Source organism: Streptomyces sp. Je 1-4 4N24 (assembly GCF_026239515.1).
Taxonomy (GTDB): domain Bacteria; phylum Actinomycetota; class Actinomycetes; order Streptomycetales; family Streptomycetaceae; genus Streptomyces; species Streptomyces nigrescens.
This window is the reverse complement of sequence record NZ_CP110836.1, coordinates 3602863-3829193: the sequence shown is the minus strand read 5'-3', so window position 1 is coordinate 3829193 and position 226331 is coordinate 3602863. Positions and strand designations below refer to the sequence as shown.

Sequence of the window (226331 nt, the reverse complement as noted above, 5' to 3'; positions counted from 1 at the left end):
CGCTGACGGAGAGGGCCGAGGCCACTCCCGCGCCGAGGTTGTACGAGGCGGCCTGCGTGCCGGTGTCACGGTCCAGGACGAGAAGCCGTCCGTCCCAGGTCCCCACGTACACATGCGCTTCCGTGACCAGCGGATGCATGGTCGGCGACCCGCTGCCGGCCGAACAGCCCATGGCGACCCGCCACTTGTCGTCCAGCGGGCTCTCCCCCGTCAGATAGCCGGACTTCGACTCCCACACCGGCTTCGATGGGTCGGCCGCCTTCGTGTCGTAGGCCCGCACGACACCGTCCCGGCCCGCGGCATAGGCGGTGTCACCCCATACGGCCGGGCTGGTGAGCGGGGCGCGGCCCGGCTCGCAGACGCTGCCGCCGCCCAGCTTGGACTCCCAGGTCACCGCGCCCGTCTTGGGGTCGTGCCCGCGGGTGCCGTACGCCGTGAACGTCACCAGCTTCGCCTGGCCGCCCGAGGTGGCCGGGTCGGTGAGCACGGGCGAGGAGTGGCTGTCGATGTCGCCCGCCGTGTCCTTCACCCAGCGCTGTGTGCAGCTCGCGAGGTCCATGGCGATGACGGTGTTGCTCGACGAGGAGTGCAGATAGGCGGTGTTGGAGCCGGGCTCGCGGATTGCGGTGCTGTGGGACTGGCCCCACGAGAGAGCGGCCCCGAATCCGCCGGGCAGCAGCCCGCCGGTCTTCGCGTCACGGCAACGGATCGTGTCCGCGTCCTGGTAGACGGCGACCGTACGGTCGGCTTCGCCGGCCAGGCCGAAGACGCTGACCGGCCCGCCCGCGCGGCCGTAGCGGCGCACGGTGTCGCCGTGGGCCTCCTCGCGGTCGACCGACTGCCAGGCGATACGGCCGGTCCCGGCATCCAGGGCGTAGATCCGTCCGACACCGGTGGTCAGATACACCGTGCCGTCGTGGAGCGTCGGCGCGGACTCGGCGTCGCCGTCGAGGTACGTACGCCAGATCTCGCGGCCAGAGGCGATGTCGTACGCGAGCATCATGCTGTACGGCGAGTCGAGGGCGCGGGACGAGACGATCAGCTTGCCGTCCGCGATCACCGAGCCGTTCAGGTTGAACTGCTCGCCGGTCTGCCGCGCCCACTTCAGGTCGAGCTTCGCGCCCGGCTGGTCGCCGCTCGCCGAACGTCCGGCCTCGTCGCCGCCCTGCCGCAGCCAGTCCTGCCCGGTACGCGGCTTCGCGAGCCCGGAGTCAGGGACGACCTCGAACTCGTTCTTGACCACGGGGAACTTCCTGCCCCGAGTGTCGTACGGGACCGACTCGGCGGTGTACGTGCCGGGCCGCAGTCCGTGCAGCGTGCGACTCGCCCGGGTCCATGCGCCGCGTGCGTCGGGACAGGGCTCGGGCTTGCCGCCGGGCGGGGTGTAGCAGTTCTCGGTACCGGGCTTGCCGGCTCCCTTACCGAAGGGGACCGTGGTCCGCTGCACCACGTGGCCCCGGCCGTCGCGCACGGTGAGCGATGCCTTCGCGGGCGTACGGCCGTCATCCTCCGCGTAGATCTCGACGGGCACTCCGGCCTTCGCGCCGTGGACGCTGCCCTGCGCGGGGCTGACCAGGGCGGAGTCGTCGTCGATCTCGAACTGCCGGTGGATGCCGGTCACATGGCCGGTGTCCTCGTTGCGGCGGGTGCGCGGATCGTCCGTGATGGCGCTGAAGTCGAGGACCTTGTAGTCGGGGCGGGCGCCGTCGATGCCGTACGTGCCCTGGTTGTTGACCTCGACCGAGCGCTTGAAGGCGCCCCGCCGGAACTCGGCCTGCTGGTTGTGGCCCGCCGCCACCATCCGTACGTCGTACTTCGCGAGTTCGTCGACCGTCGGCTGCATGCCCGCCCCCGGGCCCCACTGGGTGAACAGCGAGCGGTGCGCGAAGACGAAGACCTGCTTGCCGACCGCGTTGCGGGCGAGGTCCTTGCGGAGCCACTCCAGCTGCGGCTTGAGTCCGCTCGCGTCGTAGTTGTCCTCCAGGACGACGATATGGCGGCCGTTGCGGTCGAAGCTGTACCACTCGGGGGCGAGGTTGCGGCGGTAGTGCTCCAGGCTTCCGGCGTAGCCCTGGGACGAGGTGGTGCCGCCGAAGTCGTGGTTGCCCATCACCGGGTAGAAGGGGTGACCGAGCCGCCCCTCCTGCAGGCCCTTGCTGAACAGGTCGTACCCGCCCTGGCGGCGCGGCTCGGCCGCGTAGTCGGTCACGGTCAGGTCACCGGTCGCGATCTGCATCGTCGCGCCGTCGACCTCGGACATCGCCTGGACCTGGCCGGTCCACTGGGGCAGGACGCTCCGGGCCTCGGCGTCGGTGCGGTTGCCGACCTCGGGGTCGGAATTCATGACCCATTTCTCGGTGGGGTCCGAGGCGTTGCGGTCGGGTACGAGGGCGAAGTCGATGCCCGTGCCGCCGGTCTCGGGGACCTTGTGGAAGAACTGTGGGATGTAGTCCTTGCGCAGTGCGGGCGTGTAGCCGTCGGGCGAGACGATGCTGACGAGGTCGGTCTCGCGTCGCGTCGGGTCGATGCCCAGGCGGTACGAGCCGTCCGCGCCGGTGGTGGTCCAGGCGGCGCCGTCGGTGACGTCGATACCGGGCATGGGCGGCTCGGCCGCGTCACGCTTGCCGTTGCCGTTGCGGTCCTTGAAGACGGTGCCCTCGACAGTGACGGTGGCCGCCGCCGGGCCGGCGTCCTCGGCGAAGGCCGCCTGGGGCGCGAGGAAGGAGAGCACGACGACGCCCACGGTCGCCGGCCGGAACCGGCGCCGGTTGCGGCGCACCGCACCGGCCAGAGACGGCAGTCGCCGGGCGGCGATCAGCAGCAGCACTCCGGCGGCGGTGACGAGTGCGACGGTGAGCCAGGGGGAGGCCGGCAGCGCGTGCGCGCCCCGGACGTCGACGAGCGGGGTGCCGGCGGAGGCATCGACCGGGGTGCCGTCGAACTCGACGACCACCCGGGTCAGCCCGCCCTCCTTGATGAGCGGGGCCAGGTCGAGCGCGTCGACGTGGCAGCTCCATGCCAGTTCGACGACGACACCGCCGGGCACTCCGCCGTTGTCGCCGGGCACACCGGAGCCGGTAGCCGGGCAGGGGGCGGACAGCAGTCCGGCCGCCCAGGCACCCGCCTTCTCGGGGGCCACGACGGCGTGGTGCACGATGAGGCGACCGCTGGTGACGTTGTCCCCGGTCGCGACTACGAGTTCCGCATGCTCGCGCGACACGTGCGCGAACGCGGGCTGGGCACCGACCCCCAGCACGAGGAACAGCAGCGCGAGGGCGAGCCCGGCCGCTGTGCGTATGTGTGTCATGGACGGGACGTTAGAGATACGCTGCCCGGTTTCCGGCCGGTAGCGGGCGACTTTCATCAACCCGTCCGCAAGAGTTCAGCGCCCACTCGCGCAACCGGGGCCTCGATTCACGGCACCTGTCACTGCTGCACGGCACCTGTCACTGCTGCCGCTCCTCCTGCGATCGCCGCGAAGTCGTCGTCGGTGACCGGGCGCAGATCCAGGCGTTCGGTGCGTATCGGATAGGCGGGGGTGTACGGCAGCGGTGGGGTCGCGGGTGCGGATGAGGTGGCCACCCGCGCAGCGTAAGCGGCGGAGGTTGACAGGCGTAGCCCACTTCCCCCACCCTTTCACTACTTAATTAGTGGAATGACTCGGGGGGCGGGGTGCGGCCGATGGCCAAGGACCAGGTGACCGGCCGGGCCTCGGGGCGTACCGCCATCGAGGCGGTGGGCCTCGGCAAGCGGTACCGCCGCCGCTGGGCGCTGCGCGACTGCACCTTCCGGCTGCCGGCCGGCCGTATCTGCGCGCTGGTCGGGCCCAACGGCGCGGGCAAGAGCACCCTGCTCTCGCTCGTCTCCGGGCTGATCCGCCCCCGTGAAGGAGCCGTACGGGTCTGGGGCGAGGCCCCGGCCGGCGCCTCGGCCCGCGCCCGGGTCGCCCACCTCACCCAGGACAAGCCGCTCTACCCCCGGCTGACGGTCGCCGAGACCCTGCGGCTGGGCCGTGAGCTCAACCCCGGCCGGTGGAACGGGCGGTGCGCCGAGCGGATCGTCCGGGACGGCTACCTCTCCCTCGACGCCCGGGTCGGCACCCTCTCCGGCGGGCAGCGCACCCGCCTCGCGCTCGCCCTCGTCTTCGCCAGGAGCCCCGAACTCCTGCTGCTCGACGAGCCGCTGGCCGGTCTCGACCCGCTCGTACGGCACCGGATGACCGCCCTGCTGCTGGCCCAGGCCGCCGAGCACGGCACCACCGTCGTGCTGTCGTCGGACCTGCTCGCCGAGCTCGACGGGGTCTGTGACTATCTGCTGGTGCTGGGCGGCGGCCGGGTGCGGCTCGCCGGTGAGGTCGATGACGTCATCGGGGCGCACGCCCTGGTGATGGGGCAGCGGCGGGGCGAGGCGCTGCCACCCGAGATCGCCGCGCATCCGGTCGTCGAGGCGCAGCTGGCGGGGCGTCACTTCACCACGGTCGTACGGCGGAAGGGCCCGGTCGCCGCCGGGCCCTGGGAGGTCGCGGAGCCGTCCCTGGAGGAGCTTCTGCTCGCCTATCTGCGCGCGCCCGACGCACCCGATCTGATCGCGCCGAGCGCGGAACCGGCCTCGGCGCCGTTGCGCCGCCGGCCCGGCAACAAGCCCGGCATCCCCGGCCTGCCGCGCAACGGGCCGCCCGGCCCGGCAGGCCTGCGGGGCGTCTGGAAGAGCCCGCCGGACAGCGCACCGCGCACACGGCACATCCAATACAGCGGCAAGGGAGCGGCGGCATGACCACCACAGCACACCTCGGGGCGAACGGGACCGGCCCCACCGCGGGCGACCGGGGCGGGGCCCGGGGGCCGGGCGTCCGCGGCCCGCTGGGCGGTCTCGTCTGGCTGGTCCGGCGGCAGCACCGGCTGTTCTTCGGCCTGCTGCTCGCCGCCGTGGCCGGCGGTGCGGTCTGGTGCGCGGTGCTGCGTGGCCGGGCGGCCGCGTTCATCGAGGCCCATCACATCGACGGCTGCTCGATGATCTCGCTCGTCGCGCGCTGCGACGGCACCCAGGATGCGGTCGTCGAATTCCGCAACACCTACGGACCGGCCCTGCAACTCGCCGAGGCGGGGCTGCTGTTGCTGCCCGTACTGATCGGCCTGTTCCTCGGCGCACCGCTGATCGCCCGCGAGCTGGAGGCCGGCACCCACCAGCTCGTACTGACCCAGTCGGTCGGCCCGCTGCGCTGGCTGGCGGCGAAGACCGCGCTGCCCGCGCTGGTGGTGCTGACCGCCGTCACGGCGCTCTCGGTGGTGTTCGCCTGGCTCTGGCAGGTCGTCGGCGACGAGGTCTCCGGCTCCTACTGGTACTCCACCCTCGACTTCGCCTCGCTCGGCCCGGTGCCGGTCGCCTACTCCCTGCTGGCCCTGGCGGTCGGGGTGCTGGCCGGTCTGCTGCTGCGCCGTACGGTGCTGACGATGGGCGTGACGCTGGGCGCGATGGTCCTGCTCCAGGTGGCGCTCAAGCAGCTCAGGCCGTATCTGATGCCGACCGGGAGCACCGAGTTCGGGCCCAAGGAGTCGGCCCAGCTGCCGGACAACGCCTGGCTCGTGGGGCAGGGGTACTACACCCGCTCCGGCGACCGTCTGTCCATCGACGTCTGCGACTCCGCCGGCGACCACGAGTCCTGTCTGCGCAGCCACGATGCGGTGGGCCAGTACATGGACCACCACCCGGTATCGCACCACTGGCCGCTGGCATGGATCGAGAGCGGGATCGTACTCGCGCTGACGGCGGTACTGACCGTGATCGCTTTCCGGGTGATGCGCCGCCGGCACGGCTGAAACTCCGCCCGATATCCCGGCGGCCGCCCCTCCCGGCCCATTCCGCGTTTTCCTCTCCCGCCCCTTCGCCGAGCCGAAATTCCGCTCCCCGGGAATTCCGGCTCCGCCATGGAAAGGCAGGGGAGGGGAAACGGCGGCGGCGCCGGGGCCCGCTCCCGGGAGAGGCGCCGCCCGCCCGCCGCCCGCTGCCCGCCGCCCGCCTCCCGCCGCCCGCCGCCCGCCGCGCACCCGGCAGCCGCGGCACGGTGCGACGGCGGCAGCACCGGCCACCGCCACCCCAGGGATTCCCCGTCAGCTCGACCCGCCGGAATGCCAGAGAATGCAGAACCCGGACGACCATGGCCGCATTCCCCCGCCACCCCCGACCGCATTCCCCTGCCACCCCCGGCTGCATTCCCCCACAATCCCCCTGACCGTATTCCGCAAGGTCACCGTCCGCATTGCCTTGATCAAGAAATCCGAGGCATTTCTCCCCGCTCGCCGGCCGTGTTAGAAAGGCAGCCCAGGGGGAAGGAGACAAGGGACGCGGCCCGCCGATCGGCCTCCGGCCCCGGCCTCCGAGCCCCGCCGCCCCGGCGTGGTGACCGGCCCCGGCCGACCCGAAAACCCCTGGGAGTAGCACCCCGCTTGCCTGTCCGCCATATCCGCGTTACCGGCGATTCAAAGTCGCTTGCGAGCATCGCTGAATGCAGCCCGCTGTGCCGAACGTCCCGAACCCGAGGCTCCGTCTCGCGCCGCCACCTCCTGACGCGCCTGGATGCCCCGGAACGCGGAAGAATAAGGCCATGAACCAGCAGCCCAGCGCTCAGGCACAGATCCAGCCCGAGATGCCCACCACGAAGCCCCCGCAGGCCCCGGCCCCCTCGGCCCAGCCTTCCGTGGGCTCCATCGCCGCGCACCGCCCGCAGGCGGTCCGGGGTACGGTGCCCGGCCTGGAGCCCGACCTGGACGCCGATCCCGATGCGTACGAGGACGAGGGCGTGGTGGGCGCGGACGGCGAGGAACTGCCCAGCGGCCGGTTCCTGGACCGCGAGCGCAGCTGGCTGGCCTTCAACGAGCGGGTGCTCGAACTGGCCGAGGACCCGGCCACGCCCCTCCTCGAACGGGCGAACTTCCTGGCGATTTTCGCCAGCAACCTGGACGAGTTCTTCATGGTCCGGGTCGCGGGACTGAAGCGACGGATAGCCACCGGCGTCGCCACCCGCTCCGCGTCCGGGCTGCAGCCCCGTGAGGTGCTGGACCTCATCTGGACGCGCTCGCGCGAGCTCATGGCCCGGCATGCCGCCTGCTTCCAGCAGGACATCGCCCCCGAGCTCGCTGACCAGGGCATTCATCTGATCCGCTGGCCCGAGCTGACCGAGAAGGAGCAGGCCCGCCTGTTCACCCTCTTCCGCCAGCAGATCTTCCCGGTGCTCACGCCCCTGGCGGTGGACCCCGCGCACCCCTTCCCGTACATCTCCGGCCTCTCGCTGAATCTGGCCGTCGTCGTACGCAACCCGGTCAGCGGCCATGACCACTTCGCGCGGGTCAAGGTGCCGCCGCTGCTCTCCCGCTTCCTGGAGGCCTCCCCACAGCGCTACGTCCCCATCGAGGACGTCATCGCCGCCCACCTGGAGGAGCTGTTCCCGGGCATGGAGGTGCGCGCGCACCACATGTTCCGGGTGACCCGCAACGAAGACCTGGAGGTCGAGGAGGACGACGCGGAGAACCTCCTCCAGGCACTGGAGAAGGAGCTGATGCGGCGGCGCTTCGGACCGCCGGTCCGCCTGGAGGTCGAGGAGTCCATCGACCCCGCCGTGCTCGACCTGCTCGTCCAGGAGCTGAAGATCTCCGACGCCGAGGTCTACCCGCTGCCCGGCCCGCTGGACCTGACCGGCCTCTTCGGGATCGGCGCCCTGGACCGGCCCGAGCTGAAGTACCCGAAGTTCGTCGCCGGCACCCACCGCGACCTCGCCGAGGTGGAGTCCGCCTCCGCGCCGGACATCTTCGCCGCCCTGCGCTCCCGCGATGTCCTCCTCCACCACCCCTACGACTCCTTCTCCACCTCCGTCCAGGCGTTCCTGGAGCAGGCCGCCGCCGACCCCGACGTCCTCGCGATCAAGCAGACGCTCTACCGCACCTCCGGTGACTCGCCGATCGTGGACGCCCTGATAGACGCCGCGGAATCCGGCAAGCAGGTCCTCGTCCTCGTCGAGATCAAGGCCCGCTTCGACGAGCAGGCCAACATCAAATGGGCGCGGAAGCTGGAGGAGTCCGGCTGCCATGTCGTCTACGGCCTGGTCGGGCTCAAGACGCACTGCAAGCTCTCGCTCGTCGTCCGCCAGGAAGGCGAGATGCTGCGCCGCTACTCCCATGTGGGGACGGGCAACTATCACCCCAAGACGGCGCGGCTGTACGAGGACCTCGGGCTGCTGACCGCCGACCCCCAGGTCGGCGCCGACCTCTCCGACCTCTTCAACCGGCTCTCCGGCTACTCGCGCCGCGAGACCTACCGCCGTCTCCTGGTGGCCCCCAAGTCCCTGCGGGACGGCCTGATCCAGCGGATCAACAAGGAGATCGCGCACCAGCGCGCGGGCCGGCCCGCCTACGTCCGTATGAAGGTCAACTCGATGGTCGACGAGGCCGTCGTCGACGCGCTCTACCGCGCCTCCCAGGCCGGTGTGCCGGTCGACGTCTGGGTTCGCGGCATCTGCGCGCTCCGGCCGGGCGTCGAGGGCCTGAGCGAGACCATCCGGGTCCGCAGCATCCTCGGCCGCTTCCTCGAACACTCCCGGATCTTCATCTTCGGCAACGGCGGGGAGCCCGAGGTGTGGCTGGGCAGCGCCGACATGATGCACCGGAATCTGGACCGCCGGATCGAGGCACTGGTGCGGGTCGCCGACCCGGCGCACCGTGCCTCCCTCAACCGGCTGCTGGAGCGGGGGACGTCGGACTCCACCTCGTCCTGGCACCTGGGCCCGGACGGAGACTGGACCCGGCAGGCGGTGGACGCGGACGGCGCGCCGCTGCGCAACGTACAGGAAATGCTCATTGACGCCCGGAGGCGCCGGCGTGGCCCAGCGACATGACCAGTCGACCGGAGGGCCGGCGGGTCGCACCGGAATCGGATACGAGCCCGGCGGGGCGCCCGGAGCCCGTTCCGCGGTGGTGGACGGGCCGTACGGGGGGAACGACGGCATGTACGGGCCGGACGACGCCCCGTACGCACCGGTGATGGCCACCCGCAGCGGCGACGACGGCACCGACCGCGGCGCCGCCCCCGACATCGGGGCCGACCTCGCCTCCCATACGGCCGACGAGGTGCTCGCCGACTACCTGCACCAGCAGTCCGCGGACTTCCTGCGCAGTCTGCGGCTGCACCGGGAGAGCGGTTCGGACGCCGAGGGCGCCGGTGAGGCCGCCTGGCAACTGCGCCGTGCCGCCCGCCGGATCAGCGCCACCCTGTACACCTTCCGGCCGCTGACCGAGGAGGCCTGGGCCGACCAGCTCCGCTCCGAGCTGGGCTGGCTGTCCGGCACCCTGGCCCGCGAACAGGCCTGCGCGGCCCGCCGCGAACGGCTGATGGCGGCCCTGCAGCGGCTGACCGGCCGCGGACCCGAACGCAGCGACCGCGGGGACCGGACGGGCCGGGGGGAGCGGGGCAAACGGGGGGACCGTACGGCCACGGGCTCGTCCACCGGCCCGGCCACCTCCTCGGCTTCCTCGGCCTCCTCAGCCGCTTCGTCCGCCACTCCGACCGGTGATCCGGACCCGGACGGCGCCCTGTCGGCCGGTGCGGCGCGCGCCGGGGCGCTGCTGGACCGCCAGCTCACCCTCGCCCGCACCCGCGCCCACTCCGCCGCGCTGCAGGCCCTGGGCTCCTCCCGCTTCCACGCCGTCGCCGACTCCGTGGCGGTGCTCGCCTCCGAGGCGCCGCTGGCCCGTACGGCCGCCGAGCTCCCGGCCGACGAGGCGCTCCCGCCGCTCGCCGAGCAGGCGCACCGACGGCTCTCGGAGGCGGTCGCCGCGCTGCCGCTGTCCCGCGCCGGCTACCCGTACAACGCCGCGGCCCTCGCCGCCGACCAGCGCCAGGACGCGCCCTGGCACCAGGTCCGGATGCTGGTGCGGCTCAGCCGCTACGCCCGGGAGCTGATCGCGCCGGAGGCCGGCGACCTCCTGCTCGCGGAGGCCGGCCGGGCTCTGGAGTGGCACCGGGACGCCGCCGAGGCCGCCGCAGCCGCCGCCGCGGCGGCCCGCACCCCCCGCATCGCCCCGGCCACCGCCTACGCCCTGGGCGTGCTGCACGCCGACCAGCGGCACGAGGTGGAGGCGGCCCGGTTCGCCTTCGGCCGGGTCTGGCTGCCGCGGACACCGGACCGCAAGGGCTGAGGAGGCGAGGGACATGAACGCGCGGACGGGGCGCGGCCGGGCTGGGAGAGTGGCCCCATGACCGCACGGAAAGGGGTGCCGAGGTGACGTCCCCGCAGAAGCCGGTACGGGCCGCGGGCTGCGTCCTGTGGCGCCGCGCCACGACCGAGGACGGGCTGGAGATCGCCCTCGTCCACCGCCCGAAGTATGACGACTGGTCGCACCCCAAAGGCAAGCTGAAGCGCGGCGAGGACGCCCTGGCCGGAGCGGTGCGCGAGGTCGCGGAGGAAACCGGCATGGACTGCCGCCCCGGCGCCCCCCTGCCCACCTCCTACTACAACGCCAACGGCCGCCCCAAGACCGTCCGCTACTGGGCCGCCGAAGCCTTGGCCGGCGCCTTCACCCCCAGCACCGAGGTCGACCGCCTGGAATGGCTCTCCCCAACGGAGGCCCGCCACCGCCTCACCCAGGAACGCGACCGGCCATTGGTGGATGCGTTGTTGGCGGCGTTGCATTTGGCGTAGCGACTGGGCTCGGCCGCACGGGGACGGCACGGGCTGCGGGGCGGGCACCGGCATCGGCCGAGCCGTTGTCTGCCTGCCTTGCTCACCGGAAGTCACCGTCGGCGATCCGCTGTGCCCGCCGCCGAATGATCCGTAATCCCGCCGGGTCCGAAGCGGGCCATACGCGCGCACCACACCGCAACAGGTAGACGCCCTGGTGGATGTCGGTCACGATCGTCCGGCGGCCGTTGCCCTCCACCTCGTCACCGACCTCGGGCAGGTCATTCACCGCGATGCCTCTTCCTGCGCGGACTTCCGCTTGGCAATCGCCTGGTCCAGCTGGATGGCGTACAGCTCCACCTGTCCCGGGTCCATCACGAGCAAGGACGGCTCCGTGGCGCCGTCGCGGTGATGGACGGTCACCGACAGCGCGGCCTGTTGTGCGCGGGAGTCGTAGGCGATGTCCCGCTGGTCGATCGTGATGTGTGAGATCACGGGGTGTCTCCTCATCGGGATCGGGGAGGGCCCCTGCCTGCCCTTTCGGGAGCCGGCGCGTGGGCTGTCCACCAGCCGGCGGAGGAAGCCTCCCGACGGCTGATATTCACTCAACTCCCTTACCGCCCACCGGGTAAGGGAGCAGAGTGGAGAGACGGTTGAACTGGTTGAACGCTCGGGGGTCCACGAGATGGCACCACGATCAAGAACGCCGAACCTCGCGCTCGCCGTCCTCATGCGGGAGGGCGGGATCGGAAACGCGCAGCTCGCGCGGGCAGTGAACCGGGCGGCCGCAGAACTCGGGGTGACGCTGCACTACGACAAATCGTCGGTGTCCCACTGGCTGAAGGGCTCCGTGCCGAAGAAGGAGGCGCGCGACGCGGTCGCCGAGGCGCTCTCACGACTTCTGAAGCGCCCCGTGAGCCCGGTCGACGCCGGACTCGGTGCCGGCACCGACCCGGACGCACCGGCAGACATCGCGGCGGGAGTGATGGATTTGGGCAGGGCCGACATGGACCCCTCCCGGCGCGCGGTAATCGGCGCCGGACTGTACTCGGCGGCACTGGTCGTGCCGGGCTTCGATGCCGTCTCCGGGAGGGCCGAAGCGACGCCCGCCGGCCGTACGGTGCGGATCGGCATGGGCGACATCGAGACCGTCCGGAAGATGACGGAGAACATCGCGGACATCCTCGACGATCTCGGCGGAGCGCACGCCCGGCCGATGGCCGCCGCCTTCCTCGTCAACACCGTCGGCCCCTACCTGAAGGCCGACGGCACGGAGGAAGCCCGGAAGGCGATGCGGTCGGCCGCCGCCGATCTGGTCTACCTCACGGGCTGGATGGCCATGTACGAACGGGAACACCGCATCGGACAGCGGTACTACGTCAAGGCGCTCAAGCTCGCCGGCGCCGCCGAGGACCACCTCACCTACTGCCGCACCCTGCGGGGCATGGCGTTGCAGGCCTCCCACCTCGGCCACGGCGCGAAATCCCTCGAACTGGCCGACTCCGCCGCCGAAGCCGCACCCGTCGCGGGCCCTCGCCTGACCGCGTTCCTCCGGGGGCAACAGGCGCACGGCGCGGCGATGGTCAAGGACCGCCGCCAGGCATTCACCCGGCTACGGGAGACCGAAGAGGCCCTGTCCCAGGCGGACGGCCGTAACGACCACATCGGCGGCTACGACCGTGCCGCCTACGAGTTCCACGTCGCCCACGTGCTGTGGGAACTGGGCGACCGCCCGGAATCGGTCCGGGCGCTGCGCCGGTCGCACCGTTTCCGGCCGCCGGCGGAGCGCCAAGGACGCCTGCACACCAACGGACTTCTGGCCAGGCGCCTCCTTGCCATGCGCCATGTGGAGGAGTCGTGCGAGGCGTGGGAGCGCTTCCTGGACGACTACACAGGGACCTCCGGCGCCCGCGGCGACGAACACTTCACCGCCCTGAGGGAGGGGCTGCGCCCGTACCGTCAGCTCCCCGCCGTGCGTCAACTGTCGGAACGGGCACGGGAGGTGGCGCGGCTCAAGGTCGCGTAGGCCCGCTCGGCGGGGTCCGAGGCGTACCACGCCGGAGCGTTCGCCGCCGCGGCTATGCGTCCGTGGTCGCCGGCGGCAAGTAGCAGATGTCGGTTTGCGCACTATCCTCCGCGAGAAGGTGCCGCCGAATCGTAGGGAGTCCAGATGGACGACGAACCGCTGTCGGACTGGGCGGAACGCCGTGACGCGAAGATCGGACGGCTTCGCGCTGTGCCCCTGGTCCCCAAAGAGGGCCTGAAGGGTTCACACCTGAATCCAGAGGCACCCCGCGCCATCCAGCGATGGAACGGATACGCCTGGGAGCCTCACGGGTTCGCGTCCAACCTCGCGGAGGCGAAACGCATCCTGTACCCCGAGGCCATGACGCCCCCGGCCGCGGTGTCGCCACCCCAGCCGCTCCGCTCGGGCACGGGCAAGCATCGCAAGCCGCGGTGAGTGCGCGAAGTGAATTCGCCGAAGCCGTCTCTGCACCAGAGGACCAAGCCCGTAGGGACACCCGTGGTCTCGTGGCCGGAGCCGCCTCACCGCCTCCGCAGCGAAGCATCCGTGATCGCCGGGGGCAGGTAGTAGGCGTCGGCCCGGTTGAGGTCGGTGCCCGGGGGCACGATGGTGTCGATGCGGTCGAGGATGTCCGCGGCGAGGGTCACCTCGGAGCCCTCCAGCATGCTGTCGAGCTGGTCGAGGGTGCGCGGGCCGATGATCACGGACGTCACGGCGGGGTGGGAGCGGACGAAGGCGGTCGCCAGGTGGGGCAGGGGCAGGCCCGCTTCCGACGCGACCTTCGACAGCGCGGTGACCGCCTCGGCCTTGCGGGCGTTCTCGGGGATCGAGAGATCGAACTTCTGGGTCTCCAGGCCGGCCCGTGAACTGGCCGAGAGATCGCGGCCGGACAGCCAGCCGGCGCTGAGCGGGCCCCAGGTCAGCACGCCCATGCCATAGCGCTGGGCGGTCGGCAGCACCGCGTTCTCCACCCCGCGCGCCAGCATCGAGTACGGCGGCTGCTCGGTGCGGAAGCGGAGGTGACCGCGGCGCTCGGCGGTCCACTGCGCCTCGACGATCTGCTCGGCGGGGAAGGTCGAGGAGCCGATCGCCCGCACCTTTCCGGCGCGTACCAGGTCGGAGAGTGCCGAGAGCGTCTCGTCGATATCGGTCGTCGGGTCGGGGCGGTGCATCTGGTAGAGGTCGATGTAGTCGGTGCCCAGACGGCGCAGGCTGTCCTCCACCGCCCGCACGATCCAACGCCGGGAACTGCCACTGTGGTTGGCGTCCGGGCCCATGGAGCTGACGGCCTTCGTGGCCAGTACGACGTCCTCGCGGCGCCCCTTGAGCGCCTTGCCGACGATCTCCTCGGACTCGCCCGCGGCGTACACGTCCGCGGTGTCCACGAAGTTGATACCGGCGTCCAGCGCACGGTGCACGATCCGTACGCAGTCGTCATGATCGGTGTTGCCCCAGGCGCCGAGCATCATCGCGCCGAGCGCGTACTCGCTGACCGAGATGCCGGTACCGCCGAGGATCCTGCGCTGCATGAGGTGCTCCTTCTGCGAGTTCTCAGGGGTCGTCCCGAAGAGCGTCTCCGGGGCGTGCCGAAGGGCGTCTCCGGGGCGTGCCGGAGGGACCTCCGGGGCGCCCCGGAGACGTCCGGGCCCCACCTTGCTGTCCGTACGGGGAGCGGACCAGGCCCGTCGCATCCTGGGCCGGCGGGAACCACTCAACCGGCCGTGCGTCGCATACTGGACCGATGCTGTACGCGGAAATCGAGATCAGCTCGTTCCTCAAGGCGCGCCGCGCGGCGCTCGAACCGGCCGACCTCGGCCTGCCCGGCGGGGTGAACCGGCGCCGGGTGCGCGGGCTGCGGCGCGAGGAGGTCGCCCAGCTCGCCGGCATCAGCGTCGACTACTACACCCGCATCGAGCAGGGCCGGGCGCCCGCCATCTCCGACTCCGTCCTGGACGCCATCGCGCGGGCGCTGCGGCTGTCCGGCGGTGAGGTGACGTATCTGCGCAATATCGCCGTGCCCCGGCGCCCGGGCGCGGACCGCACCGCCGGTCCCATGCCCGGACGGACCGTACCCCCCGAGATCCAGCAGGTCCTGGACGCGATGGCGGCCACCGTCCCGGCCCTGGTGATCGGCCGCGGCCTGGACATCCTGGCCTGGAACCCGCTGGGCGCCCGGATCGCCTTCGACCTGGAGGCGCTCGCCCCGGACCGGCGCAACACCGCACTGCTGGTCTTCCTCGACCCGGCGGCCCGCGCCCTGCACCCGGACTGGGAGGCGAAGGCCGTGGAGGTGGTCGGCAATCTGCGCGCCGACAGCGGCCGGCACCCCGACGACCCGCGGATCTGCGAGGTGGTCAATGAACTCCTCGACCACAGCCCGGACTTCCGGCGGATCTGGGAGACGCAGTCGGTGCACGAGTGTCTGCGCGGCACCAAGCGGATCATGCATCCGCGCGTGGGCGCGCTCGACGTGACCTTCGAGAGCTTCCGGCTGAGCACCGATCCGGACCAGGCGCTGGTGACGTACACGGCCCCGCGCGGCTCGGAGACGGAGCGGCGCATCCGGGAGCTGGGGGCGCTGACGGACCCGGTGCTGACCGCGTGAACGGACCCGGTGCTGACCGTGCAAGGCGTCGCTGACCGTGCAAGGCGTCGCTGACCGCGTAGGGCGTCGCTGACCGCGTAGGGCGTGGCTGACCGCGTAGGGCGTGTCCGCAAAGTCCCACGACGGGTGCGCTCAGCTCCTGGGGGCCAGTGCCTCCCACCGCACGGTGACCTCTCCCTGGCGGCGGCGCCGCGGGTCGCCGGTCAGCGGCCAGTCGGTGGCCAGCGCCGCCACGGCGGCCCGCCAGCGCTGGCGGGCGCCCAGCGCGCCCAGCGGGGCGGCGGTGGCCCAGGCGCGGTCGAAGTCCCGGAGGAAGGCATGCACCGGTTCGCCCGGCACATTGCGGTGGATCAGTGCCTTCGGGAGGCGTTCTGCCAGGTCGGAGGGTGTGTGGAGGGCGCTGAGGCGGGCGGCGAAGGTGACCGTGCGCGGCCCCTCGGGGCCCAGCGCCACCCAGACGTGCCGCCGCCCGATCTCGTCGCAGGTGCCCTCGACCAGCAGCCCGCCGGGCGCCAGCCGGGCACACAGCCGCCGCCACACGGCGGCCACCTCGTCCTCGTCGTACTGCCGCAGCACATTCGCGGCCCGGATGAGGACCGGTTCCCGCGTCCGCTGACCCGGCAGCGGCACCTCGAAACCGCCGTGGACGAAGTCCAGCCCCGGCTGCTCGTAGGCCCGCGCGGCCGCGACCCGCGCGGGGTCGATCTCGATGCCGACGACCCGGGCGTCCGGCCGGACCGTCCGCAGCCGCCCCAGCAGCTCCACCGCGGTCCAGGGCGCGGCGCCGTAGCCGAGGTCGACCGCGACGGGGTCGGCGGAGCGGCGCAGCACGGCGCCGTGTTCCGCGGCGATCCAGCGGTCCATACGGCGCAGCCGGTTGGGGTTGGTGGTCCCGCGGGTGGCGTTTCCGACGGGCCGGGACGGTGCGGTCGCCGGGGCGGCGGCAAGGACGGAGGGGCGGCGGGCCATGCCATCGAGAGTATGGGGTGGCGGCGGGTGCGCCGTCCCAGAGGTCCCGCCGGGCCCCGCTTGGTCACGCTTTGGCAAAGTACGCGGAGCGCGTGCCGGACGGAAATGGATCGCCGGGGTCTGTTGTTGGACGGGGTCGGAGGCGCGCCGCCCGCCCCGCCTAGGAGGTAGTTCGACGTGAGCCAATACGTGTCCCGGCTCCGCAGTCGTTCCCATGGCCAGTTCCCGGGCCAGGCCCGGCTGCGGCTGCCCGGCAGCGCGCGCCGCCCGCGCCGGGTGGCGATGCTCAGCGTCCACACCTCCCCGCTGCACCAGCCCGGCACCGGCGACGCGGGGGGCATGAACGTCTACATCGTCGAGCTGGCCAAAAAGCTCGCCTCGATCAACATCGAGGTGGAGATCTTCACCCGCGCCACCACCGGCACCCTCCCGCCCGCCGTGGAGCTCGCCCCCGGCGTTCTCGTACGGCATGTGGACGCCGGTCCGTACGAGGGCCTGGCGAAGGAGGAGCTGCCCGCCCAGCTGTGTGCCTTCACCCACGGCGTGATGCAGACCTGGGCCGGCCACCGCCCCGGCTACTACGACCTGGTGCACTCCCACTACTGGCTCTCCGGCCATGTCGGCTGGCTGGCCGGCGAGCGCTGGGGCGTCCCGCTGGTGCACGCCATGCACACCATGGCGAAGGTCAAGAACGCCGCGCTGGCCGTGGGGGACACCCCCGAGCCGGCCGCCAGGGTGATCGGCGAGACCCAGATCGTCCGGGCCGCGGACCGGCTGATAGCCAACACCGCCGAGGAGGCGGACGAGCTCGTACGGCATTACGAGGCCGAGCGCGGCAAGGTCGCAGTGGTGCACCCCGGCGTCAACCTCGACCGCTTCCGCCCCACCGGCGGCGAGGTCGCCGAGAGCCGGGCCGCCGCCCGCGCCCGCCTCGGCCTGCCGCAGGACGCGGTCATTCCGCTCTTCGCCGGCCGCATACAGCCGCTCAAGGCGCCCGACATCCTGCTGCGTGCGGCCGCCGCCCTGCTGGCCGAGGATCCCTCGCTGCGCTCCCGGCTGGTGGTGCCCGTGGTCGGCGGACCCAGCGGCAGCGGGCTGGCCAAGCCTGAGGGCCTGCAGAAGCTGGCCGCCCGGCTCGGTATCGCGGATCTGGTGCAGTTCCGCCCGCCGGTCGGCCAGGAACAGCTCGCCGACTGGTACCGCGCCGCATCCGTGCTGGTCATGCCCTCGTACAGCGAATCCTTCGGACTGGTCGCCATCGAGGCCCAGGCCTGTGGCACCCCGGTCGTCGCGGCCGCGGTCGGCGGTCTGCCGGTGGCGGTGCGCGACGGCGTCAGCGGTTTCCTCGTCGCCGGCCATGACCCGGCCGACTACGCCCGCGCACTCGCCCGCTTCGTCGCGGACCCGGCGCTGCCCGCCCGGATGGGCACCGACGCCGCCCGCCACGCCCAGTCCTTCGGCTGGGACACCGCCGCCGCGGCGACCGGCGACGTCTACACCGCCGCCATGCAGGAGCACCGCCGTCACCTACGATCGCTCCATGGGTGACACGGGCGAGGAGCACGGTGTGAGCGAGACGGGCAAGGGGACGGCCGGGACTGCCGTGGCCGCCGGTGCGACCGCGCAGACCGTGATCGAGCAGACGCTGAAGGACGCCGGCCTCGAATGGGAAACCCCCTCCGACGGCACCTACGTCGTCAAGCTCCCCGGCACCCGCAAGCTCTCCACGACCTGCTCGTTCATCGTCGGCAGGCACTCCCTCTCCATCAACGCCTTCGTCGTCCGCCACCCCGACGAGAACCACGAGGCCGTGCACCGCTGGCTCCTCGAACGCAACACGCGTCTCTACGGCGTCAGTTACGCGATCGACAAGCTCGGTGACATCTACCTCGTGGGCAAGCTCCCGCTGGCCGCCGTCACCCCCGACGAGCTCGACCGCATCCTCGGCACGGTCCTGGAGAACGCCGACGGCAGCTTCAACACCCTGCTGGAGATGGGCTTCGCCACGGCGATCCGCAAGGAGTACGCCTGGCGGGTGTCCCGCGGTGAGTCCACCCGCAACCTCGACGCCTTCGCGCATCTGACCCAGCGGCCTTCCGTCTAGCCGTACGACGGGCGGGCGGGCGGGCGAGCGGTGCGGTCAGGGCCGGGCCCGGCGGGGGAGCGGAGCGAACCCTGCGACCACACCGGGGCTCACTTGCCTCGGCGCCCCTGTCACGCCACCGGCTCGGACGACTCCTGCGCGGCCGTGGCCGGGGCCGCGGCCGACTGCCCCGCTGCCGTGACCGGCTGACCCCCGGCCACCGCCTCCGCCCCCGCGCCCGACTGCTCCGGCAGCCCCCGGAGCAGGAGTCCATAGCCCAGCGCGGCCAGCGTGCCGACGGCCGCGCAGCCGGCCCACAGAGCGTCGGCACCGTAGTGGTCGATCACCACGCCGCCGAGCAGAGGGGCCGTCAGGGAGGCGACGGACCAGGACAGGGCGTACATGCCCTGGTAGCGGCCGCGGCCGTGCAGCGGGGACAGGCGCACCACCAGGCCCATCTGGGTGGGGGAGTTGATGATCTCGCCGAGGGTCCAGACGGTGACGGCGACCGCGTACATGGCGACCGAGCCGGCCAGCGCCGTCAGCCCGAAGCCGTAGCCGGCGAGCAGGGCGGAGCCGATGAGGAGCATGGCCGGGCTGCGGTGTTCGATGAAGCGCGTCACCGGGATCTGCAGCAGTACGACGAGGACGCCGTTGACCGCGACGACCATGCCGAAGTCGGTGCTGGAGAAGCCGTCCTGACCCATCGACACGGGCATCGAGACATAGGCCTGCTGGAAGAGCAGGGCGAGCAGCAGGTTGAGGCCGACGACGGTCATGAACCGGCCGTCGCGCAGGACGGTCAGCATGGAGACCGGTGCGGGGGCCGGGCCGCCTGCGGCGTCGTCCGGCCCGCCCGGTGTGCCCGCGGCGGGGCGTGATTCCGGGAGCTTCCAGAAGACGACCAGCGCACAGGCCAGGACGAGCGCGGCCTCGCCCAGGAAGAGGGTCAAGTAGCCGTGCTCGGCGATGAGTCCGGCGGCGGTGGAGGAGATGGCGAAGCCGAGGTTGATGGCCCAGTAGTTGAGGGAGAAGGCGCGGACGCGGTCCTGGGGGGCGACGATGTCCGCCATCATCGCCTGGACGGCGGGGCGGGAGGCGTTGGTCGCCAGGCCGACCAGGCCCGCCACCGCCGCGATGGCGACCGGGTCCGTCATGAAGCCGAGCAGCGCCACGGACGCCGCCGTCGACAGCTGCGCGATCAGCATGGTGGGCCGGCGGCCGAGCCGGTCGGCCATGACCCCGGCGCCCACGGACGAGATCACTCCGCCCAGACCGTAGAGCGCGGCCACCAGGCCCGCGTAGGAGGCCGAATAGCCGCGCTCGACGGTCAGATAGAGGGCGAGGAAGGTCGCGACGAAGGCGCCCAGCCGGTTGATCAGGGTGCTGGTCCACAGCCACCAGAACTGCCGGGGGAGGCCGGAGACGCTCTCCACGACGGCTTGCCGGAGGCCGGCCCGCCTGGTGGGGCCGGATGTGGATGCGGACATGACATTTCCCCCGAGGAGTGGTCAGGCAGTGCGTGGCAGGCAGGCAGTCAGGGAGGCGGGCGGGGAGTCGGGCGGATACGGCCGCGCCGGGCGCCGGAAGGGTGGGCGACGGGGCGCGGAGGAGGTGCGTGTGTAAGTGGCGCGAGCGACTGTCGCACCCTACTGAGGGACCGGCTCCGGTCGCCACTCAATTGACGGGAAGCGTCAAACGCCGTCGGGAAGCCCACGTCCTGGACCGGCGCAGGGCCGATTCCGGATGTCGATTACGCTCGACGCCATGGCCGACGCACCGTACAAGCTGATCCTCCTCCGCCACGGCGAGAGCGAGTGGAACGCGAAGAACCTGTTCACCGGCTGGGTGGACGTCAATCTCAACGAGAAGGGCGAGAAGGAGGCAGTCCGCGGCGGAGAGCTGCTCAAGGACGCCGGCCTGCTCCCCGACGTAGTGCACACCTCCCTCCAGAAGCGCGCCATCCGCACCGCGCAGCTGGCCCTGGAGTCCGCCGACCGGCACTGGATCCCGGTCCACCGCAGCTGGCGGCTGAACGAGCGCCACTACGGTGCGCTGCAGGGCAAGGACAAGGCGCAGACCCTGGCCGAGTTCGGCGAGGAGCAGTTCATGCTCTGGCGCCGCTCGTACGACACCCCGCCGCCCGCGCTCGACCGTGACGCCGAGTACTCCCAGTTCTCCGACCCGCGCTACGCCGGCCTCCCGCCGGAGCTGCGCCCGCAGACGGAGTGCCTCAAGGACGTCGTCGTCCGCATGCTCCCGTACTGGTTCGACGGCATCGTCCCGGACCTCCGCTCCGGGAAGACGGTCCTGGTCGCCGCGCACGGCAACAGCCTGCGCGCCCTGGTCAAGCACCTGGACGGCATCTCCGACGAGGACATCGCCGGCCTGAACATCCCCACCGGCATCCCGCTCGCCTACGAGCTGGACGCCGACTTCCGTCCGGTCAAGCCCGGCGGCACCTACCTCGACCCGGAGGCCGCCAAGGCCGCCATCGAGGCCGTGAAGAACCAGGGCAAGAAGAAGTAACCGGCCCGGACCAAGCCCCCTGCCCGCGGAGTTCCCGCGGGCAGGGGGCTTGTCTGCGTTTCCGGGCCTTGTTCCGGGCCTTTCCCGTGCCGGCCGGCCCCGCGTGCGGCCCCGGCAGGCGGATGCAGCATGGAAGAAGGGGGGCTGTCGTCTGCAACCTGGAGGATGAGCCCGATGCCCAAGTTCATGGACATCCATCACGGTATGAAGGGCCTCACGGCCGACCAGCTCAACGAGGCACACCGGGCCGACCTCGCCATTCAGAGCGAGGAAGGCGTGACCTTCGAGCACGCCTGGGCCGACACCGAGTCCGGTGATGTGTTCTGTCTGTCGGATGCGCCGTCGGCGGGGGCGGTGCAGCGCATCCACGAGCGCGCCGGCCACAAGGCGGACGAGATCCATCCGCTGTCGCTCAGCGTGTGACCCGGCCCGGCGGCGGCCCCTGAGGGGAGACCCGCAGCTCAGGAACACGGCGGCGGCCCCGACCGGAAGATCGTCCGGTCGGGGCCGCCGTGGCGCTGTGCCGTTGAGGTCGCTAGCAGCCGCCGCCGCACTGGCACGGTCCGCCCGACTGGCAGCCGCAGCTGCAGCCGGAGCCGCAGCCACAGGCGCCGAGCAGGGGGAGCCGCGGGCGCTCGACAGCCGTCGGGGCGTCGTGAGCCGCGGTGTTCGGGGAGTCCGCCATGGGTGCCATGCATTGCCTCCTAGGGGTCACCTGCTGCCCATTGCAAGCCCGGGTGACGAGGCGCGTCAACGGCGCGTGGAAGCACACGTCAACGGCGCACGGTGGCTCATGGGGCGGACTCACTCCCTCCGCCCGCCGTTGTCGCTATGCGCCCTCGACCGCCGTCGGCGGGGCGATCTCGTCGGCGTGCTCACCGGTCACCAGGTAGACGACCCGCTTGGCGACGGAGACCGCGTGGTCCGCGAAGCGCTCGTAGTAGCGGCCCAGCAGGGTCACATCCACGGCCGTCTCGATGCCGTGCTTCCAGCGGTCGTCCATCAGGTGCTGGAAGAGCGTGCGGTGCATGGTGTCCATCGCGTCGTCGTCCTGCTCCAGCTGCAGCGCGAGGTCGACGTCCTTGGTGATGATGACCTCGGCGGCCTTGGCCATCAGGCGCTGCGCCAGCTGCCCCATCTCCAGGATGGTGGCGTGCAGGTCCCGCGGAACGGCCGTCTCCGGGAAGCGCAGCCGGGCCAGCTTGGCCACGTGCTGTGCCAGGTCGCCGGAGCGCTCCAGGTCGGCGCTCATCCGCAGCGAGGTGACGACGATCCGCAGGTCGGTGGCGACCGGCTGCTGCCGCGCCAGCAGGGCGATCGCCCGGGCCTCCAGGTCGCGCTGGAGGTCGTCGACCTTCTCGTCGGCGGCGATGACGTTCTCGGCCAGCTTGAGGTCCGCGTCGAGTATCGCCGTGGTGGCGCGCCCGATCGCGGAGCCGACGAGCCGGGCCATCTCGACCAGGCCCTCGCCGATCGAATCCAGCTCCTCGTGGTACGCGTCCCGCATCTTGACCTTCTCTCGCTTCGATGTGGTGGTGTGGCGTGGGTGGGGGAGGTGGAACGGGGTGCAGGGTGACCTGTGCCCACGCTCTCACGGCCCGGTGCCCGTGCGGTCCGTACCCCGGCGAGGTGCTCCGCGGAGCCGGTACTCCGCGGTGCCGTGCTCCGGAGGGGCTTACGCCCGCGGTCGCTCAGAGTGTCCGGCCGTGCGCCGGTGCGGAACCGGTCCGGCCCCCGCACTCTCACCCTGCGGGCACCGCGCGACCTGCGGTGCCACCGGGGGTGAACCGGTGCCGACGTGAAGGTGAACTCTGGGCGACGCAATCGCCGCTCCGGGACCGGCCGGGCGGTTCACCTGGCCCTGCCCCGGACCGGCGGGGCGCTCGCGCCGGTTTCCCTAGGGGCATCCGGTCGGCGGCCGCACGCGCCGCACCGGCCTCCGGAGTGAACCCGCGCGGACGCCACGGTGAACTCTGGGCGACGGCTGTTCGAGCAGGCCCTCGCACGGCTGGGGAAGTGTCCGACCCGGCGCATAACCTGGAGTCATGAACGTGGATGCGGCCGTCGCCGCAGTGGCAGCGATCGCCGGGCTGTGCACCGGCGTCTTCGCCATGCTGGCGTTCCGCTGGAGCGAGCGCGACCAGGCCAAGCCCACCCGCAGCTCACTGCACACGGACGCCGTGCTGCCGCCCGGGGTCGACACCGTGCTCTCGGTGCTCCGCTCCTCCGCCGTGGTGCTCGACGAGGCCGACGCCGTCGTGAAGGCCAGCTCCGCCGCGTACGCCCTCGGGCTGGTCCGCGGCGGCAAGCTCGCCGTCGAGCCGATGATGCAGATGGCCCGCGACACCCGCAGGGACGGCGAGATACGCCAGGTCGAGCTGGATCTCCCGCGCCGCGGCACCGGTCGCGGTGATGCCCTCGCGGTCTCCGCGAGAGTCGCCCCGCTCGGCTCCCGGCTCGTCCTGCTGCTGGTCGAGGACCTCACGGAGGCCCGCCGCATAGAGGCGGTCCGCCGCGACTTCGTGGCCAACGTCAGCCATGAGCTCAAGACGCCGGTCGGCGCCCTGTCGCTGCTCTCCGAGGCCGTGATGGACGCCAGCGACGACCCCGAGGCCGTCGAGCGCTTCGCCGGCCGGATGCAGAACGAGGCCACCCGACTGACCAACCTCGTCCAGGAGCTCATCGACCTCTCCCGGGTGCAGAACGACAACCCGCTGGAGGACGCCGAGCCGGTCCGGGTCGACGAGCTGGTCGCCGAAGCCGTGGACCGCTGCCGCCAGCAGGCCGGCGCGAAGCAGATCACCATGGCCGCCGGAGGCACCGCCGACCTGCATGTCTGGGGCAATCGCGGCCAGCTCGCGGCGGCCCTGGGCAATCTCGTCGAGAACGCCGTCAACTACTCCCCGGCGCGCACCCGCGTCGGGATCGCCGGACGCCATGTCTCCGCGCCCGGTGGCGACCTGATCGAGATCGCGGTGACCGACCAGGGCATCGGGATATCCGAGAAGGACCGGGACCGCGTCTTCGAGCGGTTCTACCGTGTCGACCCGGCGCGCTCGCGCGCCACCGGCGGGACCGGCCTCGGCCTCGCCATCGTCAAGCATGTGGCCGCCTCGCACGGCGGGGAGGTCACGGTGTGGAGCGCCGAGGGACAAGGCTCCACCTTCACCCTGCGTCTCCCGGAAGCCGGGTCCGTACGCGACCGCGAACGGCCCGCCGACCTCTCCGCGGAGGGCCTCGACGACGAGGACCGCCCGTACGAGACCTTCAACGATCCGCTCCCTGCTCACCCAGCCCCGGAGGTCCTTCCGTGACCCGAGTGCTTGTCGTCGAGGACGAGGAATCGTTCAGCGATGCACTGTCGTACATGCTCCGCAAGGAGGGCTTCGAGGTCGCCATCGCGGCTACGGGCCCTGACGGACTGGACGAGTTCGAGCGCAACGGCGCCGATCTCGTACTGCTGGACCTGATGCTGCCCGGCCTGCCCGGCACCGAGGTCTGCCGCCAGCTGCGCGGCCGCTCCAACGTCCCGGTCATCATGGTGACCGCCAAGGACAGCGAGATCGACAAGGTCGTCGGCCTGGAAATAGGAGCCGACGACTACGTCACCAAGCCCTTCTCCTCCCGCGAACTGGTCGCCCGTATCCGCGCCGTGCTGCGCCGCCGCGGCGAGCCGGAGGAGGTCACCCCGCAGGCCCTGGAGGCCGGGCCGGTCCGGATGGACGTGGACCGCCATGTCGTCACGGTCGCCGGCGGCAAGGTCGATCTGCCCCTGAAGGAGTTCGACCTCCTGGAGATGCTGCTGCGCAACGCCGGCCGGGTGCTGACCCGTATGCAGCTCATCGACCGGGTCTGGGGCGCCGACTACGTGGGCGACACCAAGACCCTGGACGTGCACGTCAAGCGGCTGCGCGCCAAGATCGAGCCCGACCCGGGCGCCCCGCGCTACCTCGTCACGGTCCGCGGTCTGGGCTACAAGTTCGAGCCGTAAACCGGTCCGTGCAGCAGGCCGTGCACCGCTGAGCCGCAGCGCAGCGGTGCGCCGCCGTGCGCGGCTGCGGCAGTACGCGTCAGGGGCGCCCCTCCGATCCGGAGGGGCGCCCCTGACGCGTAGTGGTGACGGCGCGTGCCACCGGCTCAGTGACCGGCGTGCGCCCCCTCCGCCGGCTTGGCGGTACCGGACGGGGAGGCCGAATCCGAGGGCTTGCTGCCCGGCTCCGAGGGCTTGCCGGTACCGGACGGCGACGGCGAGCCGGAGGCCGAGGGCACCTTCGAGGGCCCGTAGCCCTCGAAGTAGTTCTTCGCCGGGACGACGAAGGCGCTGATCTTCACCTGGCCGGTGGAGCTCAGCTTGAAGGTCAGCGGCTGCGCATTGCCGTCCTGGACGGCCTCCCGGCCGCTGGCGAGGACGGCCGAGGGGTTGCCCGCGCCGCCGATCACGACGGAGCCGCCGGCGGGCACGGTGATCGGGCCGGAGCCGCGGTCCGCCGGCGAGAGCTTGGCCGTCTGGCCGGTGCCGTCGACGGAGATCGCGGTCAGCTTCTGGTCCTTGGCGCCGCTGTTGAACACCGTCGCGGAGATCACGGCCGGGCCCTTGGCGTCCACCTCGGGCTGGGTGATCACGTTGGCGTTCTGGATCTTGATGTCGCCCACGGAGGTCGCGGCGTTGTCCGGCTTGACCTCCAGCGTCTGGGCGTCGTTCCCGGCCCCGCACGCGGACAGCGTGGCGATCGAGAGCGAAAGGACGGTGGCGGCGAGGACGCCGCGTCGAAGGCTGCGGCTCACGGCGGCGGCATCTCCTTGACGAGCTACGGCGGCCGAACGTTCGTGCCCGGTCGCGGATGGACGGCTGGGGCGGCGATCCGTACGCGTCATGACGACGGGTGCGTAAAGCCGCCCTAAGGGTGTGTCAGCGCCGCTAGGTTACCGAGCCGCCCTCGCGCCGCCGCACCCGACCCGCCCCCAGCGCGATCAGCGGCCCGCCACCGCCGTCCGGGCACCGTTCCACCGCCCCCGCCAGGCGGTCCCGGACGGGAAAGCCGGCCGCGCGGCCGGAGACACCGAGAAGCAGAGTGCGAGAACGTTCATCAAGAACGGGCATGCATTTTCGGCACGCGGCCGTTCGGGTGGCGAGCGGCTGGTTTCCTTCCGGGGAAAAGCAGTATTCGCAGGGAATGTGAAGGGCTCGCGGAATTGATCACACTCTTCGGCCGGCGGTTCGTGATCAATTCGAGAATCCGTCCCGAGAGGCCCATGAGCAGCCGAACGGAGTAGCGGAACTCGCTCGTGTGGATCCGTGCAAAACGGGACGTTCGGCCTGTCGATCATCGAGTTCCCGGTGTGTGACGGGCATGTTTCCGCTCACCCGTGCAGCCCCTCCGACCTGCGAATACCCGCTTCCGGAGCCCCCTCGCAGCACGTTCCGGTCACTGTTGTCAAGCCCCGAGATATGCCCTGACCTGCGAAAACGCCATTCAGAACGGCCCGTTCCCGTGTTAGCATGGATAGCCACGGAAGGGGTACCTGTCACATGACGTTCAAGGTTGGCGACACCGTGGTCTATCCCCATCACGGGGCCGCGCTGATCGAGGCCATCGAAACTCGCCAGATCAAAGGCGTGGACAAGACCTACTTGGTGCTGAAGGTCGCCCAGGGCGACTTGACTGTTCGTGTGCCAGCGGACAATGCGGAGTTCGTCGGCGTACGCGACGTGGTTGGTCAGGACGGGCTGGACCGGGTCTTCGAGGTGCTTCGTGCACCGTATGCCGAAGAGCCGACGAACTGGTCCCGTCGCTACAAGGCAAATCTCGAGAAGCTCGCTTCCGGCGATGTGATCAAGGTTGCCGAAGTGGTGCGCGACCTGTGGCGGCGTGAGCGTGAGCGCGGACTTTCCGCCGGTGAGAAGCGGATGCTCGCGAAGGCGCGCCAGATTCTGGTGAGCGAGCTCGCCCTCGCGGAGAACACCAACGAGGACAAGGCCGAGGCCCTGCTCGACGAGGTACTCGCGTCCTGACGACGCTCAAGCGTTGGCCATGTCCAGCGTTGGCGACATCCAGCGCATAGAGATCCAACGCAGCGACGACGTAGCAATGCCGCGGTGCCCGAGTGACGATCGACTCCCGAAGGGGAGCGGTCTGTTGCCGGGCGCTGCGGCATATCTGCGGGTGCTGCGACGGATCTACGGGGGGCGACCAGCTGGTCTCGGCGAGAACCACCGCCCCCCTGTGACGTGCCGGGCCCGGGCAGCAGCCTCGACCGCTGTCACGGAAGGGTCCGGTCAAGGCGTCGCGCCCGGCACTCCCCCCGTAGGGGGCACGCCCAGGCCATACCCACCTCGCCCGAGGAAACAAACCTGTCTGCGTCAATTCCGGGCTCGCCCCGGACTCCGGAGCCATCGATGTCAGATCCCTCCCGCCCGGTCCGCACCGCCGCGGTGATTCCCGCCGCCGGCCGTGGTGTCCGGCTCGGTCCCGGCACCCCCAAGGCACTGCGCACCCTGGGCGGCACTCCCATGCTGGTCCACGCCGTCCGCGCGATGGCCGCGTCACGTGCCGTCTCCCTCATCGTGGTGGTCGCCCCGCCCGACGGCGCCGCCGAGGTCAGCCGCCTCCTCCACGAGCATCCGCTCGCCGAACGCACCGAGCTCGAGGTCGTCCCCGGCGGTGAGACCCGCCAGGAGTCCGTACAGCTCGGTCTGGCGGCGCTCCCGGACACCATCGACGTCGTGCTGGTGCATGACGCCGCGCGGCCCCTGGTCCCGGTCGACACGGTCGACGCGGTGGTCGCCGCCGTACGCGCCGGTGCGCCCGCCGTCGTCCCGGCGCTGCCGCTCGCCGACACCGTCAAGCAGGTCGACCCGCAGCCGCAGGGTTCCCCCGAGCCGGTGGTCGGCACCCCGGAGCGGGCGCTGCTGCGCGCCGTACAGACCCCGCAGGGCTTCGACCTGGCGACCCTGCGCAAGGCGCATGACACCGTCGTCGAGGGCGAGGGCGCCACCGACGACGCCGGGCTGGTCGAGCGGCTCGGTTCGCCGGTCGTGGTCGTCCCCGGCCACGAGGAGGCGTTCAAGGTGACCCGGCCGCTGGACCTGGTCCTGGCCGAGGCCGTACTCGCCCGCAGGAGGGCCACCGATGGCTATGTCTGAGCCGGCACCGGCCGCCCCCCTTCTCCCGCTCGTCGGCATCGGCACGGATGTGCACGCCTTCGAGCAGGGCCGCGAGCTGTGGTGCGCCGGGCTGCTCTGGGACGCCGCGGAGAGCGACGGCTACGGCCTGGCCGGCCACAGCGACGGCGATGTGGCAGCCCATGCCGCCTGCGACGCGCTGTTCTCGGCGGCCGGTGTCGGCGACCTGGGCGCGCACTTCGGTACCAGCCGTCCCGAATGGTCCGGCGCCTCCGGTGTGACGCTGCTGGCCGAGGCCGCGCGGATCGTACGGGCCGAGGGCTTCACCATCGGCAATGTCGCGGTGCAGGTCATCGGCGTCCGCCCGAAGGTCGGCAAGCGACGGGACGAGGCCCAGAAGGCGCTGTCGGCGGCCGTCGGGGCGCCGGTCTCGGTCTCCGGCACGACCTCGGACGGGCTGGGTCTGACCGGCCGCGCCGAGGGCCTGGCCGCGGTCGCCACGGCGATCGTCTTCCGTACGGCCTGACCGGTCCCGCAGGGCCCGGAGCGACGGACGCGGCGCACGGCATTCCCCCGTATGGCGTGGGAATGCCGGGCGCCGCACGGGTGTTGGGGGGAGCATCGGAGTACTCGTGTTCCTCGGAACGGCCCGCAGGAAGGACCCCTTGTGACCGCCACCCTGTCCGACGACCTCAAGCAGCTCCTGGACACCCCGGTCTTCGTGACCGTGACGACCGTCCAGCCCGACGGCAGTCCCCAGGCCTCCCCGGTCTGGGTGAAGCGGGACGGCGACGATCTGCTGATCTCGACGACCGTCGGCCGACGCAAGGAGCGGAACCTCCGCCGCGACGCACGGGTCTCGGTCGTCGTCCAGCCCTTCGACGCCCCGTATACGTACGCCGAGGTCCGCGGCCACGCCTCGCTCAGCACCGAGGGCGGGCAGGAGCTGATCGACGAGCTGGCGCGGAAGTACACCGGCAAGCCGTACGCGGAGTTCAACCCGGCGGCGGCCGACGACGCCGAGCGCGTCGTGGTCCGGATCACCCCGCGCAAGGTGGTGGGCAGCATCTGACCAGGCCCCGGGACTGTCCCGGGGTGGGCGGCAATTCCGGCGAATCGGATGGTTGTGGCGGATCGGATTCCCTATGGCCCAATGGGTCGCGGGGCACTGCCTCGTTCCGACTACCCTGGTTCCGTGACGATTCGCCTGTACGACACCAGCGCCCGGCAGATTCGCGATTTCACCCCGCTCGTGCCGGGCTGTGTCTCGATCTACCTGTGTGGCGCGACCGTGCAGGCCGCCCCGCACATCGGGCACATCAGGTCGGGACTGAACTTCGACATCATGCGCCGCTGGTTCGAGTACCGCGGCTACGACGTGACGTTCGTGCGCAATGTCACGGACATCGACGACAAGATCATCAAGAAGGCGGACGAGCAGGGCCGCCCCTGGTGGTCGATCGGCTACGAGAACGAGGTCGCCTTCAACACGGCCTACGACGCCCTCGGCTGCCTGCGTCCCACCTACGAGCCGCGCGCCACCGGCCACATCCCCGAGATGATCGAGATGATGCGCGGCCTGATCGAGCGTGGCCACGCCTACGCCGCCGACGGCAACGTCTACTTCGATGTGCAGTCCTTCCCGGGGTATCTCCAGCTGTCCAACCAGGAGTTGGACAACCTTCGCCAGCCGTCCGGTGAGGGCGAGACCGGTAAGCGGGACCCGCGCGACTTCGCGATGTGGAAGGCGGCCAGGGAGGGCGAGCCCAGCTGGGACACCCCCTGGGGCCGCGGCCGGCCCGGCTGGCACCTGGAGTGCTCGGCGATGGCCCACAAGTACCTGGGCGAGGTCTTCGACATCCACGGCGGCGGCGTCGACCTCGTCTTCCCGCACCACGAGAACGAGATCGCGCAGGCCAAGGCGTACGGCGACGACTTCGCCCGGTACTGGTCGCACAACGCCTGGGTGACCATGAGCGGCGAGAAGATGTCCAAGTCGCTGGGCAACTCCGTGCTCGTCTCGGAGATGGTCAAGCGCTGGCGCCCGATCGTGCTGCGCTACTACCTGGGCACCCCGCACTACCGCTCGATGATCGAGTACAGCGAGGAAGCGCTGCGGGAGGCCGAGTCCGCGTTCGCGCGGATCGAGGGCTTCGTCCAGCGGGTCGTCGAGAAGGCCGGGGTCGTCGCGCCGGCGGACGAGGTGCCGCTGGCCTTCGCCGAGGCGATGGACGACGATCTGGGCGTCCCGCAGGCGATGGCGATCGTGCACACCACCGTCCGCCAGGGCAACTCCGCGCTGACCGCCGACGACAAGGAGTCGGCGGTGGCCCGGCTGGCCGAGCTGCGCGCCATGCTCGGCGTGCTCGGCCTGGACCCGCTCGACGAGCGCTGGTCCGGCGGCGGCACGGACCGCGGCGAGGACCTCCACGGCGTGGTCGACTCCCTGGTCCGCCTGGTCCTCGAACAGCGCCAGGCCGCCCGCTCCCGCAAGGACTACGCCACCGCCGACGCCATCCGCGACCAGCTCCAGCAGTCCGGACTCGCCATCGAGGACACCCCCTCGGGCCCGCGCTGGTCGCTGTCCTGACCCCCGTCCCGCCCGTCGCCGGCCACCAGGATTCGCCCTTCCCGGTGGCCGCGGGCGACACTCAATCCATACGTACGTACCCACTCCACGTCGCGAGACGTCGAGAGCAGTGAAGAAACAGGTGACCCATGGCCGGCAACAGCCAGCGCAGGAACCGCCGCACGTCCAACAAGAAGGGCGCGCAGGTCGGCAGCGGCGGCAAGCGGCGCCGGGGCCTGGAGGGCAAGGGCCCGACCCCGCCCGCCTCCGCGCGCAAGGGACACGTCAAGAACCGCGTCGCCAACGCCAAGGCGAAGCAGGCCGCGGTGCGCCGTCCGGCCCCGCGGCGCGGCGGTGCCAAGGGCACCGCGGAGCTGGTCGTCGGCCGTAACCCGGTCTTCGAGGCGCTGCGCGACGGCGTGCCCGCCACGACGCTCTACGTCCAGCAGTTCATCGACACCGACGAGCGGGTGCGCGACGCACTGCAGCTCGCCTCGGAGCGCGGCGACATCAATCTGATGGAGGCGCCGCGCCCCGAGCTGGACCGGATGACCAACGGCCTCAACCACCAGGGCCTGGTCCTGCAGGTCCCGCCGTACGACTACGCGCACCCCGAGGACCTGGCCGCGGCCGCCTTCGACGAGGGTGACGACCCGCTGATCGTCGCGCTCGACGGCGTCACCGACCCGCGCAACCTCGGCGCCGTGGTCCGCTCCGTGTGTGCCTTCGGCGGTCACGGTGTGGTCGTGCCGGAGCGCCGGGCGGCCGGGATGACGGCCGGTGCGTGGAAGACCTCGGCGGGCACCGCGGCCCGTACGCCGGTCGCCCGCGCCACCAACCTGACCCGGACCCTGGAGTCGTACCAGAAGGCCGGCCTCACGGTCGTCGGTCTGGCCGCGGACGGCGAGCTGGAGCTCCAGGACGTCGCGGCGCTGGACGGCCCGGTCGTCATCGTCGTCGGCAGCGAGGGCAAGGGCCTGTCGCGGCTGGTCGGCGAGACCTGTGACGTCCGGGCGCGCATCCCGATGCCGGGCGGCGCGGAGTCGCTGAACGCCGGTGTCGCGGCCGGTGTCGTCCTGTGGGAGGCGGCCCGCCGCCGCGGCTGAGTCCGGATACCCCGGGGCGGCCGGCACCCTTCCGTGCCACCCCGGGGCAAGGCCTGACCCTCCGTACGCCTTCGCCGGATCCTGTGATCTTTTGACGGGTCTCGGACAGATCGACCCGGTCAAGGCAGTGTCTTATACGCGAGTCACTCGGTTAGATGAGCGTGGACACCAGAACACCCCGCACGCCTACGGGGGGACGCTCGCCGGGCTTCGATGACGAGCCGGGCCTGAGCTCGGTCAAGGTGCCGTGCGATCCCGCGCAGGTCATCGTCAACCACGCCAGTTTCCGCGTACAGCTCGCCGCGCCCACGGCGGGCAACGCCCTGGCCGACACCGCGCGCATCCCCGTCATCCGGGGCTCGGCAGCCGGTGCCAGACGCCGGGCGCCCGTGGTGTGGAGCGGCCGCACCGCACCGGGCGGCACGGCCGGCGCCACCACCCAACTCCTGCACGCGGTGCGCGACTCGGGCATCGGCCTCGACGGCGGCCAGGGCGAGGACGTCGGCACGACCCAGGTCCTGCCCCGGGTCCGCCTCGGCGACGCGCCCCCCGCCCAGACCGTGATCGGCCAGCGCGGCCCCGCCGACTCCGACACCAAGCTGCTGCGCGGCGTCCGCCCCGTGGGCAGCGCCTACGACGACACCTACCGCGACACCCCCTACCGGAACACCTCGTACGGCAGCCGCGGCCCGCTCGACGACGGCTACGACGACGACCGGTTCGAGGCACGGGACCACTACGACCCCGGCGGCAGGCGGCGGGGCGCCGACACCGTGCGGCACGCGTACTACCCCGGCCGCCGGATGAACCTCGGCGTCGTCCTGCTGCCGCTGCGCATCTTCCTCGGTCTGATCTCCGTCTACGCCGGTATGGGCAAGCTCTGCGACCCCGTCTACTTCGACGGCGGTGAGCGGGGCTCGATGGTCAAGTGGCTGCTGTCGCTCGACCCCTGGGCGCTGGCGGTGCCGCTGCGCGACTTCGCCGTCTCGCACCCGGTCGGCGCCGGTCTGACCGTCGCCTTCCTGCAGGTCGTCGTCGGCGTCCTGACCATCTGCGGTCTGTGGCAGCGGGTCGCCGCGTCGATCGGCGCGCTGCTGTCCGCGGCGCTGCTGATGACCGTCACCTGGCGCACGGTCCCCGCCTACGACGCCCCGGACATCATCTACCTCGCCGCCTGGAGCCCGCTGATCATCGCGGGCGCCCCGGTCTACTCCGTGGACGGGCGGCTGGCCGGTGAGGCCTGGCGGCGCCTCGGCCCCCGCGTCGAGGTGGCCGATCTGCGGCGCCGGGTGCTGCGCCGCGGCGCCGTGATGACCGCGGTGGTGGCCGGGCTGACCCTGCTCATCGGCTCGCTGCTCGGCGGCGCCGTACGGTCCGCGACGGTCGCGACCGTGCCGCGGCCCGGTGAGCCCGCGATCAACAACCTGCCCGGTTCCCCGCTGCCCCGCCCCGGCAAGCGCGCCACCCGGCCCGGCCACCGGCACACCGGCAGCTCCGCACCGCGCTCCGGAAAGCCCACCGCGGGCGCCTCGCACAAGGCCCGCAAGCCGGGCACGCCGTCCGCCTCTGCCCCCGGCACCGGACGGTCGACGGGCAGCGGCAGCGGCCTCTCGCAGCAGCCAGGCGCGACCACCAGCGCCCCGCAGCAGACCGTGCCCACCCGACGGGCCCCGGTACCGAGCCGGGTACCGCCCTCGGCGGGCGGCACGGGCGGCGGCACCACCGGCACCGGCAGCACCGGCACCGGCAGTGGCGGCTCCGGAGGCGACTCCGGCCGCGACGCCCTGGGCGGCCTCCTCGGCTGATCCGCCGCCCCACACCGTCCCCGATCGCCCCGATCTCTCCGTACGGCTCTTCTGCACCGGCCGTCACGGGGAGGGAGGAGCGGTCGGGGACAGTCGTGTGCGGGGACGGCCGGGGACGGCTCCGGAGGCCCCAGTGACGGCTCCGGAGGCCCGAGGGCCGCTCCGGGCGGTGCAATCGGCGGCGCGGGAGCGTGGTGGGGGCAAGGGGGGTGCCGTACGGGCTTCCGGGGCTCCGTCGGGGCTCCGTCGGGGCTTCCGTCACGGCCTTGCGCGGGGCCCTCTCCGCCTCTCCACGCCTCTCAAAGCCTCTCAACGCCCTTGGGCGCTCAGCTCCTTGGCGGCCTCGGTGAGGTCCTTGGCGGTGTCGATGGCGCGCCAGTAGGCGCCCTGGGGGAGCGGGAAGCCGGCCAGCCGGCGTTCGCGGGCGAGGCGCGGGAAGGTGGTGCGCTCATGATCGCCGCGGTCGGGGAGCAGCTCCGTGAAGGCGGCGGAGAACACATAGACGCCGGCGTTGATGAGATACGGCGAGGGCGGCGACTCGATGAAGTCCAGCACATGCCCGAACGCGTCGGTCTCCACGGCGCCCCAGGGGATATGGGGGCGGGCCAGCGCGAGGGTGGCCTCGGCAGCGCGCTCGTGGTGGAAGGCGGCCATGTCACGGAGCGGGAAGCGGGTCCAGATGTCGCCGTTGGTGGCGTACCAGGGCTCGTCCGGGCGGGGGAGCGAGCCGGCCGCGTACTTGAGGCCGCCGCCGCGGCCCAGCGGTTCGGTCTCGACAACGGTCGTGACGCGCAACGGTAGTTGGGCCCGGTCCAGCCAGTCCTGGAGTACTCCGGCGAGGTGCCCGCAGGAGATGACCGCGTCCGTGACGCCTTCCTCGGCCAGCCAGTTCAGCTGATGGCCGATGATCGGGGTCCCGGTGCCGGGAATCTCGACCATCGGCTTGGGGCGGTCGTCGGTGTACGGGCGGAGACGTGAGCCCTGGCCGCCGGCCAGGACCACGGCCTGCGTGGGAGAGGAATGCTGGGCACCTGTCATGGATCGCACCCTATGCGGTGCGAGCGGGGGTCACTGGGCGGCGGCGACGCCGGTGGCGAAGGAGGTGTCGCAGACCGGGCGGGAGAAGGCCTGGGCGCGGTGTGCGGCGCCGTACTTGGTGACCGCGGCACGGCCGAGGTCACGGGCGATGGAGACGCAGTGCTTGGCCAGCGAGGGGCGCTTGGTGGTCGCCTCCTGGAGGTGGGTCAGCGCGACGCCCGGGTCCTTCTCCTGGAGCTCGACCAGGAGGCGCTTGCGCAGGGCCTCCTCGGGGGCGCGGGTGACGGTCTTGGTGGCGGCCTTCCCGGAGGACGCGGTCAGCATCTGTGAGTCGGTGGCCGTCGATGCCCACGGGACGGCGGTGACCGCGAGGGTCCCGGACAGCACGAGGACGACGGGAAGGACGAGGGCGAGAGTTCTGCCGATGCGGCGGGCTGCGGAGTTCACGGTCGCGATCGTAGCGAGGAGTGATGATTTGGCGACATTTGGTCACCATATCGAGGGACGCAATGGCTCGTCGGTGCGGTTGTGATGTTGACGCACGGGTGTGGAAAGTCGGGTTATGTCCCTATGTGGGGACGTGGTGACATGTAGGGACTTGGCACCGATGACAACGCAGCGGCGGCGGTACCGGATGCTCCCCGGGACCGCCGCCGCTCTCGCTCGTTCGCTCCTCAGCCCGTATCAGTCGGTGAGGCGCTCCCCGGACGACGTCGAGAAGACATGCGTCTCGCCCGGCCGCGGCACGACGTGCAGCCGGCTGCCCTTCTCCGGGACCTGGCGGCCGTTGACCCGTACGACGAGATCCTTGACCTCGCCGCCGACCTCCGCGGTGCCGTACACATAGCCGTCGGCGCCGAGTTCCTCGACGACATTGACCGTGACGGCCAGGCCGGCCGGCGCGTCCGCGGCCTCCTTGGACAGCGACTTCGCGGCGGCACCGTTCTGCTCGACGATCTCGAAGTGCTCGGGGCGCACGCCCACGGTCACCGTCCGGTCGCCCTTGTCGGCGGCCGCGGACAGCGCCTCACGGTTGACCGGGACGACGCTGTTGCCGAACTTCACGCCGCCGTCGGTGATCGGCACCTCGACGAGGTTCATCGCGGGCGAGCCGATGAAGCCCGCCACGAACAGGTTCGCCGGCCGGTCGTACATGTTCCGCGGCGAATCGATCTGCTGCAGCAGACCGTCCTTGAGCACGGCGACCCGGTCGCCCATCGTCATCGCCTCGACCTGGTCGTGCGTGACGTACACCGTCGTGATCCCGAGCCGGCGCTGCAGCCCCGCGATCTGCGTACGGGTCTGGACACGCAGCTTGGCGTCCAGGTTGGACAGCGGCTCGTCCATCAGGAAGACCTGCGGCTCCCGGACGATCGCCCGGCCCATCGCGACCCGCTGCCGCTGACCGCCGGACAGCGCCTTGGGCTTGCGCGCGAGGTACTCCGTGAGATCCAGGATCTTGGCCGCGTCCTCGACCTTCTGCCGGATCTCGGCCTTCGGCACACCGGCGATCTTGAGCGCGAAGCCCATGTTGTCGGCGACCGTCATGTGCGGATACAGCGCGTAGTTCTGGAACACCATGGCGATGTCCCGGTCCTTGGGCGGAAGGTGGGTGACATCGCGGTCCCCGATACGGATGGCGCCTCCGTCGACGTCCTCCAGCCCCGCGAGCATCCGCAGCGAGGTGGACTTGCCACATCCGGAGGGGCCGACCAGGACAAGAAATTCGCCGTCTTCGATGGCGATGTCCAGTTTGTCGACGGCGGGCTTGTCGGAACCCGGGTAGATACGGGTTGCCTGGTCATACGTGACCGTAGCCATGGTGAAAAGTCCCTTCACCGGCAGGAACGTGCCGGACGATCCGAGTAAAAGGAGTGGTGTAGTCCACTGATATGGACTCTCCGTGACGCTACCCGCGGCGGGCCCCCGTGTCAGCACCCCTGCAGTCACAAAATGGGAACCGGCATCCAGCACACCTGGGTACACTGCTTCACGCACGCCTCCTTAGCTCAGCTGGCCAGAGCACCGCTCTTGTAAAGCGAAGGTCGTCGGTTCGAATCCGACAGGGGGCTCTGAGCTTGAACAGGGAAGAAGCCCCGGGCCGGGAATGGCCTGGGGCTTCTGACATCTATGGGTGACATCAACGGGGACGGTCGGTCGCTCAGTCCCGGTTTAGCCGCCGTTTCAGTAGCCGGTCCATGTGGCTGATCGCTTCCCGTTGGGTGTCCTGGGCGACGTGGGTGTAGACGTCCATCGTCATGCTGATCTGGCTGTGGCCGAGGATCTCCATCAGGACGCGGGGAGCGACGCCGGCTGCCGTGAGCAGGGTGGCGCAGCCGTGCCGGGCGTCGTGCAGACGGATCGGGCGGAGGCCGGCCGAGGCGGTGAGCCGGGAGAAGGAGCGGTTGAGATTCCGAGGCTCGATGGGGCGACCGGAGCGGGTGGTGAAGACGAGGCCGGCCGGGTCCAGCTTGGTGCCCCGCTTCTCTGCCTCGTGGGCCTGGCGGAGCCGGTGCCAGCGGAGAGCGGCCAGGCAGATCAGGGGCAGCGGTACGGGGCGGATCTTCCCGGTCTTGGTGGTGTCCTGGTACAGCTCGCCACCGATGCGCTGCACCTGGTTGCTGATGCGGATCACCCGGCCGTCGAGGTCCACGTCCGACCAGCGCAGGCCGAGGACCTCACCGCGGCGGAGGCCCATGGCGATGGCGAGGACGAAGGCCGCGTAGAGCGGATCACGGCGGGCCTCTTCGAGGAACGTGAGCGTCTCGTCCAGCGACCAGGGCATGGTCTCGCGGCTGACGACCTTGGGAGCCTCCACGAGCGAGGCGACGTTGCGCGTCACCAGCTCTTCCCGGGTGGCTGCCGTCAGAGCTGTACGGAGCACGCGGTGGGCTTCCTTGGCCGTTGCGGGGGAGGACTTGCGGGCCACGTCGGCGAGGAACACTCGGACGTGGCGCGGGCCGAGGGTCTCCAGGCGCTTCGTGCCGAGCAGGGGCACGAGGTAGAGCCGCACGTGCATCGCGTACTTGCTGTACGTGCTGCGTTTCCGGTTGGGCTTGATCACGTTGTCCAGCCAGTACGGCAGCCACTCGGCGAGCTTGGCCGAGCGGGTGGGGACGGGGACGCCGCTGTCGACCTTGGCGAGGAGTTCGCGGCGCTTGGCGTCGCACTCGGCCCAGGTCTTGCCGTAGGCGAACTTGCGGGCGCGGGTGCCGTCGGGCTGGAGGACGTAGACCGCGCACTGGTAGCGGCCGTCCTTGCGCTTGGTGATAGTGCCGGCGCCGTTGGGGTTGCGCTTGCGCTGCTGCGACATCAGGCGGCCTCCTCGATCCGGTCGCGGATGTAGTCCTGCACTGCGTTTTCGGGGATGCGGCGGGCACGACCCTCGGTGATGGAGATGAGGCGCTTGGAGCGCATCAGGTCGTAGACCTTGGAGCGTCCGAACTTGAGCCGTGCCATGACCTCGGGCACGGTCAGCAGTTGGCCGGTGGCAGTGGTCATGTCCAGTCGTCTCCTTCTTCGGCTTCGAGTTCGGCGCGTGCTTCGCGTGCGGTTTCGCGGTTGGTCTGGATGTCGCGGGCGATGGTGGTGGCGAGGGCGGACTCGCCGGGGGTGTGGCCGTGGCCGACGTACTGCCAGTCGGTCAGGACGAGGACGGTGTCCGGCTCCAAGGGTTCGAGGCCGAGGGCTTCGCGTTCCTGGGCGGCGCGGAAGTCGGCGCGGGCCGCGCGCAGCTCGCCGAGGGTGGTCGAGTAGCGGCGGGACTTGGAGGAGAAGTGGCCGCGGAAGCCGAGCATGTGGGCCCAGGCCCAGAGGCGGCGGTCCGGGTAGAGCGGGTCCAGGGCTTTGCACGCGGTGATCAGGCGGCGGGTGTGTTCGGGGACGTGGTGGCGGTCCAGCTCGGCGAGTTCGCCGATGCGCCGGTCGAGGGTGCCGGTGGTCTCGGCGGCCTTGGTCGCGTACTTCGCCACGTAGGAGGCCACCGCCTGTTCGGTGATGTCGGAGCCGTCGCCGAATGCCTTGACCGGCCGCACGTCCAGCTGCGTGCCCCAGCGGAAGGTCCGGGCGGGTTGGTCCCCGGCTGCTGGGGCCGTGGCCGAGGTGTAGGAGTGTGCGGCGGCGGCGTGGATTGCATCGGTCAGTAGGTCGACGCTTGCCCAGGACGGCGGCGGTGTTCCGGGCCCGTCCGGTCCGTCGATGCGGATCACCGAGTGGAAGTGGAGGGCGCCGCGCTTCTGGAACTCGGCGACCTTGCCGTAAGAGATGCGGGCGGATTCCTTGAGGGCGCGTTGGGTGAGGCCGGCGCGGGCGGCCAGTTCGCGGCGGAGGCGGGTGGTGAATCGTTGCCAGAGGTCGCCCGCGTGGTTGTTGAACAGGACGGCGGCGGCGTAGTCGTACGTCGCGGGGGCCAGGGCAGTGCCGAGGGCCGGATCGTCTGTGTGGTGCTGGGCGCCGCAGCGGCAGACGCCTCGGTCGGGCCGGTTGTGCACAGGGCCGAAGGAAGGCGCGGTGAGGGTGGTGAAGACGCGGGGGTGGTCTCGGACGGTGCCGGGGATGTCGCGGCGGTTGTCTCCGGCCAGGCCTGCGCGGATGAGGTGGTAGGTGTCTCCGGCGTAGGTCCAGGCGCAGGCGGGGCAGCGGGAGGCGCGGCGGTTGCCGCAGGCGAGGCGGAGTCGTCCGCCGGGTTCGGACGCGGTCGAGTAGTGGTGCAGGGTCTCGCCCGACGTGCGGTCCTTGGTGAGGGTCCAGCCGGTGAGGTGGATGGGGTCGGAGCAGCCGCCGGTGCGGTGAATCTGGTCGGCCCAGCGGTCGTAGTCGGGGGCCGAAGCCACCCTCAGCAGGTCGCCAAGGGTGGTCGGGTCGAGGAGCGTGTCAGGCACGGGCGACCTCCCGTGTACGAGACGGGCGGGCGGCGGTGCGGTCCGTCATGATGGGGCTTCCTTCCGGATCTGCGGTTCGGACGGAGCACGGCTCCCGGGCGGCGGAGACTTGGCGGTTGAGGCCGCCCGGGGGCCGGTCAGCGGTGCGTGCGCCGGGAGGCGAGCAGCGAGCGGAGGACGACCGCGCAGACGGCGATGGACACCCCGCTGACGGCTACGGCCAGGAGCATCGAGACCAGGACGGCGCCGACGACCAGAACCACGGCCGTGCCACCGCCGACGAGGGCGACCGCGGTGCCGGGCGTGAGTTGAACCGCGGGGCGGGCCGGGGGCTGAGCGACCGGGGCCGGCGGCGGGGTGTGCCGCATGGTGCCGATCGGTTCGACGGAGGGCTGGGTGACGAGTCCGGTGGGCGTCGGGTTGGTCGGGACCTTGGGACGGAACATGGTGGATCTCCCTTCTGCGGGTGTTACTTGACGGCCGTGTCGATGGCGGAGGCCAGGAAGCTGTCGGCGAGGAGGTAGCCGCCGAGGAGGAACACGGCCACGAGCCACCAGGGCGGGCGGATGAGCTTGATGCCGAGGTAGCCGACGGCGATCAGAGCGAGCCAGAGCGGGACGTCCATGGGGGTCTCCTCAGTCGGTCAGTGGACGGTGCAGCGGTGGGTGCGGGCGGCGAGTTGGGCGGCCGAGCGGCTGGAGAAGTCGGCGGACCAGCCGCAGCGGTCGGCGGTGCAAACGGCGGCGTGCTTGGTGCGGCCGTGGCGGTCGCGGTAGGTGCCGATCTGTACGGGGCCGATCCGCATGACGGAGTGGAAGTGGTCGCGGGCGGGCATGTCAGTTGCTCTCCGTTCGGGTGGTCGTCGGGTCGGGGTAGGCGGCGCGGATACCGGCCGCGGTGGCCGGGTCGGCGGTGCGCTGGACGGCTTCCTCGGCGAGCAGGTGGGCGAGGTAGGGCCGGTCGGCGGCGGTCATCTCGCGGGCGCTGTCGAGGTAGTCCGCGGCGGTCAGGTCGGCCGGGTCACGGGTCACGGCCGTTCTCCCTTCCTGGTCAGGTGAGTTGGGCGGCGATGGAGTCGGCGAGCTGGGGCGGGACGCCGAGACGGGCCCGCAGGGTGTCGGCGTCGATCCGGTCTCCGGTCCGGGCGCGGTGTTCGTCGGCGACCTTGCGGGCGTGGGCGACGAGCGCGGCTGGGACGGGCGCTGGTGCGGGTGCAGGCCGAGGCGGTTCGGTGGGTGGTTCAGTCGCAGGGAGGTCGGCGGCTTCCCACTCGGGCGGACTGGCCGGAGGCTCAGCGGCCGCGACCGGAGCCGGGACGGGGACGGGGTTCGGTGCCGGAGTCACGTCGGCCGGCGGGGCGGGATCGGCTGCTTCGGCCGCAATCCGCGTATGGGCCAGCAGGGTTCCGCCGAGGAACGCGAGTGCGGGCCATCCGGCGATGCCGAAGCGGAGCCAGGCGGGCGGGTGTTGGAGGTCGAGGAAGCCAGCGGTCGCGACGTTGGCGCCGAGCGAGGCCACCAGGGCAATCACGAACCAGCACCAGGCGAGCCGGGACGGGCCGTCATTGCGGAGTCGCCGCCAGGCCGCGACCAGCAGCAGGTCGACGCTGATTGGGTAGGCCCACGCCTTCCAGCCGTCCTGTCCGGCAGCGGCGGCCAGGTCGTGGAGGTGGGCGAAGGAGAGCGCTCCGGCGATGACGGCTTGTACGAGGACGGCGTCCGGGCGGATGCGTCCCATGACGGTTCTCCTTCCGGGATCTGGCATGGAGGGGGTAGGGACCTGGCGCGTCGAGGTGGCGCCAACCTTGGAGCGGGAGGGTCAGGCAGTCGTGCTGGACGCCTTGGTGAGCCGCACGGCGGTGGAGGCCTGCGGGGCGACGGCGGGCCGGAAGGGCGCGAGCGCGGGCAGGTCCGGCGTGCGGTCGGCGTGCTTGTTGCAGAGGTTGACCGCTTCGCGCAGCGAGGTGTGCGGGGCGCGGATGCGGGACCAGCCACCGGTCGAGTCACCGGCGACCGCGATGCCGGGGGCGTCTGCGGGTATCTGGATGGCGGCTAGTACGGCGTCAGGGGAGATGTCGCCGAAGGCCATATTGGCGCTGGTCTCGTCGTTGACGCGATGCACGGTACGGGCGGTGAGCTGGGCCCGGAGCATGGTGATGCCCTTGCCGAGTTCGGAGCCGAAGCGCTGGCCGCAGATCTCCAGGTAGATGCCGGCGGCGCGGCCGAGCTGGGCCAGGCGGACGAGCGCGGTGATGATCCGGTCCCGGCGCTTCTCCTCCTCCTTGGAGGCGAAGAGCGCGAGTTCGGCCACCTCGTCCACCAGGACCACAATGGGCGTGGGACGCAGGTCTGCGGCCAGGTCCCAGATGTCGGCGGCGATCTCCGCGTCGGGGACGTTCACGCTGATGCGTTGTTCCTCCCGGACGAGTTGGTAGACGGACTCCATGTGCAAGACCAGGGCTTCGAGCAGATCGAGAGCGGCGTCCTGGTTGTCGGCGAGGGCGGAGAAGCGGCGAGCCAGCGGGAACAGCTCGACGCCCTGCTTGCAGTCGATACCGACGAGCGCGACGTCCTGAGCGGCGAGACCGGCCACCAGGTTGCGCTGGTAGACGGACTTGCCCGACTCAGTGGCGCCGAGGGTGAGCCCGTGCGGGACGGTCCGGTAGTCGCGGTAGTGGACCGATCCGTCCTCGCGCAGTGCGACGGGTACGCGCATCGGAGCGCGGTCGATCTTGGCGGGCATCTGCACGCACTTGAGCACGTCGTAGCCCGTCATCCGCAGTTCGATGACACCGGAGCGGATCTCCTGGGCGGTGACGCCGTACATCCCGAAGGAGTGCCGCAGCCGGTCGGTGGCGGAGGAGACATCGAAAGCGTCCTGGCCGGGCCGGAGTTTGAGCCGCAGGACGAGCCCGGTACGGGTCGGCCGGAGACGGAGGATGCGCGGAGCGCGCGGCTCGGGGGCTGGGCGGTCGGTCATGCGGGCGAGCGCGAGCCGCCAGCGCGGCGGCGGGACCGTCAGGCCACAGGCATCCATGACCGAGGCGTACCGGACTAAGACCCGCAGCGCGGCGAAGACGGCCCCGAAGGTCATCCAGTACCAGGCGGGGCGCCGCCACCGCAGAACGAGAGCGGTGGCGACGACCAGCAGCAGCACGACCGAGAGGCGGGCCATGATCAGGCCGCCTCAGCCTGCGAGCCGCCGGCGGCGAGCGAGGTGACAGCCACGGCACGGAAGGCAATGCCGTGCCGCTTCTGCCCGTTGAACTCGTTCTCCCACGGCCGGGCGATCAGGCCGGTCAGCGCCACCGGCGTGCCCATGCCCAGCTCACCGGAGACCCCGCTCTCGGGGACGGTGACGGACAAGATCTCCACTGCGTCGTTGGCGGCGAACATCACGTCCACGGTCATCAGCTTCGCCCCGGTCTCGACGTCGAGGGCGACCTCACCGGTACGGCGGTCCTTGACCTTGATCTGCGGCTGCTTCGCGACCATCACGGTCGCGGCGGAGGTGTCGACGGGGATCTGACGCACTACGGATCACTCCTCTATAGATGCCGAACTCCGTCACTCATGTACATGAGTGACATGAAGAAGAGTGCCTGACTCCTGTACATGAGTCAACCCGCCCCGACGAAGAAGTCGGGGCGGGCTGAGGAGAGTTGAGCGGGCGTCAGTCCGTGGCAGGGATGCGGTAGCTGAAAACGAACTGGTCAGCGGCCATGAGGGTGTCGCAGACCTCCACCACGCGGCCTTCGGTCGTCAGCGCCTCACGGACGAGATGCACGACCGGGGCCCCGGGGCTCAGCGCCAGCTCGGACGCTTCGGCCTTGGCAGCCGGCCGGGCCTGCAAGGTCTCAACGAACTCGGCGAACTCATGCCCCTGGTCTTCGAGTCGGGCGTAGATGCCGCCACCGCCGGGGTTTTCGGCAAAGAGCTCGGGGATGTCCTTCACAACGTCCCAAGGCAGGTACGAGCTGGCCGTCTCGACCGGAGTGCCGTTACGGAAGTAGAGCCGCCGACGGGCGAGGACCTGCGTACCGGGCTCGACTCCGAGGCGACCGGCCACGTCCTCCGGGACCTCCATGGGGCCGATGTACAGAACGCTGACCTTGGCCGTGGCGCCCGACTGCGCGGACTCCGCCAGATACGCAGCCTTGCCACCCTGCCGGTGCGAGCGTCGGAAGCGGTCGGAGGAGCGGTGCCTTACCGGCGGTCGGTCCTTCACGATCGAGCCCTTGCCGTGGCGGGTCTCCACCAGGCCGCTCGCACGGACCTCCACCATCGCCTTACGGATCGTGCCGCCCGAGACGCCGTAGCGGTCGATCAGGTCGGCTTCACTCGGCACCATCTCGCCGGGCTTAAGGATCCCAGCCTTGATCTGCTGCACGATGTCGTCGGCGATCTGCACGTATCGAGGTCCGGACCTGCCCCCTCCTACCGCGGTTCCCATAGTTCTTCCCATCCTCCTATGCTCCTGTACATGAGTAACAGCGCCTCGGAAGCCGAGTCAACGCCACTCCATTCCGTGTCCGTGGCCGGAGTGGTGGTCCGCGAGGACGGCAAGCTTCTAACGATCCGGCGGGCCGACAACGGCGCTTGGGAACTCCCGGGCGGGGTGCTCGAACTCGAAGAGCCCCCGGAAGCCGGCGTACGGCGCGAGGTCTGGGAAGAGACGGGCATCCACGTCGAGGTCGACGAGCTCACCGGGGTCTACAAGAACACGACACGAGGCATCGTGGCCCTGGTCTTCCGCTGCAAGCCGGTTGGCGGCGAGGAGCGCACCTCCAGCGAGTCGACGGCGGTCACCTGGCTCACGCCCGACGAGGTGGCGGAGTCCATGTCCGAGGTCTACGCGGTCCGGTTCCTGGACGCCCTGGATGGGGCAGGACCTCACGTGCGAAGCCATGACGGCAAGCGGCTGACGCCGGCGCGGTAGAACTTTCCCTACTTCATCAAGCCCCGCCCTTCGGCCGGGGAAGGGCGGGGAGGTGGGAGGAGGGCACTGTGGGGCTCTCGCTGGGGGTGCCGTTCCCTTGCCGGGCGATCGCACAGCATCAGCCCGTTGAGCCCGTGGGGTGCCGATCGAGGCCAACAGCAGCCATGTATCTCGTTGGTCAGCGTCTCGCGGCTCTTCCCCGGGGGAGGCTGGCGGCTTGTGGCTCTGGCCTTGTGGGGGCTCTTGCCTTCGACATCCGGCTCGCAGGCCAACGGCTTTGACAGCCGCCGCTACGAATCACACCCCACCGGCCCGCCACGTGGGCCGGCGCGGGCTCGGGGACTGGGGCGACGCTCCTGCCTTCGGCCCGCTCCGCCCCGCCCCCGGCCCCGCGCCACCACAGTTGCCACGGGGTGATCCGCTAGACGCTTTGTCCCGCCCAAAAGCAGCGCCGGACCGAGCTGCCCCCCCACCGCCCAACACCACCGCCGACTCATCCAGCAGCCCGATCGCAGCCAACCACCATCAGGATGAGCTGAGCAGCCTCGCAGGTGCCCGTAGCTCAGGGTCAGGTCCAGGCGGGAGCCCCGAGCGCGGCGAGTAAGTGCGAAGGAGTGGTGGTGAGGTGGGCGGTGCGGGTCAAAGAGTGCCTCCGGCAGCGGCCTCTGACTCTGGGATGGCGGAGGCTTAGCCGGCAGATGGGGTCCGAGCATGGTGAGGATTGCAGCAGGTGGGCGTGGGGGCGGAAGCGGTGAGCGGTTTACGTGACGGGCGCGCTGCCGACCGTGCCATAGGCCTTGGTTTCGTCGACAAGAGCTGGCTACGGGAGGAATGGGGCAGAGAGGCCGAGCACTCCGGGCATACAAGCAGGCGAGGGCGGGCCGCCGTGCCGCCACCGTCACGGATGCGGGCGCGTGAGCGGACCGGACGCTGATACGTGGCTGAGGGGGAGCTAGCTGCTGCCGCGATGTGGCTCAGCCCGCCATGGGCGCTCCGCTCAGTTCCTCGCCACCGTTGAGCCCAGGGCGTTCGGTCAGTTTCTGGCCTCGCGGTTTCACGATCATGACTACTGCGAATTGGGATCGTCGCTCCCCTTCGAAGTCACGTGATTTACGTAGCCCTCGTACGCCAATCCTTGCGGATTAGCTAAAGGATAAGCAAAGCCCTAAAGGCGCGAAAGGGGCATATCGTGCCGCCATGTTGCATGGTGGCCCCTCGCTTGTCAGGGGCGTGCGGTATAAGCGGCCTTAATCAGAAAAACATGCAGGTCACGGGCTTGGGTAATTCGGCCGACCAGTCAAACCGTGAAAGTTACTCTGTACGTGGGTGCACTCCGTGTACGTCCGGCGAGAAGTCGCCGAGGTCGGCGCGGGCGGTGGGCCGAGGCGGCACCATGGTTCCCACCACGAAAAAACCCACCCAGGCCGCGCAGGCTTCCCAACGTGAGCGGCAGGGGTGGGACTAGGAACCTTGGAGGTTCAGCTTGAGTGTCCCCCTGTTGCCCCCTGGGCTGTCAACTCGTAACCGGCAATCGGTCTTGGTGATCAGCGTCATCGTGTGCATTCTGTGGGCCGCGATCCCGCAGGTGCAGGAGTTGATCTCATCGCTGATAGTTCTCAACTCACTGTGGCTGGCTCAGGCTGCGGTTGGTCGTTTGGCGATTGCTAAACCTGTCCAGTGAGGTCATTCGGGGCGCAGCCCTGACAACGGCGCTACAGCAGCGAAGTACAGCACCTGCAGCAGCTGTGTGCGGCCGGTAAGAACCTGCAACTACTGCGCATCGGTGCGCGTTCAGGCGAATGGCCCCTGACCAATCTTCCTGGTCAGGGGCCTTCTACCTGCGGAGGTTGTGGGATTTGAACCCACGGTGACGTTGCCGCCACGACAGTTTTCCTTGCGCCAGTAAGGAAGGCCTAGTAAGCCGTGACACATCGTCCGGCGCAACACCGCGCACCCAACGACAAGTATTGGTTCACGTACAACAGGAACCCCGGCACGATCATCTCATGTCAGATACGGTGGGCGCGCGAGTTGCGACTAGCAGATGCGGAGGGACGTGAGGTGGACGAGCCATTCGCTGAGTACCGTGAGATAGGCGTGGCTGATCCGCTCCGACAGGGCGACGTGCTGGAGGCCGTCGATGCAGGAGCGTCGATGTGGCAGCGGCACCTCCTCGTCATTACTGCCGATTGCGACTTCGCGCACGTCAAGCATCAGGGGCGCGTCACCTGCGTCCCTATACTTGCGGCGGAGGATTACCTGTCGGAGATGCAGATTCCCAAGATCCGTGAGCGGCTCGTCAAACAGCCGCTCAAAGAGATGCGTCAAATCCTCTCGAAGTCCGAAGCGCCCGACATCAGTGACCGCCGACTCAGGGAGTGGGCGAGCGAAGAGATGCCTACGGACATCGTCATGAGGCTCGAGCTGAAGCAAGCGGATGCACAAAAAGCGACAGCCGCCCTTAAAGTCATCCGCATGATCGATGCGCCGGCACAAAACTTCAAGGAGGGCGTCGGTTCGCTCGTAGAGGCGCAACTTATCGGCGAGAGTCCTCCGAAGCGAGAGACCGCCGTGAAGAAGGTAGTGAGTGATCTGCGAGATGCCTACTCGCGGCCGCCAGGCGATGCGCTCTTCCTGGCGGCCATCGCCCCAGGGCATGACAAAGGCTACTTCGGCTACCTCCGGCATATCGAGCAGGTCCGGGAGCCCGAGATCTCGTTGGGGCCATCGCGAAGGGCGGCCAAATACCGCCGGATCTCTCGCATGCAAGACCGGTTCACACACGCACTCGTTCAGAGATTCGCAATGGTTTTTATGTCGATAGGGCTGCCCCAGCAGTATGAAGACCTACGCAACCTGCATTCTGAAATCCTGGGGGATGACTTCACGTGAAGCCGTTGATCACAACCGTCCGCGCGCTCGGTGAGCTCGCAACCGGCCTATCTCCTGACGCCATCTCAGCGTCACCGGTACTATTTGAATTCAACACTCCAGCAGTCGACTTCCTCGTCGCCGCAGACGACGATGAAGAAGTCCAGCGCATCGTTATTATGCGCGAAGAGAACGCCAAGGATCCTTACGTCCCAGAGCATCTCGTCGGCCTCAGAAGGGATGTTCTGAGCCGGATGACGAGCTTCGCCGAGAGGGCAAGGACTCCCGGCCCCCTCTCTTTGCCGCGGCAGTGGCACCAGTACAAGCATGATAACTACGTCGCCTTTTTCGCGGTGCCGAAGCCCGACGTACACGCGAGCCGCTGGATCACGGAAGTCACCTCCGGCGATCGCGCAGATGTCATCTTTTGGTCGACTACCACGTCGAACAATAAATCGACGATTGAAGATTTCGAAAAGTCCAACCGGTCGGCGGCCCCCCAGTTTGATGACGGCTGGGCACAGGCTCTCGCAGCCGCCAAAAATCACTTTACTCAGGAGCGACCCGAGCCATCTGATGTTGAGATCAGCCTTCCGGCTCTCGAACAGTCGACGACTAAGGGCTGGACTTACGAGCAGTGGCTAGCGGCCGTAAGTAGTGAACAGCGCGCCTTCATCGAAGCGAGTACGGACAAGTCTATTCGTCTCCGCGGCCCCGCAGGCTCCGGCAAGACTCTGGCTTTGACATTGAAAGCGATCCGGGAGGTACTCAATGTCCGTGACGCCGGAGGCGACGTACGCGTCCTCGTCGTAACGCACAGCTGGGCGCTGGCTGCACAGATTTCGGACTCCATTGATTCAATGGGTCTTGGTCTGCCGCATGAGATCGACGTCTTCCCGTTGCTTGAAATCGCAAAGACGGTTTCCCCGCAGTACACCCAAGATGCTTCCGGGTTCAACTTGATCGGAGAGGACAGCCTCAGCGGCAAACAAGCACAGCTGGATCAGATCCTGGAGGTGCTGGACGATTTCATTACCGGAGAATGGATCACCTATAAGGGGCTCGTCAGCGACAATCTACGGTCGAGGTTCGACTCGGCAGAAAAAGATGAACGGCTCGCGCTCGCATGGGATTTGCTCATCGAATTCGGGTCCGTCATTGGCACCGCAGCCATCTTCCCCGGCGCCGGATCGGACCTGCGTTATTTCCAGCTGCCGCGCGCATCATGGATGCTACCCCTAAAAACCCGAGACGACCTGCGAGTCATCTTCGAACTGTACTCGCGTTACATGGCGAGCCTTGACGCCCGCTCGCTCGTCACATCGGATCAGGTGCTCGCGGACTTCCTGAGCCATCTGGAGACCCATGCATGGAATCGCGCTCGCAGATCCCAGGGCTACGATTTGGTGTTCGTGGATGAGTTCCACCTATTCAGCCCGCTGGAGCGACAAGTGCTCCACTACCTCACTCGCGACACCTCAACCTACCCACACGTGTTCATGGCCGTAGACCCTCGACAGTCGCCGTCTGAGGCCTTCATCGGACCGGCTGCAGATGAGACCAGATCGTCAAGCTCGGCGGCAGTGGACGACAGCCTCGGCGACGTCGCGAACTTCGAACTCACGACAATCCACAGATTCACACCGCAGATCCTTGACCTCATCAAGCATGTGCATCACGAGTTCCCTACCTTCGACCTCGGGCACGACTGGGACATCGACTTCACTCGGGTGGAGTCGGTGCAAGATGACGGCCCCCTGCCGCGTTTGATTTCAGCGGCTTCCCGCTCCGGGGAAGAGATGGACATCTTCCGCGCGGTTCAGAAACTGTATCCGTCAGGCCGACTGGCCCTCGCGGTGGTCGACACCCACCAATGGCAGAGATTCAGCGATCTCGCCTCTCGGATTGGGCATTCCGGCAAGTTCCACGTGTCCACCGTCTCTGGCCGATCCGACATTGAAGGTCTCGGCTATCGGCGCCGTGGGCTCGTTGTTGGCCCTGCGGAGTATCTCGCGGGACTACAGTTCGACTCGGTGATCGTGGCCGGGATCCCAAACCTGAACACTGCTGCTCCGACCGCCAACGAACGAACCCGGCGGCTGTCGCTCCTCTATCTTGCCCTCAGCCGGGCGCAACGAGAGGTCCGCGTTTGTGTGAACGAGGACGACGGCGGGGCCGCCGAGGTCCTCCTCCGAGCTGTCGCCAATAACCTGATGGAGCCGGAGAGGGGAAGTCTCGTTTAGCGTTATCAAGCTCTTGGAGGTGCTTGAGGTCCAGTGACCCACGCGGCGTTCAGCCCGTATCACCGACGCACCAGGTTGGACATGGACCTGCGGGGAAAGCGGCCTCCACTGTCCATACATTGGCCGCCGAAGCGCTCGTCACGGTCTATTTCCCCGGCATAACTGATCCAGCTAGCGCTACGGATGAGCAGGGCTCTTACATCCGCGGCTGACGTGAACGACGCTGGATGGATGGGTACACCAGCGTCTCCTTGTCCGGCCGTCGTATCAGTTGGTATCGCTGGGCTGAGCAGAGTCCGAGCGAACTCCTAAGGCGGTGGTCGACGCGCGCCAAATGCGTGCCAGATCGGGCGGTCAGTCTCGGTCAACGGGGGTGTGGAGGCGCAGAGGCTGCGTGCCCACCAGAGCAGACGGCGCGTGGCGTGACCCCCGCAAATGCGCTGGAGTCCACCCCCAGGCTTACAAAACAGCCGTCACCAGGCCGAGTGATCAGGCTCGCTCGCAAAAGGCAGTGGCTGCTGCGGAGGGCTGAATCCAACGGCAGGGGAGCTCCGTACCCAATCTGGGGCTCCCCTGCCGTTCGATGTGTCGCTGCTAGCCGAAGGCCGCCGCCGGCAGCTGAGGGCCCTCGTCGCCCTCTTCGCCAGCGGGAGGATCCGTCAACGGCAGGCGGTGACCGCGGCTGATCGCTACACGACGCACATCACGCAGGGCTTCAGTCATGTCCATCACCAGGAGCCGGACCTCGTTCGGCTCCGTCTCCCCGTCGCCGAGTACTTCGACTGCGTGCTCCAGGAGTTCGGCTGCCATTTCCAGCTGCACCGCTTCGGTGTGGTCAGCCAGGCGGGACAGGTAGCTGCCGCTGCTCTCAGTACTCAAATAGCAGGGGTTGCCCTCGGGTCCTGACCACGGGAGGAGCCGCAGCTCGTTGTGGGTCGTCATCCTCCGCTTGTCCTCTCGTCGGTCATGTGGTGGGTGGTGAAGAATGCGTCGGCGCGGTCGCCGGGAAGCACCAGGAGAGCCGCCTCGACCACGCGTCCCGTGCAGTCGGCCGCCACACGTGTGATCGCGAGCACTGGCAGGGCCGAGCTGATGCGAAGGGTCGCCGATTCCTCTGGTGTTGGAGGACGGGCGCTGACTCGTTCCCGGACCTCGGCCAGTGGCGGGCGGAGTTCTGCCAACTTCGCCTCAACGCCCTTGCAGCAGTGCGATTCGGCGGGAACGTCGTTCGGCGACAGGTCGCGAGGTACGTAGATACGAGCGAGGCTGTGCGGTGACTTGCCTTCGTGGCTGAGGCAGAGAAATTCGGTGAGTGGGCTGCTTGCCGACACCCTCAGCAGGCCGATCAGTTGACCGTGCGCCTGGAGGTTGGTGGTGCGGACGCTGACGCGTAACGCCGACTCGGGCGAGGACTCCGTCCGGGGTGTGCAACCACCGCCGACATACGTGATTCTGCGGAGGGGGTAGCGGACGAAGTTTCCCTTGCCGTGGATCTTCTCGACGAGGCCTTCACTCTGGAGGACCAAGAGGGCGCTCCGCAGCGTCGCCGTGCTGACCGCGTAGCGGGAAGCGAGCTGCGCCTCAGAAGGGAGACATGCGCCGGCCTTGATCCGGCCGGTCGAGATCTGGTTCCGAATGTCATCGGCGATGACGTGACGGCGGGATGGCATGGGCTGCATCACCACCTTCTCAGCGTGCGCAGGGCTACGAGCCGAGTGCGGGAATGCATGGTGAGCAGTTCGCCCGACTCGAAGCGCAGGTGCTTCGCTCCACCGGGGAGCTGGCAGAGGTCGGTCACGCGACATGGGTGACCGCCGATCTGGATGACGTCGCCGCGCTGCACACTGGCAGAGGTGATCTCGACGGGGGCGGCCGCTGCACCGCTCGGTGCCCAGCCCCTCACTGGGGTCCGTCCGTTCGGTTGCCACGGTCGGCCACTGTGTGGCAGGAGCAACTGCACGCCTCGTAGACCACGGGGATGCCAATCGGTGCGGTAGTGGGGGAAGACTGCGCGCACTCAAAGTGCGTACCGATCCGGCAGGAACTCGACTGGTAGGGAACACCCTTCGGGTGGGTCACCCGAAGATGCTGACGAGGGGGCATCAGAGGGCCTCCGCCGCCGCGAACCAGTCGTGCGCAAAGGGATCGCGAAGCGCCGAGGCCGGCCCGACGGGCATCGGCGAACGGTAGGGCCGGCTCATCGGGGCGCACCGCCCATCGGTGTGCGAGACGGTATGGCGGATACGGTTGAACACGCTGATCAGCTCCTATCGCTGACGGCCAGGCCCCCGGACATCGCCCGTCGCGGGGGCCGCTGTGCGTACGGCGGCCCATAAGGTGCGGCCGTTCAAGCTGTTGGCGAGGAGCCCGAATCGATCGGCCTCCGAGACTGCTGCCAAGGCCTCCCGCCATGACTCGGCGGAGAGCGATTCCGGTACCTCCGTTTCGATCGACGTGAGTTGGGCGTGCTGCTCCACGCGCGGGGTGAGTCCGACGGCGGACAACCGGGCTGCGATGTCTTCGGCGCTTGGTCCCGAAGCAGGCACAGGGCAGCCTCCGTCGTTGGGTGATCACCTGGAGTAAAGCTAGTTAACTAGATTAGAGCTAGTGGACTAGATTTTCCATATGCCTGAGCAGCCGCCGTATCTCCGCATCGCTGACGAGCTCCGGCGTCGGGTCGCGGAGCATGAGTGGACACCGGGAGACCGGCTCCCGTCACGCGCCCAGATCGCCCAGGAGTGCGGCGTCGGTGAGAACGTGGTTCGTCGCGCTCAGGAGCTACTGATTTCTCAGGGAGTGCTGGAAGGTCGTGCCGGATCCGGCACGTACGTTGCCGCCCCTCGTCAGCGTGTACGCATGGTCCGCTCCTCGGCGCGCGAGCAGCCTGACGGTTCCCCGTTTCGCGCGGACATGAAGGCCGTGGGCAAGCTGGGGGATTGGGAAAGCCGGACCGAGGCGAAGGTGCCAGCGCCGGCTGAGATCGCGGCACGCCTCGGTATCGGCGAGGGCGACCTCTGCGTCCGTACCGTGTACGAGTTCCTCGCCGACGGCAAGCCCGCACAGCTGTCGACCAGCTGGGAGCCGTACGACCTCACCGCCGGCACCGTCGTCGTCCTCCCGGAGGGTGGACCGCACGCCGGGGTGGGCGTGGTGAACCGGATGGCCGAGATCGGCATCACGGTCAGCCACGCCGTGGAGCAGCCGGAGCCGCGGCAAGCGAATGCCGAGGAGGCATCGCTCCTCGGCATCCAGAATGCCAGTCTCGTCACGCACATCCGGCGGACGTACTACAGCGACGAGGGGCGGCCCGTGGAGACAGCGGACATCGTCGTACCCGCCGCTCTGTGTGAAATCGTCTACGAGATCCCCATCAGCCGATAGTGAGGCCGGGCTGCGACACTGCTCTTCCTCTCCGTACGCCCGTCATCCTGCTCAAGCCTCGCACGTTGCGTCTGGCACACACTGCGGGCCCACTCCAGCGCTGATGCCCCGCGGACTTATCGCCCACCACCTCCTCAGCCGCGACCGACCGGGTCATTTGCGGCTCTGGCCTCGCATGACGTCGATAAGGTCCGTGGCCACCAGGCGGGCCCCGTACAGCACACCGACCGTCACCAGAGTGACGATGCCGATAAGCGGCCCGATCGCCGAGTCCGGGACGTTCAACAGGTTCGCACCCACGGCTGTACCCACCACAGCACTGCCGAGCATGGTCAGGCGCACCCATTCACGGTTCACTGCTGGGGTGACTCCGCGCAAGTCCTCGGGGTCCAACAGGGCCAGTGTGCGGCCCTCGCCATACCGCTGGGCGATCTTCAACAGCATGCGGGCCGTGTCTTCGAAGACCTGCCCGGTGTCCGCCTCGGTGTCCTGTCTGGCCTCCATCGCCCGCAGGGCCCCGACCACCAACGCGGCATGTTCCTTCAGTTCCCGTCGACGCGTGAGCCGTATACGGGCGTGCCGGGTCCGCCACGCCCGCCACAGCGCCCGCTCAGCAGCAGCCAGGCTCACTCTCGGGGCGACCAGGGGGCCTCCGGTGTCCCATTGCTTATACGCCTCTCCGAGACTCCCGCATACCGCCAGGAGTACAACCACTGGCCGCCACTGGGCCGTCTGCCCGCCACGGACATGGATGGGTGGCCCCGCCAGCTTCGCGAGGGCCGGCCGGAGGGCAAGCAGAAACATGATCAGCAACACCAGCGCGGCTGCCGTTGTAGCCGTGGCTGCGGGATCAGCCAAAGGGTGTGTGATCGCCGATACCCCCAGCCCCGCCTTGTGCGCCGCCCGCCCGGCTGCCTCCTGGATCTCGCGCACCGCGGCGCCGAGCGAGTCAAGGGCGCCTTCCCCGAACCCGCGCGCAAGGGCATCAAGCGAGTCAAGGGAGCCTTCCCCGCCGTTCGCGGTGCCGTCGGTCGAGAGAGGGGGCACTATGGCGTCAATCAGCTGGTTTCCCGTCAGATGGCGCGGTCCCTTCGCACCTGGGGGGTTGTGCCAGAAGTGCCAGGCGACGTTCACGAGCGTGCCGACATTGAGCAGCGCCACCGCCAGAAGCACCACTTTGAAGGCGTGCACAACGGCTGCCCTTGGGGCGAGGGCGCACCATCGCCTCACCGGGTTGGCGATGTAGCGCCACTCATGCCATGGCATGCGCGGAATGGTCGGGGGCAGATTCCGGCACGCATTTCCCAACCGCCGCCGCGTCCGTCGATCGACCCACGCTATGTAGTGGGTGGTTATCGGGTCGACCATGTTGCGGTGTATCCAGCGGGACAGTCGTGACTGTGGGTGCATCCAGAGCCATCCAGCACCGATAGGCACACCCATCACGCCCACGAGGTACACCCACCCGAGCAGGTGCCTCAGGAATTGGTTCATGGAAGCAGTCTTGCCGAAGTCGGCTGGTGCAGTGGTGACTTGACCTCACGGGCGCGGGCGGCGCGCCGGGCCTGGGCACCAGGCTCTGTGTGGACGGTGCGTGGACGACGAGCACGGGCACGGCTAAGTCGGGGGACTCGGAGCAGGTGAGGGCCGGTATGGCGCAGTGAGGCCCGGCGGACTGTAAATCTGCCGGCTCAGCCTTCCCAGGTTCGAATCCTGGCGCCGCCGCAGCAGCTCGCCGATCTCGCGTGTACTCGCGTACGTGTCGCGGTCGGCCGGCCCTTCCCGGAAAGGTGGGGAAGCGGTCGCCTCAGATCGGACAAAGTCCATGCGGTGGGGCCCCAGGTCAGGTGTCATGGATCAGGCCGAACGCAATGGAGGAAGACGTGCCCCAGACTCACGAGGGAATCCTCGTCCCGGTTCAGCGCAGCACGGGTTCGTGGAACATGCAGTGGCAGCTCAAGTGCCCAGCGTGCGGAATTGAGGAAGTAGAGCAGGCGGAGGCCGGCGGCGACCACGAGGCAGTCACCGTCCACCCTGATCGGGACGACTACGACAGCCCACTGGGGACGAGGGGCGGCTACGTCAGCGTGGAGCTTTCCTGCGCAGCGGGCCACGGCTTCGACTTCATCATCAGCAACCACAAGGGGAACGAGTTCGTCGGGGTCATCCCCCGCACCTGACCTCTGGTGCGTTGTCCTGATCCTTGTCCAGTTCACGGCAGAGCACTGCCGTTCATGGCAGTCCGCGCACCCCGTCTGAGCTGCCGAATGGACGCCCGTGAACTACCCCGTACGGCCATGCGCACAGTTGGAAAGCGTGCACCGGCGCATCGGAAGTCGCAGGGGGCGCGGTCGGTCGATCGGGCCCCCTCCCTGGCCCGGCTCGAACGGGCTGGTCCCCTCCACAACGGGTCAGCGCTACGGGGAACTTCGCATCGACCGACGCAGGGCAGCTTGCAGAGTACTGCTCGACTAACGTTCTGACATCGCCAAGTGACATCAACGGCGGCGGACGTCTGCGGCGGCCCGTGCATCGAGGCCACCGATCAGCCGCCAGTTAGGTCCAGCCCAGCCTGGGATGGCCGGTCCTGTGATCGAACTTGTAAAGCGAAGGTCGTCGGTTCGAATCCGACAGGGGGCTCTGAGCTTGAACAGGGAAGAAGCCCCGGGCCGGGAATGGCCTGGGGCTTCTGACGTCTACGGGGGACATCAGCGGGGACGGTCGGCCGGGGGCGGCCACGATCAGGCCGGAGCGGGTGGTGAAGACGAGCGCGGTCGGGTCCGGCTCGGTGCCGTCTTGGGCGCTCTCGCTGTTCGCGCACCACCACGGCTCAAATGCGGTCAGCTGCCGTAGGGCGGGAAGAAGAGGAGCCGCACCGCCAGTGCCAGGAGCATGGCGAGGGGCGGCGCGTACCACCAGGGCCGCAGCCTTCTCGTTTTGACGAAGGGAAGGGTGAGGGCGAGGCAGAGGACGGCCCAGCCTATGCCGAGGTTGCTGAGGAGCGCGAACTCCTGAGCCGCGTCGAACTCGACAGCGTCGTCGCCGCGGGGCATGAGCTGGACCAGTGTGACGAAAGCCAGCGGCGCCTCGATCGTGGGCAGTAGACAGGCCCCCAGAACTGTGCCGATGCGCAGTCCGCCACGTGGGCTTCGAAGGTGGGTGGGCGTCGTCACTTTCCGAGTGCTTCCTTCGCTTGGCCAACATGTTCGCCGAATTGGCGACCGTACCGTTGTGCCCCTTCACTCTGATAGTAGGGGCCGCCGTTATAGCGGGCGGCAAGCTCCTGCATCTGCTCCCGGGTCATCTCTTCGGGCGCGATGTCGGCAAAGCCGCTCTCGGCCTTGAGCTGCGCCAGGTACTCCGACGCGATGTAGACGTTCTGGGCCGGATCCTTGAGTGCACCGGTGATCTCGTCGCGCTGTTGGTCGCTGAGAGCCTCCGGGTCGTATCCGAGGACCTCTGCTGCTCGCCGGACCTGGATGGACATCGGGCCCAACGAGGTCATGTCCTGGTCCCCGGTGAAGGGCAGGTTACGGCGTGCCCAGGGGAAGGCGTCGTCGGTCCAGCTGGGGTCGCCTTCCACCTCCTTCCAAGCGATGCCGGCGACCATCTCTGGAGGCAATCCCGAGTCACGGGCCGCGTTGCGCAGCAGATGCTTGTTGGTGGAGATGTACTCCCGTCGCTCGTCGTCGGAGTCGCTGGGCAGCCAGTGGTAGTTACCGTCCGCCTCAAGGCCGGCCGTCTTCAACTTGATGCGCAACAGGGCAGGTGAAATCGCCACGTCTGGACCGACCTTGGGAATGGAGTCCGTCTTGGCGCCCGTGCCGAACAATTGCGCGTGTGGGTCATCTGCCGCGTCCTTCGTCTCACGGCGCAGAGCGTCGACACCGCCTTGGAGCTGCGTGGCGTCGATGAAGCTTCCGCCACGGAAGTCCGGCAGGGAGTGAAAGGCGACGCGTATCTCGGCGACACAGTCCTTACGTGCCTCGCCCTCGACGCGCAGGGCATCGGCATAGTGAGCGCTGGTGGCGCGGTAGTAGCGCTCTGCCTCCTCGCGGATCTCGTCCGGGTCGGCGAAGAGCTCCGCAGCCCAGTCCCAGAACCCCGTAGTTGCCCGCAGGTCCTCCCATTGCCGCATGGGTTCGGCTGCCCGTGCGGTGGAAGTGATCGGAATGCCTTCACGTGAGATGACTTCGGCCAAGCGCGACTCCGTCGATTGCCCTTCTTCGAAGTGGTGCTTGGCACGGGCCACTGCCTTCGCATAGGCGTAGAGCGCATTGCGAGCTCGCCGGAAGGCTGCGGAGAGGTGCTCGCCCAGAGCCGTGGCTTCCTTGAGACGAGCGGTGTACTGCTCGCGTCCCTCGCCCTGCCAGTCGATACGGCCGGCCTTGCGGAAGTCGTCCTCGCTCGAGTCGAGCAGGGTGTGCAGCCTCCGGTACTCGTCGCCTGTCTGCTCGATGAGCGGAGGGTTGCACAGCTCCAGAAAGTCCACGTCGGATCGGTAGGCCACGGCACTCACCGGTCCTCGGGGGCTACGTAGCGGCCCTTGCTGAGGATCTCGTCCATGCCTCGCTGAGCGTCCGCGTCGGCATGCACGAGGGCGTTCCCAGTGGCGTGCAACTTGGTGGACAGTGCAGATAGCAGAGTGACCATGTCTGCGTACTGGTCCTGTGTGTAGCGCGCGAACTCCTCCACGGCTTGCGCCACATCTGGATGCGCGCGCGGGACGCGGCACTGAGTCGCGTTTTCCCCGTCCATGCGCCCCGCGTTCAGCAGCCCGGCAAGCTCGTTGAGCAGGTTGGAGCTGCCGTTGATGGAGGCGGCATCCGCAGAGAAGCCACCAGATCCCCCCTTCATTACCCCTCCCAAGAGGTAAAAGATCATCATGTCATGACCCGGCGGTGCCCGGACAGATGGTTACAGGCCGCAAGGGTGCGGGGGAGTCGGCTGCCCCGTAGACAGCCGGTGCATCGAGGCCACCGCTCAGCCGCCAGTTAGGACCAGCCCGGTCTGGGACGGCCGGTGCTGTAATCGATTTGAAGGTTGGAGGGCGGGGCAACGAAGGCCGCCCGGCCCGTTGTTCAGCGTGCAGAGGGCAGCGCGACGGTGAAGGTGCTGCCCTTGCCAAGGGTGGTGTGGACGGTGGCGGTGCCGTGGTGGGCTTCGGCTATGGACTTGACGATGCTGAGGCCTAGGCCGGTGCCGCCGCTGGTGGGGTTGCGGGACTCGTCGCCGCGGTAGAAGCGCTCGAAGATCCGCTCGGCCGTTGCGGGGGGTATGCCGGGGCCTTGGTCGGTGACGGTCAGCTCGGTTGTGCCGTCGGGCAGCGAGCGGGCGGTGACGGTTACCGGGGTGTCCGGCGGGGTGTGGCGCAGTGCGTTGCTCAGGAGGTTCTGGAGTACTTGGCGCAGGCGGTCCTCGTCGCCGCAGGTGAACACCTCGTCCGGCACCTCGACGGTGATCGGTCTGCCGGGGGCGACGACCCGGGCGTCGGTGACGGCGTCGTCGGCGAGCGCGCCGAGATTCACCGGTGCGTGCGCGATCGGGCGGCCCTGGTCGAGCCGGGCGAGCAGCAGCAGCTCTTCGACCATGGAGTGCATCCGGGTGGCCTCGCCCTCGATGCGCAGCATCGCGCGCTCGATGAGTGCGGGGTCCTGGGCCAGGCCGTGGAGATGGAGCTGGGCCCAGCCCCTGATGGTGGTCAGCGGAGTGCGCAGCTCATGGGAGGCGTTGGCCACGAACTGCCGGAGCTGCTCCTCGGACCGCTGCCGTTCGTCGAAGGCCCGGTTGAGGGCGGTGCCGACCTCTCCCACCTCGGAGTGCGGCCGGGCGACCTCGATGCGCTGGTCGATGTCGCCGTCGGCGATCGCGGTCGCGGTGGCGGCCATGTTCCGCAACGGCCGCAGGCCCACGCCCAGTACCCCGCGGCTGAGCAGCACGATGCCCCCGAGCACGGCCAGTGTGGCGGCGGCGTCGGCGCCGATCAGCCAGTACACGACGTCTTCGGCCGGCTGGAGGCTCTTGGCGACCACCACCCTGCTGAACGGCTGGGGCGGTGCGCCGGGGGTGGGCCGGACCGTGGCGGAGTGGCCGAGGGAGAAGGCAAGGGTGCGGTAGCGGGGGACGGGCATGCCCTGGGCGGAGAGGGTGACGATGTGGTCGGCGAAGCCGTCGGGGAGAGGGGCGGGCAGGTCCGGGCGGGCGCGGGGCCGCCCGTCGAGGTCCCGTGCCGGGGTCTGCGCGACCACCCGGCCCCGGTCGTCGACCAGCGCGATGTAGGCGCCGTCGGGAATCAGGGAGTTGAGGTTGTCCTCGTCGATCGGGGCGCGCCGGCTGTGCACCCGGTGCTGAAGGGTCTGGCGGGTCTTGGCGAGGGTGGTGTCGGCGACGTCGACGAGGTTGAGCCGCAGTCCGACCAGCGACACCGCGTTCACGGCCACCATGCCCACGGCTGCCAGCAGGACGACCCCCACCATCAGGCGTGCCCGCAGGGAGCCGCGCCAGGCGCCGGCCATCTCACCCGCCTTCGGGGAGCCGCAGGCTGTAGCCGAAGCCGCGCATCGTGTGGATCAGGGCGGGCGCATGGACGTCCACCTTCGCCCGGAGCCGGGACACCAGCTTCTCGACGACGCCGTCGCCGAAGTGGTGCTGCCACACGTGGTCCATGATCTGTTCCTTCGACATCACCTGGTCGGCGTTGATCAGCAAGTAGCGCAGCAGCTTGTACTCGGTCGGCGACAGGGCGATCAGCCGGTCCCCGCGACGGACCCGCCGGCTGCGCTCGTCCACGGTCAGATCGGCGAAGCACAGCAGCGGGCCGGGCTCCGCTGACCGGCCGGCCCGCCGCAGCAAGGCGTGCACCCTGGCCAGCAGTTCGGGAAGGCTGAAGGGCTTGGTGAGGTAGTCGTCCGCGCCCATCGCGAAGCCCGTCACCCGGTCCTCGACGGAGTCCCGCGCGGTCAGGAACAGCACCGGCAGCCGCGCCCCGCTCTCCACCAGCCTCCGGCAGATGGTGAACCCGTCCAGGTCGGGCAGCAGGACGTCCAGCACCAGCAGATCGGGGGGCTCGTCCGCATAGGCGCGCAGGGCCTCGCCGCCGCAGCCGGCGGTCGCGACCTCGTACCCCGCCAGGCTCAGTGTGGTCTCCAGCAGTTCCGCCATCCGCGGGTCGTCATCCACGACGAGCAGCCGCTGCCCGCTTCCTCGGGGCAGCGGCGCGCCACTCGTCGGCGAGGCGGAAAGCATGGCAGGCACCAATCGCGTCATGGAGTCTGCGACGACAACGTGCCGCCCCGGCCGCCGGTTCCCCCGGCGGCATGAGCGGCGCAGGCGTACGCGGGCCCCGGCTGTCAGGCAATGGTCAGGTTGCCGACCGGGGCCGGTCAACGGGGCCCGTTTGTCTGGAGCCACGACACCGGACCGACCGCCGTCCGTCGAGACGTCTGGAGACCCCGTGGACCCTGCCGCACACCAGGAAGCCGGCGGTGCGGACGCGGTCCGTACCGCCGTCCGGAACCGGCTGCGCAGCACCGTGATCGACGTGACGCCCGTCTTCGGATTCACCGTGACCTTCGCCCTCACCCACAGGCTCGGCGTCGCGCTGACGCTCGCCCTCACCGCCGGCGCCGGGGTCTTCCTCCACCGGCTGGTGCGCAAGCAGCCCGTGCGGCAGGCGCTCGGTGTGCTTGTCCTGGTCTGCGTCCAGGGCGTGTTGGCCGCACGCACCGGGGAGGCCACCAACTTCTTCCTTCCGCACCTCGTGGTGCACGGAGTGATGGCCGTGGTGACGCCCGTGCTGCTGGTGCTCGGCCGGCCGCCGCTGGGCGTGATGGTGGGGCTGGTCACCGGGGAGCGGACCAGGTGGCGCCGCTGTACGGTGCGCCGCCGGGCCTTCGTCAAAGGCAGCCTGGTCCTCTACACCGGCAACCTCCTGATGCTGTCGGTCCAGCTCCCGTTGTTCCTGTCCGGCCAGGCCGTCGCCCTCGGCTCGGTCGATGTCTTCGGGCCTGTCGTCTTCGCGCTCGGCGCACTTCTGGGGTGGCGCGTCTACCGGCGTTCCGTCGGTACGCACCGCTGCGAGGCCCCCGTTGGCACGAGCGCCGATCTATCACACCCCTTGGAAAGGACTGCTCGATGACCGGTACACAGCCCACCACCAGGACCCAGCCCACGGGACGGACCTGCCCCTTCAGTCCGCCGGAGGGATACCGGACGCTGCGGGAGGAGGCCCCGATCGCCCCGGTGACCTTCCCGGACGGTGCGAAGGGCTGGGTGGTCTCCCGGTACGCGGACGTGCGGGCGGTGCTCGCCGACCCGCGGTTCGGCGCCAACCGCCGCCGGGTGCGGCCCGGTGACCCCACGCCGGCCGACGCACCGCTGCCGCCGCCCCCGCCGGGCATGTTCATCATGATGGACCCCCCGGAGCACACCCGGTTCCGGCGGCTGCTCACCGGCCAGTTCACGGTGCGCCGGATGCAGAAGCTGGCTCCGGCGGTGGAGAAGATCGTCGCCGAGCAGCTGGACGCGATGGCCGCGGCGGAGGGGCCGGTCGACCTCCTCCAGGCCTTCGCCCTGCCCATTCCCTCACTGGTGATCTGTGAGCTGCTGGGGGTGCCGTACGCGGACCGGGAGGAATTCCAGGAGAACTCCTCCATGCAGCTCCGGCTCGATGCGAGCCACGAGGAAGTCCAGCAGGCCCACATGGCGATGAACCAGTACATCCACCAACTGGCCGTCGCCAAGCGCGCCCACCCCACCGACGACATCCTCAGCGGTCTGGTGCAGTCCGAACGGCTCACCGACGAAGAGCTGGCCGGTGTCGGCTCGTTGCTGCTGCTCGCCGGGCACGAGACCACCGCGAACATGATCGCGCTCGGGACCATGTGCCTGCTGGGCAACCCCGAGCAGCTGGCGGCACTGCGCGCCGACCCCGCCCTCATGGACGGCGCCGTCGAGGAACTGCTGCGCTACCTGACGATCATTCAGTACGGGCTGCGCCGGGTGGCGTTGGAGGACGTGGAGATGGACGGCCATCGCATCGAGGCCGGCGCCACGGTGCTCGCCTCCCTGGCCTCGGGGAACCGGGACGCGACGCAGTTCTCCGGCGACCCCGACGTGCTGGACGTACGCCGGCCCTACAGTCCGCACCTGGCGTTCGGGCACGGCGTCCATCAGTGCATCGGGCAGCAGCTGGCCCGGGTGGAGATGAAGGCCGCCCTGTCCGCCCTGCTCGACCGGTTCCCGTCCTTGCGGCTGGCGGTACCGGCGGACCAGGTGCCGATGCGCGACGACATGCTCATCTACGGCGTCCACGAGCTGCCCGTGACCTGGTAGCCGGCCGGCTGCCGGACGTCACCGAAGCTCACCGGAGAAGGGGAACCCCCGATGAAGATCATCATTGACGAGGACAAGTGTGTCGGCGCCGGGCAGTGCGTACTGTCCGCCGCCGAGGTGTTCGACCAGCGCGACGAGGACGGCATCGTGGTGCTGCTCGACGCCGTCCCGCCGGACGACCAGCGTGCCCCGGTCGAGGAAGCCGCCGCCCGCTGCCCCGCGCTGGCCATCGAGGTGCTGCCGTAGTGCCTGCCATGGACCGGATCGTCCTGGTGGGCGCGTCGGCCGCGGGGCTCACCGCGGCCGACGCCCTCCGGCGCGAGGGCTTCACCGGGTCGCTGACCCTGGTCGGCGACGAACTGTGGGCCCCCTACGACCGGCCGCCGCTGTCCAAACAGGTGCTGGCCGGCGGCTGGGAACCGGAACGGACCGTGCTGCGCCAGGAGGCGGACCTCCAGCGCCTCAAGCTGGACCTCCGGCTGGGCTGCCGGGCGACCGGGCTGGACCCGGCGGCGCGCACCGTCACCCTGGCCGACGGGGACCGGCTGCGCTACGACGGGCTGCTCCTCGCCACCGGGCTGCGGCCCCGCCGGCTTCCCTTCGGCCATGACCTGGCCGGGGTGCATGTGCTGCGCACGCTCGACGATGCCCTGACGCTGCGGGCGCAGTTGGGGGCCGGGCCCCGGGTCGTGGTGATCGGCGCCGGCTTCCTCGGCAGCGAGATCGCCGCCACCGCACGGGGCCTCGGCCTCGACGTCACGCTCGTCGACACCGAGCCCACCCCGCTGGCCCGGCAGGCCGGCACCTGGGTGGGCGGGCTGGTGGCGGACCTGCACCGGGACCACGGGGTCCGGCTCCACCTGGGGCGCGGCGTCACCGACGTGACCGGCGCGCGCGGCCGGGTCACCGCCGTACTGCTCGACGACGGCACCCGGCTGCCCGCCGACGTGGTCGTGGTCGCGATCGGCTCGGTGCCGGCCGTGGACTGGCTGGCCGGCTCCGGCCTCCCTCTGGGGGACGGGGTGCGCTGCGACAGCCACTGCCGGGCGGCGCCCGGGGTGTACGCGGCAGGAGACGTGGCCAACTGGCCGGATCCGGCCACCGGCGGCCGCGTCCGCCTCGAACAGCGCATGAACGCCACCGAGCAGTCCCGCGCCGCCGTCAGGAACCTTCTCGCCGGCCCCGGGGACGCCGTGCCCTACACGCCGGTCCCGTTCGGCTGGACCGATCAGTACGACGCCAAGATCCAGTTCCATGGCCGCTGCCCCGCCGACGCCCAGGTGGAGTGCGTGGACGGCGATCCACGGGCCCGCCGCTTTGTCGCGCTCTACCGTCTCCACGGCCGTGTGGTGGGCGCGCTCGGCTGGAACAGCGCCCGCGCCCTGCGCGAGTACCGCGGCCACATCGGCACGGCCGGCCCGGTGAAGGCCGGTTAGTACGCCGCTTCGGCGTGGCGCGATACGGGCGCGGACGTGGCTCGATACGGGCGCGGGGGCCGCGCTCAGGGGACCCGGTTCGCCCGCGGGGACGCGCGGGCGAACCGGAGGAGCGGCCCGGCGGGAAGAACGGGAGGCATGAACGGAAGAACGGGCGGCGTGAACGGGCGGCGTGAACTGGAGGAGTGAAGAGGCCCGTCGGGGAGGGAATTCGGCGGGCCGGTGGGGCCGGACCGGCGTAAGTTCACCGCCATGGTGACTTCGATGACACAGGTGGACTACGAGCGGCGGATGGCGCGGGCCGGCCGGGCCGCCGCCGATGCCGGACTGGCCGGGCTGATCGTGACGCCGGGTCCGGATCTGACGTGGCTGTGCGGCTACCGGCCGACCGCGGTCACCGAGCGGCTGACCGCCCTGGTGATCGAGCCGGGGCGGCGCTCGCGGCTGCTGGTGCCCGTACTGGAGTACCCGGATGCGGAGTACTCCCCGGGGGCCTGGGCGATGGAGGTGTCGGGGTGGACCGACGGTTCGGACCCGTATGCCGAGGTCGCCAAGTGGATGGACCCACAGGGGCGTTACGGGATGTCCGACTCGACCTGGGCGATGCATCTGCTGGGGCTCCAGCGGTCGGTGCCGGGGAGCGGATACGCCGCGCTGACCGAGGTGCTGCCGATGCTGCGCGCCGTCAAGGACGCCCATGAGGTGGAGCTGCTGGCCGCGGCCGGGGCCGCCGCCGACGCGACGTACGAGGACATCCTGACCGTCCGCTTCGGCGGGCGGCGGGAGTCCGAGGTGGCGGCCGATCTGGTGCGGCTGCTGACCGAGCACGGGCACAGCCAGGTGGACTTCACGATCGTGGGGTCGGGCCCCAACGGCGCCAACCCGCACCACGAGGCCGGCGAGCGGGTCATCGAGGACGGGGACATGGTCGTGCTCGACTTCGGTGGCCTCAAGAACGGCTACGGGTCGGACACGACGCGGACCGTGCACGTCGGGGAACCGGGCGCCGAGGAGCGCAAGGTGCACGACATCGTGCGGCAGGCGCAGCAGGCGGCGTTCGAGGCGGTGCGGCCGGGCATCGCGTGCCAGGACGTCGACCGGGTGGCCAGGAAGGTGATCAAGGCCGCGGGGTACGGCGAGTACTTCATCCACCGGACCGGGCACGGCATCGGGGTGACCACCCATGAGCCGCCGTATCTGGTCGAGGGCGAGCATCTGCCGTTGGTGCCCGGGATGTGCTTCTCGATCGAGCCGGGGATCTATCTGCCGGGCCGGTTCGGGGTGCGGATCGAGGACATCGTGACCTGCACGGAGTCCGGCGGCCGACGGCTGAACCAGACGGCGCGGGAGATGGCGGTGGTGCGGTAGGGGGCGTTGGGGGGAGCGCTGTGGGGGTGGTGCTGTAGGGGCGGGCGGTCCGTCCCGGGCCTCGCCCGGCCGGCCTGCCTGACCTCGCCCCGTATGGCGTCCAACCCCGCCCCGTACGGCGTCCAATCCCGCCCCGTACGGCGTTCAACCCCGCCCAGCCGCCGCGGAGTTGCGCCCTACGGCACCAGGACGACCTTGCCCATCGTGGCGCGGGACTCCAGCGCCCGGTGGGCGGCCGCGGCCTCGGCCAGGGGGAAGCGCTGGACCGCCGGTACCAGCCGGCCCGCCGCGGCCTCCGCCAGGGCCGCGGTCTCCAGGGTGCGGAGCGGGTTGTCGCCACCGGCCCTGACCAGCATCGGCGGGCCGAGGACCTGCTCCGACGTGATCCCGCGCGCCGTCAGCTCGACCTCCGCGAACTCCAGCGGACCGCCGGTGAGGAGACCTCCGGAGGACCACCCGAAGACCAGATGACGGCCCCCTTTGGCGAGCAGATCCACCGCCGCGCGTCCGGGGGCACCGCCGACCGAGTCGAATACGAGGGTGGCGCCGGGCGCGCCCAGGCCGTCGAGGAACGCCCTGACCAGGGACGGCCAGCCGTCGCGGGTGTAGTCGACGGCGAGGTCGGCGCCCAGTTCACGGACGCGTGCCACCTTGGCGGCGCCGCCGGCCAGGCCGATGACCGTGGCGCCGGTGTTCTTGGCGTGCTGGACGAGCAGGGAGCCGATGCCGCCGGCGGCCGCGGGGACGAGCGCGATGTCGTCGCCGGTGAGGCCGGCGAAGAGCAGGATGCCCATGGTGGTGCGGCCGGTGCCGATCATGGCGACGGCCTGGCCCGCGTCCAGGTTCTCGGGGATCGCGTGCAGCCGGTCGGCGGCGACGACGGCGCGTTCGGCGTAGCCGCCGGGGACCATGCCGAGGTGGGCGACGACGCGCCGGCCGAGCCAGTCGGGGTCGGTGCCCTCACCGAGCGCCTCGACCGTGCCGGCGACTTCCCGTCCGGGCACGGTCGGCAGCTCGGGGAGCGGCGCCGGCCCGCCCGTTCGGCCCTCGCGCAGGGCGGTGTCCAGGAGGTGGACGCCGGCCGCCGCCACCGCAACACGGACCTCTCCGGGCCCCGGGCGCGGGTCCTCGACCGTCTCGTGGCGGAGGTTCTCCGCGGGGCCGAAGGTGTGCAGCCGGATCGCGTGCATGGCGGTGTCTCCTCGGGGAGTGGGGCCTCGGTGGATGGGGCAACCGCGTGCCACTCTGTTACCTCAAGTTCAGTTGAGGTCAAGGTCGTTCGTGCGACGCGGCGCACCGGGGCGGCCTCCTGCGACGGAAGCGGGTACGTGCCCGGCCGGGACCGGCGCGGGGTGCGCCGTGAGCGGGTACGTGCCCGGCAGGCATCGGGACGGGGTGCGCCGCGAGCTGCCGAACGACCGGAGTCCGGGTGTTTCCGCGTGTTTCCGCAGGTCAGCGCCCATTGTCAGTGGTGTGGTTCACGATGGGGTGTGCAGGCGCGGTGGGGCACGGACGGCTCGGAAGGCGGTGATCGCGTGGCAGGGCGCGGCAAGGAGACGGTGCGGGCGGTGCGGCGGCCGGAGGTGCGCCTTCCGGAGCTGACGGCGTACGACGGCGGCGAGCTGGAGACCGAAGGGGACTACGACGGGCTGGAGTTCGCGGATGCCGACTGGGCCGGGCAGTCGGCGCGCGGCGCACGCTTCATGGACTGCGCGGTGCGGCGGTGCGCGCTGGACGAGACCGTGCTCGGCCGGGCGCGGATCATCGACAGCGTGCTGAGCGGTGTCCGCGGGGTCGGCACGGATCTGTCCCAGGCGTCACTGCGCGATGTGGAGGTGTCGGACGCCCGGCTGGGCGGGACGCAGCTGCACGGGGCGGTGCTGGAGCGGGTCGTGGTGCGTGGCGGGAAGATCGACTTCCCGAATCTGCGGCAGGCCAAGCTGCGGGATGTCGCCTTCGAAGGGTGTGTGCTGGTCGAGGCGGACTTCGCGGGGGCGCAGCTGGAGCGGGTGACGTTCGACGGCTGCACCCTGACGCGGGTGGATTTCTCCGAGGCGCGGATGAAGGACGTCGATCTGCGGGGCGCCGACGCGCTGGACATCGCCCGGGGGGTCGACCGGCTCTCTGGCGCGGTGATCAGCGCTGCCCAACTCCTGGATCTGGCCCCGGCGTTCGCGGCACAGATTGGAGTACGGGTGGAGTGAGGGGGCGGCTCGGGCGGCGAGTCCGGATGGGGGTGGGGTGGGCTTGGGGCCGGGGATGCGGCGTGGAGGCGGGTCGGCGTGTGGGGGGGCGGCGTGGAGCCCGTTCCGGGGCGCGGGGGTCTGCCCAGCGGTCAGACGCGGGGGAAGCGGGCCTGGAGGTCCCAGATGGCGGGGTTGTCGCCGAGGCCGTCGTGCATATCGGTGAGGTCGGCGATCAGGTCGTGCAGAAAGTCGCGGGCCTCGCGGCGCAGCGCGGAGTGGTTGAAGGTGAGCGGGGCCTCGTCGGCGGGCATCCAGTCGGCGTCGACGTCCACCCACCCGAAGCGGCGCTCGAAGAAGATCCGGTCGGCGGACTCGGTGAAGTCCAGCTCGGCGTGGACCGGACGGGCGGAGCGGTTGCCCCGGGGGTCGGTGTCGAGCTGCTCGACGATGTCGCACAGCGCCCAGGCGAAGTCGAGGACCGGCACCCAGCCCCAGGCCGTGGAGAGCTCGCGGTCCGTCTTCGTGTCGGCGAGATAGACGTCGCCGCAGAAGAGGTCATGGCGCAGCGTGCGCACGTCCGCGGTCCGGTAGTCCGTCTGTGGCGGATCCGGGAAACGGCGGGAGAGGGAGTAGCCGACGTCGATCACACCTAGATGGTGTCACGCGGTGCGAAGCCGCCGTCCGGTGCGTCCGGTACTTCCGGGGCCGTCCGGTCAGGGCACCAGCCGCTGCTCCCTGGCGACGGAGACCGCGGCGGTCCGGGAGTTCACACCGAGCTTTTCGTAGAGCAGGCCCAGCTGCGTTTTGACCGTGGCCTCGCTGGTGGCGAGCGCACGGGCGATCTCGCGGATGCTCAGCCCGCGGGCGAGCCGGCGAAGGATGTCGAGCTCCCGGTCGGTGAGGGTGGGGAGCGGGCTGCGCATCTGGGCCAGGACGCGATGGGCGACCGGCGCGGCCGGCGTGCTGTGGCCCTCGGCCGCGGCCCGGATCGCGGCGAACAGTTCCTCCGGCCGCTCGGCCTTGAGGAGATGTCCCGCGGCGCCGGCGTCGAGGGCGCGGGCGATGTCGGCGTCGGTGTCGTAGTCGGTCAGCACGAGGACATGGGGGGAGCCGGGGGCATCGGGGCGGGCGATGCGCCGGGTGGCCTCGACACCGTCGATACCGGAGCCGAGCTGGAGGTCCATCAGGACGACGTCGGGCCGGAGTGCGGCGGCCAGGGCCACGGCCTCCTCGCCGCTCGTGGCCTCGCCGATGACCTCGATGCCGGGGGCGCCGCTGAGCAGGGCGAGCAGCCCCGCGCGTACGACGGCATGGTCGTCGCAGAGCAGCACGCCTACAGGAGCGTGTGCGGGTTCGGCGGCGTATGGGCTCATGGGCTGCGCTCCAGGAGGACGGCCGACGGGACGGTGCCCCTAGTCGGCGCCGCTTCCATGGTGCCCTCACCGAGCCGTTCGCGCAGACCGGCGCCCCGCAGCCCCGACGCCGCCCGCCCCCAGGCCCTACGCGCTGGTCAGCACCCGCGGCCCCTCAGCCGTCACCGCCACTGTGTGTTCGAAGTGGGCGGCGCGGGAGGTGTCCGCGGTACGCAGGGTCCAGCCGTCGCCGGCCGCGTAGTAGTCGTTCTTGCCGCCGGCCAGGAACATCGGCTCGATGGCGAGGACCAGGCCGTGGCGGAGGATCATGCCGCGGCGCGGGCGGCCCTCGTTGGGGACCGCCGGGTCCTCGTGCATCTGCCGGCCGATGCCGTGTCCGCCGAAGTCTTCGGGGATGCCGTAGCCGGCGGCGCGCCCGACGCTGCCGATCGCATGGGAGATATCGCCGATCCGGGCGCCGACCACGGCCGCCGCGATGCCCGCCTCCAGCGCCCGCCGGGTGGTGTCCATGAGCCGCTGGTCCTCGGGTCGGGCGGTGCCGACCGTGAAGCTGAGGGCCGCGTCGCCGGCCCAGCCGTCCACCAGGGCGCCGCAGTCGACGCTCACCAGGTCGCCGTCGCGCAGCCGCGTCCCGTCCGGGATGCCGTGCACGATCGCGTCGTTGACGGAGACACAGAGGACGGCGGGGAACGGGGTGGGGGCGAAGGACGGGCGGTAGCCGAGGAACGGTGAGTCGGCACCGGCCTCGCGCAGAACCGTACGGGCGACCTCGTCCAGGTCCCGCAGCCGGACACCCGGTTCGGCCGCCGCCCGCGCCGCCTCCAGCGCGTCGGCGACGACCCGGCCGGCCACCCGCATCGCGTCCAGTCCCGCATCCGTCTTGATCTCCACCATGTTCCCGACCTCCTGCTCACAGCCGCCCGCGTCGCGCCCCGGCGACGGCGGGCGGTATTTATTTACCGGTATTTCTTTACCGGTATTAGTATCACGAGCATGGTGCGAACCCCTCTGACCCCTCGGGAACGTGAACGCGGTGAGCGGCTCGGCGCGCTGCTGCGGACGGCGCGCGGCGAGCGGAGCATGGTCGAGGTCGCGGCGACGGCAGGGCTGTCCGCCGAGACGCTGCGGAAGATCGAGACCGGCCGGGCGCCGACACCGGCGTTCTTCACGATCGCCGCGCTGGCCGGGGCGCTCGGGCTGTCGCTGGACGAGGTGGCGGCACTGGCCACCCCACCCGAAGCGCCCGCGGGCGCGGCCGCCTGAGCGAGGCGGCCTGAACGAGGCCGCGCGGCGCCCACCGGCTGCCGTGCGGCTACCGCCGTGCGCCCTCCGCCCTCACGAGGCCCCCACGCACCAAGACCCCAAACGCGCCGAGGGCCGGCCCCCATGGGGAACCGGCCCTCCGTTGCGCTGGCTGCGCCAGGATGCAGATCTGGCTCAGACGTTGACGCCGAAGTCCTGCGCGATGCCGACGAGGCCCGACGCGTAACCCTGGCCAACGGCGCGGAACTTCCACTCCGCGCCGTTGCGGTACAGCTCACCGAAGACCATGGCGGTCTCGGTGGCGGCGTCCTCGCTGAGGTCGTAGCGGGCGATCTCGGTGCCGCCGGCCTGGTTGAGGATGCGGATGAAGGCGTTCCGCACCTGGCCGAAGTTCTGGCTGCGGTTCTCGGCGTCGTAGATCGAGACCGGGAAGACGATCTTGTCGATGTCGGCCGGCAGCGCCGCGAGGTTGACGTTGATCTGCTCGTCGTCGCCCTCGCCCTGGCCGGTGACGTTGTCACCCGTGTGCACGATCGACTGGTCCGGCGTCGCCTTGTTGTTGAAGAAGACGAAGTGCTGGTCGGAGAAGACCTTGCCGCTCGGGTTGACCGCGATCGCGCTCGCGTCGAGGTCGAAGTCCGTGCCGGTGGTCGTGCGGACGTCCCAGCCGAGGCCGACCGTGACGGCGGTCAGGCCCGGTGCCTCCTTGGTGAGGGAGACGTTGCCGCCCTTGGACAGGCTTACAGCCATGGGATGTCCCTTTCCTTGTCGACTCGTCGAAGCGTCGGGCTCCGTACTGCGCACGAAGCTACCGTCACCCACCACAACGCCATGAGGGGACCTTCAGGTTCCTGCAGTCTTTACTCTCTTTGCCGAATTCTGATGTGAACGCTCTGCGCGGACCCCGAAAAGCGGGTGACGGGGCCGTGCGCGGCGCGGGATCATAGGACCCATGTCCGGGCCTTATGTCATCCGCGGTTCGGTCGTCCTTCCAGAGGCCGAGCTCGTCTGGCGTTTCTCGCGCTCCTCAGGTCCGGGCGGCCAACACGTCAATACCAGCGACAGCCAGGTCGAGCTGCGCTTCGACCTCGACAAGACGCAGGCGCTGCCGCCGGTGTGGAAGGAGCGCGCCCTGGAGCGGCTGGCGGGCCGATTGATCGACGGCGTGCTGTCCGTACGGGCCTCCGAGCACCGCTCGCAGTGGCGCAACCGCGAGACCGCCGCCGTCCGGCTGGCCGCGCTGCTCGCCGAGGCCACCGCCCCGCCGCCCAAGCCGCGCCGTAAGTCACGGATTCCACGGGGCATCAACGAGCGGCGGCTGCGCGAGAAGAAGCAGCGTGGCGACACCAAGCGCGGCCGCTCGGGCCGCGACTGGGGCTGACCGCCACCGCCGCCCCCGGCCTCACCCCAACTGGTGGTACTTCCCCCGGAAGTACGTCAGCGGCCCGTCGTCCTCGTTCGGGATCGACGTGGCCAGGACGCGTGCGATGACCAGCGTGTGGTCGCCGGCCACGACCCGCTGCTCGGTACGGCACTCCAGGGTCGCCAGCGCACCCCCGATGAGGGGAGCACCGGACGCTTCGCCCCGTACGAACGGAATGTCCTCGAAGAGCAGCCGGTCGCTGATGCGGCCCTTCATGGCGAATCGTCCGGCGATCTGCCGCTGGTGTCCCGACAGTACCGACACGGCCCAGTCGGGCTGCAGCTCCAGCAGATCGTCCATCCGTGAGTCGTTGCGAACGCTCACCATCACCAGCGGCGGGTCGAGCGACACCGACAGGAAGGCCGTGGCGGTCATCCCGACGTCCTCGCCGTGCGGCCCGCTGTCCGGGTCGTGGGCGGTGATCAGCACCACGCCGGCGGCCAGGCGGGACAGGGCGGCACGGAACTCGTCGTCACTCACCCCAACAGCATGCGGGATCGGCGCGTCGCCCGGCACGGAAGCGAGGGCGACGGCGGGTACGGGGTGGGCGACGGGCCCGGAGGCCGCCGCATCGGCAGGAGTCTTCGTGAACACGCCATAAACGCTAACTTCGGCCGGCCGTGATGCGCATCGGACCCGGGGACCACGCGCGTCCTAGGTCTGACGGCGGAGGACCGAAAGGCTCGGAATTTGCGTTCAGTAAGTGTAGAAAGAGTGAAGGCGCGCTCCCGTGGCGGTTTTATGGAAGATCGCCAACCGTCCTTCATTGTTTGTGACTTGAGTCACAGCAGGCGCTAATTGTTGACCCTGTGTACCGAGTGAACAGCTCACTGTGATTCAGTGAGCGTGGAATCGGACGACAAGAAATCGTGGAGTTTGCTGTCGAGGTCTCAGGGAGAGCGAGCGATGGAGACCGAGTCGGAGCCATACGTCCGTCTTGCGACCCTGCGGCAGCTGCACCAAGTGGTCGCCGAGCTGAATACCGCACGTAGCCTCGCGGACACCTTGCAGACCGTCGCCGACGGCGTGATCACCGGGCTCGGCTACGAGCTGGCCGCGGTCAATCTCGTCCGTCCCGACGGCGATCTCGTCGTCGCCGCGGTCGCCGGCAGTGCGGGCGCCGAGGCGCTCATGGCCGGACGCGTCGGCTCCCGCGCCTCCTGGGAGCGCCGGCTGTCCATGGGCGAGCGCTGGGGCGACCTGTGCTTCATCTCGCACACCGAGGGCTGGGTGCTCGATGACGACGACGTACCCCAGTGGCACACGGCCGGACCCGCGCCCCGGTTCCCCGACGAGTGGCACCCCATGGACCGCCTCTTCGCGCCCATGTACACCGCGGCGAACGGCGGCGGCGAGCTGCTCGGCGTGATCTCCGTCGACCGGCCGCGCAACGGCCGGCGGCCCGGGCCCTGGGGCCAGGAAGCCCTGCAGATGTACGCCTTCCAGTCCGCCATCGCGATCAGCAACGCCCGGCTGCGGGCCAACATGCAGCGCGCACTGGTCCGGCTGGAGCGCGAGCAGCAGGCGCTGCGCGCCAGCGAGGAGAGCTTCCGGCAGGCGTTCGAGTACGCGCCGAGCGGGATGGCCGTGGCCGAGATGGGCGGTGACCAGCACGGACGGCTGCTCCGCACCAACGATGCGCTGTGCCGGCTGCTGGGCCGCCCGGCCTCCGGGATGCGCCGCTACTCCTTCTCCGACCTCGTCCACCCCGAGGACATCGGCACCCTGCTGCGGACCTCCGCCGAGGGCGGCCGCGCCGAGCTGCGGCTGGCCCGCCGGGACGGCACCTATGTGTGGGTCTCGCTGCGCAACTCCGTCGTCGCCGACACCACCGACGGCCCCCGCTTCCTGCTCACCCACGTCGAGGACATCGAGGAGCGCAAGCGGCACGAGCTGCAGCTCGCCCACCGCGCCAGCCACGATTCGCTGACCGGGCTGCCCAACAGCGCCGAGCTGCGGGCCCGGCTCGGCGCCCGGCTGTGCTCCCGCCCGCCCGGCTCGATGGCGGACGCCTACGCCTCCTCGGGCACCCTCAGCGTCGATCCCCGCGATCCGCATGGCTTCCGGCCGGACGCGAAGGAGCCCTTCGACGGGCTCGACGGCTTCGAGGGCGGGCCCCCGCCCCCGTTCGACCACCATGTCCATCTCGTCGCCCCCGCGGACGGGCCGGCCGACGACGGCTCCAAGGGGCTCGCGGTCCTCTTCTGCGACCTCGACGGCTTCAAGTCGATCAACGACCGCTTCGGGCACAACACCGGCGATGCGGTGCTGATAGAGGTCGCCCGCCGGCTGACCAGCGGGGTCCGGGACGGCGACACGGTCGCCCGGCTCGGCGGCGACGAGTTCGTGGTGCTCGCCGACGGGCTCGGCACCGCCGACGCCCAGGACCTGGCGGTCCGGCTGCGGAACGCGATCATCCCGCCGATCCGGGTGGAGGGCCGCGCGGTCCGGGTGGGCGCCAGCTTCGGCATCGGCTGGGCGAGCTGCGGGATGTCGGCCGAGGAAGTGCTGGAGTCGGCCGATCAGCGGATGTACGTCGAAAAGCGCTCCCGCTCGAAGGCGAACCGGCGGGCCGCGGGCTGAGCGGCCGGTGCTCCGCGGTGACGGCCGGTGCTCCGCCGCGACGGCCGGTGCCCCGCCGCGGCGGGCGGGCCGGTGCCGCGACGGCCGGGCGGGCGCGATGCCGCGTATCTCACACCGGGCGCGCTCCGGGCCCCGCACCAGCAGTTCACCGATCCGTAGCGATCTTGTGGCCCTCCGGGCACGGTGTGCGCAGGCCGCGACGGGGTAGGCTGCGCCGATGCGGCGCGGCGCCGCCGGGGGCCCGAAAGACAGTTCGCGCAATGAAGCCTGCGGACGCGTAGAGACGCGTACAGACGCGCACAGATCGCTTGGGAGTGACACGGAATGACGGCCGGCAACAACGGCGCGGACACGCCGGAGAACGACGACCCGTTCGCCTACCTCTACCGCGCGGAAGGCGGCGAGGGCGGCGCTCAGGGCTCGGCGGGCGACGGTGCGGCGCCGCGGCAGCCGGGGGTCCCGCGTACGTCCTACAACCAGGTGCGCGCGGTCGGCCAGCGCCAGTACGGCCAGCAGGCTCCGCAGCAGGTGACGTACGGGCAGCAGAACGCCCACTACGCCGCGCCGGAAACTCTGCCCGGCGGCGACCGCACGCGCTCCGCCCCGGCCCCGGGCAACGGCGGCCAGGAGCCGCGCCGCGGCCGCAACGGCCTGCTGATCGGCGCCGTCGCCGTGGTCGCGGTGGTCTGCATAGGCATCGGCGTCGCGATGTTCACCAACGGAATGGGCTCCAAGGACGACAACGCGGGCAAGCCGGGACCGACGGCCGGGGACACGGTCAAGCCCAGCGATGCGCCGACCAGCAAGCCGTCGGCCGGTGAACTCCCGAAGGGGGAGGCGGGCAGCCTGCGCCTGGAGGGGGGCCCGACGACCGCCAAGGAAATCGAGGGTGCCCGCTCGGCGAGTGGCGTGTATGTCGCCGGGTTCAACCAGGTGGGCGCGAAGGTGCAGTGGACCCTGGAGGCCCCGCAAGAGGGCGACTACCGGCTGTACGTGCGCTACGGCATCCCCGGTGAAGACGCCAACGCGACCCTTACGGTCAACAGCAAGCCGAACGGCCAGCCCCTCGGCATGAAGAACTTCATCCACTCCCCGAAGGGGGACTGGGAGAAGGGCTGGCAGACGACGTGGGCCCCGGTCACCCTGAACAAGGGGACCAACGTCATCGAGCTCTCGTGCGCGCAGGGCAATCAGTGCAATGCCAACCTCGACCAGCTCTGGCTGCAGCGGGGCGCCAAGAAGTAGGACGCGGCCGGCGGCGTTGTCCGAAAGCGATCATTTCCCGGGATCGTGGCCGAGATATCGGTTGCCCCGGCCACAAGATCAAGTTCGGATGGGGTGGTAACAGCCACCTGATCTGAGGAGATCACATATGAAGATGCGCGCTATGGCGCTGACCGGTGCCGCATTGCTGGCCGCGCTGCCGCTCACTGCGGGAACAGCCGACGCCGCTGCCAAGTGCCCGAAGGGCAACATCTGCGGTTGGGCGAAGCCGAACTTTGGGGGCCATGCGTACTCCATCATCAGCCCCCCGACAGGGTGCAACGGATTCGACGGCGATGTGCGGTCTGTGTCCAACCAGAACAGGCACCGGGTGACCTTCTACAGCGACAGCGGGTGCTACGGCAAGCACTTCGACCTGACCAAGGGCCACTACTCGGCCAAGACCCCGTGGCCGGTCAAGAGCATCGCCGTCTGGGGATGATGGCGTGGCGGCTGGAGCATCCGCACGAAAGTGGCCCGGCCGCCCCCTCAGGCCACCGCCGGATGATCCGTCACCACCACGCGTGACAGCAGCTCCTCATAGGTAGCCGCGTCGAACTCGCCCGCTGCCGGTGCCCGTACGGTCGCCGCGGACAGGGCCACCGCGCGGGTCAGGCGGTCCGGCCAGGGCAACTCCTCGACCAGGCCCGACAGCAGGCCGGCCACGGCCGAATCGCCGGCGCCGGTCGGGTTGCCGGCGATCCGCCGCGGTGGGGCGGCCTGCCAGGCGCCGTCGGCGGTCACCGCGAGCATGCCGTCCGGGCCCAGTGAGGCGGCCACCGCATGGGCGCCGCGGCGGCGGGCGTCGCGGGCGGCGCGCAGCGGTTCGGTGCTGCCGGTGAGCGCGGCGAGTTCATCGGCGTTGGGCTTGGCGAGATCGGGGCGGGCGGCCAGCCCGCGGCGCAGCGGTTCGCCGCTGGTGTCGAGGAGGACCGGGACGCCGGCGCTGCGCGCGGCGCGGGTGAGGCGGGCGTAGACGTCGACCGGGACGCCCGGCGGGAGGCTGCCGCAGAGCGCCACCGCCCGTGCCTCGGCGAGCAGTTCGCGGTAGGTGCCGAGGAAGGTGTCCCACTCGGCGGGCGAGACGACCGGGCCCGGTTCGTTGAGCTGGGTGGTGTCTCCGGTGGCCGCGTCGGCGACGGCGACCGTGCGGCGGGTGGCGCCGCCGACCGGGACCAGCGCGTCGGCGACCTCGGTCTCCGCGAGCAGTGCGCGCAGCGCCGCGCCGGTGCCACCGCCCGCGAAGCCGGTGGCGACCGTACGGTGGCCGAGCGCGGCCAGCACCCGGGCGACGTTCAGGCCCTTGCCGCCGGGGCGTTCGGACACTTCCGTGATCCGGTTCGTGGTGTGCGGGTGGAGCCGGGGCACGCGGTAGGTGATGTCCAGGGCGGCGTTCAGCGTGACCGTAAGGATCATGGTCGCCCCTCCGGGCAGTCATGGCCGGGCGGCCGGGCGTCGGGCAACCGCGATCGGCGGTGGCATGCGGACAAGTGCGCGAGCGATCATGCCATCGTCGGTGGTGGTTGGCCCAGACCCGGTTCCGCCGCCCTGGGGGCCCACGGCCTGTAGGAGGGGCGGCCGTCCACGGTCCCGGTGCGCGGGCGGAGCCTCAGGCGCCCTTCGGGCGCACCAGCCACTCGCCCCGGCGCATGACGCCCACGACGTCGTATGACGCGTCCAGCACCACCAGGTCGGCGTCCTTGCCGGTCTGCAGGGAACCGGCCCGGTCCGCGATGCCCAAAAGGCGGGCAGGGTTGGCCGAAAGTGCCTGTACGGCCTGGTCGACCGTCAGGCCGTCGAGGGTGACGGCGCGTTTGAAGGCGCGGTCCAGGGTGAGGGTGGAGCCGGCGATCGAACCGGCCGTGGGGCCTTCGCTGATGCGCGCGACGCCGTACCTGACCTCGACCTGCATCGGGCCGAGCGGATACATCCCGTCGTTCATACCGGCCGCGCCCATCGCGTCGGTGATGAACGCGACCCGCTCGGCGCCCGCCTCACGGACCGCCAGTTGCAGGACCGCGGGGTGCAGGTGGGTGCCGTCGTTGATGAGCTCGACGGTGACCCGCTCGTCCTCCAGGAGCGCGGCGATCGGGCCGGGCGCGCGGTGGCCCAGTGCGGGCATCGCGTTGAAGAGGTGGGTGGCGACGGTGGCGCCCGCGTCGATGGCCTCGCGGGTGGCGTCGTAGGAGGAGTCGGTGTGGCCGACGGCGGCGATCACCCCCGCGTCGGCGAGCAGCCGTACGGACGCCAGGCCGCCGGGCAGTTCGGGGGCGACGGTCATCATCGACGCGGTGCCGCGCGCGGCGTCGAGGAGCTTGCGGACGTCGGCCGGGTCCGGGTCGCGCAGCAGCTCCGGCTGGTGGGCGCCGCAGCGGTGCGGGGAGATGAACGGGCCCTCGAAGTGGATACCGGTCAGCTCGCCCTGCTGCACCAGTTCGGCGAGCACCGCGGCCTGCCGGGCGAGGTCGGGCAGCTCACCGGTGACGGTGGAGGCGACCATCGAGGTGGTGCCGTGCCGGCGGTGGGTCTCGACGACCCTCAGGCACTCCTCGGGGTCGGCGGACGAGAACGAGCCACCACCGCCGCCATGGACATGCATATCGACGAAGCCGGGGACGATGAGGTGGCCCGTCAGATCCACGACACTGCCGGACACCCCCTCGGCCAGATCGAGGTCCCGGCTGTGGACATCGCCGATCCGACCGCCCTCGACGGTGATCCGGCCGCGCTCGACCACGCCGGACGGCCGGGCGATCCGGGCGCCGGCCAGGATGGTGCGCGGGGTGTCCGAGGGCCGCTGCGCGGACTGTTGCTGTGCCATCAGGCGGTTACCTCCGTGGAGAGAAGATCCCGGGCGAGCAGTCCTGCGCCCAGGCACCCGGCGGCGTCCCCGAGGGCCGCCGGAACGATCGAGGGGAGCCGCTGGAACGTAACGCGCCGGCGGACCGCTTCCCGCAGAGGTGTGAAGAGCGTGTCGCCCGCCTCGGCGAGCCCGCCGCCGATGATCAGCGTCTGCGGATCGAGCAGGGTGAGGCCGGTGACCAGACCGTCGGCGAGGGCGTCCACGGCGCGCTGCCACACGGTCTGCGCCCGCGCGTCGCCGGACGCCACGGCCTTGGCCGCGTCCGACGCGTTGGCCTGCGGATCGCCGCAGGCCGCTGCCCAGTCACGGCCGACCGCGGCGGCCGAGGCCAGCGTCTCCAGGCAGCCGCGCTGCCCGCAGCCGCACTCGCGCCCGCCGGGCCGTACGACGATGTGGCCGATCTCTCCGGCGCTGCCGTGCGCACCGGCCTCGATCCGGCCGCCGATACCGATGGCGCCCGCGATCCCGGTGCCCAGGGGGACGAACAGGAACCGGTCGGCGTCCCGGCCCGCGCCGATCCGGCCCTCGGCCAGGCCGCCGGTGCGGACGTCATGGCCGAGCGCGACCGGTACCCCGCCCAGCCGCTCGGACAGCAGGGCCCGCATCGGGACGTCCCGCCAGCCGAGGTTCGCGGCGTAGACGGCGGTGCCGGAGCGCTCGTCGACGATGCCGGGGACCGCGACGCCGGCCGCCGCCGCGGGGGCGCCGTAGCGGGCGGTGCCGAGGTCACGGAGCTCGGCGGCGAAGCCGAGGACGGCCTCGACCACGGCGTCGGGGCCGCGCTCGCGGCCGGTGGGGCGCCGCGCCTCGTACAGCAGCACAGGAGGTGTGCCCCCGGAGGACGCGGTGTCCACCCCCACGAGGGCGGCCTTCATCCCGGTGCCGCCCACATCCAGGGCGATGACGTGTCTCACGGGAACAGTTTTGCGCGATCCGGCCGGAAAGGTCTAGTCCACTCACCGGGTGATCGGGTCGGACGGGCGGCCGGATGGTCGGTACCGGCGTAAACCGGGGGGTGGTGTAGACCTTCTGAAGGGCGCAGGGGAGACTCGCTGTTGATGCCGTTGGAGGGCGATCCCCGACACGGCCGGGTTCATACCCGACAAGCACGGATTTTCAGGACAAAGGGCGGGAACAGCAGTGCAGCGGCGGTACTTGAGCCTGGCGGCGGCAATCGCCACCACCATGACACTGACTCTCACCGGCTGCGGCAGCGGCTCCGGTAGCGACGACGTCACTCTCAAACTGATCGCGGCGGACTACGGCGACAGCCGGTCCAACGGTTCCCAGCACTACTGGGACGAGCTCGCGCGCGCCTTCGAGAAGAAGAACCCCGGCATCAAGGTCGACGTCGAGGTCTACAGCTGGACCGATGTCGACAAGAAGGTCGAGGACCTGGTCAAGGACGGCCACGCCCCGGACCTCGCCCAGATCGGCGCCTACGCCGACTACGCGGCCAAGGGCCAGCTCTACAGCGCCGACCAGCTGCTCTCCATCCCCACCCAGGCCGACTTCACCTCCTCCCTCGCGGAGGCCGGCGAGTACAAGCGGGTCCAGTACGGCATGCCGTTCGGCGCCAGCACCCGGCGGCTCTTCTACAACAAGAAGCTGTTCACCGAGGCCGGTATCACCAGCCCGCCGGAGAACTGGAACGACATCGCCCAGGACGCCCGGCTGCTGAAGGCGAAGGGCGTCAAGCTGCCCTTCGCGCTGCCGCTCGGCCCGGAGGAGACCCAGGCCGAGACGATGCAGTGGATGCTCAGCGGTGGCGGCGGCTACACCGACAGCATCGGCAAGTACACGATCGACTCGCCGGAGAACGTCAAGACCTTCAAGTGGCTGAAGGAGAACCTCGTCGGCAAGGGCCTGACCGGCACCGACCCCGCCAAGCTCAACCGCGAGGACGCCTTCGAGCGCTTCGCCGACGGTGAGGTCGGCATGCTCAACGGCCACCCCACCCTGATGAAGCAGGCCGCTGCCAAGGGCATCGACTACGGCACCGTCGAGCTGCCCGGCTCCCACGGCAAGGCCAAGGCCACCATGGGCGTCGCCGACTGGATGATGGCGTTCAAGCAGGGCGGCCACCGCGCCCAGGCCGGCAAGTTCCTCGACTTCGTCTACAGCAAGAAGAACGTCGAGAAGTTCTCCGGCGAGTACGGCCTGCTGCCGGTCACCACCTCCGCCTCCCAGGCGATGCTGGCCGACGACAAGTACGCCAAGTTCCACGGCTTCCTCAAGCAGCTCACCAACGCCGAGTTCTACCCGGCGAACAAGACCTCCTGGCCGCTGATCTCCAAGACCGTCAAGGCGAAGATGGGAGCCGCGGTCGGCCCGAGGGGCAACCCGGCCGGGGTGCTCACCGACATCCAGAACACCGCGGACGCGACGGACCAGAGCGCCGAATGACACAGTGCGGGCCGGGGGACGGGCAGGCGGGCCGGCGCGGTGCGGCCGGGGCGACGGGCCGGGTCCTGTCCGACCGTGCGCTTATCGTGGAAGCGTGATGACGGGCGGTACGGCGGGTGCGGGCGGTCCGGGCGGCGAGCCCGGGGCCGCCGGGCGCGCCCCGGGGCTCTCGGCCCGGGACGAGGCGGTGCTCGCCGTCGAGCGCCGCTCCTGGCCCGGCCCCGGCCCCAAGGAGCGCGCCATCCGCGAACAGCTCGGCATCTCCCCGACCCGCTACTACCAGCTCCTCAACGCCCTGCTGGACGACCCCCGCGCGCTCGCCCACGACCCCGTCACCATCAACCGCCTGCGCCGCATACGGGACGCCCGCCGGTCCCGCCGCTGACCCGGGCGCCCCGGCCGCCGCCCCGGTGCGCCCGTACACCCCCGGCTGCCGCCGGAGCTACCCCCGGCGCCCGCCCCGCGCCGGTAGGGTCGGCGCCATGGGCAGCCCCCCGAACGCCGCGCCGCAGTCCCAGCCGACACCCGGATCCGTGCCGACCCCGCACACCCCCGCCGGCCGCGACGGCCTCGCCGCGCTGCTGGCACACCCGGAACGCGCCGTCATCGCCCTCGACTTCGACGGCACCCTCGCCGAGATCGTCCCCGACCCGGAAAAGGCCCGCGCCCATGGCGGCGCCGTCGCCGCCCTCGGCCGCCTGGTGCCCCGGCTGCACGCCGCCGCGGTGATCACCGGCCGCCCGGCCACCGTCGCGGTCCGCCTCGGCGGCTTCGCGGACGTACCCGGCCTGGACCACCTCACCGTCCTCGGCCACTACGGCGCCGAACGCTGGGAGGCGGCCACCGGCACCGTCCACGCACCCGCCCCGCACCCCGGTGTCGCCGCCATACAGGCCGAACTCCCCGGCGTCCTGGACGCCTCCGGTGTCTGGCACGGCACCTGGATCGAGACCGCCATCGAGCGCAAGGGCGGCCACGCCATCGCCGTGCACACCCGCCGCGCCACCGACCCCCAGGACGCCTTCGACCAGCTGCGCGGCCCGCTCACCGCGCTCGCCGAACGCCACGGCCTGATCGTCGAACCGGGCCGCCTCGTCCTGGAACTCCGCCCGCCCGGTATGGACAAGGGCGTCGCCCTCGCCGAATGGGTCCGCGAGACCGGCGCCGCCACCGTCCTCTACGCCGGTGACGACCTCGGCGACCTCGCCGCCTTCGCCGCCGTCGAAAAGCTCCGCTCCGACGGCCTCACCGGCGTCCTGGTCTGCAGCGGCAGCAACGAAGTCACCGAACTCGCCGAACGCGCGGACCTGGTGGTCGACGGCCCGGCCGGGGTCGTCGGCCTGCTCGGCGCCCTGGCGGACCGGCTGGGCGGAAGTGGAACGCCTGCCCCGTAGGCGCGGACGCCTTCCGGGGCACCCAAGACGCAGGCACGAAGCCATGGAGAGCAACGCCAGGTGCCCCGTTCACAGCTTCACGCGGATGGCGGCGCGACCTCCTGGGCGTCCTCGGACTCCCCCCGCAGCTCCCGCAGCTGGTCCAGGAACCACCGGGCGGGCGGCAGCGCGGTGGCCGCCGTGGCCAGCCGCTCGGTGCGCACCGCGCGCTCGCCGTCATCCATCGACAGCGCCTCGTGCAGCGCCTCGGCGGTTCCGACGACGTCGTACGGATTGACGGTGAGGGCATGCTCGCCGAGCTCCTCGTGCGCACCCGCCTCCCGCGACAGCACCAGCACGCAGCCGGCGTCCGACACCACCGGGACCTCCTTGGCGACCAGGTTCATCCCGTCCCTGATCGGGTTGACCAGCGCCACGTCCGCCAGCCGGTAGGCGGCCAGCGAGCGGGCGAAATCGTCCTTGACATGCAGCACGACGGGCTGCCAACCCGCCGTCCCGTACTCGGCGTTGATGGCCTCGGCCACCCGCTCGACCTCCGCGGTGTAGTCGCGGTAGACGGCCAGGTCCTGGCGCGAGGGGTAGGCGAAGGCGACGTGGACGACCCGCTCGCGCCACTCGGGGCGGACGGCGAGCAGCCGCCGGTAGGCGAGCAGCCCCCGCACGATGTTCTTCGAGAGTTCGGTGCGGTCCACGCGCACGATGGTCCTGCGCTCCGGCCCGCCGATCTGTGCGCGCAGCGCCGCCATCCGCTCCTCGACGTCGGGGCGGTGCGCGCGCTCGCGCAGGAAGCCGGCGTCGGCGCCGAGGCCGTGCACGCCGATCCAGGTCGTGCGCGCCGTGCGCTCCGGGACGAGCGCGACGATGCCGGGCGCCCCGTCCTCCGGCCGGACGCGCTCGCACTGCCCGCCGAGCCCGGTCGCGGCGCAGGCCATGAAGTTCTCGGCCCACCGGCGGGTGAGGAAGTTCGCCCGGTCGGCACCGAGAATGCCCAGCGCCAGCTGCCGCTGGATGTCGTCCGGGAGCATCGCGAAGTACTCGGCGGGGGCCCACGGGGTGTGGGAGAAGTGGGCGATCCGCAGGTCGGGGCGGCGCTCGCGGAGCATGCCGGGCACCAGCGCCAGGTGGTAGTCCTGCACGAGGACGGCCGCGCCGGGCGCCGCACCCTCGGCCAGCGCATCGGCGAAGGCCGTGTTGTACGCCTCGTAGGACGCCCACTGCGCCCGGAACTCCGCGTCGAAGACCGGTTCCAGCGGTGTCTGGTAGAGCATGTGGTGGACGAACCACAGCACGGAGTTCGCGACGCCGTTGTAGGCGTCGGCGTACACCTCGGCCGGAATGTCCAGCATCCGGACCCGCTGTCCACCCGTGTCACCCGGGTCCAGCACACCACCCGTCCGCCGCACGGCCTCCCGGTCCCCGTCACCCAGCGCGGCACACACCCACACCGCATCCGTCTCGGGCCCGATGGCGGACAGCCCGGAGACCAGCCCGCCACCACCCCTTTTGGCGGTCAGCGCCCCGTCCTCCCCCAGGCCGTACGACACCGGCCCACGATTGGACGCCACCAGAACCTCGGCACCTGCCTGCACCGCACTGCGCTCGGAGACCATGTCGCGAAAGTAACCCGTCACAGATCCGCGCAAACGTACGGAAGCGGTCAAGAGACGGGGGCCGGGTGGGCTCCTCAGTCGTCTCCCGCTGGGAACGCGTCGACCGGCCACGACGGCTCCCCCTCGGCGGGTTCCGGGTGCCCGCACCCGAGACGGTCGCCCCGGCTGCGGTTGATACGCAGCGAGTCGCCGAGCGCATCCGTCAAACAACAGGCCAGGAAGCGCAGTTCGGGCGCCGTGGTCGGGGTGTGGTGGAGGAGGGCGCGGGCGTGCCTCAGGAGGATCTCGCCGGATGCGAGCTGGGCGTGTTCAATGGCGTCCGCCTGCCGGGTGACGGGGCCGTTCCCCTCGGAGAGTAGATAGCACGGCTTCCCCTCCGGGCTTGACCAGGGAAGCAGGCGGGGACGCGCAAGAGGCGTCATGGCGACTCCAGCTCTCTAGAGAAGTTGGATCGCTACCCATTGAAGCGAAGTGAACGCGTAGCGTCAATGGGATCTCTAGAGAAGTCGAGTGCCGGGGGCGCAGTAGCACTCGAACAGATCTCTAGGATGTCTAGAGATCGCCAGGAGGGATGCGTCGCCATGGCCGCACAGGAGAGCTCGTTGCCCAAGTACCGCCGGATCGCCGACGCGCTGAAGCGGGCGATCACAGCGGGGGAGTTCCGGCCCGGTGACCGGCTGCCCGGAGAGAACGACCTGATGGACCGGCACGGAGTGGCCCGGATGACGGCGCGTCAGGCACTCGGCGTTCTCACCTCCGAGGGGCTCGCCGAGGCCCGTAAGGGCGCCGGTGTCTTCGTGCGGGACTTCCAGCCGATCCGGCGCCGGGGTGTTCCGCGGCTGGCCCGGGAGCAGTGGGGTCAAGGGCAGTCGGTCTGGGCGGCCGACGTCCCGGAGCGTGATCTGGTGGTGGACGAAGTCACCGTCGACGAGGAGCAGGTATCAGGCGATGTCGCGGCGCGGTTGGACATCGCGCCCGGAGACGCTGTCACCGTGCGGCGCCGTCGGTTCGTGCTCGACGGTAAGCCAGTGCTGCTGTCCACCTCCTACCTCCCCGCCGCTCTTGTCGCGGGATCGGCGATCACGCAGCCGGACGCCGGGGCGGGCGGCACGTACGCCCGGCTCGCCGAGCTGGGCGCGGCTCCCGCCCGTTTCCGGGAAGAGATGCGCTCACGCATGCCGGCGTCGGAGGAGGCCGACCGGCTGCGCCTTCCGGCGGGCACGCCCGTCATTCTCATCAGCCGCACGGCCATGACCGCGGACGGGCGCACCGTAGAGGTCAACGAGATGATCCTCGACTCGTCCGCCTACGTGCTGGAGTACGACTTCGACGCCTGAGTGCTCAGGCCGCGAGAGCGCTCACGCCGCCCGCCGCTCCGCGTACTCCGGGATTTCGGCCATTGGGGGGCGTTCCTCGGTGTCCACTTCCGTTGTGCGGGGGACGAAGCCCTCGTCGCCGCGGTCGAACTGGGTGAGGCGGGGGCGGACCAAGTGGCCGCGGGTCAGGCGTAGTTGTGCGGTGCGGTAGATGGCGGCGGCCATTCGGCCCAGGGCCTGGCCGTCCTGGTGGCGGTGTTTGCGTACGCCGACGTCCACCTGGGCGAGGGCGTCGAGGCCGACGGTGTGCAGGGCGTCGACGAGCAGGCCGAGCTCCACGCCGTAGCCGACCGGGAACGGCAGGCGTTCCAGGAGGGAGCGGCGGGCCGCGTACTCGCCGCCCAGGGGCTGGACGAAGCCGGCCAGCTGCGGCCAGTGGAGATTGAGGAGGGGGCGGGCGACCAGCTCCGTCACCCGGCCGCCCTGTCCGGCCCCGGCGCCTTCGCCGGCGGTCTCCAGCGGGCGGTCGTACATCGCCTTCACGAACTGGATGTCCGGATCCGTCAGCAGCGGGCCGATGATCCCGGAGACGAAGGCGGAGGAGAATTCGCGCAGGTCGGCGTCGATGAAGCAGATGATGTCGCCGGTGGTGGCCAGCAGGGAGCGCCAGAGCACCTCGCCCTTGCCGGGCAGCGCGGGCAGGCGCGGGAGGACGCTGTCGCGGGACACGACCCGGGCGCCGGCCGCCGCCGCGACCTCGGCGGTGCGGTCGGTGGAGCCGGAGTCCAGCACCACCAGCTCATCGACGAGCGGGACCGTGTCGGTCATCAGCTCGGCGCGGATCACTGACACGATCGCCCCGACGGTGGCCTCCTCGTCGAGCGCGGGCAGTACGACGCTGACCGTACGACCCGTCTGGCGCTTAGCCTCCAGCAGCTGCCCCAGCGGGCGGTCCGCGGCGGACCAGGAGTGGCTGCTCAGCCAGCCCTCCACCTCTTCCAGCACGTCTACGACTCCTCGGTCGCCGCCCGATCGGCGGTCTGTGTGATCCATCTCGCGGTTCGGACGACTATCTCAACTGTCAGTGCCTTCGGTTACAGTCTTGAACAACGCGGATGACCGTCGCATGTCGGGGTCGCCGCGCCACAAACGCCTGGGTTTCGGCCCAGCGCCATACCGCTCATCCAGAGGGGCAGAGGGATACGGCCCGTTGAAGCCCCGGCAACCCTCCAGCCGGTCTTGCCGCCAGGACGCTCATGTCCAGCGCGCGTGAGGCTCCCGGCTAGGGAAGGTGCCAAATCCGTCTCGTGGCGAGATTCGTCGCGAGGAAGATGAGGAGAAAGGGCCTCGCCTCCATGGCTGTGCAAGTCACCGAAAACACCCCCACCGTCGCTCTGGGTCCCGCCGCCGCCCTGTCCTGCCGCGAGTGCGGACAGCGCTTCGCGCTCGGCCCGATCTTCGCGTGCCAGGAATGTTTCGGGCCGCTCGAAGTCGCGTACGACCTGCCGAGCGGCGACCCGGAGAGCCTGCGGAAGCAGATCGAGGCCGGTCCGAACAACATCTGGCGCTACGCCCCGCTGCTGCCCGTCCCCACCGACGTGGCCGACAAGCCCAACCTGAACCCCGGCTTCACCAAGCTCGTCCAGGCCGACCGGCTCGCCGCCGAGCTGGGCGTCACCGGCGGGCTGTACGTGAAGGACGACTCGGGCAACCCGACGCACTCCTTCAAGGACCGCGTCGTGGCGATCGCCGTCGAGGCAGCCCGCGCCTTCGGCTTCACCACCCTCTCCTGCTCCTCCACCGGCAACCTCGCCGGTGCGGTCGGCGCCGCGGCCAGCCGGGCCGGTTTCAAGTCCTGTGTGTTCATCCCGCACGACCTGGAGGCCGGCAAGGTCGTCATGGCTGCGGTCTACGGCGGTGACCTGGTCGGCATCGAGGGCAACTACGACGACGTCAACCGCTTCTGCTCGGAGCTCATCGGCGACCCGCTGGGCGAGGGCTGGGGCTTCGTCAACGTCAATCTGCGGCCGTACTACGGCGAGGGTTCCAAGACGCTCGCCTACGAGATCTGCGAGCAGCTGGGCTGGCGGCTCCCGGACCAGATCGTCATCCCGATCGCGTCCGGCTCCCAGCTCACGAAGATCGACAAGGGGCTCAAGGAGCTGATCGCCCTCGGCCTGGTCGAGGACAAGCCGTACAAGATCTTCGGCGCCCAGGCGGAGGGCTGCTCGCCGGTGTCCACGGCCTTCAAGGCCGGACATGAGGTCGTGCGCCCGCAGAAGCCGAACACCATCGCCAAGTCGCTGGCGATCGGCAACCCGGCCGACGGGCCGTATGTGCTCGACATCGCGCGCCGTACGGGCGGTGCCGTGGAGGATGTCAACGACGAGCAGGTGGTCGACGCGATCAAGCTGCTGGCCAGGACGGAAGGGATCTTCGCGGAGACCGCGGGCGGAGTGACCGTCGGCGTGACCAAGAAGCTGATCGAGGACGGTCTGCTCGACCCGTCCCTGACCACCGTCGTCCTGAACACCGGTGACGGCCTCAAGACACTCGACGCGGTCGCCCCGACCTCCGGGCCCACGGCCACGATCCGTCCGAACCTGGACGCGTTCCGCGCGGCCGGCCTGGACAGCTGAGGCCGACGGCCCGTCCGGTGGACGAGGCCGCGCCCCAGCCCCCCGAACTCGTACCCCGTACCCCTGGAAGGCAGAACCATGAGCGTCAAGGTCCGCATCCCCACCATCCTCCGCACGTACACCGGTGGCCAGGCCGAGGTCCCCGCCGAGGGCGCGACCCTCTCCGAGGTGATCGCCGACCTGGAGCAGAACCACCAGGGCATCGCGGCCCGTGTGCTGGACGACGCCGGCAAGCTGCGCCGCTTCGTGAACGTGTACGTCAACGACGACGATGTGCGCTTCGAGCAGGGCCTGGAGACGCCCACCCCGGACGGCGCCGGCATCTCGATCATCCCGGCCGTGGCCGGCGGCTGCTGATTTGCGCCAACTCTTCTCCTGCATGACCGGAATTGCCCCGTCCGCCAGAAAGCGGACGGGGCAATTCCGTGTTGTGAAAGGAGATACCATTGGGGTGATCCCCCTCCGGATATCACCGTGAGCGTGCCGAACGCATATGTGTTCGCGGTCAGTTGTGTCCAAAGTGTGGGCGGTATTTGTCGCCTAGGTGCGCTATGCCCGGCCCGACTTGCCCTGGAGAACCAGGATTTCGCCGCATATTGCCGATTCTCCGGCGCCAGATTTCTCGTCCGATTGACCTGTTGCTCTGGGCATCTGTGCAGATACATTCAGCGGCGGTCGACGCGTTCCGGCGCACACCCCACGGGCCTTTCGCGGGGTGAGGTCTGACCCGGGTCCGCGGAGTGCGGTCCTGCGCAAGGGCCAGTAATAGGGGAGTTAGGCATGGCTCAGGGCACCGTCAAGTGGTTCAACGCGGAGAAGGGGTACGGCTTCATCGCGGTCGACGGTGGTGCGGATGTTTTCGTCCACTACAGCGCGATCCAGATGGACGGCTACCGCACCCTTGAGGAGGGTCAGCGAGTCGAGTTCGAGATCTCGCAGGGCCAGAAGGGGCCGCAGGCGGACATGGTCCGGGTGGCCGGCTGAGGCGCCGACCAACTGCTGCGTGAGGAAGGCCCGTACCCCTGAGGGGGGTACGGGCCTTCGACTGTGCGCCCCCCCGGTCGGCCGCCTTCTGTTGTCAGCCGGGTGGGCGGGGCGCCCTCCGGGCGCTTGCACTCGCACCCCACGAGTGCTAATCATTGGCGTTAGCACTCTCCCAGTGAGAGTGACAAGAAGGACCGGGTCGGTGAGGCCCGCAGACCGCGTGGGGCAAGGAACCACACAGGTCTGCAGGTCGTCCGTCGCGGGCGCCAGCGCGGTCCGGAGCAATCCACCCCAGTCCGGGAGGACCACTTCACATGGCCAAGATCATCGCGTTCGACGAGGAGGCACGGCGCGGTCTCGAGCGCGGGATGAACCAGCTCGCCGACGCCGTCAAGGTCACCCTCGGCCCCAAGGGCCGCAACGTCGTCCTCGAGAAGAAGTGGGGCGCCCCCACGATCACCAACGATGGTGTTTCCATCGCCAAGGAGATCGAGCTCGAGGACCCGTACGAGAAGATCGGCGCCGAGCTGGTCAAGGAGGTCGCGAAGAAGACGGACGACGTCGCCGGTGACGGCACGACGACCGCGACCGTCCTGGCCCAGGCTCTGGTCCGCGAGGGCCTGCGCAACGTCGCCGCCGGCGCCAACCCGATGGCCCTCAAGCGCGGTATCGAGCGTGCCGTCGAGGCCGTCTCCGCCGCCCTGCTGGAGCAGGCCAAGGACGTGGAGACCAAGGAGCAGATCGCTTCGACCGCCTCCATCTCCGCCGCTGACACCCAGATCGGCGAGCTGATCGCCGAGGCCATGGACAAGGTCGGCAAGGAAGGCGTCATCACCGTCGAGGAGTCCCAGACCTTCGGTCTGGAGCTGGAGCTCACCGAGGGTATGCGCTTCGACAAGGGCTACATCTCGGCGTACTTCGCCACCGACATGGAGCGTATGGAGGCGTCGCTCGACGACCCCTACATCCTCATCGTCAACTCCAAGATCGGCAGCGTGAAGGACCTGCTGCCGCTCCTGGAGAAGGTCATGCAGTCCGGCAAGCCGCTGCTGATCATCGCCGAGGACGTCGAGGGCGAGGCCCTGTCGACCCTGGTCGTCAACAAGATCCGTGGCACCTTCAAGTCCGTCGCCGTCAAGGCCCCGGGCTTCGGTGACCGCCGCAAGGCCATGCTCGGCGACATCGCCATCCTCACCGGTGGCACCGTCATCTCCGAGGAGGTCGGCCTCAAGCTGGAGAACGCCGGTCTCGAACTGCTCGGCCGCGCCCGCAAGGTCGTCATCACCAAGGACGAGACCACCATCGTCGACGGTGCCGGCGACAGCGAGCAGGTCCAGGGCCGCGTCAACCAGATCCGTGCCGAGATCGAGAACAGCGACTCGGACTACGACCGCGAGAAGCTCCAGGAGCGTCTGGCGAAGCTGGCCGGCGGCGTGGCCGTCATCAAGGCCGGTGCCGCCACCGAGGTCGAGCTCAAGGAGCGCAAGCACCGCATCGAGGACGCCGTTCGCAACGCGAAGGCGGCCGTCGAGGAGGGCATCGTCGCCGGTGGTGGCGTCGCCCTGCTCCAGGCTTCCTCGGTCTTCGAGAAGCTGGACCTCGACGGTGACGAGGCGACCGGCGCCAACGCCGTGAAGCTCGCCCTGGAGGCCCCGCTCAAGCAGATCTCCGTCAACGGCGGCCTTGAGGGCGGCGTCGTGGTGGAGAAGGTGCGCAACCTGGCCGTCGGCCACGGTCTGAACGCCGCGACCGGCGAGTACGTCGACATGATCGCCGAAGGCATCATCGACCCCGCCAAGGTCACCCGCTCCGCGCTGCAGAACGCCGCCTCCATCGCGGCGCTCTTCCTCACCACCGAGGCCGTCATCGCCGACAAGCCGGAGAAGGCCGCCGCGGCGGGCGCTCCGGGCGGCATGCCGGGCGGTGACATGGACTTCTGATCCTCTGGATCGGAACGCTGATCCTCCCGGATCACACGTCCACACGTACGTCGGGGCGGCACCCTCTTCCCAGGGGTGCCGCCCCGGCGGCGTTTTTCCGGGTGGCCCGTGCCGTCTCCGTCGGGCGTGCCCGCATCGTCTCCGCCGGGCGGCGTACGGGATTTACCGCGCCGGCCCGGGGGGCAGGCCGTAGAGGGGCCATGCCCATGCGAACCACGGTTCGTACGGGGGCGGTCGGGGCCGATGGCCGGTCGGCGGCTGAGCACCTTCACGGGGGAACGGAATCCGAATCCGTTGCGCGCGGGGCGCGAGGGGAAGCGCGATCAGGGGTGCCGCGCCCGGCCCTTGCGACGGATGAAGCAGCCCCCGACGCACAGGCCCCCGCTCACCGCCAGCAGGACGGCGCCGACCAGGGTGGCCGGTCCCGGCGGGGGGTCGAGATCCACGTCCAGCGTGCTCTCGTAGGCGAACTGGACCACCTGGGGGACGTGCGGCCCGGACGGCTGCGGCGGCACGTACGGCGGTGGCGCCTCGCCCCGGAGCAGCAGCGTCACCCCGGCGGCGGCGAGTACGAGGGCGGTGCCCGCCACGAGCAGCCGGGCGCGCCACGGGCGGCGTAATCGGATCCCCATGCGCCGACCCTACTGCGCCCCGCCGGTACGGAAACCGGCCCGGCCGCGCCCCGCCACCCACACCTCTACTTCACGCCACGGTCACCACTTCACTACAACCCTCCCCGTGCCTCACAGGTCTCTTGGGCGCCAACTGCCGTACGGGCACGGGGAGAACACCTCCTGCGGCCCACGGCGGTCCGGCCCCTCATTCAGCCGGGTTGCCCCGCGCATCCCGCAGGCAGCAGGAGAGTCCCGCATGCCCAAGCACCTCCGTACGACCCTGGCCACGGCGGCCGCGACCGCGCTGGCGGCCGGGTTGCTGACGGCCGCCACCGGCACCGCCTCCGCCGCGGACCGCGCCGCGCCGGCCGCCAACGGCCGCCAGGGCGACTTCAACGGCGACGGCTACCGCGATCTCGCCGTGGCCGCGCCGGCCGCGACCGTCGACGGGAAGAAGTCCGCCGGTGCCGTCACCGTGCTCTACGGTTCGGCGCACGGCGTGGACGCCTCCCGGCACACCACGGTGAGCCAGAACTCCCCGGGCGTGCCCGGCGCGGCCGAGGCCGGCGACCTCTTCGGCGGCAGCCTCGCCGCCGGTGACTTCAACTCCGACGGCTTCGCCGACCTCGCCGTCGCGGCCCCGCACGAGGATGTCGCGGGCGACGCCGACGGCGGCACCCTCCAGATCCTGTGGGGCGCATCCGGCGGCCTCTCCGGAAAGGGCAGCGCCACGCTCGCCGACCCGGCCCCCACCAAGCACGACCGCTTCGGCGCCGCGCTGGCCGCCGGCGATTTCGACCGCGACGGCAAGGACGACCTGGCGGTCGGCACCTCCTCCGCCACGCTGCACGTCTTCAAGGGCGGTATCAGCAAGGCCGCGAAGCCCGGCGCCCACACGGCCCTCGCCCTGCCCATCATCGGCGAGGCCACCAACGGCATTCTCCAGCTGACCTCCGGTGAGGTCACCGGGCAGGGCTACACCGACCTGGTCGTCAGCGCCTACGACCGGAAAGAGCCCCACTTCAGCACCAATTACTACCTGCCCGGCACCCCGGCCGGCCTCTCCGGCGCCCGCGTGACGCGCCTGCCCGGCGGCTTCATCACCGCCATCGGCGATGTCAACGGCGACGGCTTCGGCGACCTCGTCACCGGTATGACCTTCGACGACGGGATCCCCGGCAGTACCAAGGGCGGCAAGGTCACTGTCATCCGCGGTTCGGCGGGCGGTCCGCGCGTGGACCTCACCGACACCATCACCCAGGAGTCCGGCGCGATACCCGGCAGCTCCGAGAAGGGCGACAAGTTCGGCTTCGAGGTCACCCTCGGCGACATCAACGGCGACGGCCTGCAGGATCTTGCCATCGGTGCCGCGTACGAGACCCTCGACGGTGCGAGCAAGGCCGGTGCGGTGACCGTGCTGCGCGGCTCCCGCTCCGGTATCGACACCGCGCACCACATCCAGTACTTCCACCAGAACACCCCGGGCGTCCCCGGCGCCAACGAGAAGGACGACCTCTTCGGCGGCGAGGTCTTCCTCTCCGACCTCAACGGCGACAAGAAGGCCGACCTGACCGTGGGCGCCATCTACGAGGACGGCGGCAACGGCGCACTCACCACCCTCCCCTCGGACGGCACCCGCCTCACCACCACCGGCTCCCGCTTCCTCTCCCCGCCCGCAGCTGGCATCTCCACCGCGGGCGCCCCGCAGTTGGGCAGCATCATGGCGGGGTAAGGGGCGGCATGTTGGATGAGCGATGGCGTCGGTTGTCAGCTGCCTATCGCTGACTGGATTGCCTCGTACGGATGCTTTTACGGGTGCGGATTTGAGTTGGGGGTGGCTCTGCCGGGCGGCGTTTATGAGGTCGGCATCAGGGCGCCCAAAGCAGGTGCGCTGATCTCAGGGATCGCCACTTCGAATTCGGTGACGGTGACGGGGTGGGGTGGGGTGGGGTGGGGTGGGGTGAAAAGCTCGATGTGGCGCGCTGCTTATCCAACTGAGAGGGAAATTCCGGGGTCGGGGGTAGGAGGGTTGGGGGAGGTCTTCTCCAGGGGCTGGATTTCCCGCGAAGTTGAGTTCGGGCGGCAGGTCTTCGGGGCTACTGGGGGCTTACGGCCGGCCCGCCAGGCCCGTTGTTGCTGCCGGAAGCCCTGCTCGACGTTGTGTCGGTAGTCGTCCGGGGGGAGGCGTGTCCGAGTTCGCCCAGTGATTTCCCTGAGCGGCGGACTGAAGAAGCGGCCGGATCTGCTTTCCACGGAGGAGACTTCGTTTCCCTCTCATCTTTCCAACTGTTGATGCCCCGTCAGTAGCTTTTGTCTGCCGTCACTGGATGTGTGCGAGTTGGGGCAGAGGGTGGTGGGATGGGGGGGCGGTGGACACCCTTGGTCGGCAATATCTGACCTTTTGTCTCGGCTCATGGGTTGTGGGCCCATGGGTTGCGGGCTGATGAGTTTTTGTGGAATTCAGGGGGCTCCCAGGCCGGCCGGTGTTCCGGGTGCGGTGGCGCTTCCCGCCGTTGTCGGGGCGGGCTCTGCGGCTGCGGGGGTGGGGGCGCTGTCAGGGGCTGCGTGCAGCTCCGCCCGCATCTGCTTGCTGAGGCCGAAGAAGTAGGTGGCGAGGAAGCCGGCGAGGTAGCCGACGGCCAGGCCCAGGGCGTAGACGGTGAGTGTGGTGGCCAGGGTGTGGTTGCCCTTGACCAGGGGGAACAGGGCCCAGCCGGAGGGGCCGATGGCGGTGGAGCCGACGGCGTCGCCGAGTTGGTTGAAGAAGCCGACGAAGGCGCCGCCGCATGCGCCGCCCAGGCAGGCGGTGATGAAGGGGCGGCCCAGGGGGAGTGAGACGCCGTAGATCAGGGGCTCGCCGACGCCCAAGAAGCCTGCGGGAAGGGCCGACTTGATGGTTCTGCGGATCGAGCGGTTGCGGGGGAGGCGGAGGTAGACGGCGATCGCGGCGCCGACCTGGCCCGCTCCGGCCATGGCGAGGATCGGGAGCAGGACCGTGTAGCCCTGCTGCTCGATGAGGGTGGTGTGCAGAGGGATGAGCGCCTGGTGGAGCCCCAGCATGACGAGGGGGAGGAAGAGGCCGCCCAGGATGAAGCCGGCGAATGCGCCGCCGTGGGCCAGCAGCCAGTTGGCGCACATGCCGATGGCGGTGGCGGCCTCGCCCGCGACGAGCATCAGGCCGAAGAGGGTGACCAGGCCCGTGACCAGGACCGTAAGGGTGGGAGTGAGCAGGACGTCCAGCGCCTCGGGGACGGCTTTACGGCACCACTTCTCCACCTGGACGGCGAGCAGCGCCGCGGCCAGTGCGCCGAGGACGCCGCCCTGGCCGGGGGAGAGGTGCTGGCCGAAGGCGGCGATATGGGTGACGCCGGGGAAGACGATGACCGCGGCGACCGCGCCGCCGAGGATGGGTGTGCCGCCGAACTCCTTGGCGGTGTTGTAGCCGACGAAGACGGCGATGAGGGACATGAAGCCGGAGGCCATGGCGGCCAGGGCGGGGACGACCGAGGGCAGCCATCCGAGGTTGGTCAGCAGGCCGTTGATGCCGGCGATGATGCCGCAGCCGATCAGGGCCGGGATCAGCGGGACGAAGATATTGGCGATCTGGCGGAGGAACAGCTTCACCGGGGTGGCGTTCCGGGACTTCTGCCGGGCCTTGAGGGCGGCGCCGTGGGCGGCCAGTTCCTCGGCGGTGGGGGTGACGGGTGAGGTGGGCGGTGGCTGGGTGGCGGCGGGTGGGGTGGGGGCCGGTTCGGATTCCGGTGTGGTGGTCTTGGGGGTGAGGGGTGGGCCGGCGGGTTCTGGCTCAGTGGTGGGTGCCGTGGCACGGGACTGGGTCACCAGGCGCTCGAATTCGGGGGTGACCCGGGCGACCGTCCCGGGGCCCAGCACGATCTGGTACGTGTCGTCCTCGACCACGCCCATGACCGCCGGCAGTGCCTTGAGGGCTTCGTCCTGGACCAGGGAGCGGTCCTGGATGCCGAGGCGGAGCCGGGTCATGCAGTGGGTGATGGAGGTGAGGTTTCCGGCGCCGCCGACGAGAGGGAGGATCGCGGCAGCGGTGGCGCGGTTCTTGTCTTCGGGCATATGCGGTGCCTTGCTGTGCGGACAAACGAGGGTCGGGGGTCGGGGGCGGGTCGTACGGGGGTGTGGTGGGCGGGCAGTGGTGGGGGCTCAGTGGTCCTCGGCCGCCTGGAGGGCCACGCGGAGATGGCCGTCGGCGGCGTCCAGGAGGCGGGCGGCGGTGGGGGCGTCGACTTCGCCGAGGATGGTGAGGATGGCGTTCTTCACCTCGCCGTCCGTGCTGCGGAGCGCGGTCTCGATCTCCTGGTCGGAAGCGCCGGTGGCGAGCGCGACGATTCGGCGCGAGCGGGCCCGCAGCTTCTCGTTGGAGGCGCGGACGTCGACCATCAGATTCCCGTAGGTCTTGCCCAGCCGGATCATGGTGAGGGTCGAGAGCATGTTGAGCACCAGCTTCTGGGCGGTGCCTGCCTTGAGCCGTGTGGAGCCGGTCAGCAGCTCGGGGCCGACCACGATCTCGATGCCGTGCTCGGCGGCCGCGGCCAGCGCCGAATCGGCGTTGCAGGACAGGCCGATGGTCAGCGCGCCCAGGGCGCGGGCATGCTCGACGGCCCCGACCGCGTAGGGCGTACGGCCAGAGGCCGAGATGCCGACGACGGTGTCCAGGTCCGTCAGGCCGATCGCGGTCAGATCCTCGATCGCGAACTTCGTGCTGTCCTCGGCGCCCTCGACGGCGGTGACCATCGCGGACGGGCCGCCCGCGATCAGCCCGAGCACCTCGGACGGGTCGGTGTTGAAGGTCGGCGGACACTCACTGGCGTCCAGCACCCCGAGGCGGCCGGCCGTGCCGGCGCCGGCGTAGATCAGCCGGCCGCCGCGGGCCATCCGTGCGGCGGTGGCGTCGATGGCGGCGGCGATTTCCGGGAGCCGCCGCGCGACGGCGGCGGGGACCGTGGCGTCCTCGTCGTTCATCGTCCGGGCGATCTCCAGGGTGGAGCGGCGGTCGATCTCGGCGAGCTCGGGCCGGAACGCCTCGGTGGTGAGGGTGTCCAACTGGGCGCGCAGATGGGCGTGGTCGGCGGTGGAGGTCATGGCGTGGCGGCTCTCTTCGGGTCGGGCTCGTGGGGGGCCGTGGCTTTTCGGCTGCCCCGCCGCCGGGTGCCGTCGTTCCCACCCGTGCCGCCCGGGCGGCACGTATGCCCACAACGGCGGGGCGGTGCGAGGTCAGCGCTGGTTGTTCCGCGGCGAGTGGCGGTGGGCGAGGGCCTCGTAGGAGGCGGACAGCGCGGGGGCCGCGGTCTCGTACGTACGCTGCGCAACGCCTATGAACAGGCAGTCCACGACCAGCAGCTGACTCGTGCGGGACGACATCGCGGCCGGGCGCAGCTCGCTCTCGCGGGCCGTGGACGTGGTGAGGATGTGGTCGGCGTACGAGGCGATCTCGCCGTCCGGGCGGCCGGTGATGGCGATCGTCGTCGCGCCGTGGTCGAAGGCCACCCGCAGGGGCTCTATGACATCGGTGGTCCGACCGGAGTGTGTGATGGCGATCGCGACATCGCCGGTGCGCATCTGCACGGCGTTCGTCACGGCCAGATGCGGGTCCGCGTGCGCATGCGCGATCAGGCCGATGCGCAGCAGCTTCTGGACGAGGTCCTGGCCGACGAGATTGGAGGCCCCGATGCCGTACACATCGATACGGCGGGCCCCGGAGAGCGCGGCGACGGCGGCTTCGAGCTGGGTGACGTCCAGTGCGGCGGCGGTGTCGGCCAGGCACTGCTGCTCTTCCTGCGCCAGCTTCGCGACGACATCGACGAGGGAGTCGTCGACCGCTATGTCCGCGGTCACCGCGGGCGCGCCGCCGGCCGCCTGCTGGGCGGCGAGCGCGGCGAGGGCGAGGCGCAGATCGCGATAGCCCGGGTAGCCGAGCAGCCGGGACGTCCGCACGACGGTGGCCTCGCTGGTGCCCGTGCGCTCCGCGAGGCCGGTGACGGTGAGGGCGGCGCAGCCGGCCGGGTCGCTCGCGACGGTCTCCGCGACCCGCTGCATGGAGCGGGTCATCGTCGGCGCGAGGGTGCGGACCTTGGCGGCCAGCGCCGCGGGGGCGGGTGGGGCCGGGGCCGGTCGGGTCTCGACGGGCACGTACTTGAAAGTTTCCTTCACGCTGCTACTCACGCTTGAAAAGTAATTTCATCGACGCCCGGCGTCAATACCCTCCGTGAGTGCTGTGGACAGAGCGCATGATCCGCGGAGGGCTGTGGACAACTCCGTTCGGCGGCGGGCGGCCGGGAGACAATGGGGGGCATGGAGATGGAACAGGCATTGCACGCCGCGCGGGCGCTGGTGCTCGCCGACCTGATGGCGGACAAGGTGGCCGACGCCGACATCGTTTCGCTCGTGGAGGATGCGGTCGTCCACCGCCGGTGGTGGGTGGAGCAATGGCCTGAAGGCGCGGCATTCGTCGCAGGACTCATAGCACAGGACGTCCAGGACGCCCTCCTGGACCGGTACGGCCGCTGGCCGCTGTGCCCCGTGTGCACGGAGTCGGGGGATCCCCATGCACTCGATGTCGAACCGGAGTTGGGGACCGATCCGCATTGGGTCTGCCCCAAGACGGCCGTCGCGGTGGCCCGGGTCGGCCGGCTCGGCACCCCGATGGAAGGCTGAGGTGGTTGATGGTGCGGCGGGCTGACACGGCGATCCGGCCGGAGAGCTGACGTGGCGATCTATATCGATCCGCCCACCTGGCCGGGGCACGGCCGTATGTGGTCGCATCTGGTCAGCGACCACTCCTTCGACGAACTGCACACCTTCGCGGCGGGGATCGGCGCGCCCCGGCGGGCGTTCGAGCGCGACCACTACGACCTGCCGGCGGAGCGGTACGGCGATGCGGTGCGCGCCGGGGCCGTGGAGGTCGGTTCCAAGGAGCTGCTGCGCCGGCTGACCGCCGCCGGCCTGCGCCGTCCCAAGCACCGGCCGGCGCCCCGTACGGCCCGTCGCGGCGCGTCGTAGCGGCGGCACGGCGGCGAGTCCCCGCACGATGGGCCTGACCGTGCGCCGCACCGAAAGGGGACAGTCATGTCAGCCAGCGAACAGGGCGGACAACCGGCCACCGACCTCGACCCGAACTACAGCAGCGAGGGCGCCACGGCGACCGCATGGCCCGCGGCCGTCGGCGGGATGACCGAGGCGGAGATCTTCTGGCTCACCACCGTCCGGCCCGACGGCCGCCCGCACGTCACCCCGCTGCTCGCCGTCTGGTCGGACGGTGCCCTGCACTTCTGCACCGGCCCCGGCGAACGCAAGGCCAAGAACCTCGAATCCAGCGCGCACTGTGTGCTGACGACCTCCACGGCCGGCGGCAACGACCTGCACGCGGGGCTCGATGTGGTCGTCGAGGGCGACGCGGTGCGGGTGCACGACGAGCCCACGCTGCGCCGGCTGGCCGATCTGTACGCCGAGAAGTACGGCAGCGACTGGCACTTCGACGTCCGCGACGGCGCGTTCTGCGGGGAGGGCAACCGGGCCGTGGTCTTCCGGGTCGAGCCGGTCACGGCCTTCGGGTTCGGTCGGGGCGAGACCTACAGCCAGACGCGATGGACGTTCGACGGCAGGGCGTGACCGGCGCGGGCCGCGGCGCCCCCGCGGGGCTCAGTGGTGCCCTGCCGCCCCCGTTGCCTCTGCCGTCTCCGCAGCCTCGGCCGTCTCCGCCGGCTGCGCCGCTGCCGTGGTCCGTGCGGCGGGGGTGGCGGAGGAGGCGACCAGCCGGGACTGGTTCGTCGCGCGGTGCAGCCGGAACGCGAGGGCAGTGGTGACCACGGCCGCCGCCGCCAGCGCGGCGCCGGTCCAGGCCACGGACGGGTAGCCCCAGCCCGCGCCGATGGCCAGCCCGCCGAGCCAGGGGCCGAGGGTGTTGCCGATGTTGAACGCGGCGGTGGTGGTCGCTCCGGCCAGCGTCGGCGCGGCGTTCGCCACGTTGAACATCCGGGCGTTGAGGGCCGGGGCCGTGGTGAACGCGGTCACGCCGAGCATCAGGGAGAGCGCGATGACGGCGACCGCGCTGTGCGCGGTCAGCGCCAGGACGGCCAGCACGACGGTGGACGCGGCGATACCGCCGAAGAGCGTCCCGAAGAGGTGGGCGTCGGCGATCCGGCCGCCGATGAAGGTACCGGTCAGCGCGCCGACGCCGAAGAGTGCGAGCACCGTCGGCACCCAGCTCTCGGCGAGGCCGGCGGTGTCGGTCAGCAGCGGCGAGAGGTACGAGAAGAGCGCGAAGACCGCGGCGCCGTTCAGGGCCGTGGCGGTCAGGGCCAGCCAGACCTGCTTGTCCTTGTAGATGGTCAGCTCACGGCGCAGCTGCGGGCGGTCCTCGCCGGTCGGCACGGCCGTACGCGGCACCAGCGCGATCACGCCGAGCAGGCCGATCGCGGCCAGGCCGGCCACGGCCCAGAAGGCGGCGCGCCAGCCGGCGTGCTGGCCCAGCAGTGCGCCGGCCGGCACGCCCGCGATGTTGGCGATGCTCAGGCCGCCGACCATCACGGCCATTGCGCGGGCCCGCGCGGTCACCGGCACCAGCGAGACGGCGACCGCCGCGCCGACCGCCCAGAATCCGGCGCAGGCCAGTGCGCTCACGATGCGCGAGACGAAGAGCACGCCGTAGGAGGGGGCCAGCGCGCCCGCCACCTGTCCGAGGCCGAAGACGGCGAGCAGCGCGATCAGTGTCGTCCGCCGCGGGAGCCGGAGCGTGGCGGCGGCGAGCACCGGGGCGCCGACCACCATGCCGATCGCGAAGGCCGAGACCAGCAGTCCGGCCTGCGGAATGGAGACATCCAGGTCGCGGGCGAGGGGCTGGAGGATGCCGGAGAGCATGAACTCGGACGTGCCAAGAGCAAAGACGGACAGGCCGAGGACGTATACGGCGATGGGCAGGCTTGAGCGGTCGGACTGTGCTGGCATGTCAGCTACTAACAGCGATAGGACGGCTTACATTCCCGGCTCGGCCGATTCCTTCTGCTTGAGCGGGGCCGACGGGGTGGGCTGGTCGCGGCTGCGGTCTGCGGTCTGCGGTCTGCGGGCTGCGGGCGGCGGGCGGCGTTGCGGTGGCCCTGGGGCGGGCCGTCTTCTCGTGTGGGCCTGGGCTGGGGGCCGGTGAGGGTTGCCGTGGGCTGGGGCCGGTGCGGGTTTGCCGTGGGCTGGGGTCGGTTCGCCTACGGGGTGTGGGTGGGGGGCCGGAGGGGACGCCCGGTAATCCGTCCTCGGCGCGGGCGGCCCTGGTCCCGGAGGTTGGGAGCCCCGTTGTTCGCTCCGGTCCTGCGGGCGGCTCACCGGACATCCCCTCCGACCGCCGTACGTGGGCGGCTCTCCCGCCGTACCGATCACCGTCGCCAACCCATGCGGCACCCCTTGGCAGGGACCTGGCCACATGGCACCCGCTCATTGGGCGCGGCTGGCATGTGGTCGGTGACGGGCGGTGTCACCGGGCGGCAGTCGGCAACGCTGGATGGTTGGAGGGGATGTACCGGGGCCCGCCCGCAGGACCGGAGCGAACGCCGGGGCAATCAATCCCATGGACCCGCGTCGCCCGCGCCGAGGACGGGTGCCGGTGCGTCCCCTCCGACCCCCGCGGCAACCACGCACCCCGCAACACCCCAACCCCCACCAAGCCGCATGGCCCCCGAAGCAAGTGACGGATCGGCCGCGCCACGAAGGGGCGCGGGGAACTGCGTGCCCAGCCACAACACCCCCGCAGACAAACAACGGCCCGCAGCAAGCCAGCCCCCACCGGCCCAAACGGAACGTACGAGACCCCCAAGCCCCAAGCCCCAAGCCCAAGCCCCAAGCCCAAGCCCAAGCCCCCCTACGCCCCCCGCAGCAGATCCAGTTCCGTGGTGAGGTTGCGGCGGGCGGTGTGTTCCCAGAGGTCGTAGCCGCGGGGGGTGCGGAAGAGGCGGGGCAGGGAGAGGAGTTGGGCCAGGACGGCGGAGCGGCCCGCGGTGAAATCGGGGTCAGGGACGAAGCCGTACTCGGCACGGACCGCGGCGGCGTATGCGGCGTACTGGTCGGGGGAACCGGCGAGCACCGCGAGGTCCGCGTCGCACAGCACCTCGCCGTCGGGGTCGTCGGGCGCCGGGTCATGGGTGACGGTGAGCCGCACCAGGCGGGCGACCTCGGCCGTACGGGCCGCGCCGACGCCCAGCTCGGGCAGTGCGCGTTCGGCTAGTGCCGCACTGCGCTCCTCGTTCTCGGAGCGGTCCGGGCGGTACACGGCGTCGTGAAACCAGGCTGCCAACTGGACGGTGGGCAAGTCATCGGCGTGCTCGGCCAGTTCGTCGATGCGAAACAGGACCGCGGCCAGGTGGTCGACGGTGTGGTAGTGGCGCTGGGGTTCGCGCCAGCGGGACAGGAGGTTGTCCGCGTACGGGGCGGGGTCGGGGGCCGTGGGGTTCTTGGTGCCGCGGGCCGCGGTGACGGTGTCGGCCCAGCGCTGCCGCAGCTCCGGCGCCGGGTCGGTGGTGTCTGCCGTACGGGGCACGGAGGTCATACGAGCCATTGTGCCTCGCGCCCCGGGAAATACGGGGCGGAGGGTGAGGTCCGGTCAGGCCTGGTGACGGTCGGCGGCCGGTCGTGCGGGTAGGCATGGGGCTACGGCGTATGGGCGGATTCCGGGTGTGCCGGTGGTGGTCCGGTGTCCGGGAGGGCGGGTGGCCCTTACCCTGGGATATTGGACTAGACCTGTTGTGAGGTCCGTCTCGTCATGTCGTCATCGAAGGATTGGGTCATATGAGCAAGCGCGCGCTGCTGGAGGTGATCGCGCTCGGCCCGCAGGACGCGGTCGCCGCCGAGGCCGGCGGGGCCGATCGGCTGGAACTGGTGACGGACATGGCGGCCGACGGGCTCACCCCGACCCGGGCCACGTTCGCGGCGGTCCGGGCGGCCGTCGGCCTTCCGCTGCGGGTCATGCTGCGGGCCGCCGACGGCTTCGCGGCCGGTGACGTGGCGGCGCTGTGCGAGGAGGCCGAGGCGCTGCGGGCGGAGGGTGCCGAGGAGTTCGTCCTCGGATTTCTCACGCCGGAGGGGCGGCCCGATCTTGCCGCGGTGGCGGCACTGACCGAGGTGATCGACGGCTGCCGGTGGACCTTCCACCGGGCCATCGACCGGGCGGCCGACCGGGACGCGCTGCGCAAGGAGCTGGCCGGGGCGGCCGGCGCCGCGGGGCTCGACACCTATCTGACGGCCGGGTCCGCGCAGGGGGTCGACGGGGGACTGCCGACGCTGCTGGCGGAGCAGGCGCGTACGGCGGCGGGCGAGCCCGGGTACGCGCCGCGGATCCTGGTCGGCGGCGGACTCGGGCTCGGCCATCTGCCGGCGTTGCGGGCGGCCGGTCTCGACGCGTTCCACATCGGCGGCGCGGCCCGGCCCGCCGGGTGGTCGGCGCCGGTGGAGGCGGCAGCGGTCCGGGAGTGGCGGGAGGCGCTGGATCTGCCTGTCGCTCAGCGGGTCTGAGAGTTGCAGGAGATCCAGGAGATCCAGGAGGTCCAGAAGGTCCAGGAGATCCGAGAGATCCGAGAGATCCAGGAGAGCTGAGAGGCCTGGAAGACCTGAGCGGCCCGAGAGGCCCGAGGGGTCTGCGGGGGCGGTCTTCAGGGGTGGGAGAGGAGGCGGGCGTGCCCTCGGGCGCCCCGTCCGGCCCGCTTCCTCAACTCCCTTTGGCGTGGCACTGTTTGACGAGTGTCACGGTTGGGGGACCAGGGGGAGGGTGACACGGCATGACAGGTATGGGAGTCAAGCCGCTCAGCGGAGACGACCCGCAGCGGCTCGGCGTCTACCGGATGCTGGGGCGGCTCGGCTCGGGCGGCATGGGGCGGATCTATCTGGCGCGGTCCACGGTCGACGGGTCGCTGGCCGCGGTCAAGACGCTGCTCGCCGAGGGCGTCGTCAGCGATACCGACCGGCGGCGGTTCGCCCGCGAGGTGACGTTGGCCCGGCGGATCGACAGCGCCTACACGGCCCGGGTGCGCGACGCCGACCCGGACGCCGAACTGCCCTGGATGGCCATCGAGTACATACCGGCGCCCGCGCTGTCCGAACTCGTCCGCAGCGCGGGGCGGCTGCCCGGCTCCGCGGTGCGCTGGATCGCGGCGGGTACCGCGCAGGCCCTGGTGATCCTGCACGACGAGGGCATCGTCCACCGGGACGTCAAACCCCAGAACATCCTGCTGCCGCTGGCCGGGCCCCGGCTCATCGACTTCGGCATTTCGCACGCCAACGACATCACGCGGACGTCGCTGACGCTGGGCACCGTCGCCTTCACCTCGCCGGAGCAGGCCCGCGCCGAGCCGTCCACCACGGCGTCCGATGTGTACTCGCTGGGCGCGACGCTCTTCTATCTGGCCGTCGGCCGGCCGCCGTACCCCGAAACCGACGACACGATCCGGCTGCTGACGCTCGTACAGCGCGGCGCACTCGATCTGACCGGGCTGCCCCGGGAACTGGCCCCGCTGATCCGCCCGTGTCTGGCCGCCGGTCCGGACGAGCGGCCCGAACCCGCCGATCTGCTGCGGCAGTTCCTGGAGGAACTCGACCGGATGCCGACCTCGCGGCGCGGCGAGCGCTGGCTGCCGCAGCGGTGGACCGCACTGATCGGGAAGTACGAGGCCCAGGGGCGGGCCTTACGGAAGGCCGGGAGCGCGGCCGGGGGCGCGCAGACCCCCGCGGCCGACGAGTGGACGCAACAGGTCCCGCCGCCGGATCCCACCCGCGTCTACACCGAGGAACGGGCCGCGCGTCAGAAGCAGGAAGAGCAGGCCGCGCGCCGGAAGCAGGAGGAACGGGCCGCGCGCCAGAAGCAGGAGGAGCGGGACCGCGCCGAGCGGGAGCGTGCGGCGCGCAAGGCCCGGGAGCGCAAGGAGGCGAAGGAGCGCAAAGAGGCGGAGGAGCGTAAGCGGGCGCAGGCCAGGGCGCGGGCGAACGCACAGGCCGCGGAGAAACAGCGGCGTGAACGTGCCGAGCGGGAGCGGCAGAAGCGCACCGACAACGCGCGGCGGGAGCAGCGGGGACGGGCGGCCTCCGCGCAGACCGCCGCGCCCGCGTCGTCCAAGACGTCGTCCAAGATGTCGTCGTCCAAGACGTCGTCCGCCCCGCAGCCCGCCAACTCCTCGTCCGGCGGCGGCTGCTTCTGGGCGGTGCTCCTGTGCGTCGCGTTCGTGGTCTTCCTCTGGAAGCCCTGGAACGCGGAGGACACCGCCGGCTCGTCGAGCGGTACGTCCAGCGGTACGTCCAGCGGCTCGTCCAGGGGTACGTATTCGAGCGGCGGGACGAGTTCGGGGACGTCGAGCGGTACGTACACGAGCGGCGGGACGAGTTCCGGCACGTCCACGAGCGGGTCGTCGAGCTCTGGCACATCGGGCTCCGGGACGTCCACGAGCGGCTCGTCGAGCTCCGGCACATCGGGCTCCGGGACGTCCACGAGCGGCTCGTCGGGCTCCGGCTCGTCCACCAGCGGAGGCACCGGCTCCCGGCCGACGAGCGCCGCGTCCCGTACCCCCAGCCCGGTCGACGCGGCCTTCGCGGCCGTACGGGCCGGCGATTGCCTTGACGCTTACCAGGACGGCTACGGCAACTGGAGCCGTTCGGCGCCGGTGCGGGTCGGCTGCGGGGCGGCCAGTGCGTATCTGCGGGTGCTGCGGGTGGCCAGGGCCGGGAGCTGCCCGTCCGGCGGAGGGCGGGGCGGCTGGTGGCACAGCGGGGTGGGCTCCTCGTCCACCAACCTGTGTGTGGAGCGGCAGTTCCGTAAGGGCCAGTGCTTCCTGGCCAAGGCGCAGGGCGGCCGCCCCGGGCCGGCGAACCTGCTGACCGCATGGAACTGCAGCGCCGACCGGGTGCCCCGGGAGTTCAGCTACATCATGCAGGTCACGGCCGTCCTGCGGGCCTCGGCGGGCACCGGCGCCTGCCCGGGGGAGCCGGGGCGCTACCGCTACTCATGGAACGTGTACGACGGGAGGACCATGATCTGCGCCAAGGTCGCCTGACGCCGTGGCATCAGGCGACCCTCGGCGGTCCCGGGCACGCCCCGGGTCCTCAGCGGCCTGCCAACTGCTCCGGCAGTGCCGCCGCATGGACCACCGTCAGCCCGGACACCGGCCGGGTCAGGCAGACGTACAGACGGCGTAGCCCGGTGCGTTCGTCCGGTTCGCCGTCGACGATCGCGGCCGGTTCGTCCAGGACCACGTAGTCGTACTCCAGGCCCTTGGCGAGGGTGGCGGGTACGAGCGTCAGCCGGGCCTCGGCCGAGGTCTCCTCGCCGGGGGCCAGACAGCTCACGCCCGCCGCCTCCAGGGCCGTACGCAGCGCCGGAATCCGGGCCTCCGCGGCGATCAGTCCGATCGAGCCCTCCTTCGCCAGCGCGTCGTCGCAGGCCGTGAGGGTGGCGGCGGTCAGGTCCGCCGGCTCGACCGTACGGATCTCGAAGTCGCCCGCCGACTCACGGATCGAGGTGGCCTCCGCCAGGTCGGGGGCGATGGCGGGCAGCAGCCGGGACGCATAGGCGATGACCTCGCGCGGTACGCGGAAGCCCTGGGTGAGTTCCTCGACGGCCGAACCGGGCTTGCCCAGGTGGGTCAGCGCCTCCTGCCAGGTGTCCGTCGCCCAGGGGGTGGTGCCCTGGGCGATATCGCCGAGGATGGTCGCGGAGCCGGTCGTGCAACGGCGGCCGACCGCGCGGTACTGCATGGGGGAGAGGTCCTGGGCCTCGTCGAGGACCACATGGCCGAGCGACGGTGTGCGCGCGACCAGGTCCATCGCCTCATCGATCAACACCGCGTCCGCGGAGGACCACTTGGCGCTCTTCACGCTGCGGGCCGCCCTCTTTCCCGATCCGGGCTGCGTCCACAGGATCGTCTTCTGCTCCTCGGGGGTCAGGATCCCCTCGGCCTGCTCGGCGAGGAATTCCGCATCGCCCAGCAGCCGCAGCACCAGCTTCGCCGGGTCGACCGGCGGCCAGACCGCCTTGACCGCGGCCTTCACGGCGGCGTTACGGGCTACCGCGTCCTGCACCCGGTCGTCCGGGGCCTCCCCGGCCTGCTCCATCCGGACGAGCACGGCATGGGCGATCCGCTGCGGCAGCGCCTCGCGGGCCGCGCCGTAGCGGATCTCCCGCTCCCGCAACTCCTGGACGATCTCCTCCAGTTCATAGGCCGGTACGCGCCAGCGGCGGGAGCCGCGGACGACGACACACGGCTCCTGCGGCATCGTGATGTGCGAGCGCACCGCCCGCCGCAGCACCTCCGCCATCCGTGCGTCGCCCTTGACCGTCGCGGCGGCCGCCTCGTCCGTGGCGCGCACCTCCACATGCCCGACCAGGTCGTCGACCGTGGCCTGCTTGACCTCCAGTTCGCCGAGGGCCGGCAGCACCTGCTCGATGTAGTGCAGGAAGGAGCGGTTGGGGCCGATGACGAGGGTGCCGGAGCGGGCCAGCCGCTCGCGGTGCGCATAGAGCAGATACGCGACGCGGTGCAGACCGACCGCCGTCTTTCCGGTGCCCGGCGCACCCTGGACACAGACCGAGCCGCCGATGCCGGCGCGCACGATCTCGTCCTGCTCCGGCTGGATGGTGGCGACGATGTCCCGCATCGGGCCGACGCGCGGACGCTCGATCTCCGACTGGAGCAGGGCGCTGGTCCGTGCGGCCTCGGTCGGGTCGGTGAGGTGTTCGTCCTCGTACGCGGTCAGCTCACCGCCCGTGTAGCCGAAACGGCGGCGCAGCTTGAGGTCCATCGGGTCCTTCTTGGAGGCCCGGTAGAACGGCTGGGAGACGGGCGCGCGCCAGTCGATGACCATGGGGTCGCCGTCGGCGTCGTGGACATGCCGCCGGCCGATGTAGAAGTTCTCTCCCGTGGCGCCCTCGGCGAGGCCGGGCGCGTGGAGATAGTCGAGGCGGCCGAAGAAGAGCGGGGTGTGGGAGAGATCGGCGAGCGCCTTGATCCGGGCGTCGATCTCGCCCTGGAGGACCTCGGCGTTGACCCAGTTCGCGGTGACATCGGCGATGTTCAGCGCTTCGGCGTCCGCCCGCATCGCGCGCAGGGCGGAGCGGGAGGCGGCGAGGTGGGACTTTTCGCGTTGGAGCGGATCGTCGGCTCCCGGCCGGGGGCCGGAGCTCTCGGTGCGCGGCTCCGTCGTCGGGTGGTGGGCGTGCGTGGGCACGGCGTTGCCTCCGTGGCGGGTGCGTCGGCGGGCGCGCGCCGATGAGCGCGGGCGCGGCGGGCCGGTATCGGTGCACAGCGCAGGTCATGCGGTGCGCGGGTCAGCGGCGTGAAGCGAAGGGGCCGGCCGGTTTCCGACCGGTCGGCGGCACTCCTCGACGGGAGGCAGGCAGACGCGCGATTGTAGTCAGCGCCGCAAGACGGCGCCAACGGATTTCCGGCGGGCCGCGGCGGTCGGCTGCCGTAGGTCTCCCGTAGGGGAGGGCGTGGGCCTGGAGGCGGACGTCCGGCCCTCAGGGATGGACCTATGGACCGATGTGCTGCAATCGCGTGAATTTCATCATGGAGTCATGAGCAGCGCAGCGATTCCCCCAGGTTCTGTCCACCCCGTCTCCCTCCACCCGGTCAAGGGCGCCACGGCCCTGGGCGCCGGCCCCGAGCGCGATGCGGCGGCCGCCCATGAGCACCGCTATGTCGTGGGCAACGCCCTCCGCGCGATCAAGGTCTTCGCGTCGGCCGCCTTCAGCGTCGTCGTCATGGGTGAGTACGCGGACGACTGAGTTCCCGGCACCGCGTGATGTAGCTGAGCGCGTGCCTCAGCCGCCCCTGCCCGCGCACACCGCGCACAATACGGGGCAGGAAGCCGCATCCAGCACGTACCGGCCAGGCACGTACAGATCAGGCGCATCACATGCGCGATCAGGTGCGGGAAAGCCGACTCCGCGCCGACATCCGGATGACCGGAAACCGTTACGGACGGTCGGCCTCGATCCACTAGCGTCACCGCAGTAGGCGCGCTCAGGGCAACGGGGAGGGGTCAGCGGGTGTCTGCCGTCGACGGGACGTGGACATGGAGACGGACCTGGGCGCAGAGCATCGCCCATCCCGGACGACTGGCGCTCGCCACGGCGCTGCTCCTGGCGTCATTCGCCGGACTCTGGGTGCTCTACCAGGTCCAGCCGCTGCCGATGTCCGACATAGCGGTCTACCGGGCCGAGGGTGCGGCCGCCGCCACCGGCGGTGATCTCTACGGCTTCACGGTCACCAAGTGGAACCTTCCGGCCACCTACCCGCCCTTCGCCGCCCTGCTCTTCATACCGACCACCTGGCTCTCGCTCGGCACGCTCAAGGTCGTCTGCGTACTCGTCAACGCGGCCCTCCTCGCGCTGCTGATCCACCTCTCGTGCAAGGCCGCCGGTCTGCGCAGGGCCGCCCACACCGCGCCCTTCCTCCTGGCCGCCACCGCGCTCGGCCTCTGGCTGGAGCCGGTCTTCCAGACCTTCGTCTTCGGGCAGGTCAACCTCGCGCTGACCTGCCTGGTCCTGTGGGACCTCTCCCGTCCGGACGGCGCCCGCTTCAAGGGGTTCGCCACCGGCATCGCGGCCGGCATCAAGCTCACCCCCGCGATCTTCGCCGTCTACCTCCTCGTGACCGGACGGGTGAAGGCCGCCTGCACCGCGCTCGCCGGGTTCCTGGTCTCCGTGCTGCTGGGCTGGCTGGTCCTGCCCGGTGCCAGCATCGAGTTCTGGACCCGGCGGATGTTCGAGACCGACCGGGTCGGCAAGGTCTGGATCGTCGACAACCAGTCCCTGCAAGGTCTGATCACCCGGGTGCTGCACCAGCCCGAGCCGGGCCTGCTCTGGGCGGTGCCCGCACTGCTGACCGCGGCGGCCGGGCTCTGGGCCGCCCGCCGCATCTTTCTGCGCCGCGGCCTGGACGGCTGGGGCGTGCTGTGTACGGCCGTCACGGCGCTGCTGGTCTCGCCGATCAGCTGGTCCCACCACTGGGTCTGGTGTGTGCCGCTGCTCATCGCGCTCGCCGCCCACACCCGGCGCAACCCATGGCGCAAGGTGCTGCTGGCCGCCGTCACCGTCGCCTTCACCGCGCGCACGATGTGGATCGTGCCGCACACCGGCGACCTCGATCTGCGGGTCAGCTGGTGGCAGCAGCCGTTCGCGTCCCCGTATCCCCTGCTCGGACTGGCGCTGCTGGCCGCGGTCGTGTGGTGGACACGGCGGCCGCCGGTGCCTCCGGGCGGCGGCCTGCCCGCGCCGCGCGCCGCCCGGGAGCCGGTCAGCCCGTCCCGGGCGGTCTGAGCCCGGCGGCCGGCGGCCTCAGACGTCCTCGCCCGCCGCCAGCAGCTCGTCCGCATCCACGATCCGGTACGCGTACCCCTGCTCGGCCAGGAAGCGCTGGCGGTGTGCCGCGAAGTCCTGGTCGATGGTGTCGCGCGCGACGACCGAATAGAACCGCGCCTCGTGGCCGTCCGCCTTGGGGCGCAGCACCCGGCCCAGCCGCTGGGCCTCCTCCTGGCGGGAGCCGAAGGTGCCGGAGACCTGGATCGCGACCGTCGCCTCGGGAAGGTCGACGGAGAAGTTCGCGACCTTGGAGACCACGAGCACCGAGATCTCGCCCTGCCGGAAGGCTTCGAAGAGCTTCTCGCGCTGCGCGTTGGTGGTCTCGCCCTTGATCACCGGGGCGTCCAGATGCTCGCCCAGCTCGTCCAGCTGGTCGATGTACTGGCCGATGACCAGCGTCTGCTCGCCCTGGTGCCGGCGTACCAGCGCCTCGGTCACGTACTGCTTGCTGGCGGTGGTCGCACAGAAGCGGTACTTCTCCTCGGTCTCGGCCGTCGCATACGCCAGCCGCTCCGAGTCGGTCAGATTGACCCGCACCTCGACACAGTCCGCGGGGGCGATATAGCCCTGCGCCTCGATCTCCTTCCACGGGGCGTCGAACCGCTTGGGCCCGATGAGGGAGAAGACATCCGACTCCCGGCCGTCCTCGCGGACCAGCGTCGCGGTCAGACCCAGCCGCCGCCGGGCCTGCAGATCGGCGGTGAACTTGAAGACCGGGGCGGGCAGCAGATGCACCTCGTCGTAGACGATCAGGCCCCAGTCCCGGGAGTCGAACAGCTCCAGATGCGGGTAGACGCCCTTCCGCTTGGTCGTCAGCACCTGGTACGTGGCGATGGTGACCGGCCGGATCTCCTTCCTCGTCCCGCTGTACTCACCGATCTCGTCCTCGCTCAGTGAGGTCCGCTTCACCAGCTCGTGCTTCCACTGCCGGGCCGAGACCGTGTTCGTCACCAGGATCAGCGTGGTCGCCTTGGCCTGCGCCATCGCGCCCGCCCCGACCAGCGTCTTGCCCGCGCCGCACGGCAGCACGACCACACCCGAGCCGCCGTGCCAGAACCCCTCCACGGCCTGCCGCTGGTAGGGCCGCAGCGCCCAGCCGTCCTCGCGCAGCTCGATCGGGTGCGCCTCGCCGTCGACATAACCGGCCAGGTCCTCGGCCGGCCAGCCCAGCTTGAGCAGCGTCTGCTTGATCTGCCCGCGCTCGGAGGGGTGGACGACCACGTTGTCCTGGTCCAGCCGCGCCCCGACCAGCGGCTGCACCTTCTTCGACCGCAGGATCTCCTCCAGCACCGGGCGGTCGGTGCAGCTCAGCACCAGGCCGTGCGCGGGGTGCTTGACCAGCGTCAGCCGCCCGTAGCGGGACATCGTCTCGGCGATGTCGACGAGCAGCGCATGCGGCACGGGATACCGCGAGAACTGCACCAGGGCGTCCACGACCTGCTCGGCGTCGTGCCCGGCGGCCCGCGCGTTCCACAGCCCCAGAGGCGTCACCCGGTACGTATGGATGTGCTCCGGCGCCCGCTCCAGCTCGGCAAAGGGCGCGATGGCCCGCCGGCAGGCGTCCGCCAGCTCGTGGTCCACCTCCAGGAGCAGCGTCTTGTCGCTCTGGACGATGAGGGGTCCGTTCACGCGCCTCGCCTTTCGCTTCCCGGCCGGCGGCCGCTGAGACCGGCCGCAGACCTCGACCGTTGATCACGACCGCAGACATCGACCGCAGATATACGGCCAAACGTCCAGTGTGCCGCATCGCCGCGGCGGACGTCAGCGATGGATGGCGGGCCCCTGTGAGGCGAGGAGGGCCCGCCAGGTGGCGGGGTCGGCGACGCCGGTCACCGGGAGGCCCCGGGCGCGCTGGAAGGTGTCGAGGGAGCGGGTGGTGGAGGGGGTGAAGATCCCGGTGATGTCGGTGGCCGTGCCGGTGTTGTTGAGCAGGTACTGGAGGGCCACGACCGCCTGCTTCGGGTCGTTGTGGGAGTCGATCCGGATGATCAGATGCGACCAGGTCTGCGCGCCGACCTTGCCGTCGGCGAGCAGTCCGTGGGCGGCCTGGAACGTCTTCACGGCGGCCGCCGTCGCCGCCCCGAAGTCGCCATCGGCCTCGACGGCATGGCCATGGGCCTGGAGCAGGTACTGGACGGTGCGGGCCTTCCACAGCAGATCGCCCTTGCGGGCCAGCGGCCAGCGGGAGGCCGCGGGGCCCGCCGGGGCGGCCGCGGCGGCGACCGACGGACCGCCCTGGCCGGCACGGTGGTCGAACGCGCTCCAGCCGAGGCCGATACCGCCGCCGAGGCCGATACCGCCGCCGAGGGTGAGGACGGCCAGGAAGGCGAGGACGGTGCGGAGGGTGGCCGTGCGGTGGGGCGGCGTCCGCCGGGGCGGCGTCGGCCGGGTGGGGTGATTTACGGGCCGGTACGGCGGCCGCCTCCTCGACCAGGGCGCGGGCCCGGGGCAGGTCGGCGGCAGGGGCGCGCAGCACCGTGTGGAGGAGTTCGACGGTCCTGAGCGGCGCGGTGGAGGGGTGACGGGGGTTGAGATAGCGGGAGAGGGTGGTCTGGTCGATGCCCAGACGTCCGGCCAGCGACTGCTGGGTGGGCTTCGGCCGGCCCTCCCGCGCCGACAACTCCCACCACCTCCTGAGCAGTTCCGCCAGCGCGCGGACCGCTTCCCGGTCCGGTCCGGTTGGTCCCGTCATGCTTCCCCCGGGTCGTTCGAGTGTCCTCAGCTGTCTCGCTCGGCCAAGTGCAGCTGCATAAGCGCAGGTCAGCGCAGTGCATCGGGTCGCTGCATCGATGCATGAGCCGGAGCCCGGCAGATCGTAGTGAAGTCCCCCGCTGTTGCTGCATCGTTGAGGGGCGCCGCCGACCGGGCCGCGCAGCCCCCGCTCCGTCTCCGCCCCTGCCCAGGGGTGCTCCGGCCTGCGCGAATCCGGGAGCGGAGGGGCTCAACGGACCTGTGCAGCAACGAAACGAGGGAAATGACTATGCCCCTGACATCACCCGTTCGGGTAAGTACCGCGCTTGCCTGTACCGCGGCCGGGACCGCGCTCGCCGCCTTGGCGACGGCCGTGCCGGTGGCGCAGGCGGCGTCACCGGCGTCGTACTCCGTCGCGGGGGTGGACACCAGTCACCACAGTCACGGCCGGGGGGAGAAGGAGCGGATCGACTGGACCCGGGTGGCGAGGACGCACAGCTTCACCTTCCTCAAGGCCAGCCAGGGCACCGGCTACAAGGACCCGTGGTTCACCCGCGACCACGCGGCGGTCGCCCGTACGTCGCTGCTGCGCGCGCCGTACCACTTCTTCGACCCCCGGAGCACGGGCGACGGGGCCGCGCAGGCCCGGCACTTCATCGCCACGGCCCGCGCGGCGGGCTACCGCGGCAACCGGACCGGTGAACTGCCGCCCGTACTGGACGTGGAGAAGGTGCGCCGGAACCACAGGGAGGTCTGCCCCCGCGAGTTGCGTCCCGGGCAGCTGACGGTGTTCCTCCGGGAGGTGCGCAAGGCCTTCAAGGTCACGCCGATCGTCTACACCCGGGCGTCCTTCGTGAGGGAGTGCATGGGCGGCCGGGGCCGGGTCTTCGCCGGCCATCCGCTGTGGCTGGCGCGCTACGGCAGCGGCACCCACGAGCCGCATCCCGTCCCGGGCGCCGGCAGCTCCTGGACGTTCTGGCAGCACACCGAACACGGCCGCACACCCGGCATCCCGGGAACCGGCGACCGCAACGTCTTCCGCGGCAGCCTCGACCGGCTCCGGGGGATGGCGTCCTGAGCCCGGCCCGCGGAGGGGGCGACGGCCACCCCTCTGCGTACCCGTGCACCTGCGCCCGAACAGCCCACAGACCAGCAACCACCCGTCATCTGAGACGGCCCAGCAACCACCCGCCCACTGGCACGGGCCGCCAACCACCGTCACCTGACAAGGAGTCACTCATGTCCGTACGCGCCTTCGCGCCGCGCCTGATCGCCGGCGCCGCGGCCCTCGCCGCCCTCCTGGGCACCGCGGCCTCCGGCTCCGCCTCCGCTGCCCCTACCGCCCCGAGCCGGACCGCGCTGGCGCAGCAGATCCTGCGGACCAGCGGCATCTCGCTGGCCACCCGCCACGTCAGTGGCCGGCACGCCGCATCCACCGCCCGGCAGAACCTCGTCGACACCGCCCACGGCAAGGGCGCACTCACCAGCCCCTGGGGCCACCGGCCCCACCGCCGGGTCGCCCTGGACACCCGGATGCTCAACGGGCTGCTGAAGCTGAGGACCCAGTACGGCTACCGGATCTCGGTCTCCGAGGTCGTCGGCGGCGCCCACAGCAGCCGCTCCACGCACTACGAAGGGATCGCCTTCGACATCAACTACATCAACGGCCGCCATGTCGGCAGCGGAGCCCCGCACCGGCCCTTGATGGCCGCCTGCAAGAAGCTCGGCGCCAAGAAGGTCCTCGGGCCGGGGACCGCCGACCACGACACTCACGTCCACTGCGACTGGCGCCGCTGAGCCCACCGCGGATTCCCTGATCCCGTAGCGGACACCTGCTCCCGCCGTTGCCCGGCCGTCCGCCAAGGGCGGCCGGGCAACGGCATGCCGTCCTGCAGTGCCGTGATCAGCGGGAGCCGGCCATGACGAAGATGCCGACGAAGAAAACCACGTAGAGCAGCAGGATCGCCGCCGCGACGGCCGCCACGACGAGGACGGCCTTCATGACGGTGCCCGCGGTCCGATGGGCGTCGGCGGGTCGCGCAGGGACTCCGGGGGACAGCTCGTGCTCGCTCATGGAGCCATCCTGGGGATCGCGGGGGCGGGAGGCCATCCGTAGACCTACTCAGATGTGCCGGGCCGCTCAGACCGAGTCGTCCGCCAGCTCCGCCACGCCGGTGATGCGGTGGAGCGGGTACGTACGGACCTCGTCGGAGGTGTGGTCGTAGGCCGTCACAAAGCCGCCCTCGACCCGTACGGGCGCGATGACGCGCTGGCTGGCGGCGCCGTCGGCGTTGACATAGCCGATCCAGAGCGCGGAGTTGGTCAGCACCGCGGCCTGCATGGTGGCGAGGGTCTCGGCGGAGGTGGTGCGGGGCAGGGCGCCGGGGGCGGCCGGCGCGGGCGCGTGGACCGGCTTGCGTTCCGCGGTGGCCGCGAGGTCACCGGCGCGGATGGCGCGTACCGCCGCCGCGAGCAGCGTCGGGTCGGGGGACGGCGGGCCGTCGGGGACCGGGGCGGGGGCGGTGCGCGGCGGGGTCCGGTAGGAGTCGGCGCGGGCGATCAGTACGTCACCGGCGGCCGACTCGGCGGCCGGGGCGTAGCCCATTGCCCGGAGGCCGTCGAGGAGTTGGTCGGGGGAGGTCTGGGCGGCGAGCACGGTCGGGGCGAGCCGACGCAGCCGGAGCGCGGCGGCCCGGCGGTCCGCGAGGATCTCGGAGAGCAGCGCGTCGTCGTCACAGCGGACATAGGCGGCGGCCGCGCCGATCCGCAGCTGCCCGTGCTTACGGGCCACATCGTCGATGAGGTAGCCGAGCGGCTGGGGGACCGGGGTGCGGGAGTGGGTGGCGAGGAATTCCTGTAGCTCGGCGGCGGAGCGGCCGGCGTCCAGGGCGCGGCGTACGGAGCCGGGGGTGAAGCGGTAGACCGTGGCGCCGCCCTTGGACTCGATGTCGGCGAGTACGCCGAGCGCCTCGGCGAGCGGGCGGCGCAGCGGGCCGGGCGCGACGGCGGTCAGATCCGCCTGGAGCAGGACGTGGTCGACGGGTTCGGGGAGCAGCGGGGCGAGCAGGGCGGCGGCGCGGGCCGCGGCGGCGGTGGTTTCGGCGGGGGTGGGGGCGGTGCTGTCCGACGCGGTGTCGAGCAGGGTGCGGCCGTGGGTGGAGAGCGCGCCGCGTCCGGTCACGCCGAGCAACTCGGCCTCGGTCAGGGTCCAGTGGGCCAGGCGCGAGCGGAGGTCGTCGGCGGGGTCGGCGCCGGGCGCGGCGGTGGCACCGTCAGCGGCGGCCGGCGCCTGGCCCGCGGCCGGTGCGCCGCCGCGCAGCGGACGCTCCCACTGCAGCCGGGCCAGCACCGCCGTCGCCGGGACGGCGGTGCCCGGCGGCAGCGTGGCGAGCAGGCCGAGGGCGCGGCGGCGGACCTCGGGGGCGGGGGAGCGGTCGAGGTGCGGGCCGAGGGCGGCGAGCGCGCGGCCCTTCGCATCGGCGGTGCCGACGATCCCGGGGGCGCGGGTCGCGGCGAGCCAGCCGGCCGCCAGCGCCGCCCAGCGCTCGTGGTCGGGCAGCTGCAGCCACTCCTCGGCGGCCGGGGTGGCCGCGAACCGCTCGTCGGCCTCGCCGTCGGAGGCGATCAGCCCGGCCGCGTAGGCGAGTTCGAGCCAGAAGGCGGCGAGCTGCTCGGTGGTGTCCAGGGCGGTGGCGGTCCGCTTGAGGTCACGGACGCTCATCCCGCCGGCGCGGAGTACGGCCGGCCCGCCCAGGTCCCACTCCTTGAGCAGCTCCTCGACGGTGGCGAGCGCGGTGAACGCCTGGTTCGCGGCGGCGTTGTCCACAAGCTGTGGATCGCGTTCCGTGGCGGGGGAGAGTGCCGGCGGGACCGGCTCGGGGGTGTGATGGGCGCGACCGCCCCGCAGATGCAGCGCCGCCTCCCGCGGCAGCACGACATTCCGGGCGCCCGCCGGGATCAGCAGCCCCCGGTCCAGCAGCCATTGCAGATGCGGGGCCGGGCGGTCGGTGACCCCGCCGTAGGGCGGGCCCCACAGCAGCTTGTCGAGGACGGCGACGGACTCGGCGGGCGCGGTGTCGAGCAGCGCCGCCATCCGGGCGCGGTCGGAGAACAGCGCGGTGAGCGAGGCGACCGCGGTGACCGGGTCGTGGGTGGTGGGCAGCCCGGCCGCGGCGATGATCTCCTGCAGCAGCCCCGGCGACATCCCGGCCATCGCCTCGGCGACGGTCGGGCCCAGACCGGTCGGCGACGGGTGCGCGGCGCTCGGCGTGAGCAGCTCACGGGCCGTCCGCACCAGCCGCAGCCGCTCGTCCGGACCCCACACCAGTGCCTGCGCCCGCAGCTCCGCCACCGCCCGGGGCAGCTCGGCGGCGACCGCCGGGTCCCCGGCGTCCCCGCCCATCAGCGCGCCCAGCGTGTCGTACGGGCACGGATCGGGCGCCACCGCCAGCGCCTCGGCGGTCTGCAGCACGAACCGGTCGAGCCGCTCCACGGCGCGGACCACCGACGCCCGCGTCCCGGCCCGGGTCGCCAGCTGGGTGACATCGCCCGGCACCGGATTGAGCAGGTCGGGCCGTGCCCGCAGCAGCCCGACGAGCCCGCGGTCGGTGCGGGTCCTGAGCTCCTCGGCGAGGGTGCGGGGTGTACCGGTCATTCGTCCTACGTTAGCGGGGCGGGGGAGGGCGGGGGAGCGGGTGGCCGCACGGCGGCGCCCCGAGCCGCCCCGATCGGGAAGACACCGGCTGACCCCGCCCCCGGCCGCCTCCGGCCCGGCCGCCGGTCGAGGCGGTACCGTCGGGGCAGCAACCAGCGGACGCCGCAGGGGATTTCGTGGGGATCGAGAGCGATCAGCTCGTCTTTGACTATCTGAGCCGGGTGGGCGACCTGGCCCAGCAGCGGGGGCTGCCCGCCGCCACGCGGATGCGGCTGGTGACCGGGCTCCGGGCCGAGATCGACGGTCAGCGGGCCGATTCGGTGTCCGGTGTGAAGCGGACGCTGGCCCGCCTGGGGACGCCGGAGGCGGTGGTCGCGGCCGCGGGGAGCGCGGACGACCGGGTGCCGGGGGCGTCCTGGAGCGCCTCGGGGACGCGGCAGGACCCGGGCGCCGGGGCCACCACGGACGGCGGGCCCGCCGTACCGCTCGGCGCGCCACAGCCGTCGCGGCCCGCCGAACCGTCCCGGCGGTGGACCGGCGCGCGCGACAAGCTCACCGGCCTGGCCGCCCGCAGCGGACTGACGGGCAAGGCGGCCGGGAGCGGAAAGGCGGCCGGGAGCGGCGGCACGGTCCCGGCCCCGCGCGACGCGGCGCCGGACACCGCGCCGACGGTCGGCCTGCCGCCGCATCTGGCCGGCGCCGACGAGCTGGGTGACGACGGGGACGCGCCGGACTGGTGGCGGGTGGAGCCGGCGCCGTTCGGACCGGGCGAGACCGTGCCCGGATTCGTCGGCGGGATCGAGATCCCGGAGATGTGGGACCGCCCCGAGGACGAGCGCCCGCTGTCCCTGAAGAAGGACGGCGAGGACGGGGACGGGGACGAGGAGGCGGCGGCGCCGGCGGAACGGCCGCTGCCCCGGATGCTGCGGCGCGTGCTCGGCCGCCGGCGCCCCGCCCCCGCGCCCCCGGCGGAGGCCGGGGCCGGGGAAGAGGTCGTGGTGGTCCCGGCGCGGGCGCCGCTCAGCCCCGTCCTGATGCTGGCCGTGCTCCTGCTGGTCGCCGGTGCGGCGCTGGGGTCGTGGCTCGCGTCGGCGGGCGGCTGGGGGCTCGCCTATGTCTCGCGGCGGCTGAGCCGCGCCGAGGCCAAGTTCGCGGCGCTCGGTGTGCCGGGCACCGTCGTCGGCGGTCTGCTGGTGTGGCTGTGGGGCCGGTTCGACGGGCGGTGGGGCGAGCCCCTCGCACAGGGCCGGCTGGGGCAGGAAATGCTGGACGCGCTGCCGGGGACGGTGCGGGTGGCGGCCGTCGCCTCGGCGCTGTTCCTGGTGTGGCGGATGCGGCGGACACCGCAGTGAGACGGTCGCGTACGGCGCCGCCGGGCGCACCACGGCTCACCCGGCCCGGTCACGGCGTGTCCGTGGACGCGCCCCGCGGCGCCGTCCGGCCGGACGTCCCGTACGGGAGGGCCCCAGGTCCCTCCTGACCGGGCCGGCGCCGCAGGCACAATGGCAGGCATGGCTGCACACTCCCTGACGGTCGGCTTCGACCTCGACATGACGCTGATCGACTCCCGCCCCGGCATCAGGGCCGCCTATCACGAGCTGTCCGCCCGGACCGGCACCTTCGTCGACGCCGACCTCGCCGTGAGCCGGCTGGGGCCGCCGCTGGAGGAGGAGATCAGCCGGTGGTTCCCCGCGGAGCGGGTGGCGGAGACCGCCGACCTCTACCGTGCGCTGTATCCGGCCCACGCGGTCACGGCGACGACCGCCCTGTCCGGCGCCCGGGAGGCCCTCGACGCGGTCCGCTCGGCGGGCGGCCGGACGCTCGTGGTGACCGCCAAATACGAGCCCAACGCCAAGCTGCACCTGACGCACCTCGGCCTCGACGTGGACGCCCTCTTCGGCTCCCTGTGGGCGGAGGGCAAGGCCGAGGCGCTGCGCAAGCACGACGCGCAGATCTACGTCGGCGACCACATCGGCGACATCGTCGGGGCGCACACCGCCGGCGCACTGGCCGTCGCGGTCGCCACCGGCCCGTGCGACGCCACGGAGCTGCGCGCGGCCGGCGCCGAGGTGGTGCTCGACGACCTGACGGAGTTTCCGTCCTGGCTGGAGCGCTATGTCGCCGAGGGCGCGGACGGGGGCGAAGCCGCCGCCACCTGACGGCGCTGGGCGACCACGGAACGGATCACTCCGGCCGCCGCGACCAGAAAACCGGCGCCCATCAGCATGCACACCGCGTAGAAGACGGACGGCAGCGGGTCGGTCCCGAGGAACAGCGGGGCCACCGTGGCGAGAGTGGCCGCTGCGCCAACTAGGAACATGATCGCGCCGATTCGGACCAGCAGATCCCCGGCAAGGGGAGTTTCGTCAGACACCTGACCAGGGTAAGTCCGGGCCAGAAGCACGGAGGATCCACCCGGCGGCGTCTTGTCACCGGCCTTGGGACCATTAGCCTTGGTGGTGGCGGGTCCTGCGGCCCGCTGCATTGCTCTCCAGACCTCTCCCCCTCCCGGCCCCGCCGGGCGGAGGGGAGCCAGCCCGCAGTTCCGCAGTAGACCCGGCCCAGCTTTTTTCCAACGAGTACGAGGACGAGGACAGACGTGCCTACCGGCAAGGTCAAGTGGTTCAACAGTGAGAAGGGCTTCGGCTTTCTCTCCCGCGATGACGGCGGTGACGTCTTCGTGCACTCGTCGGTGCTGCCCGACGGCGTAGCCGCACTCAAGCCTGGCCAGCGCGTCGAATTCGGCGTAGTCGCGGGCCAGCGCGGCGATCAGGCACTGACCGTGACACTCCTCGACCCCGCACCCTCGGTGGCCGCGGCGCAGCGCCGCAAGCCCGACGAACTCGCCTCGATCGTCCAGGACCTCACCACGCTCCTGGAGAACGTCACCCAGCAGCTCGAACGCGGCCGCTACCCGGACAAGGTGCACGGCGCCAAGATCGCCGGCATGCTGCGCGCCGTCGCCGACCAGCTCGACGTCTGACGGACCGGCCGCGGGCCTCCGTAACCGGACGTCACCCGCGGCCCCGGCCGGCACACCCGGCCCCACTCACACAAAGCTCAACGCATCGCGGCCGAGGGGCGGAACCAGCCCCTCGGCCGCGGCGCGGGTGAGCAGCCCGCGCACCGCGGCATAGCCGTCCTCGCCGAGGTCGGCGGTGAACTCATTGACGTACAGCCCGATGTGCTGGTCGGCGACCTTCGGGTCCATCTCCTGGGCGTGCTCCAGGACATACGGACGGGAAGCCTCCGGATCGTCCCAGGCCATCAGGACCGAACTGCGGATCGACGCCGCGAGACCGCGCAACGCCCGCTCGCCCAGCGACCGCTTGGCGATGATCGCGCCGAGCGGGATCGGCAGACCGGTGGTGTGCTCCCAGTGCTCGCCCATGTCGGCCAGGCAGGACAGACCGTAGTTCTGGTACGTGAAGCGCGCCTCGTGAATGACCAGGCCCGCATCGACCTTGCCGTCGCGGACAGCCGGCATGATCTCGTGGAACGGCAGCACCACGATCTCCCCGACACCGCCCGGCACCTCGGCCGCCGCCCACAGCCGGAACAGCAGATACGCGGTGGACCGTTCACTGGGCACCGCGACCGTCTTGCCCGCCAGATCCACGGCCGCGCCCGGCTCCCGGGTCAGCACCAGCGGCCCGCAGCCGCGCCCCAGCGCCCCGCCGCAGGGCAGCAGCGCATACTCCTCAAGCACCCACGGCAGCACCGCGTACGACACCTTCAGCACATCGAACTCACCGCGCTCGGCCATGCCGTTGGTGATGTCGATATCGGCGAAGGTGACCTCCAGCTCCGGCGCGCCGGGGACGCGGCCGTGCGCCAGCGCATCGAAGACGAAGGTGTCGTTCGGGCACGGCGAGTACGCGATGTTCAGCGGCCGGGTCACGGGGGCCTCCTCGGGGACGTGGGGGTCCCCCCGCGTGAGCGAAGTCGAGCGTGGGGGAGGTTCCGGAGCCGGTGCGGCGGTGGCCGTCAGGGCTCCGGGAAGCGTACGGAAGGCACCGGTCAACGCGGTGAGGGCATCGCCGATGCGCCAGGCGGCGCGATCGCGGGGGCCGACGGCATTGGAGACCGTACGGATCTCCAGCACCGGCACCCCGTGGGCGGCGGCCGCCTCGGCGACCCCGAAACCCTCCATCGCCTCGACCAGCGCCCCCGGGTGACGTTCCGCCAGCTCGGCGGCGCGGGCCGCGCTGCCGGTGACCGTCGAGACGGTGACGACGGTGCCGACCGCCGCGCCGGCCGCCGCCGCGGCGGCCCGCACCAGCGCCGGGTCGGGGCGGTGCACGACCGTGCCGAAGCCGAGTTCGGTGACCGGGACGAACCCGTCGGGGGTCTCCGCGCCGAGGTCGGCCGCGACGATCGCGTCCGCGACCACCACCGACCCCAGCGGCGCGCCGGAGCCGGGGGAGAAGCTGCCGCCGATGCCGGCCGAGACCACCAGGCCGTACGGCTCCCCGGCGAGCGCCGCGGCGGTCAGCGCGGTGGCCGTGCCGGCGGCCGCGGCGGCCGGACCGACACCGGCGGCCAGCACATCGAGCGCCACCGGAAGGCCGGCCGTCCGTCGCATCTCATGGCCACCGGGCAGCGTCGTCCCGTCACAGGGCCCCGCCGCGGCACACACCGCGTCCCGCTCGGCGGCCACCGCCGTGACGACCAGCACCCGCATCATGCGGCCCGCGCGCCCTAGTTCTCCTGCTTCAGCGTGAAGTGCCACATCGTCTTGGGGCCCTCGCCCGCGCCCAGCTCGGCGACCTGGAGGGTGACGTCCTTGGAGTACGTGGTCTGGCCGGTCTGCGGGTTCTGCTGCATGAAGAGCGTGTCCGCGTCGAAGCTGCGGTACGTCCCCTTGCTGGGCTCGCGCATGACGGGGCCGGCACCGATGACGATCCAGCCGGACTTGGCGATGTCCGGCTCGACACCGACGCGCACCTTCTCACCGGGGCGGACGGTGATCGTCTTGCCGCCCTTCTTGGTCAGGCAGGCCGAGACGTCCTTCTTGGAGAGGACCTTGCCGTCACCGTCGCACCCGGGGGTGGCCTCGGCCGTCACGGTCGACGAACCGACGGTCACGGTCGCGAGCGCGGTCGGCTTCTCGCAGGCGGAGAGGGTGATGAGACCCAGGGACACGGCACCGATGGCGGCAGCGGCGCGGCGGCCCTTGCCCCAGGAGATCAACGCAGCGGTCATACGGGCAGGCTATCTGGCGCCTCAGCTCACGCCACGCCCGGGTGCGGCGTGCCGCGTTGCCCGTCGCCGGTCAGGCCACCCGAGAGCTGCGCGTACCGCCCCGCCGGGCCGCGCTCAGCAGGCCCCGTACGGCCAGCACCACACCCAGCGCCACCAGCCCCGCGGCCACCGCCATCCCCAGCGTGCCGACCAGCGGCAGCGAAATCCCGATCGCGCCGCCCACCACCCACGACATCTGCAGCGCCGTCTCGGACCGGGCGAAGGCGGAGGTCCGCACCTCCTCCGGCACATCGCGCTGGATCATGGCGTCCAGCGACAGTTTCGCCAGCGCCTGGCACAGCCCCGCGGCGGCCGCCGCGGCGGTCACCACGACCACCGCCGCCCCCTCGTAGAACACCGCCGCGACCACCGTCGCGCAGAGCGCCAGCCCCAGCATCGCCGCGATGATCCGCTCCGGCCCGCGCGCCTTCAGCCAGGCGCCGACCGCCGTCCCCAGCGCATTGCCGGTACCGGCCGCCACCACCACCAGCCCGAGTGAGGTCGCCGGCCCCAGCCCGCCCAGCGGATGCTCACGCAGCAGGAACGCCAGGAAGAACGTCAGGAAACCGGAGAGCGCCCGCAGACAGGCATTGGCCTGCAGACCGTGCAGCACCGACGGGCCGACCGTACGCAGTCCGGGCTTCCGCCCGGCGTCCGCCGAGCGCGCCGCCGCGTCCCGGGACGCCAGCCGGGCCCGGCCCTCGCCCTTCGCCGAGTCGACCTTGTGCGGCAGCGTGAACGACAGGACCGTACCGGCCGCGAACACCACGCACGCCCCGTACAGCGGCCAGCTCGGCCCGACCAGATGCAGCCCGGCCCCCGCCGGGGCCGCCAGCCCCGTCGCCAGCAGCCCCGCGAGCGTCACCCGTGAATTGGCCTTGACCAGCGAGATCCGCGGGGGCAGCAGCCGCGGCACCACCGCGCTGCGGACCACTCCGTACGCCTTCGACGACACCAGCACACCGAGCGCCGCCGGATACAGCTCCAGCCCCCCGGTGGCGACCGCGCCGGACATCGTCAGCGCCAGCAGCGCCCGCGCCAGCATCGCACCCGCCATCGCCGCCCGGCGGCCGTGCGGCACCCGGTCCAGCAGCGGCCCGACCACCGGCGCGAGCAGGGCGAACGGCGCCATGGTGACCGCCAGATACAGCGCCACCCGGCCCCGCGCCTCATTCGTCGGCACCGCGAAGAACACCGTGGAGGCCAGCGCGACGGTGATCATCATGTCCCCGGCCGCGTTCACCGCATGCAGTTCGATCAGCTTGCCCAGGCCCGACTCCCCGGCGCCGTGCGCATGCGTGGCGCGCCGCACCCCGCGTGCCGCACCGGTGAACGGCCGGTGCAGCGCACGGCCGACGGCCCGGCCCGCCCCGCGGGCCCGGTTGTGCCCGTCCCCGCCTCGCGTCGATGCGCGCGAGACCCGTGACGACTTCCCTGATGTCTTCGACACCTTCGACATCTTCGACGCCCGTGCGGCAGTCATCCGGTCATAGTGCCCCAACTCGCCCAGGAGAGGGCACTTTCTCCCCCCTGCCGCGCGGGGCGTACCGGCCCGCGGTCGCGGCCGTGGACATTTGCCGCTCCCACCGAGGGGTCGTCCACCGTTGAAGGGGTAGCGTGTGTAGCGCGCCACCGGCGGTCGTTCTTGGCCGCGTGCCTCATCGCGATCCCGCAGAATGGGACGTAAGAGGTGCGCTCGACCGAAACGACCGGGCGCGGACGTCGACGCGGTCCCCTGGTCCGCTCCGCCCGCCCCGGCACCGCCGGTCGTCCGGACAGGACAAGGACAGCTCCGGCTGGCGCACTCGTGAGACGGCGTAGAAGAGAGAATCGATTCTTGTGAGTGCTGCGATGCGAAGCCGTACCCCTGACCGCCTGTGCGCCGAGGCGGTCGACCTCGCCCGGGCGGCGGCGGAGGAAGCCGCACTGCCCGGCATGGTCGGCGAGCACATCGATGTCGTCGCCGACGGAGACCGCGTCGTCACCCACCTCTTCGCCTGCAACGAGCCCGGCTACCGGGGCTGGCGCTGGGCCGCGACGGTCGCCAGGGCCTCCCGCGCCAAGATCGTCACGCTCGACGAGGTGGCCCTGCTGCCCGGCCCCGACGCCCTCCTCGCGCCGGAGTGGGTGCCGTGGAGCGAGCGGCTGCGCCCCGGCGACATGGGCCCTGGCGATCTGCTGCCCACCGAGGCCGACGACCTGCGCCTGGAGCCCGGTTTCACCGGCGAGGACATCCCGCCGCCGAACTCCCCGGTCGCCGAGGGTATGGCCGCCGAGGTCGCCGACTCCGAGGAGGCGGACGTCCTCCCGGGCTCGCCCGCCGTCCAGCCCGCCCCCGAGCGCGGCAGTATCGCGGCGGTCGCCGAGGAACTGGGCATGCGCCGTGCCCGGGTGCTGTCCCGCTACGGCCTGCACACCGCCGCCGACCGCTGGGAAGAGGCCTACGGCGCCAAGACCGCCATGGCCCAGGCAGCCCCCGCCACCTGCGTGACCTGCGGCTTCCTCACCCAGCTGCCCGGCTCACTGGGCCAGGCGTTCGGCGTCTGCGCCAACGAGTTCTCCCCGGCGGACGGGCGGGTGGTGTCCCTCGCGTACGGGTGCGGAGCGCACTCCGAGGCCGCCGTCATGCCCAAACCGCCGCGGCCGGCCGCGCCGGTTGTCGACGAGACCGTTGTCGAGCCGCTGTCGCTGCGGCCCGAGCGGGACGGGGGGTCGGTCGAGGAGACCGCGCCGGCCGAGGAGCTAGGTCACAGCTGAGGGCTTGTAGCCCCGCTTCCCACGTTGTCGGGTGGGCCGCCGTGCCTCTTTGGGCTCGTAGCCCCGCTTCCCACGTTGTCGGGTGGCCCGCCGTGCCTCTGCTGTCTTCGCCTGTCGGCGGGGGTGGGGGTGTTTGGGCGGGGGCCGCTTGTTGTTGGTGGTGGGTGCCGGGTGCGGGCCTCCGGGGCCTGTGTTGTGGACTGCTTCGCTTTACGTCCACAACACAGGCCCCTCCGGCCCGCCCCCTCCCGTCCGGATGGCGGCCCCCGTCCGGTGGGGGTGAGGGTTTTTAAAGACCAGTAGCTCGGCCGCATCGTGGCGCGGGCGAGCTACTGGTCTTTTGTTTTCTTCACCCCCACCGGGGTGGGGTCCCCTCGCGTACGGGAGGGGGCGGGGCCGGAGGGGTGGGTGTTCGGACGTAAAGCGAAGCAGTCCGAACACCCACCCCGGAGGCCCCGAACCCGGCACCCACCACAACCGGGGCCCCACCCCATACACACCCCCCGCCGACAGGCGGGACAGGCGGAAGCCGACACGGCGCCGCACCCGACAACGTGGGGCGATACCGTCGGCCCACCGACATTTAAGGGAGACCGACAGTGACAGCGACGTCGTGGGTGCGAGGCGCAGCCGGAGACCCGTTCGGGACGGCCCGGCTGCGGCGTGGCGTGCTGGATGCCTGGGCCGCCTCGCCGGCCCGGTTCCGGGAGGATGCCAACGCCGAGGAGGACCTCGCGCTCGGCGGCTACCGCGACCGGCTCGCCGTGGAGCTGGCGCAGAACGCGGCGGACGCGGCGGCCCGCGCCGGCGTCCCCGGCCGGCTCCGGCTGACCCTGCACGCGGCCAACGGCGACGCGCCCGCCGTACTCGTCGCGTCCAACACCGGCGCTCCGCTGGACGCCACCGGCGTCGAGTCGCTGTCGACGCTGCGGGCCTCCGCGAAGCGGGAGTCCAGTGTGGCGGCCGGCGCGGTCGGCCGGTTCGGTGTGGGCTTCGCCGCGGTGCTGTCGGTGAGTGACGAGCCGGCGCTGGTGGGCCGGACCGGCGGGGTCCGCTGGTCGCTGGCCGAGGCGCGGGCGCTGGCGGAGGAGGTGGCGGCGCACAGCCCGGGTCTGGGCGGTGAGTTGCGCCGCCGGGACGGACATGTCCCGCTGCTGCGGCTGCCGCTGCCCGCGGAGGGCGGCGCGCCCGAGGGGTATGACACCGCCGTCGTGCTGCCGCTGCGGGACGTCGCCGCGCAGGATCTCGCCGAGCGGCTGCTGAACGGGATCGATGCGGCGCTGCTGCTGACGCTGCCGGGGCTGGCCGAGGTCGTGGTCGAGACCCCGGAGGGCGTACGGGAGTTGCGGCGCAGCCAGGACGGCCCGTACGTCCTGATCGAGGACAGTGAGCGGGGCGCCACCCGGTGGCGGGTGGCGAGCGACGGCGGTCCGCTGGACCCGGCGCTGCTCGCGGACCGGCCGGTCGAGGAGCGGCTGCGGCCGGCCTGGTCGGTGACCTGGGCGGTGCCCGTGGACGGCGAGGGCGCACCGGTGCGGCCGGGGACGGCGGCGGTGGTGCACGCCCCGACGCCGACGGATGAGCCGCTGGGGCTGCCCGCGCTGCTGATCGCGTCGTTCCCGCTGGAGCCGACCCGCCGGCATGTCGCGCCGGGTGCGCTGACGGACTTCCTGGTGGGGCGGGCGGCCGGGACGTATGCGGCGCTGCTGGGCGACTGGCAGCCGGTGTCCGTCGGCACTCTCGATCTGGTGCCGGGCCCGCTGGGCAAGGGCGGTCTGGACGGGGAGCTGCGCCGGCAGGTGCTGGAACTGCTGCCGCGGGTGCGGTTCCTGCCGAGCGCGGGCGCACCGGCCGGCGGGCGTACGGCCGAGCCCGAGGCAGCGCCGACGGACGAGTGGGACGAGGGCGACGGCGGGGTGGACCGCTACGTCCTGCGCCCGGTGGACGCCGAGTTGGTGGAGGGCGCGGGCGCGGCGGCCGTGGGCGTTCTCGCCGAGCTGTTCCCCAGCCTGCTGCCGGCCGGGCTCGAACGCCGGCCGGAGCTGCGGGCGTTGGGCGTGGCCCGGGTGCCGCTCGGCGAGATGATCGACCGGCTGGCGGGCGTCGAACGCCCGCCCGGCTGGTGGTGGCGGCTCTACGATGCGCTGGCCGGTACCGACCCGGACCGGCTCAGCGGGCTGCCGGTGCCGCTGGCGGGCACGGCCGGCCAGGGACCCGGCGGGGCGCAGGGCGGCGTACGGACCACGATCGGGCCGCGTCAGGTGCTGCTGCCGCTGCCCGGCGGCGGCACGGACGAGGACGCCGCGGCACGGCACCGTACGCTCGCCCGGCTCGGCCTGAAGGTCGCCCACCCCGACGCGGTGCACCCGCTGCTGGAGAAGCTGGGCGCCACCCCGGCCGCCCCGCGCGCCGTGCTGACCACGCCCCAGGTGCGGGCGGCGGTGGCGAACTCGCTGGAGGCCGACGAGGACGCGTATGACGTCTTCGCCGACGAGCTGGGCGGCGGGCCGGGGGCCCCGCTGGGCACGGAGGAGCTGGCGGAGACGGTGCTCGGCCTGGTCCGGGACGCCAACCTCATGCCGGGCGACGAGCCCTGGCTCGGGGCGCTCGCACTGCCCGACGAGGACGGTGAGCCGGCGCCGGCGGGTGAGCTGGTGTTCCCGGGCAGCGACTTCGAGCGCGTCATCCGGGAGGGCGAAATCGCGGCCTGTGAGGGGGAGTTGGCCGCGCGGTGGGGCGAGCAGCCACTGACTGCCGTGGGCGTCATGGCCGACTTCGCGCTCGTCCGGGCCACCGATGTCGTACTCGACCCGGACGAAATGGAGCCGCGGGAGGGCGACTTCGCCGAGCCGGACGACGTCGGGCTGCTGGACGCGGTGGATGTGTGGTGTGAGGACATCCTCGACGCGCTGCCGGAGACCCCCGTCCCGCCGGTGGTGACCGAGCTGGTGGCGGTCCGCGACCTCGACCTGGTCGACGACCACGCCTGGCCCCAGGTGCTGGCGATGCTGTCCCAGCCCCCGCTGCGCGACGCCCTGACCGCGCCCGTGCGCGTCCTGCTCCCCGACGGCACCACCGAATCCGTCCGCCCGTACACCGCCTGGTGGCTGCGCGGACACCCGGTGCTGGACGGGCGCCGGCCCGCCGGTCTGCGGTCGGCCGGCGGCGACCCGCTGCTGGCCGGGCTGTACGAGTCGGCGGACGCGGGCGACGTCGATGCGCAGGTGCTGCGGGCACTCGGCGTACGGACCTCCGTCGCCGCGCTCCTCGACGAGCCGGGCGGCGCCGCGGAGCTGCTGGCCCGGCTGGCCGACCCGGACCTGACCGTCGGCGCCGCACAGCTGCACGCGCTCTACGGCCTGCTCGCCGACCTGGACCCGGATCAGGTGACCCTGCCGGACGAGCTGCGGACCGTACTCGACCAGGAGGTCCGGGTGGTCGACGCGGCCGATGCGGTGGTCGCCGACGCCCCGGACCTGGTCCCGCTGGCGGCCGGCCTCGCCCTGCTGCCGGTCCGCCCGGCCCGCGCCGCCGAGCTGGCGGAGCTGTTGCAGGTACGGCGGCTGAGCGAGGCGGTCAGCGCCGAGGTGCGCTCCGAGGGCGTCCGGCACGAGGTCCCCGAGGCCGTCCGCGTCCTGCTCGGCGCCGCCACCCCCGAGGCGTACCAGGAGCACGAGGAACTGCTCGTCGGCGACGGCCCGGACGAGACCGCCGAACTGGACTGGCGCTACACGCCCGACGGCACCCTGCACGCCGCGACCCTGGAAGGCGTGGCAGCCGGCCTCGCCTGGGCCACGGCCCAGTGGCCCCGCCGCTTCGAGGTCGCGGCCCTCCTGGAGGACCCGGAACGGGGGGAGGAGCTGGCGCGGGCGCGGTGGTTCGACTGAGGCGGGAGTGGGGGCGGCCCCCGTCGCGGGTGTGACGGGGGCCGGCCGTGTGGAGTGCGGTCCGGGGCGGGGCGGCAGGCCCCGGCTGCCGGCGGATCAGGGGGCGGTCGCGAATTACTGCCACTCAGAGTTTGATCCCCGCCCTTTTGGCGAGCGCAGTGACTTTCGGATTGCTCCGCTTGTGCAGGGAAACGAGGACTCGGCTCAATTCCAGGCTGGTGGGATGGACCTTCGCCATCTGCGGAGCGATGTCCCACGCCTCGGCCAGCGAATCCACCGCACCGTCCCGGTCCTTGAGAGCCAACTTGGCCCTGGCGATATTCATGTGGAGGGGGGCGATCCGAGTGGCCGGCAGGGTGTGTCCGTCCCGCAGATACCTCTCGCCCTCGGCAAGTGCCTCGGCGTTCTTCTTGAGGTCGACGTGGGTCGCCAGAACGTGGACGAGGGTGTTCTCCGGGCCGAAATGCATTCCGTGTACATTGACGTCGGAGTCGATGACCGCGGCGGATTTCCGGGCACCCTTGATATGCCGCTCGACGCATTTCTTGTCCCGCAGTCGACCGGCCAGGGTCATTCCCCGGAGATGGAGCAGGCCCAGAGCGAGGTGGCGGGTCCTGCCCCGCATGCCCGATTCGGCCTGAACGAGGGCCCGGTCCACCACGGCCAGCCCCCCGGCGAAGTCACCTCCGTTCAGGAACGTCCCGGCCTCGTCCCGGGCGGCCACGGCGAGTGTCAAGGCGTTCGCACGCTCTGCCGCCTGCCGCTGCCTGACCACGGCAAGCTCTGCCAGAGTCATCCAGCGGTGGCGGGCTGCCAGCCAGTAGACCGCGCTGTACACCTCGGCGACCTTCGACCAGTCCTCGGGCAGTCCGGTGGCGTGTGCCCGGTCCTGTACACGCCGCAGCAGCCCTGGGAGCTGGTGTGTGACGGCCGAGAGGTCGGCATCCCCGCGAAGCCGGAACAACTCGCCGAGGTCGTACGCGAGGCGGTCCTCCCGAACCGGCTCGTCGGCCGGGAGGTCGAAGCGCCGCATCGCGGCCCTCAACTCCGTCAACCGGTCCTGGTCCCCGGCGTTTACGGGGACCTGCCCCAGCAGTTCGTCCAGAGTGATGCCGAAGGCGTTGGCGAGGACTGCTCCCATGCCCTGAGTGAGCGGTCGTTCGCCTCGCTCGATCTTGCCGAGCATCGACGTCGACATCCGGGCCCTGCCTGCCAGATGGTCCTGTAGCCAGCCTCGTTCGAGCCGCAGCACCTTCACGTTCGCGCCCGGTCCAGGAGCGGTGATCTCTGCACTCATGCGCCGTTACTTCCCAGTCGAGTTCGTCTGGTTGGTCGGAACTTCATGCTCGCAGGGGCACCTACCCGCGCGCCGCCCTTGTGCACTTCCTGTGCACATTCCCGGTTGCGTTCTGTCGTTGACTGATTACGCGAGCTGACGCGGTTTCCGCCGCCCCCGGCCGGGACCCCATGGAGGTTGACGCCATGTTCCGACGCACTGTCCACATCGTCGAGTCGTTGCTGCGAAGCCTGTTACCGGTTTCGGGGCGCCGCAGGGTTCTCGTTCGTCCCCTCGCCGGGCGCAACCACGGGGTGGAGGTGGCCGCGTCGTGAAGCGTCCCACCAGCGCGCGGCTGCTGCCCTGGTCAAGTGCTGACGGCAACCCTTGTTATCTCCTGGGGGAAGGCACGGGCTACGTCTCCCGCGTCGCCGATGACATCGAGCGCCTTCAACTCGGCATGGCCGACGAACTCATCGGTCACGCGGACGAGCTGCTCGCCTGTCAGCGGGCGAGCAACCGGGAACTGCGCTTTCTGGCCCGGGGGCTGACCGACTGCCTGCGGGATGTGCGGCGCGTCGCGGAGAGCCGAGGTGCGCGGATGCGTTCCGTTGACCGCTCGCTGGACGACGAGGGCGGGAATGAGGCGTAGGGCGCTACTGCGCGGTCCGGCCGTCCGCTCGGTTCGAGGCAGGGTTCTTGGGGTTCGCCGCTCGCGCGGCTCGCCTCCGGCGGCGCCAAACGGTGATCGGCACCGCGCCCGCGAAGCCCAGCGCCGCCGGAGTCGCCGCGACGGCCTTGTTGAGCGCGGGCTGGTCGAAGGTGTCCGGCACCGGCAGCCACGACCAGCGGTTGATCGGCCATGCGATCGTGAAGGCACGTCCCACGACCTGCTTGGTCTCGACGGTGCCGTTGCCCTTGAGGTTCGTGTGGTAACGAGAGTCCTGGGACTTCTGACGGTGGTCACCCATGACCCAGATGCTTCCCTTGGGAACCTTGATCGGCCCGAATGTCTTGTCACCGCAGGGAGTGTTGCCGGGGAAGAGGTACGAATCCTCCTTCAGCGCCTTGCCGTTGACCTTGACCGGGCCGGTGCCGTGGCACTCGACCGTGTCGCCGCCGACCGCGATCACCCGCTTGATCAGGTCCTTCTCCTCCGCTGACGGCATCAGGCCGATGAAGCTGAGGAACTGCTGGACAACATTGGGCTCAGGGGACGGCGCCTCGTTGAGCCAGCCGCCCGGGTCGTGGAAGACCACGACCTCGCCGCGCTCCGGCTCGGAGCCGAACCATGGCGTCAGTTTGTCCACCAGGACCCGGTCCCCGCGCTGCAAGGTGTCCTGCATCGAGTCGGACGGGATCAAGAACGCCTGCACCAGGAAGGTCTTGATCAGCAGGGCGAGGAGAAGAGCGATAACGACGAGAATCGGCAGCTCTTGCCAGAATCCACGCTGCCTTTTTGCCTTCTTCACGCTGCCGCTCGCTTCCTCGTCCCATGGCCGTTCCGGGGCCGTCGACACTCCCCGGACCGTCGACACTCCCCGGACCGTCGGCCCGCCCCGGGCCCGCCGACAGACGCACGCATCCCGCACGTTAAGCGGCATGCGTTTCGATCGTCCCGAGGTCATGTATCAGCCACATCTCGGTCTTTTCCCGGGACCGTGACAGCCACCGGGGACGACGTCCGGCCCGATGCGATTCCTACGCGGTTCCTGGACGTCGGCTCACTTGGTGAGTCGCCGGTGGTTGATGAGGCGGTGGCGAGGGCGGTGAGCGCGGGGAAGTGCTCAGTCCGAGCTGAACTTCCTCACCAGCGCCCAGATCACCGCGACCGCACCGACGACCAGGATCAGCCACTCCCACCAGTCGAGGACGCCGTCGCCCCCGTAGGAGCTGTTGCCGGAGTGGTAGTGGTGGGAGTGGTGGGTGCGGGCCAGCACCTCGTATGGGAGGTCCCGCGGGTTGAAGGTCATGGGGCGGAGAGTGGGCGGGAGGCGAGGGGGACGCCATGCCGGTCCGGTTTCTGTGACCGGGCCGATATGCCGTTCCCGGGTCGATACGCCGTTCCCGGGTCGATACGTCGCTCCCGGCCGGTACGCCCTTCCCGGGGGCCGGTACGCCCTTGCGGGCGTGGGTGGGTGTGTCAGGCCGGGAACCGCTGCTCCACCCACCGCCAGGTGAGTTCCAGCGGCACGGCCGCCACCACCGCGATGCCGACCGCCGCCCAGGGCATCGTCGTGCCGACCAGCCGCAGATCGAAGAAGTCCTGTAGCCACGGGGTGACCAGGACGATGGCGAAGGCGAGTCCCATCGCCAGGACCAGGGCGATCCGCCACCAGGTGTAGGGGCGGGCGATGATCGCCAGGACCCACATCGCGGTGAGGAAGAGGGTCAGGGTCGCCGCGCTGGTCTCGGCGGGCAGCGCGTCCGGGCCGGTGTAGTAGCTGCGGGCGAGCAGGTAGGTGGTGAAGGCGGCGGCGCCCGTGATGAGGCCGGACGGGATCGCGTAGCGCATCACTCGGCGGACGAAGTGCGGGCGGGCGCGTTCCTTGTTGGGGGCCAGTGCGAGGAAGAACGCGGGGATGCCGATGGTCAGGGTGGACAGCAGGGTCAGATGCCGCGGCAGGTACGGGTAGGGGATCTGCCAGCAGGACACCAGGATCGCCAGCAGGACGGAGTAGACCGTCTTGGTGAGGAAGAGGGTGGCGACGCGGGTGATGTTGCCGATGACCCGGCGGCCCTCGGCGACGACCGAAGGCAGCGTGGCGAAGCTGTTGTTGAGCAGCACGATCTGGGCGACGGCGCGGGTCGCCTCGGAGCCGGAGCCCATTGCGACGCCGATGTCGGCGTCCTTGAGGGCCAGCACGTCATTGACGCCGTCGCCGGTCATCGCGACGTTGTGGCTGCGCGACTGCAGCGCGGCGACCATGTCCCGCTTCTGCTGCGGGGTGACCCGGCCGAACACCGCGCCCTCTTCGATCTCGGCCGCCATCGCGGCCCGTTCGCCGGGCAGTTCGCGCGCGTCCACCGGGGCGTCCGCGCCCGGCAGTCGCAGCTTGCCGGCCACCGCGCCCACCGACACCGCGTTGTCGCCGGAGAGCACCTTGGCCCGGACACCCTGCTCCTCGAAGTAGTGCAGCGTGTCGGGGGCGTCCGGGCGCAGCCGCTGCTCCAGGACGACCAGCGCGGTCGGCCGGACGCCCCGGGTGACCTCGGGGTCGTCCAGTTCCCGTTCGGCGCGGGCCAGCAGCAGGACGCGGAGGCCCTGGGCATTGAGTGCGTCGGTCTCGGCGAGCCGCTGGTCGTCGGCCGGCAGCAGGATGTCCGGGGCGCCGAGCAGCCAGGTGCTGCTCTCGCCGTCCGGGCCGTTGAAGGACGCGCCGCTGTATTTCCGGGCGGAGGAGAACGGCAGCGACTGGAGGCAGCGCCAGCCGCCGTCCGTCGGATACGCCTCGATGATCGCTTGCAGGGAGGCATTGGGCCGCGGATCGGACTCGCCGAGCGCGCCCAGCACCTGCCGGATGTACGCCTCGTCGCCGTCTAGCGTCCGCAGCCCGTTGACGTCCATACCGCCCTCGGTGAGCGTGCCGGTCTTGTCCAGACAGACCACATCGACCCGCGCCAGGCCCTCGATCGCGGGCAGCTCCTGGACCAGGCACTTCTTGCGGCCGAGCCGGATGACGCCGATCGCGAAGGCGACGGAGGTGAGCAGCACCAGGCCTTCCGGGATCATCGGCACGATCCCGGCGACCATCCGGCGGATCGCCTCGTCGCCCGGCAGCCCGAGGGTGACCAGATGGCTGAGGATCAGGCCGATCGCGGTCGGGATCATCATCCAGGTCACGTACTTGAGGATCTGGCTGATGCCGGTCCGCAGTTCGGAGTGGACCAGGGTGAACCGGCTGGCCTCCTCGGCGAGCTGCGCCGCGTACGCCTGCCGGCCGACCTTCGTCGCGGTGAAGGCGCCGCCGCCCGCGACCACGAAGCTGCCGGACATCACCTGCTCACCGGGCTTCTTGAGGACCGGATCGGCCTCACCGGTGAGCAGTGACTCGTCGATCTCCAGGCTGTCGCTCTCCCGCACCTCGCCGTCGACGATGACCTTGTCTCCGGGCCCGAGTTCGATGATGTCGTCGAGCACCACCGCGGAGGTGGGGATCTCCTCGATGACCCCGTCGCGCCGGACGGTCGGTCGGGCCTCGCCGATGACCGCCAGGTTGTCCAGGGTCTTCTTGGCGCGCAGCTCCTGGACGATGCCGATGCCGGTGTTGGCGACGATCACGAACCCGAACAGGCCGTCCTGGATCGGGCCGACGACCAGGATGATCACGAAGAGCACGCCGATGATCGCGTTGAAGCGGGTGAAGACATTGGCGCGGACGATCTCGGCGGCCGAGCGGGAGGACCGTACGGGGACGTCGTTGACCTCGCCCCGGGCGACCCGCTCCGCGACCTCGGCGGTGGTCAGGCCGGGGTTGACCGGTTCCTGAGCGGCCCGCCGGGCGGGCTCACCACCCGGCCCGGACTGCTCGACGTCGGTCCTCGCCCGCTCCGTCATGCCCTCGACGTTACGGGCGGAATGCGCACTTCACCCGCTGGCCGGGCGGGTGGGGCTCAGGGGAAGACACTCCCAAGGGGGCGGACTGCCGGGGGAGGGCGCCGCGGAGTTCAGGAGCGGTCGGCCGCCGCGGCGCGCTTGAGTGCGGCATCGCGTCCGCGGACGTACCAGATGCCCACCAGGCCCAGGCCGCCGCCGGCCAGGCAGGTCCACACCCACCAGGAGTGGCCGTTGTCGGCGAACCAGCCGTAGAAGGGGAGCTGGCCGAGGAAGAGCACGAACCAGATGATGGTGCCGCCGGTGATCGTGCCGACGACGGGGCCCTCGAGAGGCGCCGGGGCCTCGCGCAGTTCGGACTTCTTCCACATGGTGCTCAGCTTACGGGGGCCGGATGAGCGCTCCGCGGGCGGCGGTGGGCAGTGGCCGGTGGCCGGGAGCGGGGCGGGGAGGGCGTGCGGCGGGCGTGCGGCGGCTGCCCAGGGCCATGTGCCCCATGGGTCTACGCGCGGAGATAGCGATCAACGCATTGTTTATTCATACTGAACCTTTCTGGATACGGCTGGTTTGGATCGTCTCTTCCTCCAACCTGATCCAGTTCCTTCTCCTTCTGTACGTGTTCCGGGCCCTCGGGCCCCCGCGCCTGCCCAGGCCCGTCCGACTGAGGTCCCGCATGTCCCCCTCGGCCACCACGCCGGTCGACCCCCTCAAGAGCCCAGGTCCGCAGCCTGCCAAGAACGGCTTCGACCGCTTCTTCAAGATCTCCGAGCGGGGGTCGACGGTCGGCCGTGAACTGCGCGGCGGTCTGGCGACGTTCTTCGCGATGGCCTACATCATCGTGCTGAACCCGATCATTCTCGGCGCCGGAGTAGATAAGTTCGGCCACCAGCTCGACAACGCCCAGCTGGTCACCGCCACCGCGCTGATGGCCGGACTGAGCACGGTCCTGATGGGCCTCATCGGCAATGTCCCGATCGCCATCGCCGCCGGCCTCGGCATCAACGCCGTGGTGTCGCTGCAGCTCGCCCCCAAGATGAGCTGGCCGGACGCGATGGGCATGGTCGTGCTCGCGGGTCTGGTGCTGATGCTCCTGGTCGCCTCGGGTCTGCGGCAGCGGGTGATGGACGCGATCCCCAACGGACTGCGGCGGGCCATCGCCATCGGCATCGGCCTGTTCATCTCGCTGATCGGCCTGGTCGACGCGGGCTTTGTGACCCGTAACCCGGACGCCGCGCACACCACCGTCCCGATGGGTCTGGGGCAGGGCGGACAGCTCAAGGGCTGGCCGGTGCTGGTCTTCATCATCGGGCTGGCGCTGATGTTCGTCCTGATCGTGCGCAAGGTCAGGGGCGCGATCCTGATCGGCATGGTCTCGATGGCCGTCGTCGCGGTCGTCATCAACGCCCTCGTCGAGATCCCGGACGCGTCCTGGGGCCTGGCGGTCCCCAACGTTCCGGAAAAGATCATCGACACCCCGGACTTCGGGCTGATCGGTCAGATCAGCCTCTTCGGCGGCTTCCAGGAAGTCGGCGTGCTGACCGGCTGCCTGTTCGTCTTCACCGTGCTGCTCTCCGGCTTCTTCGACGCGATGGGCACCATCATCGGCGTCGGCGAGGAGGCCGGTCTGCTGGACAACGAGACCGGCCAGCTGCCGGGCATGGGCCGCATCCTGATGGTCGACGGCATCGCGGTCGCGGGCGGCGGCTTCGGCTCCGCCTCCGCCAACACCTGCTTCGTGGAGTCCACCGCCGGCGTCGGCGAGGGCGCCCGTACCGGCCTCGCGAACCTGATGACCGGCGGCCTCTTCCTGCTCGCGCTGATCTTCACGCCGCTGGCGACCGTCGTCCCCTCGCAGGCCGCGACGCCCGCGCTGGTGGTCGTCGGCTTCCTGATCATGGCCTCGAACGTGCAGGCCATCGACTGGGGCGACTTCACGATCGGCATCCCGGCGTTCCTGACGATCATCTCGATGCCGTTCACCTACAGCATCACCAACGGCATCGGGATCGGCGTCCTGGCCTTCATCCTGCTGCGCGCGGCGACCGGCCGGGTCAAGGAGATCCCCTGGCTGCTCAACGCGGTCGGCTTCTGCTTCCTGGTCTACTTCCTGCTCGACCCGATCGAGCAGGCGCTCGGGGTCAAGTAGCCGGCCAGCGGACTCCCAGCTTCTCCGTCTCGTCGACGGAGGACTTGAACCGCTCGTCGAAATCCTCGCGGATGAGCGTCCGGACCACATAGTCCTGGACGCTCATTCCGCGTTTTGCGGCGTGCTGCCGAATGCGCTCCAACAGCTCCCCGTCCACCCGCAGGCTGAGCACTTGCGATCCCATCCGGACACGGTCCCGTCCGTACGCGGTCAGGCGCGTCACTTTCGGCCGCGTCCTCACTCATATGGGTGACCCGGGACGGAAGGCGCCCCTTGGCTTTCCTTAGAAAGGGTAATGAGTTATGCTAAAGACCATGCCGGAACTGTCCTCCCTCCAGCCCGACGGGCCGGAGGTGCCCCCTGACGACGCGGCCGCGGTGAACGCTCTGCGGTCCGCCGTGATGCGCCTGTCGCGCCGACTCAAGCACCAGCGGGTCGACGAATCGCTGAGCCCCACCGAGATGTCGGTGCTCGGCACCCTCGCCCGGTGCGGCCACGCCACCCCCGGCGAGCTGGCCCGCAAGGAACATGTGCAGCCGCCGTCGATGACCCGCATCGTGGCCATGCTGGAGGCCAAGGGACTGGTCCGGCTCGAACCGCACCCCGACGACCGCCGCCAGAAGGTCGTCACGCAGACCGAGCAGGCCGAGGCGATGCTCGAAGAGAGCCGCCGCAAGCGCAACGCCTGGCTCGCCGAGCTGGCCTCCGGGCTGGACGAGGACGAGTGGGCGAAGGTGCGGGCCGCCGCGCCCGTACTGGAGAAGCTCGCACAGCTGTAGAACCGAGGCCGAGGAGGCGAACCCACTTTGAGTACGGGATCCGGAGCACACTCCGCCCCCGCACCGAACTCCCACGAAGACACGGTTTCCGACGACGCGACCGCGACCACTCCGGGCACGGACCCGGGTGTCGCCGCAGGCCCCGCCGCCACACCGCGCAAGGGCACGTTCAGTTCTCTGCGAATACGCAACTACCGACTCTTTGCCACCGGCCAGATGGTGTCCAACACGGGCACCTGGATGCAGCGCATCGCCCAGGACTGGCTGGTGCTCAGCCTCACCGGCTCGTCCACCGCGGTCGGCATCACCACCGCGCTGCAGTTCCTGCCGATGCTGCTCTTCGGGCTCTACGGCGGCGTCATCGCCGACCGCTTCGCCAAGCGCAAGCTGCTGCTGTTCACCCAGTCCGCCATGGGCCTCACCGGCCTGGCCCTCGCCGCGCTCACGCTGAGCGGGCAGGTGCAGGTCTGGCACGTCTACCTGGTCGCCTTCGTCCTCGGCCTGGTCACCGTCCTCGACAACCCCTCCCGGCAGGCCTTCGTCTCCGAAATGGTCGGCCAGGACGAGCTGCGCAACGCGGTCAGCCTGAACTCCGCCAACTTCCAGTCCGCGCGGCTGATCGGGCCCGCCGTCGCCGGCGTCCTGATCACCGCCTTCGGCAGCGGCTGGGCCTTCCTGCTCAACGGCCTCTCGTTCATCGCCCCGCTCACGGGCCTGCTGATGATGCGCACCGCCGAACTCCACAAGGTCGACCGTGTCCCGCGCAGCAAGGGCCAGCTGCGGGAGGGCCTGCGGTATGTCTCGGGCCGCCCGGACCTGCTCTGGCCCATCGTCCTGGTCGGCTTCATCGGCACCTTCGGCTTCAACTTCCCGATCTGGCTGACCGCGTTCGTCCACCACGTCTACCACCAGGGCGCGGGGACGTACTCGCTGTTCAACGGGCTGATGGCGGCCGGTTCGCTGATCGGCGCGCTGCTCGCGGCCCGCCGCGCGAGCTCCCGGCTGCGGCTGCTGGTGGGCGCGGCGATGCTCTTCGGCGTCCTGGAGATCGCGGCCGCGCTCGCCCCGTCGTTCTGGGTCTTCGCGGCGCTGCTGGTGCTGATCGGCACGGTCGGCCTGACGATCAACGTCACGGCCAATTCGAGCGTCCAGATGGCCACCGATCCGTTGATGCGCGGCCGGGTGATGAGCCTGTTCATGATGGTCTTCGTGGGCGGCACCCCGCTCGGCGCACCACTGGTCGGCTGGATCACCGACAGCTTCGGCCCGCGGATCGGCTTCATGGCGGGCGGCGCGGTCTCCCTGGCGGCCGCCGTCCTCATCGGCCTGATCCTCGCGAGGGTGGGCGGTCTGCGGCTCAAGATCGACCTGCGCCGCGGGCATCAGCACCTCGTCTTTGTGCCCCGGGGCCCCGCCCCCGATCCGTCCGCGGAGCAGGAGCAGGAGCAGGAGCAGGAGCAAGGGCAGGGGCAGGAGAAGGAGCAGAAGCAGAAGCTGGCGCCGGCTGTGTAGCGCACTCCTCGGCCCGGCCCCGCGGGGCCGGGCCGGAGCACGCCGTGTCCGCCGGACGGCCGGTGCGCTGCGCCACACTGGCCGCATGAGACTCTTCGCCGCCGTCCTGCCCCCCGCTTCCGCGATCGAGGAACTGGCCGCCGAGGTGGCGCAGTTGAAGAAGCTCCCGGCCGCCGACCGGCTGCGGTGGACCGGCCGGAACAGCTGGCACTTCACCCTTGCCTTCTACGGTGAGGTGCCCGAGGAGACCGTCCCCGAGCTGTCCGAGCGACTGGCGCGCGCCGCCCACCGCCGCGACCCCTACGAGCTGCGGATCGCCGGCGGCGGCCGCTTCTCGGACCGGGTGGTGTGGGCCGGGGCCGACGGCGACCGCCCCGCCATGCGCATCCTGGCCGACGCGGCCTCCGCGGCGGCCCGCCGGGCCGGGCTCGCCATGGACGAGGAGCACCGCCCGTACACCCCGCACCTCACCCTCGCCCGGAACCGCGTCCCCGGCCTGGACCTGCGCCCGTACGCGACCGCCCTCAAGGAATTCGCCGGCACCGCCTGGACGGTCGGCACCCTCGCGCTGGAGCGCAGCCATCCCCCCGTGCCCGGCGTGGCGGGCGCGCAGCCCCGGTACGAAACGGTCGGCTCCTGGCCGCTGGGCCACTGAAGCCCCCCCCGCACGGCCGCCCGCGCCCGGCCCGCTGAAACGTTCGGATCTGCCCCGGTTACGCTCAGAGGGTGGATCCCAAAACCCGTAACCGGATCATGTCCGGTCTGCTCGCCGTACTGCTCGTCGTCGTGATCGTGGCGGCGGCGCTGGGCTGACGACCGCCGCGGCCGCCCCCGCCGAGGGCCCGGCGGACGGCCGGAACCGTCCGCCGGGCCCTCGGCCCCCTCACCAGGCGAAGGCCTCCGGGCTCGGCCCGGGGCCGGGGAAGATCTCGTCGAGTGCGGCGAGAAGCTCGTCCGGGAGGGTCAGTTCGACGGCCCGCAGCGCGGAGGCGAGCTGGTCCGCGGTGCGCGGGCCGACGATCGGCCCGGTGACACCGGGCCGGGTGAGCAGCCATGCCAGAGCCACCTCACCGGGCTCCAGACCGTGCTTGTCGAGCAGATCCTCGTACGACTGGATCTGGGAACGGATCGTGGAGTTGGCGAGCGAGTCGGCGGAGCGGCCGGCGACCGAGCGGGCCGCGCCGCCCTCGCGCTCCTTGCGGAGGGCGCCGCCCAGCAGCCCGCCGTGCAGCGGGGACCACGGGATGACGCCCAGACCGTAGCCCTCGGCGGCCGGGATGACCTCCATCTCGGCGCGGCGCTCGGCGAGGTTGTAGAGGCACTGCTCGCTGACCAGGCCGTACGAGCCACGGCGGGCGGCGGTCTCGTTGGCGCGGGCGATATGCCAGCCGGCGTGGTTGGACGAGCCGACGTAGAGGATCTTGCCCTGCTGGACGAGCAGGTCCATGGCCTGCCAGATCTCGTCCCAGGGCGTGTCCCGGTCGACGTGGTGGAACTGGTAGAGGTCGATGTAGTCGGTGCCCAGCCGCTTGAGGCTGGCGTCCACCGACCGCCGGATGTTGAGCGCGGAGAGCTTGTCGTGGTTGGGCCAGACCTTGCCGTCGTCCGGGGACATGTTGGCGTAGAGCTTGGTGGCCAGCACGGTCTTGTCCCGCCGGCCGCCGCCCTGGGCGAACCAGGAGCCGACGATCTCCTCCGTACGGCCCTTGTTGGCTCCCCAGCCGTAGACATTGGCGGTGTCGAAGAAGTTGATGCCCGCGTGGAGCGCCGCATCCATGATGGTGTGGCTGTCGACCTCTTCCGTCTGAGGCCCGAAGTTCATCGTGCCGAGGACGAGTCGGCTGACCTTGAGTCCGGTGCGTCCGAGCTGCGTGTACTTCATGGTTGCTCAGCCAACGCCTTGAAGTGCACTCGAAGCAAGGACCGTTCGGGGTGGCGGTGAGCGTTGCGGCGGCCGCACCGGGTGCGCGAGGGCGCCTTGCCGCGGCGGGACGGGGCGGGGATCCCGGCGCCCGGCCGCGGCGAAGAGCAGCAGCGCGACCGGTGTGACACACCCATTAACGAAACATTCGTTTCCCTAATTAGGGTGGGTGGTGTCCCGTCAGAGGGGTCCGTCAGAGGGCCCGTCAAAGGGTCTGTCAAAGGGTCCGTCAGGGGCCCGAAGACCCGGAGCACTCCGCGCGTCCCCCCCCCCGAGATCGCCGCACCGCCCAGAGATCCCCGCACCACGAGGAGTCCGACCGATGGCCAGGCCCCGCGACCCCCGCCGCCGTACCGAGATCCTGGACGCGGCCATCGGCCACCTCGCCGAGACCGGGATCTCCAACCTCTCCCTGCGTCCGCTGGCCCAGGCGCTCGGGCACAGCACACGGGTGCTCACCCACCACTTCGCGGACAAGGACGATCTGCTGACGGCCGTACTGGAGCGGCTGGACGAGATCCAGCACGGGCAACTGCGGGCCACCGAGGGCTGGGACGACGCCTCGCTGGGCATCGGCGCGATCGTGCGGGATTCCTGGCGGCGTCATCTGGAGCCCGGCAACCTCGGTGCGACCCGGCTCATCCATGAGATCGAGGGGCTGGCGGCGGCCGGCCGGCTCGGCGGCCGGGTTCCCAAGTTCCTCGCGGACCGTGCCGAGTTCGTCGCCGGCGCCCTGCGGGCCCGCGGTCTCGCCCCCGAGGCGGCGCGGGTCCACGCCACCTTCCTGAACAGTGCCTACGCGGGTCTGCGGACCGACTTCCTGGTCACCGGTGACCGCGTGCGCACCGAGGCGGCGCTGGCGGAGCTGTGTGCGCTGGCCGACTCCTGGACGGCCGCGGCCGTCTCCTGACCGTCACCGGCCGGGGGCCTCACGGGGACGGGACGGCCCCCGCCGGCGGGCCGGCGGAGTACGCGCCGCCGACGCCCCACGCCTGGTGCATCGCATCGGCGAACGCCCCGGCCAGCAGGTGCTCTCCCCACTCCGACGGATGGGTGCCGTCGTATGTGGCGCAACCGGTCTCCCACCCGGCCGGTTCGGAGGCCAGCAGCAACGGCGAGGCGGGGGTGGAGAGGTCGGCGACGGCCTTGGCCAGCAGCTCGTTGAAGCGTGCGCACTCCGCACCGAACGCGGCGTCCGCCGCCGCCCGCACATTGGGGATCACCGGCATCAGCACCGCCCGCAGGTGCGGCGCCGCCTCCCGTGCCGCTGCCACGAACCGCCGTACGTTCTCCGCGGTCTGCTCGGCGTTCGTATAGAAACCGAGGTCTATCAGGCCGAGCGAGACCAGCAGGGTGTCGGCCTCGTGCCGGCGCACCGCGTCACCGATCAGCGGGGCCATGTGCAGCCAGCCCTCGCCCCAGCCGGCGAGATGACGGCGGGCCTCCGCGGGGAAGCCGGGGTCGGCATAGGCGGATGAGGTGTCCGTGCCCTCGGTGGGTTCATGGAGCGTGTGGCGCGGCCCGACGATGCGGTACGGCCCGTCGAAGGCCGCGTTCAGGTGCCGCCACATGCGGTAACGCCAGGTGAAATCGCCGGTGCTGCCGATCGTCATGGAGTCACCGACGAACATGATCCTCATCCGGACATGATGGCCGAGAATCCTTACCGGCCGGTACGTGACGCTGGACACTCCGCGCCCGTCCGGCACGGAGCGCCGGGGGCAGGGCGGCCACCGTGCCCCCGCACCACGGCCCGGGATGGCAGTCTGTGCCCATGCGTTCGCTTCTGTGCGCGGCCGGTGCCGCGGGAATCCTGTGGTCGGCGGCCGTCGTTCCCGCCGCCGCCGACGAGCCCGACGGCTTCACCATCGGCGATCCCCGGATCACCGAGTCCAGCGGGCTGACCGCCAGCCGCACGCACCCCGGGATCTACTGGACCCACAACGACAGTGACGACGGCCCGTACCTCTACGCCGTCGACGGCAAGTCCGGCCGTACGGTCGCCCGCATCACGCTGCGCGGTGTCGGTGCGCCGCGCGATGTCGAGGCGATCTCGGCCGGTCCGGACGGTGACCTCTACGTCGGTGACATCGGCGACAACCTCGGCGGCAGCTGGAGCCACGTCTGGATCTACCGCTTCCCCGAGCCGAAGCGGCTGCGCGACACCACCGTCACCGCCACCCAGTTCGTGGTGAAATACGCCGACGGGCCGCGGGACGCCGAGGCGATGATGGTGCACCCGAAGACCGGCCGGGTCTATCTCGCCAGCAAGAAGCAGGGCGGCGGTGGCGCCCTCTACGAGGGCCCGCGGCAGCTCACCGCCTCCGGCGCCAACACCTTCCGCAAGGTCGGCCCGGTCGATCTGTGGGTGACCGACGGCGCGTTCTCCCCCGACGGCACCCGTCTGGTGCTGCGCAGCTACTTCGGTTCCCGGATCTACCGCTGGCAGGACGGCCGCCCGAAGGACCTCGGCAGCGTGGGCGTACCGGTCCAGCAGCAGGGCGAATCGGTCACCTTCTCCGCGGACGGCCGCACCCTGATGTACGGCTCCGAGGGCGGCGACAGTGCCGTCGAGCCGGTCGGGCTGAGCGACGAGCAGCTGCCGGACGCGGCCAAGGACGATCCGGCGAACGGCGACGGCGCCAACGGCCAGGAGGGGAAGGGGGGTTCGAGCACGGACCTGGACCCGAGTTTCCTCAAGGGGGCGATGGTCCTCGCCCTGGCCACAGGGCTGGTCGTCGCGCTCCGCAGGCTGGTGCGGCGGCGGTAGGGGCCGTCTCCCCGCGGAGATCGGGGAGACGGCCCCCAGGTGCTTTTCCGGCCCGTTGCGTCACCTCATCATGTGTCCGTTGGGGCGGTGCGGGTGGCGATGAGTGCCGCGATGCCGTCCAGGAGCGCGGCCAGGCCCAGCTCGAAGACGGAGCTGTCGTCGCCGGCGAACGTGTTCTCGTCCAGAGCGGCGAGGGCGGGGTAACGGCCGCTCAGCATCACCTTGGACAGCACCGGCTCCTGTGACTGCCAGAAGTCCGCGTTGCTGATGCCGGTCCGCTGCTCGGCGAGGGCGGAGTTGAGCTCGGTGCGGGAGATGCCGGTGAGGAAGCCGCCGAAGGTCACCAGTACGTGGATCTTCTCGCGGTCGGTCAGGCCGGTGCCGGCCAGGGCGCGCACCGAGTACTCCAGTGAGTCCAGGGAGTTGGGGCCGAGCAGCGGGCGGGCCTGGTCGACCTGGAGCAGCCAGGGGTGTCGTTCGTATTGCCGCCGGCTGCCGCGGGCGAGGGCCTCCATCGCGGGGCGCCAGCCGGTGGCCGGGTCGGGGTGGGCGTCGGCGTCGAACTCGGCAACCTTGTCGAGCATCAGGTCGAGGAGTTCGGCTTTGCCCGGGACGTAGCGGTAGAGGGACATGGTGCCGACGCCGAGGTCGGTGGCGACCCGGCGCATGGACAGCGCGCCGAGCCCGTCGGCATCGGCGACCGCCACCGCCGTGGTGACGATGCGGTCGAGGGTGAGGCCCGGTTTGGGGCCGCGGCTGGGCCGCTCGCCGAGGCCCCAGAGCAGCTCCAGGCTGCGTGAGACATCGCCGCTGCCGCTGTGTTCTGTCGTCGTCATCGTGCGGCCATCCTATGCCGCCGCCCAAAAACTGGGTACGGCGTACGCGCAATAGGGTACGGTGTACCCAGTTTTCGATCCGGAGGGGAGCGGCGATGGCCGGCAGGACGAGCGAAATTGCGCGCGGGACGAGGAGCGGGGTGGCGACCTCGGGTTCCGGAAAGGCGCCGCCGGATGCGGCGGTGCGTGCGGAGGGTCTGGAGAAGCGGTACGGCGACAAGCGGGCCCTGGACGGCCTCGACCTCACCGTCCACCGCGGCACGGTGCACGGCCTGCTCGGGCCGAACGGTGCGGGCAAGACCACGGTCGTCCGCATCCTGGCCACCCTGTTGCGGCCGGACGGCGGACGGGCGACGGTCGCCGGGCACGAGGTGGTGCGGTCGCCGCAGCAGGTGCGCGCCAGGATCGGACTCGCGGGTCAATATGCCGCCGTGGACGGCATCTTGACCGGACGTCAGAACCTGGAGATGTTCGGCAAGCTCTTCCATCTGGGCGCCCGCCGGGCGCGGGTGCGGGCGACGGAGCTGCTGGAGCAGTTCGGGCTGGGCGACGCGGCCGGGAAATCGGCCCGGACCTACAGCGGCGGGATGCGCCGCCGGCTCGACCTCGCCGCGAGCCTGATCCTCGCACCCGAGGTGCTCTTCCTGGACGAGCCGACCACCGGCCTCGACCCGCGCGGCCGCAACGAGGTCTGGGAGTCGGTCCGCGGGCTCGCCGCGACCGGCACCACCGTATTGCTGACCACCCAATACCTCGACGAGGCGGACCAGTTGGCCGACCGGGTCTCCGTCATCGAACACGGGCGGACGATCGCCGACGGCACGCCCGCCGAGCTGAAGCGGCAGATCGGCGGTGAGCGCCTCCAGGTGGTGCTGCGCGATCCGGCCGATCTCCCGCACGCGGTACGGACCGTGGCGCGGGTCGCCGCGAACGGCGTGGCGCCCACGACGGACGAGACGGAGCGGCGGGTCGGCGCCCCGGTGACGGAAGGCGTCGCCGCACTGACCGAGGTCGCGCGCACCCTCCAGGACGAGGGCATCGGCGTCGAGGACATCGGGCTGCGCCGCCCGACGCTCGACGAGGTCTTTCTGCGCCTCACCGGACGCGGTACGGCCGAGGCCGGGAAGGAGGCGGCTGCATGAGCGCCGGCACCGTGCTGCACATCCCGCACGACGACGGCCCCGCCCCGTGGGGGCCGGCCGGCGCGGACGACGGCCCCGTGCGCCGCCTCTACTGGGCCTTCGCCGACTGTCTGACCATCGTCCGCCGGGATCTGACCCATCTCGTCCGGCAGCCCGTGATCATCGCCTGGCAGCTGGGCTTCCCGATCGTCTCCGTGGTGCTCTTCGTCTATGTCTTCGGCAGCGCGATGAACGTCGGCGGCGGGGTGGACTACGCGACGTTCGCGATGCCCGGCATCTTCGCGATGACGATCTCCTTCGGCTTCATGAACACCGCGGTGGCCGTCGTCGTCGACCGGGACCACGGTGTCACCGACCGCTTCCGCTCCCTGCCGATGGCGACGTCCGCCGTGGTCAGCGGGCGCGGGGTCGCCGATGTGATCGGCGCGAGCGTCGATCTGGTGGTGCTGGCCGCGATCGCCGTGGTCGTCGGCTGGCGCTCCCACGGCAGCCCGGCCGCCACCCTCGCCGCCTTCGGCCTGCTGCTGCTTCTGCGCTTCGCCCTCACCTGGATCGGCGTCTACCTCGGCCTCCTGGCGCCCAACCAGGAATCGGCCGGCGGTCTCTACGCCGTCGCCTTCCCCTTCGGCATGATCTCCAGCGTCTTCACCCCGCCGTCGATGATGCCGGACTGGCTGGGCACGATCGCCATGTGGAACCCGGTCTCCTCGACGGCCGGTGCGATCCGTGAACTCTTCGGCAACCCGGCCACCACGGGCGGCAGTTGGGTCGAACAGCATGCGGTGCTGATGGCGGTGCTCTGGCCGGCCGTCCTCACCGCGGTCTTCCTGCCGCTGGCGGTACGGCGCTTCCGGCGGCTGAGCCGCTGAGCACGGACCGCACGCACCCAGCGCACAGGCCCCGGCGGGCGCCCGCCGGGGCCTGTGCGCAGAGTGCCGGACAGCCGGTTACAGCTTGCTGATGACGTGGTCGATGCAGGCCGTCAGGGCCTCGACGTCCGCCGGGTCGATCGCCGGGAACATCGCGATCCGCAGCTGGTTGCGGCCGAGCTTGCGGTAGGGCTCGGTGTCGACGATGCCGTTGGCGCGCAGGGCCTTGGCGACGGCCGCGGCGTCGATGTTGTCGTCGAAGTCGATCGTGCCGATGACCTGCGAGCGCTTGGCCGGGTCGGTGACGAACGGGGTGGCGTACTTGGAGTCCTCGGCCCAGCCGTAGAGGGTGCGCGAGGAGGTGGCGGTGCGTCGGACCGCCCAGTCCAGACCGCCCTGGCCGTTGATCCACTCCAGCTGCTCATTGAGCAGGAAGAGGGTGGACAGCGCCGGGGTGTTGTACGTCTGGTTCTTCAGCGAGTTGTCGATCGCCGTGGGCAGCGAGAAGAACTCCGGGATGTGCCGGCCGGACGCGTGGATGGCGCGGGCGCGCTCCAGCGCGGCGGGGGAGAAGGCCGCCAGCCACAGACCGCCGTCGGAGGCGAAGGACTTCTGCGGGGCGAAGTAGTAGACATCGGTCTCGGCGATGTCCACGGGCAGACCGCCGGCGCCGGAGGTGGCGTCGACCAGGACCAGCGCGCCCTCGTCGGCGCCCGCGACCCGCTTGATGGGGGCGGCGACACCGGTCGAGGTCTCGTTGTGGGTGAAGCCGTAGACGTCCACGCCCTGTTCGGCCTGCGGCTCCGGGTGGTCGCCCGGGTCGGCGGAGATGACGGTGGGCTCCTCCAGCCACGGCGCCAGCTTGGCGGCCTTGGCGAACTTCGAGGAGAACTCACCGAAGCTGAGGTGCTGGGACTTGCGCTCGATCAGGCCGTGCGTCGCGATGTCCCAGAAGGCGGTGGAGCCGCCGTTGCCGAGGACGACCTCGTAGCCCTCGGGGAGCTGGAAGAGGTCGCGTACGCCGTCGCGCACCTTGCCGACCAGGTTCTTGACCGGGGCCTGGCGGTGGGACGTGCCGAGAAGGGAGCTACCGGTGGCGGCGAGGGCGCCGAGCGCCTCCGTACGCACCTTGGAGGGGCCCGCGCCGAAGCGTCCGTCGGCGGGCTTGATGTCAGCGGGAATCTGGATATCAGCCACGGGGGAAGCCTAATCCGTCGCGCTGCGGGCTCCGGCGCCGCGTCCAGCGGGTGAGATGCCGGCCGCCCATACGGTGGACGGCCGGGCCGGGGCGGCCTCTCTCGGCTCCTCGGGCGGCCGGCGGAAGATGCCTGCGGAGTGAAGCCGGCCGGCCAGCCGACCGTTGCGACTTACATCTTTCTCACAACTGCGCCGAATGCTTGGGCTCATGGTGACCAAACGTATTGCCGCCGGTGTCGGAATGCTCGTGACGATAGCCGTGGCGGGCGTAGCCGCGACGGCCGCCGCGGGGCCCGCTCCGTCGTCCGGCAAGGCTTCCGCCTCAGCGCTCGGCAACAAGGCAGCGAAAAACTACCTGTACGCATCCATCGGGGATTTCGATGCAGAGGTGAAACCGCTGATCGATCGCCCCGATGTCTCCGGTGTGCAGCTGGTGGTTCCGTGGAAGGCGCTGGAGCGGAAGAAGAATCAGTACGATTTCTCGGAGATCGACCGGGTGCTGAACTATCTGCAGCCCCGCAACAAGAAGCTGTTCATCCAGGTCCAGGACCGGTTCTTTGCGGCGCCGTCCAGGCTCCCCGGCTATCTGTTGAGTGATCCGGAATACAAGGGAGGCGCGGCTCCGACAAAGAACGAGAACGGCCTTGGCTCCGGTGAGGACGGAACGGTAGCAGCGCAATGGAATCCGGAGGTGAGGGGCCGTTTCCAGCATCTGCTGAAGGCGATGTCACAGCGGTTCGACGGTCGTCTCGCCGGGGTGAACCTTCCGGAGACCGCCACCCAGGTGGACACCAAGAAGGATCGCACTGGATACAGCCACGATTCCTACTTCAGGGCAGAACTCGACAACATGGCCTACGGCAAGAAGGTCTTCACCAAGACGCCGTTCATTCAGTACGTCAACTTCTGGCCGGGTGAATGGAACAACAGCCGCAACTATATGAAGCGCACTTTCGAGTTCGCCAAGGCGCACGGAATCGGTCTGGGTGGACCTGATGTCCTGCCGAACCGCCCGGCGCAGATGGAAAACTCGTACCCCTTCTTCAAGGAATACCGAGGCAAGCTCCCCATCGTGGCCATGGCTGTACAGGAACCCGACTTCGAATACGAGAACCCCAAAACGAAGAAGCCGTACACCCGGGAAGAGTTCGTCGATTTTGGCTCGAACACCCTCGGAGCCGACGTCATATTCTGGGCCACCAAGTCGCCCTGGCTCCACCAGCCGGCGGCACGATAGAGCTACTCATCCTGCGCGGGCGGGGAGGCGCCGTCGGCGCCGTACCGGGACGTCGGCGAGGGTCGCGGACGCCACCCGGTCGGCCCGGAAGAGCTGCGGCCGGCCGAGCCGGTCCGCGACGAGGTACCAGGTGCCGGCCTTGGCCACCAGCCCGTACGGGTCGACGGTGTACGTCCGCAGCCGGGTCTCGCCGCTGTGGCGGTAGTGGATGCGGAGCCGGAGGTCGGTGAAGACGGCCGTGTGCAGCACATCGAGGTCCACCACGGTGCGCGCGGCGGCGGCGCGGCCGGACGGCCCGTCAGCCGGGGTGGCGGACGAGGGGCGGGGCGTCCACTTGTCCGGGTCGACCAGGATGCGGCGCCCGGCCAGCTCCGCGGCCGGCCGGTGCGGGGCGGGCAGCGCCGCCATCACCTTGCGCAGCGCCGAGCGGAGCGCGTCGTCCAGGCCGAGCGCGCTGTGGGCGCCCTGTGCGGCCAGGATGAACAGGGCACGCGCCTCGTCGGCGGTCATCCCCGTGACATCCGTACGGAAGCCGGGCAGCAGCGCGATCCCGCCGTGCCGGCCGCGTTCGGCGTAGACCGGTACTCCGGCCGCCGACAGCGCCTCGACATCGCGGTAGACGGTCCGGGGGGAGACCTCCAGCCGCTCGGCGAGCTCCGCCGCCGGCACCCGGCCGCGGGTCTGGAGCAGCAGCACGATCGAGACCAGACGGGACGACTTCACAGCCGCCTTTATATATGACGGCCGATGTCAAGTTATCGCGGCAGAGTGCGGGGCATGGAGATCAACGACCTCGCCCTGCCGTCCGCCCCCGCACCCGGCCCCGCCGCCCTCGCCGCCCTCGTGGCCCACGTCCGGGGCCCGGTCCTGGTCCCCGGGGACGACGGGTACGACGCCGAGCGGTCCGGCTTCCAGCTGGCCCGTCAGCACCGGCCCGCTGTGATCGTCGGCGCGCGCTGCGCGGAGGACGTCGTCGCCGCGGTGCGCTTCGCCCGCGATCAGGGGCTGCCGGTCGCGGTGCAGGCCACCGGGCACGGGCTGGCCGCGGCTACCGACGGCGGGTTGCTGATCAGTACCCGGCGGATGGCCGGGGTGCGGGTGGACGCGGCGGCCGGCACCGCGCACGTCGAGGCGGGCGTCGTCTGGGGACAGGTCGTCGAGGCGGCGGCCCCGCACGGACTCGCCCCGCTCAACGGCTCCTCCCCGGGCGTCGGCGTCATCTCGTACACCCTCGGGGGCGGCGTCGGGGTGCTGGCCCGGACGTACGGCTTCGCCGCCGACCAGGTGCGGTCCGTCGACCTCGTGACCGCCGACGGCAGGCTGCGGCACCTCACCGCGGACAGCGATCCCGAGCTGTTCCGGGCGCTGCTCGGCGGCGGCCACGGCCTGGGGGTGGTGACCGCGATGGAGTTCGGGCTGGTGCCGGTGGCCCGGCTGTACGGCGGGCAGCTGGTGTTCGGCGCCGAGCGGATCGACGAGGCACCGGCGGCGTATCTGCGCTGGACCGAGACCGTGCCGGACGAGCTGACCTCGTCACTCGCGCTGATCGCCTACCCGGACCTCCCTCAGCTGCCCGGATCGCTGCGCGGCCGCTACCTGGCGCATATCCGGATCGCCTATACGGGGACCGCCGCGGAGGGCGAGCGGCTGGTGGCCCCGCTGCGGGCGGTGGGCCCACGGGTGAGCGACGACCTGCGCGAGATGCCGTACGCCGAGTCGCACACCATTCACCGCGACCCGAGCGATCCGCATGCCTACGACGGGGACAACGCGCTGCTCAGCGGGCTGGACGCGGACGCGCTGCACCGGGTGGCGGCGCTGACCGGCCCGGCCGCGCCGGTGATGACCGTGGTCCAGCTCAACCACCTCGGCGGTGCGCTGTCCGCCGGGACCGGCGCCGTCGGCCACCGGGACGCCCGGTATGCGCTGCGGCTGCTGTCACCGCTGAGGGGAGCCGCGGCGGGCGACGGGCCCGGCAACGACGGGTCCGACACCGCCCTGGCGACCGTACGGGCGCTGCACGCCGAGGCGCTGGCGGCCGTCGCGCCCTGGCGGCTCGGCCGGAGCGTGAACTTCCTCTTCGGCGGGCACGGGGACCGGCCGGACGCCGCGGAGGTGGCGCGCAGCGTGCACGGCGCCGACGAGCACCGCCGGCTGGCCGGGCTCAAGGCGCGCCACGACCCGGAGAACGTCTTCCGCTTCCACCCCGCCGACGCCGCCACGGCGGACCGGACACCGGCAGCCGCCACGCACTCCGGCTGACGGCCGCAACTCGCCCCGGCGATCGGGCCTGCCGACAGCCCATGAACCCGTCCCAGTGGGCAGGCTGGAGACATGGCTGATCGTACGGAGACGGAGAAGCGGGATCTGGCGAAGGAGTTGGCGGCCGCGGTCCGGGGGGAGGTCTCGTTCGCCGCGGCCGACCGGGCACTGATGACGATGGACGCGTCCAATTACCGGCGGGTGCCCAGAGCGGTGGTCGCGCCCCGGGACGCCGAGGACGTCGCGGCGGCGCTGCGGGTGTGCCGGGAGCACGGGGTGCCGGTGGTGCCGCGCGGCGGCGGGACCAGTATCGCGGGGCAGGCGACCGGCGTCGGGGTGGTGCTGGACTTCACCCGGCACATGCGGCGGATCGTGTCGCTGGACCCCGCCGCCCGCACCGCCGTCGTCCAGCCCGGCGTCATCCTGGACGACCTGCGGGCGGCGGCCGGCACGCACGGACTGACCTTCGGCCCCGACCCCTCCACCCACAGCCGCTGCACCCTCGGCGGCATGATCGGCAACAACTCCTGCGGTTCGCACTCGGTGGCCTGGGGCACCACCGCCGACAGCGTCCGCGAGCTGGAGCTGCTGACCTACGGCGGCGAGCGGGTACGGGCCGGCCGCGGCACGGACCCCACCGGCGCCCCCACCGGACTGCCCCCGCGGCTCCGTGAGGGCGTCAAAGCCCTGGTGGACGGGGAGTTGGCGCTGCTGCGCACCGGCTACCCCGACCTTCCCCGGCGTATCTCCGGGTACGCCCTGGACGCGCTGCTCCCGGAGAAGGGCACCGACCTGGCCCGCGCCCTCACCGGCAGCGAGGGCACCCTCGGGGTACTGACCGAGGCGACCGTACGCCTCGTGGAGACCCCCGCGGCCCGGGTGCTCGCCGTCCTCGCCTACCCTGACGAGAGCGCCGCCGCCGAGGCCGCGCACACCCTCCTCCCGCACCGCCCGATGACCGTCGAGGGGATGGCCGCCGACCTGGTGGGCGACGCCGCCGGGCTGCCCAAGGGCGGCGCCTGGCTGTTCGTGGAGATGGGCGGCGCGAGCCCTGGCGAGGCGGCCGCCCGCGCCCAGGCGCTCTGCCGGGCGGCCGCCGCGGACGGCAGCACCGACCACACCGTCGTCACCGACCCGGCCGGCCAGCGGGCCCTGTGGCGGATCCGCGAGGACGCCTCCGGCACCGCCACCCGGCTCTCCGACGGCAGCGAGGCCTGGCCGGGCTGGGAGGACTGCGCCGTCCCCCCGGACCGGCTCGGCCCCTACCTCCGCGACTTCCGCGCCCTGCTCACCCAGCACGGTCTGCGCGGCACCCCCTACGGCCACTTCGGTGACGGCTGCATCCACATCCGCATCGACTTCGATCTGCTGACCCCGCCCGGTATCCGCCGCTTCCGGGACTTCTCCTACGACCTGGGCGAGCTGGTCGTCTCGTACGGCGGTTCGCTCTCGGGCGAGCACGGCGACGGCCAGGCCCGCGCCGAACTCCTCCCGAAGATGTACGGCCCCGAACTCGTCCGCGTCTTCGAGCAGTTCAAGTCGCTCTGGGACCCGGCCGCCGGCCTCAACCCCGGCATGCTCGTCCGCCCCGCACGGCTCGACGAGAACCTCCGCTTCGAAGTGCTGCCCGCCCGCCCCGTCCCGGTGGAATTCGGCTATCCGCACGACAACGGCGACTTCTCCGCGGCCGTCCGCCGCTGCGTGGGCGTCGCCAAATGCCGCAACACCACCACCGGTCCGGGCTCCACCGACGTCATGTGCCCGTCCTTCCGCGCCACCGGCGAGGAGCGGCACTCCACCCGCGGCCGGGCCCGTCTGCTGCACGAGATGCTGGCCGGCGAGGTCATCACGGACGGCTGGCAGTCACCGGAGGTGCATGACGCCCTCGACCTCTGCCTCTCCTGCAAGGGCTGCCGCAACGACTGCCCGGTCGGTGTCGACATGGCCACCTACAAGGCGGAATTCCTGCACCACCACTACGAGGGCCGGGTGCGCCCCGCGGCCCACTACTCCATGGGCCGCCTCCCCCAGTGGCTGCACGCCGCCGCCCCGTTGGCCCCCGCCCTCAACGTCCTCGCCCGTACGCCGCTGGCCGCCGTCGCCAAACGCCTCGGCGGAATCGCCGCCGAGCGGCCGATCCCCCCACTGGCCGCCGAGACCTTCACCCGCTGGTGGTGGCGCCGGCGGAGGACGGCGGCCGCACCGCCCCCGTCCGGCGGCCGCACGGTCGTCCTCTGGCCCGACACCTTCACCAACCACCTCTCCCCGGAGGTCGGCCGCGCCGCCGTACGCGTCCTGGAAGCGGCCGGACTGCGCCCGCTCCTGCCGCCGACCGCCCCGCTGCGCCAGCCCGGCGGGGCCTTCCCCCAACCCAGCCTGCCCCGCCTGCACCGCCCTCCCCTGTGCTGCGGCCTCACCTACGTCTCCACCGGCCAACTCGACCGCGCCCGCACCGTCATGCGCCGCACGGTCGAGGTCCTGAGCCCCCTCCTCCAGGACGGCCACCCTCTGGTCGTCCTCGAACCGAGCTGCGCCGCCGCCCTCCGCACGGACCTGCCGGAACTGCTCGCGGACGACCCACGAGCGGCCCAACTCGCCCAATCCGTACGGACCTTCGCACAAGCCCTGGAAGAGCTGGCCCCCGACTGGCAGCCACCACGCATCGACCGCCCCGTCGCCGGCCAGACCCACTGCCACCAGCACGCGGTCCTCGGCGACGCGGCCGAACGCCGCCTCCGCGAACGCGCGGGCCTCACCGGCCGGCTGAGCGGCGGCTGCTGCGGCCTGGCCGGCAACTTCGGCTTCGAACGCGGTCACTACGACGTCTCGGTGGCCTGTGCCGAGGACCAACTCCTGCCCGCGGTACGGGAATCCACCGAGGGAACGGAGATCCTCGCGGACGGCTTCTCCTGCCGCACCCAGCTCTCCCAGCTGGGCGACCGCCCGGGGCGGCACCTGGCGGAGGTCCTGGCGGAGGCGCTGGGGGAGCCGGGGGAGCCGGGGGAGCCGGGCGACCCGGGCGGGGCCCGAGAGCAGAGAGTGTGGGGAGTGCCAGAGGGGCCAGGAGGGTCAGGAGTGCCAGACGATCCAGGAGGGCCGGGAGCGCCGGGAGAAGGGTGACGCTCGCGGGGGTGTACGGGGCCGGTGCGCGCCGGGGGGTGCGCACCGGTGCGTACCGGCCCGGGACGACGGCCCGGCGTGCATCCGACGGCGGCTTCCGTTGCGGCGTCGGCCGGGTGGGTGCGGGTGCGGCGGGAACACTGACAGTGCAACTGACAGTGCAGGTGAGAAGGCAACCGGCGGGCCTGTGCGGGCGGCGCGGGAGGACCGCGTCCGAACGCGGCGGCGGAGCCCGGGGCGCCGTGAGGTACTGGGGGCGATGGTGCGGAGTTTTGACCTCAAGGCAGAAGCGGAAATGCGGCTGGATTCCGACCGGCGTGCCGAGGAGCTGGCGCGTAAGCGCCGCGAGAAGCCCACGACAGCCACGGACGGCAGCCAAGGACCTGCTCAAGGACCCGCTCAGGCTGACGGGCCGCCCGCGGCGGGGATGACGGCTGCCGACGATGATGAGGGATAGGGCAAGAAGCCGGATCATCCGCGTCCACGAAGCGATACGCGACCCCCTCGCACCAGAAGCCGGGCGTGATGAGGACCGGTGCTGCCTCGCCCGTCACGCTGCCCCCTGAACACACGGAGCCTGAGGGGAGGCCCCGGCACGGGCCTGGGCGTCCGGACGGGCAACAAGTGCGTAGGTGCACCCCTCCGAATCAACTGCTCGTAGAACGAAGGGGATTCCGGCCGCAAGACCATCCATGGCCCAACGGAACTCGACCGCATCGTCCAGCCACGCACGTACCGCGCCGTCGTACGGGGCGCCTAACTGCTGCGCCACGTGCTCCGCCCGCGTCCGGACCCAGCCCAGGGCGCGGCCCGGCGAGTACGACGTCCAGACACCGAGGCCGATCGAGGAACCGTCCGGATGGCGGGCCGTGGCCTCCGTCCGGTAGACCACGGGTTTCGAGGCCGTCAGGCGCTGAGCGGTGCTGGTGCCGGGCGCGGTGCCGAGGCGTCGCATACGGCCAACTCGGCCCACACGGTCTTTCCGGTGCCGTCCCGGTCGACGCCCCAGCCACTTGCTAAGACGTCCACCAACACCAAACCACGCCCACATTCCTCGTCCTCCTTGGCATCGTTCATCACGGGTAATCCGTCGCTCGCATCCCGCACCTCCAGTCGGAGGCGGCCGTCCGCCCATGCGAACCCGACGCCGACCTCCGGGCCGGCGGACGCTTGTGCCTGCACGGCGTTGGTGACCAGTTCGGACAGCAACAGCTCGGCGGAGTCGGCCAGTTCACCCTCGACACCCCAGATCTGGAGGTCCTGGCGTAGTGCCTTGCGGGCTTGCGCTGTGCTCTGCCGGTCGCCGGGTAGGTGGTAGGCCGCAGCGGGCTGTGGAGCAGCCGCAGGTCGTGTTGCTGCTGGTCGGGCGCGTGTGGACATGGCTATCCCCTTCGTGCGCGTGACGGAGCGGCATAGCCATGCAACGCAATTAGGCGAGTGCGTTGCGTGACGACTCTCAACGTAGGGGAGCGTTTGGTGGTGACGCAAGCAGGATGATCGCAAATTTGCGATGACTCTATGTGTGGGCTCGGATTGGCCTGGTGTCGCCCCAAGGCGGCAAACTGAGGCGGCCGTTGAAAGGAGGGGGCATGCCCGCAGGTGGGAAGGCGACGGTGCGAAGCCGCAGGCTCGGAACCGCTCTGAAACGTCACCGGGAAGCGGCCGGCCTTGATCAGGCCGATGGTGCTGAGGCGATCCTGAAGTCCGTTTCCAAGATCAGTCGTCTGGAAAGCGGGCAGACGTCCGCCTCGGCCTTGGAGGTCCGCACACTGCTGGATCGCTACGGCGTGGAAGACGCCGAGGAGCGGGCCCGGTTGTTGGAGTGGGCTCGCAAGAGTAATGAGCGCGGTTGGTGGATCGACTATCAGGAGATGGTCCGGCCTGGCTACGCGGACCACATCACGCTTGAGAACGATGCGACGTGTATCCGCTCCTGGTCCCCCACGCGGATTCCAGGTCTGTTGCAGACCCCGGACTACACAGAAGCTGTCATCACCATAGGCCCCAAGTTCATTCCATCTGACCGGGTTGTGGAATTGGTGAAGCTACGACAGGAGCGACAGCGCAGGATCGAGGAAGGCGGCACGCACTTCACGGCGATCATCTGGGAACCGGCCGTCACCGCGCTGACTTGTGAGCGCCATGTGCGCACCGGCCAGTTGACGCATCTCCTTGAGGTGAGCCAGCGGCAGAACATCACGCTTCAGCTCCTGCCGGCAGCTGAAAGCCTGATCGCTGGAATGTCGGGTGCCTTCGTGGCCTTCTCGTTCGGCATGGAAGCGAACGTGGAAGCAGTGACGCTGGAGAATCCGGCGAACACCAATGTCGTGGAGGCGCCTGAGGATCTTGCCCTCTACGTCAATGTCTTCGATCAGCTACGCTCGGCGGCATTGTCGCCTGATGAGACCACCGATCGTATCCGGCAGATGCTTGACGGCGGACCGCAGCGCAGGGAGAGGGATCGTGAAGCCTGAGATCGTCAGCGCGTTTCGCAAGTCGTCCTACTCGGGTCAAGAGGGAGACTGCGTAGAGGTCGCCCACACTGCTGACGGGGGGCGTGTAGTACGTGACAGCAAGGACCCCGCCGGCCCACACATCGCCCTCGGCGTGGGTGCTTGGGCCTCGTTCATAGAAACGCTCAAGACGGACCCTTACGCGGCCCTCTGAGGCCATCCGCCAGCCTGGCGGCAGGTAGGGAGCGTGCGAACGACAGTAAGTGCTCCCGGACCAAGCTCTTGACCTGGGGGCGCTTGCCGCCGTTCGCAGTCTCACCGCAAGTCCTCAAGCGCCTTCAGGATGAGTCCCCGCGCCTCTGCGCCGTAAACGCCCATGCTGCGCAGCTGCTCGAACGCCTTCAGATACAGGGCGATTTCGGAGGCCTGGGTAATGTTCACCTCTGCCGACACCAACTCGACCGAGGCGAGGGTTTCGTCGTATACGTGAAATGTCTCGTGCGGCAACTGTGCCCGCTCACGCGTCGCCATCGGGATGATCCCGAGCGACACAGACTGCAGGGCGTCGGTTGTCAGCAGGTAGTCCAGCTGGGCCGCCATTATCTTCGCGTCTCCGAGCTGGTGGTACAGCACCGCTTCTTCGATGAGTAGAACGAATCGGCGCTCTGGGTCGTGGATGACTCGAGAGCGCTCAACCCGTGCCTGCGCGGCCTCCGCGCTGTCGTCGAAGGGAAGTTCCTCAAATTCGGCGACCGTGCGCAGCACTGCGGCCGCATAGCCCTCGATCTGCAACAGGCCGGGCACGAGGGTGGAGGAGTAGATGCGGAACAGCCGGGTCTGTTGGAACAACTGGGCCAAACTGTTCTGGAGTGGTTTCAGCCCGTCGCCTATCGTGTGGCGCCACTCGGTGTACGTCGACTCGGAATTCGGTGACTGCGGCATTGCGGGCATCCTTGTGCATCCAGTAGGGGCGTCGTGGGGAACAGGGCTATCGTCGGGCTCTGGTGATCACGTTCTGTGACTCGTGCCGTGGACGGCGGACTTCCGCAGGGTGTTCCGCTCGTTCAGTCCGTGCTCACCGGGTTCCGCTCACTCCTGGGCTGCAGCCACCAGCGCCGCGAATTGCGCGAAGGGGGAGGAGTAGTGAAGCGCGGCGTCGCGTACCTGGGCGTATCGCATCACCTCCACGGCCTTCGTGATCAATTCGATGTGGAGGAGGGTGTCTGCCTCATCGAAATGCAAGAGGGTGATGAACCGTGAGTCGAAGATCCAGAAGTCTTCGGCGGGTAGTTGGAGCCGCTCGGCGTCGGCACGCCACAGGTTGCGCATGTCCTCGCCTGTGGCTGAGTTGCGCTTCGCGTTGTTGAGTAGATACAGCTGGCCGGTAGTCGGAGGATTGTCGACGATGCGCACCCGGCCGACGCGCTTTCCGGCCGCCGTCTGTGCACGCATGTTCCTGCACCATTCATTATCGAGATCCCATGCCACTGTGCCCGTCTCGACGAACTGGCGGTAGGTCTCGTTCTCGCGGTCGGAGGCGTAGCCACGGCGACTCTCCAGGCGCCATGCCGAGTGTTCAAAAGTCTTGAAAAGCTCCCTGAACTCATTCCGGTCGATGAGAGTGGACACGTGGTGGCCTCCTATGGCTTCATTCAGCCCTGAGCGAGCTCTCTGAATTCCATGGAATCAGTGTGCGTTGAGGGCTCGACGGGCCCCGTTTATGACGTTCTGCGCCTTGGAGCCGTAGACCGCCGATTTCTGAAGCGTGTTCCAGACCTTCATATATGTGGTGATGCTCTGTGCGTCGTCCAGCCACAGCTCCGCGTGCCAGTCCTCAACGATCGCAACCCGCTCATCCAGTACCCAAAAGGCGTTGGCCGGCGGGATCTTCAGCGGTGCGCTGAAGGGCACAATCCCCAATTCGACCGTGTCGAGGCCGATGACACCCGCAAGGCGGTCGAGCTGAGCGGCGAGCACCGAGGGCGGGCACACCAGAGCGTGCAGCACCGCCTCCCACATGATGATTCGGTACTTCTTCCCCGCCTTATACAGACCTTCTTGCCTTTGCAGGCGTGCTCGAACCGCGTCCTCGGTGTCGCGGGGAGACTCGTGCAAGCTGGCATAGCGTGTGAAGATGTGTCGTGCGTAATCAGCTGTCTGAAGTTGCCCCACGATCATGGCCCCTTGCCATGCGTGAAAGACGGAAGTCCGCACGTGTTCCGCATTGTGGGTGTCCTGTACGGCTCTGTGCCCCGAGGCGAGTTGTCGGCGCCACGAGCGCACCTGGGATTCCAGGGCGGCCATCCGGGAAGTCAATTCTCCTGCCGCTTCCGGTTGGCTGGTGGCCTCTGCCCAGGCTCGCAGGTCATCGGCGGTGGCGGTCTGCCGCCCGTTCTCCAGTTTGCTGATCTTGGAGTGTGGCCAGTTAAGCCGTTCGGCAAGTTGGGCTCCGGTGAGCCGACCTTCAGGGCATGAGTGGCGCAGTTCCCTGAGTCGGTCGCCCAGGGCTTCTCGCGCCTGCTGGAAGTCAGTACTCACCGGGCCATTGTCACCGTTGTGCTGCGAGCGTCGCTTCCGCGAACTGCTGATACGGGATGGCGTAATGCCACGCGGCATCACGTGCCTGAGCGTAGCGGTTGACGGCGGCCGGTTCGGTGATCAGCTCGACGTCGATCAGGTTGTCCGAGTCGTCGAAGTTGAGCAGGGCGACGAGCCGGGAGTCGAAGATCCAGAAGTCTTCTTCCGGCAGCTGGAGTTGCTCGGCGTCGGCACGCGAGAGGTTGCGAATGTCTTCGCCCACGGCGCTGTTCCGCTTCGCGTTGTCGAGCAGAGCTGTCCGTCAGTCGGAGGGTTGTCGACGATGCGGACTCGCTCGAAGCGCTTCCCGAGCGCGGACTGCTCCCGCCGCTTGACGCACCATTCCGAGTCGACGCCGTCCCACACCACGGGCTCGCCCCGGGTGAACTGGGCGTAGGTTTCGGTGTCTTCGTCGCTCGCATAGCGGCGCCGAGTCTCCAGTCGCCACGCCGTGTGCTTGAAGGTGGTGAAGAGCCGACCAAATTCGACCAGGTCGATGATGCGTGGCACGCGGGTGGCCTCCTTCGGGCCGAAGTCAACCAGCAACGTACGTGGTAAGACGATCGCCGTCTCGCCCTCGGACAGGTGCTGGAGCTGGGTGATGTCGTCGCGCTCGGTGAGCGGCGGGCCGTGCACGATGATCTCACCCGTGTCCAGGTCCTCATGGACGGACGGGCATCCGTCGCCGCCGCTTCCGGTGCCGTTGAAGCGCAGTCGCCTCATGATCGTGTCCCTTCGTTCGGACTGACTCGTCCAGCATTCAGGGGCTCGAAGCCCGGCGGTACAGGGTGCTCCCAGCTGCGTAAGAAGAATAGAGAAAGCCCAGTCGCGGCGCGCGAAACTTCGAGAAACTTTCCTGGCGGCGCCCGCTTGCGGGTCCCTAACGTCCCGTCCATGACCACACCGGACAAGCGGCGTGAGAGCGACCCGGTCGAGGCAGCCGATTGCCTACGAGACGCGCCGGCCTCCGACGAGACCACCCACCCGTTTCAGCAACGTGACGACGCGTCGCCCGAGCTGCGGCTCGTGGAGCTGACGCAGGTCCGGGCGGAACACCGCTGCCCCCAGTGCGAAGACCTGGAGCACAGCCGGAAGCAGGCCGAATCCGAACGGGATCTCAGCAAGGTGACCGACTTCAGCGTCCTGATCGCCCGCCATCGCGCGAGGCACCAGGTGACGCCGTAAGCGCGGTGCATGAACGGGCCCGTCGTCGGCACGGCAGCCCGTAGAACCGCCGGCCTTTACACAGGCGGCGCTGACGAAGACTCCCGCCCCGGCCGCCATTCCCTGGCAGGACACGGCCGGAGCGGGGTGGGCCCACGAGGGGCCCTCGCACGTGCACGACGACGCGCGGACCGACCGCGCGCCGACACAGCACCTGAGGAGAGCACCATGCGATATCGCCTCGATCCGGTCAAGTACGGCGGCGATGAGGACGACAACCAGGGCGGCAATCCCAACGGAGGCTGCGGCGACGGCCAAGGCTGCGGCCGTCAGTAGTCCGTGGGCAGGGCGGCCCTCGTCCGGCTACCCGGGCGAGGGCCGCCCGTTCGGACCAGCGCAAGCGAGGCGTTCGCATCAGGGAGAGAGATGACCGGACCCCACCACCACGCCTACGTCTGGCTCGGCAGCGGCGACGTTCTCGTCAAGCCGGGGGACGCTCATCGGCGACCGGGCCACAAGGAGTTTGCGTCCGCGCAGGTGATGCCGCTGGAGTGTGCGGACTGGCTGCTGAAGCCGGCCGACCGGATCGAGGCGACGTTCGAGGAACCGAAGGAGGCGGCCGACTGGTACGACGCGCAACTCGACCACTACGTCGAGCTCTTCGTCGGCTCCTACCCGCCGAGGCCGTTGTACGAGGAGACCGTACGGGCCCTGTCCGCCGGTGAGGACCGGGTCGGGGGCTGGTGGGTGAGCGGGGGACGGTTCCTCTCGTTGAATCTGATCGCCTGTAGTCCGCACCGGGTGCGAACTGATCTCGCGTGCCCGCTGCGGTAGTCCACCGCAGCCCACTAAGGAGCTGATCCGCGCTGCCCTGGACGGAAGTCAGAGAGGTGGAGCGGGCGCGTTGAGGCAGGTGCACGCACCATCGGACAGTGGCTAGTCGGCGGTGGTGAATGAGTGGAGGGTGTCCTCACCCGTGGTCCACCAGACGCCGAGCCGTTGGCGGGTCAGGCGCCACCCGCCGGTGTCACGGGTGAACTCCCAGTCGTAGGGGCCGCCCATGGCATAGGGCGAAGCGGTCGTCCCGGGGTCGGCGACGGCCACGAACCACATGTAGCCGATGCCGGTCGCCCGGTCGCCCTGCACCTCGAAGTCCGTGTTGAGGAGGTGGTGCTGCATGCTGGTGTACGGCGCCTCGGCCTCGATGACCTTGGCCAGGATCGCCTCCCGGCCGTGGACCCGCTGCCACGGACCGAACTCCAGGACCGCGTCCTCGGCCCAGCACTCGATCCAGGTGCGCCAGGCCTTGCGGTCCAGCGCCCGCCAGCCGTGGATCAGCAGCGCACGCAGGGACTCCTTGTCCTCCAGGCGCTGCAGGCGTCGTGCGAAGGTGTCGTCGTTGCCGGGGGAGACGGACACAGCTGCTCCTCTGAGAGGGATCACGGACCACGGCGTCGGCCGAGGACGAGAGCGTTCGCGTCGGCCGGATGCGCCGGATGCGGCAACTCTGTGCCGTCGGCGCCACTCGGCCAGGACGGGCCGAGGCCGGGTATCGCACACCCAGGCACCGGGCCGGATGTGCGCCTACGTCCGTTGCCGGGAGCCCCGTGCTCAGCCGGTCCGCTCGGCCGGGGTGAAGTAGCTGCGCGCGGCCGGAAGGAGCAGCACCACGGCGATCGCGGCGGTGCACAGTTCGGGGAGGTACCGGTAGACGACCGAGAGATCGACTCGGAGCACGTTCATGTTCATGTTGATGTCGGTGAGTACGAACATGAGATAGAGGGCGCCCAGGGCGATCAGCGCCATCCGCGCCCAGTTGCGGCCCTGTCGCATCCAGCAGGCACACAGCAGCAGCGCCGCGCTGACCAGGGCGAGCCCCCCGGCGGAGACCACGGTCTGCTGCACAGCCCCGGCCCACCCCAACTGGCCGCGCAGTTCCCGGAATCCGGTGGGCGGGATGACGAAGGTGTCGAGTGCCCAGCCGCCGACGTCGAGCAGGACGACGAAGAACGACAGCCGGAAGGCGATCTCCACCACGTGCGGGGGCCTGGGGCCTGCCACGGTTCGGAACATCAACTCTCCCTCTCCTGCGGGTGCATCCGCCGGTGACCAAGACGGCGGGCGGCACCCAGGGGTTCCGGCCCGTGGTGCGTCACGGCCGGCCGTGGTGATGCCCCATGACCTCGTGAGCCAGTCTGATCAGGTCCGGGATCCGCGGGTGCCCCGGGCCGTCGCGCCAGGCGATGACGACGGGGACGGGCGGGGCGTCGGTCAGGGGGACGTACGCCATGGCCGGGTGCGGGTGCATATCGGCGGTGGCGGAGGTGGTGACGCCCACGGCGCGGCCGGCGGTGATGGCGGCCAGCCAGTCGTCGGTGTTCCCGATGGTGATCGTGGAAGCGGGGCGGGCCGAGGGCGGCCACAGGTCGAGGGAGGTGATCCCGGAGACGGTGTTGACGGCGATGGTGCGGTCGGCCAGGTCGGCGAGGGAGAGGGCGGTGCGCTGTGCGAGCGGGTCGTCGGCGGGCAGTCCGGCCACTCGGGGTTCGGTGGTCAGCCGCTCGGTGATCAGGCCCGGTACGCGGACCTCGCCGCGCAGCAGGGCCGCGTCCACCTCGCCGCGGGCGAGACCGGCCGTGCGGTCGTCGATGCGGAGGAGTTCGAGCGGGGTCGACGGGTGCTCCTCGTGCCAGCGGCGGAGCAGCGCGGTGGTGTCCGTACCGGCGCCCGCCCAGGCATGACCCAGCCGCAGTGGCCAGGCGGTGTGGTGGGCGTAGCCGAGCGCCCGGTCGAAGGCGGCCACCGCGACCGCGGCCCGGTCGCGGAAGGACAGACCGTCGGGGGTGAGCGCGAGGTGATGGGTGGAACGGTCGACGAGGCGGACGCCCAGGGCCTGCTCCAGCTGGCGCAGGGTGCGGGAGACGGCGGGCTGGGTCAGATGCAGCCGCTCGGCGGCGCGGGTGATGCTGAGGGTGTCGGCGATGGCGAGAAAGCAGCGGAAATGACGCAGCTCGATGCTCATGCGTGCGGAGCATAACAACAGGGGAAAAGGCATTTCACGGACCGGAAGGGCGGGCCGTAGCGTGGTGGCGTGAATGCTTCGCCCGAGAGCCCCGATGGCGGGACCCCCGCCACCCCCGCCCCTCCCATCCACACCATGCCCGCCGATCACGGCGGGCTGCCGCACCCCATACCGCCCTCGCCCGAGGTGCTGACGGCGGAGGCGCAGGCCGGGACCGCCGGCGCGGCGGGCGCGCGCGGGCGGATCGGGTCGGTGGCGCTGGTCATCGGCGGGATCGTCTCGCTGCAGTTCGGCGCGTCGGTGGCGGTGTTGCTCTTCCCGCGGGCCGGTGCGCTGGGCGTGGTCACGCTGCGGCTGGTCGTCGCCTCGCTGGTACTGCTGCTCGTCTGCCGTCCCAAGGTCCGTGGCCATACGCGGGGCGACTGGGCCACGGTGCTGGCCTTCGGCGTCGCCCTGGCCGGTATGAACTCGCTCTTCTACGAGGCGATCGACCGCATTCCGCTGGGCGCCGCGGTCACCCTGGAGTTCCTCGGCCCGCTGATCCTGTCGGTGGCGACCTCCCGCAGGCTGCTGAGCCTGGTGTGGGCCGCGCTGGCCCTGGGCGGCGTGGTGCTGCTGGGCCACGAGGGCTTCGACGGGCTCAATCTCACCGGAGCGGCGTTCGCGCTGGCGGCCGGCGGGCTGTGGGCCGCCTACATCCTGCTCTCCGCCCGTACGGGACAGCGCTTCCCGCAGGCGGACGGACTGGCGCTGGCGATGACCGTCGGGGCGCTGCTCAGCCTGCCGCTCGGCATCGTCAGCGCGGGCTCCGCACTGCTGAACCCGGTCACGCTGGGGCTGGGCGCCGCGGTCGCCCTGATGTCGTCCGTCCTGCCCTACACCCTGGAACTGCTCGCCCTGCGCAAGCTCCCGGCCTCCGGCTTCGCGGTGATGATGAGCCTGGAGCCGGCCGCCGCGGCCACCGCCGGATTCCTCGTACTGCACCAGGCGCTGGGCTGGGCCGAGGTGCTGGCGATCGGGCTGGTCGTGATCGCGAGCGTGGGGGCGGTACGGAGCGCGGGGGCGGCTTCGCACTGAGCCGGGCGCACCCGTACGGCTGAGGTGACTCGGCGGGGTCCGGCGCCCCTCACGCCGTGCCCCGCCGCCGTCAGCGCGCCGTGCCCCGCCGCCGTCACCGCGCCGGCCCCCGCCGTCACCGCGCCGGCCCCCGCCGTCACCGCGCCGGGTCGGGCCGGGCGAACGGATTCTCCTCCCGACGACGTCATGTGTCGCCGCGGCCGGTGAGATCAGGCCGGTTCGACGGAAGATCCAGGGGCCGGTCCCTGGGCTGAACCGGCACCCGGCTTGCCCGACGGCGAGGCGAAACCTCGACGTCACAGGCCCTCTGCAGGCCGCGGCACCGGCCGAGGACCGCCGGGTGGCGGGCCGGCGGAGGTGTCTCCATCCACTCGCCCGACCAGAAAATCATGCAGGCGTGCTTGATTGTTTCTGGTCGCGCTGCCACGCTCGGAGCGCACCCGCACCACACCGCACCCGTACGGCCGCAGCGCTCCGCCGCGGCCGTCGCCGTTTGTCAATGCGCCCCGCTGCCCCGGCAGTTGGGTGGATGAGGGGAGTGTCGCGTGTCCGATCCCGGCGCCGTACTGGCGGATCTCAGGGCGGAGAGCGAGGAGCTGGACGCACTGGTCGCCGGGCTGCCGGCCGAGCGCTGGGCGACCCCGACGCCCGCCGAGGGCTGGACGGTTGCCCATCAGATCGCCCACCTGGCCTGGACCGACCGGCAGGCGCTGCTCTCGGCCACGGACCCGGACGGGTTCGCGCGGGCCGCGCAGGAGGCGCTCGCCGCACCGCTCACCTTCGTTGACGAGGCCGCCGAAGCCGGTGCGCGCACACCGCCCGCCGAGCTGCTCGCGGACTGGCGGGCCGGGCGGGAGGCGCTGCGGCGCGCGCTGGCGGAGCGGCCCGAGGGCGGGAAACTGCCCTGGTACGGCCCGCCGATGAGCGTGGCCTCGATGGCCACCGCGCGGCTGATGGAGACCTGGGCGCACGGGCAGGACGTCGCCGATGCGCTGGGTGCCGTACGGCCTCCCACCGCACGGCTGCGGCATATCGCCCGGATCGGGGTCCGGACCCGCAACTTCGCCTATGCGACGCATCAACTCACCCCGCCGGACGAGGAGTTCCGGGTCGAGCTGCGGGCGCCCGACGGCACGGTGTGGGAGTACGGGCCGCCGGATGCCGCACAGCGGGTGACCGGTGAGGCGCTGGAGTTCTGTCTGCTGGTGACCCAGCGGGCGCACCGGGCCGATCTGCCGTCCGTACGGGCCGAAGGGGCGGACGCGGAGCGCTGGCTGGAGATCGCGCAGGCGTTCGCGGGGCCCCCGGGGAAGGGCCGGGAGCCGTCCGGGAAGGCCGCCACCTCGTGAGTGACAGTCGCACCACGGGCCTCGCGGAGGGCACCGGCCCCATACGCCCCATCGGCGCCGACCCCGCCCTCCTCCGCATCGGTAACGCCTCCGGCTTCTACGGCGACCGCTTCGACGCGCTGCGCGAGATGCTCACCGGCGGGCCGCTGGACGTGCTGACCGGCGACTACCTCGCCGAGCTGACCATGCTGATCCTCGGCCGGGACCGTCTGAAGGACCCCACCCGCGGATACGCCAGGACCTTTCTGCGGCAGCTGGAGGACGGCCTCGGGCTGGCGGTCGAACGCGGGGTGCGGATCGTCACCAACGCGGGCGGGCTGAACCCGGCCGGACTCGCCGACGCCGTAAGGGAGTTGGCGGACAAGGTCGGCGTGCCCGTGCGTGTGGCGCATGTGGAAGGCGATGATCTGCTGGCGCGCGGAGGGTGGGGCGAGGGGGTGCTGACCGCCAACGCCTACCTGGGCGGCGGGGGCATCGCCGCCTGTCTGCGGGCCGGCGCCGATGTGGTGGTGACCGGGCGGGTCACCGATGCCGCGCTGGTCAGCGGCGCGGCCCAGGCCCACTTCGGCTGGCGGCCGCAGGATCTGGACCAGCTGGCCGGTGCGGTGGTCGCCGGGCATGTCCTCGAATGCGGCACCCAGGCCACCGGCGGCAACTACTCCTTCTTCGGCGCCCATGACCTGCTGCGGCCCGGCTTCCCGCTCGCCGAGATCGCCGCCGACGGCAGCTCGGTGATCACCAAACACCCGGGCACCGGCGGCGCGGTCACCACCGGCACGGTCACCGCCCAGCTGCTGTACGAGACGGCCGGGGCCCGCTATGCCGGGCCGGATGTGACGGCGCGGCTGGACACCGTACGGCTGACGGAGGAGGCGCCGGACCGGATCCGGATCGACGGGGTGCGGGGCGAAGCGCCGCCGCCGACCCTCAAGACCGGCCTGACCCGGCTCGGCGGCTGGCGCAACGAGGTCACCTTCGTCCTGACCGGGCTGGACGTGACGGCCAAGGCCGTGCTGGTCCGGCGGCAGATGGAGGCGGCCCTCGACGCGGCGGAGCACCGCCCGGCCGAGGTGCGCTGGACGCTGGCCCGCACCGACCGGGAGGACGCGGCGGTCCAGGAGGAGGCGAGCGCACTGCTGCGGCTGGTGGTGCGGGACCCCGACCAGGACGCCGTGGGCCGGGTGGTCAGCGGCGCCGCGGTCGAGCTGGCGCTGGCCAGCTACCCGGGCTTCCATGTCACCGCGCCGCCCGGCAAGGGCACCCCGTACGGGGTCTTCGAGGCGGTGGCGGTGGACGCGGCCGGGGTGCCGCATGTCGCCGTACTGCCGGACGGCACCCGGATCAGCAGTCAACCCGCGCCCGGCACCCAGGAGTTGGTGCGGCTGCCGGACCCACCGCTCCCCGAGCCGCTGCCCGCCGGGGCCACCCGGAGCGGCCCCCTCGGCCAGGTAGCCGGAGCCCGCAGCGGCGACAAGGGCGGTTCGGCGAACGTCGGGGTGTGGGCCCGCACCGACCAGGCCTGGCGCTGGCTGGCGCACGAGCTGACCGTCGAGCGGTTCCGGCAGCTGCTGCCCGAGACGGCCGAACTGCCGGTCGACCGGCACGTACTGCCGAATCTGCGGGCGCTCAACTTCGTCGTCGACGGGCTGCTCGGCGAGGGCGTCGCCGCGCAGGCCCGGTTCGATCCCCAGGCCAAGGCCGTGGGGGAGTGGCTGCGTTCGCGGCACATGGACATACCGGAGGTGTTGTGGTGACCGTGCTCGGAACCGGGCTCGATCCGTCGGGCGCCGAGTACGCGGAGCGTCGTACGGCGATGCTCGCGAAGCTGGCGGAGATCGAGGCCGAACACACCAAGGCGACGGCGGGCGGCGGGGAGAAGTACGTCGCCCGGCACCGCAAGCGCGGCAAACTGCTCGCCCGGGAGCGGATCGAGCTGCTCGTCGACCCCGACACCCCGTTCCTGGAGCTGTCGCCGCTCGCCGCCTGGGGCAGCGCCTCCCCCGAGTACCCAGTCGGCGCCTCGCTGGTCACCGGCATCGGCACCGTCGAGGGCGTGGAGTGCGTGATCACCGCCAACGATCCGACGGTACGCGGCGGCGCCAGCAACCCCTGGTCGCTGAAGAAGGCGCTGCGGGCCAACGAGATCGCCTTCGCCAACCGCCTCCCGGTGATCTCCCTCGTCGAGTCCGGCGGCGCCGACCTGCCCAGCCAGAAGGAGATCTTCATCCCGGGCGGGGCGCTGTTCAGGGACCTGACCCGGCTGTCCGCGGCCGGTATCCCGACCGTCGCCGTGGTCTTCGGCAACTCGACCGCGGGCGGCGCGTACGTCCCGGGGATGTCCGACCACGTGATCATGGTCAAGGAGCGCGCCAAGGTGTTCCTGGGCGGCCCGCCGCTGGTGAAGATGGCCACCGGCGAGGAGAGCGACGACGAGTCGCTGGGCGGCGCCGAGATGCATGCCCGCACCTCCGGGCTCGCGGACCACTTCGCGGTGGACGAGCCGGACGCGCTGCGCCAGGCCCGGCGGGTGGTCGCCCGCCTCAACCGGCACAAGGCACAGCCCGATCCGGGCCCGGCGGCGCCGCCGAAGTACGACGAGGAGCAGCTGCTCGGCATCGTCCCCGGCGACCTCAAGGCGCCGTTCGACCCCCGCGAGGTCATCGCCAGGATCGTGGACGGCTCGGACTTCGACGAGTTCAAACCGCTCTACGGGCCGAGCCTGACGACCGGCTGGGCCGAGCTGCACGGCTACCCGGTCGGCATCCTCGCCAACGCCCAGGGCGTCCTGTTCAGCGCCGAGTCCCAGAAGGCCGCCCAGTTCATCCAGCTGGCCAACCAGCGCGACATCCCCCTGCTCTTCCTCCACAACACCACCGGCTACATGGTCGGCAAGGAGTACGAGCAGGGCGGCATCATCAAACACGGCGCGATGATGATCAACGCGGTGTCGAACTCGAAGGTCCCGCACCTGTCCGTCCTCATGGGCGCCTCCTACGGCGCCGGCCACTACGGCATGTGCGGCCGCGCCTTCGACCCCCGCTTCCTGTTCGCCTGGCCGAGCGCCAAGTCCGCTGTCATGGGACCGCAGCAGCTCGCCGGGGTGCTCTCGATCGTCGCCCGCGCGTCGGCGGCGGCCAAGGGGCAGCCGTACGACGACGAGGCCGACGCCGGGCTGCGCGCGATGGTTGAGCAGCAGATCGAGTCGGAGTCGCTGCCGATGTTCCTGTCCGGGCGGCTCTACGACGACGGAGTCATCGATCCGCGCGACACCCGAACCGTCCTCGGCCTGTGTCTGTCCGCCCTCCACAACGCCCCCGTCGAGGGCGCGCGGGGCGGCTTCGGCGTCTTCCGGATGTGAGGCAGAAGTGATCCGTTCCGTACTCGTCGCCAACCGTGGCGAAATAGCCCGGCGGGTCTTCCGCACGTGCCGTGAACTGGGCATCTCCACCATCGCCGTGCACTCGGACGCGGACGCCTGCGCCCCGCACGTACGGGAGGCCGACACCGCCGTACGGCTCCCGGGCAACGCCCCCGCCGACACCTACCTGCGCGGCGATCTGCTGGTGCGGGCCGCACAGGCCGCGGGCGCCGACGCGGTCCACCCCGGCTACGGCTTCCTCTCCGAGAACGCCGGATTCGCCACGGCGGTGGCCGACGCGGGCCTGGCCTGGATCGGGCCGCCACCCGCCGCCATCGAGGCCATGGCCTCCAAGACACGGGCCAAGGAGCTGATGGACCGGGCCGGGGTGCCGCTGCTGGCCCCCGTCGCCCCCGGGCAGGCCACCGAGGCCGATCTGCCACTGCTGGTGAAGGCGGCGGCCGGCGGCGGCGGTCGCGGAATGCGCGTGGTCACCGAACTAGCCGCCCTTGAAGGGGAGTTGAAGGCGGCCGCAGTCGAGGCGGCGTCCGCGTTCGGCGACGGCGAGGTGTTCGTCGAGCCCTACGTCGTCGGCGGACGCCATGTTGAGGTGCAGATCCTCGCTGACGGCCACGGGACCGTCTGGACCCTCGGTACCCGCGACTGCTCCCTCCAGCGCCGCCACCAGAAGGTCATCGAGGAGGCCCCGGCCCCCGGGCTGTCCGAGGAACTGCGGGCCACCCTCCACCGGGCCGCGGACCGGGCGGCCCGCGCCATCGGCTACCGGGGCGCCGGCACCGTGGAGTTCCTGGTCGACCGCACCGGGCGGGCCTACTTCCTGGAGATGAACACCCGCCTCCAGGTCGAACACCCCGTCACCGAGGCCGTTTACCGCCTCGACCTGGTCGCCCTCCAGCTGAGCATCGCCGAAGGCCGCCCCCTGGACCCCGAACCCCCACAGCCCCACGGGCACGCCGTGGAGGCACGGCTCTACGCGGAGGACCCGGCGGCCGGCTGGCAGCCGCAGACCGGCACCCTGCACCGGCTGGCGCTGCCCGACGGCGTCCGGCTGGACTCCGGTGTGACCGACGGCGACACCATCGGCGTCCACTACGACCCGATGCTCGCCAAGGTCATCGCCTGGGCACCGAGCCGCGACGAGGCCGTACGGAAGCTGGCCGGCGCCCTGGAACGAGCCGCCGTCCACGGCCCCGTCACCAACCGCGACCTGCTCGTCCGCTCCCTGCGCCACCCGGAGTTCACCGACCCCGGCGCGCTGGACACCGGCTTCTACGACCGCCACCTCGCCGAGCTGACCGAGGCCGGCGCCGACGGGGCGCCCCTCTTCGCCCTCGCCGCCGCCCTCGCCGACGCACACGGCCGCTCCCGCTTCGGCGGCTTCCGCAACGTCCCCTCAGGACCCCAGGTCAAGACCTACGCCTGCGGAGGCACCGAGCACACCATCCGCTACCGGCTCGGCCGGGACGGACTGCGGGCCGAGGACTTCCCCGGCGTACGGCTGCTCGCCCTCGGGCCGGACCGGGTCGTGCTCGAAAACGACGGACTGCGGCGCCCGTTCGCGATCGCCCGCTACGGCGACCGCGTCCATGTCGACGCCCCACCGGCCCCGGGCGGGGCCACCACGCCCACCTCCCACGCCTTCACCGCACTGCCCCGCTTCCCCGACCCCACCGCCCGTACGGAGCCCGGCTCCCTCCTGGCGCCGATGCCCGGCACCGTCGTACGGATCGCGACGGGCCTCACCGAGGGCGACCCGGTCGAGGCCGGCCAGCCGCTGCTGTGGCTGGAGGCCATGAAGATGGAGCACAAGATCACCGCCCCCTCCGCAGGCACCCTCACCACACTCCCCGTCCACCCGGGCCAGCAGGTCGAAGTGGGCACCCTCCTGGCTGTCGTCACGGACTGACCAGAGCCACCCGGGCGCCTCTTCCTGCCTTCGCCCCACCGTGCTTATGCCACTTCCCCCACCGGGGTGGGGGACGCCACGAGACGCGAGGTGGCGGGGCCGGAGGGGCGGGGTGTGGGGCTTTGCTTCCGAAGGCTCCAAGAAAGAGCAAAGGCGGAGCGCAGCGGAGCGTAAGGCGCAGCAGTCCGACACCCCGCCCCGGAGGCCCCGACACCGCCCACCCACCTGGACCCCCACCCCACAACCCCCCTCCACCGCCGAAGGCGGGAAACGGCGCCGCACCCGGCAACGCACCCGAAGCCGGAAACACACCGCCGCCGGCAGCGAAACGCACCGCCCCCGGCAGCGAATCGCACCGCAACTGACGACCCCCGAGGAGACCCCATGGGCACCCCGACCATCGAATCCGAGGAACACCGCGCCCTGCGTGCGGCGGTAGCCGCACTCGGCAACCGCTACGGCCGCGAATACTTCGCCCGCGTCGTGGCCGAGGGCGCCCACACCGACGAACTTTGGGCGGAGGCCGCCAAACTCGGCTACCTCGGCGTCAACCTCCCCGAGGAGCACGGCGGCGGAGGCGGCGGCATCGTGGAACTCTCCATCGTCCTGGAGGAGTTGGGCGCCGCCGGCTGTCCACTTCTGATGCTGGTCGTCTCGCCCGCCATCTGCGGTACGGTCCTCGCCCGGTTCGGCACCGAGGAGCAGAAGCGCACCTGGCTCCCGGGCCTCGCCGACGGCTCCCGCAAGATGGCCTTCGGCATCACCGAACCGGACGCCGGCTCCAACTCGCACCGCATCACCACCACCGCCCGCAAGGACAGCGGGGACTGGGTCCTCAACGGCCGCAAGGTCTTCATCTCGGGCGTCGACATCGCCGACGCCACCCTGATCGTCGGCCGCACCGAGGACGCCCGCACCGGCCGCCTCAAGCCCTGCCTGTTCATCGTGCCGCGCGACACCCCCGGCTTCGGCCGCAGCCCCATCGCGATGGAACTGTCCGCCCCGGAGAAGCAGTTCGAGCTGACCCTGGACGAGGTGCGGCTGCCCGCCGAGGCGCTGGTCGGTGACGAGGACGCCGGGCTGCTCCAGCTGTTCGCCGGGCTCAACCCGGAGCGGATCATGACCGCCGCCTTCGCCCTCGGCATGGGCCGCTACGCCCTCGGCCGGGCCGTCGACTACGCCCGCACCCGCCAGGTGTGGAAGGAGCCCATCGGCACCCACCAGTCCCTCGCCCACCCGCTCGCCCAGGCTCATATCGAGCTGGAGCTCGCCCGGCTGATGATGCAGAAGGCCGCGCATCTCTACGACGCGGGCGACGACATGGGCGCGGGCGAGGCCGCCAACATGGCCAAGTACGCGGCGGCCGAGGCCGCGGTGCACGCCGTCGACCAGGCCGTCCACACCCTCGGCGGCAACGGCCTCACCCAGGAGTACGGCCTCGCCTCGATGATCACCGCCGCCCGGGTGGCGAGGATCGCGCCGGTCAGCCGCGAGATGATCCTCAACTTTGTCTCGCACCAGTCCCTGGGGCTGCCCAAGTCGTACTGAGAAACGGGATGCTGACCGTGCCGGCCGGGCGGCCCGCCCCGGCCGGAGGGGCGGCTCCGCACCCGCCCCGCCCGCCGTACCCCCGTGAAGGGAAGGCCCAGGCATGGTGTTCCACGTGTTCCACAGCGAGTACGCCGACGTCGCGCCCGTAGAGCTGCCGATCCATGAGGCCGTCCTCGGGCGGGCGGCGGAGTACGGCGACCGGCCCGCACTGATCGACGGCCTCGACGGCGCCACCGTCAGCTACGCCGAACTGGACCGCCGCAGCCGACGGATCGCGGCCGGCCTGGCAGCGTCCGGGCTCCGCAAGGGTGACGTGCTGGCCCTGCACAGCCCGAACACCGTGCTCTTCCCGGCCGTGTGCTACGCCGCCTCGCACTGCGGGGCGGCGGTCACCACCGTCCATCCGCTCGCCACCGAGGGCGAGTTCACCAAACAGCTCCAGGACTCGGGCGCCCGCTGGATCGTGACCGTGTCGGCGCTGCTGGAGACCGCCCGCACCGCCGCACAACGGGCCGGCGGTGTCGCCGAGATCCTCGTCTGCGACCGGGCCGCCGGCCACCGCTCCGTCCTCGACCTGGCGGCCTGCACAGGACCGGAACCGTCCGTCACCCTCGACCCGGCCCACGACCTGGCCGTACTGCCCTACTCCTCCGGCACCACCGGCACTCCCAAGGGCGTGATGCTCACCCACCGCAGCATCGCCACCAACCTCGCCCAGCTAGCCCCGCTGGTCTCCAACGGGCCCGACGACCGGGTGCTGGCCGTGCTGCCGTTCTTCCACATCTACGGGCTGACCGCCCTGATGAACGCCCCGCTGCGCAACGGCGTCACCGTCGTCGTCCTGCCCCGCTTCGACCTGAAGCAATTCCTCACCGCCATCGAGCAGCACCGCATCACGGCCGTCTACGTGGCACCCCCGATCGTCCTCGCCCTCGCCAAACACCCCCTGGTCGCCGACTACGACCTCTCCTCCCTGCGCTACCTGGTCTCCGCCGCGGCACCCCTGGACGCCGAACTGGCCGCGGCCTGCTCCCGCCGGCTCGGCCTCCCGCCGGTGCTCCAGGCGTACGGCATGACCGAGCTGTCCCCAGGCACCCACTGCGTCCCCCTCGACACACCGAACCCGCCGCCGGGCGCCGTCGGCAAGCTGATCCCCAACACCGAGATGCGCCTGGTGTCCCTGGAGACCGGCGAGGACGTGGGACCGGGGGAGAGCGGCGAGATCCTCATCCGCGGCCCCCAGGTCATGAAGGGCTATCTGGGACGGCCCGCCGAGACCGACGCGATGATCGACCCCGAGGGCTGGCTGCACACCGGCGACATCGGGCGGACCGACGGCGACGGCTGGCTCCATGTCGTCGACCGCGTCAAGGAGTTGATCAAGTACAAGGGCTACCAGGTCGCCCCCGCCGATCTCGAAGCGCTGCTGCTCGGACATGACGCGATCGCCGACGCCGCGGTCATCGGCGTCGAGGACGACGACGGCAACGAGGTACCCAAGGCGTTCGTGGTCCGGCAGCGGGGGGCCCGGCTGAGCGAGGACGAGGTGATCGCGTACGTTGCCGGACAGGTCGCCCCGTACAAGAAAGTGCGCCGCGTGGAATTCCTGGCCAGCGTGCCGCGCGCCACCACCGGAAAGATCCTGCGGCGCGAACTGCGCGCCAGGGAAAGGAGCTCGACGCCCCGATGACCGACGCACCCGCGACGCCCCTCGTCCCGCGCTCCCACGAGCACGGCATCACCACCCTCACCCTGGACTCCCCGCACAACCGCAACGCCCTCTCCACCCGCCTGGTGGCCGAACTGCACCAGGCGCTCACCGACGCCGCGGCCGACGACGCCACCCGCGCCGTCGTCCTCACCCACACCGGCGGCACGTTCTGCGCCGGCGCGGACCTCTCCGAGGCCACCTCGGGCACCGCGAAGGACGGCCCGCTGGGCCTGGCCCGGCTGCTGCGCGCCCTCGTGGCGCTGCCCAAACCGGTCGTCGCCCGCGTCACCGGACACGTCCGGGCCGGCGGCCTGGGCCTGCTCGGAGCCTGCGACATCTCCGCGGCCGGACCGGACGCCACGTTCGCCTTCACCGAGGCCCGGCTGGGCCTCGCCCCCGCCGTCATCTCGCTGCCGCTGCTGCCCCGGCTGGACCCGCGGGCCGCCGGCCGCTACTACCTGACCGGCGAGAAGTTCAACGCCGCTGAGGCGGCCAGGATCGGCCTGGTCACCCTCGCCGCCGCCGACGTCGACACCGGCCTCGCGCCCGTACTGGACGGCCTGCGCAAGGGCTCACCACAGGGCCTGGCCGAGTCGAAGAAGCTGGTCACCGCACAGGTGCTGGCCGCCTTCGACCGCGACACCGAGGCACTCGCCGAACAGTCCGCGCGGCTCTTCGGCTCCGCCGAGGCCCGCGAGGGCATGACCGCCTTCCTGGAGCGACGGGCCCCGGCATGGGCGCGCTGACCCCCGCCCGCGGCCCCAAGCAGCCCCAGCAGGAACGCAGCCGCGCCACCCGGCTCAAACTGCTGGAGGCCGCGGTCTCCTGCCTGGCGGAGCGCGGCTGGAGCGGCAGCACGGTCGCGGTGGTCGCCGAGCGGGCCGGCGTCTCCCGGGGCGCCGCCCAGCACCACTTCCGTACCCGCGAGGACCTGTTCACGGCGGCCGTCGAACATGTCGCGGAGAAGCGCCAGGGCGCCGTCAAGGCGGTCGCCCACAACCTGCCACCCGCCGGCTCCGTCGCCCGCACCTGGGTCATCGTCGAGGAGCTCGTCGGCCTCTACACGGGACCGCTGTTCCGCGCCGCGCTGCATCTGTGGGTGGCCGCCTCCGACGAGGACCAGCTGCGTGACCGGGTCACCGCCCTGGAGGCCCGCGTCGGCCGGGAGGCCCACCGCACGGCGGTGGCACTGCTCGACGCGGATGAGGCGGTGGCCGGTGTCCGAGAGACCGTCCAGGGCCTGCTCGACATGGCCCGTGGCCTGGGCCTCGCGAATCTCCTCACGGACGATTCGGCCCGCCGGGCCAAGGTTGTCGAAGAGTGGGCGCGGATCATCGACTCCCAGCTACGTCCCTCCGGGTAGCTGCCCCGCGTTTTCGGCTTTCCCACCGTGTGGGACCTCGCCGTTGCGCCTGCGGCGGGCGGGTGGGTGTCGGGTGCGGTGACGGGCCTCCGGGGCCTGGTGTGTGGACTGCTTCGCTTTACGTCCACACACCAGGCCCCTCCGGCCCGTCCCCTCCTGTTGGGGGAGTAGTGGCGGTGGGTGGGGGCGGGCGTCCGTAGGCGGCGCTTTCACTTCTGCTTCGCGAGGAGCAGTGGACCACCGGCGGGCACCCCCACCAGCCGTTTTTCCCACCCACCAACGGGAGGGGACGGGCCGGAGGGGTAGGGGTGTGGGACGTAAAGCGAAGCAGTCCCACACCCCTACCCCGGAGGTCCGTCACCGTACCCGACAGCCCCGCGCAGCGGACCGGCCCGCCGCAGGCGCCACGGCGGGGACCCGCAAGCATCACCCGCGCCCAAGCCCCGCGCAGCGGACCCGCAACGGCGAGCAACAACCACGGCGGGAAAGCCGAAAACGTGGGAAGCCTGCTTACCGCGCCGCGAGGCCGTCGTACCCGTCGATCTCCCGCGGGCTGCGCGTACGGGGCCCTACGTACCGGGCCGACGGCCGCACCAGTCGGCCCGTCCGCTTCTGTTCGAGGATGTGCGCGCTCCAGCCCGCCGTACGGGCGCAGGTGAACATCGAGGTGAACATGTGGGCCGGGACCTCGGCGAAGTCCAGGACGATGGCGGCCCAGAATTCGACGTTGGTGGCCAGCACCCGGTCCGGGCGGCGGCTGCGCAGCTCCTGCAGCGCGGCCTTCTCCAGGGCCTCGGCGACCTCGAAGCGGGGGGCACCCAGTTCCTGGGCGGTCCGCCGCAGCACTCGTGCACGGGGGTCCTCGGCGCGGTAGACGCGGTGGCCGAAGCCCATCAGCCGGCCGCCCTTGTCCAGCGCCTGCCGGACGTAGGCGGAGGCGTCGCCGGTCCGCTCGACGTCCTCGATCATGCCGAGGACACGGGAGGGGGCGCCGCCGTGCAGCGGACCGGACATCGCGCCGACCGCGCCGGACAGCGCGGCTGCCACATCCGCGCCGGTGGAGGCGATGGCGCGGGCGGTGAAGGTGGAGGGGTTCATGCCGTGCTCGGCGGCCGAGGTCCAGTAGGCGTCGACGGCCTTGACGTGCTGGGGGTCGGGCTCGCCGCGCCAGCGCTTCATGAAGCGCTCCACGATGGTGTCCGCCTTGTCGATCTCCTTCTGCGGCACCATCGGCAGGCCCGGCCCGCGGGCCGACTGGGCCACGTACGACAGCGCCATCACCGCGGCGCGGGCGAGGTCGTCACGGGCCGTCTGCTCGTCGATGTCCAGGAGCGGCTTCAGGCCCCATACGGGCGCGAGCATGGCGAGCGCCGACTGCACATCGACCCGGATGTCACCGGAGTGCACCGGGATCGGGAAGGGCTCCGCGGGCGGCAGGCCGGGGTTGAACGCGCCGTCGACCAGCAGTCCCCAGACGTTTCCGAAGGACACCTTCCCGACGAGATCTTCGATGTCGACACCGCGGTAGCGGAGCGAACCGCCTTCCTTGTCCGGCTCGGCGATCTCCGTCTCGAACGCGATGATTCCTTCGAGCCCGGGTACGAAGTCGGACATCAGGCAGCTCCTCAAGATGGGGACGGCAAACGGTCCGTGACCGGCTGCCGTGCGGTCGAGTCTCTGGTGTGCGGTGCCGGTGCGGTTCCGCGGCTGCGCCGGCAGCTCGCGGTCCGTACCGGTCACCCCGGTGATGCCCCGCCAGGGGGTGGGTCACGCGACGGTCTTGTCCGCGGTGGTCGGTCCGCGGGCGGCCAGGTGCGCTGTGGTGCGCCCTTCAGGCCGGACGGACACGATAGCTCTCTGCGCCCGGGGTCCACAGGGGGCCTGCCCCTGATTGTGGCGGGTCCCTCACCTGCGGGGAGGCGTGCGACCCGCACACCGGTCGATCTGCCGACGGGAGGGTTACGGCCGGTCGACGAGGGGCAGACTTCCGCCCCTCCCGGCTGACCGCGTCCGACCGGGTGTTGCAAGATGAGGCCGTGCACCCAGCCGACGCGCCTCATGGCGAGACCCCCGACCCCTCTTCCATGCGTGCCCACTACCGCGCCGAGGGACTCGTCGAGTCCGACCTTGCCGCCAGCCCGTACGACCAGTTCGCGCGCTGGTTCAAGGACGCGACGGTGGCCGGTCTGCACGAGCCGAACGCGATGGTCGTCTCGACGGTGGACCCGGCGGGCCGGCCGAGCTCACGGACCGTGCTCCTGAAGGCGTTCGACGACCGCGGCTTTGTGTTCTTCACGAACTACAACAGCCGGAAGGGCCGTGAACTGGCCGAAAATCCGGCCATCTCGCTGCTGTTCCCCTGGCACCCCCTCGCCCGTCAGGTCGTGGTGACCGGCGCCGCGGAGCGCATCGGCCGGGACGAGACCGCCGCCTACTTCCGCACCCGCCCGCACGGCTCCCAGCTGGGCGCCTGGGCCAGCGACCAGTCCGCACGGGTCGGCTCGCGCGAGGAACTGGAGCGCGCCTACGAGGAATTGGCGGCCCGCTACCCGGAGGGCGAGCAGGTGCCGGCGCCGCCGCACTGGGGTGGCTATCGGATCGCCGCCGAAACGATCGAATTCTGGCAGGGCCGGCTCAACCGGTTGCACGACCGGCTGCGGTACGTGCGGGAGGGCGACGCCTGGAGCGTGGAGCGCCTGGCGCCCTGAGGGCGGGGCCGGTGCCCCCTTGCCGGGCCGCGGGGCGTCTGTCATACGCAGACGCAGACGACCCGCGGGCTGTTTCCTCCGCGCTCGGTGGCGCGAAGGGCCGGTCGGACGAACCGGCAGCCCGCGGGTCGGGTGACTGCTTGGGATTGGCCGGCTGCGCATCTGCAGTATGCGCTGGTCCGGCGCTGCACTTCGGTGAAGCGACGGGCCGCTAGCCCGCAGCCACCTCACGCGTCCGGTGCGAAATCATCTGCCGAACCACCTCCCTTCTCGTGTGCTCCACACATTAGGAAGCCGTCCGGCCGCACACAAGGGAATTTCCCGTTAGCAACGATTTCCGCGAATCGGGTGTGTGCTGTGTCACGTTCCAGTTGAATGTTCCCAGGTGGAGCATGTGTGGCCGCGTTCATAAGGGGTGCCAGTGACTGCTTCGTCAGCTTCTTCCGCCGCGTCGGCCTCGGCGCGCTGCGCCGCCGACGAGACCGATGACTCGGGTCTGCTCGCCGCGCTCCTGGACGGTATGGACGCCGCCCTGGCCGCCTTCGCCGCGGATGGCACGGTCACCCACTGGAACCACGAGGCCGAGCGCATCCTGGGCTGGACCACCGCCGAGGCTGTCGGCCGTACGGGCCTGACCGGCTGGGCGGTCCGCAAGGAGGACGCCGACGGGATCGAGGCCGCGCTGGCGGCCGCCATGCGCTCCCCGGGCCGCCAGGTCCATGAGTTCGCCCTGCTGACCAAGGACGGCCACCGCGTCCTCGTCCGCACCCAGTCCTCCGCGGTCCGCGCTCCCGGCGGCCGGGTCGTGGGCGTGTACTGCGCCTTCAGCGAGGTGCACACCCAGATGGACCTGGAGCGGTCCATCGCGCTCAGCGAGGCGCTGTTCGAGGACGCGTCGTGGGGCGTGGTGCTGATCGACGCCGATCTGCGGCCCGCGGTCGTCAATGCACACGCCGCCCGCGCCCTGGGCGTGGGGCGCACGGCTCTGCTGGGCCGCCCCCTGGGCGAACTGCTGGCGCAGGGCGTCGAGGAGCTGGAGTGCGCCCTGCAGCACGTCCTCGCCGAGGGCGCGCCGCCGGCCGCCGCCGAGCTGTGGGTGACGCTGCGCTCCGCGGAGGCCGAGGTGCCGCGCCGGTGCTGGCGCAGCGGCTTCGTCCGGCTGGCCTCCCCGCTGGCGGAGGAGCCGGTACCGCTGGGCGTGGCCTGGCTCTTCCAGGACGTCACGGACGCCAAGCGCGCCGAGCGGGAGAACTCCCTGCTGCGCTTCCGTGCCCAGCAGCTGCACCGGGCCGGCCGGGCGGCCGCGGAGTGCCCGGACCCGGCCGGGGCCGCCGCGGTCCACCTCGACTTCGCGCTGGCGGGCTTCGCCGACCACGGGCTGGTCGATCTCGCCACGACGCCCGCGCCGGCCCCGTTCGGGGCGGTCGCCGAGGGCGATGCGTTCGACGCGTACGCAGTGGAGGGTGTGGACGGTGTGGAGGGCGCCGGGGGCGGGGGTGGACCGTTGTCCGGTGCCGGGGCCGCCGACGTCACCGGTGCGGGGGCCAGGCGGCGTGCGCGAGCGGGCGCGCCCCGTCTGGTGCGGACCCTGGTGTCCCCGGCCGGTTCCCCCGGGCCGTCCGAGACGCTGGCGGCGAACGGCATCCCCGCGCCCTATGTGCCGGGCCATCCGGCGCTCCAGGCGTACGAGCGGCGCGGTTCGGTGCGTACCAGCGCCGGGCCCGCCTCGCCCGAGGGCTGGGCGGCCGCCCGTAATTGGCCGGACGGCACCGTGCACGGGCTGTGTGTGGTGCTGTGCAGCCGCGGCCGCAGGCTCGGCGTCGCGACCTTTCTGCGGGCGCCCGCGCGCCGTCCGTTCGACCGCGCGGACGCGGACTACGCGGAGGAGGTCGCGGCCCGGATCGCCGCTGCCCTGGATCTCGCGGGCGCGGCCGCGCGCTGAGAGCGCCCGCCGCTCACTGCCGGTAGAAGATCCGGTCCGCGTACGCGCCCATCACCTGGGCATTCCACTCGTGCCCGCCGTCGACGTTGCCGGACCGCAGCAGTGGCGGGTCGATGCCCCGCTCGGCGAGCGTGCCCGCGGCCGTCGCCACCACGGCCTGCATGATCGCGCTGGTGACGACCGTGGAGGCGGGGGCGAACGGCGCGTCGATGCCCGGCAGCGTCAGCTCCGCGTCGCCGACCGGGATCCGGCTGTCGAGCACGAGATCGCAGTGGTCCCTGAGGAAGTCGCCGGAGGCGTGCCGGGAGGTGGTCGCGTCCGCGTACGCCACCGATGTCACGCCGATGACCTTGATGCCGAGGGCGCGGGCGTGCAGGGCCATCTCGACGGGCAGCGCATTGCGCCCGGAGAGCGAGATGATCACCAGCACATCGCCCGGCTCCAGCGGGCTGGTGTCCAGGACGGCCGCGGCCAGCCCGTCGACCCGCTCCAGCGCGCTGCCGAGGGTCGCCGGCCGCACGTCCACGCCGACCACGCCCGGGACGGACAGCAGATTCATGATCGCCAGCCCGCCCGCGCGGTAGACCGTGTCCTGGGCGGGGAGCGAGGAGTGCCCGGCACCGAAGGAGAAGACCCGGCCGCCCGCCGCGACGGTGTCCGCGATCAGCGCTCCGGCCGCGGCGATCCGGTCGCCTTCCGCGTCGCGGACCTGCTGCAGCAGGCCGATCGCGGCGTCGAAGTACTTCCCGGCCAGCCGGTCGCTCCGGTCGCTCTCAGCCATGTCCGCGGGCCCCTCTCGTCGGATCTCGGCGTTTCTGATCAGTGGCGCGGATCACGTTGCGGTCTGGACCAGTGCCCTGTCAATACGGCTGAGAGGGTCCGGCGAATGGACGAGGCGGCACCGTTGTCAGTGGGATGCGTCAGAATTGAGTCCAGGGCCACCGCACCACACATCGAGGGGCACGCATGTCCGGACTGATCGACACCACGGAGATGTATCTCCGCACCATCCTCGAACTGGAAGAGGAGGGTGTGGTCCCCATGCGCGCCCGCATCGCGGAGCGGCTCGAACAGAGCGGCCCGACGGTGAGCCAGACGGTGGCGCGCATGGAGCGAGACGGCCTGCTGCAGGTCGCGGGCGACCGGCATCTGGAGCTGACGGAGGAGGGCCGGCGGCTGGCGACGCGGGTGATGCGCAAGCACCGCCTCGCCGAGTGCCTGCTCGTCGACGTCATCGGGCTCGAATGGGAGCAGGTCCACGCCGAGGCCTGCCGCTGGGAGCATGTGATGAGCGAGGCGGTCGAGCGCCGCGTCGTGGAACTGCTGCGGCATCCCACGGAGTCCCCGTACGGCAACCCCATCCCGGGGCTGGAGGAGCTGGGCGAGAAGGCCGGGGGCGACCCGTTCCTGGACGCCGGCATGGTGAGCCTGATGGATCTGGACGCCGGGGCCGACGGCAAGACGGCCGTGGTGCGCCGGATCGGTGAGCCGATCCAGGCGGACGCCCAGCTGATGTACACCCTGCGGCGGGCCGGTGTGCAGCCGGGCGCGGTGGTGAGCGTGACGGAGTCGCCGGCCGGGGTGCTGGTCGGCAGCAGCGGCGAGGCCGCCGAGCTGGACTCCGAGATCGCCTCGCATGTCTTCGTGGCCAAGCGCTGAAAGCAGTTTCGGCTGTTTTCTTTTCCGCACTCCCGTCCGTACGTCACCTCCGAGCCCGCTGAGCTGCGCTGACGCGCTGTTCGGCGGGCCCGGCAAGTTCTTTCCCGCTGAACGGACTTGTGCGAATCCGTGCGATACGGCCGGTCTCGTGCCACCCTGACGCATGGCCATGCATCGGCCTGTCCTGGCCAGGGAGGGGGCTCGGATGCATCCACTTGCTCGGGAGACAGTCAGGGCCCCGGCGCTGCGAGCAGCCGGGGCCCTGCCTCCCCATGTCCCCCACCCAAGACCCGGAGCCCCGAGCTCCCAGGGTCTGTCCCCACGGGCCCCCTTCCCGGTAGGGCCCGCCTCCCGGCAGATGTCTCCCCGTGGCGGGCGCGGCCAATCCTTGAGCGAGGTCACTCGAACGAGGGGTGTTCCGCGTCGGAACGGCGCGTTCGAATAGGGGTTCGATAGTGTGGAGCTGCTCAAGGGACGATTGGGGGTGCCAGGGCACATGGTGCGGCGCATCGATGTAGCAGGGGCTGATGGCGTGCGTCTCGCCGCCTGGGAGTTCACCGACCCGCCCAAGATCGGCGGCGGGCTGGAGGAGGGCGAGCAGCGGCCGGGCGTGCTGCTGCTCCATGGCCTGATGGGGCGCGCCTCGCACTGGGCGGCCACCGCACGCCGCCTGAGCGCCCGTCACCGCCCGGTCGCGCTGGACCAGCGGGGCCACGGCCGCAGCGAGAAGCCCGCCGAGGGGCCGTATGACCGCGAGGCGTATGTCGATGACGCCATCGCCGCCATCGAGCAGCTCGGCCTCGCCCCGGTCGCCCTTGTCGGGCATGCCATGGGCGCCCTGACGGCGTGGCAGTTAGCGGCCCGGCGCCCGGATCTGGTCAGTGCGCTGGTCATCTGCGATATGCGGGCGTCGGCGCTCGGCGCGGCCTCGCAGCGCGAATGGACCGAGTGGTTCCGGTCCTGGCCGGTGCCCTTCGCCACCCTCGCGGATGTCCGTAAGTGGTTCGGCGAGGACGATCCGACCCTGGAGCGGCCCAGACCCGCCCGCGGGGAGTTCTTCGCCGAGGTGATGGCCGAGCGCGCCGACGGCTGGCGGCCTGTCTTCTCCCGCCGGCAGATGCTCAGTGCCCGTGAGACCTGGGTCCATGACGCCCATTGGGAAGAGCTCGCCCAGGTGCCGTGCCCGGCCCTCGTGGTCCGCGGCCTCGATGCCGAACTCGGCCGCGCCGAGGCCCAGGAGATGGTCCGGGTCCTGCCCCGTGGTGCCTACGCCGAGATCCCCGACGCCGGGCATCTGCTCCCGTGGGAGCAGCCCGACGCCTGGTGCGCCGCCATCGAACCGTTTCTCCAGGCGGCCACGATGCCGAAGTAGAAGCCCTCTGCCGTGCGCCAGGGCTCCCGGGGGCCCTGGCGCACGGCATCCGGCATGCCGCCGGCTCAGCCGGCGTTGTCGAACTTCCAGATCAGCGGGGAGCTGCCCTCGCCGGTCCAGTGGACCTCCACGGACTTCGCGCCCTTGGGGATCATGTAGGTCTGGCAGACGGTGTGGCTCTGCCCCGTCTTCCAGTTCTCGATGTCGATGGTGTCCTCGCAGCCCGGACCGTCCTCGGCGGCACCGATGAGCAGACCGCCGCGCTGGCCGTCCGCGTAGATCTCGGACTCGTCGGCCACGTCGGGCGATTCCTTGACGACACCGCCGCCCTTGTTCGTGTACTTCACCCATGCGGTGGCGGCCACCAGGCCCTTTGCCCGCTTCGGGTCCGAGACCAGCTTCTTGGTCTCGGCCTCGGTGCTCACCTTCACCTTCTGTGCGGCGACCTCATAGGTGATGGTGCCGTCCTCTTCCTTGAACTTCCCCGTACCGCCCTGACCGGGCTTCAGTTCTCCGCCGCCCGCCGGGGCCGACGAGCCCTTTTCCGTCTTGGGTGCGTCGTTCTCGGTGGTGGTGGTGCTCTTCTTGTTGCCGCCACAGGCGGTCAGTGCCAGCGCCAGTACGGCAACGGGCGCGGCGGCGCGCAGCAAAGCGGTCTTCTTGTGCAGCACAACATTCTCCTAGCAGGCGTTCTCCCCCGTCGCACAACACGGTTCCCCGTGTGTTCCGCGAACGGCTGTGTGAGCGGAGCATAGGAGTGGGCTTTCGGATTTGTCGAAACATTGCCGTGAGTGGGAATCGGGACCGCCCTTGGCGATTCGCGTGAAATTCCCGAAAAGGCTGGGGTGTTCCCCTGAGTGTTTGTCCAATTGGCGGTGAATTCCATGTGATTGCTGTGTCACATCAATTGACGGAATCTTCCAAGTGAGGGCGCGTCACATGGGGGCAGGGGCGGCACGGGCGGCATGGGGGCACGAGACGGCACGGGGCATGGGGTGGCGTGGGCCGGCGGGCGTGGCCGGCATGCCACGTCGGCGGGGTGTGGGGGCAGGGCCCGAAGCCGTGTGCCGGTCAGTCCTGTGTGCGGGTGAAGTCGCCGCGCTGGACCCGCCCGGCGAGGGAGTCGGCGGCGCCGCCCAGTAGTGAGCCATAGCCGGTGGCCGCCCAGAGGCTGTCCTCGGCGGGGACCTCGAAGTACGGCACCGGGCGGCCGTCCCGCCGGTCGGTCAGCACCTCCGGGGCACGCCGGGTGCGTACCGCCCGCAGACAGGTCTCGCAGGCGGCGACCCGCAGCTGCTCGCGCCGGCCCAGCGGGCGCCAGGGTATGCGGCGCACGGCCGGGCCGTGCAGGGGATGGAAGAAGCACAGCGGGAGCGCGCCCGCGGCCGCGGAGAGGGCCGCCCGGCCCTCGGCGACCAGCGCGAACACCCCTGCCAGGTCCGGGACTCCACGCGCCCGGTCCAGGACCGCGCCGGCCGCGGCATAGGCGTCGAGCGCCCGCTCGACGGCTGCCGCGGCGCCCTGTGCGGTGCGCGCCTCCTCTCCCAGCCGTACGACCTCCTCGGCGGCACGGTCACGCAGCCCCGCCTCGTCCGCCTGCCGGGCGGCGGCGAAGACCGAGCGCGGCAGCGCGAACGGCGTCGAGAGGTCCCGCAGCCGCGAGCGGCGCCGCAGCAACAGCCCGACCGCGGCCAGCAACAGCACCGGCCCGACGACGAGGGACAGGAGCCGTACGAAGGGGGAGCCGTGCGCGGACGCGGCCTTCGTGCCCGCGCCGTCCGCCGTGTCCTGCGGGGGCTTCGAGGTGCCGAGACCGGCGGTGGCCCGCGCGTACACCGTGTCGCCGTTGCCGGCCTCGATGATGTCGATCGCGCGGGCGACCCGCTTCGCCGGCCCCGCGCCCTTCATGTCCTTCTGGAAGAAGACCGCCGCGGCGGCGTGGAACGCCTGATGCGCGTCAGAGGGCCACTCGCGGGCGGCGATGTCATCGGGGTAGTTCCCGAGCGTGATGAGGATGGACGGGCCGCCGCCCATCCGGTCATGGACCACCTCGGCGAGCTGCTCCGGTTTGCCGCCCCAGCTGTCGCCCTCGACCAGCGGCACCAGCGCCACCCGGATCGGCAGCCGGCTCCGCCGGATCCGCGCGGCCAGTTCCCGCTGCTGTTCCGCGTCGACGGCGGAGGTGAGGGACGGGTCGACATGGACGGGGGAGCGGCGCAGCGCATCGGCGATCTTCTGCCCCGGGCTCTCGGCGGCCGCACTCGGCGCCGCGGTGCCGCACAGCAGCGCGACGGACGCGGTGCCGAGGGCGACGGCCCTGCGCAGCCGGCGGGTGGTGGCGGAGGCCCGCTGCGGACCGGCGGGGTGAACGAGGTCAGTGCACACCGAAGTACTCCCGTACATCGAGGGTGAGTTGATCGATTCCGACGCCGTCGCCGAGCGCCGCCAGCGGTCCCGTCAGCGTGGGGTACGCGGCATACGCGCCGCGTCCGCCGCTCCCCGGAGAGCGCAGCCGCAACACCGGGCCCGGCGTCACCCGGCACGTCTCGCACACCGGCAACGACCGCGCCGGGCCGCCGGCGGGCCGTCCCGGTGCGGGTCTGCGGGCCGCGCCGTGCAGCGGATTGCGATGGCAGACATACCGCGCGGCGGCCGGTTCCTCGATCGCGGTCCGTCCGGCGCGGGCCAGCACCACGGCACAGGTGAGGCCGACGGGCGTGGCATCGGCGTCGATCCGGCCGTCGCTGTCGCCGTCGACCAGCAGCGCCGCGGCGTCCAGGCACTCCCAGGCCCTGCGCCGGGCCTCCTCGGGCAGCGAAGCCGAAGCCTCCAGGGCGGCGGTGAGGGCATCGAGATCCTGCCGGGCGGTGCGCCGCAGCCATGCCGGCGTGGGCCGGTCCGGCGCTGAGGGGGCCGCTGCGCCACCCGCTCCCCGGCCCGCCGGTCTCCCGCGCCGGACCAGCCGGCGGGCGAGAGCACGGGCCGCCACGACCAGCCCGAAGACCAGACCCGCGGCGAAGGTGCCGAGGACCATCCCGGCTTCGAAGTCCCCGGTGAACAGACCGGGCAGCGCCTTCTCCTCGACGGGGTCGGCGGCGGGCGGCGGGTCATAGGGCCTGCCGCCCGTCCTGGCCCGTGGAGCCTTGTCGACATACGTCAGCAGCTCGTCCAGATGACGGCCGAGCTGCTCCTCGGCGGGCCCGGTGTAGGTGAGGTCGCGCGGACGGTTGACGAGGTAGCTGTCGTCGATGCGGGTGCTGTAGTTGACGAGTTCGATGACGCCGGTCGCCGGGTCGGCGAGCACCATGAGGACATTGCGGTGCAGCCGGTCGTGCACCTCCTTGGCCAGCAGCTCCTTGCTGCCCCCGGACTCGTCGTCCGGCGGGGTGGGCACGGCGGCGATCACCACCGGAACGTCCAGCTCCCGCAGCCGCTTGCTGAGGTGGGCGCGCTCGGTGCTGTCCAGCGTGGACCGGCTCTCCGGATCGAGGTAGAGCGGGTCGCGGCGCAGTCCGGCGGACACCCGGTCGATCCGGGCCCGCATATCCGCGGCCGTGGGACGGGAGCCGTCACCACTGGTCGTGTCGTCGAAGATCTGGGAGGCGGTGAAGGCGACCAGCCCGCCCAGCACGGCGGCACCCAGCATCAGGGGCAGCAGCCGCTCGCGGGGGAACGGTCCGGGACCGCCAACCGGCCGCTGCCGGCCGCTCCCCGTCGTGCGGCCACCGGCCGTCCGGCCCCCGCCCTGCGGACCACCTCGCGCCCCCGGTCCCCGCACCGGTCCGCCCGCTGCCGCGGCCCGCCGCACCCGGCGCCGCTGCAGGGCATGGACCGTCACCAGCAGCACGGTCAGGGGAATGCCGAGGACCGCGATGCCCGTCACAAGGCTCTGGTTCTCGCGCTCGGTGGTGTCGGTGTGCAGACCGGGGGGCTCGTCGAGCCCGCCGTCGTCGTATGCGGCGCGCGCCTCCTCGGCGCGCTGATGCGCCTCCCCCGAGGTGACCACGTCGACGAAGTGCCGGAACACCTCGCGGGGCGTGGCGTCGTACGGCATCGCGTACACCGCTTCCGTGACCGCGTCCGCCGTGCCGGGCAGGTCCACGCCGTATGTCTGCGCCGCCTCCAGGCCCGTGTCGCTCAGGGCGACATACAGGCCCTTGCGTCCCAGCCGGTCATGGACACCGGCGAGCAGACCGTCCGCGGCGGTGCCGTAGGAGGCGTGCGGCAGGACCATGACGTACGTCGGCACGCCCAGCCGCCGGGCCTCCCGGGCGAAGGCGGGCGCGGTCGACCGGGGGACCTCGCGGGGGATCTGGTCGCTGACGTGGACCGGGCTCCTGCGGAGCTGCTCGGCGAGGTAAGCGAACTGGGTCGGGCCGCCGGGTGCGTGGGGACCGGCCGGCGCCGCCTGCACCGCCCCGGCGCAGAACAGCACCGTCAACCAGCCCGTCACCAGCGTCAATCCGGCGCGCAGCACCGCCCCCACCACCCTTCGTCCAGGTCGTGAATGACGCTACCGCCACCGCGCGCCGGCCGGTGGGGCCTGTGGACAACTCCACGGCGAGGCCGCCGGGGCCCGGCCGGCGCGGGTGCTCAGCCCTTGCTGACGGCCCCCAGAATCTCCGGCAGCCGCCCCGCCACCCGCGGTGCCGCCAGCCGCAGCCCCAGCACCGCGATGCCCACGCCGTAGACCACACCGGCCGGCAGCAGCACCCACAGCAGGTGGTGCAGGCCCGCGACATGAAGCCAGATCGTCAGGCCCAGCAGCGGTGCGCACAGCACGGCACCCGCCACGACCCCGCCGAAGAGACTGAACCAGGCGATCGCGCCCTGCCCCGGCGCGACGTTCTTGTTGCCCTCCGAGGGGATCGAATACGGGAAGAGCGCCGACGACAGCGCCCCGGTGGCCAGCAGGGCGCCCAGCACCGCCAGCGAGAGCCCGTACACCTCCAGGAACGCCGACCACGGCCCGATGAGCGCCGCGCTGCCGATGACGACCAGCGTGACGTACGGGACGGCCACCAGCGCCAGCGCCAACGCGCGGGCGCGCAGCTCCTGATAGGCGTCCCGCGGGGTGGCGATCGTCGAGGCGACCATCCAGAACGCCGAGGTGTCCTGGCCGAACTGGTTGTACATCTGCAGGCCGAGCAGCGTGGCCGCCGAGAACGCGGTGTAGATGCTGCCGTTGCCCTGGACGGCCGAGATGACCGGTACCAGCAGTCCGGCGGCGAGCGCGGTCGCCCACGACATCTTCGACTTGGGGTCGCGCCATCCGTAGCGCAGCGAACGGAGGATGACCGTGCCGGTGCGCCCGCGCGACAGCAGCCGCGCAAGGCCCCGCTCCCCGCTGCGGCGTGCGCTGTCCTTCTCCACCGCCTGGAGGGTGGAGGAGTCCGGGGACGTCATCAGGGTGGTCAGGGTGCGCTGCCACCACCACAACAGCAGGACCAGCGCCAGCACCGTCAGCCCCAGGCCGGCCAGCGCCCGCCCGTACTCCCCGTGTCCGGCGTCGTCGACGGCGCCCACCGCGGACACCGGCGGCACCCAGCGCAGGATGTTGCCCAGCGGCTCCAGTACGGACAGGCCGTCCGGCCGACCCAGCTTCTGGGCGGCGACATTGACGCCCTGGGCGCCGATGGCGATGAACAGGCCGCTCAGCACGGCGAGATCGCGGCCCCGCCGGCTGGTCAGCAGCCGTACCGAGGCGGTGGCGACCGCCCGGGCCAGCGACACGCACACCAGCACCACCAGGACCACGGCCACCACGCCGACGGCCGCGGCGGCCGCCCCGTCCGCGACCGCGATCACCGAGCCGGTCACCAGCGCCAGGGTGACGACCGGGCCGATGCCGACGAGCGAGGCCACCAGCAGCGAGACGATCAGCGGCCGCGGCCGCAGCGGCAGCATGACCAGCCGGGTCGGATCGAGGGTCTCGTCACTCGCCGGGAAGAACAGCGGCATCGCCGCCCAGCCCAGGGTGAGGATCCCGGTGAGCAGCACGACCAGCGCGCCGACATGGGGGTTGCCGCGCAGCGCGATCAGCCCCACCACGACGCCCGAGGCGAACAGCAGGCCCACGATGACGGACGAGACATACGCCAGCGTGCGCCCGGTCGACTGACGCAGCCCGTTGCGCAGCAGCGTCAGCTTCAGCCGTACGAAGACGGCGGTCAGGGACGGTGCGGCGGCCGGCCGTGCGGCCACCGCAGCGGATTCGCTGCTCATCGGGCGCCGCCACCGCCCAGCCAGTCCAGGTTCGCTCCAGCGCCCCGGTCGTTCGCGCCGACGAGTTCGAGGAACGCGTCCTGCAGCGAGGGCGCCGCGCCGCGCACCTGCGCGAGCGGGCCGTCCGCCCGGATCCGCCCGGCGGCGATCACCGCGACCCAGTCGCAGAGCGACTCGACCAGTTCCATCACATGGCTGGAGAAGATCACCGTCGCGCCGGAGGCGGTGTAGCGCTCCAGTACGCCGCGGATGGTCTGCGCCGACACCGGGTCGACGCCTTCGAAGGGCTCGTCGAGGAAGAGGACCTCGGGGTTGTGCAGCAGCGCCGCCGCCAGCCCGATCTTCTTGCGCATACCGGTGGAGTAGTCGACCACCAGCTTGTGCTGCGATCCGGCCAGATCGAGCACGTCCAGCAGCTGAGCGGCCCGCTTGTCGACCTCGTCGCCCGGAAGACCGCGCAGACGCCCTATGTAGCCGAGGAGTTCGCGGCCCGACAGCCGCTCGAAGAGCCGCAGCCCCTCGGGGAGCACCCCGATCCGGGACTTGACGGACACCGGGTCCCGCCAGACGTCGTGGCCGCCGATCTCGACCAGCCCGGCGTCCGGCCGCAGCAGGCCCGTCACCATGGACAGGGTGGTGGTCTTGCCGGCGCCGTTGGGGCCGACCAGTCCGATGAAGCGGCCGGCGGGCAGCGTCAGATCGATGCCGTTGACGGCGATCTGCTCGCCGAACTTCTTCCACAGGCCCTGGATGCGGACGGCGGGCGGGCCGGCCGCGCCGCCCCCGGGGGCCGCGGCCGGCCCGCCCGCAGAAGCGGCCGTGGTGCGCTGCGGCGGTGCCGATGCGCCCCGCTCATCGATGTCTTCCGGCTCGTTCGCCACCGGTCCTGCCCTTCGACGTCCCCGCAGGGGCCGGTCCCGACCCCCGTCGGCATCCCACGATACGGGCGGATACCGGGACGGGGCGGGACTGTGGACAGCCTGGGGACAAGGGGAGCGGACCGGTCAGGGATCAGCGCGCCCGGAGAGCGACCGCGTCCCGTGCGCAGGCATAGGCGAGCGGGCTGATCAGCTCCTCCGCGTCCGGCAGCCAGCGGTTGGCGGGGGTGGGGCGGCGCGCCCACTGCACCGAGCCGTGCGCGCCCACCCGGGTCGGCGGTGCGGCGATGTACTCGCCCTCGCCGCGGCAGATCAGATCGAGCGCGGCCGGCGCCCAGCCCAGGGCGCGTACGAGGGCGGGCACCTTCACCGAGGCGCCGGGGAGGACGAGGAAGAGCATCCGGCGGTCGGGGGTGCGGGTGACCGGGCCGAGCGCCAGCCCCATCCGCTCCATACGGGCCAGCGCCAGACAGCCCGCGGTCTCGGGCACGTCGAGCGCCTCGAACGTCCGGCCCGTCGGCAGCAGGATCGAGGCCCGCGGCTGCTTGCTCCACATACGGCGGACGGCGGTCGCGGTGCCGCTGGCCTGTCCGGCCCAGCCGGGGCCGGTGGGGTGCGCGCCGGGTGCCGCGCAGTCGCCGGCGTCGCACGAGCAGCGCGGTGTCTCACCGTCGTGCTCCAGCCATGCGCCGGGGAACACGTCCCAATGCCGTTCTTCCGCGTAACGCACCGCAGTGTCGAGCAGCTGCTCGCCGCGCTGCACGGGGATTTGCGAGGCTCCTGTGACTCCGATGGTCTCTTCCACGCTGAGGACAACTTCCGCTGTCACCAAGGGTTACGGCTCAGGGGTGAACCCCCCGGCGCATCGTTCTCGCACGTGGGGCGCATGGGTGCACCGGTGGGGGCGCGTATGCGGGCGGGGCCCGAGGAACGGGTAACCACCTGCCTGACGGGCGGAGGGACCGCCCGGCGGCAGTCCGAAGTGCACCCGGGGGGAGCCCGGCACGGCGGCGCCGCGATCTGTGCACGGCACCGCGCAGCCTTCCCCACCCGTGAACGGCGTTCGGCACCGAGGAAGCACCGGACAGGGCGCAAAGCGCTCATAACCGAGCAACCTCTGCAACGCGCATATCACAACGATCCCTCCAATCGCGCATATTCCGGATCTCTCGGATATCCGGCATATTCATGGGGAATCGATCACGGGGAGCGGCGTTCGACGGTGAACGCACAGCGGTACACAGGGGGTACAAGCATGGCCGCCAGGCCACTCGTCGCACGGCAGCCCAACGAACGGCTGCAGGCGCTGATCCAGGAAGCCGCCTGTTCCAACGCGGGGCTCGCCCGCCGCGTCAACATGTGCGGTGCGGAACACGGTCTCGACCTCCGCTACGACAAGACCTCCGTGGCCAGATGGCTGCGCGGGCAGCAACCACGGGGCCGCGCGCCGGCCGTCATCGCGGAGGCGCTGGGGCGCAAGCTGGGGCGCACGGTCACCATCGACGAGATCGGGATGGCCGACGGCAAGAACCTCGCGTCCGGAGTGGGGCTGCAGTTCTCGCCGACGGTCCTCGGGGCGATCGAGCAGGTCTGTGAGCTGTGGCGCAGCGATGTCGGCCGGCGCGACTTCCTCAGTGGCTCCACGGTCGCGGCGTCCGCCCTGGTGGAGCCCAGCCGTGACTGGCTGATCACCGGGGCGGACACCCAGGTCGCCCGGAACGCCGGTGCCCGGGTCGGGATCTCGGACGTCGAGGCGGTCCGCGCCATGACCACGGCGCTCAGCGAGCTCGACCACCGTTTCGGTGCCGGACACGTCCGGCCGGTCGTCGTGCACTACCTCAACAGCGTGGTCTCGGGGCTGCTGGCCGGCTCGTACCGTGAGTCCGTCGGGCGGGAACTCTTCGCCGCCGTCGCGCGGTTGACCGAACTGGGCGGCTACATGGCCGTCGACACCGGCCAGCCCGGTCTCGCCCAGCGCTACTACATCCAGGCGCTGCGGCTGGCCCAGGCGGCCGGTGACCGCGGCTACGGCGGCTATGTGCTCGCCGCGAGCATGAGCCATCTCGCCGCCTCGCTCGGCAATCCACGGGAGATCGCCCAGCTCGCGCGCGCCGCGCAGGAAGGCGCCCGCGGTCATGTCACACCGCGCGCGGAGGCGATGTTCTGCGCGGCGGAGGCCCGCGGACATGCGCTGATGGGCGACGGCCGGGCCTTCCAGGTGGTGGCGGGCCGGGCGGTCGCCGCGATGGAGCGCGCCGACGCGGCCGCCGAAGCGGGCGACGACCCGGTCTGGATCGCCCACTTCGACCAGGCCTACCTGGCCGATGAACTCGCCCACTGCCACCGTGATTTGGGGCAGCCGGGACCCGCCGCACAGCGGGCGCAGGAGGCGCTGGACGGGCATCCGGCCGGCCGCGCCCGGCGCCGGGCCATCGGTCTGCTGCTGCTGGCCGGCGCCCAGGTACAGCAGCGCGAGGTGGAGCAGGCCTGCCATACGGGCACCCAGGCGGTGGAGCTGCTGGGCGGGCTGCGTTCGGACCGTGGCGCGGAGTATCTGGAGGACTTTCAGCTGCGTTTGGAGCCTTATCGGGACGAACCGGTGGTGCGGGAGTTCAGCGCGCGACTGGAGCTGCGGGCCACTGCGGCGTGAGTCTGGAGCTGCGGGCCACTGCGGCGTGAGTACCGCCCCAAGACGGGGCGGCGACTGGTTTGTCGTGCCACGTCGGGTTTGTCGTGGGACGCCGGACGACTCGGACGGCGGGGCCCGCCCGGGGCGTTCCGGGGGCGGGCAGGGGCGGTGACCAGGCGACGTGGTCGAACGTTGCTGCGACCCGGTAGCGTGCAGCCGACGATTCCGTAGGTCTGCACGTTGGTAGGAGTCACGGTGACGCAGAGCGGACAGGGTCACGACCCGCAGAATTCTGCGGCCGGTCCCGCGCGAGAGGGCATTGTGCTGCCCGCCAACGGTGAGCCGTGGGTGCCCGACCAGCAGGCCGCGCCGCCGGCCGGCCAGCCGTGGGGCCAGCCCTGGGGACCCGGCCAGCAGGCCGCCCCCGCCCCGCAGCCGTACGGCGAGGCGCCCGCCCAGGGCCAGCAGCCCGCCGCACAGCAGGGGTACGACCAGAGCCCGCAGCAGGGCTACGGTCAGGGCCCGCAGCAGGCGTACGCCCCGGCGCAGCCGCCGGCCCCGCAGGGTCTGGTGCCGCCGCAGCCGCAGGGCGGCCAGGGCTTCCCGCCGCCCCAGGAACAGCAGCAGGCGCCGCAGGCCATGCCGCCCTCGATGCCGCAGCAGGCGCCCCAGCAGCCCGCCGCACCGCAGCCGCAGACCGGCTTCGACGCCGAGGCGACGGCGCTGATGCCGCACGGCGCACAGCCCGGCCAGGGTGCGCCCGGCGCACTTCCGCCCGAGGGGCAGCAGTCGTACGGTCAGCAGCCCCCGCAGCAGTCGTACGGGCAGCAGCCCCCGCAGCAGCCGTACGGGCAGCCGGCCCCGCAGCCGCAGCAGGCCCAGTACCAGCAGCCGCAACAGGCCCAGCAGCCTCAACAGCAGTACGGGCAGCAGCCCCAGGGCCCGTCCGGCGAGCTGGTGCGGGCGACCCCGCAGACCGGTGCGCCGCTGCCGCCCGCCTCGGGCGACGCGGAGGCCACCGCGCTGATACCGCCCTTCGACGCCCGGTCCGGCGGCCCCGGCGCCGCGCCGCTGCCGCCCGAGGCGGCCTCACGCCCCGAGACGCCCGACGAGTCCACGACCATGCTGCGCGCGATCAAGCCGACGCAGGGCGGGCCCCAGGGCCGGCCGATGCCGCAGTCCCAGCCGATGCCGGGCGCCCAGGGCGCGGGCGACGCCGAGGCGACCCAGCTCATTGCGCCGGTGGGCGCCGGTGCCCCGACCCCGCCGCCCGGCGCGCCCTACGGCGTGCGCCCCGGCGCGCCCGGGGACCGTCCCACCCCCTCCGAGTTCGACGGCCTGTTCCGAGACGGGCCGGGCGCGCCCGGCCAGGCCGGACAGACCGGCGCCCCGGACTCCACCGCGCAGCTGCCGCGTTTCGAGGACCCGGGCCGCCCGCCGTACGGGCAGCAGGGCCAGGGCTACGGACAGCAGTTCCCGCCCGGCGGCGGCTATGAGCCGAAGCCCACGTTCGACGACGGCGGCGACAGCGGACGCCGCCGGCTCGCCCCGGCCGTGATCGTCGGCATCGTCATCGTGGCGCTCGCGGGCGCCGGCCTCGGCCTCGGCTGGGCGCTGAGCGGCGGCAGCAGCGAGGACACCTCGAAGAAGCAGGGCTCCGGGGCCGACACGACGAAGGACGCCAAGGAGCCGGAGAAGCCGAAGCCGACCACCGACCCGGCCGAGGCCCAGGCCAAGGGTCTGGACGCGCTGCTGGGCGACAGCAACAACAGCCGCTCCTCGGTGATCGGCGCCGTCAACAGCATCAAGTCCTGTGACAACCTCGGCGGCGCGGCCAAGGACCTGCGGGCTGCGGCCGGGCAGCGCAACGACCTGGTGAAGCGGCTGCAGCAGCTGCCCGTCGACAAGATCCCGAACAATGACCGGCTGACCGCCGCGCTGACCAAGGCCTGGCAGTCCTCGGCGTCCGCGGACAACCACTACGCGGCGTGGGCCGGACAGGCCGCCGGCAAGAAGGGCTGCCACAAGGGCAAGGCCCGGGTCACCCGGCAGACCGCCCAGGGCAACGCGGCCAGCGGTCAGGCCACCACGGCCAAGAGGCAGGCGGCGCAGATCTGGAACCCGCTCGCCAAGAAGTACGGGCTGACGGAGCGCCGCCCCGAGCAGCTCTGAGCGCCGGACGGGCGGGCGCCGCCGCGCTCCAGACGGCCCGTTCCGGCGGCCCGCTCCCGGTGCCGCGCGGGCGGCGCGCCGGGCTGCCCGCCCCCCCCGCTCAACTGTCCGTGTGCCGCCGTTCCAGCGTCTTGGTGACGTTCACGAAGCCGTGCTGGGCGGCGACCAACTCGCCGTCCCGGACGACCTGGTAGGTCACCGTCCCGTTCACGATGCGCGGGAAGTCCTGGACGGCGAGCATGTCTTCCTCACGCCAGCGCAGCTTCGGGGTCAGTCCGCCGGTGTCGACGGCGCGGTCACCGCGGTCCAGCGCCGTCTGCAGGGCGTGCGGGGTGATGTCCTCGGCGCCCTCGTCATCGAGCTCCTCGATCAGCGAACGCAGCACGGTGTAGGCGATCCAGGTGGTCTGGGCGCCCTGGTCGGCGGGGTCGATGCGGTTGTCGTTGAACGCGAAGTCCTTGATGACCTTGCGCATCGGCTCCCAGCGCGAATCGCCGGCTGCCGGATACCAGCCGGTGATGTCCGCGCCTTCCAGCGGCCCGGATCTGCCGCCCGTACGGTTCACCAGCGACTGGCCGACGCTGCCGAGAACGGAGGCGACCCGCACCCTGGGGCTGTCCTCCTGCAGCCGCCGGAACGAGTCGAAGAACGCATCGGTGTGATCGCCGAGCGAGGCGGTCACACAGGAGCCGGCCGCTTTGCCGCCTGCTTCCGACGTGCCGTAGACGAGCGGGTCGGCGCCCACGTCGTCCAGGGCGCGGTTCACCTCGGTCGAGTAGTCGGTGCCGTCCTCGGGCGCCTTGATGTCCTTCGCCGGGTGCCGACTGCCGCTCTCCAGGCCGGAGTTGAGCAGGGACGGCATCTGGTCGCCCTGGATGGTGTCCGGGCGGACCAGCGCGACGCGGTTGCAGTCGCGCGCCAACTGGCGGCCGTTCCCGGCGAGCAGGGAGGCCTGCCCGCCGTTGACGGGGTAGGACAGCGGGCTCTCGAACTCCTCGTCCGAGGCGCCGTAGCCGCCGATGAAGGGGACGCCCTTGACCTCCAGCGGCGACAGGAACGAGCGGCCGAACTGGCTGTAGGAGCCGACGACGGCGACCGCGCCCCGGTCCACCGCGCGCTGGGCGCACTGGGCGGCGGACACCGAGTCGTTGCGCTCGTTGCAGGTCAGCACCCGTAGGTGATGGCCCCGGATGCCGCCCCGGGAGTTGACCCAGCGGGCGTAGGCCTGCGCCATGGCCGGCATACCCGGCATATTGGTCGCCTTGGTGCCCTCGGGTGCCCAGGTCATCACCGTGACCGGGTCCTTCTCCCCGGAGTCCCCCGAGGCTCCGGGGAGGGAGCCGCAGCCCGAGAGCAGTGACGCGATGACCGCCGTACATGCCACCGCCGAAGCGACCGCGGGAGCATGAGGAAAAGGGCGGGGGGAGGAGCGTCGCCGTCCGGTCATGACACCGCAGCCTTCCGTCCTGCCAGGAACGGGTGAGTGACGACAAGGCAACGGATGGTGACGTACAGGTGAATTCCGGGGGGCCGCTTGAGATCATCCGCGCGGAACGTACGATCCAATACTGTGCAAGGTTCGGAGAAGTCTTCCCGTCGCGGCCGCCGCTCGACCACCATGGGCGGTATGCCACTCAACGACATGCCGTGGTGGCGCTGGCGCAGCAATGTGCGCTCCGCGCTGCACATGCTCTCCGACCCCGCCTTCCAGCAGGAGACCTGGCTGGCCGGCCGGCCCGGGTACGGAGATGTCACCGACGCCGTCTACCGGCTCGTCGAGGACACCTGGCTGGACAACTGGTCCGCCGAGAAGTACATCGGCACGATCTTCCGGGACGCCCAGGAGGCACAGCTCGTCGATGTCGCCGTCCTGCGCGTGCTGCGGATCATGCACCAGGTCGGTGCGGACGCCCCGGTCGCCGCGTACATGGCGCACCAGGGCTGGCCGGAGGCCGTACACGCGGCCCGTGAGGCCCATGTGCAGCTGGCCGCCGCGGACGGCGAGGACCCCGATGCCGCGCCGCGCTCGCTGGAGGTGCTGGCCATCATGACCGGTCAGGCGGACGCCCCGGCCTGACCTGCTCCGCAGGTGTGCGACCCTATGAGGTCATGAGCGAGTCGCAGCCCACCACCCAGCCCGGTCCGCACGATCAGTACGTCCTCACCCTGTCCTGCCCGGACAAGCAGGGCATCGTGCATGCCGTGTCCAGCTACCTCTTCATCACCGGCTGCAACATCGAGGACAGTCAGCAGTTCGGCGACCACGACACCGGGCTGTTCTTCATGCGGGTCCACTTCAGCGCGGACACCTCGGTGAGCGTCGACAAGCTGCGGGCCAGCTTTGCGGCGGTGGGCGACTCCTTCGGCATGGACTGGCAGATCCACCGGGCCGACGAGAAGATGCGGGTCATCCTGATGGTGTCCAAGTTCGGGCACTGCCTCAACGACCTGCTGTTCCGCTCCCGCATCGGCGCGCTGCCGGTGGAGATCGCGGCCGTGGTCTCCAACCACACGGACTTCGCCGAGCTGGTCGGCTCGTACGACATCCCCTTCCACCACATTCCGGTCACCCGCGACACCAAGGCCGAGGCCGAGGCGCAGCTGCTGGAGCTGGTGGCGGCGGAGAACGTCGAGCTGGTCGTCCTCGCCCGCTATATGCAGGTGCTCTCCGACGATCTGTGCAAGGCGCTGTCCGGCCGGATCATCAACATCCACCACTCCTTCCTCCCGAGCTTCAAGGGCGCCAAGCCGTACCACCAGGCGCACGCCCGCGGGGTGAAGCTCATCGGTGCCACCGCGCACTACGTCACCGCGGATCTCGACGAGGGCCCGATCATCGAGCAGGAGGTCGAGCGCGTCGGCCATGAGGTCACGCCGGACCAGCTCGTGGCGATCGGCCGGGACGTGGAGTGCCAGGCGCTGGCGCGGGCCGTGAAGTGGCACAGCGAGCGCCGGGTGCTGCTGAACGGCAGCCGGACGGTCGTCTTCGCGTAACGGCCGGAATACCTTCCGCACCGTTCACGCCGGAATACCTTCCGCACCGCTCACGTTGTGGCCCCGAGGGGGCGCTCGGACCCCCTACGGGACATGTTCGACCGCCCCCTACTGGCAAGCCGCCCCTGCCGGCGAGGGCTAAAGGCGGGACAGCGACGCGGTCGCGAACAGCACATCGCGGATCGCGTCGCGTTCGCCGTTCTGACCGGCGGCGGCCTCCTCGGGGGAGATGTGGCCGGCGGCCAGCTGGCAGAACTCGGCGCTGTCCAGGGCGATATGCGCGACGGTGCGGTCCGGGGTGCCCAGGGCGGCCGGTGAGTCCAGCGCTATGTACCAATGGCCACCGCCGTTGCCCTCGACCTCCAGATGGAGCGTACGGCCCGGGGCGCCCGCCTCGACCAGCCGCTGCGGCGGCGCGGCGAGCCCGGCCCGGCGGCGGTCGGCCAGCGCACTGGGCAGCAGCCGGGCGGCGAGGTCGACCATCTGGTGGAGATGCCCGGCGGCCGGGGGAACGTACGGGTAGTCCACCGCCTCCGCGATATCGCCGGCGTGGACCCAGCACTCGAAGGCGCGGTCCAGGAACGAGTCGCGCAGTGCGAGCCGGAAGTCTCCGTACGGGACGGCGAGTTCGGCGACCTTGCTGCCGGCGAACGACACCTGACTCATCAGCGCGTAGCTCTGGTCGCGCCACGGTGCGTGGATGGCGAGCGGATTCTGCTTCTCGTCCGCCGCGCGCCAGAACGTTTCCGTACGGATGAGGGGGTCCGGGGTGCCGGGCGGGGCGGCGGTGCCGAGCGGGTCGGTCAGCCCGAGCGCCGTCGCGACCAGGCCGTCCACCGCCATCAGATGCCCCATGACACCGGCGACGGTGGTCTCCCGCTCGACCGGGCGCTCGCCCTCGAACCAGCGCAGCCGCACCGGGGCGCGCCACTCCGCCTCGCCCATGTCACGCAGCAGCGCATCGAGTTTGGCGGTCTCCGCGTCGTACGGCGACGCCCAGTCGGGCACCGGGATACGCGCCGGCCGCCGGCCCAGACAGCCCTCCAGGACGCGGGAGCGCAGCAGCGGATCGAGGTCGAGGCTGTCGGCGGGATGCAGCAGTCCGACGGCATCGCGCAGCCGCAGCGCCTCGTCCGCACAGGAGGCGCAGTCGGTCAGATGCGCCTCGACGGCGGCCGTCTCCTCGGGGGAGCAGGCCGACAGCGCCCAGGCACCGAGCAGCGACTTGAGGATCCGGTGCGGCGGGGCCGGATCCGTGTCGGGGACGGGCAGGGGCGCGGCGGGCGGCTCGGACCCGGGCCCGGCGTCCGGACGGGGGCCGACGGGGTCGCTCACCGGGTCGCTCGCCGGGTCGGGGACGGGCGCCGGCGGAGTGTCCGGAAGGGGGCCGTGGTCCTCGGCTGCGGAGCGCGGGGACGGTATCCGCGGCCGCTCACCGGGGCTGCCGGGCAGCTCGCGGCCGTCCCACTCGTCCGGGCCCTTCACCGCGCCCGTCCATGGCCCGGACCGGGCGGTGCGGAGGTTCCCGGGCCGGTGTGCTGGGTGTGCGGCGGGAGCGGGCCGCGGGGAGCGTGCGGCGCGGTGGGGGAGGAGCGCGGGGCGCGTGCGGTGTACGAGGCGCGGTGGCCGGGTGGCAGGGCCTGGTGGTGATGGGCGGTGGAGAGCAGCTGGAGGCCCAGGCGGAGCCGGCGCCGGGCCTCGTCCTCCGTGACGCCGAGGTCGGCGGCGGTCTGGCGGTAGTCCCGGCGCTGGAAGTACGCCAGCTCCAGTGCGGCCCGCAGGGGCGCGGGCATGGACGTGACGATGTAGTCGGCGCGGGCGGCGGTGGAGGCCTCGCGGATCTTCTGCTCTATCTCGGCGGGCGCCGGGGCACCGTCTCCGCAGTCGCGCGCCGAGGCCGCCTCGGTCTGGCGTAGCCGCTGGACGGCCTGGTGGCGGGTGACACCGGCGATCCAGGAGCGCAGCGGGCCCTGCTTGGGGTCGTAGGAATCCGGGTGTTCCCAGATGTAGGTGAACACCTCGCGGGTGAGGCGGTCGGCGGCGTCCTCGTCGTCCAGGACACGGTGGGCGAGGCTGTGCACGAGCGAGGCGAAGCGGTCGTAGAGCTCGCCCAGCGCCGCCGCCTCGCCGTGGGCGAGCCGCTGTTGCATCCGCCTGTCCCAGCGCGGTGGCGCGTCGTGTCCCATCGGAACCCCATCCCTGCCCGTCGCCTCCGGGCTCACTCCTCAGCCGTCACTCCTGCACACGCGCTCACGCCCGGAGCTGTGCGCACGATCACGGAAACCACCGTGCCATCGAATGTAGTGCGCGGGTCTGACAACGCACGCTCCTTTGCGGCAAACCGAGCCCCGAGGGGGACGGTGATGGTAAAGACCTCGCGAGGAAGGGTCTCGCTTTGTGGCGATACTGCCCGATCGAAGCGGATCGATGCCGATCGTGGGTGTCCGCATACGGTGATGTGTTATCCGTGTGTGACCGGATGTCGGCGAAAAGGTGCGGCCGCTGGGGCATAGCCTTAAGCGGACTGCCTGTTGCGCCAAGGATTCGGAAGAGTTTCAGGGGAGAGAGGCCGGGCAGTCGAGGCGGGGAAGGATGAGTTCCGGATGCAATCGGGCCCATCCGGTCCAAAAGCGAGCGAAAGGCTTCGAGCGCGTGTCGTTGAAGGTGGCAGAGGACGAACAGGGCCCATGGGCCGTACTCCAGGTGTCCGGGGAGATGGACCTGGTCACGTCGCCAGCGGTGCGCCAGCATGTGCACGACGCGGTGGCGGACGGCCGGAGATCGCTCGTACTCGACCTCTCCGAGGTGCGGTTCTGCGATTCCAGCGGTGTCGGTGTGCTGATCGCCGCCCGCCGTCTGATGCGCTCCTGTCAGGGGCGGCTGCGGCTGATCCTCCCCGCCCAGGGTGCCGTGGACGGCTCGCACGTCAACCGTGTGCTCGCCGCGCTGGGTGTCCGCCGGCTCTTCGAGGTCTACCCGGACCTGCACACCGCCGTCGACGAGGCAGCCGCACCGCTCTCCGCCTGAACGCGCCCGGGGCGCAGCCCTTCTGTCCCCGTATGTCCATCCCTGCCTGATTCACCCCGCTCCGTACGGAAACTCCGCCCGTACGACGAAGCCGCCGTCGGAGGTGTGACGCGCCTCCAGCGTCCCGCCGAGGCTCTGGGCGCGCTCGCGCAGCCCCACCAGCCCGTGCCCGCCCCCGGGAAGCGCGGGGACCGTCGCCGTCGCGTCCGGCGGCCCGTTGCGGATCTCCACCCGCAGACCGTGCGCCGCACGGCTCTCCTCGGCCCTCCCGGCCCCTCCGGCACCCTCGCCCCGTCCGGAACTCTCGCCCCGCACCGCGTCCATCGCATCCACCGGATCCACCCGTACCCGGACCCGTGCCCCCGGCGCGTGCTTACGGATGTTGGTGAGCGCCTCCTGGACCGTACGGAAGGCCGCCCGCTCCACCGTCTTCGTGCCGCTCGCGCCGGCCACCACACCGCCCTCGTACGTCACATCCAGCGCGCTCATCTCGATCAGTCGCGGCAACTCCTCCAAGTCGGGCTGCGGAGCCAGGCCGTCCGCCTCCGCCGCCTCGCCGCCGTCCGCCCGCAGTACACCCACCATGTGCCGCAGCTCCTCCAGGGTCCGCACGGACAGCTCCCGGATCGATATGGCACCCGCGCGCGCCGCCGCGTCCTCCGTACTGACCTGCACCGCCCCCGCCTGCAGGCTGATCAGGCTGACCTGATGGGCCACCACGTCATGCATCTCACGGGCCAGCCGGGCGCGTTCGGTGGTCTTGACCCGGTCCGCCAGCAGCCGGTGCTCGCGGCGCCGGCTGCGGGTCAGATCCTCGACGCGGGAGGCGAGTTCGCGGCGGGTGCGCATCAGCAGGCCCAGGGCGATCGGCGCGGCCGAGGTGACACAGGCGTCGATCAGCACCTGGGTGTTCTCGCGGTAGTCGGTGAGTACGAAGTCGGAGATCGGATACGGGAAGAAGTGCGCGGTGATCAGCAGCACCGCACACAGGCCGAGCCGCGCCCGGCCGGGCCGGCGGAGGGCCAGTGTGTAGAGCCCGATCATCGGCGCGAACCAGATGTAGCCGATGTAGAGCCCGGGGAGCGTGAAGAGGAAAACCAGCAGCGGGAAGCGCCGGCGCAGCACCAGGGCCGCCGCGGCCAGCATCGAGACGCCGACCTCCAGGTCGAGTTCGAGGCCGTTGACCAGCATCGCGTCGGCGAACGCCAGCAGCACCGGGACCACCACCGGGGCGAGGGCGCGCAGCCGCCGCACCGGCGCCCCGTGCGCCAGCGCCCGCCCCTTCGCCTCCCCGCGCGCCGCCACCGTCCCCGCGAGCGCCCGCAAGCGGCTCCGCCCGCCCCGGGCCCTCACCACGCCCCCCGGGGGCCGCCCGCCACCAGGCCGGCACGGTCGGCGACGATGGCCGCCTGGATGCGGTTGATCCCGCCCAATTTGCCCAGCAGGGCGCGCACATGGTCCTTGACCGTACTGGGGGCGAGCCCCATCCGGTCGGCTATCTGGGCGTTGCCCAGGCCCTCGCCCAGCAGGGCGAGCACCTCCGACTCCCGCGGGGTCAGCCCGCTCACCGCGCGCGCCGCCGACGCCTGGTCCTCGGCGGTCAGATAGCCCCCGATCACCGCACGCGTGACGCCCGGGTCGAGCACGCTGCCGCCCTCCGCCAGCGTCCGTACGGCCCGTACGAGTTGCTCCGGATCGGAGTCCTTGAGCAGGAACCCGGCCGCGCCCTCGCGCAGCGCCGCCGTCAGGTACTCCTGGGCGTCGAAGGTGGTCAGCATCGCCACCGCGGGCGGCTCCGGAGCGGCGCGCAGCCGGCGCAGTACGGTCAGCCCGTCCACGTCCGGCATGCGGATGTCCAGCAGTACGACGTCGGCCGCACAGCTCAGCACGGTGTCCACGGCCTCGGCGCCACCGCAGTCCGCGACCATCTCGATGTCCGGGGCGGTCCCCAGAATCATCCGCAGGCCCGATCTGACCAGCCGTTCGTCGTCCACCACAGCGACACGGATCACCGGCCGCCCCTTTCTCCTTCGCACCCATCCGAGCCCGCGGAACCGCCCGGCGCTGCGCGATTCCGTTCCCCTGTCACCGGGGACCGCCTTACGACGGACCCCCACCCCCGCCGAGCGGCGGGGGTGAGCCCGCGACCTCTGGAGGATGCCGAGGGGAGACCCCCGCGGGCAGAGTGGTTCTCATGCTGCACCACTGAAGAGGCCACAAGCCCAGGACGCGTTGCAGTTCACATCGGCGGCCGCCGCGACCCCCACACGCGACGGCCGCCTTTGGTGTGCGGGGGCGGTTCGGAGGGGGATCTCCCCCGCACCGCCAAGGGGCGACCTGTCGCCCCCTCAAAGTCGCTGGTCAGAGGGGCTATCGTCATCCCCCAGCCGCTCCCTCCGACTCTCCGCGACCCGCACCGCGTCCCGTAAAGCGGCACTGAGCTGAGCCGACAAATACCGCAACTGCCGCGCATCGGCCGCCGGATCACCGATCAGATCCCGGGCATGCTCCAGCAGCCCGATCCCCATCCCGAGTTGCAGCGCCTCGACATCGTCGGCGTACCGGGCGACGTAACCGCCCTCCCGGTCCGTGAAGAGATAGCAGGGTTTGTCGTCGGGGGAGGTCCAGGGGAGCCGGCGGGGGGGGGGTGGGGTGTCCATCGCGGGTGCCTCCGGTGCGTACGTCGTTGCGGCCGTGCTGGCTGTCGTTCTTGACGACGTGGCAACGCTAAGCAGCAGGCCACGGCCCGGACAGTGACGTGCTGTGCCACTTTCCGCGCGTACTGGGACGCCCCGTCCTACCCGTCGAGACCGAGGCGGTCGGCCAGTTCCGTGAGCGGTGAGGTGCGCCGCCGTTCGCGGTGGCGGAGGTCGGCCACGAGGCGACGGCTCGTGGAGTGGTAGCGCATCCATTCAGGGGCGGTGCGCTCGGCGGTGAGCAGAGCCTGGAGTGCGCCATCGTCCTTGTGCAGGTCGGCGAAGGCCAGGGCGCGGTCCACGTGGAAGCGCGCACGCCAGGTCGGCGGGAGCGCCAGCAGTTCGGGCACGGTGCGCGAGGCACGCAGGGCCTCGGCACTCTGCTCCATCTCCACCAGGAAGTTCACCTTGGCCACGCCTACGTTGGTCGGGCCGAACGGAGTCGCGTAATCGAGGCGGTCCGTGCCGATCCTCGCCGCTGCCGCGCTCGCCAGGTTGAGCAGATCCCGTACCGTGTCGTGCCGCTCCAGGCGGACCGCGGCCGTTGCCGCGCGAAGCAGCAGGATTCCCCACAGCGCCAGTTCGGCCGGCGGGGAGCGGAACCCCGGCTCGATGCGTTCGGCGGCGTTCAGCGCGACGCGTTCGGCGTCGGCCAGCCGCCCCTGCTTGGTGAGGATCCAGGCGAGGCTGGAGAAGCCGACGGTCTGGAGGTGGGGATCGTCTCCCTTGGCCGCCGCGGCCATCGAGCGTTCGAGGGCGGTGAACGCGGCGTCCTCCTTGCCCAGCGCCGTCAGCGTCGTCGCGGCGACCTGGTAGGCCTCGGCCAGGACCGAGTGGGCCGCGGCGGCCTCGGCCCCGCTGCCTGCGCGGGCGGCCGCCTTGGCGTCCCTGATCAACTGCGGTAGCAACGCGCCGATTTCCCCCATCCGTCCGTCGCGGCGGATGCGCTCCGTCGAACGCAGCGAAGCCCGCAGTGCCGCGATGCCGGGCGGATCCTCGGGGTCCGGATCATCGCCCAGCAGGTCGGACACCGGCGAGATGGCCTGGCGCAGCGCCAGGACGGAGGGCTGGTCACCCTCACTGCGCACCTCGAAGGTGGCGGGCTGCCCGACGAGCGCGGACGGCTCCACGTCCAGGGCTCTGGCCAGCGCATTGAGCGTTGTCAGCCGCGCCGTCCGGCGTACGCCCTGCTCCAGCTTGCGGACGATGTCGACGCACAGGCCCGCCCGTTCGGCGAGCCCCTCCTGCGTCAGCTTCCGCCGTGCGCGCAGCCGGGCAATACGCTCACCGATACCGGGTTCCTCGTGGAACATCTCCATGACCACCCCCGCAAGAAGGACGTACCGCCCACGCTACGCCCGTACGCGCAGTGCCAGCCCCTACAGCCTCAGGCGCAGCGGAACGCGAGACGTGGGCCGTTCGTCTGCCGGATGACCGAGTTGCCCGAGGACACGGAGTACAAGTGAGCCCCGAACGACACATCGCGTACCGAGAAGCACAGCCCGCGGACAGGGAACAGATCGACGCGATCGACGACTCGTTCACCACGGACACCGTCTACGAGGTCGTCGTGGGGGACGAGGGGTTCGCGCTGCGGTTGGCCTTCGTCGATCCCCCGCTGGTCAAGGTCTTCCCCGACGATGAGGACGACGAGGACGACGAGGACGACGAGGTGGCTGAGGACGTGCACCGGGAAGTCGCCGTCGAGGACGGGACGGTGTGCGGTTTCGTTGCCGTCGGGGTCGAGGAGTGGCACCGCCGCCTGGTCATCCACCAGATCGCGGTGGCGTCCACGCACCGTGGGCGCGGTGTCGGCGCGGCGCTGATGCGGCGGGCCTGCGCGTACGGGAGCCGGCTCGGAGCACGAACGGCCTGGCTGGAGACAACGAATGTGAACGTTCCCGCCATCCGCGCCTACCGGCGGATGGGGTTCAGCCTCTGTGGCCTCGACACCACCCTCTATCGGGGTACGTCGAGCGAGGGCGAGACCGCGCTGTTCATGAGCAAGGCACTCGGGGCGGGCGGCTGAACCTCCTGGAGGCTCCACGCCCGTGCGCGGAGGGCCAGGCCCCTAAAGCCACCCCTCCCGCCCCATCGCCGCCGCCCGGACACCCTCCGTGCGGGGCTCGCCGTAGGGGCCGGAGCCGCGGCCGGTGGCCAGGACGACGACCGAGGTCATGGCGGCCAGGCCGTAGGCCGTGGTGGCCATGGACAGGGCGCCCGCGGTGGTCTCGAAGGAGCGGTTGAAGAAGTCGGAGACGGTCAGCCACACCACCGTCCGTACGGTCATGTACAGCTCCAGCGCGGCGAACACCAGGAGGGCGCCCCGGACTTCGCGGCGTCCTCGTAGGGCCAGCACGCCGAGGATCAGCAGGACGAGGACCGAGCCGACGGTGGTGAACTCGGCGGAGGCCGCGAGATCGAGGGCGCCGAGTACCGAACCGTCCACCACGCCGCGCAGATAGCGGCCCGCGTCCACGCCGGTGGCCGTCAGGTCGCGTAGGGCCCAGCCGAGTTCCGCCAGCGCCATGACCAGGAACAGCACCCCGCAGATCCGGGACAGGCGGCGCCACCGGTCGTCCGGGCCGCCCGCGCCGGCGGTGGGCGGGCGGTCGTCGTGTGCGCGCTCGGTGGCCGGGAACATCGAGAACAGCACGACCAGCGCCACCACCACCCCCAGACCGCGGGTGGCGAGCGCCCAGCTGCCCAGCGGGTCATTGGTGTACTGGTGGCGGTAGGCGGCGTGGAGCAGGCCCACGCCCTCCCGCAGGGAGAGGGCGAGCAGTACGAAACCGGACAGCAGAGCCGCGGAGCGCGCCACCCGCCGCTGGGCCAGGGTCATCCCGGCGATCACCAGGAACGCGACGGTGAAGGCCCATTCGTACGGGCCGAGGATCTGGGTCGTGGGGGAGGCGCCCGGGTTGAACAGGCCCTCGACGAAGTCCCAGGTGCTGCCGTCCCCTTGGGTGATGCCGAAGACCGTCCAGGCGCCCAGCACACCGGCGTACAGCGTCAGGCACAGGCCGGTCGCGAGATAGGCGCCGCTGTGCTCCGGAGCGGCCCGGCCCGGATCGGGACCCGGACGGACATCCACCGTTCCACCGTCCTGCATCACCATGACCGACCCCCGATCCGCCTCTCGTGGCCGCCGTACCGGCAGTTCCCGTACAACAGCCTCACTGTGTCAAGGACGGCGGGAGAGCCGGTGGAGGTTCCACCCCGTGTCGTCCGGCTGCCGTCCGTTTGATCAGCGCACATGCCGGGACGTGGCCGCGATGAAATCCCGGATGCCCTGGCGTGTGGTGGCCCGCAGTTCGGTGAGGGCCTCCCGGTCGCGGGCCCAGTGCAACTCCGTCGTCGCCGCCATCACCTGCTCGCTGCGGTCGAGTATCTCCGGGTCATCGCTCACCATCTGCGCCCGGAACATGGCCTCTTGGGCGCTGTAGCGGGTCTTGTACACCTCCTCGCGCAGCTCCGGGGTGTCCTCGCCGCAGCGGTCGTCCTCGTGCAGGACGAACCAGCGGTGGACCAGGACCCGCCGGTACTCCAGCAGCGCCCCCGCGTAGGCGCAGTACGCATCGATCCGCTCCTGGCGCAGCCGCTCCGCGCGGGCGAACCGCTCGCTGCGGTCGGCCGAACGGCTCTGGAAGACGTGGGTGATTCCGGAACCCAACAGGGTGCCCACGACGGCCACGACGCTTGCGACAACTGCCTCCATGAGGGCAGTGCATCACAGCGGACCAGGTCAGCGGCAGGGTACGCATGACCATGGCCGGTCCATGGGTGCCGCCCCTCCCGGAAGGGCGGCGGTGCGGCAAGATGGGGTCATGGGGATCTTCGGGGGCGAGGGCCGACTGATCGGTGGCCGGTACCGCCTGGGAATACGGCTGGGCCGCGGCGGAATGGGAACGGTCTGGCGGGCCACCGATGAAGTGCTGGGTCGCCAAGTCGCAGTGAAGGAGCTGCACTTGGACGAGGGAACGGCTGAGCCCGAAGCGCGGGTGCAGCGGGAGCGGGCGATGCGGGAGGCGCGGACCGTCGCGCAGATCAAGCATCCCAATGTGATCGTCGTGCATGACGTCGTCGAACAGGACGGCCGGCCGTGGATCGTGATGGAGCTGGTGGAGGGCCCGTCGCTGGCCGACCGGCTGCAGAGCGGCGGACCGGTGGCGCCGCGCGAGGCGGCCCGGATCGGCATCGCGCTGCTGGGCGCGCTGCGGGCCGCGCACACCCGCGGGGTGCTGCACCGCGACATCAAGCCCGCCAACGTCCTGATGGAGTCGGGCACCGGCCGGGTCGTGCTCACCGACTTCGGTATCGCCCAGGTGCCCGGCGTCACGACGCTGACCGACGCCGGCGGCTTCGTCGGCTCGCCCGAGTACACCGCGCCGGAGCGGATGGCCGGGCGCGGCACCGGCCCCGAGGCCGACCTCTGGTCGCTCGGGGTGCTGCTGTGCGCCGCGCTCAGCGGTGCCTCGCCGTTCCACCGCGACTCGCTGGGCGGGGTGCTGCACGCGGTGGTGTACGACGAGATCGAACTCCCGGAATCCGCCCGCCCGTTGCACGCCGTCGTCCAGGGCCTGCTGGAGCGGGAGCCGGAGCGACGGCTGGGCGTCGCCGAGACGGAGCGGCTGCTGCGCGGCTATCTGCAGTCGGGCCGCGCCCCGGAGCGCGGGCCTGGCGGGCACCTGGGGCACGGGGCCGGTCGCGGTCATGACGGGCATGGCGGACACAGCGGTCCCGGCGGTCATGGTGGTCACGGCGCCGGAGGCGGTGGGCTCGGAGGTGGTGGGGCCGCGGGCCTCGCGGCCGAGGCGGTGGCGGGCGCGGGCGGACCGGGCGCACCGGGCAGTCCGGGCGGACCGGGCGGGCCGTTCCCCGGGGTACCGGACGTCCCGCGTTATGCCGGGCCGGACGTCCACGCCCCCTTGTACGACGTTCCCGACGGCGGTCTGCCGGGGGAGTACCTGCCCAGCGGGCACCCGCCCAGTGAGGGCGCCCCGGTCGCGGGTACGCCGCCCCCGGGCCCGGCCACTCCGGCACGTACACCCGCCGGAGGCGGCGCCGGCAGACCCGGTGGCCGTACGGGCGGCCGCACCCCGGGCCTGCCGATCCGGGACGCGCTCGACGACCGGGCGCTGGCCGCGGCCGCCCGCCCGCACACCGGCCGCGCCCGTACCGCCCTGCTGGTCGCGCTCGCGGCGGTGGTGATCGGCGGCGTGGGCGCGGGCATCGCGGTGCTGCTGATGAACCAGGGCGGAACCGACGGCGGGACCGGCACGGGCGGCCGGCCCAGCCGGTCCCAGCAGGCCTCGGACACCGGGTCACCACAGGGCGGCGGCTCCGGCTCGGCGGAACCCACCGTCACCCCGCCGCCGGCCTCCGGGGGCGCCGGCAAGATCCCGGCCGGATACCGCCTGGTCCGCGACCCGGAGGGCTTTGCGCTCGCCGTACCCGAGGGCTTCACCCGCTCCTACGAGAACGACCGCGTCTACTACTACTCCCAGGGCAAGCGGTTCCGGATCGGCATCCAGCTGCAGCAGCAGGTGGCGGAGGGGCCGCTGGGCGCGATGCGTACGGCGCACGCCAAGGGCCCCGCCGATTACCGCGGTTACCGTCAGGGGCAGGTCACCGAGACCACCCACAACGGGCTCCAGGCCGGACTCTGGGAGTTCGTCTGGGACGGCAGCACCCAGGACGGCGGCTCGCGGTACACCTACGACCTCAGCTGGGACGAAGGCGGCCGGATGATCGATGTGTGGATCTCCTCCCCGGTCGCCTCGCGCACCGAGGCCAAGCGGCACTTCGACACCGCGCTCGACGCGTTCCGGCTGTCCGGGGCGTGATCGCGGGCCTCCTGGTAGTCCCAGACCAGCGCCCTTGCGGCCAGCGGACACTGGCACGATTGTGGGTGCCGCGTGAAAACTCATTACTGCCGGGTACACAAAGCGCCGGGGGAGGAATACGCTCGCCCGCATGACGGACTCGCAGGACACCGGAACCGCCTCCTCCGCCGCCGAGGCCCCCGCGGAAGCCCCCGCCGAAGCTCCCGCGGAGGCTCCCCCCGTAGCCGCCGAGGCCCCCGCAGCCACCGCGCCCGACGCGGCCCCGGCCGGGGGAGCGGCCGAGAGCGGGGGAGGCAACCCGGTCGCCCCCACCCCCGCGGGCGCCCGTACCGCCGCGGACGTGGTCACCCCCGAGGTCGCCGCCCGGCTCACCCGCGGTGTGGTGAGCGGAGGAGGGCGCACCGCCAACCACACCCCGTTCACCGGGGAGAAGCTGGCCGACCTGCCGGAGTCCACCCCCGAGGATGTCGCCACCGCCTTCGAGCGCGCCCGCGCCGCCCAGGAGCGCTGGGCGAAGGTCCCGGTCAAGCAGCGTGCCGCGGTCCTGCTCCGCTTCCACGACCTGGTGCTGCGCCGCCAGGCAGAGGTGCTCGACCTGATCCAGCTGGAGACCGGCAAGGCGCGGCTGCACGCCCACGAGGAGGTGCAGGCGGTCGCCGTCACCGCCCGCCACTACGGCCGCAAGGCCCATGCCTACCTCAAGCCCAAGGCCCGCACCGGCGTCGTACCGACCCTCACCAAGGTCACCGAACTCCGCCAGCCCCGGGGCGTCGTCGGGCAGATAGCCCCGTGGAACTACCCCTTCGAGCTGTCCGTCGGCGACGCCCTGCCGGCCTTCGTCGCGGGCAACGCCGTCGTCATGAAGCCCGACACGGAGACCGCGCTCACCGCCCTGTGGGCCCGTGAGCAGCTCATCGAGGCCGGGCTGCCGGAGGACGTCTGGCAGGTCGTGCTCGGTGAGGGCCCGGTCGTCGGCCCCGCCGTCGTCGCGCACGCCGACTACGTCTCCTTCACCGGCTCGACCCGTACGGGCCGCGAGGTCGCCCAGGGCGCCGCCGCCCGGCTGGTCGGCGTCTCCCTCGAACTCGGCGGCAAGAACGCCATGTTGGTGCTCCGGGACGCCGATGTGGAGAAGGCCGCCGCCGGCGCCGTCCGCGGCTGCTTCTCCTCCGCCGGCCAGCTGTGCATCTCCATCGAGCGGCTCTACGTCCACGAGTCCATCGCCGACGACTTCCTCCAGCGCTTCGCCGCCCGGACGAAGGCGATGCGGCTGGGCAACGCCCTGGCCTACGGCGCCGACATGGGCTCCCTGGTCGGCGAGCGCCAGCTGGAGACCGTCACCCGCCATGTCGAGGAGGCCGTCGCCAAGGGCGCCACCCTGGTCGCCGGCGGACGGCCCCGCCCCGACATCGGCCCGCTGTTCTACGAGCCGACCATCCTCGACGGCGTCGAGGCCCCGATGGCGGTCTGCGGTGAGGAGACCTTCGGCCCGGTCGTGTCGATCTACCGCTTCCGCGACGAGGACGAGGCGGTGACGCTCGCCAACGCCACCCCGTACGGCCTGAATTCCAGCGTCTGGACCAAGGACGGCCGCCGCGGCCGCGCGGTCGCCGCCCGGATGCGGACCGGGACCGTCAACGTCAACGAGTCCTACGCGGCCGGCTACGGCAGTGTGCAGGCCCCGATGGGCGGTATGGGCGACTCGGGCCTGGGCCGCCGGCACGGCTCCGAGGGCATCCTCAAGTACACCGAGGCACAGACCGTCGCCCAGCAGCGGCTGATGCCGCTGGCCCCGTCCTTCGGCATGACCGACGAGAAGTACGCGCAGTTCATGAGCCGCAGCCTGCGCGCGATGAAGGCGTTCCGACTCCGTTAGGGCCACTCCGGCGGATCAGGCCCTAACCAATGCAGCAGGGAGAGCCAGTGCCCCAGGAGAACTCTGCCCGGAATCAGGACGGCAACGGCGACCGAGAGGTCCCCGACGCCCCCGACGTCCCCGACGACGGCTACGACTACGACGTGCTCGTCGTCGGCTCCGGCTTCGGCGGCGCGGTCTCCGCCCTGCGGCTGACCGAGAAGGGCTATCGCGTCGGCGTCCTCGAAGCCGGCCGCCGCTTCACCCGGCAGACCCTGCCGAAGAACTCCTGGGACATCCGCAACTATCTGTGGGCCCCGGCACTCGGCTGCTACGGCATCCAGCGGGTGCATCTGCTCGGCAATGTCATGGTGCTGGCCGGTGCGGGCGTCGGCGGCGGCTCGCTCAACTACGCCAACACCCTCTACGTCCCCCCGAAGCAGTTCTTCGAGGACCGGCAGTGGGGCCACATCACCGACTGGCAGGAGGAGTTGGCCCCGTACTACGACCAGGCCAAGCGGATGCTGGGGGTGCGCCTCAACCCGACGATGACGCCCTCCGACGTCCATCTCAAGGAGGCCGCGGAGAAGATGGGCGTCGGCGACTCCTTCCACCTCGCCCCGGTGGGGGTCTTCTTCGGGGACGGGGAGGATGCGGACGGGACGTCGAAGGCGGCCGCGGGCACGGAGGTCCCCGACCCCTACTTCGGCGGCCAGGGCCCGGCCCGTAAGGCGTGTACGGAGTGCGGCGAGTGCATGACCGGATGCCGGCACGGCGCCAAGAACACCCTCAACGAGAACTACCTCCACCTCGCCGAGCGGGCCGGCGCCGTCATCCACCCGATGACCTCGGTCGTCACCGTCACCGAGGACGCGCGCGGCGGTTTCGCCGTCGGCACCCTCCCCACCGACAACAAGCGCAAGGGCCGGGGCCGCACCTTCACCGCCCGCCGGGTCGTCCTCGCCGCCGGCACGTACGGCACCCAGACCCTGCTGCACAAGATGAAGGACAGCGGACTGCTGCCCGGCCTCTCCGGCAAGCTGGGCGAGCTGACCCGGACGAACTCCGAGGCGCTGGTGGGCGCGCAGACCGACAACCGCCGCTACCGCAAGCGGCACGGCACCAAGGCCGACTTCACCCGCGGGGTCGCGATCACCTCGTCCATCCACCCCGACAGCAACACCCATATCGAACCGGTCCGTTACGGCAAGGGTTCGAACGCGATGGGCGCGATGTCCATCCTCCAGGTGCCCGTAGACGGCCGCGGCTCGCGCGCCACCCGCTGGGCCGCGAACTGTCTGCGTCATCCGCTGCTGCTGCTCCGGTCGCTCTCCAACCGCCGCTGGTCGGAGCGCACCATCATCGGCCTGGTGATGCAGTCGAAGGACAACTCCCTGACGACCTACCGCAAGCCGGACGGCCTCGGGAAGGGCCTGCTCACCGCCCGCCAGGGCCATGGCGCACCGAACCCCGAGCAGATCCCCGAGGCCACCGAGGCGGCCACCCTGCTCGCCCAGGAGATCAACGGCTTCGCGGGCAGCAACGTCGGCGAGCTGATGGGGACACCGCTGACCGCGCACTTCCTGGGCGGCTGCCCGATCGGCGCGGACGCCGACCACGGCGTCATCGACCCGTACCACCGCCTCTACGGCCACCCGGGCATCTCGGTCGTCGACGGCGCCGCGGTCTCCGCCAACCTGGGCGTCAACCCGTCCCTGACCATCACCGCGCAGGCCGAGCGCGCGATGTCGCTGTGGCCCAACAAGGGCGAGACGGACCCCCGCCCCGCGCCGGGCGGGGCCTACCGACGGCTGGCGCCGGTCGAACCGGTCCGCCCCGCGGTCCCCAACAAGGCGTTCGGCGCCCTGAACCTGCCGTTCCTGTCCGTCCCGCCGGTCCCGCCGAAGAAGTCGCTCACCTAGGTTGCGTTCTGCCAGGTCTCGTCCTGCGCGAGCACGGCGGAGGGCCGCACCCGGAACCAGGTGCGGCCCTCCGCTTCTGCGCCTGCCGTTACGCGGCGGCGGCGCCGTCCGTCTTACGGCGGCGGACGACGAAGATCGCGCCCGCGCCCACGACCATGGCGACCCCGCCCACGATGCCGACGGTCGGCAGCGCGGAGGAGGCACCGGTCTCGGCCAGGTTGCCGGTCACCGGCAGCTTGTCCATGCCGTCCTTCGGCTTGCCGTTGTTGACCGGCTTTCCGCCGCCCTGCGTACCGGGCTTGTTGCCGGGCTTACCGGGCTTGGCCGGCGGGATCTCGCCCGTGTTGCTGCCGGCGGGCAGGATCGTGAAGTCGTACCACTGCTCCTCGGACCAGCCGCAGGAGCCGTCCTTGTTCTGGTAGTCGCCCGCCACCAGCGCGAAGCCGTCACCGGGCGCGGCGCCCCTGTCGGCGCGGATCCGCATCTTCAGCTCAGCGGTCTGGTGCGCGTCGAGCTGGAACCAGCCGAAGTACTCCCCGTCGGTCCACTCGTCGAACGAGGTCCACTTGCCGGTGTCCGGGTTCTGGTACTCCAGGTCGAGCTGCGACTTGGGGTGGTCGATGTCGCCGGTCGACACCGCGTAGATGACCGGGTAGACCTCGTCCAGCGTCTGGTCCGTGGTGTTGGCCAGCTGCACGCTGAAGCCCTTCCAGCCGCCGCCCGCGACGAGCTTGGAGGGCAGGTTGGCGACGGTCACCTTGATGGCGGTGTCGTCGACCGTGCACTCGTCCTCGTCACCGGGCTCGCCCGGCTCGGTGGGCTCGGCCGACGTGGAGGGCTTGGGGGTGCCGCTCGGCTTGGTCTCGCCGCCCGGGGTGCCCGGGGTGGACGGCTCGGCGCCGTCACCGTTCCCGGTCTCCTCCCCGGACTCGGTGTCGTCGCCCGGCGTGGTGTCGCCCGGCGTGGTGTCGTCCGTCGTGTTCTCGTCACCGGCGTCCGGGGTCTCCGGCTGGGCGGTGGGCTCGTCGGACTGCTCCGGGCCAGGGGTGCCCGGCGTGGGCTCGGCGCTCGCGCCGGCCTCGGTCTCGGGACCGGTCGCGTACGCGGCAGGGGCCGCCAGCAGAGCGGCGGGGGCTATGACGGCCGTAGCGGCGGCAGCCGTCAGGGCACGGCGAAGCTTCATCGAGAAGACCTCTCGGGTCCAAAGTGCCGAAGTGCGGCACAAGTGGGTTGCGGGCCGTCGCGGTGGGGCGCGGGATGGCCGTGCGATTGCAGGTACATGACCGGCCATGGCCGAAAAAGGTTGTCCGCTCAACCAGAAACGCCGTCGTGATGCCGATCACACCCGTCACAGCAGCCTCACAGGATTCAGAAAGCCAGCGCACAGCACTGGCTGGACGGTGGGTGCGCGCCGGGCGCACACCCGGCACAGCGAAGGGCCCCGGACACCGTCCGCGAGGGGGGTTGCGGACGGTCACGGGGCCCTTGGCTTTCGGTGCCGGCGTCAGGGCAGCGCCGGCACCGAGGAGCGGCGCTGGGGGGGGGGGTAGCGCCGCTGGCTTTCGGGGGTGGTGCGCGATGGTGCGGAGCCCGCGATGGTCGGACCAATGGCAGTGCAAGGTCCCCACCGGACGCGGTGCGTCGTACGTCAAGCATCGTCCTGGATACGCCTCACCTGGCGCAACCGTTTCGACCGGATGCGGTCGGTCCCGGGCGTCCCCAGGACCGACCACCCCATCGGATGTGACCGGGCTGCTGTCCCCTGCTGACCGGCCACGGCACCGGAGCGAGGTCCCACGACGCGGGCCGCGGCTGGCGGCCGGCGTCTCATCGCTCCGGGTTTCCGCCCGTGAGGCGGCGTCTACGCGTAGTCCTGCAGGCCGCACCTGGCTGGCGTGGCACCGGGAACAACGAAGCCTCGCAGCGGCCGGTCACGCGCCGTACGGGTGAGTCGGCAACCGAACGCAGATCCGGCAGCTGCGCCGGGGCGCGAGTGTCCCGCCACGCGCCCCGCCGGTCCGCGAAACCGACCGAACACCAGCCAAAACCGGCCACGCTGCTGACCCGTGTCTGCCTCAGATCTGGCCCCGGCACAGCTCCAGCAGGGTCATCGCCAGCGCGGTGCCCGGCTTGCCGAGCTGGTCGCGGTAGTGGGCGAGGATCTCCATCTCGCGGGCGAGGTTCACCCTCCCCCAGCTACCGCTGGGCGGTACCCCCAGTCCGCCGGAGGTGATGCGCTCGCGCTGGATGACGGCCGAGACGGCCATCCGTTCCTGGACGAGGCCGATGATGTGGCCGTCGAGATCGTCGATCCGCTGCCGTGCGTCGGTGATGATCCCGGCGGCCTCGGGGGAGTGGGCGCCGGTGTCGGGGGCGGTGCTGGTCCGGGTGCTCATGTCCGTGTCTCCTGGGGTGTGGGTGGCCCCGGAGCCGATGAGAGGTCCCGACAGACGCAGACGCCCCGGACCTTGTCGGCCCGGGGCGCCTGGGAAGTTGCTCGTCAGTGGATCAAGCAGCACGACCATGGCAGCCGGTTGGGCCGGTGCCATAGGTAAAGACGAAGGTCAGCTGCTTGTTCACGGGGCTCAGTATGAGCCCGTTAGAATCGAAAGTCCAACCCCTGCTCCACACCGCCGGAAGGCCGCCGAAGTGCCATCAGCGCCCCCTGCCGCTGCCCCGGACGTCGTCCTCGTAGTCGACTTCGGCGCACAGTACGCCCAGCTCATCGCCCGACGGGTCCGTGAGGCCCGGGTCTACAGCGAGATCGTGCCGTCCACCATGCCGGTGGCGGAGATGCTCGCCAAGAACCCGAAGGCGATCATCCTCTCCGGCGGTCCCTCGTCGGTCTACGCCGAGGACGCCCCCAGCCTCGACCGCTCCCTGTTCGAGGCCGGTGTCCCGGTCTTCGGCATGTGCTACGGCTTCCAGCTCATGGCCACCACCCTCGGTGGCACCGTCGACAACACCGGCGCCCGTGAGTACGGCCGTACCCCGCTGACCGTCTCCCGCCCCGGCTCCACCCTCTTCGAGGGCACCCCCGCCGAGCAGTCGGTGTGGATGTCGCACGGTGACGCCTGCTCCGCCGCCCCCGAGGGCTTCACGGTCACCGCGTCCACGGACGTGGTCCCGGTCGCCGCCTTCGAGAACGACGAGAAGAAGCTCTACGGCGTCCAGTACCACCCCGAGGTCATGCACTCCACGCACGGCCAGCAGGTGCTGGAGCATTTCCTCTACCGCGGTGCGGGCATCGAGCCCAGCTGGACCACCACCAGCGTGGTGGAGGAGCAGGTCGCCGCGATCCGCGCCCAGGTCGGCACCAAGCGCGCCATCTGCGCACTGTCCGGCGGTGTGGACTCCTCGGTGGCCGCCGCCATCGTGCAGAAGGCCATCGGTGACCAGCTGACCTGCGTCTACGTCGACCACGGTCTCCAGCGCAAGGGCGAGTCCGAGCAGGTCGAGAAGGACTTCGTGGCCGCCACCGGTGTCCAGCTGAAGGTCGTCGACGCCGAGGAGCGCTTCCTGACCGCACTGGCCGGGGTCAGCGACCCCGAGCAGAAGCGGAAGATCATCGGCCGGGAGTTCATCCGCGTCTTCGAGCAGGCCCAGGCCGAGCTGGTCGCCGAGGCCGGCGCCGAGGGCGAGGAAGTCGCGTTCCTGGTCCAGGGCACGCTCTACCCGGACATCGTCGAGTCCGGCGGCGGCACGGGCACCGCCAACATCAAGTCGCACCACAACGTGGGCGGGCTCCCCGACGACATCGAGTTCGAGCTCGTCGAGCCGCTGCGGCAGCTGTTCAAGGACGAGGTCCGGATGGTCGGCACCGAGCTCGGCCTGCCGGACGCGATCGTCCACCGCCAGCCGTTCCCCGGCCCCGGCCTGGGCATCCGGATCGTCGGCGAGGTCACCAAGGACCGCCTGGACCTGCTGCGCGAGGCCGACGCCATCGCCCGCGAGGAGCTGACCGCGGCCGGTCTGGACCGCGAGATCTGGCAGTGCCCCGTGGTGCTGCTCGCCGACGTCCGCTCGGTCGGCGTCCAGGGCGACGGCCGTACGTACGGCCACCCGATCGTGCTGCGCCCGGTCTCCTCCGAGGACGCGATGACCGCGGACTGGACGCGGATGCCGTACGAGGTCCTGGCCCGGATCTCCACCCGCATCACCAACGAGGTCGCCGACGTCAACCGCGTCGTCCTCGATGTCACCAGCAAGCCCCCGGGCACCATCGAGTGGGAGTGACCCCACCCGTCGGGCCGGGGTGATCCCGCCGGTCGTCCGACAACGCCGCCGCTCAGCCTGCTGAGCGGCGGCGTTGTCGTGTGTGGGGCGAGACTTCATGGACTTTCTGTCCAGTCTGGACGTACAGTCCAGGCATGGGACAAGCAGAAGAGGTCCAAGACCCCCGGGTGCGGATGTGGGCGCCGGTGTGCCAGGCCGTCGCGCGCCTGCTCGGTCCGTACGCCGAGGTGGTGCTGCACGATCCGGACACCGACCAGATTCTGGAGATCTGGAATCCGATGGGCTCCCGCGGCCCGGGGGACCCCTCCCTGCTCGGTGAGCTGGACGAGCTGGACCCGTCGCCGCAGGGCGTGTACGGGCCCTACGAGAAGCTGCTCGCGGACGGCCGCCGGCTCTCGTCGGTGAGCGCGGTCCTGCGGGACGCGCACGACCGGCCGTCGGCCGTGCTGTGCATCAACCTCGACCGCACCCCGCTGGAACAGGCCGCGGCGGTGCTGTCCGCCTTCGGCGCCCCGACCGTGCAGCGCCCCGAGCCGCTGTTCGAGCAGGACTGGTCCGAGCGCATCCAGCACATCGTCGGCAGCCACGTCCGCGAAACGGGCCGCCCCGTCGAGCGCATGACCCGCCAGGACCGCCTGGCCGTCCTCGGCCGGCTGGACGAGGCGCGGGTGTTCGCCGTGCGCCGCGCCGCGCCGGTCGTCGCCGGGGCCCTGCGGGTGTCCCGGTCCACCGTCTACGGCCTGCTGGCCGAGCTCAGAGCATCCAGCGCAAAGGACTGACCGCCATGACCCGGCTGCCCGACTTCCGCCTCGAAACGTACTTCTCCCGCTGGGAGTTCACCGCCCGCCACCACCTGACCGCCTCCGACGTCCAGACCATGACACTCAGCGAGCTGCTCGGGCTGGCCGACGACAAGGACCGGGAGGCCTTCGAGAACCTCTCCCTGGGCTATACCGAGACCTTCGGCGACCCGGCCCTGCGCGAGGTGATCGCCCAGACGTACGCGCAGGCCGACGCGGACGACGTCATCTGTTTCGCGGGTGCCGAGGAAGCCCTCTATCTGGCGATGAACGTGCTGCTCGGCGCCGGTGACCACGCGGTGGTGGTGACCCCTAACTACCAGGCCGCCGAGACCGTGCCGCTGGCGCTGTGCGAGGTCACCGGCGTGGCCCTCGACGCGGACCGGGACTGGGCCCTGGACCTCGACGCGGTGGCGGCGGCGATCCGGCCGAACACCCGGGTCGTCTCGGTGAACTTCCCCAACAACCCGACCGGCAAGGTCATCGACGCCGCCGACTTCCTCGCCCTGGCCCACCTGTGCGATGAGCGCGGTATCCACCTGTTCAGCGACGAGGTCTACCGCGGCCTGGAGCGCGACCCGGCCCGCGCACTGCCGCAGGCCGCCGAGGTGTCCGAGCGCGCACTGTCGTTGAACGTGACCTCGAAGTCCCTGGGGCTTCCCGGACTGCGCATTGGCTGGATCACCTGCCGCGACCGTGCGCTGCGCACCCGTCTGGAGCGGGCCAAGCACTACACCACCATCTGCAACTCCGCGCCCAGCGAGGTGCTGGCCCGTATCGCCCTCAAGGCCCGCGAGACGATCCTGCACCGCAACCGGGCCCTGATCGCGGCCAATCTGCCCGCTTTCGAGGCTTTCTTCGCCGAGTTCGCGGACGACTTCGCGTGGCAGCCGCCGGACGGCGGATGCGTCGCCTACCCCCGCTACCTCGGCGCCGACGGAGTGGAGGAGTTCTGCACCCGCCTGGTGGAGGAGGCCGGCGTCCTGCTGCTGCCCGCGAGCATCTACCGCTCCGAACTCACCGCCACCCCCGCCGACCGTTTCCGCATCGGCATCGGCCGTCGCAACCCGGAAGAGGGCCTGGCGGCCTTCGCCGACTGGATGCGGGCGCGCCGATGACGCTCCCCGTCTTCGACGCGGCTGCCATCGAGCGGGCCGCCGGGCCGCAGTTGGTCCTGGAGACCGTCCGCGACGCGCTGATCGCGCACGCGGAAGGCCGTACCCATGTGCCGCCGCCGCTGCACCTGGACTTCCGCGAGGCCGACGGGGACTGTCACGTCAAAGCCGGCTGGATCAGTGGCGCCGCCGACTTCACCGTCAAGATCGCGTCCGGCTTCTACGGCAATCCGGTGCTGGGCCTGCCCGCCAACCACGGTCTGGTCTGCGTCGTCAGCGCCCGCACCGGACAGCCGCGCGCGCTCCTCGACGACGGCGGTCTGCTGACCGCCTGGCGCACCGCCGCCGCGGGCGCGCTGCTCACCCATGCCATGGCCCGGCCAGCCGCCGGCACGCTGGCCGTCTTCGGCACCGGTGAACAGGCCCGCCTCCAGGCGCTCTGGCTGGCCGAACTCCGGCCGGTCGGCGCGGTGCTGGTCCATGGCCGCTCCCCGGACAGGGCCCGGTCCCTGTGCGACGTACTCGGTGCACACGGCCTGGCCGCCCGGCCCGCTGCCGCGGCGGAGGCGGCGGAGGCCGACATGATCATCACCGCGACGCCGGCCAGGTCGCCCGTTCTGGACGCCTCCCGGGTGCGCGCGGGCGCCCATGTGACCGGCATCGGCACGGACATGCCGCACAAGAACGAGCTGCCGCCCGCGCTCTTCCACCGTGCGCAACTCATCGCCACCGATGACCACGACCAGTGCCTCGACCACGGAGACTTCGGCCATGCCGTCCGCGCCGGGGCCGCCGCCGAGGACGGCGACCTCGCGGCCGGCCTGCTGCTCAAGGCGCCCGTCGACCGGCCGGACACCGCGATCACGGTCGCCGACCTCACCGGTGTCGGGGCGCTCGACGCGGCGCTCGCCTCGGCCGTCCTCGGCCGGCTCACGGAGTGAACGACCAGGGGTCACTGCCTTGCCGCGGCCCTGGCTCCGGCTCCGGCTCCGCGCCTGTGCCGCGGCCCGCGGGGACGGCGGCGAGGCCCGCGGGGACGGCGGCGCACAGTGGCCGCGTCCTCAGTCCCGTACGGCCGAGGCCAGCCGCTCCAGCGTCGTCGTCATCGCCGGGCCCATCCGCCGTGGATAGCCGGGGAGTTCGATGATGAGACGGGGGAGCCGGGCGCGTGACCAGTCATAGGTGTGGGTGACCCGGGTGGTGCCCCCGCCCTCGGTGCCGTCCGTGCCGTCCGTGCTGTCTGTGCCGTCCGTGCTGTCTGTGCCGTCCGTGCCGTCCGTGCCGTCCACGGAGGTCAGCTCGTAGCGCCAGCGCTGCCCGCCGACCAGCCGCCGGCCGCGGAACTCACCCCAGGTCTCCCAGGCGATCAGCCGGTCCTTCTCGTACTCCACCACGACATTCACCGACCGGTACGCGATACGTCCCTGCACCATCCCCATGCTGAACCGGTCGCCGGGTCCCAGCGGCGACGGCCCCTGCGGGCGGCCGCGCAGCATGCCCGAGCCGTCCAGCTCGGCGTGCCGGGCCGGGTCCCGGAGGACGGCGAAGATCTGCCGTGGTGTGGCGACGATGTCCCTGCTGACCGATATGGCCCTCATGGTGTGTCCCCTCTGCTGCCGTTGCTGGAGCCCTCATCATGCAGGCAGCCGCGGCTGTGTGGGTCGCGGCCCTGGTTACCTGCGGTAGTGGAAGGTAGCTTCCGCCTCGAGCATCAAGAGCCGTATGTGCCAGGAGGAGAGCCGCGATGCCCGAGCCGACGCCCATACCCACCGATCAGCTGCACTTCGCGATGCCGCCGACGCATCAGACCGTCGAGGGCGAGCGGCGCCACCGCAAGGAGCGCCTGGTCGCGGCGCTGCGTCTCTTCGGGCGCCATGGCTTCGAGGAGGGTGTCGCGGGCCATATCACCGTGCGCGACCCGAAATTCCCCCACTGCTTCTGGGTCAACCCCTTCGGGATGTCGTTCCGGCACCTCACGGTCAGCGATCTGATCCTGGTGAACGCGGAGGGGAAGGTCGTCGAGGGCCGCTACCACGTCAACCAGGCGGCGTTCGCCATCCACTCCCAGGTCCACCGGGCCCGCCCCGACGTCATCGCGGCGGCGCACAGCCACTCCACCTACGGCCGGGCGCTGTCCTCGCTGGGCGAGCTGCTGGAGCCGATCACCCAGGACGTCTGCGCGTTCTACGAGGACCATGCGCTCTTCGACGACTACACGGGCGTGGTGGTGGACGAGGAGGAAGGGCGGCGGATCGCGGCCGCCCTCGGGCCCCACAAGGCGGTGATCCTACGCAACCACGGGCTGCTGACGGTCGGCGACTCGGTGGACGCGGCGGCGTGGTGGTTCCTCACGATGGAGCGCTCCTGCCAGGTCCAGCTGACCGCCAAGGCCGCCGGCAAACCGGTGCTGATCGACCACCACAACGCCGTCCACACCCGCGAACAGCTGGGCAACGACCTGGTCGCCTGGATCAACTACCAGCCGCTGTACCAGCAGATCGTGCGCAGCGAGCCGGATCTCTTCGACTAGGCCCTCCCCGTCGGCCGGCCGGCGTGCGAAGTGCAAGGGCGGGTGCCCTGCGGGACGTACGGAGGTCCCGCAGGGCACCGCGCCTCACGGATGCGGGAACAGATCGAGGAACGGCGCGGCCGTTGCCGAGATACCGCGGCTGAAGGGTGCGTCGAAGTCCCAGACGAGGAACAGCAGGAAGGCGATCAGTGCGCTGAAGAGCCCGGCCATCAGCAACTCCCGCCCCGAGCGCCGGATCTGCAGGGTGAACATGACGCCGATCGAGATGGCGCCACCGATGATCAGCCCGAACCACACCACCCCCGGCAGCGTCGATTCGGCCGCGTCCGCACGGGCGGCGCGGGCACCGTCGGCCACCGCGACCTGATCGACGAGGGGCTGGTACGACTGCCCCTCGAAGTCGTTGCGCGGACGGTAGTCGGTGACATCCGCCCGGACCTTCGTCAGCAGCTCGGTGCCGCGCGGGGTCAGCTCCCCCCGCTCGGCCATCACCGGCCACTCCTTGTGCACCACATAGCTCGCATACGCGTTGACGTCCGCGCGGATACGGTCCCGCACCGGCGCGGGGTAGGCCCGAGCCCGCGCGCTGACCTCGTGCAGGGCCTGCGCCTCGGTCCGTACGGTGTCCTCGGCCGCGCTTCTGGCCTCCCAGACACCGGCGATGGCCAGACCCAGCACGATCGCGTACACCACCCCCACCATCATCGTCAGATACTCGATCACATCGGGTGTTTCGGACGGGTCGTCGTCCTCGGTGATCCGGCGCTCCTTGAGCACGGTGATGGTCAGGACGACGCCGCAGGCAGCGGCCATGGCGATGGTCAGCACCAGCCATTGCGACATGGAGACCTCCTACGAGGAACGGCGCCCGGCGGAACCGGACGAGGAGCTCGAACGGGGACGGAGGGCGGCGCCGGCCAGCACGGCCGGGGCGGTGATCAGCAAGGTCGTGGTCACCATGGAGCGCCCGTTGTGCGGCCGGTGGGACGGCCGCGCATAGCTGCGGGGCAGGGCGGGCGGCGGTGACGCCGGGCGGCGGAGGACGGGTGTGGGCTTCGGTTTCGGTTTCGGCTTGGGCTTCGGCTTGGGTGCGGGCGGTGGTGCCGCCGGGCGGGCGCGCGGAGTGGGGGGTGGGGGAGGTGGCGGCGGGGGCGGTGTCGGCCGGGGTGCGGGGGCGGGTGGCGGTGGTGGTGCGGGCTTGGGGACGTGGGGGCGGGGTGCCGGTGCGTGGGAGGGCGTCGGCGGGGGCTTGGTTGAGGTGCAGGGGAAGTGCCAGTCGCGGGGCATGGGGAAGCCGGTGGGTACGTCCACCGGCGGCGCCGTTCCGGCGTAGGCGCAGTTGTCGCCGGTGACCGGCCGGTTGGGCCGGTCATGAGCGGCGGCCGTCGGTGCGACGACGAGCAGCGCGGCGAGCCCGGTCAGCAGGAGGAACGCGACGGCGGCCGACAGCCCGGAACCGAGGCGCGGCCCTGCCGGTCTCGGCGGTCCCTCCCGGTTGCGCGGTGTTTGTGGTCTCCGTGGCGCTTGCGGCCTCCGTGGCGCTTGCGCTCTCCGCTGAGCTTGCGCTCTCAGCGGAGTCTGCGCTCTCAGCGGAGTCTGTGCTCTCAGCGGAGTCTGTGCTCTCCGCTGAGCTTGCGGTCCGTCCAGGTCATCGCGGCTGTGTGATCCGTGGGATCCGTATATGTAACGCACGGCGGAAGCTTGCGCAGCGCGCCGACCGCTCAGCCTTCGCCGTGGCCCGGTTCGCCCGAATAGGGGAAGCGCCGGGGTTCCGTGGTCGGCGCGCCGGTCAGGTGTGCGGGGGGGGGAGGGGAGGGGCGCGTGCCTCGGCGTGGAGTGCTCGTGTGGAGGTGCTCGTGCGGTGGTGTCCGTGTGCAGGTGCGCGCGTGGAGGTGCCCGTGCGAGGTGTCGGGCGCTGCTGGTGGGGTCTGTGTGGCGGGAGAGGCCCGTCTGCCGTCGTACGTCAACGCGCCGATGCGTCCGCCACCCGCCACCAACTGGACGTTTGATGTCCGCCCCGCCGGGGTGGGGCACAATTCCCCTGCGTATAAGTCAAGTTGATGATCAGTGGTGGCGGGCGGTAGCGGACGTGTCGGTGGAAGCGGCGGGCAGGATGGCCGGAACGGGCGAGCCGGGGGACGGTGCGGAGCGCGCCGCCGGCGGTGAGTGCCGATGCGGACGGTGCCCGCACGGGGCCCGTGCCGGGCATCAGCAGGCGGTTGCCGCGTTTGTCGCGCTCCGCGAGGACTTCGCCGCCGGGCGGGGGGTGCCGGCCGGACTCGCACGTTCCGCAGGTGCGGCCCGGCAGTGGGTCTCCGACGAACTGACGCTGTCCGCACGGGAGGTCGCCCAGCGGCGGGCCGCCGGAAAGGCGGCCTGGCTGGCGGCCGTACGGTGGCGCACTCTGCTCGTCGTCTGGGGCGCGGTGGTGGCCCTGCTGCTCGGGCAGGCGCTGACCGCCCTTGGCGCCGGCTGGACGGTGGCCCGTACGACGGGGCTGATCGCGGCCGTCGTGCTGGCGCTGGGGCTGACGGCGGCGGCCTGGCGGCACCGGGCGCACGGCGGGGCGCTGGCGCCGCTGATCGGTGAGGACGGACGGCTGTCCACCTCGCGGACGGTGGCGGCGGGCTGGGCGACCGCGGTGCTGTACGCCGTTCTGACGGTGGCCGCACAGCAGGCGGCCGCGGCACCGGGCGAGCGACGTCAACTCCTCCAGGGGTTGGCGCTCGAACGGTCCGGCGCCCTGCTGGTGGCGCTCGCCGTCGGGTGCGGGGTGGCCGTGGTGGCGCACGGGCTGGTGGCCTCGCGGGTGCGGTCGGGGCGGCTGCAGAAGGTTCCCGCGGAGCGGCCGCGGGCCGCCGATCTGCTGGCGGACGACGCGGGGCGGGGCAGTCTCCTGGACGTGCAGTACGTCCTGGTGCATGCGGCCGTGCTGGGGTGCGCGTTGGTGCGGCTGGCCGGGCGGCCGGAGCAAGTGCCGCAGCTGCCCTGGGGGTTGGTGGTCCTCCTGGTGCTCTCCGGGGCGACGTATCTGGCGGGGAAGGCGATGACGGGCGGCCGTCCGGTGATCCTCTCGGTCGTCCGCTCCCGTGAGCTGGGGGATCTCGCCGCGCCCGTCCGTACCGGCGATGACATCGAGATCCGTGGCGCCGGCTTCGTGCCGCCGGGCGCCGGGACGCCCGACCGGCTCGCCCGGACCGTCGTACGGATCGGAGATGTGCATGTCCCCGTCCCGCTGGTCCCGGTGGCCGGCGGCTTCGCCAATCCGACGGACGGGGTGCTGACGGTCCCGGTGCCGGTCGATGTCGAACCCGGCCGGGTGGAGGTCCGGGTGGTCACGGCGGCGGGTGTGGAGACGGACGGCTACCCGATCGACGTCCTGGACTGAGCCCCGGTCGGCGTCCTGGACTGAGCCCCGGTCGTCGGGCGAGGGCCGGTCGTCGAGCGGCGGCCGATGTGGGCAGTGTGGGCAGTGCGGCCGGTGTGGGCAGTGCGGCCGGTGCCGCTGTTGCGTGACGATTCTGTGTGCCGCAGTCGCCTGAAGTGCATCGGTCCGTTGAACCTCTTGCGCACGTGCGTACGTATCTCCCCAGGAGGCGCGGGCGCGGGCACAATCGTCTGCGCCCGGTGGCAACGGAGAGGCGGACGTCATGGTGCACGCGAATCGTACGATCGGTGCCGATTTGGGAGGGGCGGGCGTCGAAAGTGCCGGCGCCGGGTTGCGGGGGCAGCTGGCGCGCCATGCGCTGCTCCCCCTGCGGCTCTTCTTGGGGGCCACCTTCCTCTATGCGGGCATCGACAAGCTGACGGACCCGGCGTTCCTGTCGGCCAGTGGCGCGGGTTCGCTCGGCGAGATGCTGCGTCAGGTCCATGACGCGGCGGCGCTGCCGCAGCTCGTGGAGATCGCGCAGAAGAGTCCGGTGAGCTTCGGCTACGCCATCGCGGCTGGTGAACTGGCGGTGGGCCTCGGAATCCTGGTGGGTCTGCTGGGACGGCTGGCGGCGTTCGGCGGTGCGCTGATCTCGCTGATGCTGTGGCTCACCGTGAGCTGGGCGACCACGCCCTACTACTACGGCAATGACCTCGCCTACCTGATGGCCTGGGTCCCGCTCATGCTGGCCGGTACGCCGAGGTTCTCCC

Annotated in this window: 205 protein-coding genes, 1 tRNA gene, 3 pseudogenes and 1 riboswitch (2 of these 210 only partly in view); of the genes and pseudogenes, 107 read left to right on the top strand and 102 right to left on the bottom strand. The window is 71.3% G+C overall.

Going from position 1 to position 226331, the window contains the following annotated elements; genetic code table 11:
• Positions 1–3307: the 5' portion of a PQQ-binding-like beta-propeller repeat protein gene (locus SLV14N_RS16390; RefSeq protein WP_263269847.1), read on the bottom strand. 65 nt of this gene lie to the left of the window's left edge; 3307 of the gene's 3372 nt are visible here — the first part of the coding sequence; the start codon lies at positions 3305–3307; its stop codon lies off the left edge, out of view.
• 119 nt (positions 3308–3426) lie between these two features.
• Positions 3427–3582: a hypothetical protein gene (locus tag SLV14N_RS16385; protein ID WP_259670344.1), complete on the bottom strand. Its 156-nt coding sequence runs from the start codon at positions 3580–3582 to the stop codon at positions 3427–3429.
• Between the two features lie 99 nt (positions 3583–3681).
• Here SLV14N_RS16385 and SLV14N_RS16380 point away from each other — a divergent pair, with 99 nt between their 5' ends.
• The 5 genes from SLV14N_RS16380 (at position 3682) to SLV14N_RS16360 (ending at position 10687) form a co-directional block, all read left to right on the top strand.
• Positions 3682–4773: an ATP-binding cassette domain-containing protein gene (locus SLV14N_RS16380; protein ID WP_208681593.1), complete on the top strand. Its 1092-nt coding sequence runs from the start codon at positions 3682–3684 to the stop codon at positions 4771–4773.
• Complete coding sequence (locus SLV14N_RS16375) at positions 4770–5816, top strand: ABC transporter permease (RefSeq protein WP_208681591.1); 1047 nt, start codon at positions 4770–4772, stop codon at positions 5814–5816. The genes SLV14N_RS16380 and SLV14N_RS16375 overlap by 4 nt, the downstream gene beginning before the upstream one ends.
• A 785-nt stretch (positions 5817–6601) precedes the next feature.
• On the top strand, positions 6602–8884 hold the full coding sequence (locus SLV14N_RS16370; RefSeq protein ID WP_208681589.1) for an RNA degradosome polyphosphate kinase: 2283 nt from the start codon (positions 6602–6604) through the stop codon (positions 8882–8884).
• Positions 8847–10184, top strand: coding sequence for a CHAD domain-containing protein (locus SLV14N_RS16365; RefSeq protein ID WP_263269845.1), 1338 nt, complete (start codon positions 8847–8849; stop codon positions 10182–10184). Before SLV14N_RS16370 ends, SLV14N_RS16365 begins: the two co-directional genes overlap by 38 nt.
• An 83-nt stretch (positions 10185–10267) precedes the next feature.
• Positions 10268–10687, top strand: a complete 420-nt coding sequence (locus tag SLV14N_RS16360; RefSeq protein ID WP_208681585.1) for an NUDIX hydrolase — start codon at positions 10268–10270, stop codon at positions 10685–10687.
• A gap of 82 nt (positions 10688–10769) precedes the next feature.
• Here the strand turns inward: SLV14N_RS16360 and SLV14N_RS16355 are convergent, their stop codons facing one another.
• Both SLV14N_RS16355 and SLV14N_RS16350 read right to left on the bottom strand, forming a co-directional pair.
• Entirely contained in the window at positions 10770–10955 is a 186-nt protein-coding gene (locus tag SLV14N_RS16355) for a hypothetical protein (RefSeq protein WP_263269844.1), read from the bottom strand.
• Positions 10952–11161 carry a hypothetical protein gene (locus tag SLV14N_RS16350; RefSeq protein WP_208681583.1) on the bottom strand — a complete coding sequence of 70 codons (210 nt, stop codon included), beginning with the start codon at positions 11159–11161 and terminating at the stop codon, positions 10952–10954. Before SLV14N_RS16350 ends, SLV14N_RS16355 begins: the two co-directional genes overlap by 4 nt.
• Before the next feature lie 190 nt (positions 11162–11351).
• Between SLV14N_RS16350 and SLV14N_RS16345 the strand changes: the two genes are divergently transcribed.
• Positions 11352–12692: a hypothetical protein gene (locus SLV14N_RS16345; RefSeq protein ID WP_263269843.1), complete on the top strand. Its 1341-nt coding sequence runs from the start codon at positions 11352–11354 to the stop codon at positions 12690–12692.
• Positions 12693–12836: 144 nt separating this feature from the next.
• The gene (locus tag SLV14N_RS16340; RefSeq protein ID WP_263269842.1) at positions 12837–13127 is read left to right on the top strand and encodes a DUF6087 family protein; all 291 of its coding nucleotides are present in this window, start codon (positions 12837–12839) and stop codon (positions 13125–13127) included.
• Positions 13128–13213: 86 nt separating this feature from the next.
• Here SLV14N_RS16340 and SLV14N_RS16335 read toward each other — a convergent pair whose 3' ends face one another.
• The gene (locus SLV14N_RS16335) at positions 13214–14221 is read right to left on the bottom strand and encodes an aldo/keto reductase (RefSeq protein ID WP_263269841.1); all 1008 of its coding nucleotides are present in this window, start codon (positions 14219–14221) and stop codon (positions 13214–13216) included.
• A gap of 212 nt (positions 14222–14433) precedes the next feature.
• Here SLV14N_RS16335 and SLV14N_RS16330 point away from each other — a divergent pair, with 212 nt between their 5' ends.
• Positions 14434–15297, top strand: coding sequence for a helix-turn-helix transcriptional regulator (locus SLV14N_RS16330; RefSeq protein WP_263269839.1), 864 nt, complete (start codon positions 14434–14436; stop codon positions 15295–15297).
• A gap of 132 nt (positions 15298–15429) precedes the next feature.
• On the opposite strand, the gene SLV14N_RS16325 is transcribed toward SLV14N_RS16330, so the two are convergent.
• Positions 15430–16266 (bottom strand): trans-aconitate 2-methyltransferase, encoded by an 837-nt coding sequence (locus SLV14N_RS16325; RefSeq protein WP_208681573.1) that lies wholly within the window; start codon positions 16264–16266, stop codon positions 15430–15432.
• A 177-nt stretch (positions 16267–16443) separates the two neighbouring features.
• On the opposite strand from SLV14N_RS16325, the gene mshA reads away from it, so the two are divergent.
• Both mshA and SLV14N_RS16315 read left to right on the top strand, forming a co-directional pair.
• A complete protein-coding gene (gene mshA, locus SLV14N_RS16320) occupies positions 16444–17814 on the top strand; it encodes a D-inositol-3-phosphate glycosyltransferase (RefSeq protein ID WP_263269837.1) in 1371 nt (456 codons plus the stop codon).
• Entirely contained in the window at positions 17807–18370 is a 564-nt protein-coding gene (locus SLV14N_RS16315) for a YbjN domain-containing protein (protein WP_259670341.1), read from the top strand. The genes mshA and SLV14N_RS16315 overlap by 8 nt, the downstream gene beginning before the upstream one ends.
• Positions 18371–18480: 110 nt before the next feature.
• On the opposite strand, the gene SLV14N_RS16310 is transcribed toward SLV14N_RS16315, so the two are convergent.
• Complete coding sequence (locus tag SLV14N_RS16310) at positions 18481–19839, bottom strand: MFS transporter (RefSeq protein ID WP_263269836.1); 1359 nt, start codon at positions 19837–19839, stop codon at positions 18481–18483.
• A gap of 277 nt (positions 19840–20116) precedes the next feature.
• On the opposite strand from SLV14N_RS16310, the gene SLV14N_RS16305 reads away from it, so the two are divergent.
• Positions 20117–20878 (top strand): phosphoglyceromutase, encoded by a 762-nt coding sequence (locus SLV14N_RS16305; protein ID WP_127152497.1) that lies wholly within the window; start codon positions 20117–20119, stop codon positions 20876–20878.
• Between the two features lie 174 nt (positions 20879–21052).
• Positions 21053–21301, top strand: coding sequence for an SCO4226 family nickel-binding protein (locus SLV14N_RS16300; protein ID WP_263269834.1), 249 nt, complete (start codon positions 21053–21055; stop codon positions 21299–21301).
• Positions 21302–21707: 406 nt separating this feature from the next.
• Here the strand turns inward: SLV14N_RS16300 and phoU are convergent, their stop codons facing one another.
• Positions 21708–22385, bottom strand: coding sequence for a phosphate signaling complex protein PhoU (phoU, locus tag SLV14N_RS16295; RefSeq protein ID WP_208681565.1), 678 nt, complete (start codon positions 22383–22385; stop codon positions 21708–21710).
• Between the two features lie 538 nt (positions 22386–22923).
• Between phoU and SLV14N_RS16290 the strand changes: the two genes are divergently transcribed.
• Both SLV14N_RS16290 and SLV14N_RS16285 read left to right on the top strand, forming a co-directional pair.
• Entirely contained in the window at positions 22924–24192 is a 1269-nt protein-coding gene (locus tag SLV14N_RS16290) for a cell wall metabolism sensor histidine kinase WalK (RefSeq protein WP_127152499.1), read from the top strand.
• Entirely contained in the window at positions 24189–24869 is a 681-nt protein-coding gene (locus tag SLV14N_RS16285; RefSeq protein ID WP_033266349.1) for a response regulator transcription factor, read from the top strand. Before SLV14N_RS16290 ends, SLV14N_RS16285 begins: the two co-directional genes overlap by 4 nt.
• Before the next feature lie 146 nt (positions 24870–25015).
• Here the strand turns inward: SLV14N_RS16285 and SLV14N_RS16280 are convergent, their stop codons facing one another.
• Positions 25016–25663, bottom strand: coding sequence for a DUF461 domain-containing protein (locus SLV14N_RS16280; protein WP_208681563.1), 648 nt, complete (start codon positions 25661–25663; stop codon positions 25016–25018).
• A gap of 745 nt (positions 25664–26408) precedes the next feature.
• Between SLV14N_RS16280 and SLV14N_RS16275 the strand changes: the two genes are divergently transcribed.
• The 7 genes from SLV14N_RS16275 to SLV14N_RS16245 all read left to right on the top strand — a co-directional run bounded on the left by SLV14N_RS16275 (position 26409) and on the right by SLV14N_RS16245 (position 33481).
• Positions 26409–26891 (top strand): CarD family transcriptional regulator, encoded by a 483-nt coding sequence (locus SLV14N_RS16275; RefSeq protein ID WP_003953493.1) that lies wholly within the window; start codon positions 26409–26411, stop codon positions 26889–26891.
• Positions 26892–27275: 384 nt separating this feature from the next.
• Positions 27276–28022 (top strand): 2-C-methyl-D-erythritol 4-phosphate cytidylyltransferase, encoded by a 747-nt coding sequence (gene ispD, locus SLV14N_RS16270; RefSeq protein WP_018089766.1) that lies wholly within the window; start codon positions 27276–27278, stop codon positions 28020–28022.
• A complete protein-coding gene (gene ispF, locus SLV14N_RS16265) occupies positions 28015–28527 on the top strand; it encodes a 2-C-methyl-D-erythritol 2,4-cyclodiphosphate synthase (RefSeq protein ID WP_018089765.1) in 513 nt (170 codons plus the stop codon). The genes ispD and ispF overlap by 8 nt, the downstream gene beginning before the upstream one ends.
• 141 nt (positions 28528–28668) lie before the next feature.
• A complete protein-coding gene (locus tag SLV14N_RS16260; RefSeq protein ID WP_208681561.1) occupies positions 28669–29073 on the top strand; it encodes a PPOX class F420-dependent oxidoreductase in 405 nt (134 codons plus the stop codon).
• Positions 29074–29196: 123 nt separating this feature from the next.
• Positions 29197–30591 (top strand): cysteine--tRNA ligase, encoded by a 1395-nt coding sequence (gene cysS / locus SLV14N_RS16255; protein WP_263269830.1) that lies wholly within the window; start codon positions 29197–29199, stop codon positions 30589–30591.
• Between the two features lie 128 nt (positions 30592–30719).
• On the top strand, positions 30720–31676 hold the full coding sequence (rlmB, locus tag SLV14N_RS16250) for a 23S rRNA (guanosine(2251)-2'-O)-methyltransferase RlmB (RefSeq protein WP_208681557.1): 957 nt from the start codon (positions 30720–30722) through the stop codon (positions 31674–31676).
• Between the two features lie 155 nt (positions 31677–31831).
• Positions 31832–33481, top strand: a complete 1650-nt coding sequence (locus SLV14N_RS16245; protein ID WP_259670336.1) for a DoxX family protein — start codon at positions 31832–31834, stop codon at positions 33479–33481.
• Positions 33482–33790: 309 nt separating this feature from the next.
• On the opposite strand, the gene SLV14N_RS16240 is transcribed toward SLV14N_RS16245, so the two are convergent.
• The 3 genes from SLV14N_RS16240 to SLV14N_RS16230 form a co-directional block, all read right to left on the bottom strand.
• The gene (locus SLV14N_RS16240; RefSeq protein WP_263269827.1) at positions 33791–34519 is read right to left on the bottom strand and encodes a nucleotidyltransferase family protein; all 729 of its coding nucleotides are present in this window, start codon (positions 34517–34519) and stop codon (positions 33791–33793) included.
• Positions 34520–34549: 30 nt separating this feature from the next.
• Entirely contained in the window at positions 34550–34966 is a 417-nt protein-coding gene (locus SLV14N_RS16235) for a hypothetical protein (RefSeq protein ID WP_208681555.1), read from the bottom strand.
• A 237-nt stretch (positions 34967–35203) separates the two neighbouring features.
• A complete protein-coding gene (locus SLV14N_RS16230; RefSeq protein WP_263269824.1) occupies positions 35204–36340 on the bottom strand; it encodes an ABC transporter ATP-binding protein in 1137 nt (378 codons plus the stop codon).
• Between the two features lie 177 nt (positions 36341–36517).
• Here SLV14N_RS16230 and SLV14N_RS16225 point away from each other — a divergent pair.
• Positions 36518–36591 (top strand) — tRNA-Thr (locus SLV14N_RS16225).
• Between the two features lie 89 nt (positions 36592–36680).
• On the opposite strand, the gene SLV14N_RS16220 is transcribed toward SLV14N_RS16225, so the two are convergent.
• From SLV14N_RS16220 to SLV14N_RS16170, 11 genes are all read right to left on the bottom strand, one after another.
• Positions 36681–37832, bottom strand: coding sequence for a site-specific integrase (locus SLV14N_RS16220; RefSeq protein ID WP_263269822.1), 1152 nt, complete (start codon positions 37830–37832; stop codon positions 36681–36683).
• A complete protein-coding gene (locus tag SLV14N_RS16215) occupies positions 37832–38020 on the bottom strand; it encodes an AlpA family transcriptional regulator (protein WP_263269820.1) in 189 nt (62 codons plus the stop codon). Before SLV14N_RS16215 ends, SLV14N_RS16220 begins: the two co-directional genes overlap by 1 nt.
• Positions 38017–39399 carry a replication initiator protein RepSA gene (gene repSA, locus SLV14N_RS16210; RefSeq protein ID WP_263269818.1) on the bottom strand — a complete coding sequence of 461 codons (1383 nt, stop codon included), beginning with the start codon at positions 39397–39399 and terminating at the stop codon, positions 38017–38019. The genes SLV14N_RS16215 and repSA overlap by 4 nt, the downstream gene beginning before the upstream one ends.
• Before the next feature lie 137 nt (positions 39400–39536).
• Positions 39537–39845 (bottom strand): SpdD-like protein, encoded by a 309-nt coding sequence (locus tag SLV14N_RS16205; RefSeq protein WP_263269817.1) that lies wholly within the window; start codon positions 39843–39845, stop codon positions 39537–39539.
• A gap of 23 nt (positions 39846–39868) precedes the next feature.
• Positions 39869–40024: a hypothetical protein gene (locus SLV14N_RS16200; RefSeq protein WP_109891880.1), complete on the bottom strand. Its 156-nt coding sequence runs from the start codon at positions 40022–40024 to the stop codon at positions 39869–39871.
• A gap of 18 nt (positions 40025–40042) precedes the next feature.
• A complete protein-coding gene (locus tag SLV14N_RS16195) occupies positions 40043–40234 on the bottom strand; it encodes a mobile element transfer protein (RefSeq protein ID WP_263269815.1) in 192 nt (63 codons plus the stop codon).
• 1 nt (position 40235) lies between these two features.
• Positions 40236–40430, bottom strand: a complete 195-nt coding sequence (locus tag SLV14N_RS16190; RefSeq protein WP_263269814.1) for a hypothetical protein — start codon at positions 40428–40430, stop codon at positions 40236–40238.
• A 19-nt stretch (positions 40431–40449) separates the two neighbouring features.
• Positions 40450–41136 carry a DUF2637 domain-containing protein gene (locus tag SLV14N_RS16185; RefSeq protein ID WP_263269813.1) on the bottom strand — a complete coding sequence of 229 codons (687 nt, stop codon included), beginning with the start codon at positions 41134–41136 and terminating at the stop codon, positions 40450–40452.
• An 81-nt stretch (positions 41137–41217) separates the two neighbouring features.
• Positions 41218–42573 (bottom strand): FtsK/SpoIIIE domain-containing protein, encoded by a 1356-nt coding sequence (locus SLV14N_RS16180; RefSeq protein ID WP_263269812.1) that lies wholly within the window; start codon positions 42571–42573, stop codon positions 41218–41220.
• A 2-nt stretch (positions 42574–42575) separates the two neighbouring features.
• Positions 42576–42932, bottom strand: coding sequence for a hypothetical protein (locus tag SLV14N_RS16175; protein ID WP_030988949.1), 357 nt, complete (start codon positions 42930–42932; stop codon positions 42576–42578).
• Between the two features lie 139 nt (positions 42933–43071).
• Positions 43072–43851, bottom strand: a complete 780-nt coding sequence (locus SLV14N_RS16170) for a GntR family transcriptional regulator (protein ID WP_263269810.1) — start codon at positions 43849–43851, stop codon at positions 43072–43074.
• 18 nt (positions 43852–43869) lie between these two features.
• Between SLV14N_RS16170 and SLV14N_RS16165 the strand changes: the two genes are divergently transcribed.
• From SLV14N_RS16165 to SLV14N_RS16155, 3 genes are all read left to right on the top strand, one after another.
• Positions 43870–44337, top strand: a complete 468-nt coding sequence (locus SLV14N_RS16165; protein ID WP_263269808.1) for an NUDIX hydrolase — start codon at positions 43870–43872, stop codon at positions 44335–44337.
• 2061 nt (positions 44338–46398) lie between these two features.
• The gene (locus tag SLV14N_RS16160; protein WP_263269807.1) at positions 46399–47229 is read left to right on the top strand and encodes a hypothetical protein; all 831 of its coding nucleotides are present in this window, start codon (positions 46399–46401) and stop codon (positions 47227–47229) included.
• Positions 47226–49451: a UvrD-helicase domain-containing protein gene (locus tag SLV14N_RS16155; RefSeq protein ID WP_263269806.1), complete on the top strand. Its 2226-nt coding sequence runs from the start codon at positions 47226–47228 to the stop codon at positions 49449–49451. The genes SLV14N_RS16160 and SLV14N_RS16155 overlap by 4 nt, the downstream gene beginning before the upstream one ends.
• Positions 49452–50045: 594 nt before the next feature.
• Here SLV14N_RS16155 and SLV14N_RS16150 read toward each other — a convergent pair.
• The 5 genes from SLV14N_RS16150 to SLV14N_RS16130 form a co-directional block, all read right to left on the bottom strand.
• Positions 50046–50393 (bottom strand): hypothetical protein, encoded by a 348-nt coding sequence (locus SLV14N_RS16150; RefSeq protein WP_263269804.1) that lies wholly within the window; start codon positions 50391–50393, stop codon positions 50046–50048.
• Positions 50390–51130 (bottom strand): GntR family transcriptional regulator, encoded by a 741-nt coding sequence (locus SLV14N_RS16145; RefSeq protein ID WP_263273177.1) that lies wholly within the window; start codon positions 51128–51130, stop codon positions 50390–50392. Before SLV14N_RS16145 ends, SLV14N_RS16150 begins: the two co-directional genes overlap by 4 nt.
• Positions 51130–51354: a hypothetical protein gene (locus SLV14N_RS16140; protein WP_127151871.1), complete on the bottom strand. Its 225-nt coding sequence runs from the start codon at positions 51352–51354 to the stop codon at positions 51130–51132. Before SLV14N_RS16140 ends, SLV14N_RS16145 begins: the two co-directional genes overlap by 1 nt.
• A 199-nt stretch (positions 51355–51553) precedes the next feature.
• On the bottom strand, positions 51554–51706 hold the full coding sequence (locus tag SLV14N_RS16135; protein WP_263269803.1) for a hypothetical protein: 153 nt from the start codon (positions 51704–51706) through the stop codon (positions 51554–51556).
• Between the two features lie 12 nt (positions 51707–51718).
• Entirely contained in the window at positions 51719–51997 is a 279-nt protein-coding gene (locus SLV14N_RS16130; protein WP_263269801.1) for a hypothetical protein, read from the bottom strand.
• Positions 51998–52076: 79 nt separating this feature from the next.
• Here SLV14N_RS16130 and SLV14N_RS16125 point away from each other — a divergent pair, with 79 nt between their 5' ends.
• Positions 52077–52832: a GntR family transcriptional regulator gene (locus SLV14N_RS16125; RefSeq protein WP_263269799.1), complete on the top strand. Its 756-nt coding sequence runs from the start codon at positions 52077–52079 to the stop codon at positions 52830–52832.
• 153 nt (positions 52833–52985) lie between these two features.
• Here the strand turns inward: SLV14N_RS16125 and SLV14N_RS16120 are convergent, their stop codons facing one another.
• On the bottom strand, positions 52986–54098 hold the full coding sequence (locus SLV14N_RS16120) for a hypothetical protein (protein ID WP_263269797.1): 1113 nt from the start codon (positions 54096–54098) through the stop codon (positions 52986–52988).
• A 617-nt stretch (positions 54099–54715) separates the two neighbouring features.
• On the opposite strand from SLV14N_RS16120, the gene SLV14N_RS16115 reads away from it, so the two are divergent.
• Positions 54716–55012 carry a hypothetical protein gene (locus SLV14N_RS16115; protein ID WP_263269795.1) on the top strand — a complete coding sequence of 99 codons (297 nt, stop codon included), beginning with the start codon at positions 54716–54718 and terminating at the stop codon, positions 55010–55012.
• A 660-nt stretch (positions 55013–55672) separates the two neighbouring features.
• Here the strand turns inward: SLV14N_RS16115 and SLV14N_RS16110 are convergent.
• The 5 genes from SLV14N_RS16110 to SLV14N_RS16090 all read right to left on the bottom strand — a co-directional run bounded on the left by SLV14N_RS16110 (position 55673) and on the right by SLV14N_RS16090 (position 60077).
• Positions 55673–56005, bottom strand: a complete 333-nt coding sequence (locus SLV14N_RS16110) for a hypothetical protein (RefSeq protein ID WP_263269794.1) — start codon at positions 56003–56005, stop codon at positions 55673–55675.
• On the bottom strand, positions 56002–57324 hold the full coding sequence (locus SLV14N_RS16105; RefSeq protein WP_263269792.1) for a hypothetical protein: 1323 nt from the start codon (positions 57322–57324) through the stop codon (positions 56002–56004). The genes SLV14N_RS16110 and SLV14N_RS16105 overlap by 4 nt, the downstream gene beginning before the upstream one ends.
• A 23-nt stretch (positions 57325–57347) precedes the next feature.
• Positions 57348–57719 carry a hypothetical protein gene (locus tag SLV14N_RS16100; protein WP_263269790.1) on the bottom strand — a complete coding sequence of 124 codons (372 nt, stop codon included), beginning with the start codon at positions 57717–57719 and terminating at the stop codon, positions 57348–57350.
• Positions 57720–57913: 194 nt separating this feature from the next.
• Positions 57914–59347, bottom strand: coding sequence for a cell wall metabolism sensor histidine kinase WalK (locus SLV14N_RS16095; protein WP_263269789.1), 1434 nt, complete (start codon positions 59345–59347; stop codon positions 57914–57916).
• A gap of 1 nt (position 59348) precedes the next feature.
• Positions 59349–60077, bottom strand: coding sequence for a response regulator transcription factor (locus SLV14N_RS16090; RefSeq protein ID WP_259670764.1), 729 nt, complete (start codon positions 60075–60077; stop codon positions 59349–59351).
• Positions 60078–60285: 208 nt separating this feature from the next.
• On the opposite strand from SLV14N_RS16090, the gene SLV14N_RS16085 reads away from it, so the two are divergent.
• From SLV14N_RS16085 to SLV14N_RS16065, 5 genes are all read left to right on the top strand, one after another.
• Positions 60286–60969 (top strand): DUF3159 domain-containing protein, encoded by a 684-nt coding sequence (locus SLV14N_RS16085; protein ID WP_208681551.1) that lies wholly within the window; start codon positions 60286–60288, stop codon positions 60967–60969.
• Entirely contained in the window at positions 60966–62165 is a 1200-nt protein-coding gene (locus SLV14N_RS16080) for a cytochrome P450 (protein ID WP_263269788.1), read from the top strand. Before SLV14N_RS16085 ends, SLV14N_RS16080 begins: the two co-directional genes overlap by 4 nt.
• Before the next feature lie 51 nt (positions 62166–62216).
• Positions 62217–62411, top strand: coding sequence for a ferredoxin (locus SLV14N_RS16075; protein ID WP_208681547.1), 195 nt, complete (start codon positions 62217–62219; stop codon positions 62409–62411).
• A gap of 8 nt (positions 62412–62419) precedes the next feature.
• The gene (locus SLV14N_RS16070; RefSeq protein WP_263273176.1) at positions 62420–63601 is read left to right on the top strand and encodes an NAD(P)/FAD-dependent oxidoreductase; all 1182 of its coding nucleotides are present in this window, start codon (positions 62420–62422) and stop codon (positions 63599–63601) included.
• A 264-nt stretch (positions 63602–63865) separates the two neighbouring features.
• Complete coding sequence (locus SLV14N_RS16065; RefSeq protein WP_208687913.1) at positions 63866–64969, top strand: aminopeptidase P family protein; 1104 nt, start codon at positions 63866–63868, stop codon at positions 64967–64969.
• A gap of 176 nt (positions 64970–65145) precedes the next feature.
• On the opposite strand, the gene SLV14N_RS16060 is transcribed toward SLV14N_RS16065, so the two are convergent.
• Positions 65146–66159, bottom strand: coding sequence for a zinc-binding dehydrogenase (locus SLV14N_RS16060; protein ID WP_263269787.1), 1014 nt, complete (start codon positions 66157–66159; stop codon positions 65146–65148).
• Positions 66160–66528: 369 nt separating this feature from the next.
• Here SLV14N_RS16060 and SLV14N_RS16055 point away from each other — a divergent pair, with 369 nt between their 5' ends.
• On the top strand, positions 66529–67173 hold the full coding sequence (locus SLV14N_RS16055; protein WP_263273174.1) for a pentapeptide repeat-containing protein: 645 nt from the start codon (positions 66529–66531) through the stop codon (positions 67171–67173).
• A 131-nt stretch (positions 67174–67304) separates the two neighbouring features.
• On the opposite strand, the gene SLV14N_RS16050 is transcribed toward SLV14N_RS16055, so the two are convergent.
• The 3 genes from SLV14N_RS16050 to map form a co-directional block, all read right to left on the bottom strand.
• A complete protein-coding gene (locus SLV14N_RS16050) occupies positions 67305–67802 on the bottom strand; it encodes a hypothetical protein (RefSeq protein WP_093645067.1) in 498 nt (165 codons plus the stop codon).
• Positions 67803–67868: 66 nt separating this feature from the next.
• Complete coding sequence (locus SLV14N_RS16045) at positions 67869–68528, bottom strand: response regulator transcription factor (RefSeq protein ID WP_208681544.1); 660 nt, start codon at positions 68526–68528, stop codon at positions 67869–67871.
• Between the two features lie 126 nt (positions 68529–68654).
• Positions 68655–69422: a type I methionyl aminopeptidase gene (map, locus tag SLV14N_RS16040; RefSeq protein ID WP_263269784.1), complete on the bottom strand. Its 768-nt coding sequence runs from the start codon at positions 69420–69422 to the stop codon at positions 68655–68657.
• Between the two features lie 99 nt (positions 69423–69521).
• Here map and SLV14N_RS16035 point away from each other — a divergent pair, with 99 nt between their 5' ends.
• Positions 69522–69791 (top strand): helix-turn-helix domain-containing protein, encoded by a 270-nt coding sequence (locus SLV14N_RS16035; RefSeq protein ID WP_208681540.1) that lies wholly within the window; start codon positions 69522–69524, stop codon positions 69789–69791.
• Between the two features lie 174 nt (positions 69792–69965).
• Here SLV14N_RS16035 and SLV14N_RS16030 read toward each other — a convergent pair whose 3' ends face one another.
• The gene (locus SLV14N_RS16030) at positions 69966–70541 is read right to left on the bottom strand and encodes a TerD family protein (protein WP_208681538.1); all 576 of its coding nucleotides are present in this window, start codon (positions 70539–70541) and stop codon (positions 69966–69968) included.
• Between the two features lie 202 nt (positions 70542–70743).
• Between SLV14N_RS16030 and arfB the strand changes: the two genes are divergently transcribed.
• Complete coding sequence (gene arfB, locus SLV14N_RS16025; protein ID WP_208681537.1) at positions 70744–71172, top strand: alternative ribosome rescue aminoacyl-tRNA hydrolase ArfB; 429 nt, start codon at positions 70744–70746, stop codon at positions 71170–71172.
• Positions 71173–71193: 21 nt separating this feature from the next.
• On the opposite strand, the gene SLV14N_RS16020 is transcribed toward arfB, so the two are convergent.
• Positions 71194–71808, bottom strand: a complete 615-nt coding sequence (locus tag SLV14N_RS16020) for a flavin reductase family protein (RefSeq protein ID WP_259670333.1) — start codon at positions 71806–71808, stop codon at positions 71194–71196.
• Positions 71809–72120: 312 nt separating this feature from the next.
• Here SLV14N_RS16020 and cdgB point away from each other — a divergent pair, with 312 nt between their 5' ends.
• From cdgB to SLV14N_RS16005, 3 genes are all read left to right on the top strand, one after another.
• Positions 72121–73797: a diguanylate cyclase CdgB gene (gene cdgB / locus SLV14N_RS16015; protein WP_018089741.1), complete on the top strand. Its 1677-nt coding sequence runs from the start codon at positions 72121–72123 to the stop codon at positions 73795–73797.
• Positions 73798–74121: 324 nt separating this feature from the next.
• Positions 74122–75042, top strand: coding sequence for a carbohydrate-binding protein (locus tag SLV14N_RS16010; protein ID WP_208681535.1), 921 nt, complete (start codon positions 74122–74124; stop codon positions 75040–75042).
• Positions 75043–75169: 127 nt separating this feature from the next.
• Entirely contained in the window at positions 75170–75502 is a 333-nt protein-coding gene (locus tag SLV14N_RS16005) for a peptidase inhibitor family I36 protein (protein WP_263269781.1), read from the top strand.
• A gap of 47 nt (positions 75503–75549) precedes the next feature.
• Here SLV14N_RS16005 and SLV14N_RS16000 read toward each other — a convergent pair whose 3' ends face one another.
• The 3 genes from SLV14N_RS16000 to SLV14N_RS15990 all read right to left on the bottom strand — a co-directional run bounded on the left by SLV14N_RS16000 (position 75550) and on the right by SLV14N_RS15990 (position 78837).
• Complete coding sequence (locus SLV14N_RS16000) at positions 75550–76476, bottom strand: 1-phosphofructokinase family hexose kinase (RefSeq protein WP_263269780.1); 927 nt, start codon at positions 76474–76476, stop codon at positions 75550–75552.
• A 193-nt stretch (positions 76477–76669) separates the two neighbouring features.
• The gene (gene nagA / locus SLV14N_RS15995; protein WP_263269779.1) at positions 76670–77881 is read right to left on the bottom strand and encodes an N-acetylglucosamine-6-phosphate deacetylase; all 1212 of its coding nucleotides are present in this window, start codon (positions 77879–77881) and stop codon (positions 76670–76672) included.
• Positions 77881–78837: an ROK family protein gene (locus SLV14N_RS15990; RefSeq protein WP_208681529.1), complete on the bottom strand. Its 957-nt coding sequence runs from the start codon at positions 78835–78837 to the stop codon at positions 77881–77883. Before SLV14N_RS15990 ends, nagA begins: the two co-directional genes overlap by 1 nt.
• A 271-nt stretch (positions 78838–79108) precedes the next feature.
• On the opposite strand from SLV14N_RS15990, the gene SLV14N_RS15985 reads away from it, so the two are divergent.
• The 3 genes from SLV14N_RS15985 to otsB all read left to right on the top strand — a co-directional run bounded on the left by SLV14N_RS15985 (position 79109) and on the right by otsB (position 81723).
• The gene (locus tag SLV14N_RS15985; RefSeq protein ID WP_263269778.1) at positions 79109–80329 is read left to right on the top strand and encodes an ABC transporter substrate-binding protein; all 1221 of its coding nucleotides are present in this window, start codon (positions 79109–79111) and stop codon (positions 80327–80329) included.
• A gap of 97 nt (positions 80330–80426) precedes the next feature.
• Complete coding sequence (locus SLV14N_RS15980; RefSeq protein WP_208681525.1) at positions 80427–80714, top strand: DUF3263 domain-containing protein; 288 nt, start codon at positions 80427–80429, stop codon at positions 80712–80714.
• Positions 80715–80811: 97 nt separating this feature from the next.
• Positions 80812–81723, top strand: a complete 912-nt coding sequence (gene otsB, locus SLV14N_RS15975; protein ID WP_263269776.1) for a trehalose-phosphatase — start codon at positions 80812–80814, stop codon at positions 81721–81723.
• A gap of 77 nt (positions 81724–81800) precedes the next feature.
• Here otsB and SLV14N_RS15970 read toward each other — a convergent pair whose 3' ends face one another.
• Positions 81801–83333 carry a trehalose-6-phosphate synthase gene (locus SLV14N_RS15970; protein ID WP_263269774.1) on the bottom strand — a complete coding sequence of 511 codons (1533 nt, stop codon included), beginning with the start codon at positions 83331–83333 and terminating at the stop codon, positions 81801–81803.
• 74 nt (positions 83334–83407) lie between these two features.
• Positions 83408–83755: a hypothetical protein gene (locus SLV14N_RS15965; protein WP_263269772.1), complete on the bottom strand. Its 348-nt coding sequence runs from the start codon at positions 83753–83755 to the stop codon at positions 83408–83410.
• 159 nt (positions 83756–83914) lie between these two features.
• Between SLV14N_RS15965 and SLV14N_RS15960 the strand changes: the two genes are divergently transcribed.
• Positions 83915–84670: a GntR family transcriptional regulator gene (locus SLV14N_RS15960; RefSeq protein WP_263269771.1), complete on the top strand. Its 756-nt coding sequence runs from the start codon at positions 83915–83917 to the stop codon at positions 84668–84670.
• A 21-nt stretch (positions 84671–84691) separates the two neighbouring features.
• On the opposite strand, the gene SLV14N_RS15955 is transcribed toward SLV14N_RS15960, so the two are convergent.
• On the bottom strand, positions 84692–85654 hold the full coding sequence (locus SLV14N_RS15955; protein ID WP_208681519.1) for a glucosyl-3-phosphoglycerate synthase: 963 nt from the start codon (positions 85652–85654) through the stop codon (positions 84692–84694).
• A gap of 172 nt (positions 85655–85826) precedes the next feature.
• A riboswitch (SAM riboswitch) is annotated at positions 85827–85987 on the top strand.
• A gap of 17 nt (positions 85988–86004) precedes the next feature.
• On the opposite strand from SLV14N_RS15955, the gene thrC reads away from it, so the two are divergent.
• The 4 genes from thrC (at position 86005) to groL (ending at position 90212) form a co-directional block, all read left to right on the top strand.
• Positions 86005–87288, top strand: a complete 1284-nt coding sequence (gene thrC, locus SLV14N_RS15950) for a threonine synthase (protein WP_208681518.1) — start codon at positions 86005–86007, stop codon at positions 87286–87288.
• A gap of 78 nt (positions 87289–87366) precedes the next feature.
• Entirely contained in the window at positions 87367–87645 is a 279-nt protein-coding gene (locus tag SLV14N_RS15945) for a MoaD/ThiS family protein (protein WP_018089727.1), read from the top strand.
• Between the two features lie 423 nt (positions 87646–88068).
• Positions 88069–88272, top strand: a complete 204-nt coding sequence (locus SLV14N_RS15940; RefSeq protein ID WP_003986833.1) for a cold-shock protein — start codon at positions 88069–88071, stop codon at positions 88270–88272.
• A 314-nt stretch (positions 88273–88586) separates the two neighbouring features.
• Complete coding sequence (gene groL / locus SLV14N_RS15935; protein ID WP_127152532.1) at positions 88587–90212, top strand: chaperonin GroEL; 1626 nt, start codon at positions 88587–88589, stop codon at positions 90210–90212.
• Between the two features lie 323 nt (positions 90213–90535).
• Here groL and SLV14N_RS15930 read toward each other — a convergent pair whose 3' ends face one another.
• Positions 90536–90844, bottom strand: coding sequence for a hypothetical protein (locus tag SLV14N_RS15930; RefSeq protein WP_263269765.1), 309 nt, complete (start codon positions 90842–90844; stop codon positions 90536–90538).
• A gap of 238 nt (positions 90845–91082) precedes the next feature.
• Between SLV14N_RS15930 and SLV14N_RS15925 the strand changes: the two genes are divergently transcribed.
• Positions 91083–92558 (top strand): FG-GAP-like repeat-containing protein, encoded by a 1476-nt coding sequence (locus tag SLV14N_RS15925; protein ID WP_208681516.1) that lies wholly within the window; start codon positions 91083–91085, stop codon positions 92556–92558.
• A 728-nt stretch (positions 92559–93286) separates the two neighbouring features.
• Here the strand turns inward: SLV14N_RS15925 and SLV14N_RS15920 are convergent.
• From SLV14N_RS15920 to SLV14N_RS15910, 3 genes are all read right to left on the bottom strand, one after another.
• Positions 93287–94912 carry a PTS transporter subunit EIIC gene (locus SLV14N_RS15920; RefSeq protein ID WP_263269764.1) on the bottom strand — a complete coding sequence of 542 codons (1626 nt, stop codon included), beginning with the start codon at positions 94910–94912 and terminating at the stop codon, positions 93287–93289.
• A gap of 87 nt (positions 94913–94999) precedes the next feature.
• Positions 95000–95938: an N-acetylmuramic acid 6-phosphate etherase gene (gene murQ / locus SLV14N_RS15915; protein WP_208681513.1), complete on the bottom strand. Its 939-nt coding sequence runs from the start codon at positions 95936–95938 to the stop codon at positions 95000–95002.
• A gap of 132 nt (positions 95939–96070) precedes the next feature.
• Positions 96071–97018 (bottom strand): MurR/RpiR family transcriptional regulator, encoded by a 948-nt coding sequence (locus SLV14N_RS15910; RefSeq protein ID WP_317633710.1) that lies wholly within the window; start codon positions 97016–97018, stop codon positions 96071–96073.
• A 129-nt stretch (positions 97019–97147) separates the two neighbouring features.
• Between SLV14N_RS15910 and SLV14N_RS15905 the strand changes: the two genes are divergently transcribed.
• The 3 genes from SLV14N_RS15905 (at position 97148) to SLV14N_RS15895 (ending at position 98464) form a co-directional block, all read left to right on the top strand.
• Positions 97148–97510 carry a hypothetical protein gene (locus SLV14N_RS15905; RefSeq protein ID WP_085926290.1) on the top strand — a complete coding sequence of 121 codons (363 nt, stop codon included), beginning with the start codon at positions 97148–97150 and terminating at the stop codon, positions 97508–97510.
• Positions 97511–97561: 51 nt separating this feature from the next.
• A complete protein-coding gene (locus SLV14N_RS15900; protein WP_208681511.1) occupies positions 97562–97855 on the top strand; it encodes a DUF4031 domain-containing protein in 294 nt (97 codons plus the stop codon).
• A gap of 66 nt (positions 97856–97921) precedes the next feature.
• The gene (locus SLV14N_RS15895; RefSeq protein WP_263269761.1) at positions 97922–98464 is read left to right on the top strand and encodes a pyridoxamine 5'-phosphate oxidase family protein; all 543 of its coding nucleotides are present in this window, start codon (positions 97922–97924) and stop codon (positions 98462–98464) included.
• 30 nt (positions 98465–98494) lie between these two features.
• Here SLV14N_RS15895 and SLV14N_RS15890 read toward each other — a convergent pair whose 3' ends face one another.
• Both SLV14N_RS15890 and SLV14N_RS15885 read right to left on the bottom strand, forming a co-directional pair.
• Entirely contained in the window at positions 98495–99799 is a 1305-nt protein-coding gene (locus tag SLV14N_RS15890) for a Cmx/CmrA family chloramphenicol efflux MFS transporter (protein ID WP_263269760.1), read from the bottom strand.
• A gap of 901 nt (positions 99800–100700) precedes the next feature.
• Positions 100701–101384, bottom strand: coding sequence for a hypothetical protein (locus SLV14N_RS15885; RefSeq protein ID WP_263269759.1), 684 nt, complete (start codon positions 101382–101384; stop codon positions 100701–100703).
• A gap of 239 nt (positions 101385–101623) precedes the next feature.
• On the opposite strand from SLV14N_RS15885, the gene SLV14N_RS15880 reads away from it, so the two are divergent.
• A complete protein-coding gene (locus SLV14N_RS15880) occupies positions 101624–102346 on the top strand; it encodes a copper homeostasis protein CutC (RefSeq protein ID WP_263269758.1) in 723 nt (240 codons plus the stop codon).
• Positions 102347–102609: 263 nt separating this feature from the next.
• Positions 102610–104871 (top strand): serine/threonine-protein kinase, encoded by a 2262-nt coding sequence (locus SLV14N_RS15875; protein ID WP_263269757.1) that lies wholly within the window; start codon positions 102610–102612, stop codon positions 104869–104871.
• Positions 104872–104920: 49 nt separating this feature from the next.
• Here the strand turns inward: SLV14N_RS15875 and SLV14N_RS15870 are convergent, their stop codons facing one another.
• On the bottom strand, positions 104921–107041 hold the full coding sequence (locus SLV14N_RS15870; RefSeq protein WP_263269755.1) for an AAA family ATPase: 2121 nt from the start codon (positions 107039–107041) through the stop codon (positions 104921–104923).
• 349 nt (positions 107042–107390) lie between these two features.
• Here SLV14N_RS15870 and SLV14N_RS15865 point away from each other — a divergent pair, with 349 nt between their 5' ends.
• Positions 107391–107600, top strand: a complete 210-nt coding sequence (locus SLV14N_RS15865; RefSeq protein ID WP_263269753.1) for a hypothetical protein — start codon at positions 107391–107393, stop codon at positions 107598–107600.
• Between the two features lie 264 nt (positions 107601–107864).
• The gene (locus tag SLV14N_RS15860) at positions 107865–109136 is read left to right on the top strand and encodes a glycosyltransferase 87 family protein (RefSeq protein WP_263269751.1); all 1272 of its coding nucleotides are present in this window, start codon (positions 107865–107867) and stop codon (positions 109134–109136) included.
• A gap of 18 nt (positions 109137–109154) precedes the next feature.
• Here SLV14N_RS15860 and SLV14N_RS15855 read toward each other — a convergent pair whose 3' ends face one another.
• Positions 109155–110807: a DNA repair helicase XPB gene (locus SLV14N_RS15855; RefSeq protein WP_208681493.1), complete on the bottom strand. Its 1653-nt coding sequence runs from the start codon at positions 110805–110807 to the stop codon at positions 109155–109157.
• Positions 110808–110939: 132 nt separating this feature from the next.
• Positions 110940–111332, bottom strand: coding sequence for a peptidoglycan-binding protein (locus SLV14N_RS15850; RefSeq protein ID WP_263273173.1), 393 nt, complete (start codon positions 111330–111332; stop codon positions 110940–110942).
• Between the two features lie 898 nt (positions 111333–112230).
• On the opposite strand from SLV14N_RS15850, the gene SLV14N_RS15845 reads away from it, so the two are divergent.
• A complete protein-coding gene (locus SLV14N_RS15845; RefSeq protein WP_263269748.1) occupies positions 112231–112947 on the top strand; it encodes a glycoside hydrolase family 25 protein in 717 nt (238 codons plus the stop codon).
• 161 nt (positions 112948–113108) lie between these two features.
• Positions 113109–113666 (top strand): hypothetical protein, encoded by a 558-nt coding sequence (locus SLV14N_RS15840; protein WP_263269747.1) that lies wholly within the window; start codon positions 113109–113111, stop codon positions 113664–113666.
• Positions 113667–113772: 106 nt separating this feature from the next.
• On the opposite strand, the gene SLV14N_RS15835 is transcribed toward SLV14N_RS15840, so the two are convergent.
• Together SLV14N_RS15835 and SLV14N_RS15830 are read right to left on the bottom strand one after the other, a co-directional pair.
• Complete coding sequence (locus SLV14N_RS15835) at positions 113773–113943, bottom strand: hypothetical protein (protein ID WP_208681487.1); 171 nt, start codon at positions 113941–113943, stop codon at positions 113773–113775.
• A 66-nt stretch (positions 113944–114009) separates the two neighbouring features.
• Positions 114010–116523 carry a helicase C-terminal domain-containing protein gene (locus tag SLV14N_RS15830; protein ID WP_263269745.1) on the bottom strand — a complete coding sequence of 838 codons (2514 nt, stop codon included), beginning with the start codon at positions 116521–116523 and terminating at the stop codon, positions 114010–114012.
• A 176-nt stretch (positions 116524–116699) separates the two neighbouring features.
• On the opposite strand from SLV14N_RS15830, the gene SLV14N_RS15825 reads away from it, so the two are divergent.
• Both SLV14N_RS15825 and SLV14N_RS15820 read left to right on the top strand, forming a co-directional pair.
• Positions 116700–117875, top strand: coding sequence for a hypothetical protein (locus SLV14N_RS15825; RefSeq protein WP_208681485.1), 1176 nt, complete (start codon positions 116700–116702; stop codon positions 117873–117875).
• A 159-nt stretch (positions 117876–118034) separates the two neighbouring features.
• A complete protein-coding gene (locus SLV14N_RS15820; protein ID WP_208681484.1) occupies positions 118035–118682 on the top strand; it encodes an HAD family hydrolase in 648 nt (215 codons plus the stop codon).
• Here SLV14N_RS15820 and SLV14N_RS15815 read toward each other — a convergent pair.
• A complete protein-coding gene (locus SLV14N_RS15815) occupies positions 118637–118897 on the bottom strand; it encodes a hypothetical protein (RefSeq protein WP_078518621.1) in 261 nt (86 codons plus the stop codon). The genes SLV14N_RS15820 and SLV14N_RS15815 overlap by 46 nt on opposite strands.
• A gap of 225 nt (positions 118898–119122) precedes the next feature.
• Between SLV14N_RS15815 and SLV14N_RS38660 the strand changes: the two genes are divergently transcribed.
• A complete protein-coding gene (locus SLV14N_RS38660) occupies positions 119123–119506 on the top strand; it encodes a cold-shock protein (protein WP_018089689.1) in 384 nt (127 codons plus the stop codon).
• A 66-nt stretch (positions 119507–119572) separates the two neighbouring features.
• On the opposite strand, the gene SLV14N_RS15805 is transcribed toward SLV14N_RS38660, so the two are convergent.
• From SLV14N_RS15805 to SLV14N_RS15790, 4 genes and pseudogenes are all read right to left on the bottom strand, one after another.
• Entirely contained in the window at positions 119573–120424 is an 852-nt protein-coding gene (locus SLV14N_RS15805) for a 1,4-dihydroxy-6-naphthoate synthase (protein ID WP_259670762.1), read from the bottom strand.
• Between the two features lie 108 nt (positions 120425–120532).
• Positions 120533–121207, bottom strand: a pseudogene (locus SLV14N_RS15800) (futalosine hydrolase); the annotation flags it as partial.
• Positions 121208–121224: 17 nt separating this feature from the next.
• On the bottom strand, positions 121225–121728 hold the full coding sequence (locus SLV14N_RS15795) for a hypothetical protein (protein ID WP_208681479.1): 504 nt from the start codon (positions 121726–121728) through the stop codon (positions 121225–121227).
• Positions 121729–121798: 70 nt separating this feature from the next.
• A complete protein-coding gene (locus tag SLV14N_RS15790; RefSeq protein WP_259670325.1) occupies positions 121799–123250 on the bottom strand; it encodes an MFS transporter in 1452 nt (483 codons plus the stop codon).
• A gap of 368 nt (positions 123251–123618) precedes the next feature.
• Between SLV14N_RS15790 and SLV14N_RS15785 the strand changes: the two genes are divergently transcribed.
• Together SLV14N_RS15785 and SLV14N_RS15780 are read left to right on the top strand one after the other, a co-directional pair.
• Complete coding sequence (locus SLV14N_RS15785) at positions 123619–124524, top strand: DUF3027 domain-containing protein (RefSeq protein WP_208681477.1); 906 nt, start codon at positions 123619–123621, stop codon at positions 124522–124524.
• 599 nt (positions 124525–125123) lie between these two features.
• Entirely contained in the window at positions 125124–128411 is a 3288-nt protein-coding gene (locus SLV14N_RS15780; protein ID WP_263269742.1) for a sacsin N-terminal ATP-binding-like domain-containing protein, read from the top strand.
• A 124-nt stretch (positions 128412–128535) separates the two neighbouring features.
• Here the strand turns inward: SLV14N_RS15780 and SLV14N_RS15775 are convergent, their stop codons facing one another.
• Positions 128536–129708, bottom strand: a complete 1173-nt coding sequence (locus tag SLV14N_RS15775; protein WP_263269741.1) for a helix-turn-helix domain-containing protein — start codon at positions 129706–129708, stop codon at positions 128536–128538.
• Between the two features lie 310 nt (positions 129709–130018).
• Here SLV14N_RS15775 and SLV14N_RS15770 point away from each other — a divergent pair, with 310 nt between their 5' ends.
• The gene (locus tag SLV14N_RS15770) at positions 130019–130339 is read left to right on the top strand and encodes a hypothetical protein (protein ID WP_263269739.1); all 321 of its coding nucleotides are present in this window, start codon (positions 130019–130021) and stop codon (positions 130337–130339) included.
• A gap of 4 nt (positions 130340–130343) precedes the next feature.
• Here the strand turns inward: SLV14N_RS15770 and lepB are convergent, their stop codons facing one another.
• From lepB to SLV14N_RS15750, 4 genes are all read right to left on the bottom strand, one after another.
• The gene (lepB, locus tag SLV14N_RS15765; protein WP_263269738.1) at positions 130344–131207 is read right to left on the bottom strand and encodes a signal peptidase I; all 864 of its coding nucleotides are present in this window, start codon (positions 131205–131207) and stop codon (positions 130344–130346) included.
• A 267-nt stretch (positions 131208–131474) separates the two neighbouring features.
• On the bottom strand, positions 131475–131660 hold the full coding sequence (locus tag SLV14N_RS15760; RefSeq protein ID WP_208681471.1) for a hypothetical protein: 186 nt from the start codon (positions 131658–131660) through the stop codon (positions 131475–131477).
• 170 nt (positions 131661–131830) lie between these two features.
• On the bottom strand, positions 131831–134245 hold the full coding sequence (locus tag SLV14N_RS15755; protein ID WP_263269737.1) for an HAD-IC family P-type ATPase: 2415 nt from the start codon (positions 134243–134245) through the stop codon (positions 131831–131833).
• A 110-nt stretch (positions 134246–134355) separates the two neighbouring features.
• The gene (locus SLV14N_RS15750; RefSeq protein WP_018089676.1) at positions 134356–134613 is read right to left on the bottom strand and encodes a DUF2530 domain-containing protein; all 258 of its coding nucleotides are present in this window, start codon (positions 134611–134613) and stop codon (positions 134356–134358) included.
• A 302-nt stretch (positions 134614–134915) separates the two neighbouring features.
• On the opposite strand from SLV14N_RS15750, the gene SLV14N_RS15745 reads away from it, so the two are divergent.
• Positions 134916–136388, top strand: coding sequence for an NCS2 family permease (locus SLV14N_RS15745; RefSeq protein WP_208681465.1), 1473 nt, complete (start codon positions 134916–134918; stop codon positions 136386–136388).
• Here the strand turns inward: SLV14N_RS15745 and SLV14N_RS15740 are convergent.
• The gene (locus SLV14N_RS15740) at positions 136381–136572 is read right to left on the bottom strand and encodes a ribbon-helix-helix protein, CopG family (protein WP_026169636.1); all 192 of its coding nucleotides are present in this window, start codon (positions 136570–136572) and stop codon (positions 136381–136383) included. The genes SLV14N_RS15745 and SLV14N_RS15740 overlap by 8 nt on opposite strands.
• Positions 136573–136702: 130 nt before the next feature.
• On the opposite strand from SLV14N_RS15740, the gene SLV14N_RS15735 reads away from it, so the two are divergent.
• From SLV14N_RS15735 to thpR, 3 genes are all read left to right on the top strand, one after another.
• Entirely contained in the window at positions 136703–137167 is a 465-nt protein-coding gene (locus SLV14N_RS15735; RefSeq protein WP_018089673.1) for a MarR family winged helix-turn-helix transcriptional regulator, read from the top strand.
• A gap of 27 nt (positions 137168–137194) precedes the next feature.
• Positions 137195–138679 carry an MFS transporter gene (locus SLV14N_RS15730; protein ID WP_263269735.1) on the top strand — a complete coding sequence of 495 codons (1485 nt, stop codon included), beginning with the start codon at positions 137195–137197 and terminating at the stop codon, positions 138677–138679.
• Between the two features lie 85 nt (positions 138680–138764).
• The gene (gene thpR, locus SLV14N_RS15725) at positions 138765–139334 is read left to right on the top strand and encodes an RNA 2',3'-cyclic phosphodiesterase (RefSeq protein WP_208681462.1); all 570 of its coding nucleotides are present in this window, start codon (positions 138765–138767) and stop codon (positions 139332–139334) included.
• A gap of 228 nt (positions 139335–139562) precedes the next feature.
• Here thpR and SLV14N_RS15720 read toward each other — a convergent pair whose 3' ends face one another.
• A complete protein-coding gene (locus SLV14N_RS15720) occupies positions 139563–140561 on the bottom strand; it encodes an aldo/keto reductase (RefSeq protein WP_208681459.1) in 999 nt (332 codons plus the stop codon).
• A 361-nt stretch (positions 140562–140922) separates the two neighbouring features.
• Between SLV14N_RS15720 and SLV14N_RS15715 the strand changes: the two genes are divergently transcribed.
• Positions 140923–141510: a TetR/AcrR family transcriptional regulator gene (locus SLV14N_RS15715; protein WP_263269734.1), complete on the top strand. Its 588-nt coding sequence runs from the start codon at positions 140923–140925 to the stop codon at positions 141508–141510.
• A gap of 19 nt (positions 141511–141529) precedes the next feature.
• Here the strand turns inward: SLV14N_RS15715 and SLV14N_RS15710 are convergent, their stop codons facing one another.
• Positions 141530–142231, bottom strand: a complete 702-nt coding sequence (locus SLV14N_RS15710) for a GDSL-type esterase/lipase family protein (protein ID WP_263273172.1) — start codon at positions 142229–142231, stop codon at positions 141530–141532.
• Between the two features lie 143 nt (positions 142232–142374).
• On the opposite strand from SLV14N_RS15710, the gene SLV14N_RS15705 reads away from it, so the two are divergent.
• Positions 142375–143370: an esterase-like activity of phytase family protein gene (locus SLV14N_RS15705; RefSeq protein WP_263269733.1), complete on the top strand. Its 996-nt coding sequence runs from the start codon at positions 142375–142377 to the stop codon at positions 143368–143370.
• Positions 143371–143438: 68 nt separating this feature from the next.
• Here the strand turns inward: SLV14N_RS15705 and SLV14N_RS15700 are convergent, their stop codons facing one another.
• The gene (locus SLV14N_RS15700) at positions 143439–144206 is read right to left on the bottom strand and encodes a TetR/AcrR family transcriptional regulator (protein WP_208681451.1); all 768 of its coding nucleotides are present in this window, start codon (positions 144204–144206) and stop codon (positions 143439–143441) included.
• 140 nt (positions 144207–144346) lie between these two features.
• Between SLV14N_RS15700 and SLV14N_RS15695 the strand changes: the two genes are divergently transcribed.
• The gene (locus SLV14N_RS15695; RefSeq protein ID WP_263269731.1) at positions 144347–145348 is read left to right on the top strand and encodes an ATP-binding cassette domain-containing protein; all 1002 of its coding nucleotides are present in this window, start codon (positions 144347–144349) and stop codon (positions 145346–145348) included.
• Positions 145345–146217 (top strand): ABC transporter permease, encoded by an 873-nt coding sequence (locus SLV14N_RS15690; RefSeq protein ID WP_259670319.1) that lies wholly within the window; start codon positions 145345–145347, stop codon positions 146215–146217. The genes SLV14N_RS15695 and SLV14N_RS15690 overlap by 4 nt, the downstream gene beginning before the upstream one ends.
• Positions 146218–146295: 78 nt before the next feature.
• On the opposite strand, the gene serC is transcribed toward SLV14N_RS15690, so the two are convergent.
• Entirely contained in the window at positions 146296–147414 is a 1119-nt protein-coding gene (gene serC, locus SLV14N_RS15685; protein ID WP_208681447.1) for a phosphoserine transaminase, read from the bottom strand.
• 208 nt (positions 147415–147622) lie between these two features.
• On the opposite strand from serC, the gene SLV14N_RS15680 reads away from it, so the two are divergent.
• The gene (locus SLV14N_RS15680) at positions 147623–148651 is read left to right on the top strand and encodes a hypothetical protein (RefSeq protein ID WP_263269729.1); all 1029 of its coding nucleotides are present in this window, start codon (positions 147623–147625) and stop codon (positions 148649–148651) included.
• A 33-nt stretch (positions 148652–148684) separates the two neighbouring features.
• Here SLV14N_RS15680 and SLV14N_RS15675 read toward each other — a convergent pair.
• Positions 148685–149374 (bottom strand): annotated as a pseudogene (locus SLV14N_RS15675) (helix-turn-helix transcriptional regulator); the annotation flags it as partial.
• Positions 149375–149428: 54 nt separating this feature from the next.
• Between SLV14N_RS15675 and SLV14N_RS15670 the strand changes: the two are divergent.
• On the top strand, positions 149429–150913 hold the full coding sequence (locus SLV14N_RS15670; RefSeq protein WP_263269728.1) for an FAD-binding oxidoreductase: 1485 nt from the start codon (positions 149429–149431) through the stop codon (positions 150911–150913).
• Positions 150914–150985: 72 nt separating this feature from the next.
• Positions 150986–154033 (top strand): FAD-binding and (Fe-S)-binding domain-containing protein, encoded by a 3048-nt coding sequence (locus SLV14N_RS15665; protein WP_263269727.1) that lies wholly within the window; start codon positions 150986–150988, stop codon positions 154031–154033.
• 906 nt (positions 154034–154939) lie between these two features.
• On the opposite strand, the gene SLV14N_RS15660 is transcribed toward SLV14N_RS15665, so the two are convergent.
• Positions 154940–155413, bottom strand: a complete 474-nt coding sequence (locus SLV14N_RS15660; RefSeq protein ID WP_263269726.1) for an ATP-binding protein — start codon at positions 155411–155413, stop codon at positions 154940–154942.
• Between the two features lie 209 nt (positions 155414–155622).
• On the opposite strand from SLV14N_RS15660, the gene SLV14N_RS15655 reads away from it, so the two are divergent.
• On the top strand, positions 155623–156507 hold the full coding sequence (locus SLV14N_RS15655; RefSeq protein ID WP_263269724.1) for a helix-turn-helix transcriptional regulator: 885 nt from the start codon (positions 155623–155625) through the stop codon (positions 156505–156507).
• Positions 156395–156700 (top strand): DUF397 domain-containing protein, encoded by a 306-nt coding sequence (locus tag SLV14N_RS15650; RefSeq protein WP_317633709.1) that lies wholly within the window; start codon positions 156395–156397, stop codon positions 156698–156700. Before SLV14N_RS15655 ends, SLV14N_RS15650 begins: the two co-directional genes overlap by 113 nt.
• 101 nt (positions 156701–156801) lie before the next feature.
• Here SLV14N_RS15650 and SLV14N_RS15645 read toward each other — a convergent pair whose 3' ends face one another.
• From SLV14N_RS15645 to SLV14N_RS15630, 4 genes and pseudogenes are all read right to left on the bottom strand, one after another.
• Positions 156802–157428 (bottom strand): DUF5753 domain-containing protein, encoded by a 627-nt coding sequence (locus tag SLV14N_RS15645; protein WP_317633708.1) that lies wholly within the window; start codon positions 157426–157428, stop codon positions 156802–156804.
• A gap of 147 nt (positions 157429–157575) precedes the next feature.
• Positions 157576–158115, bottom strand: coding sequence for a DUF6879 family protein (locus tag SLV14N_RS15640; RefSeq protein WP_263269722.1), 540 nt, complete (start codon positions 158113–158115; stop codon positions 157576–157578).
• A 57-nt stretch (positions 158116–158172) separates the two neighbouring features.
• A complete protein-coding gene (locus tag SLV14N_RS15635; RefSeq protein WP_263269721.1) occupies positions 158173–159024 on the bottom strand; it encodes a helix-turn-helix transcriptional regulator in 852 nt (283 codons plus the stop codon).
• A 10-nt stretch (positions 159025–159034) separates the two neighbouring features.
• Positions 159035–159789: pseudogene (locus SLV14N_RS15630) on the bottom strand (DUF6879 family protein).
• A gap of 168 nt (positions 159790–159957) precedes the next feature.
• On the opposite strand from SLV14N_RS15630, the gene SLV14N_RS15625 reads away from it, so the two are divergent.
• Both SLV14N_RS15625 and SLV14N_RS15620 read left to right on the top strand, forming a co-directional pair.
• A complete protein-coding gene (locus SLV14N_RS15625; RefSeq protein ID WP_263269719.1) occupies positions 159958–160248 on the top strand; it encodes a hypothetical protein in 291 nt (96 codons plus the stop codon).
• 405 nt (positions 160249–160653) lie between these two features.
• Positions 160654–161061 (top strand): hypothetical protein, encoded by a 408-nt coding sequence (locus SLV14N_RS15620; protein ID WP_208681438.1) that lies wholly within the window; start codon positions 160654–160656, stop codon positions 161059–161061.
• A 102-nt stretch (positions 161062–161163) separates the two neighbouring features.
• On the opposite strand, the gene SLV14N_RS15615 is transcribed toward SLV14N_RS15620, so the two are convergent.
• The 3 genes from SLV14N_RS15615 to SLV14N_RS15605 form a co-directional block, all read right to left on the bottom strand.
• Positions 161164–161646, bottom strand: a complete 483-nt coding sequence (locus tag SLV14N_RS15615; protein ID WP_263269717.1) for a nuclear transport factor 2 family protein — start codon at positions 161644–161646, stop codon at positions 161164–161166.
• Positions 161647–161838: 192 nt separating this feature from the next.
• Positions 161839–162300 (bottom strand): hypothetical protein, encoded by a 462-nt coding sequence (locus SLV14N_RS15610; protein ID WP_263269716.1) that lies wholly within the window; start codon positions 162298–162300, stop codon positions 161839–161841.
• 79 nt (positions 162301–162379) lie between these two features.
• Complete coding sequence (locus SLV14N_RS15605) at positions 162380–163249, bottom strand: LysR family transcriptional regulator (protein ID WP_208681435.1); 870 nt, start codon at positions 163247–163249, stop codon at positions 162380–162382.
• 135 nt (positions 163250–163384) lie between these two features.
• Here SLV14N_RS15605 and SLV14N_RS15600 point away from each other — a divergent pair, with 135 nt between their 5' ends.
• The 9 genes from SLV14N_RS15600 (at position 163385) to SLV14N_RS15560 (ending at position 175585) form a co-directional block, all read left to right on the top strand.
• Positions 163385–164326, top strand: coding sequence for a DMT family transporter (locus SLV14N_RS15600; protein ID WP_259670760.1), 942 nt, complete (start codon positions 163385–163387; stop codon positions 164324–164326).
• A gap of 545 nt (positions 164327–164871) precedes the next feature.
• The gene (locus tag SLV14N_RS15595) at positions 164872–165675 is read left to right on the top strand and encodes a TIGR03084 family metal-binding protein (RefSeq protein ID WP_263269715.1); all 804 of its coding nucleotides are present in this window, start codon (positions 164872–164874) and stop codon (positions 165673–165675) included.
• Positions 165676–165725: 50 nt separating this feature from the next.
• Positions 165726–167429 (top strand): acyclic terpene utilization AtuA family protein, encoded by a 1704-nt coding sequence (locus SLV14N_RS15590; protein WP_263273170.1) that lies wholly within the window; start codon positions 165726–165728, stop codon positions 167427–167429.
• On the top strand, positions 167426–169033 hold the full coding sequence (locus tag SLV14N_RS15585; RefSeq protein ID WP_263269714.1) for an acyl-CoA carboxylase subunit beta: 1608 nt from the start codon (positions 167426–167428) through the stop codon (positions 169031–169033). The genes SLV14N_RS15590 and SLV14N_RS15585 overlap by 4 nt, the downstream gene beginning before the upstream one ends.
• A 7-nt stretch (positions 169034–169040) precedes the next feature.
• The gene (locus tag SLV14N_RS15580; protein ID WP_263269713.1) at positions 169041–170960 is read left to right on the top strand and encodes a biotin carboxylase N-terminal domain-containing protein; all 1920 of its coding nucleotides are present in this window, start codon (positions 169041–169043) and stop codon (positions 170958–170960) included.
• 384 nt (positions 170961–171344) lie between these two features.
• The gene (locus SLV14N_RS15575) at positions 171345–172508 is read left to right on the top strand and encodes an acyl-CoA dehydrogenase family protein (RefSeq protein ID WP_208681431.1); all 1164 of its coding nucleotides are present in this window, start codon (positions 171345–171347) and stop codon (positions 172506–172508) included.
• Positions 172509–172611: 103 nt separating this feature from the next.
• Positions 172612–174201, top strand: coding sequence for a 4-coumarate--CoA ligase family protein (locus SLV14N_RS15570; RefSeq protein ID WP_263269711.1), 1590 nt, complete (start codon positions 172612–172614; stop codon positions 174199–174201).
• Positions 174198–174968, top strand: a complete 771-nt coding sequence (locus SLV14N_RS15565) for an enoyl-CoA hydratase family protein (protein ID WP_263269710.1) — start codon at positions 174198–174200, stop codon at positions 174966–174968. Before SLV14N_RS15570 ends, SLV14N_RS15565 begins: the two co-directional genes overlap by 4 nt.
• Entirely contained in the window at positions 174956–175585 is a 630-nt protein-coding gene (locus SLV14N_RS15560; RefSeq protein WP_208681428.1) for a TetR/AcrR family transcriptional regulator, read from the top strand. Before SLV14N_RS15565 ends, SLV14N_RS15560 begins: the two co-directional genes overlap by 13 nt.
• Positions 175586–176095: 510 nt before the next feature.
• On the opposite strand, the gene SLV14N_RS15555 is transcribed toward SLV14N_RS15560, so the two are convergent.
• Positions 176096–177199 (bottom strand): citrate synthase 2, encoded by a 1104-nt coding sequence (locus tag SLV14N_RS15555; protein ID WP_208681427.1) that lies wholly within the window; start codon positions 177197–177199, stop codon positions 176096–176098.
• A 470-nt stretch (positions 177200–177669) separates the two neighbouring features.
• Here SLV14N_RS15555 and pdxH point away from each other — a divergent pair, with 470 nt between their 5' ends.
• Positions 177670–178293: a pyridoxamine 5'-phosphate oxidase gene (pdxH, locus tag SLV14N_RS15550; protein WP_208681426.1), complete on the top strand. Its 624-nt coding sequence runs from the start codon at positions 177670–177672 to the stop codon at positions 178291–178293.
• Between the two features lie 520 nt (positions 178294–178813).
• On the top strand, positions 178814–180235 hold the full coding sequence (locus SLV14N_RS15545) for a PAS domain-containing protein (RefSeq protein WP_259670759.1): 1422 nt from the start codon (positions 178814–178816) through the stop codon (positions 180233–180235).
• A gap of 13 nt (positions 180236–180248) precedes the next feature.
• Here the strand turns inward: SLV14N_RS15545 and SLV14N_RS15540 are convergent, their stop codons facing one another.
• The gene (locus SLV14N_RS15540; RefSeq protein WP_263269709.1) at positions 180249–181016 is read right to left on the bottom strand and encodes an SIS domain-containing protein; all 768 of its coding nucleotides are present in this window, start codon (positions 181014–181016) and stop codon (positions 180249–180251) included.
• Positions 181017–181201: 185 nt separating this feature from the next.
• Between SLV14N_RS15540 and SLV14N_RS15535 the strand changes: the two genes are divergently transcribed.
• Positions 181202–181894 (top strand): metal-dependent transcriptional regulator, encoded by a 693-nt coding sequence (locus SLV14N_RS15535; RefSeq protein ID WP_018089633.1) that lies wholly within the window; start codon positions 181202–181204, stop codon positions 181892–181894.
• 496 nt (positions 181895–182390) lie between these two features.
• Positions 182391–183266, top strand: coding sequence for an alpha/beta fold hydrolase (locus SLV14N_RS15530; protein WP_208681423.1), 876 nt, complete (start codon positions 182391–182393; stop codon positions 183264–183266).
• Positions 183267–183331: 65 nt separating this feature from the next.
• Here the strand turns inward: SLV14N_RS15530 and SLV14N_RS15525 are convergent, their stop codons facing one another.
• The 6 genes from SLV14N_RS15525 to SLV14N_RS15500 all read right to left on the bottom strand — a co-directional run bounded on the left by SLV14N_RS15525 (position 183332) and on the right by SLV14N_RS15500 (position 191174).
• Positions 183332–183937: a hypothetical protein gene (locus SLV14N_RS15525; protein ID WP_263269707.1), complete on the bottom strand. Its 606-nt coding sequence runs from the start codon at positions 183935–183937 to the stop codon at positions 183332–183334.
• Positions 183938–184337: 400 nt separating this feature from the next.
• Positions 184338–185651: a hypothetical protein gene (locus tag SLV14N_RS15520; RefSeq protein WP_263269706.1), complete on the bottom strand. Its 1314-nt coding sequence runs from the start codon at positions 185649–185651 to the stop codon at positions 184338–184340.
• A complete protein-coding gene (locus tag SLV14N_RS15515) occupies positions 185641–187743 on the bottom strand; it encodes a hypothetical protein (protein ID WP_263269704.1) in 2103 nt (700 codons plus the stop codon). Before SLV14N_RS15515 ends, SLV14N_RS15520 begins: the two co-directional genes overlap by 11 nt.
• Positions 187744–187859: 116 nt before the next feature.
• The gene (locus SLV14N_RS15510) at positions 187860–189491 is read right to left on the bottom strand and encodes a transporter (RefSeq protein ID WP_263269702.1); all 1632 of its coding nucleotides are present in this window, start codon (positions 189489–189491) and stop codon (positions 187860–187862) included.
• Positions 189488–190243: an ABC transporter ATP-binding protein gene (locus SLV14N_RS15505; RefSeq protein ID WP_263273168.1), complete on the bottom strand. Its 756-nt coding sequence runs from the start codon at positions 190241–190243 to the stop codon at positions 189488–189490. The genes SLV14N_RS15510 and SLV14N_RS15505 overlap by 4 nt, the downstream gene beginning before the upstream one ends.
• A gap of 259 nt (positions 190244–190502) precedes the next feature.
• Complete coding sequence (locus SLV14N_RS15500) at positions 190503–191174, bottom strand: bifunctional DNA primase/polymerase (protein WP_208681419.1); 672 nt, start codon at positions 191172–191174, stop codon at positions 190503–190505.
• Between the two features lie 450 nt (positions 191175–191624).
• Here SLV14N_RS15500 and SLV14N_RS15495 point away from each other — a divergent pair, with 450 nt between their 5' ends.
• Entirely contained in the window at positions 191625–193019 is a 1395-nt protein-coding gene (locus tag SLV14N_RS15495) for a transcriptional regulator (protein WP_127152593.1), read from the top strand.
• Positions 193020–193253: 234 nt separating this feature from the next.
• Positions 193254–195170, top strand: a complete 1917-nt coding sequence (locus tag SLV14N_RS15490; protein WP_317633707.1) for a hypothetical protein — start codon at positions 193254–193256, stop codon at positions 195168–195170.
• 100 nt (positions 195171–195270) lie between these two features.
• Here the strand turns inward: SLV14N_RS15490 and SLV14N_RS15485 are convergent, their stop codons facing one another.
• On the bottom strand, positions 195271–196617 hold the full coding sequence (locus tag SLV14N_RS15485) for an ABC transporter substrate-binding protein (RefSeq protein ID WP_208681418.1): 1347 nt from the start codon (positions 196615–196617) through the stop codon (positions 195271–195273).
• Between the two features lie 171 nt (positions 196618–196788).
• Here SLV14N_RS15485 and SLV14N_RS15480 point away from each other — a divergent pair, with 171 nt between their 5' ends.
• Both SLV14N_RS15480 and purU read left to right on the top strand, forming a co-directional pair.
• Positions 196789–197247, top strand: coding sequence for a hypothetical protein (locus tag SLV14N_RS15480; RefSeq protein ID WP_208687899.1), 459 nt, complete (start codon positions 196789–196791; stop codon positions 197245–197247).
• Between the two features lie 32 nt (positions 197248–197279).
• Positions 197280–198164: a formyltetrahydrofolate deformylase gene (gene purU, locus SLV14N_RS15475; protein WP_018089621.1), complete on the top strand. Its 885-nt coding sequence runs from the start codon at positions 197280–197282 to the stop codon at positions 198162–198164.
• Between the two features lie 138 nt (positions 198165–198302).
• On the opposite strand, the gene SLV14N_RS15470 is transcribed toward purU, so the two are convergent.
• A complete protein-coding gene (locus tag SLV14N_RS15470; protein WP_263269700.1) occupies positions 198303–199649 on the bottom strand; it encodes a zf-HC2 domain-containing protein in 1347 nt (448 codons plus the stop codon).
• Positions 199646–200350, bottom strand: a complete 705-nt coding sequence (locus SLV14N_RS15465) for an RNA polymerase sigma factor (RefSeq protein WP_208681416.1) — start codon at positions 200348–200350, stop codon at positions 199646–199648. Before SLV14N_RS15465 ends, SLV14N_RS15470 begins: the two co-directional genes overlap by 4 nt.
• Before the next feature lie 466 nt (positions 200351–200816).
• On the opposite strand from SLV14N_RS15465, the gene SLV14N_RS15460 reads away from it, so the two are divergent.
• Positions 200817–201191, top strand: coding sequence for an STAS domain-containing protein (locus SLV14N_RS15460; protein WP_026169623.1), 375 nt, complete (start codon positions 200817–200819; stop codon positions 201189–201191).
• A 51-nt stretch (positions 201192–201242) separates the two neighbouring features.
• On the opposite strand, the gene SLV14N_RS15455 is transcribed toward SLV14N_RS15460, so the two are convergent.
• The 4 genes from SLV14N_RS15455 to SLV14N_RS15440 form a co-directional block, all read right to left on the bottom strand.
• Positions 201243–202463 (bottom strand): sensor histidine kinase, encoded by a 1221-nt coding sequence (locus SLV14N_RS15455; protein WP_259670757.1) that lies wholly within the window; start codon positions 202461–202463, stop codon positions 201243–201245.
• A gap of 77 nt (positions 202464–202540) precedes the next feature.
• The gene (locus SLV14N_RS15450) at positions 202541–203203 is read right to left on the bottom strand and encodes a response regulator transcription factor (RefSeq protein WP_208681415.1); all 663 of its coding nucleotides are present in this window, start codon (positions 203201–203203) and stop codon (positions 202541–202543) included.
• Positions 203204–203539: 336 nt separating this feature from the next.
• Positions 203540–203851 carry a hypothetical protein gene (locus tag SLV14N_RS15445; protein ID WP_265873550.1) on the bottom strand — a complete coding sequence of 104 codons (312 nt, stop codon included), beginning with the start codon at positions 203849–203851 and terminating at the stop codon, positions 203540–203542.
• Positions 203852–203988: 137 nt separating this feature from the next.
• The gene (locus SLV14N_RS15440; RefSeq protein ID WP_208681413.1) at positions 203989–205206 is read right to left on the bottom strand and encodes a helix-turn-helix domain-containing protein; all 1218 of its coding nucleotides are present in this window, start codon (positions 205204–205206) and stop codon (positions 203989–203991) included.
• 143 nt (positions 205207–205349) lie between these two features.
• On the opposite strand from SLV14N_RS15440, the gene SLV14N_RS15435 reads away from it, so the two are divergent.
• Positions 205350–205916 carry a GNAT family N-acetyltransferase gene (locus SLV14N_RS15435; RefSeq protein ID WP_263269697.1) on the top strand — a complete coding sequence of 189 codons (567 nt, stop codon included), beginning with the start codon at positions 205350–205352 and terminating at the stop codon, positions 205914–205916.
• A 42-nt stretch (positions 205917–205958) separates the two neighbouring features.
• Here SLV14N_RS15435 and SLV14N_RS15430 read toward each other — a convergent pair whose 3' ends face one another.
• Positions 205959–207005 carry a hypothetical protein gene (locus SLV14N_RS15430; protein ID WP_263269695.1) on the bottom strand — a complete coding sequence of 349 codons (1047 nt, stop codon included), beginning with the start codon at positions 207003–207005 and terminating at the stop codon, positions 205959–205961.
• Positions 207006–207134: 129 nt separating this feature from the next.
• Positions 207135–207605, bottom strand: coding sequence for a hypothetical protein (locus tag SLV14N_RS15425; protein ID WP_208681410.1), 471 nt, complete (start codon positions 207603–207605; stop codon positions 207135–207137).
• A gap of 109 nt (positions 207606–207714) precedes the next feature.
• Between SLV14N_RS15425 and SLV14N_RS15420 the strand changes: the two genes are divergently transcribed.
• From SLV14N_RS15420 to SLV14N_RS15410, 3 genes are all read left to right on the top strand, one after another.
• Positions 207715–209733 carry a serine/threonine-protein kinase gene (locus SLV14N_RS15420; RefSeq protein ID WP_263269693.1) on the top strand — a complete coding sequence of 673 codons (2019 nt, stop codon included), beginning with the start codon at positions 207715–207717 and terminating at the stop codon, positions 209731–209733.
• 130 nt (positions 209734–209863) lie between these two features.
• Complete coding sequence (locus tag SLV14N_RS15415; protein WP_263269691.1) at positions 209864–211609, top strand: succinic semialdehyde dehydrogenase; 1746 nt, start codon at positions 209864–209866, stop codon at positions 211607–211609.
• Positions 211610–211656: 47 nt separating this feature from the next.
• Entirely contained in the window at positions 211657–213510 is a 1854-nt protein-coding gene (locus tag SLV14N_RS15410; protein ID WP_269470885.1) for a GMC oxidoreductase, read from the top strand.
• Positions 213511–213598: 88 nt separating this feature from the next.
• Here the strand turns inward: SLV14N_RS15410 and SLV14N_RS15405 are convergent, their stop codons facing one another.
• On the bottom strand, positions 213599–214693 hold the full coding sequence (locus SLV14N_RS15405; RefSeq protein ID WP_263269689.1) for a cell wall protein: 1095 nt from the start codon (positions 214691–214693) through the stop codon (positions 213599–213601).
• Between the two features lie 892 nt (positions 214694–215585).
• On the bottom strand, positions 215586–215906 hold the full coding sequence (locus tag SLV14N_RS15400) for a chorismate mutase (protein ID WP_208681406.1): 321 nt from the start codon (positions 215904–215906) through the stop codon (positions 215586–215588).
• Positions 215907–216159: 253 nt separating this feature from the next.
• Here SLV14N_RS15400 and guaA point away from each other — a divergent pair, with 253 nt between their 5' ends.
• From guaA to SLV14N_RS15380, 4 genes are all read left to right on the top strand, one after another.
• Positions 216160–217746 carry a glutamine-hydrolyzing GMP synthase gene (guaA, locus tag SLV14N_RS15395; protein ID WP_208681405.1) on the top strand — a complete coding sequence of 529 codons (1587 nt, stop codon included), beginning with the start codon at positions 216160–216162 and terminating at the stop codon, positions 217744–217746.
• 134 nt (positions 217747–217880) lie between these two features.
• On the top strand, positions 217881–218525 hold the full coding sequence (locus tag SLV14N_RS15390; protein WP_208681404.1) for a transcriptional regulator: 645 nt from the start codon (positions 217881–217883) through the stop codon (positions 218523–218525).
• Positions 218526–218530: 5 nt separating this feature from the next.
• Positions 218531–219664, top strand: a complete 1134-nt coding sequence (locus tag SLV14N_RS15385) for a pyridoxal phosphate-dependent aminotransferase (RefSeq protein ID WP_208681403.1) — start codon at positions 218531–218533, stop codon at positions 219662–219664.
• Entirely contained in the window at positions 219661–220602 is a 942-nt protein-coding gene (locus SLV14N_RS15380; RefSeq protein WP_263269688.1) for an ornithine cyclodeaminase family protein, read from the top strand. Before SLV14N_RS15385 ends, SLV14N_RS15380 begins: the two co-directional genes overlap by 4 nt.
• 120 nt (positions 220603–220722) lie before the next feature.
• On the opposite strand, the gene SLV14N_RS15375 is transcribed toward SLV14N_RS15380, so the two are convergent.
• Entirely contained in the window at positions 220723–221259 is a 537-nt protein-coding gene (locus SLV14N_RS15375; protein ID WP_263269686.1) for an SRPBCC family protein, read from the bottom strand.
• Positions 221260–221405: 146 nt separating this feature from the next.
• Here SLV14N_RS15375 and SLV14N_RS15370 point away from each other — a divergent pair, with 146 nt between their 5' ends.
• Complete coding sequence (locus tag SLV14N_RS15370; RefSeq protein WP_263269684.1) at positions 221406–222191, top strand: class II aldolase/adducin family protein; 786 nt, start codon at positions 221406–221408, stop codon at positions 222189–222191.
• An 84-nt stretch (positions 222192–222275) separates the two neighbouring features.
• Here the strand turns inward: SLV14N_RS15370 and SLV14N_RS15365 are convergent, their stop codons facing one another.
• Positions 222276–223034, bottom strand: a complete 759-nt coding sequence (locus tag SLV14N_RS15365; RefSeq protein ID WP_208681399.1) for a DUF4239 domain-containing protein — start codon at positions 223032–223034, stop codon at positions 222276–222278.
• On the opposite strand from SLV14N_RS15365, the gene SLV14N_RS15360 reads away from it, so the two are divergent.
• From SLV14N_RS15360 to SLV14N_RS15350, 3 genes are all read left to right on the top strand, one after another.
• Positions 223033–223191, top strand: a complete 159-nt coding sequence (locus SLV14N_RS15360) for a hypothetical protein (protein ID WP_263269682.1) — start codon at positions 223033–223035, stop codon at positions 223189–223191. The genes SLV14N_RS15365 and SLV14N_RS15360 overlap by 2 nt on opposite strands.
• 1113 nt (positions 223192–224304) lie before the next feature.
• A complete protein-coding gene (locus SLV14N_RS15355; RefSeq protein ID WP_263273162.1) occupies positions 224305–225579 on the top strand; it encodes a hypothetical protein in 1275 nt (424 codons plus the stop codon).
• Positions 225580–225841: 262 nt separating this feature from the next.
• Positions 225842–226331, top strand: the 5' portion of a protein-coding gene (locus tag SLV14N_RS15350; protein WP_208681397.1) for a TQO small subunit DoxD. It continues 56 nt past the right edge of the window; the window shows 490 of its 546 coding nt (coding positions 1–490); it begins with the start codon at positions 225842–225844; its stop codon lies beyond the right edge, outside the window.

Bases quoted from the DNA above. Each gene is read 5' to 3' on its own strand.
- SLV14N_RS16380 (WP_208681593.1), top strand. From the start codon at position 3,682: ATGGCCAAGGACCAGGTGACCGGCCGGGCCTCGGGGCGTACCGCCATC.
- SLV14N_RS16375 (WP_208681591.1), top strand. From the start codon at position 4,770: ATGACCACCACAGCACACCTCGGGGCGAACGGGACCGGCCCCACCGCG.
- SLV14N_RS16370 (WP_208681589.1), top strand. From the start codon at position 6,602: ATGAACCAGCAGCCCAGCGCTCAGGCACAGATCCAGCCCGAGATGCCC.
- SLV14N_RS16345 (WP_263269843.1), top strand. From the start codon at position 11,352: ATGGCACCACGATCAAGAACGCCGAACCTCGCGCTCGCCGTCCTCATG.
- SLV14N_RS16340 (WP_263269842.1), top strand. From the start codon at position 12,837: ATGGACGACGAACCGCTGTCGGACTGGGCGGAACGCCGTGACGCGAAG.
- SLV14N_RS16335 (WP_263269841.1), bottom strand. From the start codon at position 14,221: ATGCAGCGCAGGATCCTCGGCGGTACCGGCATCTCGGTCAGCGAGTAC.
- SLV14N_RS16330 (WP_263269839.1), top strand. From the start codon at position 14,434: ATGCTGTACGCGGAAATCGAGATCAGCTCGTTCCTCAAGGCGCGCCGC.
- SLV14N_RS16325 (WP_208681573.1), bottom strand. From the start codon at position 16,266: ATGGCCCGCCGCCCCTCCGTCCTTGCCGCCGCCCCGGCGACCGCACCG.
- SLV14N_RS16315 (WP_259670341.1), top strand. From the start codon at position 17,807: ATGGGTGACACGGGCGAGGAGCACGGTGTGAGCGAGACGGGCAAGGGG.
- SLV14N_RS16310 (WP_263269836.1), bottom strand. From the start codon at position 19,839: ATGTCCGCATCCACATCCGGCCCCACCAGGCGGGCCGGCCTCCGGCAA.
- SLV14N_RS16305 (WP_127152497.1), top strand. From the start codon at position 20,117: ATGGCCGACGCACCGTACAAGCTGATCCTCCTCCGCCACGGCGAGAGC.
- SLV14N_RS16300 (WP_263269834.1), top strand. From the start codon at position 21,053: ATGCCCAAGTTCATGGACATCCATCACGGTATGAAGGGCCTCACGGCC.
- phoU (WP_208681565.1), bottom strand. From the start codon at position 22,385: ATGCGGGACGCGTACCACGAGGAGCTGGATTCGATCGGCGAGGGCCTG.
- SLV14N_RS16290 (WP_127152499.1), top strand. From the start codon at position 22,924: ATGAACGTGGATGCGGCCGTCGCCGCAGTGGCAGCGATCGCCGGGCTG.
- SLV14N_RS16275 (WP_003953493.1), top strand. From the start codon at position 26,409: ATGACGTTCAAGGTTGGCGACACCGTGGTCTATCCCCATCACGGGGCC.
- ispD (WP_018089766.1), top strand. From the start codon at position 27,276: ATGTCAGATCCCTCCCGCCCGGTCCGCACCGCCGCGGTGATTCCCGCC.
- ispF (WP_018089765.1), top strand. From the start codon at position 28,015: ATGTCTGAGCCGGCACCGGCCGCCCCCCTTCTCCCGCTCGTCGGCATC.
- rlmB (WP_208681557.1), top strand. From the start codon at position 30,720: ATGGCCGGCAACAGCCAGCGCAGGAACCGCCGCACGTCCAACAAGAAG.
- SLV14N_RS16245 (WP_259670336.1), top strand. From the start codon at position 31,832: ATGAGCGTGGACACCAGAACACCCCGCACGCCTACGGGGGGACGCTCG.
- SLV14N_RS16240 (WP_263269827.1), bottom strand. From the start codon at position 34,519: ATGACAGGTGCCCAGCATTCCTCTCCCACGCAGGCCGTGGTCCTGGCC.
- SLV14N_RS16230 (WP_263269824.1), bottom strand. From the start codon at position 36,340: ATGGCTACGGTCACGTATGACCAGGCAACCCGTATCTACCCGGGTTCC.
- SLV14N_RS16220 (WP_263269822.1), bottom strand. From the start codon at position 37,832: ATGTCGCAGCAGCGCAAGCGCAACCCCAACGGCGCCGGCACTATCACC.
- SLV14N_RS16215 (WP_263269820.1), bottom strand. From the start codon at position 38,020: ATGACCACTGCCACCGGCCAACTGCTGACCGTGCCCGAGGTCATGGCA.
- SLV14N_RS16205 (WP_263269817.1), bottom strand. From the start codon at position 39,845: ATGTTCCGTCCCAAGGTCCCGACCAACCCGACGCCCACCGGACTCGTC.
- SLV14N_RS16200 (WP_109891880.1), bottom strand. From the start codon at position 40,024: ATGGACGTCCCGCTCTGGCTCGCTCTGATCGCCGTCGGCTACCTCGGC.
- SLV14N_RS16195 (WP_263269815.1), bottom strand. From the start codon at position 40,234: ATGCCCGCCCGCGACCACTTCCACTCCGTCATGCGGATCGGCCCCGTA.
- SLV14N_RS16185 (WP_263269813.1), bottom strand. From the start codon at position 41,136: ATGGGACGCATCCGCCCGGACGCCGTCCTCGTACAAGCCGTCATCGCC.
- SLV14N_RS16180 (WP_263269812.1), bottom strand. From the start codon at position 42,573: ATGGCCCGCCTCTCGGTCGTGCTGCTGCTGGTCGTCGCCACCGCTCTC.
- SLV14N_RS16170 (WP_263269810.1), bottom strand. From the start codon at position 43,851: ATGGGAACCGCGGTAGGAGGGGGCAGGTCCGGACCTCGATACGTGCAG.
- SLV14N_RS16165 (WP_263269808.1), top strand. From the start codon at position 43,870: ATGCTCCTGTACATGAGTAACAGCGCCTCGGAAGCCGAGTCAACGCCA.
- SLV14N_RS16150 (WP_263269804.1), bottom strand. From the start codon at position 50,393: ATGACGACCCACAACGAGCTGCGGCTCCTCCCGTGGTCAGGACCCGAG.
- SLV14N_RS16145 (WP_263273177.1), bottom strand. From the start codon at position 51,130: ATGCAGCCCATGCCATCCCGCCGTCACGTCATCGCCGATGACATTCGG.
- SLV14N_RS16125 (WP_263269799.1), top strand. From the start codon at position 52,077: ATGCCTGAGCAGCCGCCGTATCTCCGCATCGCTGACGAGCTCCGGCGT.
- SLV14N_RS16120 (WP_263269797.1), bottom strand. From the start codon at position 54,098: ATGCCATGGCATGAGTGGCGCTACATCGCCAACCCGGTGAGGCGATGG.
- SLV14N_RS16100 (WP_263269790.1), bottom strand. From the start codon at position 57,719: ATGATGATCTTTTACCTCTTGGGAGGGGTAATGAAGGGGGGATCTGGT.
- SLV14N_RS16095 (WP_263269789.1), bottom strand. From the start codon at position 59,347: ATGGCCGGCGCCTGGCGCGGCTCCCTGCGGGCACGCCTGATGGTGGGG.
- SLV14N_RS16090 (WP_259670764.1), bottom strand. From the start codon at position 60,077: ATGCTTTCCGCCTCGCCGACGAGTGGCGCGCCGCTGCCCCGAGGAAGC.
- SLV14N_RS16080 (WP_263269788.1), top strand. From the start codon at position 60,966: ATGACCGGTACACAGCCCACCACCAGGACCCAGCCCACGGGACGGACC.
- SLV14N_RS16075 (WP_208681547.1), top strand. From the start codon at position 62,217: ATGAAGATCATCATTGACGAGGACAAGTGTGTCGGCGCCGGGCAGTGC.
- SLV14N_RS16070 (WP_263273176.1), top strand. From the start codon at position 62,420: ATGGACCGGATCGTCCTGGTGGGCGCGTCGGCCGCGGGGCTCACCGCG.
- SLV14N_RS16065 (WP_208687913.1), top strand. From the start codon at position 63,866: ATGACACAGGTGGACTACGAGCGGCGGATGGCGCGGGCCGGCCGGGCC.
- SLV14N_RS16060 (WP_263269787.1), bottom strand. From the start codon at position 66,159: ATGCACGCGATCCGGCTGCACACCTTCGGCCCCGCGGAGAACCTCCGC.
- SLV14N_RS16045 (WP_208681544.1), bottom strand. From the start codon at position 68,528: ATGAGCCCATACGCCGCCGAACCCGCACACGCTCCTGTAGGCGTGCTG.
- map (WP_263269784.1), bottom strand. From the start codon at position 69,422: ATGGTGGAGATCAAGACGGATGCGGGACTGGACGCGATGCGGGTGGCC.
- SLV14N_RS16035 (WP_208681540.1), top strand. From the start codon at position 69,522: ATGGTGCGAACCCCTCTGACCCCTCGGGAACGTGAACGCGGTGAGCGG.
- SLV14N_RS16030 (WP_208681538.1), bottom strand. From the start codon at position 70,541: ATGGCTGTAAGCCTGTCCAAGGGCGGCAACGTCTCCCTCACCAAGGAG.
- arfB (WP_208681537.1), top strand. From the start codon at position 70,744: ATGTCCGGGCCTTATGTCATCCGCGGTTCGGTCGTCCTTCCAGAGGCC.
- cdgB (WP_018089741.1), top strand. From the start codon at position 72,121: ATGGAGACCGAGTCGGAGCCATACGTCCGTCTTGCGACCCTGCGGCAG.
- SLV14N_RS16010 (WP_208681535.1), top strand. From the start codon at position 74,122: ATGACGGCCGGCAACAACGGCGCGGACACGCCGGAGAACGACGACCCG.
- SLV14N_RS16005 (WP_263269781.1), top strand. From the start codon at position 75,170: ATGAAGATGCGCGCTATGGCGCTGACCGGTGCCGCATTGCTGGCCGCG.
- SLV14N_RS16000 (WP_263269780.1), bottom strand. From the start codon at position 76,476: ATGATCCTTACGGTCACGCTGAACGCCGCCCTGGACATCACCTACCGC.
- nagA (WP_263269779.1), bottom strand. From the start codon at position 77,881: ATGGCACAGCAACAGTCCGCGCAGCGGCCCTCGGACACCCCGCGCACC.
- SLV14N_RS15985 (WP_263269778.1), top strand. From the start codon at position 79,109: ATGACACTGACTCTCACCGGCTGCGGCAGCGGCTCCGGTAGCGACGAC.
- SLV14N_RS15980 (WP_208681525.1), top strand. From the start codon at position 80,427: ATGACGGGCGGTACGGCGGGTGCGGGCGGTCCGGGCGGCGAGCCCGGG.
- otsB (WP_263269776.1), top strand. From the start codon at position 80,812: ATGGGCAGCCCCCCGAACGCCGCGCCGCAGTCCCAGCCGACACCCGGA.
- SLV14N_RS15970 (WP_263269774.1), bottom strand. From the start codon at position 83,333: ATGGTCTCCGAGCGCAGTGCGGTGCAGGCAGGTGCCGAGGTTCTGGTG.
- SLV14N_RS15965 (WP_263269772.1), bottom strand. From the start codon at position 83,755: ATGACGCCTCTTGCGCGTCCCCGCCTGCTTCCCTGGTCAAGCCCGGAG.
- SLV14N_RS15960 (WP_263269771.1), top strand. From the start codon at position 83,915: ATGGCCGCACAGGAGAGCTCGTTGCCCAAGTACCGCCGGATCGCCGAC.
- thrC (WP_208681518.1), top strand. From the start codon at position 86,005: ATGGCTGTGCAAGTCACCGAAAACACCCCCACCGTCGCTCTGGGTCCC.
- SLV14N_RS15945 (WP_018089727.1), top strand. From the start codon at position 87,367: ATGAGCGTCAAGGTCCGCATCCCCACCATCCTCCGCACGTACACCGGT.
- SLV14N_RS15940 (WP_003986833.1), top strand. From the start codon at position 88,069: ATGGCTCAGGGCACCGTCAAGTGGTTCAACGCGGAGAAGGGGTACGGC.
- groL (WP_127152532.1), top strand. From the start codon at position 88,587: ATGGCCAAGATCATCGCGTTCGACGAGGAGGCACGGCGCGGTCTCGAG.
- SLV14N_RS15930 (WP_263269765.1), bottom strand. From the start codon at position 90,844: ATGGGGATCCGATTACGCCGCCCGTGGCGCGCCCGGCTGCTCGTGGCG.
- SLV14N_RS15925 (WP_208681516.1), top strand. From the start codon at position 91,083: ATGCCCAAGCACCTCCGTACGACCCTGGCCACGGCGGCCGCGACCGCG.
- SLV14N_RS15920 (WP_263269764.1), bottom strand. From the start codon at position 94,912: ATGCCCGAAGACAAGAACCGCGCCACCGCTGCCGCGATCCTCCCTCTC.
- murQ (WP_208681513.1), bottom strand. From the start codon at position 95,938: ATGACCTCCACCGCCGACCACGCCCATCTGCGCGCCCAGTTGGACACC.
- SLV14N_RS15905 (WP_085926290.1), top strand. From the start codon at position 97,148: ATGGAGATGGAACAGGCATTGCACGCCGCGCGGGCGCTGGTGCTCGCC.
- SLV14N_RS15895 (WP_263269761.1), top strand. From the start codon at position 97,922: ATGTCAGCCAGCGAACAGGGCGGACAACCGGCCACCGACCTCGACCCG.
- SLV14N_RS15890 (WP_263269760.1), bottom strand. From the start codon at position 99,799: ATGCCAGCACAGTCCGACCGCTCAAGCCTGCCCATCGCCGTATACGTC.
- SLV14N_RS15885 (WP_263269759.1), bottom strand. From the start codon at position 101,384: ATGACCTCCGTGCCCCGTACGGCAGACACCACCGACCCGGCGCCGGAG.
- SLV14N_RS15880 (WP_263269758.1), top strand. From the start codon at position 101,624: ATGAGCAAGCGCGCGCTGCTGGAGGTGATCGCGCTCGGCCCGCAGGAC.
- SLV14N_RS15875 (WP_263269757.1), top strand. From the start codon at position 102,610: ATGACAGGTATGGGAGTCAAGCCGCTCAGCGGAGACGACCCGCAGCGG.
- SLV14N_RS15865 (WP_263269753.1), top strand. From the start codon at position 107,391: ATGAGCAGCGCAGCGATTCCCCCAGGTTCTGTCCACCCCGTCTCCCTC.
- SLV14N_RS15840 (WP_263269747.1), top strand. From the start codon at position 113,109: ATGTCCGTACGCGCCTTCGCGCCGCGCCTGATCGCCGGCGCCGCGGCC.
- SLV14N_RS15835 (WP_208681487.1), bottom strand. From the start codon at position 113,943: ATGAGCGAGCACGAGCTGTCCCCCGGAGTCCCTGCGCGACCCGCCGAC.
- SLV14N_RS15830 (WP_263269745.1), bottom strand. From the start codon at position 116,523: ATGACCGGTACACCCCGCACCCTCGCCGAGGAGCTCAGGACCCGCACC.
- SLV14N_RS15820 (WP_208681484.1), top strand. From the start codon at position 118,035: ATGGCTGCACACTCCCTGACGGTCGGCTTCGACCTCGACATGACGCTG.
- SLV14N_RS15795 (WP_208681479.1), bottom strand. From the start codon at position 121,728: ATGACCGCTGCGTTGATCTCCTGGGGCAAGGGCCGCCGCGCCGCTGCC.
- SLV14N_RS15790 (WP_259670325.1), bottom strand. From the start codon at position 123,250: ATGACTGCCGCACGGGCGTCGAAGATGTCGAAGGTGTCGAAGACATCA.
- SLV14N_RS15785 (WP_208681477.1), top strand. From the start codon at position 123,619: ATGCGAAGCCGTACCCCTGACCGCCTGTGCGCCGAGGCGGTCGACCTC.
- SLV14N_RS15775 (WP_263269741.1), bottom strand. From the start codon at position 129,708: ATGAGTGCAGAGATCACCGCTCCTGGACCGGGCGCGAACGTGAAGGTG.
- SLV14N_RS15760 (WP_208681471.1), bottom strand. From the start codon at position 131,660: ATGACCTTCAACCCGCGGGACCTCCCATACGAGGTGCTGGCCCGCACC.
- SLV14N_RS15755 (WP_263269737.1), bottom strand. From the start codon at position 134,245: ATGACGGAGCGGGCGAGGACCGACGTCGAGCAGTCCGGGCCGGGTGGT.
- SLV14N_RS15750 (WP_018089676.1), bottom strand. From the start codon at position 134,613: ATGTGGAAGAAGTCCGAACTGCGCGAGGCCCCGGCGCCTCTCGAGGGC.
- SLV14N_RS15745 (WP_208681465.1), top strand. From the start codon at position 134,916: ATGTCCCCCTCGGCCACCACGCCGGTCGACCCCCTCAAGAGCCCAGGT.
- SLV14N_RS15740 (WP_026169636.1), bottom strand. From the start codon at position 136,572: ATGGGATCGCAAGTGCTCAGCCTGCGGGTGGACGGGGAGCTGTTGGAG.
- SLV14N_RS15735 (WP_018089673.1), top strand. From the start codon at position 136,703: ATGCCGGAACTGTCCTCCCTCCAGCCCGACGGGCCGGAGGTGCCCCCT.
- thpR (WP_208681462.1), top strand. From the start codon at position 138,765: ATGAGACTCTTCGCCGCCGTCCTGCCCCCCGCTTCCGCGATCGAGGAA.
- SLV14N_RS15720 (WP_208681459.1), bottom strand. From the start codon at position 140,561: ATGAAGTACACGCAGCTCGGACGCACCGGACTCAAGGTCAGCCGACTC.
- SLV14N_RS15715 (WP_263269734.1), top strand. From the start codon at position 140,923: ATGGCCAGGCCCCGCGACCCCCGCCGCCGTACCGAGATCCTGGACGCG.
- SLV14N_RS15710 (WP_263273172.1), bottom strand. From the start codon at position 142,231: ATGTTCGTCGGTGACTCCATGACGATCGGCAGCACCGGCGATTTCACC.
- SLV14N_RS15705 (WP_263269733.1), top strand. From the start codon at position 142,375: ATGCGTTCGCTTCTGTGCGCGGCCGGTGCCGCGGGAATCCTGTGGTCG.
- SLV14N_RS15700 (WP_208681451.1), bottom strand. From the start codon at position 144,206: ATGACGACGACAGAACACAGCGGCAGCGGCGATGTCTCACGCAGCCTG.
- SLV14N_RS15690 (WP_259670319.1), top strand. From the start codon at position 145,345: ATGAGCGCCGGCACCGTGCTGCACATCCCGCACGACGACGGCCCCGCC.
- SLV14N_RS15680 (WP_263269729.1), top strand. From the start codon at position 147,623: ATGGTGACCAAACGTATTGCCGCCGGTGTCGGAATGCTCGTGACGATA.
- SLV14N_RS15670 (WP_263269728.1), top strand. From the start codon at position 149,429: ATGGAGATCAACGACCTCGCCCTGCCGTCCGCCCCCGCACCCGGCCCC.
- SLV14N_RS15665 (WP_263269727.1), top strand. From the start codon at position 150,986: ATGGCTGATCGTACGGAGACGGAGAAGCGGGATCTGGCGAAGGAGTTG.
- SLV14N_RS15660 (WP_263269726.1), bottom strand. From the start codon at position 155,413: ATGTCCACACGCGCCCGACCAGCAGCAACACGACCTGCGGCTGCTCCA.
- SLV14N_RS15655 (WP_263269724.1), top strand. From the start codon at position 155,623: ATGCCCGCAGGTGGGAAGGCGACGGTGCGAAGCCGCAGGCTCGGAACC.
- SLV14N_RS15650 (WP_317633709.1), top strand. From the start codon at position 156,395: ATGTCTTCGATCAGCTACGCTCGGCGGCATTGTCGCCTGATGAGACCA.
- SLV14N_RS15645 (WP_317633708.1), bottom strand. From the start codon at position 157,428: ATGCCGCAGTCACCGAATTCCGAGTCGACGTACACCGAGTGGCGCCAC.
- SLV14N_RS15625 (WP_263269719.1), top strand. From the start codon at position 159,958: ATGACCACACCGGACAAGCGGCGTGAGAGCGACCCGGTCGAGGCAGCC.
- SLV14N_RS15620 (WP_208681438.1), top strand. From the start codon at position 160,654: ATGACCGGACCCCACCACCACGCCTACGTCTGGCTCGGCAGCGGCGAC.
- SLV14N_RS15610 (WP_263269716.1), bottom strand. From the start codon at position 162,300: ATGTTCCGAACCGTGGCAGGCCCCAGGCCCCCGCACGTGGTGGAGATC.
- SLV14N_RS15605 (WP_208681435.1), bottom strand. From the start codon at position 163,249: ATGAGCATCGAGCTGCGTCATTTCCGCTGCTTTCTCGCCATCGCCGAC.
- SLV14N_RS15600 (WP_259670760.1), top strand. From the start codon at position 163,385: ATGCCCGCCGATCACGGCGGGCTGCCGCACCCCATACCGCCCTCGCCC.
- SLV14N_RS15575 (WP_208681431.1), top strand. From the start codon at position 171,345: ATGGGCACCCCGACCATCGAATCCGAGGAACACCGCGCCCTGCGTGCG.
- SLV14N_RS15570 (WP_263269711.1), top strand. From the start codon at position 172,612: ATGGTGTTCCACGTGTTCCACAGCGAGTACGCCGACGTCGCGCCCGTA.
- SLV14N_RS15565 (WP_263269710.1), top strand. From the start codon at position 174,198: ATGACCGACGCACCCGCGACGCCCCTCGTCCCGCGCTCCCACGAGCAC.
- SLV14N_RS15560 (WP_208681428.1), top strand. From the start codon at position 174,956: ATGGGCGCGCTGACCCCCGCCCGCGGCCCCAAGCAGCCCCAGCAGGAA.
- SLV14N_RS15555 (WP_208681427.1), bottom strand. From the start codon at position 177,199: ATGTCCGACTTCGTACCCGGGCTCGAAGGAATCATCGCGTTCGAGACG.
- pdxH (WP_208681426.1), top strand. From the start codon at position 177,670: ATGCGTGCCCACTACCGCGCCGAGGGACTCGTCGAGTCCGACCTTGCC.
- SLV14N_RS15545 (WP_259670759.1), top strand. From the start codon at position 178,814: ATGGACGCCGCCCTGGCCGCCTTCGCCGCGGATGGCACGGTCACCCAC.
- SLV14N_RS15540 (WP_263269709.1), bottom strand. From the start codon at position 181,016: ATGGCTGAGAGCGACCGGAGCGACCGGCTGGCCGGGAAGTACTTCGAC.
- SLV14N_RS15535 (WP_018089633.1), top strand. From the start codon at position 181,202: ATGTCCGGACTGATCGACACCACGGAGATGTATCTCCGCACCATCCTC.
- SLV14N_RS15530 (WP_208681423.1), top strand. From the start codon at position 182,391: ATGGTGCGGCGCATCGATGTAGCAGGGGCTGATGGCGTGCGTCTCGCC.
- SLV14N_RS15510 (WP_263269702.1), bottom strand. From the start codon at position 189,491: ATGAGCAGCGAATCCGCTGCGGTGGCCGCACGGCCGGCCGCCGCACCG.
- SLV14N_RS15495 (WP_127152593.1), top strand. From the start codon at position 191,625: ATGGCCGCCAGGCCACTCGTCGCACGGCAGCCCAACGAACGGCTGCAG.
- SLV14N_RS15485 (WP_208681418.1), bottom strand. From the start codon at position 196,617: ATGACCGGACGGCGACGCTCCTCCCCCCGCCCTTTTCCTCATGCTCCC.
- SLV14N_RS15480 (WP_208687899.1), top strand. From the start codon at position 196,789: ATGGGCGGTATGCCACTCAACGACATGCCGTGGTGGCGCTGGCGCAGC.
- purU (WP_018089621.1), top strand. From the start codon at position 197,280: ATGAGCGAGTCGCAGCCCACCACCCAGCCCGGTCCGCACGATCAGTAC.
- SLV14N_RS15465 (WP_208681416.1), bottom strand. From the start codon at position 200,350: ATGGGACACGACGCGCCACCGCGCTGGGACAGGCGGATGCAACAGCGG.
- SLV14N_RS15445 (WP_265873550.1), bottom strand. From the start codon at position 203,851: ATGGACACCCCACCCCCCCCCCGCCGGCTCCCCTGGACCTCCCCCGAC.
- SLV14N_RS15440 (WP_208681413.1), bottom strand. From the start codon at position 205,206: ATGGAGATGTTCCACGAGGAACCCGGTATCGGTGAGCGTATTGCCCGG.
- SLV14N_RS15430 (WP_263269695.1), bottom strand. From the start codon at position 207,005: ATGGTGATGCAGGACGGTGGAACGGTGGATGTCCGTCCGGGTCCCGAT.
- SLV14N_RS15425 (WP_208681410.1), bottom strand. From the start codon at position 207,605: ATGGAGGCAGTTGTCGCAAGCGTCGTGGCCGTCGTGGGCACCCTGTTG.
- SLV14N_RS15420 (WP_263269693.1), top strand. From the start codon at position 207,715: ATGGGGATCTTCGGGGGCGAGGGCCGACTGATCGGTGGCCGGTACCGC.
- SLV14N_RS15415 (WP_263269691.1), top strand. From the start codon at position 209,864: ATGACGGACTCGCAGGACACCGGAACCGCCTCCTCCGCCGCCGAGGCC.
- SLV14N_RS15405 (WP_263269689.1), bottom strand. From the start codon at position 214,693: ATGAAGCTTCGCCGTGCCCTGACGGCTGCCGCCGCTACGGCCGTCATA.
- SLV14N_RS15400 (WP_208681406.1), bottom strand. From the start codon at position 215,906: ATGAGCACCCGGACCAGCACCGCCCCCGACACCGGCGCCCACTCCCCC.
- SLV14N_RS15390 (WP_208681404.1), top strand. From the start codon at position 217,881: ATGGGACAAGCAGAAGAGGTCCAAGACCCCCGGGTGCGGATGTGGGCG.
- SLV14N_RS15385 (WP_208681403.1), top strand. From the start codon at position 218,531: ATGACCCGGCTGCCCGACTTCCGCCTCGAAACGTACTTCTCCCGCTGG.
- SLV14N_RS15380 (WP_263269688.1), top strand. From the start codon at position 219,661: ATGACGCTCCCCGTCTTCGACGCGGCTGCCATCGAGCGGGCCGCCGGG.
- SLV14N_RS15375 (WP_263269686.1), bottom strand. From the start codon at position 221,259: ATGAGGGCCATATCGGTCAGCAGGGACATCGTCGCCACACCACGGCAG.
- SLV14N_RS15370 (WP_263269684.1), top strand. From the start codon at position 221,406: ATGCCCGAGCCGACGCCCATACCCACCGATCAGCTGCACTTCGCGATG.
- SLV14N_RS15360 (WP_263269682.1), top strand. From the start codon at position 223,033: ATGGAGACCTCCTACGAGGAACGGCGCCCGGCGGAACCGGACGAGGAG.
- SLV14N_RS15365 (WP_208681399.1), bottom strand. From the start codon at position 223,034: ATGTCGCAATGGCTGGTGCTGACCATCGCCATGGCCGCTGCCTGCGGC.
- SLV14N_RS15355 (WP_263273162.1), top strand. From the start codon at position 224,305: ATGGCCGGAACGGGCGAGCCGGGGGACGGTGCGGAGCGCGCCGCCGGC.